The 227719-nt window shown below is 66.1% G+C and carries 198 protein-coding genes and 1 other RNA gene (1 of these 199 running past the window's edge); 109 read left to right on the forward strand and 90 right to left on the reverse strand.

Annotated elements, in window-relative coordinates; all coding sequences use genetic code 11:
• Window positions 1-332: 332 nt before the first annotated feature.
• A complete protein-coding gene (locus tag OXS31_RS08495) occupies window positions 333-1025 on the forward strand; it encodes an HAD family hydrolase (protein WP_027598238.1) in 693 nt (230 codons plus the stop codon).
• A 43-nt stretch (window positions 1026-1068) separates the two neighbouring features.
• Here the strand turns inward: OXS31_RS08495 and OXS31_RS08500 are convergent, their stop codons facing one another.
• Both OXS31_RS08500 and OXS31_RS08505 read right to left on the reverse strand, forming a co-directional pair.
• Window positions 1069-2331, reverse strand: a complete 1263-nt coding sequence (locus OXS31_RS08500) for a saccharopine dehydrogenase NADP-binding domain-containing protein (protein WP_150340029.1) — start codon at window positions 2329-2331, stop codon at window positions 1069-1071.
• Between the two features lie 238 nt (window positions 2332-2569).
• Window positions 2570-4063, reverse strand: coding sequence for a lipid II flippase MurJ (locus tag OXS31_RS08505; protein WP_027603073.1), 1494 nt, complete (start codon window positions 4061-4063; stop codon window positions 2570-2572).
• 316 nt (window positions 4064-4379) lie between these two features.
• Here OXS31_RS08505 and OXS31_RS08510 point away from each other — a divergent pair, with 316 nt between their 5' ends.
• The 3 genes from OXS31_RS08510 to OXS31_RS08520 all read left to right on the forward strand — a co-directional run bounded on the left by OXS31_RS08510 (window position 4380) and on the right by OXS31_RS08520 (window position 8006).
• Complete coding sequence (locus OXS31_RS08510; protein ID WP_007161283.1) at window positions 4380-4634, forward strand: YebG family protein; 255 nt, start codon at window positions 4380-4382, stop codon at window positions 4632-4634.
• A 56-nt stretch (window positions 4635-4690) separates the two neighbouring features.
• The gene (locus OXS31_RS08515) at window positions 4691-5644 is read left to right on the forward strand and encodes a nucleoside hydrolase (RefSeq protein ID WP_267398688.1); all 954 of its coding nucleotides are present in this window, start codon (window positions 4691-4693) and stop codon (window positions 5642-5644) included.
• A gap of 151 nt (window positions 5645-5795) precedes the next feature.
• Window positions 5796-8006: a M48 family metallopeptidase gene (locus OXS31_RS08520; RefSeq protein WP_267398689.1), complete on the forward strand. Its 2211-nt coding sequence runs from the start codon at window positions 5796-5798 to the stop codon at window positions 8004-8006.
• A 58-nt stretch (window positions 8007-8064) separates the two neighbouring features.
• On the opposite strand, the gene fba is transcribed toward OXS31_RS08520, so the two are convergent.
• The 5 genes from fba to epd form a co-directional block, all read right to left on the reverse strand.
• On the reverse strand, window positions 8065-9129 hold the full coding sequence (gene fba, locus OXS31_RS08525; protein WP_007161286.1) for a class II fructose-bisphosphate aldolase: 1065 nt from the start codon (window positions 9127-9129) through the stop codon (window positions 8065-8067).
• 118 nt (window positions 9130-9247) lie between these two features.
• The gene (locus OXS31_RS08530) at window positions 9248-9577 is read right to left on the reverse strand and encodes an MliC family protein (RefSeq protein WP_027598234.1); all 330 of its coding nucleotides are present in this window, start codon (window positions 9575-9577) and stop codon (window positions 9248-9250) included.
• Window positions 9574-9765: a hypothetical protein gene (locus tag OXS31_RS08535; protein WP_007161288.1), complete on the reverse strand. Its 192-nt coding sequence runs from the start codon at window positions 9763-9765 to the stop codon at window positions 9574-9576. Before OXS31_RS08535 ends, OXS31_RS08530 begins: the two co-directional genes overlap by 4 nt.
• 5 nt (window positions 9766-9770) lie before the next feature.
• Window positions 9771-10934: a phosphoglycerate kinase gene (locus OXS31_RS08540; protein WP_027598233.1), complete on the reverse strand. Its 1164-nt coding sequence runs from the start codon at window positions 10932-10934 to the stop codon at window positions 9771-9773.
• 27 nt (window positions 10935-10961) lie between these two features.
• Window positions 10962-12005, reverse strand: a complete 1044-nt coding sequence (gene epd / locus OXS31_RS08545) for an erythrose-4-phosphate dehydrogenase (RefSeq protein WP_145249179.1) — start codon at window positions 12003-12005, stop codon at window positions 10962-10964.
• A gap of 464 nt (window positions 12006-12469) precedes the next feature.
• Here epd and nrdH point away from each other — a divergent pair, with 464 nt between their 5' ends.
• The 7 genes from nrdH to tssI all read left to right on the forward strand — a co-directional run bounded on the left by nrdH (window position 12470) and on the right by tssI (window position 20746).
• Window positions 12470-12694: a glutaredoxin-like protein NrdH gene (nrdH, locus tag OXS31_RS08550; RefSeq protein WP_007161291.1), complete on the forward strand. Its 225-nt coding sequence runs from the start codon at window positions 12470-12472 to the stop codon at window positions 12692-12694.
• Window positions 12695-12704: 10 nt separating this feature from the next.
• Entirely contained in the window at window positions 12705-13109 is a 405-nt protein-coding gene (gene nrdI / locus OXS31_RS08555) for a class Ib ribonucleoside-diphosphate reductase assembly flavoprotein NrdI (RefSeq protein WP_027598230.1), read from the forward strand.
• Complete coding sequence (gene nrdE / locus OXS31_RS08560; protein ID WP_081737524.1) at window positions 13091-15232, forward strand: class 1b ribonucleoside-diphosphate reductase subunit alpha; 2142 nt, start codon at window positions 13091-13093, stop codon at window positions 15230-15232. Before nrdI ends, nrdE begins: the two co-directional genes overlap by 19 nt.
• A gap of 10 nt (window positions 15233-15242) precedes the next feature.
• Window positions 15243-16223 carry a class 1b ribonucleoside-diphosphate reductase subunit beta gene (gene nrdF, locus OXS31_RS08565; RefSeq protein WP_284670313.1) on the forward strand — a complete coding sequence of 327 codons (981 nt, stop codon included), beginning with the start codon at window positions 15243-15245 and terminating at the stop codon, window positions 16221-16223.
• Between the two features lie 498 nt (window positions 16224-16721).
• A complete protein-coding gene (locus OXS31_RS08570) occupies window positions 16722-18260 on the forward strand; it encodes a DNA-3-methyladenine glycosylase 2 (RefSeq protein WP_267398691.1) in 1539 nt (512 codons plus the stop codon).
• A complete protein-coding gene (locus tag OXS31_RS08575; RefSeq protein ID WP_145249174.1) occupies window positions 18257-18793 on the forward strand; it encodes a methylated-DNA--[protein]-cysteine S-methyltransferase in 537 nt (178 codons plus the stop codon). The genes OXS31_RS08570 and OXS31_RS08575 overlap by 4 nt, the downstream gene beginning before the upstream one ends.
• 87 nt (window positions 18794-18880) lie before the next feature.
• Window positions 18881-20746, forward strand: a complete 1866-nt coding sequence (tssI, locus tag OXS31_RS08580) for a type VI secretion system tip protein TssI/VgrG (RefSeq protein WP_267398692.1) — start codon at window positions 18881-18883, stop codon at window positions 20744-20746.
• A 69-nt stretch (window positions 20747-20815) separates the two neighbouring features.
• On the opposite strand, the gene tkt is transcribed toward tssI, so the two are convergent.
• From tkt to OXS31_RS08605, 5 genes are all read right to left on the reverse strand, one after another.
• Window positions 20816-22813 carry a transketolase gene (gene tkt, locus OXS31_RS08585; protein ID WP_027603065.1) on the reverse strand — a complete coding sequence of 666 codons (1998 nt, stop codon included), beginning with the start codon at window positions 22811-22813 and terminating at the stop codon, window positions 20816-20818.
• Between the two features lie 83 nt (window positions 22814-22896).
• The gene (locus OXS31_RS08590; protein ID WP_044341091.1) at window positions 22897-23496 is read right to left on the reverse strand and encodes a PqiC family protein; all 600 of its coding nucleotides are present in this window, start codon (window positions 23494-23496) and stop codon (window positions 22897-22899) included.
• Window positions 23493-25139 (reverse strand): MlaD family protein, encoded by a 1647-nt coding sequence (locus OXS31_RS08595; RefSeq protein WP_027598222.1) that lies wholly within the window; start codon window positions 25137-25139, stop codon window positions 23493-23495. Before OXS31_RS08595 ends, OXS31_RS08590 begins: the two co-directional genes overlap by 4 nt.
• Window positions 25123-25722, reverse strand: a complete 600-nt coding sequence (locus OXS31_RS08600) for a paraquat-inducible protein A (protein WP_223855480.1) — start codon at window positions 25720-25722, stop codon at window positions 25123-25125. The genes OXS31_RS08595 and OXS31_RS08600 overlap by 17 nt, the downstream gene beginning before the upstream one ends.
• A gap of 38 nt (window positions 25723-25760) precedes the next feature.
• Entirely contained in the window at window positions 25761-26402 is a 642-nt protein-coding gene (locus OXS31_RS08605; protein WP_074583526.1) for a paraquat-inducible protein A, read from the reverse strand.
• Window positions 26403-26615: 213 nt separating this feature from the next.
• Between OXS31_RS08605 and OXS31_RS08610 the strand changes: the two genes are divergently transcribed.
• The 5 genes from OXS31_RS08610 to OXS31_RS08630 all read left to right on the forward strand — a co-directional run bounded on the left by OXS31_RS08610 (window position 26616) and on the right by OXS31_RS08630 (window position 33236).
• Window positions 26616-27614, forward strand: coding sequence for a metalloregulator ArsR/SmtB family transcription factor (locus tag OXS31_RS08610; protein ID WP_027603062.1), 999 nt, complete (start codon window positions 26616-26618; stop codon window positions 27612-27614).
• Between the two features lie 116 nt (window positions 27615-27730).
• Window positions 27731-28921: a methionine adenosyltransferase gene (metK, locus tag OXS31_RS08615; RefSeq protein WP_027598218.1), complete on the forward strand. Its 1191-nt coding sequence runs from the start codon at window positions 27731-27733 to the stop codon at window positions 28919-28921.
• Window positions 28922-29091: 170 nt separating this feature from the next.
• Entirely contained in the window at window positions 29092-29721 is a 630-nt protein-coding gene (locus OXS31_RS08620) for a phosphatase PAP2 family protein (RefSeq protein WP_027598217.1), read from the forward strand.
• 154 nt (window positions 29722-29875) lie between these two features.
• On the forward strand, window positions 29876-30925 hold the full coding sequence (locus OXS31_RS08625; protein ID WP_027598216.1) for a spermidine/putrescine ABC transporter substrate-binding protein: 1050 nt from the start codon (window positions 29876-29878) through the stop codon (window positions 30923-30925).
• Window positions 30912-33236, forward strand: coding sequence for a GGDEF domain-containing phosphodiesterase (locus OXS31_RS08630; protein ID WP_267398693.1), 2325 nt, complete (start codon window positions 30912-30914; stop codon window positions 33234-33236). The genes OXS31_RS08625 and OXS31_RS08630 overlap by 14 nt, the downstream gene beginning before the upstream one ends.
• Before the next feature lie 51 nt (window positions 33237-33287).
• Here the strand turns inward: OXS31_RS08630 and OXS31_RS08635 are convergent, their stop codons facing one another.
• The 4 genes from OXS31_RS08635 to thiI all read right to left on the reverse strand — a co-directional run bounded on the left by OXS31_RS08635 (window position 33288) and on the right by thiI (window position 40001).
• The gene (locus OXS31_RS08635) at window positions 33288-35225 is read right to left on the reverse strand and encodes an autotransporter domain-containing SGNH/GDSL hydrolase family protein (protein WP_267398694.1); all 1938 of its coding nucleotides are present in this window, start codon (window positions 35223-35225) and stop codon (window positions 33288-33290) included.
• A gap of 810 nt (window positions 35226-36035) precedes the next feature.
• A complete protein-coding gene (locus OXS31_RS08640) occupies window positions 36036-36425 on the reverse strand; it encodes a lysozyme inhibitor LprI family protein (RefSeq protein WP_027598213.1) in 390 nt (129 codons plus the stop codon).
• A 146-nt stretch (window positions 36426-36571) separates the two neighbouring features.
• Window positions 36572-38389: a translational GTPase TypA gene (typA, locus tag OXS31_RS08645; RefSeq protein WP_027598212.1), complete on the reverse strand. Its 1818-nt coding sequence runs from the start codon at window positions 38387-38389 to the stop codon at window positions 36572-36574.
• A gap of 157 nt (window positions 38390-38546) precedes the next feature.
• Window positions 38547-40001, reverse strand: a complete 1455-nt coding sequence (gene thiI, locus OXS31_RS08650) for a tRNA uracil 4-sulfurtransferase ThiI (protein WP_027598211.1) — start codon at window positions 39999-40001, stop codon at window positions 38547-38549.
• A gap of 385 nt (window positions 40002-40386) precedes the next feature.
• On the opposite strand from thiI, the gene glnA reads away from it, so the two are divergent.
• The 5 genes from glnA to ntrC all read left to right on the forward strand — a co-directional run bounded on the left by glnA (window position 40387) and on the right by ntrC (window position 45791).
• The gene (gene glnA, locus OXS31_RS08655) at window positions 40387-41793 is read left to right on the forward strand and encodes a glutamate--ammonia ligase (protein ID WP_017639449.1); all 1407 of its coding nucleotides are present in this window, start codon (window positions 40387-40389) and stop codon (window positions 41791-41793) included.
• Between the two features lie 159 nt (window positions 41794-41952).
• On the forward strand, window positions 41953-42474 hold the full coding sequence (locus OXS31_RS08660) for a DUF4124 domain-containing protein (RefSeq protein WP_027600334.1): 522 nt from the start codon (window positions 41953-41955) through the stop codon (window positions 42472-42474).
• Complete coding sequence (locus tag OXS31_RS08665; RefSeq protein WP_267398695.1) at window positions 42474-43112, forward strand: DUF4124 domain-containing protein; 639 nt, start codon at window positions 42474-42476, stop codon at window positions 43110-43112. Before OXS31_RS08660 ends, OXS31_RS08665 begins: the two co-directional genes overlap by 1 nt.
• Window positions 43113-43283: 171 nt before the next feature.
• Window positions 43284-44348 (forward strand): nitrogen regulation protein NR(II), encoded by a 1065-nt coding sequence (glnL, locus tag OXS31_RS08670; protein ID WP_007161315.1) that lies wholly within the window; start codon window positions 43284-43286, stop codon window positions 44346-44348.
• 12 nt (window positions 44349-44360) lie between these two features.
• Window positions 44361-45791 (forward strand): nitrogen regulation protein NR(I), encoded by a 1431-nt coding sequence (ntrC, locus tag OXS31_RS08675; protein WP_007161316.1) that lies wholly within the window; start codon window positions 44361-44363, stop codon window positions 45789-45791.
• A 1166-nt stretch (window positions 45792-46957) separates the two neighbouring features.
• Here ntrC and OXS31_RS08680 read toward each other — a convergent pair.
• Window positions 46958-47515, reverse strand: coding sequence for a hypothetical protein (locus tag OXS31_RS08680; protein ID WP_074583521.1), 558 nt, complete (start codon window positions 47513-47515; stop codon window positions 46958-46960).
• A gap of 72 nt (window positions 47516-47587) precedes the next feature.
• Between OXS31_RS08680 and OXS31_RS08685 the strand changes: the two genes are divergently transcribed.
• Complete coding sequence (locus OXS31_RS08685) at window positions 47588-48055, forward strand: tRNA (cytidine(34)-2'-O)-methyltransferase (RefSeq protein WP_007161318.1); 468 nt, start codon at window positions 47588-47590, stop codon at window positions 48053-48055.
• Between the two features lie 76 nt (window positions 48056-48131).
• Complete coding sequence (locus OXS31_RS08690; RefSeq protein ID WP_267398699.1) at window positions 48132-50480, forward strand: FdhF/YdeP family oxidoreductase; 2349 nt, start codon at window positions 48132-48134, stop codon at window positions 50478-50480.
• A 280-nt stretch (window positions 50481-50760) separates the two neighbouring features.
• On the opposite strand, the gene putA is transcribed toward OXS31_RS08690, so the two are convergent.
• Both putA and OXS31_RS08700 read right to left on the reverse strand, forming a co-directional pair.
• Entirely contained in the window at window positions 50761-54729 is a 3969-nt protein-coding gene (gene putA / locus OXS31_RS08695; RefSeq protein ID WP_267398700.1) for a trifunctional transcriptional regulator/proline dehydrogenase/L-glutamate gamma-semialdehyde dehydrogenase, read from the reverse strand.
• 267 nt (window positions 54730-54996) lie between these two features.
• Window positions 54997-55989: an LLM class oxidoreductase gene (locus OXS31_RS08700; protein ID WP_042135328.1), complete on the reverse strand. Its 993-nt coding sequence runs from the start codon at window positions 55987-55989 to the stop codon at window positions 54997-54999.
• Window positions 55990-56483: 494 nt separating this feature from the next.
• On the opposite strand from OXS31_RS08700, the gene OXS31_RS08705 reads away from it, so the two are divergent.
• A complete protein-coding gene (locus OXS31_RS08705) occupies window positions 56484-58346 on the forward strand; it encodes a methyl-accepting chemotaxis protein (protein WP_144955037.1) in 1863 nt (620 codons plus the stop codon).
• A gap of 131 nt (window positions 58347-58477) precedes the next feature.
• On the opposite strand, the gene OXS31_RS08710 is transcribed toward OXS31_RS08705, so the two are convergent.
• The gene (locus tag OXS31_RS08710) at window positions 58478-59032 is read right to left on the reverse strand and encodes a nucleotidyltransferase family protein (protein ID WP_267398702.1); all 555 of its coding nucleotides are present in this window, start codon (window positions 59030-59032) and stop codon (window positions 58478-58480) included.
• Window positions 59033-59291: 259 nt separating this feature from the next.
• On the opposite strand from OXS31_RS08710, the gene OXS31_RS08715 reads away from it, so the two are divergent.
• Genes OXS31_RS08715 through OXS31_RS08725 form a run of 3 tightly spaced genes read left to right on the forward strand, consistent with a single transcriptional unit; the run spans window position 59292 to window position 62500 of the window.
• The gene (locus OXS31_RS08715; RefSeq protein ID WP_042135324.1) at window positions 59292-60914 is read left to right on the forward strand and encodes a methyl-accepting chemotaxis protein; all 1623 of its coding nucleotides are present in this window, start codon (window positions 59292-59294) and stop codon (window positions 60912-60914) included.
• Window positions 60915-60965: 51 nt separating this feature from the next.
• Entirely contained in the window at window positions 60966-62087 is a 1122-nt protein-coding gene (locus OXS31_RS08720; protein WP_267398704.1) for a hypothetical protein, read from the forward strand.
• 11 nt (window positions 62088-62098) lie between these two features.
• On the forward strand, window positions 62099-62500 hold the full coding sequence (locus OXS31_RS08725) for a phosphate ABC transporter substrate-binding protein (RefSeq protein WP_074583517.1): 402 nt from the start codon (window positions 62099-62101) through the stop codon (window positions 62498-62500).
• Window positions 62501-62561: 61 nt separating this feature from the next.
• Here OXS31_RS08725 and OXS31_RS08730 read toward each other — a convergent pair whose 3' ends face one another.
• The 4 genes from OXS31_RS08730 to yrfG form a co-directional block, all read right to left on the reverse strand.
• The gene (locus OXS31_RS08730; RefSeq protein ID WP_074583516.1) at window positions 62562-64886 is read right to left on the reverse strand and encodes an FdhF/YdeP family oxidoreductase; all 2325 of its coding nucleotides are present in this window, start codon (window positions 64884-64886) and stop codon (window positions 62562-62564) included.
• A gap of 16 nt (window positions 64887-64902) precedes the next feature.
• Complete coding sequence (fdhD, locus tag OXS31_RS08735; RefSeq protein WP_150340067.1) at window positions 64903-65718, reverse strand: formate dehydrogenase accessory sulfurtransferase FdhD; 816 nt, start codon at window positions 65716-65718, stop codon at window positions 64903-64905.
• Between the two features lie 94 nt (window positions 65719-65812).
• Entirely contained in the window at window positions 65813-66706 is an 894-nt protein-coding gene (locus OXS31_RS08740) for a LysR family transcriptional regulator (protein WP_150340069.1), read from the reverse strand.
• 77 nt (window positions 66707-66783) lie between these two features.
• Complete coding sequence (gene yrfG, locus OXS31_RS08745; RefSeq protein WP_007161327.1) at window positions 66784-67443, reverse strand: GMP/IMP nucleotidase; 660 nt, start codon at window positions 67441-67443, stop codon at window positions 66784-66786.
• A gap of 63 nt (window positions 67444-67506) precedes the next feature.
• Here yrfG and nudE point away from each other — a divergent pair, with 63 nt between their 5' ends.
• Window positions 67507-68073 (forward strand): ADP compounds hydrolase NudE, encoded by a 567-nt coding sequence (gene nudE, locus OXS31_RS08750; RefSeq protein WP_027598200.1) that lies wholly within the window; start codon window positions 67507-67509, stop codon window positions 68071-68073.
• Window positions 68070-68912 carry a 3'(2'),5'-bisphosphate nucleotidase CysQ gene (gene cysQ, locus OXS31_RS08755; RefSeq protein ID WP_145249151.1) on the forward strand — a complete coding sequence of 281 codons (843 nt, stop codon included), beginning with the start codon at window positions 68070-68072 and terminating at the stop codon, window positions 68910-68912. Before nudE ends, cysQ begins: the two co-directional genes overlap by 4 nt.
• A 5-nt stretch (window positions 68913-68917) precedes the next feature.
• Here cysQ and OXS31_RS08760 read toward each other — a convergent pair whose 3' ends face one another.
• From OXS31_RS08760 to OXS31_RS08775, 4 genes are read right to left on the reverse strand one after another with little or no spacing between them, the layout of a single operon-like run.
• Complete coding sequence (locus OXS31_RS08760; RefSeq protein ID WP_027598198.1) at window positions 68918-70147, reverse strand: 2-octaprenyl-3-methyl-6-methoxy-1,4-benzoquinol hydroxylase; 1230 nt, start codon at window positions 70145-70147, stop codon at window positions 68918-68920.
• Window positions 70148-70166: 19 nt separating this feature from the next.
• Window positions 70167-71348, reverse strand: a complete 1182-nt coding sequence (gene ubiH / locus OXS31_RS08765; protein WP_144945812.1) for a 2-octaprenyl-6-methoxyphenyl hydroxylase — start codon at window positions 71346-71348, stop codon at window positions 70167-70169.
• Window positions 71335-72684: a Xaa-Pro aminopeptidase gene (gene pepP, locus OXS31_RS08770; protein ID WP_027598196.1), complete on the reverse strand. Its 1350-nt coding sequence runs from the start codon at window positions 72682-72684 to the stop codon at window positions 71335-71337. Before pepP ends, ubiH begins: the two co-directional genes overlap by 14 nt.
• A 6-nt stretch (window positions 72685-72690) precedes the next feature.
• Window positions 72691-73245, reverse strand: a complete 555-nt coding sequence (locus tag OXS31_RS08775) for a UPF0149 family protein (RefSeq protein ID WP_027598195.1) — start codon at window positions 73243-73245, stop codon at window positions 72691-72693.
• 98 nt (window positions 73246-73343) lie between these two features.
• On the opposite strand from OXS31_RS08775, the gene OXS31_RS08780 reads away from it, so the two are divergent.
• The 4 genes from OXS31_RS08780 (at window position 73344) to OXS31_RS08795 (ending at window position 74760) form a co-directional block, all read left to right on the forward strand.
• Window positions 73344-73574, forward strand: a complete 231-nt coding sequence (locus OXS31_RS08780; protein WP_007161334.1) for a TIGR02449 family protein — start codon at window positions 73344-73346, stop codon at window positions 73572-73574.
• Window positions 73571-73879 (forward strand): cell division protein ZapA, encoded by a 309-nt coding sequence (locus tag OXS31_RS08785; RefSeq protein WP_007161335.1) that lies wholly within the window; start codon window positions 73571-73573, stop codon window positions 73877-73879. Before OXS31_RS08780 ends, OXS31_RS08785 begins: the two co-directional genes overlap by 4 nt.
• Before the next feature lie 58 nt (window positions 73880-73937).
• Window positions 73938-74115: non-coding RNA, 6S RNA (gene ssrS, locus OXS31_RS08790), on the forward strand.
• Between the two features lie 9 nt (window positions 74116-74124).
• Window positions 74125-74760, forward strand: coding sequence for a 5-formyltetrahydrofolate cyclo-ligase (locus OXS31_RS08795; protein ID WP_044341107.1), 636 nt, complete (start codon window positions 74125-74127; stop codon window positions 74758-74760).
• Here the strand turns inward: OXS31_RS08795 and OXS31_RS08800 are convergent.
• Window positions 74727-74891, reverse strand: coding sequence for a hypothetical protein (locus OXS31_RS08800; RefSeq protein ID WP_169742417.1), 165 nt, complete (start codon window positions 74889-74891; stop codon window positions 74727-74729). The genes OXS31_RS08795 and OXS31_RS08800 overlap by 34 nt on opposite strands.
• A 182-nt stretch (window positions 74892-75073) precedes the next feature.
• Between OXS31_RS08800 and OXS31_RS08805 the strand changes: the two genes are divergently transcribed.
• Window positions 75074-75529 carry an EVE domain-containing protein gene (locus OXS31_RS08805; protein ID WP_044341108.1) on the forward strand — a complete coding sequence of 152 codons (456 nt, stop codon included), beginning with the start codon at window positions 75074-75076 and terminating at the stop codon, window positions 75527-75529.
• Between the two features lie 9 nt (window positions 75530-75538).
• Here OXS31_RS08805 and OXS31_RS08810 read toward each other — a convergent pair whose 3' ends face one another.
• Window positions 75539-75952: a flagellar basal body-associated protein FliL gene (locus OXS31_RS08810; protein WP_027598192.1), complete on the reverse strand. Its 414-nt coding sequence runs from the start codon at window positions 75950-75952 to the stop codon at window positions 75539-75541.
• Between the two features lie 44 nt (window positions 75953-75996).
• Window positions 75997-77022: a DUF5924 family protein gene (locus OXS31_RS08815; protein ID WP_027598191.1), complete on the reverse strand. Its 1026-nt coding sequence runs from the start codon at window positions 77020-77022 to the stop codon at window positions 75997-75999.
• Between the two features lie 190 nt (window positions 77023-77212).
• Between OXS31_RS08815 and glpT the strand changes: the two genes are divergently transcribed.
• Complete coding sequence (gene glpT, locus OXS31_RS08820) at window positions 77213-78553, forward strand: glycerol-3-phosphate transporter (RefSeq protein WP_042135302.1); 1341 nt, start codon at window positions 77213-77215, stop codon at window positions 78551-78553.
• An 86-nt stretch (window positions 78554-78639) separates the two neighbouring features.
• On the opposite strand, the gene OXS31_RS08825 is transcribed toward glpT, so the two are convergent.
• From OXS31_RS08825 to OXS31_RS08845, 5 genes are all read right to left on the reverse strand, one after another.
• Window positions 78640-79608, reverse strand: a complete 969-nt coding sequence (locus tag OXS31_RS08825) for a CDP-6-deoxy-delta-3,4-glucoseen reductase (RefSeq protein ID WP_267398708.1) — start codon at window positions 79606-79608, stop codon at window positions 78640-78642.
• Between the two features lie 11 nt (window positions 79609-79619).
• Window positions 79620-81086, reverse strand: coding sequence for a 4-hydroxy-3-polyprenylbenzoate decarboxylase (gene ubiD, locus OXS31_RS08830; RefSeq protein ID WP_074583511.1), 1467 nt, complete (start codon window positions 81084-81086; stop codon window positions 79620-79622).
• 118 nt (window positions 81087-81204) lie between these two features.
• Window positions 81205-82467 (reverse strand): transcription termination factor Rho, encoded by a 1263-nt coding sequence (rho, locus tag OXS31_RS08835; protein ID WP_007161344.1) that lies wholly within the window; start codon window positions 82465-82467, stop codon window positions 81205-81207.
• Window positions 82468-82694: 227 nt separating this feature from the next.
• Window positions 82695-83021 (reverse strand): thioredoxin TrxA, encoded by a 327-nt coding sequence (trxA, locus tag OXS31_RS08840; RefSeq protein WP_017639417.1) that lies wholly within the window; start codon window positions 83019-83021, stop codon window positions 82695-82697.
• Between the two features lie 107 nt (window positions 83022-83128).
• Window positions 83129-83824 carry a FadR/GntR family transcriptional regulator gene (locus OXS31_RS08845; RefSeq protein WP_042135298.1) on the reverse strand — a complete coding sequence of 232 codons (696 nt, stop codon included), beginning with the start codon at window positions 83822-83824 and terminating at the stop codon, window positions 83129-83131.
• Between the two features lie 267 nt (window positions 83825-84091).
• On the opposite strand from OXS31_RS08845, the gene OXS31_RS08850 reads away from it, so the two are divergent.
• The 5 genes from OXS31_RS08850 (at window position 84092) to ppx (ending at window position 88530) form a co-directional block, all read left to right on the forward strand.
• Window positions 84092-84874 carry a transporter substrate-binding domain-containing protein gene (locus OXS31_RS08850; protein WP_144945801.1) on the forward strand — a complete coding sequence of 261 codons (783 nt, stop codon included), beginning with the start codon at window positions 84092-84094 and terminating at the stop codon, window positions 84872-84874.
• Between the two features lie 13 nt (window positions 84875-84887).
• Window positions 84888-85553 carry an amino acid ABC transporter permease gene (locus OXS31_RS08855; protein WP_027598186.1) on the forward strand — a complete coding sequence of 222 codons (666 nt, stop codon included), beginning with the start codon at window positions 84888-84890 and terminating at the stop codon, window positions 85551-85553.
• Window positions 85550-86200: an amino acid ABC transporter permease gene (locus OXS31_RS08860; protein WP_169854531.1), complete on the forward strand. Its 651-nt coding sequence runs from the start codon at window positions 85550-85552 to the stop codon at window positions 86198-86200. Before OXS31_RS08855 ends, OXS31_RS08860 begins: the two co-directional genes overlap by 4 nt.
• The gene (locus OXS31_RS08865) at window positions 86187-86918 is read left to right on the forward strand and encodes an amino acid ABC transporter ATP-binding protein (protein WP_027598184.1); all 732 of its coding nucleotides are present in this window, start codon (window positions 86187-86189) and stop codon (window positions 86916-86918) included. Before OXS31_RS08860 ends, OXS31_RS08865 begins: the two co-directional genes overlap by 14 nt.
• A gap of 112 nt (window positions 86919-87030) precedes the next feature.
• On the forward strand, window positions 87031-88530 hold the full coding sequence (gene ppx, locus OXS31_RS08870) for an exopolyphosphatase (RefSeq protein WP_027598183.1): 1500 nt from the start codon (window positions 87031-87033) through the stop codon (window positions 88528-88530).
• A gap of 836 nt (window positions 88531-89366) precedes the next feature.
• Here the strand turns inward: ppx and ppk1 are convergent.
• On the reverse strand, window positions 89367-91589 hold the full coding sequence (ppk1, locus tag OXS31_RS08875; RefSeq protein ID WP_027600336.1) for a polyphosphate kinase 1: 2223 nt from the start codon (window positions 91587-91589) through the stop codon (window positions 89367-89369).
• A 9-nt stretch (window positions 91590-91598) separates the two neighbouring features.
• A complete protein-coding gene (gene hemB, locus OXS31_RS08880; protein ID WP_007161353.1) occupies window positions 91599-92621 on the reverse strand; it encodes a porphobilinogen synthase in 1023 nt (340 codons plus the stop codon).
• Window positions 92622-92884: 263 nt separating this feature from the next.
• Between hemB and OXS31_RS08885 the strand changes: the two genes are divergently transcribed.
• Both OXS31_RS08885 and OXS31_RS08890 read left to right on the forward strand, forming a co-directional pair.
• Entirely contained in the window at window positions 92885-93439 is a 555-nt protein-coding gene (locus OXS31_RS08885) for a DedA family protein (RefSeq protein ID WP_027598182.1), read from the forward strand.
• Window positions 93440-93557: 118 nt separating this feature from the next.
• Entirely contained in the window at window positions 93558-95678 is a 2121-nt protein-coding gene (locus OXS31_RS08890) for an EAL domain-containing protein (RefSeq protein ID WP_267398709.1), read from the forward strand.
• A gap of 9 nt (window positions 95679-95687) precedes the next feature.
• Here OXS31_RS08890 and OXS31_RS08895 read toward each other — a convergent pair whose 3' ends face one another.
• Window positions 95688-96149, reverse strand: coding sequence for a YaiI/YqxD family protein (locus OXS31_RS08895; protein WP_017639406.1), 462 nt, complete (start codon window positions 96147-96149; stop codon window positions 95688-95690).
• Between the two features lie 100 nt (window positions 96150-96249).
• Here OXS31_RS08895 and OXS31_RS08900 point away from each other — a divergent pair, with 100 nt between their 5' ends.
• Window positions 96250-97014, forward strand: coding sequence for an SDR family NAD(P)-dependent oxidoreductase (locus OXS31_RS08900; protein WP_150340077.1), 765 nt, complete (start codon window positions 96250-96252; stop codon window positions 97012-97014).
• 8 nt (window positions 97015-97022) lie between these two features.
• Here OXS31_RS08900 and OXS31_RS08905 read toward each other — a convergent pair whose 3' ends face one another.
• The 3 genes from OXS31_RS08905 to OXS31_RS08915 are packed head-to-tail and all read right to left on the reverse strand — an operon-like array spanning window position 97023 to window position 100154.
• On the reverse strand, window positions 97023-97658 hold the full coding sequence (locus OXS31_RS08905; RefSeq protein WP_267398711.1) for a LysE family transporter: 636 nt from the start codon (window positions 97656-97658) through the stop codon (window positions 97023-97025).
• A 4-nt stretch (window positions 97659-97662) separates the two neighbouring features.
• Complete coding sequence (locus tag OXS31_RS08910; RefSeq protein WP_027598178.1) at window positions 97663-98241, reverse strand: mechanosensitive ion channel family protein; 579 nt, start codon at window positions 98239-98241, stop codon at window positions 97663-97665.
• Window positions 98241-100154 carry an ATP-binding cassette domain-containing protein gene (locus OXS31_RS08915; protein WP_267398712.1) on the reverse strand — a complete coding sequence of 638 codons (1914 nt, stop codon included), beginning with the start codon at window positions 100152-100154 and terminating at the stop codon, window positions 98241-98243. Before OXS31_RS08915 ends, OXS31_RS08910 begins: the two co-directional genes overlap by 1 nt.
• A gap of 47 nt (window positions 100155-100201) precedes the next feature.
• Here OXS31_RS08915 and OXS31_RS08920 point away from each other — a divergent pair, with 47 nt between their 5' ends.
• Window positions 100202-100666 (forward strand): TIGR02444 family protein, encoded by a 465-nt coding sequence (locus OXS31_RS08920; protein ID WP_027598176.1) that lies wholly within the window; start codon window positions 100202-100204, stop codon window positions 100664-100666.
• On the opposite strand, the gene OXS31_RS08925 is transcribed toward OXS31_RS08920, so the two are convergent.
• The 8 genes from OXS31_RS08925 to OXS31_RS08960 all read right to left on the reverse strand — a co-directional run bounded on the left by OXS31_RS08925 (window position 100663) and on the right by OXS31_RS08960 (window position 107826).
• Window positions 100663-101139 carry an Rsd/AlgQ family anti-sigma factor gene (locus OXS31_RS08925; protein WP_007161363.1) on the reverse strand — a complete coding sequence of 159 codons (477 nt, stop codon included), beginning with the start codon at window positions 101137-101139 and terminating at the stop codon, window positions 100663-100665. The genes OXS31_RS08920 and OXS31_RS08925 overlap by 4 nt on opposite strands.
• A gap of 109 nt (window positions 101140-101248) precedes the next feature.
• Entirely contained in the window at window positions 101249-101734 is a 486-nt protein-coding gene (locus tag OXS31_RS08930; RefSeq protein WP_027598175.1) for a disulfide bond formation protein B, read from the reverse strand.
• An 88-nt stretch (window positions 101735-101822) separates the two neighbouring features.
• The gene (locus tag OXS31_RS08935) at window positions 101823-103031 is read right to left on the reverse strand and encodes a heme biosynthesis HemY N-terminal domain-containing protein (protein ID WP_027598174.1); all 1209 of its coding nucleotides are present in this window, start codon (window positions 103029-103031) and stop codon (window positions 101823-101825) included.
• Entirely contained in the window at window positions 103028-104194 is a 1167-nt protein-coding gene (locus OXS31_RS08940; protein WP_267398714.1) for a uroporphyrinogen-III C-methyltransferase, read from the reverse strand. The genes OXS31_RS08935 and OXS31_RS08940 overlap by 4 nt, the downstream gene beginning before the upstream one ends.
• Before the next feature lie 17 nt (window positions 104195-104211).
• Window positions 104212-104970, reverse strand: a complete 759-nt coding sequence (locus OXS31_RS08945) for a uroporphyrinogen-III synthase (protein ID WP_267398715.1) — start codon at window positions 104968-104970, stop codon at window positions 104212-104214.
• A complete protein-coding gene (gene hemC / locus OXS31_RS08950; protein WP_143008487.1) occupies window positions 104967-105911 on the reverse strand; it encodes a hydroxymethylbilane synthase in 945 nt (314 codons plus the stop codon). Before hemC ends, OXS31_RS08945 begins: the two co-directional genes overlap by 4 nt.
• A gap of 87 nt (window positions 105912-105998) precedes the next feature.
• On the reverse strand, window positions 105999-106745 hold the full coding sequence (locus tag OXS31_RS08955; protein ID WP_007161369.1) for a LytTR family DNA-binding domain-containing protein: 747 nt from the start codon (window positions 106743-106745) through the stop codon (window positions 105999-106001).
• Between the two features lie 4 nt (window positions 106746-106749).
• Window positions 106750-107826, reverse strand: a complete 1077-nt coding sequence (locus OXS31_RS08960; RefSeq protein WP_007161370.1) for a sensor histidine kinase — start codon at window positions 107824-107826, stop codon at window positions 106750-106752.
• 128 nt (window positions 107827-107954) lie between these two features.
• Between OXS31_RS08960 and argH the strand changes: the two genes are divergently transcribed.
• A complete protein-coding gene (gene argH, locus OXS31_RS08965; RefSeq protein ID WP_108581533.1) occupies window positions 107955-109349 on the forward strand; it encodes an argininosuccinate lyase in 1395 nt (464 codons plus the stop codon).
• Between the two features lie 330 nt (window positions 109350-109679).
• Window positions 109680-110408, forward strand: coding sequence for an endo alpha-1,4 polygalactosaminidase (locus OXS31_RS08970; RefSeq protein WP_027598169.1), 729 nt, complete (start codon window positions 109680-109682; stop codon window positions 110406-110408).
• Window positions 110409-110554: 146 nt separating this feature from the next.
• Here the strand turns inward: OXS31_RS08970 and OXS31_RS08975 are convergent, their stop codons facing one another.
• Both OXS31_RS08975 and OXS31_RS08980 read right to left on the reverse strand, forming a co-directional pair.
• On the reverse strand, window positions 110555-111430 hold the full coding sequence (locus OXS31_RS08975) for an NAD(P)-dependent oxidoreductase (protein ID WP_074583503.1): 876 nt from the start codon (window positions 111428-111430) through the stop codon (window positions 110555-110557).
• Window positions 111431-111466: 36 nt separating this feature from the next.
• Window positions 111467-112453, reverse strand: coding sequence for a magnesium transporter CorA family protein (locus tag OXS31_RS08980; protein WP_007161374.1), 987 nt, complete (start codon window positions 112451-112453; stop codon window positions 111467-111469).
• A 55-nt stretch (window positions 112454-112508) separates the two neighbouring features.
• On the opposite strand from OXS31_RS08980, the gene OXS31_RS08985 reads away from it, so the two are divergent.
• Complete coding sequence (locus OXS31_RS08985) at window positions 112509-112787, forward strand: hypothetical protein (protein ID WP_027600343.1); 279 nt, start codon at window positions 112509-112511, stop codon at window positions 112785-112787.
• Here the strand turns inward: OXS31_RS08985 and rnk are convergent.
• Both rnk and cyaY read right to left on the reverse strand, forming a co-directional pair.
• Window positions 112784-113167 carry a nucleoside diphosphate kinase regulator gene (gene rnk, locus OXS31_RS08990; protein WP_007161376.1) on the reverse strand — a complete coding sequence of 128 codons (384 nt, stop codon included), beginning with the start codon at window positions 113165-113167 and terminating at the stop codon, window positions 112784-112786. The two genes, OXS31_RS08985 and rnk, sit on opposite strands and share 4 nt — an antisense overlap.
• A 192-nt stretch (window positions 113168-113359) precedes the next feature.
• The gene (cyaY, locus tag OXS31_RS08995; protein WP_044341122.1) at window positions 113360-113689 is read right to left on the reverse strand and encodes an iron donor protein CyaY; all 330 of its coding nucleotides are present in this window, start codon (window positions 113687-113689) and stop codon (window positions 113360-113362) included.
• A 169-nt stretch (window positions 113690-113858) separates the two neighbouring features.
• Between cyaY and OXS31_RS09000 the strand changes: the two genes are divergently transcribed.
• The 17 genes from OXS31_RS09000 (at window position 113859) to OXS31_RS09080 (ending at window position 132282) form a co-directional block, all read left to right on the forward strand.
• Window positions 113859-113984: a lipoprotein gene (locus tag OXS31_RS09000; RefSeq protein ID WP_007161378.1), complete on the forward strand. Its 126-nt coding sequence runs from the start codon at window positions 113859-113861 to the stop codon at window positions 113982-113984.
• A gap of 9 nt (window positions 113985-113993) precedes the next feature.
• The gene (lysA, locus tag OXS31_RS09005) at window positions 113994-115241 is read left to right on the forward strand and encodes a diaminopimelate decarboxylase (RefSeq protein WP_074583502.1); all 1248 of its coding nucleotides are present in this window, start codon (window positions 113994-113996) and stop codon (window positions 115239-115241) included.
• Between the two features lie 10 nt (window positions 115242-115251).
• On the forward strand, window positions 115252-116082 hold the full coding sequence (gene dapF / locus OXS31_RS09010) for a diaminopimelate epimerase (protein WP_007161380.1): 831 nt from the start codon (window positions 115252-115254) through the stop codon (window positions 116080-116082).
• On the forward strand, window positions 116079-116765 hold the full coding sequence (locus OXS31_RS09015) for a DUF484 family protein (RefSeq protein ID WP_007161381.1): 687 nt from the start codon (window positions 116079-116081) through the stop codon (window positions 116763-116765). Before dapF ends, OXS31_RS09015 begins: the two co-directional genes overlap by 4 nt.
• Window positions 116766-116780: 15 nt before the next feature.
• Window positions 116781-117674: a tyrosine recombinase XerC gene (gene xerC / locus OXS31_RS09020; protein ID WP_007161382.1), complete on the forward strand. Its 894-nt coding sequence runs from the start codon at window positions 116781-116783 to the stop codon at window positions 117672-117674.
• The gene (locus OXS31_RS09025; protein ID WP_027598162.1) at window positions 117671-118363 is read left to right on the forward strand and encodes an HAD family hydrolase; all 693 of its coding nucleotides are present in this window, start codon (window positions 117671-117673) and stop codon (window positions 118361-118363) included. The genes xerC and OXS31_RS09025 overlap by 4 nt, the downstream gene beginning before the upstream one ends.
• Before the next feature lie 989 nt (window positions 118364-119352).
• Window positions 119353-120732, forward strand: a complete 1380-nt coding sequence (locus tag OXS31_RS09030) for a hypothetical protein (RefSeq protein WP_027598161.1) — start codon at window positions 119353-119355, stop codon at window positions 120730-120732.
• Between the two features lie 44 nt (window positions 120733-120776).
• Complete coding sequence (locus OXS31_RS09035) at window positions 120777-121949, forward strand: DegT/DnrJ/EryC1/StrS family aminotransferase (protein ID WP_007161385.1); 1173 nt, start codon at window positions 120777-120779, stop codon at window positions 121947-121949.
• A 19-nt stretch (window positions 121950-121968) separates the two neighbouring features.
• Window positions 121969-123504, forward strand: coding sequence for an oligosaccharide flippase family protein (locus OXS31_RS09040; protein ID WP_007161386.1), 1536 nt, complete (start codon window positions 121969-121971; stop codon window positions 123502-123504).
• A 1-nt stretch (window position 123505) separates the two neighbouring features.
• Window positions 123506-124441 (forward strand): glycosyltransferase, encoded by a 936-nt coding sequence (locus OXS31_RS09045; RefSeq protein WP_007161387.1) that lies wholly within the window; start codon window positions 123506-123508, stop codon window positions 124439-124441.
• Between the two features lie 57 nt (window positions 124442-124498).
• Entirely contained in the window at window positions 124499-126712 is a 2214-nt protein-coding gene (locus tag OXS31_RS09050) for a polysaccharide biosynthesis tyrosine autokinase (RefSeq protein ID WP_027600348.1), read from the forward strand.
• A gap of 47 nt (window positions 126713-126759) precedes the next feature.
• Entirely contained in the window at window positions 126760-127290 is a 531-nt protein-coding gene (gene rfaH, locus OXS31_RS09055) for a transcription/translation regulatory transformer protein RfaH (RefSeq protein ID WP_027598159.1), read from the forward strand.
• Between the two features lie 32 nt (window positions 127291-127322).
• Window positions 127323-128321, forward strand: a complete 999-nt coding sequence (locus OXS31_RS09060; protein WP_144955000.1) for a glycosyltransferase — start codon at window positions 127323-127325, stop codon at window positions 128319-128321.
• Window positions 128318-129565 (forward strand): glycosyltransferase family 4 protein, encoded by a 1248-nt coding sequence (locus tag OXS31_RS09065; protein WP_074583500.1) that lies wholly within the window; start codon window positions 128318-128320, stop codon window positions 129563-129565. Before OXS31_RS09060 ends, OXS31_RS09065 begins: the two co-directional genes overlap by 4 nt.
• A 31-nt stretch (window positions 129566-129596) precedes the next feature.
• Window positions 129597-130685 (forward strand): glycosyltransferase family 1 protein, encoded by a 1089-nt coding sequence (locus OXS31_RS09070; protein ID WP_108581538.1) that lies wholly within the window; start codon window positions 129597-129599, stop codon window positions 130683-130685.
• Between the two features lie 37 nt (window positions 130686-130722).
• Window positions 130723-131037: a hypothetical protein gene (locus tag OXS31_RS09075; RefSeq protein WP_037007628.1), complete on the forward strand. Its 315-nt coding sequence runs from the start codon at window positions 130723-130725 to the stop codon at window positions 131035-131037.
• 45 nt (window positions 131038-131082) lie between these two features.
• A complete protein-coding gene (locus OXS31_RS09080) occupies window positions 131083-132282 on the forward strand; it encodes a glycosyltransferase family 4 protein (RefSeq protein WP_027598154.1) in 1200 nt (399 codons plus the stop codon).
• A gap of 3 nt (window positions 132283-132285) precedes the next feature.
• On the opposite strand, the gene OXS31_RS09085 is transcribed toward OXS31_RS09080, so the two are convergent.
• On the reverse strand, window positions 132286-133149 hold the full coding sequence (locus OXS31_RS09085) for an oxaloacetate decarboxylase (RefSeq protein WP_027598153.1): 864 nt from the start codon (window positions 133147-133149) through the stop codon (window positions 132286-132288).
• Window positions 133150-133447: 298 nt separating this feature from the next.
• Here OXS31_RS09085 and OXS31_RS09090 point away from each other — a divergent pair, with 298 nt between their 5' ends.
• The 20 genes from OXS31_RS09090 to OXS31_RS09185 all read left to right on the forward strand — a co-directional run bounded on the left by OXS31_RS09090 (window position 133448) and on the right by OXS31_RS09185 (window position 161424).
• Complete coding sequence (locus OXS31_RS09090) at window positions 133448-134656, forward strand: methyltransferase (protein ID WP_144954993.1); 1209 nt, start codon at window positions 133448-133450, stop codon at window positions 134654-134656.
• Window positions 134657-134794: 138 nt separating this feature from the next.
• Complete coding sequence (locus OXS31_RS09095; RefSeq protein ID WP_027598151.1) at window positions 134795-135007, forward strand: hypothetical protein; 213 nt, start codon at window positions 134795-134797, stop codon at window positions 135005-135007.
• A 470-nt stretch (window positions 135008-135477) separates the two neighbouring features.
• Window positions 135478-136887: an undecaprenyl-phosphate glucose phosphotransferase gene (locus OXS31_RS09100; protein ID WP_007161398.1), complete on the forward strand. Its 1410-nt coding sequence runs from the start codon at window positions 135478-135480 to the stop codon at window positions 136885-136887.
• 157 nt (window positions 136888-137044) lie between these two features.
• Window positions 137045-137485 (forward strand): low molecular weight protein-tyrosine-phosphatase, encoded by a 441-nt coding sequence (locus OXS31_RS09105; RefSeq protein WP_027598150.1) that lies wholly within the window; start codon window positions 137045-137047, stop codon window positions 137483-137485.
• 15 nt (window positions 137486-137500) lie between these two features.
• Window positions 137501-139717 (forward strand): polysaccharide biosynthesis tyrosine autokinase, encoded by a 2217-nt coding sequence (locus OXS31_RS09110; protein WP_027598149.1) that lies wholly within the window; start codon window positions 137501-137503, stop codon window positions 139715-139717.
• A gap of 200 nt (window positions 139718-139917) precedes the next feature.
• On the forward strand, window positions 139918-140793 hold the full coding sequence (locus tag OXS31_RS09115; RefSeq protein WP_027598148.1) for a glycosyltransferase family 2 protein: 876 nt from the start codon (window positions 139918-139920) through the stop codon (window positions 140791-140793).
• On the forward strand, window positions 140786-141526 hold the full coding sequence (locus tag OXS31_RS09120; RefSeq protein ID WP_027598147.1) for a WecB/TagA/CpsF family glycosyltransferase: 741 nt from the start codon (window positions 140786-140788) through the stop codon (window positions 141524-141526). Before OXS31_RS09115 ends, OXS31_RS09120 begins: the two co-directional genes overlap by 8 nt.
• Before the next feature lie 84 nt (window positions 141527-141610).
• Window positions 141611-142888 carry a hypothetical protein gene (locus tag OXS31_RS09125; RefSeq protein ID WP_027598146.1) on the forward strand — a complete coding sequence of 426 codons (1278 nt, stop codon included), beginning with the start codon at window positions 141611-141613 and terminating at the stop codon, window positions 142886-142888.
• 55 nt (window positions 142889-142943) lie between these two features.
• Window positions 142944-144215 (forward strand): flippase, encoded by a 1272-nt coding sequence (locus OXS31_RS09130; RefSeq protein WP_074583494.1) that lies wholly within the window; start codon window positions 142944-142946, stop codon window positions 144213-144215.
• 57 nt (window positions 144216-144272) lie between these two features.
• The gene (locus OXS31_RS09135) at window positions 144273-145307 is read left to right on the forward strand and encodes a glycoside hydrolase family 5 protein (RefSeq protein ID WP_027598145.1); all 1035 of its coding nucleotides are present in this window, start codon (window positions 144273-144275) and stop codon (window positions 145305-145307) included.
• Window positions 145308-145590: 283 nt separating this feature from the next.
• Window positions 145591-146703: a polysaccharide biosynthesis/export family protein gene (locus OXS31_RS09140; protein WP_027598144.1), complete on the forward strand. Its 1113-nt coding sequence runs from the start codon at window positions 145591-145593 to the stop codon at window positions 146701-146703.
• A gap of 361 nt (window positions 146704-147064) precedes the next feature.
• Complete coding sequence (locus OXS31_RS09145) at window positions 147065-149788, forward strand: bifunctional glycoside hydrolase 114/ polysaccharide deacetylase family protein (RefSeq protein ID WP_267398759.1); 2724 nt, start codon at window positions 147065-147067, stop codon at window positions 149786-149788.
• A complete protein-coding gene (locus OXS31_RS09150; RefSeq protein WP_267398722.1) occupies window positions 149769-153365 on the forward strand; it encodes a tetratricopeptide repeat protein in 3597 nt (1198 codons plus the stop codon). Before OXS31_RS09145 ends, OXS31_RS09150 begins: the two co-directional genes overlap by 20 nt.
• 22 nt (window positions 153366-153387) lie before the next feature.
• The gene (locus OXS31_RS09155; protein WP_017639355.1) at window positions 153388-153903 is read left to right on the forward strand and encodes a hypothetical protein; all 516 of its coding nucleotides are present in this window, start codon (window positions 153388-153390) and stop codon (window positions 153901-153903) included.
• A complete protein-coding gene (locus tag OXS31_RS09160) occupies window positions 153903-155276 on the forward strand; it encodes a PelD GGDEF domain-containing protein (protein ID WP_007161410.1) in 1374 nt (457 codons plus the stop codon). The genes OXS31_RS09155 and OXS31_RS09160 overlap by 1 nt, the downstream gene beginning before the upstream one ends.
• Window positions 155254-156243, forward strand: a complete 990-nt coding sequence (locus OXS31_RS09165; RefSeq protein ID WP_027598139.1) for a hypothetical protein — start codon at window positions 155254-155256, stop codon at window positions 156241-156243. Before OXS31_RS09160 ends, OXS31_RS09165 begins: the two co-directional genes overlap by 23 nt.
• On the forward strand, window positions 156240-157763 hold the full coding sequence (pelF, locus tag OXS31_RS09170) for a GT4 family glycosyltransferase PelF (RefSeq protein ID WP_007161412.1): 1524 nt from the start codon (window positions 156240-156242) through the stop codon (window positions 157761-157763). The genes OXS31_RS09165 and pelF overlap by 4 nt, the downstream gene beginning before the upstream one ends.
• A 1-nt stretch (window position 157764) precedes the next feature.
• Entirely contained in the window at window positions 157765-159135 is a 1371-nt protein-coding gene (pelG, locus tag OXS31_RS09175; RefSeq protein WP_007161413.1) for an exopolysaccharide Pel transporter PelG, read from the forward strand.
• Between the two features lie 80 nt (window positions 159136-159215).
• The gene (locus OXS31_RS09180; RefSeq protein WP_267398724.1) at window positions 159216-159827 is read left to right on the forward strand and encodes a hypothetical protein; all 612 of its coding nucleotides are present in this window, start codon (window positions 159216-159218) and stop codon (window positions 159825-159827) included.
• A 103-nt stretch (window positions 159828-159930) separates the two neighbouring features.
• Window positions 159931-161424: an aldehyde dehydrogenase gene (locus OXS31_RS09185; protein WP_027598136.1), complete on the forward strand. Its 1494-nt coding sequence runs from the start codon at window positions 159931-159933 to the stop codon at window positions 161422-161424.
• Window positions 161425-161472: 48 nt separating this feature from the next.
• Here OXS31_RS09185 and OXS31_RS09190 read toward each other — a convergent pair whose 3' ends face one another.
• From OXS31_RS09190 to OXS31_RS09205, 4 genes are all read right to left on the reverse strand, one after another.
• The gene (locus tag OXS31_RS09190) at window positions 161473-162078 is read right to left on the reverse strand and encodes a hypothetical protein (protein ID WP_042135254.1); all 606 of its coding nucleotides are present in this window, start codon (window positions 162076-162078) and stop codon (window positions 161473-161475) included.
• Between the two features lie 12 nt (window positions 162079-162090).
• Window positions 162091-162585 carry a hypothetical protein gene (locus OXS31_RS09195; RefSeq protein WP_139346894.1) on the reverse strand — a complete coding sequence of 165 codons (495 nt, stop codon included), beginning with the start codon at window positions 162583-162585 and terminating at the stop codon, window positions 162091-162093.
• 590 nt (window positions 162586-163175) lie between these two features.
• Entirely contained in the window at window positions 163176-163796 is a 621-nt protein-coding gene (gmk, locus tag OXS31_RS09200) for a guanylate kinase (RefSeq protein ID WP_007161416.1), read from the reverse strand.
• A 10-nt stretch (window positions 163797-163806) separates the two neighbouring features.
• Complete coding sequence (locus OXS31_RS09205; RefSeq protein ID WP_077171326.1) at window positions 163807-164667, reverse strand: YicC/YloC family endoribonuclease; 861 nt, start codon at window positions 164665-164667, stop codon at window positions 163807-163809.
• Between the two features lie 172 nt (window positions 164668-164839).
• On the opposite strand from OXS31_RS09205, the gene rph reads away from it, so the two are divergent.
• The 4 genes from rph (at window position 164840) to OXS31_RS09225 (ending at window position 169494) form a co-directional block, all read left to right on the forward strand.
• Window positions 164840-165562 (forward strand): ribonuclease PH, encoded by a 723-nt coding sequence (rph, locus tag OXS31_RS09210; protein ID WP_017639344.1) that lies wholly within the window; start codon window positions 164840-164842, stop codon window positions 165560-165562.
• 12 nt (window positions 165563-165574) lie between these two features.
• Window positions 165575-165937, forward strand: a complete 363-nt coding sequence (locus tag OXS31_RS09215) for a DUF4870 domain-containing protein (protein WP_007161419.1) — start codon at window positions 165575-165577, stop codon at window positions 165935-165937.
• Between the two features lie 305 nt (window positions 165938-166242).
• A complete protein-coding gene (locus OXS31_RS09220) occupies window positions 166243-167541 on the forward strand; it encodes a hypothetical protein (RefSeq protein WP_267398725.1) in 1299 nt (432 codons plus the stop codon).
• Between the two features lie 48 nt (window positions 167542-167589).
• A complete protein-coding gene (locus tag OXS31_RS09225) occupies window positions 167590-169494 on the forward strand; it encodes an acyltransferase family protein (RefSeq protein WP_267398726.1) in 1905 nt (634 codons plus the stop codon).
• A gap of 84 nt (window positions 169495-169578) precedes the next feature.
• On the opposite strand, the gene garD is transcribed toward OXS31_RS09225, so the two are convergent.
• The 10 genes from garD to OXS31_RS09275 form a co-directional block, all read right to left on the reverse strand.
• A complete protein-coding gene (gene garD / locus OXS31_RS09230; RefSeq protein ID WP_027598130.1) occupies window positions 169579-171135 on the reverse strand; it encodes a galactarate dehydratase in 1557 nt (518 codons plus the stop codon).
• 21 nt (window positions 171136-171156) lie between these two features.
• Window positions 171157-172515: an MFS transporter gene (locus tag OXS31_RS09235; RefSeq protein WP_267398727.1), complete on the reverse strand. Its 1359-nt coding sequence runs from the start codon at window positions 172513-172515 to the stop codon at window positions 171157-171159.
• Between the two features lie 166 nt (window positions 172516-172681).
• Window positions 172682-173719: a LacI family DNA-binding transcriptional regulator gene (locus OXS31_RS09240; protein WP_144954985.1), complete on the reverse strand. Its 1038-nt coding sequence runs from the start codon at window positions 173717-173719 to the stop codon at window positions 172682-172684.
• 263 nt (window positions 173720-173982) lie between these two features.
• Window positions 173983-175023, reverse strand: a complete 1041-nt coding sequence (locus OXS31_RS09245; protein ID WP_007161425.1) for a low specificity L-threonine aldolase — start codon at window positions 175021-175023, stop codon at window positions 173983-173985.
• Window positions 175020-176831 (reverse strand): aminopeptidase P family protein, encoded by a 1812-nt coding sequence (locus tag OXS31_RS09250; RefSeq protein WP_027600364.1) that lies wholly within the window; start codon window positions 176829-176831, stop codon window positions 175020-175022. The genes OXS31_RS09245 and OXS31_RS09250 overlap by 4 nt, the downstream gene beginning before the upstream one ends.
• Window positions 176832-176951: 120 nt before the next feature.
• Window positions 176952-177122: a hypothetical protein gene (locus OXS31_RS09255; RefSeq protein ID WP_267398729.1), complete on the reverse strand. Its 171-nt coding sequence runs from the start codon at window positions 177120-177122 to the stop codon at window positions 176952-176954.
• 118 nt (window positions 177123-177240) lie between these two features.
• A complete protein-coding gene (locus OXS31_RS09260) occupies window positions 177241-178182 on the reverse strand; it encodes a LysR family transcriptional regulator (RefSeq protein ID WP_027598127.1) in 942 nt (313 codons plus the stop codon).
• A gap of 231 nt (window positions 178183-178413) precedes the next feature.
• Window positions 178414-181464 (reverse strand): efflux RND transporter permease subunit, encoded by a 3051-nt coding sequence (locus tag OXS31_RS09265; protein ID WP_027600365.1) that lies wholly within the window; start codon window positions 181462-181464, stop codon window positions 178414-178416.
• Entirely contained in the window at window positions 181461-182531 is a 1071-nt protein-coding gene (locus OXS31_RS09270) for an efflux RND transporter periplasmic adaptor subunit (RefSeq protein WP_144945755.1), read from the reverse strand. Before OXS31_RS09270 ends, OXS31_RS09265 begins: the two co-directional genes overlap by 4 nt.
• On the reverse strand, window positions 182528-183631 hold the full coding sequence (locus tag OXS31_RS09275) for an efflux RND transporter periplasmic adaptor subunit (protein ID WP_267398730.1): 1104 nt from the start codon (window positions 183629-183631) through the stop codon (window positions 182528-182530). Before OXS31_RS09275 ends, OXS31_RS09270 begins: the two co-directional genes overlap by 4 nt.
• 307 nt (window positions 183632-183938) lie before the next feature.
• Here OXS31_RS09275 and OXS31_RS09280 point away from each other — a divergent pair, with 307 nt between their 5' ends.
• Window positions 183939-184166 (forward strand): hypothetical protein, encoded by a 228-nt coding sequence (locus OXS31_RS09280; RefSeq protein WP_027598123.1) that lies wholly within the window; start codon window positions 183939-183941, stop codon window positions 184164-184166.
• Between the two features lie 124 nt (window positions 184167-184290).
• Here OXS31_RS09280 and OXS31_RS09285 read toward each other — a convergent pair whose 3' ends face one another.
• Together OXS31_RS09285 and gabP are read right to left on the reverse strand one after the other, a co-directional pair.
• Window positions 184291-184500 (reverse strand): DUF1127 domain-containing protein, encoded by a 210-nt coding sequence (locus OXS31_RS09285; RefSeq protein ID WP_007161433.1) that lies wholly within the window; start codon window positions 184498-184500, stop codon window positions 184291-184293.
• A gap of 354 nt (window positions 184501-184854) precedes the next feature.
• Window positions 184855-186243, reverse strand: a complete 1389-nt coding sequence (gene gabP / locus OXS31_RS09290; RefSeq protein WP_007161434.1) for a GABA permease — start codon at window positions 186241-186243, stop codon at window positions 184855-184857.
• 568 nt (window positions 186244-186811) lie between these two features.
• On the opposite strand from gabP, the gene OXS31_RS09295 reads away from it, so the two are divergent.
• From OXS31_RS09295 to gpmA, 5 genes are all read left to right on the forward strand, one after another.
• Window positions 186812-187543 (forward strand): gluconate 2-dehydrogenase subunit 3 family protein, encoded by a 732-nt coding sequence (locus tag OXS31_RS09295; protein WP_042135227.1) that lies wholly within the window; start codon window positions 186812-186814, stop codon window positions 187541-187543.
• Complete coding sequence (locus tag OXS31_RS09300) at window positions 187543-189330, forward strand: GMC family oxidoreductase (RefSeq protein ID WP_074583479.1); 1788 nt, start codon at window positions 187543-187545, stop codon at window positions 189328-189330. The genes OXS31_RS09295 and OXS31_RS09300 overlap by 1 nt, the downstream gene beginning before the upstream one ends.
• Window positions 189331-189341: 11 nt before the next feature.
• On the forward strand, window positions 189342-190706 hold the full coding sequence (locus tag OXS31_RS09305) for a cytochrome c (RefSeq protein WP_186380417.1): 1365 nt from the start codon (window positions 189342-189344) through the stop codon (window positions 190704-190706).
• A gap of 413 nt (window positions 190707-191119) precedes the next feature.
• Window positions 191120-191347 carry a hypothetical protein gene (locus OXS31_RS09310; protein WP_027598119.1) on the forward strand — a complete coding sequence of 76 codons (228 nt, stop codon included), beginning with the start codon at window positions 191120-191122 and terminating at the stop codon, window positions 191345-191347.
• 128 nt (window positions 191348-191475) lie between these two features.
• On the forward strand, window positions 191476-192222 hold the full coding sequence (gene gpmA / locus OXS31_RS09315) for a 2,3-diphosphoglycerate-dependent phosphoglycerate mutase (RefSeq protein ID WP_027598118.1): 747 nt from the start codon (window positions 191476-191478) through the stop codon (window positions 192220-192222).
• A gap of 212 nt (window positions 192223-192434) precedes the next feature.
• Here gpmA and OXS31_RS09320 read toward each other — a convergent pair whose 3' ends face one another.
• The 4 genes from OXS31_RS09320 to OXS31_RS09335 form a co-directional block, all read right to left on the reverse strand.
• Complete coding sequence (locus tag OXS31_RS09320; RefSeq protein ID WP_267398733.1) at window positions 192435-193415, reverse strand: YihY/virulence factor BrkB family protein; 981 nt, start codon at window positions 193413-193415, stop codon at window positions 192435-192437.
• Between the two features lie 126 nt (window positions 193416-193541).
• Entirely contained in the window at window positions 193542-194384 is an 843-nt protein-coding gene (locus OXS31_RS09325) for a galactosyltransferase-related protein (protein WP_267398734.1), read from the reverse strand.
• On the reverse strand, window positions 194381-195418 hold the full coding sequence (locus OXS31_RS09330; RefSeq protein WP_267398735.1) for a hypothetical protein: 1038 nt from the start codon (window positions 195416-195418) through the stop codon (window positions 194381-194383). The genes OXS31_RS09325 and OXS31_RS09330 overlap by 4 nt, the downstream gene beginning before the upstream one ends.
• A 22-nt stretch (window positions 195419-195440) precedes the next feature.
• Complete coding sequence (locus OXS31_RS09335) at window positions 195441-196517, reverse strand: glycosyltransferase (protein ID WP_027600372.1); 1077 nt, start codon at window positions 196515-196517, stop codon at window positions 195441-195443.
• Window positions 196518-196704: 187 nt separating this feature from the next.
• Here OXS31_RS09335 and OXS31_RS09340 point away from each other — a divergent pair, with 187 nt between their 5' ends.
• Entirely contained in the window at window positions 196705-197436 is a 732-nt protein-coding gene (locus OXS31_RS09340; RefSeq protein WP_027600373.1) for a glutathione S-transferase, read from the forward strand.
• Between the two features lie 50 nt (window positions 197437-197486).
• On the opposite strand, the gene OXS31_RS09345 is transcribed toward OXS31_RS09340, so the two are convergent.
• A complete protein-coding gene (locus OXS31_RS09345; protein WP_027598113.1) occupies window positions 197487-197678 on the reverse strand; it encodes a CsbD family protein in 192 nt (63 codons plus the stop codon).
• A 246-nt stretch (window positions 197679-197924) separates the two neighbouring features.
• Here OXS31_RS09345 and gloA point away from each other — a divergent pair, with 246 nt between their 5' ends.
• The 3 genes from gloA (at window position 197925) to OXS31_RS09360 (ending at window position 200548) form a co-directional block, all read left to right on the forward strand.
• Complete coding sequence (gloA, locus tag OXS31_RS09350) at window positions 197925-198449, forward strand: lactoylglutathione lyase (protein WP_027598112.1); 525 nt, start codon at window positions 197925-197927, stop codon at window positions 198447-198449.
• A 188-nt stretch (window positions 198450-198637) separates the two neighbouring features.
• Complete coding sequence (locus OXS31_RS09355; protein ID WP_074583473.1) at window positions 198638-200266, forward strand: methyl-accepting chemotaxis protein; 1629 nt, start codon at window positions 198638-198640, stop codon at window positions 200264-200266.
• A 159-nt stretch (window positions 200267-200425) separates the two neighbouring features.
• Complete coding sequence (locus tag OXS31_RS09360) at window positions 200426-200548, forward strand: hypothetical protein (protein WP_255211814.1); 123 nt, start codon at window positions 200426-200428, stop codon at window positions 200546-200548.
• 42 nt (window positions 200549-200590) lie between these two features.
• Here the strand turns inward: OXS31_RS09360 and OXS31_RS09365 are convergent, their stop codons facing one another.
• Complete coding sequence (locus OXS31_RS09365) at window positions 200591-202216, reverse strand: methyl-accepting chemotaxis protein (protein WP_027598110.1); 1626 nt, start codon at window positions 202214-202216, stop codon at window positions 200591-200593.
• 218 nt (window positions 202217-202434) lie between these two features.
• Between OXS31_RS09365 and OXS31_RS09370 the strand changes: the two genes are divergently transcribed.
• The 4 genes from OXS31_RS09370 (at window position 202435) to OXS31_RS09385 (ending at window position 206039) form a co-directional block, all read left to right on the forward strand.
• The gene (locus tag OXS31_RS09370) at window positions 202435-202614 is read left to right on the forward strand and encodes a hypothetical protein (protein WP_027598109.1); all 180 of its coding nucleotides are present in this window, start codon (window positions 202435-202437) and stop codon (window positions 202612-202614) included.
• 262 nt (window positions 202615-202876) lie between these two features.
• Window positions 202877-203584: a carbonic anhydrase gene (locus OXS31_RS09375; protein WP_007161453.1), complete on the forward strand. Its 708-nt coding sequence runs from the start codon at window positions 202877-202879 to the stop codon at window positions 203582-203584.
• Between the two features lie 211 nt (window positions 203585-203795).
• Entirely contained in the window at window positions 203796-205355 is a 1560-nt protein-coding gene (locus OXS31_RS09380) for a SulP family inorganic anion transporter (protein WP_042135214.1), read from the forward strand.
• A 408-nt stretch (window positions 205356-205763) separates the two neighbouring features.
• The gene (locus OXS31_RS09385; RefSeq protein ID WP_017639309.1) at window positions 205764-206039 is read left to right on the forward strand and encodes an HU family DNA-binding protein; all 276 of its coding nucleotides are present in this window, start codon (window positions 205764-205766) and stop codon (window positions 206037-206039) included.
• A gap of 92 nt (window positions 206040-206131) precedes the next feature.
• Here the strand turns inward: OXS31_RS09385 and OXS31_RS09390 are convergent, their stop codons facing one another.
• Window positions 206132-206299 carry a rubredoxin gene (locus tag OXS31_RS09390; RefSeq protein WP_007161456.1) on the reverse strand — a complete coding sequence of 56 codons (168 nt, stop codon included), beginning with the start codon at window positions 206297-206299 and terminating at the stop codon, window positions 206132-206134.
• 175 nt (window positions 206300-206474) lie between these two features.
• Here OXS31_RS09390 and OXS31_RS09395 point away from each other — a divergent pair, with 175 nt between their 5' ends.
• From OXS31_RS09395 to OXS31_RS09405, 3 genes are all read left to right on the forward strand, one after another.
• The gene (locus OXS31_RS09395) at window positions 206475-207620 is read left to right on the forward strand and encodes an MFS transporter (protein ID WP_145249252.1); all 1146 of its coding nucleotides are present in this window, start codon (window positions 206475-206477) and stop codon (window positions 207618-207620) included.
• Window positions 207621-207718: 98 nt separating this feature from the next.
• A complete protein-coding gene (locus OXS31_RS09400) occupies window positions 207719-209044 on the forward strand; it encodes a HipA domain-containing protein (RefSeq protein WP_145249093.1) in 1326 nt (441 codons plus the stop codon).
• Window positions 209041-209316 (forward strand): helix-turn-helix domain-containing protein, encoded by a 276-nt coding sequence (locus OXS31_RS09405; protein WP_042135209.1) that lies wholly within the window; start codon window positions 209041-209043, stop codon window positions 209314-209316. The genes OXS31_RS09400 and OXS31_RS09405 overlap by 4 nt, the downstream gene beginning before the upstream one ends.
• A gap of 52 nt (window positions 209317-209368) precedes the next feature.
• On the opposite strand, the gene OXS31_RS09410 is transcribed toward OXS31_RS09405, so the two are convergent.
• The 4 genes from OXS31_RS09410 to OXS31_RS09425 all read right to left on the reverse strand — a co-directional run bounded on the left by OXS31_RS09410 (window position 209369) and on the right by OXS31_RS09425 (window position 212862).
• The gene (locus tag OXS31_RS09410) at window positions 209369-210145 is read right to left on the reverse strand and encodes a MetQ/NlpA family ABC transporter substrate-binding protein (protein ID WP_044341151.1); all 777 of its coding nucleotides are present in this window, start codon (window positions 210143-210145) and stop codon (window positions 209369-209371) included.
• Window positions 210146-210356: 211 nt separating this feature from the next.
• Entirely contained in the window at window positions 210357-211145 is a 789-nt protein-coding gene (locus OXS31_RS09415; protein WP_037006553.1) for a MetQ/NlpA family ABC transporter substrate-binding protein, read from the reverse strand.
• Between the two features lie 44 nt (window positions 211146-211189).
• Window positions 211190-211855, reverse strand: coding sequence for a methionine ABC transporter permease (locus tag OXS31_RS09420; RefSeq protein ID WP_007161460.1), 666 nt, complete (start codon window positions 211853-211855; stop codon window positions 211190-211192).
• Window positions 211855-212862: a methionine ABC transporter ATP-binding protein gene (locus OXS31_RS09425; protein WP_027598102.1), complete on the reverse strand. Its 1008-nt coding sequence runs from the start codon at window positions 212860-212862 to the stop codon at window positions 211855-211857. The genes OXS31_RS09420 and OXS31_RS09425 overlap by 1 nt, the downstream gene beginning before the upstream one ends.
• Before the next feature lie 286 nt (window positions 212863-213148).
• On the opposite strand from OXS31_RS09425, the gene katE reads away from it, so the two are divergent.
• Window positions 213149-215278 (forward strand): catalase HPII, encoded by a 2130-nt coding sequence (katE, locus tag OXS31_RS09430; protein WP_144954950.1) that lies wholly within the window; start codon window positions 213149-213151, stop codon window positions 215276-215278.
• Between the two features lie 129 nt (window positions 215279-215407).
• On the opposite strand, the gene OXS31_RS09435 is transcribed toward katE, so the two are convergent.
• From OXS31_RS09435 to rpoZ, 3 genes are read right to left on the reverse strand one after another with little or no spacing between them, the layout of a single operon-like run.
• Window positions 215408-215788 carry a RidA family protein gene (locus tag OXS31_RS09435; protein ID WP_144954947.1) on the reverse strand — a complete coding sequence of 127 codons (381 nt, stop codon included), beginning with the start codon at window positions 215786-215788 and terminating at the stop codon, window positions 215408-215410.
• Between the two features lie 59 nt (window positions 215789-215847).
• The gene (gene spoT / locus OXS31_RS09440) at window positions 215848-218007 is read right to left on the reverse strand and encodes a bifunctional GTP diphosphokinase/guanosine-3',5'-bis pyrophosphate 3'-pyrophosphohydrolase (RefSeq protein WP_007161464.1); all 2160 of its coding nucleotides are present in this window, start codon (window positions 218005-218007) and stop codon (window positions 215848-215850) included.
• 3 nt (window positions 218008-218010) lie between these two features.
• Complete coding sequence (gene rpoZ / locus OXS31_RS09445) at window positions 218011-218283, reverse strand: DNA-directed RNA polymerase subunit omega (protein ID WP_007161465.1); 273 nt, start codon at window positions 218281-218283, stop codon at window positions 218011-218013.
• Between the two features lie 304 nt (window positions 218284-218587).
• Between rpoZ and OXS31_RS09450 the strand changes: the two genes are divergently transcribed.
• Window positions 218588-219580, forward strand: a complete 993-nt coding sequence (locus OXS31_RS09450; protein ID WP_027598099.1) for an Abi family protein — start codon at window positions 218588-218590, stop codon at window positions 219578-219580.
• Between the two features lie 193 nt (window positions 219581-219773).
• Here the strand turns inward: OXS31_RS09450 and OXS31_RS09455 are convergent, their stop codons facing one another.
• The 5 genes from OXS31_RS09455 to glcD are packed head-to-tail and all read right to left on the reverse strand — an operon-like array spanning window position 219774 to window position 226188.
• Complete coding sequence (locus tag OXS31_RS09455) at window positions 219774-221948, reverse strand: malate synthase G (protein ID WP_144954943.1); 2175 nt, start codon at window positions 221946-221948, stop codon at window positions 219774-219776.
• A gap of 30 nt (window positions 221949-221978) precedes the next feature.
• Window positions 221979-222383 (reverse strand): heme-binding protein, encoded by a 405-nt coding sequence (locus OXS31_RS09460; RefSeq protein ID WP_027598097.1) that lies wholly within the window; start codon window positions 222381-222383, stop codon window positions 221979-221981.
• Between the two features lie 14 nt (window positions 222384-222397).
• The gene (gene glcF, locus OXS31_RS09465) at window positions 222398-223630 is read right to left on the reverse strand and encodes a glycolate oxidase subunit GlcF (RefSeq protein WP_267398740.1); all 1233 of its coding nucleotides are present in this window, start codon (window positions 223628-223630) and stop codon (window positions 222398-222400) included.
• A 12-nt stretch (window positions 223631-223642) separates the two neighbouring features.
• Complete coding sequence (gene glcE, locus OXS31_RS09470) at window positions 223643-224689, reverse strand: glycolate oxidase subunit GlcE (RefSeq protein ID WP_144954936.1); 1047 nt, start codon at window positions 224687-224689, stop codon at window positions 223643-223645.
• The gene (gene glcD, locus OXS31_RS09475) at window positions 224689-226188 is read right to left on the reverse strand and encodes a glycolate oxidase subunit GlcD (RefSeq protein ID WP_144954933.1); all 1500 of its coding nucleotides are present in this window, start codon (window positions 226186-226188) and stop codon (window positions 224689-224691) included. Before glcD ends, glcE begins: the two co-directional genes overlap by 1 nt.
• Window positions 226189-226396: 208 nt before the next feature.
• Here glcD and glcC point away from each other — a divergent pair, with 208 nt between their 5' ends.
• The gene (gene glcC / locus OXS31_RS09480; protein WP_007161471.1) at window positions 226397-227164 is read left to right on the forward strand and encodes a transcriptional regulator GlcC; all 768 of its coding nucleotides are present in this window, start codon (window positions 226397-226399) and stop codon (window positions 227162-227164) included.
• Between the two features lie 146 nt (window positions 227165-227310).
• A protein-coding gene (locus OXS31_RS09485) for a hemolysin family protein (RefSeq protein ID WP_042135189.1) crosses the window boundary here: on the forward strand, window positions 227311-227719 show its 5' portion. 956 nt of this gene lie beyond the right edge of the window; only the first 409 of its 1365 coding nucleotides appear in the window; it begins with the start codon at window positions 227311-227313; its stop codon lies beyond the right edge, outside the window.

The following is a 227719-nucleotide window of genomic DNA, read 5'->3' on the forward strand; positions in this document are numbered from 1 at the left end:
CCCGGTACTGAGTTGCAAGGAGTAACAAGAATCGAGCAGCAAGGGGTGGACGGAAAGCCTACCGCCTCAGGTCACGATCGACGGCGACCCAAGCAAACACAGTTCTCGAACTCTACGCCATATTTTTCTGGAAAGCGATTACCCTCCGGAGACCGAAATCGTTTTTGACAAGAGGTAATTTGTCGCGCCATGCAAGGTACTGTGGAGCCGGTTTTCGACCACTCGGACAGCGGCGCAAACCCTCGCCAGTCCTGCTTCCGCGCTTCTTTCCCGCCGTTTCGAATGGCCCGGGCCCACGGCCCGACCATGAAATCCCCCTGCAAGGAATACCGATGAACGTCACCCCTGTGGAACTGCTGATCAGCGATTGCGATGGCGTGCTGGTCGACAGCGAAATCCTCGCCGAACGCGTCGTCCTCGACGGCCTGGCCGCCCATGCACCGCGCGCCGAACTCGAAGCCCTGCTGCACGGGACCTTTGGCCTGACCACCCGGGACATCTTCGCCCTGGTCGAGCAGCGCTTCGGTATCACCCTGCCGCCCGCGCTGTTCAGCGACCTGCGCACCCAGGCGGAAACGCTGATCTCCACCAGCGTGGAAGCCATTCCCGGGGTGAAGCGTGCCCTGGAGAGCATCGACCTGCCACTGGCGGTCGCCTCCAACAGCCTCAGGCACAGCGTCGAATCCTCGGTCCGCCGGGCCGATCTGGTCGAGCGGGTGGCGGGCCATATCTTCAGTGCCGATATGGTGGCCCAGCCCAAGCCGGCACCCGATGTCTACCTCCTGGCCGCCAGGACGATGGGCGTCGCGCCGGAGCGCTGCCTGGTGATCGAGGACAGCGCCACCGGCGTGCGCGCGGCGCTGGCGGCCGGCATGCGCGTCATCGGCTTTACCGGCGCCAGCCACATTCCGCCCAGCCATGGCGAGACCCTGAGCGCGCTGGGCGTGACCGCGCTGATCGCGCACATGGACGAACTCCCCGCGACCGTCGCCCGCCTCCGCGCCGCCGCCAGCGGCGGGCAATAGAAAAGGGGCCCTCAGGGCCCCTTCGCGTTCCGCCTCGGCGAAATCAGGACAGGACCGCACCCACCGCCTTGGGCAGCGCGACCGGTGCCAGGTCGCCGCTGGCGTTCCAGGCCGACTCGCTCAGCTGGGTTTCCAGCAGCTGGCGATGGATCGCCTCGCGATGCTGTTGCAGGACGATGTCCAGGGCGCGGCTGGGGGTCAGTTCGACGTCGTCGAAGGTGACGATCTGACCCGGCTCCAGGGCGCGCTTGAGCACGCTGTGCTTGAGCAGGCCGATCGGCAGGTGATCCGGGCACTCGGCGATCTTGACCGCTTCGCCGCGCACGCTGTAGCCACCGATGCCGCGCTCGATGACGTCGCCGGCCGCCATGGGCTTCTTCATGATGGCGGCCACGCTCAGGGTCGGCGTGGTGGAGTTGTTGAGCAGGATCTTGCCGCCGGCGATGACGCGTCTCAGGGTCTTGCCGACCTCCAGGGAGCACAGGTGGAAGGGGCGTACCAGCACGTAGTACGGGCCCTTGCCCAGCTTGAAGTACTCGATGGCACCGGCCTGGTCTTCGTCATGGCGACCGACCACGAAGACGCCACCGGCGGAGTAGCCGCTGGGGATCACGTAGTCGACGATGGGCTGGCCCAGTTGCTCGGCCATCTGCGCGAGGATGTTGGCGCTGTCCTGCAGGTTGGTCGAATTCAGGCCTTCCAGCCCCTGGCGGGTGATGGTGGCGCCATAGTTGTTACCGACCACCACCTGCTCGATCTGCACCTTGGTGCCGTCGGTGAAGGAGGTGGTCTGGTCGACGCTGGTGCCCTGGCGCGCGGACCAGTAGGCCATGTCTTCCGGCGTCGGGTTGTGGTTCAGATAGCCCTTCATGTTGCCGTAGACCAGCGGCTTGAAGCCCATCTGCACGGCCTCTTCGTGCAGCGCCGCCAGCGAACCCGGCTGATCGCCCTCGGCCTCGGTCAGGAAACCCTTGCCGGCCAGGTAGGAACCGGTCGTCACCTGCAGTTCGGCATTGATGGTGACCACCTTGATGCCGGCTTCGAAGGCGCGCTCGATGATCTCGGTGCCGTGGTAGGGGTCGCCGCTGCACTCCACCAGCAGGTCGCAATGATCGATGAGATCCGCCACCGACTGGGTGAGCGCCTCGGTCAGCGGATAGTCGGTGACCGTGGCGATGGGCCGGCGGGTCAGGACGCGGGTCACGGTCATGTCGTCATAGTGACGGCTGATGAGCCGGGCCAGGCAGCGCGAGATCATGCCGGTACCGACGATGCCGATACGGGTGACAGGGGATTGGGAGGACATAGGATCGATTCCTTTCAAAGAGAATGTCGGTAGCGAGCAAAGCCACCATGCGAAGTGCCGACCCCAACTACATGTCCGATCTCTTGCAAATGGAAAAAAGCTTCCATCAGAAATTCTTTGACTGGGATCAATCTTTCCGTGCGACTCGAAGCCAAATCAAAAATTCATGACTTCGTAACAGATAGCGACCAATGGCTGCAGATCGCCACCTTTTTCCTTGCCGTCCAGCGACGGCCGTTCAACTCGTCGGTTCAGCGCGCCCCGTGCCCGAGTCACCGCGCGCCCAATAGCCGCGGCGGAACAGGTCACGTTCGCCCAGGACCAGCAACAGCACCAGGAAGCCCAGCATGGCCACGCTGACGCTGACGATCAGCTCCAGCAGGCCGACCGGCTTGGGCAACAGGAAACTCAGCAGGGCCACTGCGCTGCCCGCGCTGAACCAGCGCAGCAGCAGCGACAGGTGCAGGCCGGCCAGGGAGTGGCGATAGAGCGCCAGCGCCATGAATACCGCCTGCAGGAAGGCTCCGGTGGTAAAGGAGTAGGCCAGTCCCTGGGCACCGAATGGCCGATAGACAACAGCGTCCAGGGCCACGGTGATGAAGGAGCTGGCCAGGGTGGCGTAGAGGAAGGTGCGGGCGCGTTGCTGCGACAGCAGCGCACGCCCCCACAGCAGGGCCAGCCCCATCCAGGGCAGGCCCAGGGCATAGGCCACCACCAGGGTGGCGGTCGCCGCGCTCTGCTCGGCGCCAAAGGCCCCGCGCTCCAGCAGCACCTTGACCACCGGCTCCGAGTAGCTGAACAGCACCACGGCGGCCGGCACCAGGAACAGCAGGGTCCCGAGCAGCGCCTTGCGCATCAGCGCGCTGTACTTGTCGGCATTGCCCTCGTTCCAGCTGCGGGTCAGCTCGGGAAAGATCATCGCCAGGATGGACAGCGCATAGAGCGTCAGCGGAATGGTCACGATGCGGTAGGAGAAGGACAGCATGGTGATGTTGCCCTCCGCCAGCAGCGAGGCGAAGAAACGCTCCGCCAGCATGCAACCCTGCTGGGCGCCGGCGGCGAGCAGCACGGGAGCGAAGGTCACGGCGAAGGGACTGCCTTCGGGCTTCTCGAAGGCCACCGAGCGCTCGCCGAGATAGCCCAGGCGGCGGTGCTGGATGACGATCAGCAGCACCTGGGGCAGCAGCATGCCGGTGAACAGCGCGATACCGCTCGGCTGCAGGATGACGATGGCCAGGATGGCGCCCAGATTGAGCATCAGGGTGCGGGTCATCGGCAGAATGAAGATGCGATCGAGGTTGAGCAGCGCGCCCTGGCAATAGAGGACGGCCTGCACGCAGATCAGCAGGGTACCGACGGCGAAGACCAGCTTGCCGGTCTCGACCTGCTCGTCGCTCCAGCCCGGCGCCAGGGCATGCATCAGCCAGGGACTGGCGAGGACGCCGATCACCGACAACAGCAGGCCGAACAGGCCGATGCGCCAGTACAGCCAGCGACCGACCTGCTCGTACTGGGCGTTGCAGCGGTCGCGGATGCGTTGCAGATAGGGAATCATGGCATCGCGCAGGGCGAGGCCGAAGAAGCTCTCGAAGAACACCGGCAGGATGAGCGCGACAAAGATCAGGTCGGCTTCCCAGCTCACGCCGAATTGGCGGGCGATCAGCAGGTCGCGCAGGAACCCCAGCAGAAAGCTGGCGACCGTGATGGCCAGGATGATGAGGGTCGAACTCACGCCCGCACCTCGATCGACCCAGACGGGCCAAGCGCGGCAATAAGCGGACGGATAAAGATGGCAGGCATTGGCGGTCTCGTTCCGTGAGCCGGAGGTGATCCGGATAGAGGCGGGCAGTGATGCCCGTTTGGTCCAGACTCAGAGACCAGCTTCCGCGCTTAAGTTTCCCGAGGCAAATCTGGAGACACGCAGAAATGTCGAACGATTGGCAAATTGCCATGAGTGACCGAAGGCTGACCGCCGAGCGGTAGTCCTTGCAATCCCGCGGCAAGCCAACTACTGTATATATAACCAGATACAGAATACGAGGTGACGCATGGCCGTCGAAGTGTTGTATCGCAGCAGCCGAGATCCGGAGCGCCTGTTCATGGATAAAGCCGAAGCCGATCGTCACGACAAGATGTTGGAGCTGGCCGAGTCGCTCGCCAGCGTATTGGACAAGGCCGTACCCGGTCTTGCCGAGAAGCAGTGCGAAGACCTAGGGCTGTTCATGGCCCGCAATCGCGAGGTCTTCGCCCGGGCGTTTCGCAACCAGCCGGATGCCCTGGGCGAGTTGGACCTGCCCAGCTAGCAAGGGGCGCTGCCCCTCGGGTAGCCTGGGAAGAGATCTGAGCCGGAGAAAGCCTCTTGTCCCTTCCCATCATCTTCGATACCGATCCTGGCGTGGACGACGCCCAGGCCATCGCCCTGCTGTTTGCCGATCCCGCCTTCGAGGTGATCGGGCTTACCACCACCTTCGGCAATGTGCCGGTCACCACGGCGACCCGCAACGCCCTGCTGCTCACTGAACTGGCCGGCCGGGACACGCCCGTCGCGGCCGGGGTGGCCGAGCCCCTGGTCAAGCCGGCCGGCAACCACGCGCTGCACGTGCATGGCCAGGATGGCCTGGGCAACCAGCAGTTGCCCGCGCCGAGCCAGACACCCCACGCCCTGGATGCGGCGCGCTTCATTGTCGAGCAGACCCGCCTGCGACCTGGCGAGATCACCCTGGTGGCGGTCGGGCCGCTGGGCAACCTGGCCCTCGCCCTGGCGCTGGATCCCACGGTCGCCGAGCGCGTCCGCGAGGTGGTGGTGATGGGCGGCGCCATCGTCGAGCCGGGCAACGTCACGCCGGTGGCCGAAGCCAACATCTTTTCCGATCCCCATGCCGCGGCACGGGTCTTCGCCGCTCCCTGGCCGCTGACCCTGGTCGGCCTCGATGCCACCCACCGCGCCGTGCTCGATCCGCCCCGCCTGCAGCGCATCGCGGCGCGCCAGGGCGCCCTCGGCGAGGTGCTCGCCCGCAGCTATGACTTCTATGCGGACTTCTACCGCAGCGTGAAGGACATCGACGGCTGCCATCCCCACGACAGCTGCGCCCTCGCCTATCTGCGCCGCCCCGAGCTGTTCCACACCGCTCGCGGTCACCTCAGCGTCGGCACCGAAGGCCTGGCGGAAGGCCAGACCTTTTTCGCCCCCGAGGGGCGCGCCTACCTGGACGGGCGCTGGTCCGGCAATCCGCTGGTCACGGTCTGCCTGGGCATGGATGGCGCCGCCATGGTGGCCTGGATGGAAGAGGTCCTGACCGCAGCGGAGCGGTAATCGGTCACGAATCCGCCAGAAGGGCGTGCCAGAGCGGCCCGGGGCCGCGCAACTGAGAGCCATGCACGCAACGCGATTGCAGCAGTGAGGTAGAAAGCCGCTCTGGATTTCTACCTACCGCCCCGGCGGACGACTGCGCAAAGGATTGCCCATGGCTCGCTACGATCTCCTGCTCAGCGGCAGCTGCCGCGACGATGTTTCCCCCGACACCCTGAGGATCAGCCTGCTCTATCAGCTCAAGCTGGCACCGGAGCAGGTGGAGCGCCTGCTGCCCCCGGCCAGGGGTGTCCTCAAGCGGGATCTGGCCAGCGCGCAAGCCCACGAATGGGTCGAGCGGCTGCGGGATACGGGACTGGATGTCCATCTGGTCGAACGCCAGGAATCCACCCCCGTCGCCCAGGACCTCGATCTGCAGGCGCGTCTGGCCGCGTTGCAGGCAGCGGGCCTGCCGCGCCCGGCCTTCTCCCTGGGTGAGCGCCTGCAACTGCTGGCGGCCGTGCTCCTCGGCCTGACGCTCAGCGTGCTCTATCTGCTGCCGGGCCTGGCCGGATTGCTGCTGGCGATCTGTGCCCTGGCGGCCTTCATCACTCTGCTGCACCAGGATATCGTCGTCGCCTGTGGCCTGGCCCTGCCGCTGGCCGGCCTGGGCGCCTGGCTGGCCCTGGGCTTTCTGGCGCCGCGCCCGGGCCGAGGCACAGAAGCCGCCGCCGAACGGCCGCTGACGCCAGCCCAGGAGCCGGCGCTGCACTCGCTGATCGCAGCGCTCTGCCAGGCCATGGGGGTCTGCCCGCCTCGGCGCCTGCTGCTGACAGCGGAGGTCGACAACCGCTTCGCGGTCAGGACCCGGACGCTGCGCCTGGGTCTGCCGCTGATGACGGCCCTCACCCGCGATCAGTACCTGGCCAGCCTCGCCCATGTGCTGGGGCACCAGGTGAGCGGTCTGGATCGTCTGGGGGGCGCCCTGCTCAATGCCTGCCTCGCGCAACTGGAACGCCTCGGCCAGGCGGCGTCCCGAGGGCTCCTCGCCCGCGTCGCCCGTGGCTGGGCCCGCCTGCTCTTTGCCAGCGGCCAGCGCCTCACCCACACCGCCAGCCAGCGCCGGGAAGCCCGCGCCGATCATTACCAGGTCCTGCTGGGCGGCAGCGCGGCCTTTCGCACAACGGCGCGCCAGACGCGCCTGGCCCAGCAGGCCTGGCGTGAAGCCAGACGGCGCAGCCTGACGGCACCCGCGGCCCAGGGCCTGGTCGGCAATCTGCTGGAGTTGCACGCGGCCCTGCTGGCTCGCCAGACGCTCTCCCCCACGCCGACCTCCGCCAGCAGCCGCTACTGGGGTCGTCATCCGGCGGATCGGCAGCGGATCGCCTGGGCCGAGCGGCATCCGCTCCCCGGACTGCTGGACGACCGGCGCCCTGCCAGTGCCCTGCTGGAGCAGCCCGATGCGCATGGCCGCGCCCTGACCCTGCTGGTCCATCGCCTGGCCGGCCGCCAGCCCGAGGCGGAGCCAGCGGCCACGGTGGCCACGCTGGTTCCGGAACCGGTCCAGGACAGTGACACGGACCTGCAGCGCTGGAGTGGCCATGCCTGGCCCGATTGCCCCTGGCTACCCCTGCACCTGCCGCTGGAGCGGACCACCCGCGCCCTTGAGGCAGACACTGTCCGCGAACGCATCCTGCTGCTGGCCGCCGGCACTGCGGACGCCTGGCAGGAAGCGGAAAAGCAAAGCCAGCGGCGCTGCCTGCTGGCCTTCTACGAAGAGCTGCACAGTCATGGACTGGCCCACGTCGTTCACGGCGAAGGGGCGTTCAACCAGGAGCACTTGCAGGAGTATCGGGCCATCGATACCTGGCAGACCGCCGCGCGCCAGCAGTTGCTGGCCGTGGCGCCGCTCTATCGGCAGCGCATCGAACGGGCCCTGGCCCAGCGTCTGCCCGGCCAGGAGCAGGCTGCCGAGCTCTATCGGCTGCTGCTCACCCTGGCCGAGCGCTATCCGGACGTGGAGCGCCTGCGCGAGGCGCGCCTGCTGGTGAAGGAATACCGCACCCTGCAGCGGCGACCGCAGGGCCCCAGTCAGATCAATGCCCTGTGCGAATTCGCCAAGCAGGATTATCGACGCCGGGTCGCGGACTGGCTGGCCTGCGACCTGCCCCTGCCTCCCGCCATCGCCACGGTCAGCCTGGGCGACTACCTGCAGCGTCACTGCCCCCGGCTCGATCTCGCCGAGGATTCCCTCTCCGCGGTCTATCGCCACAGCGCGGAGCTGCTGCCTGCGCTCAACACCCTGCACCAGCGTCTCTGGCTGCTCCTCGCCCGCGCCTGCCTGGCCGCCGAAGCCGATCAGGTGTCGCTGCAACAAAGCGCCTGAGCCTGACTGCGGGCCATAAAAAAAGGCCCCATACGGGGCCTTTTCCTGCAGCGCGGGATCAGTTGACCTTGGGATCCAGCTCGCCGCGGGCATAGCGCTCGAACATGGCGTCCAGGGAGATCGGCTTGATCTTGGAGGCCTGGCCGGCGGTGCCGAAGGCTTCGTAACGGGCGATGCAGACGTCGCGCATGGCGGTGACGGTCTTGGCCAGGTACTTGCGCGGGTCGAACTCGCTACGGTTCTTGGCCATGAACTCGCGGATGGCACCGGTGGAGGCCAGACGCAGGTCGGTGTCGATGTTGACCTTGCGGACCCCGTACTTGATGCCTTCGACGATCTCCTCGACCGGCACGCCGTAGGTTTCCTTGATGTCGCCACCGTACTCGTTGATGATCTTCAGCCACTCCTGGGGCACCGAGCTGGAGCCGTGCATGACCAGATGAGTGTCCGGGATACGCGCATGGATTTCCTTGATGCGCTGGATCGACAGGGTGTCCCCGGTCGGCGGCTTGGTGAACTTGTAGGCGCCGTGGCTGGTGCCGATGGCGATGGCCAGGGCGTCGACCTTGGTGGCCTTGACGAACTGGGCGGCTTCTTCCGGATCGGTCAGCAGCTGGCTGTGATCCAGGGTGCCTTCGGCGCCCACGCCGTCTTCTTCACCGGCCATGCCGGTTTCCAGGCTGCCCAGGCAGCCCAGCTCGCCTTCCACGGACACGCCGCAGGCATGGGCGAAGGCCACGGTCTGCTGGGTGACGCGCACGTTGTAGTCGTAGTCGGACGGCGTCTTGCCGTCGGCCATCAGCGAGCCGTCCATCATCACCGAGGAGAAGCCCAGCTGGATGGAGCGCTGGCAGACGTCGGGGCTGGTGCCGTGGTCCTGGTGCATGACCACCGGGATGTGCGGGAATTCTTCCACCGCGGCCAGGATCAGGTGACGCAGGAAGGGAGCGCCGGCGTACTTGCGGGCACCGGCGGAGGCCTGAACGATGACCGGCGAATCGGTCTTGTCGGCGGCTTCCATGATGGCGCGCATCTGCTCGAGGTTGTTGACGTTGAAGGCCGGGACGCCGTAGCCGAATTCGGCGGCGTGATCCAGCAGCTGACGCATGCTGACGAGTGCCATTGGTGATTATCTCCCTACAAAGGCGGTGGTGGCGCCAGCCTGCATGAGCGGCTGGCAGGGTTCAAGCGGCCGACCCCTGGCCGCCCTGGATTAATCGGTTCAGCTGACATTCGCCGCTTCAAGGCGTCCGGCAGCCGCGGCCGATGAGGTCGTTGTTGGCGATCCAGTAGACGAGTCCCTGGTCGCCGCGGATATGCAAAGCCACCAGCCCGTCGGTATAGGACTGGCCATCGGTGGCCGGTTCGCGGTTGAGATGGCGGATCAGCCCATCGCCTTCCAGCTTGAGGTCGACGATGGACTGGCTGCGATCCACATAGCGCCAGTCGAAGGCCGCCTTGGAATCACAGACCCAGTGGGTCCAGCCGCCCGTCTGCTGCGCGCCGCGACCGGCACAGCCGGTCAGCACGGCGAGACCCAGCAGACCGAGGGCGAGCGTGCGCCCCTTCACTGGGCGCAACCGCTGGCAGGACGGCTGGCGTTGCCATTGAGCGTATCGACCCGCTCGCCATTCTGCGCCGTGGGCGTGGCGGCTGCCGCCGGTGGCGGCGCGAACACCGCGCAGGCCTTGTCGGCATTGCCACCGGCGCAACCGGCCAGCATCAGGACAGCGGAACAGACGAGCAGCGGCGTACGCATGGCGATTACTCCTGGGCGCGTTGCTGGAGGACTTCGACGGCCGGCAGGACCTTGCCCTCGACGAATTCGAGGAAGGCGCCGCCACCGGTGGAGATATAGGAGACCTTCTCGCCGATGCCGTACTTGTCGATGGCGGCCAGGGTGTCGCCACCCCCGGCGATGGAGAAGGCGTCGCTGTCGGCGATGGCCTGGGCCAGGGTGCGGGTGCCTTCGCCGAACTGGTCGAATTCGAAGACGCCCACCGGACCGTTCCAGAGGATGGTCTTGGCCGACTTGAGCAGGTCGGCGAATTGCTGGGCGCTGACCGGGCCGATGTCGAGGATCATGTCGTCGTCGGCCACGTCGTTGATCGACTTGGTAGTGGCCTGGGCGGTCTCGGCGAATTCCTTGGCGACCACCACGTCCACCGGCAGCGGCACGCTGACCTTGGCGGCGATGGCCTTGGCGGTGTCCACCAGATCGGCTTCGTACAGCGACTTGCCAACCTTGTAGCCGGCCGCGGCGAGGAAGGTGTTGGCGATGCCGCCGCCGACGATCAGCTGGTCGCAGATCTGCGCCAGGGAGTTGAGCACGTCCAGCTTGGTGGAGACCTTGGAGCCGGCGACGATGGCGGCCATCGGGCGGGCGGGATTGCCCAGCGCCTTGCCCAGGGCATCCAGCTCGGCGGCCAGCAGCGGACCGGCCGCCGCGACCTTGGCGAACTTGGCCACGCCATGGGTCGAACCCTCGGCGCGGTGGGCGGTGCCGAAGGCGTCCATGACGAAGATGTCGCACAGGGCGGCGTATTTCTTCGCCAGCTCATCGGCGTTCTTTTTCTCGCCCGCGTTGAAGCGCACGTTCTCCAGCAGCACCAGCTGACCCGGCTCGACCTGGACGCCGTCCAGGTAGTCCTTCACCAGGGGCACCTCGCGGCCCAGGGCCTTGCTCAGGTAGGCCGCGACCGGGGCCAGGCTGTTTTCCTCGCTGAACTCGCCCTCGGTGGGACGACCCAGGTGCGAGCAGACGATCACCGCAGCACCCTTTTCCAGGGCCAGCTTGAGGGTCGGCAGGGCGGCGACCAGGCGGGCATCGCTCTTGATCTGGCCTTCCTTCACCGGAACGTTGAGGTCTTCGCGAATCAGGACTCGCTTACCCTTCAGATCGAGGTCGCTCATTTTCAACACGGACATACAGGCAATCCCTTAGTTGTGCTTGTTTCAGGTGGGCTTGGCGATGCGCAGCCAATGGCCGGCGACGTCGAGCATGCGGTTGGCGAAGCCCCATTCGTTGTCGAACCACACCAGCAGATTGACCAGCCGGGGGCCGGAAACGCGGGTCTGGCTGCCATCGACGATGGCGGAATGGGGATCGTGGTTGAAATCGCAGGAGGCGTGGGGCAACTCGGTGTAGTCGATCAGCCCGGCCAGGGGACCGCTCTGGGCGGCGTCACGCAACAGGGTGTTGAGCGCCGGCGCCGTGGTGTCGCGGCCGACGATGCAGGTGATGTCCAGGCAGGAGACGTTGACCGTGGGTACGCGCACGGCGCGGGCCTGGATGCGCCCGCTCAGTTCCGGCAGCAGGCGTTCGATGCCGCGCGCCAGGCCGGTCGCCACCGGGATGATCGACTGGAACGCCGATCGCGTCCGCCGCAGATCTTCGGCATGGTAGGCGTCGATCACGGGCTGGTCGTTCATGGCCGAGTGGATCGTGGTGATGGAGACGTACTCCAGACCCAGGGTCTCGTGCAAAAGTTTCAGCACCGGGACGCTGCAATTGGTGGTGCAGGACGCATTCGAGACCAGCGTCTCGTCACCGCGCAGGGCCTGCTGGTTGACGCCATAGACCACGGTGGCGTCGACGTCGGTCTCGCTGACCATGGGCTGGGAGAACAGCACCCGCGGCGCACCGGCGGCGAGAAAGCGCCCGGCCTCGGCACGGGTGCTGAAGGCGCCGGAGCATTCCAGCACCAGATCGACGTCCAGTGCGCGCCAGTCCACCCGCTCGGGCTCCGCCTCGCGACGGATCTCCAGGGCCTGGTCGCCGATGCGCAGGCGTTCGCCGTCCAGCGCCACCCGCCCGGGAAAGCGGCCATGGGTGGAGTCGAAGCGGGTCAGGTATTCGAGACTGGGCCGGTCGGCCAGGTCGTTGAGGGCGACGATGGCGAGCTCGGTCGCCGCACCGCGCTCGTGCAAGGCACGCAACACGCAACGACCGATGCGACCGTAGCCGTTGAGAGCGAGGCGATAGCGAGCGGAACTCATGCGTGAACGGACTCGGGCGCAAGCGAAAGGCCGATTATGCGGCGGTTCGACGACGAATGGGAGTCGCGAGCGTAGTCCGGTCGACTTTCGCACTACAAAAAGGCGCTCTCCTTGGCAGACAGGAAAGAAATCCACCCTCTGGCCAGGCGCCCCTGCCGCAGCCACGGCGTCTGGCGGTCTGCAGGGAGAGGTCCGCAGGTAGCCCCAGGGGCGGAGGGACTACCTGGTTCAGCGGCCATGGCCTGACTGAAATCGTCATCCAGGCGTGATAGAGCAGAGCCATGACCCAGATCAAAATCCCCACTTGTTGTGGTGTAGAAATTCAAAAACACCATATGTAGTATCTGGACCGAACTTGAGACCCAAGTCGAACTCAAAGGAAAGGACCCGCGCCGCCCCGGCAGAGCCCGGCTGGCGACAGGCTTTTTCCTTTGAGTTCGCCCCACTACGGACAGGAGTCAGCCATGACCATCACCATCTACAGCAAGCCCGCCTGCGTGCAGTGCAACGCCACCTATCGCGCCCTGGATCGCCAGGGCATCGCCTACCAGGTGGTGGACATCGAGCAGGACGCCAAGGCGCGCCAGACCGTGGAATCCCTGGGCTATCGCCAGGTACCGGTAGTGGTGGCCGGTGACGACCACTGGGCCGGCTTCCGCCCGGACAAGCTCGGCCAACTGGTGGCCTGAGGCCAGAGCCATGGGCGAGCTGCTGTATTTCTCCAGCACCTCGGAGAACACCCACAGATTCGTCGAGAAACTCGGACTGCCGGCGCGGCGTATCCCCCAGGATCCCGCCGCCGAACCGCTCAAGGCCCGCGAGCCCTACATCCTGGTCTTGCCCACCTATGGCGGCGGCGGCAGCAAGGGCGCGGTGCCCAAGCCGGTCATCCACTTTCTCAACGATCCGCACAATCGTGCCCTGATCCGCGGCGTCATCGCCGCCGGCAACACCAACTTCGGCGAGGGCTACTGCCTGGGCGGACGCATCGTCGCCCAGAAATGCGCGGTACCCCTGCTCTATCAATTCGAATTGCTCGGCACGACGGAAGACGTCGACCGGGTGAGAACGGGAGTGAACGACTTTTGGCAACGTCAGGCCTGACCCCGACCGGCAGCGAGGCGGACTACCACGCGCTCAACGCCATGCTCAATCTCTACGGTCCCAACGGCGAGTTGCAGCTGGACAAGGATCGCCAGGCGGCGCGCCAGTACTTTCTGCAGCACGTCAACCAGAACACCGTGTTCTTCCATAACCTGGACGAGAAACTCGGCTATCTGGTGGACAAGGGCTACTACGAGGCGGCGGTGCTGGAGCAATACGCGCCGGTCTTCGTCAAGGCGCTGTTCGAGCGTGCCTACGCCTACAAATTCCGCTTCCAGAGCTTCCTGGGCGCCTTCAAGTACTACACCAGCTATACCCTCAAGACCTTCGATGGCCAGCGCTACCTGGAGCGCTACGAGGATCGGGTGTGCATGGTCGCCCTGAGTCTGGCCCGTGGTGACGAGGGCCTGGCCGAGTCGCTGGTGGACGAGATGATCAGCGGGCGCTTCCAGCCGGCCACCCCGACCTTCCTCAACGCCGGCAAGCGCCAGCGCGGCGAGTTGGTGTCCTGCTTCCTGCTCCGCATCGAAGACAATATGGAGTCCATCGGCCGCGCGGTGAATTCGGCGCTGCAGCTGTCCAAGCGTGGCGGTGGCGTGGCCTTCCTGCTGAGCAACGTGCGCGAGGTCGGGGCGCCGATCAAGCGCATCGAGAACCAGTCTTCCGGCATCATCCCGATCATGAAACTGCTGGAAGACGCCTTCTCCTACGCCAACCAGCTGGGTTCGCGCCAGGGCGCCGGGGCCGTCTATCTCAATGCCCACCACCCGGACATCCTGAGATTCCTCGACACCAAGCGCGAGAACGCCGACGAGAAGATCCGCATCAAGACCCTGTCCCTTGGCGTGGTCATCCCGGACATCACCTTCGAGCTGGCCAAGCGCAACGCCGACATGTACCTGTTCTCGCCCTACGACGTGGAACGGGTCTATGGCGTGCCCTTCGCCGACATCAGCGTGAGTGACAAGTACGCGGAGATGGTGGCCGATGCGCGCATCCGCAAGCGCAAGATCAACGCCCGGGAATTCTTCCAGACCCTGGCGGAGATCCAGTTCGAATCCGGCTATCCGTACCTGATGTTCGAAGACACGGTGAATCGCGCCAATCCCATCGCCGGGCGCATCAACATGAGCAACCTCTGCTCGGAGATCCTCCAGGTCAACACCCCCAGCCGCTTCGACGAAGACCTGGGCTACGAGCATGTCGGCCAGGACATTTCCTGCAACCTGGGCTCGCTGAACATCGCCCGCACCATGGATTCGCCGGATCTGGGCCGCACCGTGGAAACCGCCATCCGCGGCCTCACGGCGGTCTCGGAAATGAGCGACATTCGCTGCGTACCCTCGGTGGCCGCCGGCAACGCCGCCTCCCACGCCATCGGCCTGGGGCAGATGAATCTGCACGGTTACCTGGCCCGCGAGCACATCCACTACGGCTCGGCCGAAGGCCTGGATTTCACCAATCTGTACTTCTACACCGTCACCTACCATGCGGTGCGCGCCTCCAATCGCCTGGCCATCGAGCGCGGCCAGAGCTTCCAGGGCTTCGCCGATTCCAAGTACGCCAGCGGCGAGTATTTCGATCAGTACACCGAGGGCGACTTCACCCCGCGCACCCCGCGGGTGGCCGAGTTGTTCGAGGTGGCCGGCATCCGCCTGCCGACCCGCGCGGACTGGCAGGAACTCAAGGCCTCGGTGATGGCGCACGGGCTGTTCAACCGCAACCTCCAGGCCATCCCGCCGACCGGCTCGATCTCCTACATCAACCACTCCACCTCGAGCATCCACCCCATCGTCGCCAAGGTGGAGATCCGCAAGGAAGGCAAGCTGGGCCGCGTCTACTACCCGGCGCCCTACCTGGCCGACGACAACCAGGAGTTCTACCAGGACGCCTACGAGATCGGCCCGGAAAAGATCATCGACACCTATGCCGAGGCCACCCGCCATGTCGACCAGGGACTGTCGCTGACGCTGTTCTTCCGCGACACCGCCACCACCCGCGACATCAACCGGGCGCAGATCTACGCCTGGAAGAAGGGCATCAAGACGCTCTATTACATCCGCCTGCGCCAGGCCGCCCTGGAAGGCACCGAGGTGCAGGGCTGCGTGTCCTGCAGCCTGTGAGGAAAAGGTCATGAATGCAGCTATGAACGCCCCGCGCCTGAATCGCATCAACGCCATCAACTGGAACCGCATCCAGGACGAGAAGGACCTGGAAGTGTGGAATCGCCTGACCGGCAACTTCTGGCTGCCGGAAAAGATCCCGCTGTCCAACGACATCCCCTCCTGGGCGACCCTGACGCCCAAGGAACAGCAGCTGACCATCCGCGTCTTCACCGGCCTGACCCTGCTGGACACCATCCAGAACGCCGTGGGCGCGCCGACCCTGCTGGCCGATGCCGTCACCCCCCACGAGGAAGCGGTGATCGCCAACATCGGCTTCATGGAAGCCGTGCATGCGCGCTCCTACAGCTCGATCTTCTCCACCCTCTGCTCGACGCCGGACGTGGACGAGGCCTATCGCTGGAGCGAGGAGAATCCCTATCTGCAGACCAAGGCCGACCTGATCCTCGCGCGCTACCACGCCGAGGACCCGTTGCTGCGCAAGGTGGCCAGCGTCTTCCTGGAGTCCTTCCTGTTCTATTCGGGCTTCTACCTGCCGATGTACTGGTCCAGCCGCGCCAAGCTGACCAACACCGCCGACCTGATCCGCCTGATCATTCGCGACGAGGCGGTGCACGGTTACTACATCGGCTACAAATTCCAGCAGGCCCTGGCCAAGGAAAGCCCGGAGCGTCGCCAGCAGGTCAAGGACTTCGCCTACGAGCTGCTGCAGGATCTCTACGACAACGAGGTGGCCTACACCGAGGACCTCTACGACAGCGTCGGCTGGAGCGAGGACGTGAAGAAATTTCTTCACTACAACGCCAACAAGGCGCTGATGAATCTGGGCTTCGAAGCCCTGTTCCCCAGCAGCATGACCGACGTCAGCCCGGCGATCCTCGCCGCCCTGTCGCCCAGCGCCGACGAGAACCACGACTTCTTCTCCGGCTCGGGTTCGTCCTATGTCATCGGCAAGGCGGTCAGCACCGAGGACGAGGATTGGGATTTCTGAGCCAGCCTCCTGCTTCGTCAAGCACCCTCTTCCTCCGAAAGAGGGTTGGGATGAGGCCGCCCCGGGCGACGAAGCCCTCAGTGGAAAAGGCTGCGCCGTTTTCCACGCTACGGTGCTGAGCCGGCCGCCTGCTCCGACAAGCCCCCTCTCCCCCTGGGAGAGGGTTGGGGTGAGGGTGCCCCTCGCGACGAAGCTCTTGTGGAAAAGACTGCGCCGTTTTCCTCGCTACGACGCTGAACCGGCCTGCTCCGGCAAGCCCCCTCTCCCCCTGGGAGAGGGTTGGGGTGAGGGTGCCGCTCGCGACGAAGCCCAAGTGGAAAAGGCTGCGCCGTTTTCCACGCCACGACGCTAGTAATACGGCTTGTCGCGGCCATGGGCCGCTCCTACAGGGCAGTGCTACTTTTGTAGGAGCGGCCCATGGCCGCGATAACTCTCTACCTCAGCGGTCCCGTCCGAAAACGGCCAGTCACCCCTCCCCGGCGGTGCTAACCTGCCGCCATGAACGCCTTTCCCGATATTCCCGCCTTCGAACGCGCCCGCCTGGCGCGGGATCCGCGCTTCGACGGCCTGTTCTACACCGCGGTGCTCACCACCGGCATCTACTGCCGGCCAGTGTGCCCGGCGCAACCGCCGCGTCCGGAAAACGTCAGCTACTACCCCAGCGCCGCAGCCGCCGAGGCCGCGGGCTATCGCCCCTGCCTGAGATGCCGCCCGGAGCTCTCCCCCGCCGGCGGCCACTGGCAACGCGGCGACGCCACCCTGGCACGGGCCCTGCGACTGATGGACGAAGGCCTGGACGACGGCGGCCTGCCCGCCCTCGCCGCCCGCCTCGACCTCAGCGAACGCCAGTTGCGCCGGCTGTTCGTCGAGCGCCTTGGCGCCGCGCCCCTGGCGGTGCTCACCACCCGCCGACTGCTGTTCGCCAAGCAATTGCTCAGCGAGACCCGGCTGCCCATCACCGAGGTGGCCCTGGCCGCCGGCTTCGGCAGTCTCAGACGCTTCAACACCGCCTTTCGCGATGCCTACGACCTGGCCCCCAGTCAGGTGCGCAAGGGTCAGGCCGCGTCTTCGCCGGTGCTGGTCCTGCGCCTGGCCTATCGTCCGCCCTACGACTTCGCCGCCCAGCTGGATTTTCTCCGCGGCCACGCCCTGCCCGGTGTCGAGGTGCTGGACGACACCAGCTACGCCCGGGTGATCGGCACCCCCGAACAGCCCGGCTGGCTGCGCGTCTCGGCCTGGGACGCCGACACGCCGGCGCTGCGCCTGGAATTGCACGGTGCCGCCCCTGGAGAGCTGCAAGCGGCGGTGGCGCGTATTCGCCGCATGTTCGATCTGGACGCCGATCCCGAAGCCATCGCCCAGGGTCTGGCGGTCGATCCGACCCTGGCCGAACTGGTGGCGCGCCGCCCGGGCCTGCGCCTGCCCAGTGGCTGGGACGGCTTCGAGATCGCCGTGCGCGCCGTCATCGGCCAGCAGGTCAGCGTGGTGGCGGCCACCACCATGACCGCCCGGGTGGTGCAGCGCTTCGGTCGTCCCTGGGGCGAGCCTGGTCACGAGGCCAGTCGGCCGCCAGCCGGTCTGCATCACTTCTTTCCCACGGTGGATGCCCTGGCCGATGCCGCCCTGGAAGACCTCACCGGCCTCGGCCTGATCCGCGCCCGCGCCGGCACCCTCGGCACCGTGGCCCGGGCCTTGCGCGCCGGCGAGGTGGACTTCGACACCGGGCGCACCCTGGACGATTTCGCCCGGCGCTGGATCGCGCTCAAGGGCATAGGGCCCTGGACCGCCCAGTACATCGCCCTGCGTGCCCTGGCCCATCCCGATGCCTGCCCGGTGGAAGACCTGGTGCTGCAGAAGCGGCTGGCGCCGCCCGGCGAGCGCCTGACCGCCAAGGCCCTGTACGCCCGCGCCGAAGCCTGGCGGCCCTGGCGTGCCTACGGGGTGATGCAGGTCTGGCGGGAAGCCACCTGGAAGGCGCCCGCCGACGCCCCCGCCGAACCCGTTCCCACCCGTCTCGCCAAGGAGTCGCCCCGATGATCGCCTACTGCCTGCTGGACAGCCCCATAGGTACGCTCACCCTGGCCGCCGACGACAGTGGCCTGCGCGTGGTGGAGTTTCCCGAGAATCGCTACCTGGCCAAGCGTGACGCCAGCTGGAGCGCTGCCGATCACCCGATCCTCGACCTGGCTTGCGTGCAGCTGGGCGAATACTTCGCCGGGCAGCGCCAGACCTTCGAGCTGCCCCTGGCACCGCGCGGCACCCCCTTCCAGCTGGCGGTCTGGCAGGCCCTGGCGGAGATCCCCCATGGCCGGACCTGGAGCTATGGTCAACTCGCCAGCCATCTCGGCCGACCCCAGGCGATGCGCGCGGTGGGCGCCGCCAACGGGCGCAATCCGCTGCCCATCGTGCTGCCCTGCCACCGGGTGATAGGGGCGTCCGGCGCCCTGACCGGCTTTGGCGGCGGCCTGCCGACCAAGCAATTCCTGCTGGAACTGGAAGGCGCACTGCCGCCGCCGCGGGATCTCTTCGCCGCCTCCCAGCCTGGCACTGCGCCAGAATCTGCCTGTTAAAAGGCTCTAGAATGCACCTTTCGGCGCTTGAGCCGGTGCAACCCTGTAGCGCACACTGGAGCTTTCGATTCGCAAGGACGCGATGCGATGTTCAGCTCAGCCAATACCCCGACCTTCACCCTGACGCTGGACGGCGTCGCCCAGGATTTCCAGGTGCTCGCCTTCGACGGCCGCGAGGCCATCGGCCAGCCCTATCGCTTCCAGCTCGAGCTGGTCAGCGAGCGCCCGGACTGGCCGCTGGAAGCGCTGTTGCAGCGGCCCGCCTTTCTCGCCCTGGGTCCGGGTGACCAGGGCATCCACGGCCAGCTCGCCGCCGTGGCCCAGGGCGATACGGGCCGGCGCCTGACCCGCTATCGCGCCGAACTGGTGCCGCGCCTGGCTGCCCTGGCCCACCGCGTCAATTCCCGCATCTTCCAGGGACGCAGCGTGCCCGAGATCCTGGCGCAGCTGCTCGAGGAGCACGGCATCCTCGACGGCGACTATCGCTTCGCCCTGGGGCCAACGCGCTATCCGCCGCGCGACTACTGCGTGCAGTACGGCGAAAGCGATCTGGCCTTTCTCACCCGCCTCTGCGAAGAAGAGGGCCTGCACTTCCACCACCAGCATCGCCGCGACGGTCATGTGCTGGTGTTTGGCGATGACGCCACCGGCTTTGCGCGGCTGGGCGCCACCCGTTATCGACCCGGCAGTGGTCTGGTGACGGACGAACCCGTGATCAGTCGCCTGGCGGTCGGCCTGCAGATCCGCAGCAGCGCCGCGACCCTACGCGATCACGACCCATTGCAACCTCGGCTGCGCCTGCACAGCAATGCGGAAACCGCGGCCCAGCCCGCGCTGGAAGACTATGGCTTTCCCGGCCGCTTCACCGATCGCGCTACCGGCCAGCGCCTGAGCAGCCGGCGCCTGGAGCGCCTGCGAGGGGACGCCGTTCAGGCCGAGGGTGCGAGCGACCAGCCCAGCCTGGTGAGCGGGCATTTCCTGCCGTTGGAACAGCACCCGCGCGCCGACTGGAATCAGCTCTGGTTGCTGACCGAGATCCAGCACCAGGGTCGCCAGCCCCAGGTCCTGGAGCAAGACGCCACCGACGCCATCCCGGCCGACGGCTGGCGCCAGGGCTATCGCAACAGCTTTGTCGCCCGGCCCTGGACGCAGCCCTTCCGCTTGCCCCTGCGCCATCCCAAGCCCAGGCTGCTGGGCGCCCAGAGCGCCGTGGTCACCGGACCGGCCGGCGATGACATCCATTGCGATGCCCTGGGCCGGATCAAGGTGCAATTCCACTGGGATCGACAGGGCCGGGCCGATGAGCGCACCAGCTGCTGGCTGCGGGTCGCCAGCGGCTGGGCGGGTGACGGCCACGGCGCCCTGGCGGTGCCGCGGATCGGCATGGAGGTGCTGGTGGGCTTTCTCGAGGGGGATCCCGACCAACCCCTGGTGATCGGCTGCCTGTACCACGCCGAGCATCGCCCACCGCTGGAGCTGCCCCGGGACAAGACCCGCACCACCTTCAAGAGCCTGAGCAGCCCCGGCGGCGGTGGATACAACGAACTGCGCAGCGAGGATCAAGAGGGTCAGGAAGAGATCCATGTCCATGCCCAGCGCGACTGGGACGAACGCATCGGCCATGATCAACGCAGCGAGATCGGCCACGAGCGTCATGAGCGCATCCGCGGCAACAGCTACAGCGAATTCCACGCCGAGGAACACCGCATCACCCGGGGCGAGCGCCGCAGCGAGGTGCGCGCCGACGACCACCTGGACATCGGCGAGAGTCAGCACCTGCGGCTAGACGGCAGTCTGCTGGTCGAGGCCGGCAGCGAGATCCGGCTCCAGTCCGGCCAGAAGATTGTCCTGGAAGCCGGCGCCCGCCTGACCCTCAAGGCCGGCGGCAGCTTCATGCAGCTGGAGGCTGGCGGGGTCACCCTGGCAGGGCCGAGCATCCGGGTGAATCCCTGAGCAGGCGCTGAATCCCGGGCATAAAAAAGCCACGCCTCAGCGTGGCTTTTTCTATTAGCGCGGCAGGACTCAGTCTTCCAGCAACTCGCCAGCCACCGCCAGGACGTTGTCCAGGGTGAAGCCGAAGTGCTCGAACAGCGCGGCCGCCGGGGCGGATTCGCCGTAGGTGTGCATGCCGATGATGCGCCCGTCGAGACCGACGTACTTGTACCAGAAGTCGGCGATGCCGGCTTCGATGGCGATGCGGGCACCGACTTCCACCGGCAGGACCTGCTGGCGGTACTCGGGGCTCTGGCGGTCGAAGACGCTGGTGCTGGGCATGGAGACCACGCGCACCTGGCGACCTTCGGCGCTCAGGCGCTCGTAGGCCTGCACCGCCAGGCCGACTTCGGAGCCGGTGGCGATGAGGATCAGCTCGGGTTCGCCGACGCAGTCCTTGAGCACGTAGCCGCCGCGGGCGGCGTTGCCCAGGGTGGCTTCGTCACGCACGCTGTGGGCCAGGTTCTGACGCGAGAAGATCAGCGCGCTGGGACCGTCGCGACGCTCCAGGGCCGCGGTCCAGGCGATGGCGGATTCCACCGCATCGGCCGGACGCCAGGTGTCCAGGTTGGGGGTGTAGCGCAGGGAGGCCAGTTGCTCCACCGGCTGGTGGGTCGGACCGTCTTCGCCGAGACCGATGGAGTCGTGGGTGAAGACATAGAGCACCCGCTGCTTCATCAGCGCCGACATGCGCACCGCGTTGCGGGCGTATTCCATGAACATCAGGAAGGTGGCGCCGTAGGGCACCAGACCGCCGTGCAGGGCGACGCCGTTCATGATGGCGCTCATGCCGAATTCACGTACGCCGTAGTGGACATAGTTGCCGCTGGCGTCTTCGGCGGTGACGCCCTTGGCGCCCTTCCACAGGGTCAGGTTGGAGCCGGCCAGGTCGGCGGAACCGCCGAGCAGCTCGGGCAGCAGCGGACCAAAGAACTGCAGGGCGTTCTGGCTGGCCTTGCGGCTGGCGATGGTCTCGCCCTTGGTGGCGACGTCCTGGATGAAGGCGGCGGCGCGCTCGGCGAAATCGGCGGGCAGGTCACCGGCCATGCGGCGCTTGAATTCGGCGGCCAGCTGCGGATGGGCCTGGGCGTAGGCGGCGAAGCGCTCGTTCCACTCGGCCTCGGCGGCGGCGCCGCGTTCCTTGGCGCTCCACTCGGCATAGATGTCGGCGGGGATCTCGAAGGGCGCATGGGACCAGCCGAGCAGTTCGCGGGCGGCCTGGATCTCGTCGTTGCCCAGCGGAGCGCCGTGGCACTCTTCCTTGCCCTGCTTGTGCGGCGCGCCATAGCCGATCACGGTCTTGCAGCAGATCAGGGTGGGCTTGTCGCTCTTGCGCGCGGTGTCCAGGGCGGTCCTGATCTCGTCGGCGTCGTGGCCGTCGACGTTGCGGATCACCTGCCAGCCGTAGCTCTCGAAGCGCTTGGGGGTGTCGTCGGTGAACCAGCCTTCGACCTCGCCATCGATGGAGATGCCGTTGTCGTCATAGAAGGCGATCAGCTTGGACAGGCCCAGGGTGCCGGCCAGGGAGCAGACCTCATGGGAGATGCCTTCCATCATGCAGCCATCGCCCAGGAAGGCGTAGGTGTGGTGGTCGACGATCTGGTGGCCATCGCGGTTGAACTGGGCGGCCATGACCTTTTCCGCCAGGGCGAAGCCCACGGCGTTGGCGATGCCCTGGCCCAGGGGACCGGTGGTGGTCTCGATGCCCGGGGCGTAGCCGTATTCGGGGTGGCCCGGGGTCTTGCTGTGCAGCTGACGGAAATTCTTCAGGTCGTCGATGGACAGGTCGTAGCCGGACAGGTGCAGCAGCGAATAGATGAGCATGGAGCCGTGGCCGTTGGACAGCACGAAGCGGTCACGGTCGGCCCACTGGGGATTGCCAGGGTTGTGCTTGAGCTGATCGTGCCAGAGCACCTCGGCGATGTCGGCCATGCCCATGGGGGCGCCGGGGTGGCCGCTGTTGGCTTTTTGCACGGCATCCATGCTGAGGGCGCGGATGGCGTTGGCTCGATCACGACGGCTGGGCATTGCGGTGTCTCCTGGCAGAGGCAGAGCGAAAGGGCCATCATTCTGGCCCAGCCAGGGCACTTCCAGCAATCGGCGCGGTCGCCTCAGCCCGCCGGGCAGACTGTCGCGCCGTCGGCCACGAAGGCGCGCGCCACCGGTTCGATGCGCCTGGCCAGGGTCGCCAGGGCCTGGCGGTGCGCCGCGACGACCTCGGCATAGGAGGCGCCGGCGGGCTGGCTGATCCGGCTGCCGCAGGTGAGCACCCGCTCCCCGCCCGGCTCGGCCAGGCGCAGGGTCCAGAGCGCGTCCTGCTGGACGCCGCGCCCGGGCTGCGAATCGAAGCGCTGCAGATCCACCTTGATGCGCAGCACCGGGGCGCCGCTGCCGCGCGGGGCATCGCCCAGGTCCAGGGTGCCGAGGTCCCGCGACAGGTCGGCGGACAGGGCGCTGCGCACCTCGTCGGCCAGGGGCGCGATCCAGCGTTCGTTTTCCAGCAGGGCGATGCCGTCGCCCTGGCGCACCACCAACTGCGGCTGATCCACCTGGGGCGGCACCGAGACGCCCTGCAGGGCGAAGCGGAAGTCCGCCGCGCGTGCCTGGCTCGCGGGCTCCGCGGCGCTGGTCAGGGTGTGGTAGTTGAGCGGCGCCTTGGACGAACAGGCGGCCAGCAGCAGGGGCAGAGCCAGGCAGGTCAGGCGCTTCATTGCAGTTTTCCTTTGGCGGGATCGCGGGAGCCCGGTTCGAACTTGGGCGGCGGATCGGTCACCAGACCGCGGATCAGGGATTCCGGATGGCGGCCGAGGTAGTCGCCGAACACGCGCAGGGAACGCGCCATGCGCTGCATCTCTTCCAGGGTCTGGGTCAGATTCTGCTGCACCGGGGAATCCGCGCCGAGGCTCTGGCTGGCGCTGCCGGTGAGTTGCTGCACGCCCATCAGGGTGGTGGTCAGCTGCGGCAGGACCCCGGCGTTGAGCTGCTTGAGGGTGCCGCTGAGCTGCGCCAGGCTGGTGTCGAGATTCTTGCCGATGGAATCGAAGGGGATCTTGTCGATCTTGTTGACGATGCCGGCCATCTGCTCCTGCAGGCGATCGAAGCTGCCGGTGACAGTGGGAATCGACAGCGGCTTGGCCTGGGGATCGAAGGCCACCTTGGGTGCATTGGGCACGAAGTCGACGGAAATGTAGAGCTGGCCGGTCAGCAGGTTGCCGGTACGGGCCTGGGCGCGCAGACCGCGGGCCACCCAGCCGGCGAACAGCTTGCCGTCGCGGTCCTTGGTCTCGATGCGCTTGCCGACGTCGCCCAGCCGCTGGGGATAGATGACCGCGCCGACGATCAGCGAGAAGCGATCCTGGGCGTCCTCGTAGTCGGGGGTCAGGGAGACCACCCGGCCAACGTTCATGCCGAGGAATTCCACCGGCGCACCGGTGGCGAGGCCACGCAGCGACTGCTGGAATCTCATCCGCACATAGAAGGGCTCGCCATCCGGCGGCGCCAGGGCGCTGGCCTGGTCGTCGAACAGGGTGAAACGCTGGTCTTCGTCGGCCTCCTGCGGATCCTTGGGCCATTCGGGGGTGACGAAGGCGATGCCGCCCGCCACCACCGTGGCCAGCGACTGGGTATTGAGCTTGAGGCCGGAGGCGCTGAGCGAGACATCGACCCCGCTGGCGTTCCAGAAGCGGCTGTTGGCGGTGACGAAGCGGTCGTAGGGCGAATCAACGAAGATCTGCGCGCTGACGCCCTTGCCGTCCTGGTTGAGGTGGAAGGACACCACCCGGCCGACCTGGATGCGCCGGTAATAGACCGGCGAGCCGACGTCCAGCGAGCCGATGTCGTCGGCGGTGACGATGAATCTCTTGCCCGAGGCGCCGTGAATCAGCGCCGGCGGCTGCTCCAGGCCGCGGAAGTCGCGATGGGACTCGGTGGAATCGCCGATGTCGGCGCCGATGAAGGCGCCCGACACCAGGGTGTCGACCCCCGAGACGCCATTGACGCCGAAGCGCGGCCGCACCACCCAGAAGCGCGCGTCCTTGGTGGCGAAGCCCTCGGCGGACTTTTCCAGCTCGATGGTGGTGATCACCCGGTTGCGATCCGGTGCCAGCTGGATGTCGCTGACGGTGCCGATCACCACGTTCTTGTACTTGACCTGGGTCTTGCCGGCTTCCAGGCCCTCGGCGGTGAGAAAGGTCACCGTGATGGTCGGCCCGCGCGAGGCCCAGCTGTGGATCACCATGGACAGCCCGATCAGGGCCGCCACGATGGGCACCAGCCAGATCAGCGATACGCTCCAGCGACTGCGGCGTACCTCGGGGGTAGGCGCCAGGGCGTCGGGTTCATGCCTGTCCGTCATCGTTCACCTCTGCATCCCAGATCAAGCGGGGATCGAAACTCATCGCGGCGAGCATCGTCAGCACCACCACGAAACCAAAGAACACGATACCCAGGCGCGGCGCCGCCGAACTCAGGGCACCGAAGTGCACCAGCGCCGAGACCAGGGCCACCACGATCACGTCGAGCATCGACCAGTAGCCGATCAGCTCGACGAAGCGATAGAGCCGGGCGCGCTGGGCGGTGGCCCAGTCGCTGCGGCGCTGGCAACTCACCAGCAGGGTGCCGAGCACCAGAAACTTGATGGAGGGCACCGCCACGCTGGCGATGAAGATCACCAGGGCGACGCCCCAGGAGCCGTTCTCCCAGAATTCGATCACCCCCTCGAGGATGGTGCTTTCCGTGCCGCGGCCCAGGGTACCGGTGAACATCACCGGCAGGGTATTGGCGGGGATATAGAGGATCAGCGCGGCGAGCAGATAGGCCCAGGTCTTGGCATAGACGTTGGGCTTGCGCCGGTGCAGCGCCGAGCCGCAGCGCGGGCAGCCGGCCTTGTGCCGGCGCGGCGCGGTGCAGACCTTGCCGCAGACGTGGCACAGGCACAGGCCGAGTTCGTCGGCGCGCGGCGGCAACTGCGGCGCGCTCAAGACTCGCGCTCCCCGACGGCGTCCCACAGCGGGTGCAGGTCGCGCTTGGCGATGATCAAGAGGACCACCATCAGCCCGACCATGCCGAACAGCCCCAGCCCCACCACCACGTGCAGCAGGCCGGCCAGCTTGATCACCGCCACCAGGGCGCCAAGCACGAAGACCTCGATCATGCTCCAGGGCCGCAGGTAGTGCAGGGTGACCATGGCCGTGGCGAAGCCGGGGGCTCGGCGGCCGAGCTGGGCGAAGCCGAGCACCCAGAGCAGCAGCAGGATCTGCAGCAGCGGCACCACGAACAGGGTCATGGCCACCACCAGCGCCATGGGGCCGGCGAAGCCATGACTCATGGCGACCACCGACTCCAGCAGGGTCGCCTCGCTGTGCAGGCCGCGAAAGCTGAGTTGCAGGATGGGTCCGACATTGGCGATCACGAACAGCACCGCCGCGGCGATCGCCAGCGCCAGCAGACCCTGGATGTCCAGGCGGCTAGCACGATAGAGCAAGGCGCCACAGCGCAGACAGTGCGCCCGCTCGCCAGCGGCGAGCGGCTCCAGGCGATGCACCGAATCGCAGTGCTCGCAGATCACCAGGCGCGTGCCGGCGGCAGGCGCGGAAGGGGACGGTGGCTGGACGGACATGGGTTACCCGGTGACGCTCCTGGAAGAGGGCTGCAGGTTGGACGCGCGAGTCTCGCGGTCGTTACCGCAACGTTGCGAAGACCGCTGAGCAAAAGGCCCCGGCATCTTACCTTCCTCGACGAAGGTATGCGCGGCCCACCGCCATGGACAAGTATCAAAACTTTTTGATGCTTTTCTTGCGAGGCCCGGGACGGGTCTCTAGACTAGCGCCCCATGAATCCGCTCCGCGTGCCGGCGCTCGGCCAAGAACCAGGAGATACCCTCGCCGCCCTGTGCAAGGCCGGCGGCGATCCCCTGCGCCTGAACGTCCTGCGCGCCCTGCACAGCGCCTCCTTCGGCGTGCTGGAACTGGCGCAGATCTTCGCCACCGGCCAGTCCGGCATCAGCCACCACCTCAAGGTGCTGGCCCAGGCGCAACTGGTGGCCACCCGCCGCGAGGGCAACGCCATCTTCTATCGCCGCGCCCTGCCCCGCCCCGGCAGCCTGGGGGGCGCCCTGCACGCCGCCCTGCTCGAAGAGGTGGACGCCCTGGCCCTGCCCAGTGCGGTGCAGACGCGGATCGGCGAGGTGCATGCCCAGCGCGCGGCGGTGAGTCGCGACTTCTTCGCCCGGGTGGCGGAAAAATTCCAGGCCCAGCAGGACCTGATCGCCAGCCTGCCGCAGTATCGCGACGGCCTGCTCAGCCTGCTGGACGCCCTGGCCCTGGATCCGCGTGGCTGCGCCCTGGAAGTGGGCCCGGGCGACGGCGCCTTCCTGCCGGACCTGGCGCGGCGTTTCGCCCGGGTGGTTGCGGTGGACAACAGCCCGGCCATGCTCGAACTGGCGCGCCAGCGCTGCCAGCGTGACGGCCTTGCCCATGTCGAACTGCAACTGGCCGACGCCCTCGCCGAGCCGCTGCCAGCGGCCGACTGCGTGGTCCTCAACATGGTCCTGCACCACCTCGCCGCGCCGGCGGAGGCGCTGCAGCAGCTGGCGCGGCGCGTGGCACCGGGCGGCAGTCTGGTGATCACCGACCTCTGCCCCCACGACCAGACCTGGGCGCGCGCGGCCTGTGGCGATCTCTGGCTCGGCTTCGACCAGGACGAACTGGCGCGCTGGGCCCAGGCCGCCGGCCTGCAGGCGGGCGAAAGCCTCTACCTCGGCCTGCGCAACGGCTTTCAGATCCAGGTGCGCCAGTTCGCGCGCCCGGATCAGGGAAACACCCCGTCATGAGGCCAACCGGCCAGTGGCGGGCGGACCCGACGCTCAAGGGCGTCATGTCCAGCAAGGAAACTGCTGTCTCGACCGGCCTGCGGGCCCCTACCCCTTGGTAATTTAGGAACCATTCGATGAGCGAATATTCCCTGTTCACCTCCGAGTCCGTGTCCGAAGGCCATCCGGACAAGATCGCCGACCAGATCTCCGATGCCGTGCTCGACGCCATCATCACCCAGGACAAGCACGCCCGCGTGGCCTGCGAGACCCTGGTCAAGACCGGTGTGGCCATCGTCGCCGGCGAGGTGACCACCTCCGCCTGGGTCGACCTGGAGCAACTGGTGCGCGACGTCATCGTCGACATCGGCTACGACAGCTCGGACGTGGGCTTCGACGGCGCCACCTGCGGCATCGTCAACATCATCGGCAAGCAGTCGGTGGACATCGCCCAGGGCGTCGATCGCAGCAAGCCGGAAGACCAGGGCGCCGGTGACCAGGGCCTGATGTTCGGCTACGCCTGCAACGAGACCGATGTGCTGATGCCCGCGCCCATCACCTTCTCCCACCGCCTGGTGGAACGTCAGGCCGAAGCACGCAAGTCGGGCCTGCTGCCCTGGCTGCGTCCGGACGCCAAGTCCCAGGTGACCTGCCGCTACGACGGCGGCAAGGTGGTCGGCATCGACGCCATCGTGCTGTCCACCCAGCACAATCCCGAGGTCAAGTACGCCGACCTGCGCGAAGCCGTGATGGAGCTGATCGTCAAGCACGTCATCCCCGCCGAGCTGCTGCACAAGGACACCCAGTTCCACATCAACCCGACCGGCCAGTTCATCATTGGCGGCCCGGTGGGTGACTGTGGTCTGACCGGCCGCAAGATCATCGTCGACAGCTACGGCGGCATGGCCCGTCACGGCGGTGGCGCCTTCTCCGGCAAGGACCCGTCCAAGGTCGACCGCAGCGCCGCCTACGCCGGTCGCTACGTGGCCAAGAACATCGTCGCCGCCGGCCTGGCCGATCGTTGCGAGATCCAGGTGTCCTACGCCATCGGCGTGGCCCAGCCCACCTCCATCTCGATCAACACCTTCGGCACCGCCAAGATCAGCGACGAGAAGATCGTGCAGCTGGTGCGCGAGCATTTCGACCTGCGCCCCTACGCCATCACCACCATGCTCGACCTGCTGCACCCGATGTACCGGGCCACCGCGGCCTACGGTCACTTCGGTCGCCATCCCCAGGAAATCACCGTGGGCGATGACACCTTCACCACCTTCACCTGGGAACGCACCGATCGCGCCGCCGCCCTGCGCGCCGCTGCCGGTCTGTAAGACGCCTCCCGGCAGACAGCCCCGCCACCTCCGGTGCCGGGGCTTTTTTCTGGGTCTGCAACCGGGGTCCCAGCGCTTTCTTGCGCCAGTCCACAGGCTGGCACGGGCGATGCAACCTCTGGGCGTGCGGTGGTCAGAATGCCTCGTCTTCTCCAGGAGTGTGCTTATCCATGTGGCTGTTCATCACCAACTTCGGCGATTCCTCGGTGATGCTTCCCTGCGCAGTGCTGATTGCGCTCTGGCTGCTGGCCGGTCTGTCGGCGCGGGCGGCACTGCTCTGGCTGCTGCTGTTTGGTGCGGCCAGTCTCAGCGTGGCCCTGTCGAAAATCGCCTTCTTTGGCTGGGGCCTGGGCATTCCGCGCCTGGACTTCACCGGCTTCAGCGGCCATTCCATGCTGGTAGGCAGCGTGCTTCCGGTCCTCGGCTGGCTGCTGGCCAGCCGGGCGCGGCCGTCGCTGCGGCTGACCGCGGCCGCCCTGGGCGCACTGTGCGCCCTGCTCATCGCCGTCTCGCGGGTGGTGCTGGGCTATCACTCGATCTCGGAAGTGGTGACCGGCCTGCCCATCGGCTACGCCGCCAGCGGCAGCCTGCTGTGGCTGCTGCGGGGCCAGGAGGTCAACCTCAAGCCGCGTCAGGCCGCGCTGGGCGCCAGCCTGCTGCTGTTGCCCCTGCTGTTGCTGCATGGCACCAATGCGCCCACGCAACGGGTGCTGGAGCGTCTGGCGGTGAAATTCGCCGACGAGCAGAATCCCTGGACCCGCGCCCATCAGCGCGCCGGGGTGGCGCCGCTGCAGAACTGAAGGTCAGAACTCAGCGCGTGCAATAGACGGCGCCCGCGGCTGGCGAATACGCGGATGACTCCTAGACTGGCAAGAGCCCCGACGTTCGCGGGGTGAACGTCAGGGCCTTGCGGCCCCTCCTAGTTAAGTCAGTCCTTGCCGCCGAGTCGTCCGCATGCGCTACTGCCTCCCCCTTGTCTGCAGCCTGGTGCTCACCGGGCTGCCCGCGTCACCCGTGGCGGCTGCCGAGCCCTTGCGGCTCTATACCTGGGAAGGCTATTTCAGCGACACCCTATTGCAGCGCTGGGCCAAGGCTCATTCGCCCGTGCAGGAAATCCATTTCGACAGTAGCGACGTGCGCGATGCCACCCTGGCACGCGGCGATGCCGATCTCGACCTGGTGGTGATCAACGAGGTCAGCGCCACCCGCCTCGGCCAGGACGGCCTGCTGATGCGCATCGATCCCCAGCGCCTGCCCCATCTGAGCGAGCTCGATCCGCGCTGGCGCCAGAGTTGCGGCGACTATGCCGTGCCCTACGTCTGGGGCACCCTGGGCCTGCTCTACCGCAGCGATCGCCTGGCCCAGGCGCCCTCGTCCTGGCAGCCGCTGCTGCAGCCGGAGCCGGCCCTGCACGGCCATATCGCCATGCTCGAAGACCATGACGACCTGCTGGTGGCCCCGCTCATCACCCTGGGCGCCGCCATCAACAGCGACGATCCCGAGTTGCTCAGACGCAGCTTCGCGCTGCTCAAGGCCCAGGCCCCGGCGGTGCTGACCTATCAATACGTGGTCAGCGCCCTGCACAATCCGGCCTACAGCGATCGCATCGAGCTGGCGCTGGGCTATAGCGGCGACCAGCACCTGCTCAATGCCGCGACGCCCGGGCAGCCCTGGCGCTTCGTCACGCCGCGCGAGGGCAGCCTGCTGTGGGTGGACTGCGTGGCCCTGCTCAGCAGCTCACGGCACCAGGCCGCCGCCTGGCGCTTCATCGATTTCCTCAACGAACCGCGCAATGCCGTGCTGGCGACCGAGGACCTGCACCTGGCAACCCCCAATGCCGGCGCCCTGCGGCTGCTGTCGGCAGACCTGCGTCAGGATCCCAGCCTGTTTCCCCCCGATGAGGTGCTCGCCCGCAGCCAGGTCTTTCGCGAAGGTCCGCCCGACACCTTCCAGACCCGGCAACGCATCGGCAGTGCTCTGGTAGGTCGCCATGACGCTCAATAGACGCGCCCTGCTGCTGATCCTGCCGGTCGCCCTGCTCTGCAGCCTGACCCTGGTGGGCCTGGGCTACACGGTCCAGCGCGAAGCGGTGATCGGCCTCGAACGCTCGCGGGTCAACCATGACCTGGCGGCGCTGGAAACCACCTATCGCGAGTACGACCACTTCAGCCGCAACCTGCTCTATGCCCTGTCCAACAGCGCCGCCCTGGGCAACTTCCTGCGACAGACCGAGGTGCCCTATCGCAACGAAGCCCTGGGTACCCAGCTGCAACTGGCGGTGCGCCAGCTGGCCGGCGACGATGCGCCCAGCCATATCTCCCTGGCCATCGCCCGCCCCGACCTCAGCCTGGCCTACTACTACGAACGCAGTGGCGATCCCTTCGCCCAACTGAGCGCTGCCCAGCGACAACTGCTCGAACGCCTGGCCCAGGAGCCGAGCGGTCCGCTGGAGCGGCGCGACTATCTGCTCGACGAACAGGGGCGATCACTGCTGGTGGCGACCACTTCACTGCTGCCGAGCACCGCCGGACCGCCCCTGCCGGGTCAGCGCGGGCTGGCGATGACGCTGCAACTGGCGGTCAGCCCGGACCGGATGGAGGCCATGCGCCGTACCCTCGAGCAAAGCTATGGCGCGCCCCTGGAATTCAGCCGGACGCTGCCCGCCCGCACCAGCGATTTCACCGCCGTCGAGCGCCTGTCGCCCGATCTCTATGTACGCCTGACCCCGGATCCGGGGCACCTGGACCGGGAATTGCGCCGTCTGGCGATCGCCTACTTCAGCGGCGGCCTGCTGGTGACCCTGGCCTGCATCCTGGTCCTGATCCTGCTGATCCGCCGCTATATCACCCGGCCCATCGCGCGGCTGGACAGTCAGCTCACCGAGGTGCTGGAAGGCCAGCGCCAGGCCCTCGAAACCGGCGACGAACCCGGCGAGATCGGCCATCTGGGCGCCAACATGAAGCGCCTGCACGACAACAACCTGGCCATCCTGGCGCAGTTGCGCACGGCCCTGCGCACCGACGTCCTCACCCAGATCGGCAATCGTCGCTACTTCCAGCTCATGGGTGAATCCTGGCTGGCGGGCAAGCCGGACGGCCGCCATATCGCCCTGCTCTATTTCGGCCTCGATCACTTCAAGTCGGTGAACGACAGATTCGGCCACGAAGTGGGCGATGAGCTGCTGCAGGCCGTGGCCCGGCAGACCCAGCAGCAGCTGGAAGCCTATCAGGCGGGCAACGAGCTGGTGTTCACGCGCCTGGCGGGCGATGAATTCGCCATCCTGCTGCGCGGCCCGGCGGCGGCGACCGACGCCCTCGCCCTGGGCCAGCAGCTGCAGCAGAACCATGACAACGGCACCCTGGTTGGCGAGCGGCGCTATGCGGTGACCCTGAGTATCGGCCTGGCGACCCCCGAGGCCCCGCTGGACCTGGCCGACCTGCTGGCCCAGGCCGACCTGGCCCTGGAGCGGGCCAAGAACGAAGGCGGCAACCGCCTGGTGCACTTCACCCCGGAACTGGCCGCGCGCCAGCGCCGCCAGGATCTGCTGGACGAGCACCTGCGGCGCATGAACCCGGACGAGGAATTCCATCTCGTCTACATGCCGGCGGTCGACAGCAACGGCCAGGTGCGTTCCGCCGAAACCCTGCTGCGCTGGAATTCGCCACGCCTCGGCCCGGTATCACCGGCGGAATTCATCCCCATCGCTGAACGCCAGGGGCATTTTCGCTGGATCGATCGCTGGGTCGTGGACCAGGCCTGCCGCGAATACCCGGCGCTGCAGGAGGTGCTGGGCAGCGACCTGGTGCTGTCCATCAACCTGTCGTCGGCGCAACTGGACCAGGCCGACATCGTGCCCTATCTGCGCGAGCGGGTCCGCCACCACCGTGTCGATCCGGCCCGCCTGGAACTGGAATTCACCGAGACCTTCGCCGCCGAGCTGAACGAGCGGACCCTGGGGCTACTGCATGAATTGCGCGCCGAGGGCTTTCGCGTGGCCATCGACGACTTCGGCGTCGGCTACACCTCGATCCAGCAGGTCACCGACTATCCCGCCGACACCATCAAGTTCGACCGGCTCATCGTCGAGCGCCTCAGCCAGCCCGGCAACCAGGCCAGCCTGGATGCGCTCATCGCCTTCTGCCATGCCCGCGACGCCCAGGTGATCGCCGAGGGCGTGGACACCGAACTCAAGCAGCTCTGCCTGCAACAGGCCGGTTGCGATCTTCTGCAGGGCTTTCTGGTCTGCCCGCCGCGCCGTCTGGACGAATTGCGCGACTGGCAGCGCCAGCGCCTGGGCGATCCCAGCCGGGTCTAGCCGCAATGCCCGCTGACACCCTGTCAGCGAGCCTTGCCCGCAGCGCGGCGGTTAGAAGTCCAGTGACAGGCCCAGGCCCACGCCCTGCTGATGGCTATCGCCCGCGCCGGCATAGCTGTAGCCACCGCGCAGGGTCAGTTCCGGGGTCAGCCGCTGGACCACGCCCAGACTCAGCCGGGTGCGGCCGCTGTCGGGCTGGTAGCCGTCCAGGGTGTAGTCCAGACCCGGCACGCTGTTCAGGCGCATGGTCACGTCGCGGGTGCCATCGGCGAATTCCCGCTCGCGGCCCAGGTCGGCGAACAGCGCCGTGGCCGGGGCGAGTTGCCAGCGCCCCTGCAGACCCAGCCCCAGCCGCCGCGAGGTGCTCGACTGGTCGTCGAACTCCAGCGCCGTGGCGTCGTTGCCGCGCTCGCGATAGCCATCCACCTGGACGCGGGCATAGTCGGCGCTGAGATAGGGACTCAGGTGCCAGGGACTGCCGGCCGCCGCCAGGTCGTAGCCCAGCCGCGCCGAGAGGGCGCGCAGATCGCCGTCGGTGTCGCCCTGCTCGCTGCGGGTGGTCGGGCCGAGGGCGAAACGGCGGCTCAGGTCGTCATAGTCCAGCCGGCCACCGGTGGCGGTGAGATCGCCCCAGAGGCGCTCGCCCTGGTACTGGGCGAAGGCGCTGAGAAGATAGCTGTTGAGGCGATAGCTGGAATCGGCCGCGCCGGGCTCCAGGCGCTGGCGCGCGACACCGGCGGCCACGCCGAGGCGCCATTCCTCGCTGAGCCGATAGCTGCCACCCAGGTCCAGGCTGTAGCCGTTGCCATCGCCGCCGGCGGTGCTGCGCTGGTCGTCGACGTCCAGGCGCCGCGCGCTGGTATCCACATAGCCCTGCCAGCGCCCCACCGGCTGCCAGGCATGCCAGTCGCCCAGCCAGCGCTGGTGCAGGCCGTCCTGGTGCGCCCTGAGCGTGGACTGGGCCATCTCCGGCAGCAGCGTGATCTCCCAGGGCGCCGCCAGCAGCGAATAGGCGTAGTCGGCGATCAGCCGCTGGCCGGTGATGGTCGGGTGGACGCGATCGTTGAACAGCAGCTGGCTGGGATCGGCCGCCGCCGCGCCCAGGCCATAGGTGGGGTTGCGGGTGCAGCTGTCGCCGCTGAAGCAGGTGCCGGTCAGATTCTGCCCGCTGGCCAGGCCATAGCGGCCCGGCTCGGCCACCACCTCGGCCAGCAGCTGGGGCACGTTGAGACCGATGATCTCGGCGTCGATGCCGGCCAGGCGTGCCACCAGCGCCTGGTTGTAGACGCGACTCAGGGCCGAGCTGGCCGCCTGTTGCGGCGAACCGGCCAGGGCCGGGGTCTGACCGATGTCGGGCAGCAGCCAGACCACCATATAGCGGGCGCCGGCCTGCTGCAGCGCAGCCACGCCGTCACCCAGGCGATTGGCCGCGGCCGCTGCGGTGGCCGGCGAGGTGACCAGTCCCTGGAGGAAGTCGTTACCCCCGCCGCTGATATAGAACAGGGTGTTGGGATCCAGGCTCAGTCCCTGGCTGGCGAGGCCGGGCAGGTAGCCGTCACGGCTGCGCAGGGTCAGGCCACCCACCGCCACCACCGAACCGTTGCGAGCGGTGATGGAATCGCGGATCTGCGCCGTGGTGTAGCCACCCGTGGCCCAGTTGTCGCCATCGCTCAGGCCGATCCGCTGATTGATCAGCGAGGTCGAGGCGTCCAGGGTACGGACATCGAAGCCCAGTTGCTGGCCGAGCAGGATCGAGGACACCGGTCCGGTCACCGCGCCGCTGGCCGGGCTGTAGCCGGGACCGACGCGGTTGGTGAATCTGAGGCTGGCGCCCGTGACCCCGGTATCGGGAAATTGCCCGGCATCGAGCAGGCTGTCGCCGAACACGGTGAAGCCACTGTAGGGATTGGGAGCCGCCTGGGCGGTTGCCGCGAGCGCCGTGGCCAGGGCGATGGCCAGCGGCAGGCGTTGCCTGAGGAAAGATGTCATGCCTGCATCCTTGATTGTTGTTATCGGGGCACGCGTCAGGGCGTGTGGCCCCACGCTAGACGGTTTTTGTGACGTTGTATCTGGGTGTAAACAAAAACCTGGAAGACATTTGTTCGGCTTGAACGGCAGGTCAGAGGGCTGTCGGCAATTCGACCGGAGCGGCCTGCCATGACTGTCGAGTCTGCTGGTCAATCCGTGGGCGCTCATCGGAACGATGAGGCTGATCGCCCGCTCGGATAGCCCCCTCTCCCCCGGGGGAGAGGTTGGGGTGAGGGCCCCCTGACAGTGAGCCCAGTGGAAAAGGCTGCGCCGTTTTCCACGCTACGGTTTTCTCCGGGACGATGACGGCGAGCGCCTACTCGGATAGCCCCCTCTGCCCCGGGGGAGAGGGTTGGGGTGAGGGCCCTGGCAGCAAGCCCAGTGGAAAAGGCTGCGCCGTTTCCACGCTACGGTTTTATCCGGGGCGATGACGCCGAGCGCCCGCTCGGATAGCCCCCTCTCCCCCTGGGAGAGGGTTGGGGTGAGGGCCCTGGCAGCGAGCCCAGTGGAAAAGGCTGCGCCGTTTTCCAGGCTACGGTTTCATCCGGGGCGATGACGCCGAGCGCCCGCTCGGATAGCCCCCTCTGCCCCGGGGAGAGGGTTGGGGTGAGGGCCCCCTGGCAGCGAGCCCAGTGGAAAAGGCTGCGCCGTTTTCCAGGCTACGATTTTCTCCGGAGCGATGACGCCAAGCGCCCGTTCCGGATAGACCCCTCTCCCCCCGGGAGAGGGTTGGGGTGAGGGAACGGCGCGCCCCCTATCCCGCCAGCTACCTCACTGCCCCAGCTTGCCCGCCTCGCAACCGGTGCTGGCGCATTCGCGCAGGCGCTCCTTGAGCACCTCCAGACGGCTGTCGGTCAGGCTGACGGCGCAATCCAGATTGACGAAGTAGCCATCGGCTTCCTCGCGGGCGCACTGGCTGTCGCGCTGCTTGATCCAGGCCAACTGGCTCTGTTTGAGCACGGCCTGCTGATCGGCCGGCAGCTGCTTACGCAACTCGCCATAGGTCTGGTTCAGCGACTTGTCGCTCTGGGCGAACAGGTTGCTGGCGCAGTAGACGGTATCGAAGGCATTGCGCGGCGTGCCGCAACCGGCGGCCTGGGCCGTGGCGAAAACGCTGAGACCGCTCAGGGTCAGGGCGGCGGCGAGGGTAGTCTTGAGCATGGCAGCATCCTGCAGAAGGGGCCGTCCCGAATGGCGCGGCCGTGGGATAAACGCTAGCAGAGCCGCCAGTCGTGCGCGTAGCAGGCTCTGAAAAACCGGCAACAAAAAAGCGCCCGAAGGCGCTTTCCTGCATCACCCGGACGGGATCAGACCTTGGAACGCTCGAAGCGCTTGCGGTCGTTTTCGTTCAGGAACTTCTTGCGCAGACGGATGGACTTGGGCGTCACTTCCACCAGCTCGTCGTCGGCGATGAATTCCAGCGCCTGTTCGAGGGTGAACTTGATCGGCGGCACCAGGGCGATGACTTCGTCCTTGCCCGAGGCGCGCATGTTGTCCAGCTTCTTGCCCTTGGTGGGGTTGAGCACCAGGTCGTTGTCACGGCTGTTGATGCCGCACAGCTGGCCTTCGTAGATCTCGTCGCCCGGAGCCAGGAACAGCTTGCCGCGGCTCTGCAGGGTTTCCAGCGAGTAGGTCAGGGCGGTACCGGTGGCCATGGACACCAGCACGCCGTTCTGACGGTTGCTCACTTCGCCGGCCTTGATCGGGCCGTAGTGGCTGAAGGTCGAGGTCAGGATGCCGCTGCCCGAGGTCAGGGTCAGGAAGTTGTTGCGGAAGCCGATCAGGCCACGCGCCGGGATGGTGTATTCCAGGCGGATACGGCCCTTGCCGTCGGGGATCATGTTGGTCAGATCGCCCTTGCGCAGACCCATCTGCTCCATCACCGAGCCCTGGTGCTGCTCTTCGATGTCGATGGTGACGTTCTCGTAGGGCTCCTGCTTCTCGCCGTCCTTCTCGATGATCACCACTTCCGGACGGCCCACGGCCATCTCGAAGCCTTCGCGGCGCATGTTCTCGATCAGTACCGACAGGTGCAGCTCGCCACGCCCGGAGACCTTGAACTTCTCGGCGGACTCGCCCGGCTCGACGCGCAGGGCCACGTTGTGCAGCAGTTCCTTGTCCAGACGGTCCTTGATGTTGCGGCTGGTGACGAACTTGCCTTCACGACCGGCGAACGGCGAGTCGTTGACCTGGAAGGTCATGCTCACGGTGGGCTGGTCGACGGTCAGCGGCGGGCGGGCTTCGACGTTCTGCGGATCGCACAGGGTGTCGGAGATGAACAGCTCGTCCATGCCCGAGACGCAGACGATGTCGCCGGCTTCGGCTTCGGCCACTTCCACGCGCTGCAGGCCGGAGTGGCCCATGATCTTGAGGATACGACCGTTGCGCTTGCTGCCGTCGTCGCTGATGGCCACGACCGGGGTGTTGGCCTTGATGCGGCCACGGGCGATACGGCCGATGCCGATCACGCCGAGGAAGCTGTTGTAGTCCAGCTGGGAGATCTGCATCTGGAAGGGACCGTCCAGATCGACCTGGGGAGCCGGTACGTGGTCGACGATGGCCTGGAACAGGGCATCCATGTTGTCGTCCATCTTCTCGTGGTCCAGGCCGGCGATGCCGTTCAGGGCGCTGGCGTAGACGATCGGGAAGTCCAGCTGCTCATCGGTGGCGCCGAGGTTGTCGAACAGGTCGAAGATCTGGTCGATGACCCAGTCCGGACGCGCGCCGGGACGGTCGATCTTGTTGACCACCACGATCGGACGCAGGCCGGCCTTGAAGGCCTTCTGGGTCACGAAGCGGGTCTGCGGCATGGGGCCGTCCTGGGCGTCGACCACCAGCAGCACGGAGTCGACCATGGACATCACGCGCTCCACCTCGCCACCGAAGTCGGCGTGGCCGGGGGTGTCGACGATGTTGATGTTGTAGTCCTTCCACTTCAGCGCGGTGTTCTTGGCCAGGATGGTGATGCCGCGTTCCTTTTCCTGGTCGTTGCTGTCCATCACCCGCTCGTTTTCCGCTTCTTTGCGGTCCAGGGTGCCGGACAGGCGCAGCAGCTTGTCGACGAGGGTGGTCTTGCCATGGTCGACGTGCGCGATGATGGCGATGTTGCGTAGATTCTCGATCACAGTGGTGTTCTCGGTATAGAAATGAAGGAGCTTCAGCCAGCAGGCTGACAGCCGGAGATTGCAAAGGCGCGAAACGCGGCCGACCGGTACGTGGCCGGAGGGCTAGAAGAGGTCGGGAGGGCGGTGGCGGATACTGCCACCCAGCAGGCCCGGCTGCTTAGGCCGGACGATAAACGCGCACATTGGCGTGCCCTTCGGTGAGCAGGTGATGGGCGTGCAGCCGGCTCATCACCCCGCGGTCGCAATAGAGTAGGTACTGGCGATTCTCGTCCAGTTCCTTGAAACGGCTGTTCAGCGCGAAGAACGGCATGGCCTGCACCTCGATGCCGGGCAGCTCCAGCGGCTGGTCTTCCTGGGCATCGGGATGGCGGATGTCCACCACGATCTGACCTGGCAAGGGCTGTGCCAGCTCTTCGACCTGCACGTCCTTGCCCAGCTCTTCGATCACCTTGTCGACGGTGATGAAGCGCGCACGTTCCAGGGCGGCGTCGAGCACCGCCAGGTCGAACTTGCCTTCCTCGTGCTCCACCCGCAGGGCCTTGGCCTTGGTGGTGGGATTCACCGAGATGATGCCGCAGTATTCGGGCATGTGCTTGGCGAAGTCGGCGGTGCCGATGCGCTGGGCGGTATCGATGATGTCCTGCTTGTGGCTGGCCAGCAGCGGGCGCAGCACCAGGGTATCGGTGGCCTTGTCGATCACCGCCAGGTTGGTCAGGGTCTGGCTGGAGACCTGGGAGACGGCTTCGCCGGTCACCAGCGCCTCGATCTGCAGCTGTTCGGCGATGCGACTGGCCGCGCGCAGCATCATGCGCTTGAGGATGACCCCCATGTGGCTGTCGTCGCACTGGGTGAGGATCTGCCCCACCACTTCCTCGAAGGGCACGCTGATGAACAGCACGCGCTGGGAACGCCCGTACTTCTCCCAGAGATAGTGGGCCACTTCCATCACGCCCAGCTCGTGGGCGCGTCCGCCGAGATTGAAGAAGCAGAAATGGCTGACCATGCCGCGTCTCATCATCTGGTAGGCGGCCACGGTGGAGTCGAATCCCCCGGACATCAGCACCAGCACCTGCTCCAGCGCGCCAAGCGGATAGCCGCCCAGCCCTTCGTGGTGCTCGTCGATGATGAACAGCTGCTGGTCGCGGATCTCCAGGCGGACGTTCACCTCGGGATTCTTCAGGGCGATGCCGGCGCCGCCGCAGCGTTCACGCAGACCGCCACCGACATGGCGCTCCACGTCCATCGAGGAGAAGTCGTGGCGACCGGCGCGCTTGCAGCGCACCGAGAACACCTTGCCGCGCACGCGCTCGCCGAAGTGGCGTACGCACAACTCGAGAATCGAGTCGAAATCGCCCAGCGGATACTCGTGCACCTCGAGGAACTGGCCGATGCCCGGAGTGCAGGCCAAGCGCTGCTTCATTTCCGCCAGCAGCCGCGGCTCGTCGAGCGCGGTCTCCAGGGTGATGTTGTCCCACACCCCTTCCACGCGGACATCCGGATCCAGATCGCGCAGCACGACACGAATGTTCTTCACCAGCTGGCGAATGAAATTCTTGCGCACCGGGCGACTCTTGATGGTGATTTCCGGAAAGACCTTGATGATGAGCTTCATGAGCGGGAAACGGGGGGCGGGCAACGCGAAAGAAAAGGGCGAATATGATACCTGAAAACCACCCGGCACTCGAATTCGCCCGACAAAATCACCCAAGGCGCCATTAAGGTGCATACGCCGAATTAAGCGCACCAAATTGGTGCCTGAATACGGCCTCCATTGACCTGAAAACGGCACAACAGGCGCCAGGACGGCCCTCCAGCCCATTTAGGGGCACTGGCATACAACTTGCTCTCTTGTGAGGCAGCCGCCCCTGGGCCAGCATAGGGCGCTTTTCGTGGAACGCCGGTCGCTGACCAGGCAGTACGGGAGCGCCCCTCAAGGGCACAGCTGATACCGGGAGTACCGCCAACCGCTCCCGGCCGAAATTCCTCTGGAGGAAACCATGTCGAAGGCTGTTCAACTGATCAAAGAAAACGACGTGAAGTGGGTAGACCTGCGCTTCACCGACACCAAAGGCAAGCAGCAACACGTCACCATGCCGGCGCGTGACGCGCTGGACGAAGACTTCTTCGCCCACGGCAAGATGTTCGACGGCTCCTCCATCGCCGGCTGGAAAGGCATCGAAGCCTCCGACATGATCCTGCTGCCCGACGACAGCACCGCCGTTCTGGATCCCTTCACCGAAGAGCCGACCCTGATCCTGGTCTGCGACATCATCGAACCCTCCACCATGCAGCCCTACGAGCGCGACCCCCGCGGTATCGCCCGTGCTGCCGAGGAATACCTGAAGTCCACCGGCATCGGCGACACCGTGTTCGTCGGCCCGGAGCCCGAGTTCTTCATCTTCGACGAAGTGAAGTTCAAGTCGGACATCTCCGGCTCCATGTTCAAGATCTTCTCCGAGCAGGCTTCCTGGAACACCGATGCCGACTTCGAGTCCGGCAACAAGGGCCACCGTCCGGGCGTCAAGGGCGGCTACTTCCCGGTACCGCCGGTCGATCACGACCACGAAATCCGTACCGCCATGTGCAACGCCCTGGAAGAGATGGGCCTGGTCGTGGAAGTCCACCACCACGAAGTGGCGACCGCTGGCCAGAACGAGATCGGTGTGCAGTTCAACACCCTGGTCAAGAAGGCCGACGAGACCCAGACCCTGAAGTACGTCGTGCACAACGTGGCCGACGCCTACGGCAAGACCGCCACCTTCATGCCCAAGCCCCTGTACGGCGACAACGGCTCCGGCATGCACGTGCACATGTCCATCTCCAAGGATGGCAAGAACACCTTCGCTGGCGAAGGCTATGCCGGTCTGTCCGATACCGCCCTGTACTTCATCGGCGGCATCATCAAGCATGGCAAGGCGCTGAACGGCTTCACCAACCCGTCCACCAACAGCTACAAGCGTCTGGTGCCCGGCTTCGAAGCCCCGGTCATGCTGGCCTACTCGGCCCGTAACCGCTCCGCCTCCATCCGTATCCCCTATGTGTCGAGCCCGAAAGCCCGCCGCATCGAGGCTCGCTTCCCGGATCCGGCTGCCAACCCCTACCTGTGCTTCGCCGCCCTGCTGATGGCCGGCCTGGACGGTATCCAGAACAAGATCCACCCCGGCGATGCCGCCGACAAGAACCTGTACGATCTGCCGCCGGAAGAAGGCAAGAAGATCCCGCAGGTCTGCGGCAGCCTGAAGGAAGCCCTGGAAGCCCTGGACGCCGGTCGCGCGTTCCTGACCAAGGGCGGCGTCTTCACCGACGAGTTCATCGATGCCTACATCGAGCTGAAGTCCGAGGAAGAGATCAAGGTGCGTACCTTCGTGCACCCGCTGGAATACGACCTGTACTACAGCGTCTGATCCCGCTGCGGTTAGGCAAGAGGCCTCCTTCGGGAGGCCTTTTCTTTTGCCCTGGGAAAACCGCCGCGACCGACGCCCGGGCACAGCGGCCAGGTTGCCTACCTGTGCACCGGGCGCGCCTGCTACCCTTGATCTCCACTGCCCGGCCGAGATTCCGCCATGCCTCGCCTGCTTGCCTGCTGTCTGCTCTGCCTCGCCTGCTCCGCCCAGGCCGCGATCTACAAGTCGGTGGATGCCGAAGGCAACACGGTGTTCAGCGACCAGCCCTCGGCCAATGCCAAGCCGGTGCAGGTGGCACCCACCAATACCGTGGACAATCCACGACCGGCGCCGCCCATCCCCAGTGCGCCTGCGGCGGCGGCGACGCCCGCCGGCCCGGCCTTCAGCCGCCTGGAGGTCAATGTGCCCGACGATGAGGCCATCCGCGCCAACAACGGCACCTTCTCGGTGGGCGTATCCCTGGAACCGGCCCTGGGTGCGGGGCAGTCGCTGCAATTGCTGGTGGACGGCGCCCCCTATGGCAGCCCCGGCCAGAGCACCCGCTTCGGCGTGGCCAATCTGGATCGCGGCGAGCACCGTTTCGCGGCCCAGGTGCTGTCCGGCAACGGCGAGGTGGTCCAGACCAGTGCCGAGAAGACCGTGACCGTGCAGCGCATCAGCGTCAACAGCCCGGCCCGTTGATGCGCGCGCTCCTGACCCTGCTGCTGCTCTGCCTGCTGCTCCCCGCCCAGGCGGCGGTCTACAGCTATGTCGACAAGGAAGGCAATCGGGTCTACACCGACCAGCCGCCCAAGGGCGTCAAGGCCACCCAGGTGCCGATCACGGTGCCCAACAACCTCAATCAGCAGGGCCAGCCGACCCGCAAGCTGAGTCCGACTCCCGCCGCGCCGGTGGCCAGGACGCCCAAGGCGGCGCCCTTCCGCTACCAGATGCTGCGCATCCTGGTGCCTGAGCCCGATGCCACGGTGATCGACCAGGAAGGGCAGCTCATCGTCAGCCTGGTCAGCGAGCCGGAATTGCAGCCGGGTCACAGCTACCGCCTGCTGCTGGACGACCGGGAAGCCGGCGCCGGACGCAGTCCGGTGTTTCCCCTGAGCGGCCTGGACCGCGGCACCCACAGCCTGGTGGCGGAGATCCTCGCCGCCGATGGCAACGTACTGGAGCGGACGCCGGCGCAGCCCTTCCATCTGCGGCGCCCCTCCCTGGAGCAGAAGCGCCGCGCCCATCCCTGCAGCGACAAGGACTGGGGCAAGCGGCCGGAATGTCCGCTGGACATGAAACCGCCCGAAGCCAAGAAATCCTGGCTACCCTTCCTATAGCGCACCTCTTTGGTGCGCTTTTTGGCTGTGCACCATCTTGATACAAATCCTGTGCAGCTGCGTCCGGCGTGCGGCGGCTGTTAGTGCACGTTTCAGCCATCTGCCCTAACTCGGGGCGTCTTGGTTTGCTTCTTGCATTTTCCTATCGTCCCTATAGCGCTGTGGCCCCTCATGCCTACCGACGTCATCCACCGACTCCTGCTCGACAACCTCACCACTGCAGTCATCCTGCTGGATGCGGAGTTGCGTCTGGAGTACATGAATCCGGCGGCCGAGATGCTGCTGGCCATCAGCGGCCAGCGCAGCCATGGCCAGTTCATCAGCGAGCTGTTCACCGAATCGCCCGAGGCCCTGCAGGCGCTGCGCCAGGCGGTGGACCATGCCCACCCCTTCACCAAGCGCGAGGCGCTGCTGATCTCCACCTCGGGCAACAGCCTCACGGTGGACTATGCGGTGACCCCGATCCTGGATCGCCACAACACCCTGCTGCTGCTGGAAGTCCATCCCCGCGACCGGCTGCTGCGCATCACCAAGGAAGAGGCCCAGCTCTCCAAGCAGGAGACCACCAAGCTGCTGGTGCGCGGCCTGGCCCACGAGATCAAGAATCCCCTCGGCGGCATCCGTGGCGCGGCCCAGCTGCTGGCCCGCGAGCTGCCGGAAGAGGCGCTCAAGGACTACACCAACGTCATCATCGAGGAAGCCGATCGACTGCGGAATCTGGTCGATCGCATGCTCGGCTCCAACAAGCTGCCGAAGCTGGCCATCACCAACGTGCACGAGGTGCTCGAACGCGTCTGCAGCCTGGTGGAAGCGGAAAGCCAGGGGCTGATCAACCTGGTGCGCGACTACGACCCGAGCATTCCCGACCTGATGATCGACCGCGAGCAGATGATCCAGGCGGTGCTCAACATCGTGCGCAACGCCATGCAGGCCATCTCCCAGCAGAACGAATTGCGCCTGGGCCGGGTCACCCTGAGAACCCGAACCCTGCGCCAGTTCACCATCGGCCACCACCGCCATCGCCTGGTGTGCAAGGTGGAGATCACCGACAACGGTCCGGGCATCCCCCAGGACCTGCAGGAAACCATCTTCTATCCCATGGTCAGCGGTCGCCCCGACGGCACCGGCCTCGGGCTCGCCATCACCCAGAACATCATCACCCAGCACCAGGGGCTGATCGAGTGTGAAAGCCATCCTGGCCACACCGCCTTCAGCATCTTCCTGCCGCTGGAATAACGAGGAGTACGCATGAGCCGTCAGGAGACCGTCTGGATCGTCGACGACGACCGTTCCATCCGCTGGGTCCTGGAAAAAGCCCTGCAACAGGAGGGCATGACCACCGTCGCCTTCGACAGCGCCGACAGCGTCATGACCCGCCTCGGCCGCCAGCAGCCGGACGTGGTGATCTCGGACATCCGCATGCCGGGGACCAGTGGCCTGGACCTGCTGTCACGCATCCGCGAGATGCACCCGCGCCTGCCGGTCATCATCATGACCGCCCACTCCGACCTGGACAGCGCCGTGGCCTCCTACCAGGGCGGCGCCTTCGAATACCTGCCCAAGCCCTTCGACGTCGACGAGGCCGTGGCCCTGGTCAAGCGCGCCGGGCAGCATGCCCAGGAGCAGCAGGGCTTCGCCGAACCGGCGCACCTGACCCGCACCCCCGAGATCATCGGCGAGGCGCCGGCGATGCAGGAGGTGTTCCGCGCCATCGGCCGCCTCTCGCACTCCAACATCACCGTGCTGATCAACGGCGAATCCGGTACCGGCAAGGAACTGGTCGCCCACGCCCTGCACCGCCACAGTCCGCGCGCCGCGGCGCCCTTCATCGCGCTGAACATGGCCGCCATCCCCAAGGACCTGATGGAGTCCGAGCTGTTCGGCCACGAGAAAGGCGCCTTCACCGGCGCCGCCGCCCAGCGCCGCGGCCGCTTCGAGCAGGCCGACGGTGGCACCCTGTTCCTCGACGAGATCGGCGACATGCCGGCCGATACCCAGACCCGCCTGCTGCGGGTATTGGCCGATGGCGAGTTCTATCGCGTCGGCGGCCACACCCCGGTCAAGGTGGACGTGCGCATCATCGCCGCCACCCACCAGAACCTGGAAGGCCTGGTGCGCGAGGGCAAATTCCGCGAGGACCTCTTCCATCGCCTCAACGTCATCCGTATCCACATCCCGCGCCTGGCCGACCGCCGCGAGGACATCCCCGCCCTCGCCCGCCACTTCCTGGCGCGCGCGGCCCAGGAACTGGCCGTGGAGCCCAAGACCCTGCGCGGCGAGACCGAGGAATACATGAAGGGCCTGCCCTGGCAGGGCAACGTGCGCCAGCTGGAGAACACCTGCCGCTGGATCACGGTGATGGCCTCCAGCCGCGAGGTGCTGATCGACGACCTGCCGCCGGAGCTGCTCAACCAGCCCCAGGACGCCGCCCCCGCCGCGAACTGGGAACAGGCCCTGCGCCAGTGGGCCGACCAGGCCCTCACCCGCGGCCAGTCCAGCTTGCTGGACAACGCCGTGCCGGCCTTCGAACGCATCATGATCGAGACCGCCCTCAAGCACACCGCCGGCCGCCGCCGCGACGCCGCCGTGCTGCTGGGCTGGGGCCGCAACACCCTGACCCGCAAGATCAAGGAGCTGGGCATGAAGGTGGACGGGCCGGATGAAGAGGGGGAGGACTAGCTGTTGTAGGTTGGGCTGAGCGATAGCGAAGCCCAACGTTTCCAGTTTGGACTTATAGCTGCCTAAGCTGATTATCGCGGTTTGCTGATAGGTTTTGTTTCCCCCACCCGGGCGAGTCACTTTTTTCAAACGCGAAAAAAGTAACCAAAAACGCTGTCCCCACGTTTCGGTCCTCCGCTGCGCTCCGGGTGATTCGCTTCGCTCACCCTTCGGGCCAGCCTACGGCTGTTACTCCGCTTCGCTACGTTTCCCTCGCTCCGGCGCCGTGGCAGGGGCACGGCACGAAGGGGCTTCCTGCCCCTCGCGCCTTGCTCGGCGTCCTGCCTCGCAACCCCCGCCACGACACCGGAACTCGGCCTCACTGACGGGGACGGGGCGCTAGCCTGAGACTTCGGTGTTCATAGGATTTGTAGCGTGGAAAACCGCGCAGCGTTTTCCACTGATGAGCTTGATCGAGAAAGTGGACAAGGCTTCGCCGTTGTCCACGCTACGGGCTCTTCAACCAACACTTTCAGGCTAGCGAATCGCTCCGTTCAGGAGGGCGAACGCCAGTGTCGTGGAGTGGGTCGAGCCGCATGGATGCGGCGAGAGGTCCAGTGGGCTATGGACGGCCCATCTGGACCGACCCCGGAACGGCGCTGGCGTGAGCGCACCCGCAGCGCAGCGGAGGGCCGGATGACCGGGGCAAGCGTTTTTGGTTACTTTTGTCCGGGGCGCGCAGCCGCGACTGAAAAAAGTGACTCGCCCGGGTGGGCGAAATAAGAAAAATCAGCAGAATTCGATGAGCGACTATGGCACCAAGAAAGCCGAGTCTGCTGCACCGAAACGTTGGGCTTCGCTAGCGCTCAACCCAACCTGCAAAATCCCCAACACCACCTAACTCAAAACTTGGCACACCTTCTGCAATGTTCTAGGTAACTACCCTTTTGGGGACCTCGGTACAGGCAGGCTGGGGAATCCCCTCTTTTCTTCCCGAGGCCATCACCCAGTGTGATGGCCTCTTTTTTTCGTCTGCGAAAAGTGGAAAGCCACAGGCTAGAGCGCTTTTTCTCCTCGGCAAGGACGCAGGGGTCGGCAAAGGAGGACTAAGCTTCAAAACAATCCGGCTCCGCACCCCGTTCCGCTCTGGTGCAAACCAGCGGCCTTTTGCCTGATAACGGGGCATTTCAGGGTGTCAGCGGGACCTCGACGTGGAGCACCCAATCCTCGCCGGCTTCGACGATGCGGTCGCTGGCCTGCAAGGCACCACCCACACCGACCAGCAACACCTTCAGGTCCTGGCCATCCTGGCGCACGGTCCAGGAAAAGCTGCCGCCCGGCCGCGCCACCCGCCCCTGGCGTTCGCCGCCGTCCCAGCGAGCGCGGGGCAGGCGCAGGCTAAGGGCGCCGTCGGGGCGATAGCGTTCGTAGAACAGCGAGCGGTCGGCGGTGATCAGTAATTCGAAGCGCCCCGCGTCCTGATGAGCCTCCACCCCCAGGATGACCGGGCGGCGGGCCTCGGCCGACCAGGGATCGGGATGGGTGCGCTGGTACACCAGTTGGCCGAGGATCATGCCGAACAGCCCGGCGCCGAGGGCCGCCGAGGCCAGCCAGAGGGTCAGGCGCTGGCGCTGGCCGCGCCATTCGGCCTTGAGCAGCTCGGGATCTTCCACCCGCGCCAGTTCGTCCCGGCGAGCGCGCTGTTCGCGCAGCAGCCAGTCGACCAGGCGGCGCCAGAGGTTCATCGCCCTACCCCGCTCGCGACGGCGCGACGGCGGCGCAGTACCATAGGCGCTTTGCCAGGCGCCCTGCCCTTCATGTTCGACATCATCCTCTACCAACCGGAAATTCCGCCCAATACCGGCAACGTCATTCGCCTGTGCGCCATTACCGGCTGCCGCCTGCATCTGATCGAGCCGCTGGGCTTTGCGCTGGACGACAAGAAACTGCGTCGCGCCGGCTTGGACTACCACGAGTGGTCCAGCGTGCGGACCCATGCCAGCCTCGCGGCCTGTATAGCAGATTTGCAGCCGCCCCGACTGCTGGCCTTCACCACCAAGGCCAGCCATCCCTTCACCGAGATCGCCTATGCGCCGGGCGATGCCCTGCTGTTCGGTCCGGAAAGTCGCGGGCTGCCGGCCGAGGTGCTGGAGTCGCTGCCGCCCGAACAGCGGCTGCGCCTGCCGATGCTGCCCAATCGCCGCAGCCTCAATCTGTCCAATACCGTGGCCGTGGCGGTCTACGAAGGTTGGCGCCAGCTGGGCTTCGCCGCACCGCCTGGCTGACCACCAGAACCTTCCCGCCAGACGCGTCGTCCCATGACCTACAGGCACATCGCCAGACAGTCACGTGAGGCGCACCATGAGCAAGATCGGCAAACCCAAGGTTGAACGCTATGACGCGCCCTCCGGTGGCTGGGGCTCGGCGCGTTCGGTGACCGAGATCGTCCTGCGTGAACGGGTGCCGCTCAAGTCCGGTGCGCTGCTGGCCCGGCAGAACAAGCATGGTGGCTTCGCCTGCGTGAGTTGCGCCTGGGCCAAGCCGGGCAAGCCCCATCCGCTGGAATTCTGCGAGAACGGCGCCAAGGCCACTGCCTGGGAGGTCACCAGCAAGAGATGCGGACCGGAATTCTTCGCCCAGCATTCGCTCAGCGAACTGCGTGGCTGGCGCGACTATGACCTGGAAGAGGTAGGCCGCCTGACCCATCCGCTGCGCTACGACGCCGCCATCGACCGCTATCGTCCGGTGAGCTGGGCCGAGGCCTTCGCCGACATCGGCGCCGAACTCAAGGCGCTGGCGCCGGACTCGGTAATATTCTACGCCTCGGGTCGTGCGGCGCTGGAGACCTCCTACCTCTATCAGCTCTATGCCCGCCTGTACGGCACCAACAACCTGCCGGACAGTTCCAACATGTGCCACGAGAGCACCTCGGTCGCCCTGCCCAAGAGCATTGGCGTGACCGTGGGCACCGTGACCCTGAACGACTTCGATCAGGCCGACTGCCTGCTGTTCTTTGGCCAGAATCCGGGCAGCAACAGTCCGCGGATGCTGCATGACCTGCAAGAGGCGCGCAAACGCGGCGCGCCCATCATCACCTTCAATCCCCTGCGCGAGCGCGGCCTGGAAACCTTCGTCAATCCGCAGTCGCCGGTGGAAATGCTGACCGACCAGCCCACCCAGATCAGCACCCAGTATCACCAGCTCAAGCCCGGTGGTGACACCGCAGCCCTCGCCGGCCTGTGCAAGGCCTTGCTGGCGGCCGATGATCTCGCGCGCGAACAGGGCCAACCGGCCGTGCTCGACCATGCCTTCATCGCCGAGCATTGCCACGGCTTCGCCGACTTCTGCGAGTGGTTGCAGCGCCAGGAGTGGCCGCAGCTGGAGCGCCAGTCGGGGCTGACCCGCAGCGCTCTGGAAGCCGCCGCTGCCGTCTATGGTCGCTGTCAGAAGGTCATCGGCATCTATGGCATGGGGCTGACCCAGCATCGCCATGGCGTGGAAACCATCCAGATGCTGACCAACCTGCTGCTCATGCGCGGCAACATCGGCAAGCCCGGCGCCGGCATCTGCCCGGTGCGCGGGCATTCCAACGTCCAGGGCCAGCGCACCGTGGGCATCACCGAGAAGCCGGAGCTGGCGCCGCTCGAACAGCTGGGCGAGCGCTTCGGCTTCGCCCCGCCACAGGACAAGGGTCGCAATACCGTGGAAGCCTGCGAAGGCATCCTCGACGGCTCGGTGAAGGCCTTCATCAGCCTGGGCGGCAACTTCCTGCGCGCCATTCCGGAGACCAGCCTGATGGAGCCGGCCTGGCGCACCCTGCGCCTGTCGGTGCAGATCGCCACCAAGCTCAATCGCAATCATCTGGTGCCGGCGGACAAGACCTATCTGCTGCCCTGCCTGGGGCGTACCGAAATCGATCGCCAGAATGGGGTGGAACAGGCCCACAGCACCGAGGACAGTACCGGCTGCATCCACGGCTGGCGTGGCGTGGCCGAACCGCCCGAAGGCGACCTGTTGTCCGAGCCGGCCATCGTCGCCGGCCTGGCCAAAGCTACCCTGCCCGACAACCCGCAGGTCACCTGGGATGCCTGGGTCGCCGACTATGCGCTGATCCGCGACGAGATCGCGCGCTCCTTCCCGGAGATCTTCCACGACTTCAATGCGCGGATGTGGGAGGTGGGCGGTTTCCATCGCCCACTGCCGGCGGCCAAGCGTGAATGGAAGACCGACACCGGCAAGGCCAATCTCATCGTGCCGCGCAGCCTGGAAGAGGATCCGGACATGCCCGCCCGCGGGCGTGACGTCCTGACCCTGATGACGCTGCGCAGCAATGACCAGTTCAACACCACCATCTATGGCTATCACGATCGCTTTCGCGGCGTGAAGGGCACCCGTGCGGTGCTGCTGATGAATCGCAACGACATCGAACGCCTGGGCCTGGCGGAAGGCGACAAGGTGCAGGTGTCGACGGTGGCCGACGATGGCGTGCGCCGTGAGGTGGGTCCGCTGCGGGTCACGCCCTACAACATTCCGGAAGGGGCCTGTGGCGGCTACTACCCCGAATGCAACGCCCTGATCCCGCTCTGGCACCACGCCGAAGGCAGCAAGGTGCCAGCTGCCAAGGCCATCCCGGTACGCCTGAACAAGCTGATCGCCGCCAACGATGGCAGCTTTCCGGTGGAGCCGGAGGGGTATGGGGCGCTGTATTAGGTCCTGCTATCGGAGCCAGACAGCGAGCCTGCCTGCTGGGCTTCGCTGCGCTCAACCCAACCTACGGACGTGCATTCGTAGGTTGGGTCAAGACGGCTCCACCGTCGAAGCCCAACAGCCCTGGGCCTATCCCTCGCACCTCGCCCTCACCCCAACCCTCTCCCGAAGGGAGAAGGGGCAACGCGACGCGCGTCCGTAGGTTGGGTTGAGACGGCTCCACCGTCGAAGCCCAACAGCCAATCAGCCAATCAGCCAATCAGCCAATCAGCCAATCAGCCAATCAGCCAATCGTCATCAGACTCGCATTACCACCCGCCGCTGCGGTATTCACGCTCAGGGCGCGCTCGATGAGCAGGCGCTCCAGCGGAATGGCGGTCTCGCCGCGGGCCAGGCCCTGGACGCCGACGATGGGACCATTGCGCTTGGCCACCTGCTGGCAGACCTGGCGCAGCTGATCGGAATCGCCGTGGTGGAGGACCGCCTCGAAGGCGACCTCGTCCTTGCGCCAGTCGGCCGCCACCTGAACCCGCGCGCGCACGGCGTGCGGCAGGCGCGTCAGCGTCGTCTTGTGGGCGTCCTCGATCAGGGCCGTGCTGCCCACCGCCATGACCGCCGCCAGTTGCAGCAGCAGATCGCTTTCGTCGGCCGCCAGGCACAGTACCCGGCTGCGCGGCAGCAGGCTGTAGCTGTTGCGCTCGCCGGTCGGACCCGGTAGCAGGCGGGTCAAGCCGCTCAGGGATTCCTCGGCGAATCTCAGGCAGGCCTGCTCCAGCTCGCCCAGGCCCTGTTGCTTGGCCCAGTCGTGCAGGGCGCCCAGCGGATTGCCGGCCTGCTGCCGCAGGGCATCGCGCACCTGCCATTCGGTCTCGCCGGTGCTGCCCTTGGCCAGGGCCACCGCGGGGTCGCCATCGGGACGGGTGCTGAGCAGGCGATATAGATACAGCGGGCCACCGGCCTTGGGGCCGGTGCCCGAGAGGCCTTCGCCACCGAAGGGCTGCACCCCGACCACCGCGCCGACCATGTTGCGGTTGACGTAGAGGTTGCCGGCATGGGCGCGCTCCACCACCTTGGCGATGGTCTCGTCGATGCGGGTGTGCACGCCGAAGGTCAGGCCATAGCCGGTGGCGTTGATCTGGTCGATGACCTTGTCCAGGTCCTTGCGGCCATAGCGCACCACGTGCAGCACCGGGCCGAAGACCTCGCGCCCCAGTTCGGCCAGGCTCTCCAGCTCGATCAGGGTGGGCATGACGAAGGTGCCGCGGTGGATGGCATCGCCTTCCACGCGCCCGCCCTGGTGTACCCGGCGACCCTTACCGCGCAGGGTCTGGATGTGCTTGTCGATGGTGGCCTTGGCCTCGCCGTCGATCACCGGGCCAATGTCGATGGCCAGATTCTCCGGATTGCCCAGGCGGCATTCGGCCATGGCGCCCTTGAGCATTTCCAGCACGCGATCGGCCACGTCGTCCTGCACGCAGAGCACGCGCAGGGCCGAGCAGCGCTGACCGGCGCTGTCGAAGGCGGAGGCCACCACGTCGGCGACCACCTGCTCGGCCAGGGCCGAGGAGTCGACGATCATGGCGTTCTGGCCACCGGTCTCGGCGATCAGCGGGATCGGCCGGCCCTGGGCGTCCAGGCGTCCGGCGATGTTGCGCGCCAGGATCTGCGCCACCTCGGTGGAGCCGGTGAACATCACGCCCTTGACCCGCACGTCGTTGACCAGGGCGGCGCCGATGGTCGAGCCCTCGCCCGGCAGCAGTTGCAGCACGCCTTCGGGGATGCCGGCCTCCAGCAGGATACGCACGGCCTGGGCGGCGATCAGCGGGGTCTGCTCGGCCGGCTTGGCCAGCACGGTGTTGCCGGCGGCCAGGGCCGCGGCGATCTGGCCGCTGAAGATGGCCAGGGGGAAGTTCCAGGGGCTGATGCAGACCACCGGACCCAGCGGGCGGTGGCTGTCGTTGGCGAAGTCACGGCGCACCAGGGCGGCGTAGTAGCGCAGGAAGTCCACCGCCTCGCGCACCTCGGCGATGGCGTTGGCGTAGGTCTTGCCGGCCTCGCGCACCAGCAGGCCCATCAGCGGCTGGATCTGCGCCTCCATCAATTCGGCGGCGCGATCCAGGGCGGCGGCGCGCTGCTCGGGCGGCGTGGATTGCCAGATGGGTGCGGCGGCCAGGGCTTCTTCCAGGGCGATGTCGACATCGGCACGGGTGGCGTTGCTGACCTGACCGACGCGATCGCGGCGATCGGCCGGATTGAGCACCGGTTGCGCAATCGACGGCTCGCTGGCACGACCCAGCAGCGGGCGGGCTTCCCAGGCGGTGTTGCCACTGGCCAGCAGGGCCGCGGACAGCGAACCCAGGCGGTGTTCGCTGGACAGGTCCAGACCGCTGGAATTGCAGCGCTCGGCGCCGTACAGGGCGCTGGGATGGGGAATGCGCGGATGCGGCAGGCCGATGGCGCCTTCGTTGGTGGACTGCTGCTCGATCTGCACCACCGGATCGGCCACCAGCTCGTCGAGGGAGATGGAATGGTCGGCGATGCGGTTGACGAAGGAGGTGTTGGCGCCGTTTTCCAGGAGGCGGCGGACCAGGTAGGCCAGTAGCGTCTCGTGGGTGCCCACCGGGGCATAGATGCGGCACGGCCGCGCCAGCTTGCCGTCCTTGACGCTGCCCACCACCTGCTCGTACAGCGGCTCGCCCATGCCGTGCAGGCACTGGAATTCGTACTGGCCGGGGTAGTAGTTCTGCCCGCCGAGCTGGTAGATGGCCGCCAGGGTGTGGGCGTTGTGGGTGGCGAATTGCGGATAGATGGATTCCGGCGCCGCCAGGAGCTTGCGGGCGCAGGCCAGGTAGGCCACGTCGGTGTAGACCTTGCGGGTATAGACCGGATAACCCTCCAGGCCTTCCACCTGGGCGCGCTTGATCTCGCTGTCCCAGTAGGCGCCCTTGACCAGGCGGATCATCAGACGCCGACGGCTGCGCTTGGCCAGGTCGATCAGGTAGTCGATCACCAGCGGGCAGCGCTTCTGGTAGGCCTGGATGACGAAGCCGATGCCGTTCCAGCCGGCCAGTTGCGGTTCGAAGGACAGGCGCTCCAGGAGATCCAGGGAGATCTCCAGGCGATCGGCTTCCTCGGCGTCGATGTTCAGGCCGATGTCGTAGCGCTTGGCCAGCAGGGTCAGTTCCAGCAGGCGCGGATAGAGCTCGCTCATCACCCGGTCGTACTGGGCGCGGCTGTAGCGCGGATGCAGTGCCGAGAGCTTGATGGAGATACCCGGGCCCTCGTAGATGCCACGGCCGTGGGAGGCCTTGCCGATGGAGTGGATGGCCTGCTCGTAGGAGGCCAGGTAGCGGCGGGCATCGGCCTCGGTCAGGGCGGCTTCGCCGAGCATGTCGTAGCTGTAGCGGAAGCCTTTCGCCTCGAACTTGCTGGCGTTGGCCAGGGCTTCGGCGATGGTCTCGCCGGTGACGAACTGCTCGCCCATCAGGCGCATGGCCATGTCCACGCCCTTGCGGATCACCGGCTCGCCGCTCTTGCCGATGAGGCGATTGAGCGAACTGGTGAGGCCGGCCTCGTTGTGGGTCGAGACCAGGCGGCCGGTCAGCAGCAGGCCCCAGGTGGCGGCGTTGACGAACAGCGAGGGGCTGTTGCCCAGGTGCGGCTGCCAGTTGCCGGTGCTGATCTTGTCGCGGATCAGCGCATCGCGGGTGCCCTTGTCGGGGATGCGCAGCAGGGCTTCGGCCAGGCACATCAGGGCCACGCCCTCCTGGGACGACAGCGAGAATTCACGGAGCAGACTCTGCACCATTCCGGAGCGCCCGGTTGCACCCTTGGCATTACGCAGCTTCTCGGCGATGCGGTGAGCCAGTTCATGGGTGGCCTTGGCCTGGGCCGCCGGCAGGCGCGCCTGCTCCAGCAGCAGCGGCAGCAGCTCTTCTTCCGGCCGGCGATAGGCCGCGGTGATGGCCGAGCGCAGCACCGACTGCGGCAGGATGCTCTCGGCGAATTCCAGGAACGGCTGGTAGACCGGATCGGCCAACGCCTCGACGGCTTCGTTGTCACCCTCGGCCAGGCGCTGGGCGATGCCCTGCAGATCGGCCAGGGTCGCGCCGCTTTCCAGGGTTTCCAGGTAGGTGAAGATGGCCTGCTTGATCAGCCAGTGGGGCGTCCGGTCGATACGGCGCGCCGCTTCCTTGAGGCGATCGCGGGTGGCTTCGTCGAGCTTTACGCCCAGGGTGGTGGTAGTGGCCATGCGCAGGTCCTCAAGCAAGAAGGCGTCGAAATTCGGCGCAGCTTAGCGCCGCTCGAAAGAAAAGTGCAACCAAGTGCAACCCGCAAGGTTCTACCGTCGATCCGGTTGCACCAAAAGCTGGGTAACAGAACGGAAGGTTATGCAGAGATCAGGCCAAGGGGTGCGACCCGGTTGAACCCCTACTACAGGGGAATCGCCTGCCCAGGTGACGACGACCGGGAATCGTTAGCCAGACAAGTGTTACCTGGCGCCACACCGCGACGATCGCTACGGCTGCAGGGAAGGAAACTGCGGGAGCACGAATTCGCCCAGTTCCTGGACCACTTCGCTGGCCGGACGCCGTGAGGGGCGCAGGTTGAGGGCCAGGTGATTGACGCCGGCTTCCTGCAACTGACCAAGGTAGTCCACCAACGCCCGCCGCCCGCAGGACAAGCCGGCATGGATGGGCCGAGGCGGCTGGGCCGGATCGCTGGCCAGCTCGAAGAACAGCCCCTGGGCGAAGGGCTTGAACAGCTCGCGCCCGCCGATCTCGTCCAGCGCCTCGCGCCAGACCCGCGTCAGCGCCGGAACATGTTCGGCCGGTACGAAGTAATAGAACCAGCCATCGGCCTTGGCGGCGATCCAGTCCACTGTTTGCCGACTGCGCCCGGTGACCAGCGCCGGAATGCGCCCATGCACGGGTTTGGGCACCAGATCGGCCAGCCCCTGCAGATCGCCGAAGCGGCGAAAGGCCCCCAGCGGGAAATTAGTCTCGCCGGCCAGGCGAAACATCTCGAAGGCATCGCGAAAGCGCTCGCCCCGCCGCTCGAATTCACTCTCCAGGCCGAAGGCCGGGTATTCCACCGGACGGTCGCCGGAGGCCACGCCCAGCACCAGCCGGCCATCGCTCAACTGGTCGACCGAAGCCGCCATCTTGGCCAGGTGCAGCGGATGGCGCAGGGTGATGACGGCGCTGCCGGTGGCCAGGGTCAGGTGCTGGGTGATGCCCGCCAGATAGCCGAGATAGGTGAAGGGCTCGAACACCTGGCCGGCATCGTTGAAGCCGGGATCGTAGAAGGGCACGTCGCGCGCCCAGAGCGCCGCGAAGCCCAGCTGGTCGGCCAGCCGCGCCAGGCGGGCGTGGTCGCGCAGGGTCGGCATGGGATCGTCGGGATAGCCCTCCAGTGGCAGCAGAAAGCCTAGGGTCAGGCGCCCGGGTGCGAACAGCCGCGAAAAGCCCGGATGCTGAAGAAAGGCGCGGCGACGCTCCGTGGTGGACATGGGGATTCCTTGCCGGAGAGGGAAAGCGAATGACCTTCTATGGAGTCTAGCGGCATTCCAGGGTTCGCCGGACAGTCGATGAGAGCGGCGAAGGTGTTCATCGCCGTCTGCGCGAGCGGGAGCCGCTGGCCGCCAGCGAAGAACCGTCCCGCCAAATCCCCTTCTCTCCGGATACAGGCCAGGGCCTCTGCTCCTGCCTTTTGGTCATATCTCTAAAGCCAGACTAATAAAAAGCAATCCCTCAACTAACACGGATTGTCCAAGGCCAAATTTCGACTAAAAATTCTATATATATCAATAGCGATAACAGCGAATGCCTGGAAACGAAATCACTCTTGATATTGATATATAAGAATTAGACTTACCATTATTTAAAGGTTGTAAACACCTAACTTTTTTACATTACCCTCGGCTAGAATCCGACGCCCTCCGCCCCTCTCAAACTCCGGAACTTTCCGCCGAACATTGGAAATAGCCCCATGAAGATGAGCAACATGAGTGTTCGTACGAAGCTGTTTTCCGGCTTTACCATCCTGATCATTCTGTCCCTGGCTATCGCCTATGCCGGCTGGGACGGCATCCAGGCCCTGGGCCGACGCGGCAACCTGATCGAACAGTTCACCCAAATCGGTCTACTCGCCCGCGACATGCGCAATGCCCGCAAGGATTTCGCCCTCATGCCGGAAGCCGACCAGGCCGCTCGCTGGAAAGGCGGCATCGATGCCCTCGAACAGCAACTAGAGAATGTCCGTCCACTGTTCAAACGTCCGGAAAGCACAGCACTACTGGCCCGTACCGAACAGACCCTCAGGGAATACCGCGATATCTATCAGCAGGCGCTCAAGGTGACCCAGGATCGCACCACCGCGATCCAGGACATTCGCGATACGGGCGACATGATGGACCAGCGATTGCAGGAGGCATCCAGCGCCCTGGATCGTGAGCGCGATCAAGCCAGCGCCCAGCTGCCCTCCCTGCTGGCGGCGCTGCAGCAACTGCGGATCCACTTGCACCTCTATGTGCTCAAGTCCGCCGGGCCACAACAGGAAGCCTTGCTGGCGTCCCTGACCAAGACCGGTGACGTGCTCAAGACCTTGCCTCCGACCCCGGAATTGCAGCAGCTGCCAGGACTTCTCGACGAGTACCAGCGTCAGGTCCAGCAGCTGTTCAGCGTCCAGAAGGCGTACCAGGACGTCAATCAGGGGCTCTACCAGCATATCCAGATGTTGCTCAAGACCTCCGACGAGATGAAGCAGCTACAGAGCCAGTTCCGCCTCGACGATATCCGCGAAGCCAAGCTGATGCTCTTTGGCGGGCTGCTGCTGGCGGTACTGCTCAGCCTGGTCGCGGCCTGGGTCATCACCCGCTCCATCGTGACGCCGCTGCGCCAGACCCTGGTGACCGTGGAACAGCTCGCTGCCGGCGACCTGACCGTGCAGATCGAGGCAGCGCGCAAGGACGAGATCGGCCAGTTGCAGGCGGCCATGCAGCGCATGATCGTCAATCTGAGCGACCTGATCCGCGAGCAGAAGGACGGCGTCATCCAGGTCGCCAGTGCCGCCGAAGAACTCTCCGCCGTCACCGAGCAGACGCGCGCTGGCGCCTCGGCGCAGAAGATGGAGACCGAGCAGATCGCCACCGCCATGCAGCAGATGAGCGCCACCATCAACGAGGTGGCGCGCAATGCCGAACAGGCGTCGACCACCGCCCGCGAGGCCACGCTCAAGACCCGGGAGGGTGACGAGATGGTCAACCAGGTCGCCACTCAGATTCAGAGCCTGGCCCAGGAAGTGGACAGCACCCAGGCCACCATGGAGTTGCTCAGGCAGGATGCCGACCGCATCGGCGGCGTGCTGGACGTGATCAAGGCGGTCGCCGAGCAGACCAATCTGCTGGCGCTCAACGCCGCCATCGAGGCCGCTCGCGCCGGTGAAGCCGGACGTGGCTTCGCCGTGGTCGCCGACGAGGTGCGCGGCCTGGCGCAGCGTACGCGCACCTCCACCGACGAGATCGCCAGCCTCATCACCCGACTGCACGGCAGCACCGACAAGATGAGCGCCGCCCTCGACCGCAATATCGAGCTGACCGGCGAAAGCGTCGACCTGACCCGCCAGGCAGGCGTGGTGCTGGGCAGCGTCAGCAGTGCGGTGAGCGAGATCGAGGCCATGAACGAGCAGATCGCCACCGCGGTCGAGCAACAGAGTGCGGCCAGTGAAAACATCAGCCGCAGCGTGGTCAAGGTCCACGAAGTGGCCGACCAGACCGCCGCCGCCACCGAGAAAACCGCCGGCTCCAGCACCGAACTGGCCAACCTGAGCCTGCAGCTGCAAGAGCTGACGTCGCGCTTCAGGGTCTGAGACCCGGGCCAGGCGATGCTCGGGAATCGCCTGGCCGCACCCCGGCCGCAAGGCTTCGAACTCGATCGGGCCGCGTTGCCGGAAGGCCACGGGCGACGCGCCTGACCCACACCCGCGGGAGCCCCCCCTCCTCAAGCGGTTTGAATACGCAACCGCGGCCAACGCTCCAGCCAGCCCTTGGTCGCGAGCCGCTGGCGAAAGGCTTCAGGTCGTGGACGCCAGGGATTGGGCGTGAGATGAAGGGCGAAAAGCCCTTCCTGGGCGAAGGGGCTGACCACTTCGAGCTCGCCGTCGGCGGTCAGGCGCGCGGCCAGGGCCGTTTCCACCTCGGGCCAGTGGGCCATGGCATCCCGACAGTCGCGATAAGGGCGATCACCTTTACGCAAATGCATCCGCGCCTGATTCTTCACTGACCAGGGCCAGCCCGGCGCTTGCGCCGCCAACAGCGCTTCGATTTCCCTGTCCCGCCCGGGCCGGCAGTCAGTCGCGTCGAAATAGATGACATCCAGATCCGCCAGCGGCGTCGACTCGGCGTGGCCATGCAGTCGATCCCACACCAGGTTGCGTACGAAGCCCGCGGCCAGCCAGGCGTCGGGCAGGTGCAGGTCGGCGAGGACGCGCAGCAGGCGCAGACGCTCGGCGTCAGTCTTCAACCAGGACGCTATCTGGGAGAACTCCGGGGTCATGGCACGGCTACAGAGTCGGAAAATCCCGAAGATGACCGTCTACACCCGCTTTCGCAACGTCCATCGCCAATAATCGCAATAACCTTTGGCCCTCTTAAGTTTTACAAACAGATGTCGAAAATGTGACGGCTTCGCTTGATCACGTTTGCGAGGCCAACAGGACGTGGTGACCGGTCAGGACATGACCACTGGCAGCCCTCGCTGAAAAGAGGGCGCCGCACCTCGCTGCTCGCTACTGCCCAAGCTTTCCGAGGTGTAGATGTTCCGTAACCTGTCGCTGACGCTCAAGCTGTCGCTGCTGCCCGCTGCCGCTCTGCTGGGCCTGCTGCTCTACGTGGCCTACACCTCGGCCCAGCTGGCTGGCAACGATCAACGCCTCGACCAGCTGGAAAATCACAGCTATCCGCTGCTGGAAAAGGCTGACGCCGTACTCTTCCAGTTTTCCCGTTTGCCCGGCCTGTTCAACAGCGCGGTGACCGCCAGTGAGCTGGAAACCCTGGGCGAGGCGCGCAAGGTAGTCGATGACATCGACCACCGCCTGCAGGAAATGGCCGACCTCACCCGTCAGACCTCGGCGCGCAACGACGAGATATCCGGCTGGCGCCAGGGCATCCATCGCTATGCGGACAATGCCCTGGGCGCCTCCGAGCAGCTGATCAAGGGCAGCGGCTCCTTCGACTCCCTGCGACCCAACCTGGACCGCATGGCCACGGATCTCGCCGCCGCCCAGCAGCTGGGCACCACCCTGCGCAGCCATGCCTATACCGACTTCCAGCAGACCCTGGCCCAGGCTCGCGACCAGAACGCCGACACCACCCGGGTGGGTATCTGGCTGAGCCTACTACTGGTGGTGATCCTGGCCGGCGCCGCGGTGCTAACCATCCGCAGCGTACTCGGCAGCGTGCGCGAGGTGATCGCCTCGCTGCGCGCCATCGCCGAGGGCGACGGTGACCTCACCCGCCGCCTGCAGGTCGGCTCGCGGGACGAGATCGGCCAGATGACCGCGCTGTTCAACGTCTTTCTCGATCAGCTGCAGGGCACCATCAAGGCCATCGTCGATGCCGCCCATCCGCTGGGCCAGGTGTCCGGCGAGCTCTATAGACTCACCCAGACGGTGGAGAACAACGCCCGTTCCCAGCAGGGTCACACCGAGTCCATCGGCCGTGACATCCAGACCATGAACACCAACCTGCACGAGGTAGCCGACCGCTCGCGCGAGGCCGCCGACCAGGCCTCCGCCGCGGCCGAGCAGTCCGCCGCTGCCCGTACCAGCATCGGCCAGCTGTCGCGCAACATGGGCGAACTGGACGACAGCGTGCGCCAGTCGGCCGAGTCCATGCAGCAGCTGGAACAGGAAACCCGCCAGGTCGGGCTGGTGCTGGACGTGATCAAATCCATCGCCGAGCAGACCAATCTGCTGGCGCTCAACGCCGCCATCGAGGCCGCGCGCGCCGGTGAACAGGGCCGCGGCTTTGCCGTGGTGGCCGACGAGGTGCGCAATCTGGCGCAGAAGACCGCGCGCTCCACCGCCGAGATCCAGCAGATCATCGAACGCCTGCAGGGCAACGCCCAGCGCGTGCTGCAGGCCATGCAGGGCAGCCATACCCAGGCGCAGGTCAGCGCCAGCAGCTCCCAGGCCGCCACTGCCATGCTCGAAGGCATCGCCCAGGCCGTGGCGCGCATCAATGACTACAACGCTCAGATCGCCCTGCTCACCGGCGAGCAGCTGAGCCTTTCCGATTCGATCAGCAGCGACACCCGCCGCCTGCAGAGCGATACCCAGTCCAGCGCGGACAGCACCACCGCCACCGCCCGCATGGGCGAGCAGCTGGTGGTGGTCGACACCGATCTCCGGCAGGCGACCTCGCGCTTCCGCATCTAGCTATCCCTCTACCGCCTTTCCCTATACCGAGAAACCTCTAGGAGCACTTCCATGGCTTTTGCACGTCTGCTCGCCTTCGGCGCGGCCCTCACCTGCGCGGGATCCGCGCTCGCCCTCGATCAGGGTGACTATCGCTTCAACGGCTTCGGCACCGCCGGCATCACCCACCTGGGCGGCGAAGACGACGGCCGCAGCTTCGGCATCAATGGCCAGACCAACGACCACTGGCGCGGCGATCAGCTGAGCAAGCTGGGCGGCCAGTTCCAGTACGGCCTGACAGACAAGCTGGACGCCACCGTGCAGGTCACCGCCAAGGCCGAGCAGGACCAGTGGAAGGCCAACCTGGAATGGGCCTACCTGGCCTTCCACGCCACCGACAACCTGACCTTCCGCGCCGGCCGCCTGCGTACGCCGGTGTTCATGTATTCCGAGACCCTGGACGTGGGTATCACCTACCCCTGGCTGCGCCTGCCCGACGAGGTCTACAGCCAGGTGCAGGTCTCCAACTACGAAGGCGCCGATGCCCTCTGGAGTCTGCCGGTCGCCTTCGGCAGCCTGAACCTCCAGGTGAGCGGGGGCCAGGCGGTCAATCGCAACTACTTCGTCAACGACGACCTCTACGACATCGACTACAAGCGCATCGCCGCCGCCAACGTCAGCCTGGCGACCAACGAGTACGGCACCGTGCGCCTGGCCTACACCGAGTCCAGCATCGACCTGCACTATCCGTTGCTGACCCTGGACGACCAGAAGGGCAAGTTCACCTCGCTCGGCTACCAGTACGACAACGGCACCTGGCTGACCAGCAACGAATGGACCCGCCGCGTCATCGAGGGTGACAACCAGGGCAGCAGCAACGCCTTCTACCTGATGGCCGGTCGCCGCTTCGGTGACTTCCTGGCCCATGTGACCTACGCCCAGCTGGACGAGGAACGCGCCGGTCGCCAGAGCTCCTGGACCTACGGCCTGAACTACAACATCACCCCCAGCCTGGTGCTCAAGAGCGAATACAAGCGCGTCGACACCACCGGCGGCTACAACGGCACCTTCGTCAAGACCGACAACGAGAGCATCGCCAATGCCGTCTACGACCGCAGTGGCGGCCGCTTCGGCGCGCCGGCCCGCAACTTCGACGGGGACATCATCAGCATCGGCCTCGACTTCATCTTCTAAGGAATCCGCCCATGAGTTCTCTCCGCCTGCTCACCGGCGCCGCCCTACTGTTCAGCGTCAGCCTGGTCCACGCCGAAGTCGCCGTGATCGTCAATCCGGCCGCTGCCAAGACACCCGGCCAGGAGGAAGTGGCCAACATCTTCCTCGGCAAGGACAAGTCCCTGAAGGGCGTCGACCAGAAGGACTGGTCGGCCACCAAGGAAGCCTTCTATGCCAAGGTCGCCAACAAGAACGAAGCCCAGCTGAAGTCCTACTGGTCGGGCCTGGTGTTCACCGGCAAGGGCCAGCCGCTGCCCAGCGTGGCCGGCGATGCCGCCGTGGTCGCCCAGGTGGCCGGCGAAGCCGATGCCATCGGCTACGTGGACAAGGCCGCGGTCACCGACAAGGTAAAGGTGCTCTTCACCCTGCAGTGATCAGCGCAGCGCCATGAAAAAAGCCGTCTTAACGACGGCTTTTTTCGTTTCCGGGAGAGCGTCAGGCCACCGAGGCGATGCGGTTGCCGGCGCTGGCCTTCTCGACCTTGATGGCGACGAACTTGGAGGTGGGCGTGAAGCTGCCCTCGCCGTAGCTTTCCAGGGGCACCAGCGGATTGGTCTCCGGGTAGTAGCCGGCTGCCTGGCCGACCGGGATGTCGAACGGCAGCGCAGTGAAGCCGCGGACCCGGCGTTCGAGGCCGTCGTCCCACAGGGCGACCAGATCCACCTTCTCGCCGGCGGCCACGCCCAGGCGATCCAGATCGGCCTGGTTGACGAAGACCACGTCGCGCTGGCCCTTCACGCCGCGATAGCGGTCGTCGAGGCTGTAGATGGTGGTGTTGTACTGGTCGTGGGATCTCATGGTCTGCAGGATCAGGTCGGGCTTGATGCCCTGGCGCCGGACCGCATCCGGCAAGAGGTCATGCAACAGCGCATTGGCCGCGAAGTTGGCCTTGCCGGTGGGGGTGTTCCACTCCCGGCGTCCGGCCTTGTTGCCCAGGTAGAAACCGCCGGGTGCGGCGAGACGCGCGTTGAAGTCCTGAAAGCCGGGAATGACGTCGGCGATCAGATCGCGGATGCGGTCGTAATCCTCGATCAGCCAGTCCCAGTCCACCGGATGGTTGCCCAGGGTGGCCTTGGCCAGGCCGGCGACGATGGCCGGCTCGGACTTCATCTGCGTCGACAGCGGCCGCAGGATACCGGCCGAGGCGTGCACCATGCTGAAGCTGTCTTCCACGGTGATCGCCTGCTTGCCACCCCTCTGCACGTCCATCTCGGTGCGGCCCAGGCAGGGCAGGATCAGCGCCTGGCGACCGGTCACCAGGTGGCTGCGGTTGAGCTTGGTGGCGATATGCACGGTCAGGTCGCACTTGCGCAGCGCCCTGTGGGTGCGCGGGGTGTCCGGGGTCGCCTGGGCGAAGTTGCCGCCGAGGCCGATGAACACCTTGGCCTTGCCCTGCTCCATGGCGGCGATGGCTTCCACGGTGTTGTGACCACGATTGCGTGGCGGCTCGAAGGCGAAGCGCTTGGCCAGGGCGTCGCTGAGCCAGGCCGGGGCCTTCTCGTCGATGCCCATGGTGCGGTCGCCCTGGACGTTGCTGTGGCCGCGCACCGGGCAGAGGCCGGCGCCGGGCCGGCCGATGTGGCCGCAGAGCAACTGCAGGTTGGCGATCTCTTGCACCGTGGCCACCGAGTGGCGGTGCTGGGTGATGCCCATGGCCCAGCAGATGATGACCTTCTCGGCGCGGGCATACATGCGCGCGGCCTGCTCGATCTCATGCAGCGACAAGCCCGACTGGCGCTCGATCAGCTCCCAGGAGGTGGCGTCGACCTGGGCCAGGTAGTCGTCCATGCCCAGGGTGTGGGCGGCGATGAAATCGTGGTCGAAGACGCGCTTGGCGCCCTTGGCAGCGGCTTCGCGCTCCCACTGCAGGAGGTACTTGGCGATGCCGCGCAGCGCCGCCATGTCGCCGCCCAGGGCCGGACGGAAGTAGGCGGTGTTGGTCGGCCGCGAGTCGTTGGTGAGCATCTCCAGCGGACTTTGCGGGTGCTGGAAGCGCTCCAGGCCCCGCTCCTTGAGCGGGTTGAAGCAGACCACCTGGGCACCGCGCTTCACCGCGTTGCGCAGGGTCTCGATCATGCGCGGGTGGTTGGTGCCGGGGTTCTGGCCGATGACGAAGATGGCATCCGCCTCGTCCAGGTCGTGATAGGTCACGGTGCCCTTGCCGACGCCGATGCTGCGGCCCAGGCCCACGCCGCTGGCCTCGTGGCACATGTTCGAGCAATCGGGGAAGTTGTTGGTGCCATAGGCGCGCACGAACAGCTGATAGAGGAAGGCCGCCTCGTTGCTGGCGCGCCCCGAGGTGTAGAACTCGGCTTCGTCGGGACTGGCCAGGGCCTTGAGCTCCTTGGCGATCAGCGCGAAGGCGGCGTCCCAGGCGATGGGCACATAGCGATCGGTGGCCGCGTCATAGCGCAGCGGCTCGGTCAGCCGGCCCTGGTATTCGAGCCAGTAGTCGCTCTGCTCCAGCAGCGAGGTCACGCTGTGGCGAGCGAAGAAGGCGGCATCGACGCGGCGTTTGGTGGCTTCCCAGTTGACCGCCTTGGCGCCGTTCTCGCAGAACTTCACCAGGCCGTTTTCCGGGGCCTCGCCCCAGGCGCAGCCGGGGCAGTCGAAGCCATGGTCCTGGTTGGTCTTGAGCAGGGTCCGCAGATTCTTGAAGGCGTTGCCGCTGTCGAGCCAGAAGTGCACCACGCTCTTCAGGGCGCCCCAGCCGGCGGCGGGGCCTTGATAGGGTTTGAAGGACTGCTGAGGTTTGTTCATGGCGATTCCCGTGGGATCAAGGGGCCACCGGCGCCGGGGCATAGACCCGCGGCGGCGACCGGTGTGGCAGATGGATCAGATTGAGACGATGACGGCGCGCCCACTCCACGGCCAGCCCGGTAGGCGCCGACAGAGTGATGAGGGTGGCGAGTCCGGCCCGCACCGCCTTGTGGATGAGTTCGAGGCTGCAACGGCTGGTGACCACCACGCAGCCCTCGCGCACCGGCTGGCGCTGGCGCAACAGGGCGCCGATCAGCTTGTCCAGGGCGTTGTGGCGACCGATGTCCTCGCGGCACAGGGTCAGTTCGCCCTGGCCGTCGATGAACAGCGCGGCGTGCACCGCGCCGCTGCGCTGGCCCAGGTCCTGGGCGGCATCGATGCGCTGGCGCAGGTCGTGCAGGTGGATGGCCGGCGGCAAGGGCACCTTGCGTAGCCGGTCCAGCTGCGGCAGCGCCTGCTCCAGAGCCTCGACCCCGCAGAGGCCGCAACCGCTGGTGCCGGCCAACTGGCGGCGCTGTTGCTTGAGCGCCCAGAAGGTACGGCTGCTGATCTCGACGTCGACATTGAGGGCTTCGCCGACCCGACGCACCTGGATGCCATAGATGTCGTCGATGGACTCGACAATGCCGGCGCTGAGGCTGAAACCGACCACGTAGTCTTCCACGTCGGCCGGCGTCGCCATCATCACCGCATGGCTGATGCCGTTGTAGGCAATGGCCAGCGCCACTTCCTCGGCCAGTGGCTGCTCGCCGCGCACGGCGGGCTGCTCCAGCTCGGCGAAGGCATAGCCGGCGGGCAGCGGGGCAATGGGATCTGGCGAGTCCTGGGACATGGGCGAAAACGACCTGCGGCGGTTTGACACAGATCAAAGATTAACCAGCAGACTCCAGGGCGTCTAATCGCTATGACCGATGCCTTGATAAGCCCTATCTATCACTCTCGGCATAGAGGGCCTTGATCGCCTGAAAGCAGGCATCGGCGACCGCCAGTCGGGGTTCGGTCCGACGAATGAGCAGTCCCAGGGGGGTCAGGGTGCGGGCGGTGTCGATGGGAATCAGCCGGGCATGGGGGGTGAGCCGATCGAAACCGCCGGCCAGGGGCACCACGGCGCAGCAGAGACCGGCATTGACCGCCTGCAAGAGCAGATAGACGGCGTCGGTCTCCAGCACCGGCTGTGGCGTCAGCCCCAGGCTGCGAAAGCCATGATCCACCGACTGGCGAAAATGCATGGCGCCGGTGAGCAGGCCGAGCGGCAAGCCGGCCACCGCCTGCCAATCCAGCGCGGCCTGGTCGAAGCTGAAATGCCGCTCGTCATAGAGCAGGCCCATGCGCGTCTCGGTCAGGGTCAGGCTGTCGAAGCGCGCCGGATCGAGGTGTTCCAGGTAGGAGATGCCCAGCTCCAGCCGATTGCTGGCCACGGCTTCGAGGATGCGCTCGGTGCTGAGCACCTGCAGCTGGAAATGCAGCTTGGGGTGCAGCAGGCGCAGGTGCTGCAGCAGCGGCATGGGATCGAAGCTGGCCAGCGGCACCAGGCCGACCCTCAGGGTGCCCACCAGTTGCCCCTGGAAGGCCTGGGCCTCGGCATAGAGACCGTCATGGGCGGCCATCAGGGTGCGCGCCCAGGCGAGGATGCGCTGCCCCGCCTCGGTGAATCCCTCGAAGCGCTGCCCGCGACGCACCAGCTCCACCCCCAGCTCGTCTTCCAGGCCACGCAGGCGCATGGACAGGGTCGGCTGGGTGACGTGGCAGCGCGCCGCCGCCTGGCCGAAGTGACGCGTCTCGTCCAGGGCGATGAGAAAGCGCAGTTGCTTGATATCCACTTATTACCTCCGGGCGCTCTGCCCCCTCTCCCCCTGGGAGAGGGCCGGGGTGAGGGTCGCCAGGACTGCGGCAGTCCTCACTGCGGCAGCAGCTCGCGATAATCCCGCACCGCCTCGAATTCCTCGCTGTCCTTGGGACCGCGCCGGCTGTCCGGCTCGTGGATCGCCAGCAGGTGGGCGACGCCGTAGTCGCGGGCGCTGCGCAGGATCGGCAGGTTGTCGTCGATGAACAGGGTGCGCGCCGGATCGAAGGCGAAGTCGGCCTGCAGGGCGTGCCAGAACTGCTGCTCCTCCTTGGGAAAGCCGTAGTCGTGGGAGCTGATCAGCCGATCGAAATAGGGCGCCAGCTCGATACGCTCCAGCTTCAGCGACAGGGAATCGCGGTGGGCGTTGGTGATCAGCGCCACCCGCTTGCCGGCGCGTTGCAGGGCGGCTAGAAAGGTGTCGGCGTCCGGCCGCAGGGCGATCAGGTGGGCGATCTCCTCCTTGAGTTCGCGCATGGAAAAGCCCAGCTCGGCGCTCCAGAAGTCCAGGCAGTACCAGGTCAGCTTGCCCTGGTGACTGAGAAACAGCGGCTCCAGCTCGGCCTTGGCCAGCGCCAGGGACTGGCCGTGGCGCTCGGCATAGCGCTGCGGCAGGTACTCCAGCCAGAAATGGTTGTCGAAATGCAGATCGAGCAGGGTGCCGTCCATGTCCAGCAACACGGTATCGATACGGCTCCAGTCGAGAGGGGTCATGGTGACTCCGGATCATGTAACAGGCGGGTTATCATACCCGTCCGCCCAGCCCAGGAGCCGTCCATGCGCCAGAAACCCACTGTTCTCGCCCGACAGATCGTGGCCAAGAGCCGCCTGTTCACCGTCGAGGAGATGCAGTTGCGCTTCGCCAACGGCGAGGAACGCACCTATGAGCGCCTGGCCAACAAGGGCACCGGTCATGGCGCGGTGATGGTGGTGGCCCTGCAGGACGCCACCCACGCCCTGCTCATCGAGGAATACTGCGGCGGCGTGGAAGACTACGAACTGTCGCTGCCCAAGGGCCTGGTGGAGCCGGGCGAAGAGATCCTCGACGCCGCCAATCGCGAACTCAAGGAAGAAGCCGGCTTTGGCGCGCGCCAGCTGGAATACCTCACCGCCCTGTCGCTGAGCCCCGGCTACATGAGTCAGCGCATCCACGTGGTGCTGGCCCGCGACCTCTATCCCGAGCGCCTGCCGGGCGACGAACCCGAGCCCCTCGAAGTCAGCAGCGTCGACCTGCGCGAGCTGTCGCAGCTGGTGCAGAATCCGCGCTTTTCCGAAGGCCGCGCCCTGGCCGCCCTCTACCTGGTGCGCGACCTGCTCACCCAACGCGGAGAACTGCCGGCATGATGGCGCCCGTTTCCATTACCGCTCCGCTGGTGCTCAACGTCGTCGACCTGGTGCGCCAGGCCGGCGCGGCCATCCTGCCCCATTGGCGCCAGGGCGTGGCGGTGCGGCAGAAGAGCGACGACTCGCCGGTGACCGCCGCCGACCTCGCCGCCCACCGGGTGCTGGCCGAAGGCCTGGCGCGCCTGACCCCGGACGTGCCGGTGCTGTCGGAAGAAGCCTGTGACATCCCCTTCGCGGCGCGCAGCGCCTGGGACGTCTGGTGGGTGGTCGACCCCCTGGACGGCACCAAGGAATTCATCGACGGCAGCGAGGAATTCACCGTCAACGTGGCCCTGGTCGAGCGCGGCCAGGTGATCTTTGGCGTGGTCGGCATCCCTACCCGGGACGTCTGCTTTAGCGGCGGCCGCGAACTGGGCGCCTTCCGTATCCAGGGCGAGGACGGCGTCGAGATCGGCGTGCGCACCCAACCGGAAGAAGCCTTCACCGTGGTCGCCAGTCGCCGTCACGGCAGTCCGGCCCAGCAGCGGCTGCTGGAAGAACTGGGCACCACCCTGGGCGAACCCAAGCTGGTCAGCGTCGGCAGCTCGCTCAAGTTCTGCCTCCTGGCCGAAGGCCTGGCCGACTTCTATCCCCGGCTCGCCCCCACCTCCCAGTGGGACACCGCCGCCGCCCAGGGCGTGCTGGAAGGCGCTGGCGGCGAGGTCCTGACCCTGGACGGCCAGCCCCTCACCTACGAGATGCGCGAGTCCTTTCTCAATCCGCACTTTCTCGCCCTGCCCCGCGAGGCCACCTGGCGGCAGCAGGTGCTGGAGCTGGCCGGAGACCTGGGCGACGCCTGAGGCTGCTAGGCCACTACCTTGGCCAATTCCGGCACATCGCCGGACAGGCCCAGGGCGCGGCGCACGAACAGGGCCTTGGCTTCGAAATGGCGATCGACCTGCTTGAGCGCGGCGTTGCGCAGCCAGCGCAGCGGCAGGCGGTCGTCCTGGAACAGCCGCTGGAAGCCTTCCATCGCCGCCATCATCGCCAGGTTGTGCGGCATGCGGCGGCGCTCGTAGCGCTCCAGCACCCGCTGCTCGGCGATGGATTCACCGCGCGCCTGGGCATGGCGCAGTTCCTCGGCCAGCACCGCGGCGTCGAGAAAGCCCAGGTTGACGCCCTGCCCGGCCAGCGGGTGGATGACGTGGGCGGCATCGCCGATCAGGGCCAGACCGGGTTCCACATAGCGCTTGGCATGGCGCTGGCGCAGCGGGATGCACAGCCGTGTGTCGCTGCACTCCACCTTGCCCAGGCGCTGCTCGAAGGCCTCGCCCAGGGCCTGGCAGAAGGCCGCGTCGTCCAGGGCCATCAGCCGCTCGCCCTGCTTGGGCGTGCAGGACCAGACGATGGAGCACCAGCGGGTGTCGCCACCGCGGTCCAGCGGCAGGAAGGCCAGCGGGCCGTCGTCGGTGAATCTTTGCCAGGCGGTGCGCTGGTGCGATTCGGCGCAGCGCACACTGGTGACGATGGCATGGTGCAGATAGTCCCATTCGCGGGTTTCCAGCCCGGCCAGACGGCGCACGGCGGAGGTGGCGCCATCGGCAGCCACTACCAGGGGCGCGCGGATCTGGCGATCGCCGGCCAGTTGCACCAGCCACTGATCGCCGGAGCGGCGCAGCAATTCCAGGCGCGCCTCGGGCAGGAGCAGGACGTTGGCCTCGGCCAGGCGTTCGAGCAGGGCATCCTGCACCACGCGATTCTCGACGATGTGGCCGAGCACCTCGGCGTGCACGCTGGCGGCATCGAAATGCACGGCGCCGGTGCCGGAGCCGTCCCAGACGTGCATCGCCTGGTAGGGACTGACGCGCCGCGCGAGGATGCCGTCCCAGGCGCCGAGGCGCTGCAGGATGCGCTGGCTGGCCAGCGACAGGGCGCTGACCCGGGGTTCGAAGGGCAGGTCGCTCTCGACCGCGCCGGGGGTGAGCGGGCCGCGGTCGAGCAGCACCACCGACAGGCCGCTGTCGGCCAGGGCCAGGGCCAGGGCGCTGCCGACCATGCCGGCACCGACGATCACCAGATCCGCATGGGTCAGCATGCTCGTTTCTCCTCGCAGGTCAGGGACGGGTACCCAGGCCCATGGCCTGGCGGGCGAAGGCACTCTTGGCCGGCGGGCACAGCTCCAGGCCGACCAGGCCCAGGTTGCGCCCGGCACTGAGCCAGGGCCGGCTGTTGGAAAACAGCCGGGTGATGCGATCGGAAAAGCCGATGGTCAGCTGCTGGTCCAGGCGCTGGCGCTGCAGGTAGTCCTGCAGGGTGGCGAAGTCGCCGGGCGCCGCGGCGCTCTCCAGCAGGCACTCGGCCAGACTGTCGACGTCGCGCAGGGACAGGTTGAAACCCTGGCCGGCGATGGGGTGCAGGCTGTGGGCGGCATTGCCCAGGACCACCAGATGCGGGCGGACCTGTTCGTTGGCTTCCAGCAGGGTCAGCGGATAGGCATGGCGGGCGCCGACCTGGGTGAAGCTGCCGAGGCGATAGCCCACCGCCTGCTGCAATTCGGCGAGAAAGACGGCAGCGGGCGCCTGTTGCAGTCGCAGGGCCTCGCCGTCCGGCTGGGTCCAGACCAGCGCGCTGCGCTGGCCCGGCAGGGGCAGCAGCGCCAGGGGGCCGTGGGGCGTGAAGCGCTCGAAGGCGCGGCCGCCATGGCCGAGATTGGTCGAGACGTTGGCGATCAGCGCGGTCTGCTCATAGACCGTCCGCCGCACCTCGATGCCAAGGGACTCGCGCAGCGCCGAGCGGCCGCCGTCGGCCAGTACCGCCAGGCCGCATTCGAGGATGTCGCCATCCTCCAGCTCCAGGCGATAGCCGTCGGCAACGGCGGTGAGCGTGCGTACCTCGGCCGGGCAGCGCCATTCCACCACCTCGCGATCCAGCGCCTGCCAGAGCACCTGGCCGATCCAGGCGTTCTCCACCACATAGCCCAGCGCTGGCAGGTTCTCGTCGCGGGCGAGCAGCTGGGTCACGCCGAAGCGGCCCTGGTCGGAGACCTGGATCTCGCGGATCGCCTCGGCATGCTCGGCCAGGGCGTCCCAGACACCGAGGCGCTGGTAGATCAGCCGCGAGCCGTAGGAGAGCGCCGAGGAGCGGGCATCGTAGCTGGGCTGATAGGTGTCGCCGGGAGCGAAGGGCTCCACCAGCAGGATGCGCCAGCCGCGCGCCTTGGCGCCGGCCTGCAGGGCCAGGGCCAGACTGGCGCCCACCAGGCCGCCACCGATGATGGCGATATCAGGACGTTGCATGAGCGTTCTCCCGGCGGTCGCGCGCGGCCGCCATCAAGCCTTCGATCTCCGCGGCCGCCTTGGGCAGGCCGGCGGTCAGCACCTCGCAACCACTGCGCGTCACCAGCACCTCGTCTTCGATGCGGATGCCCAGGCCGCGCCATTTGCGCGGCACCTCGGCCTCCACCGGGATGTAGAGTCCGGGCTCCACGGTCAGCACCATGCCGGGCTCCAGCATCCGCCACTGATCGCCGATGCGGTATTCGCCGACGTCGTGGACGTCCAGCCCCAGCCAGTGTCCGGCGCGGTGCATGTAGAACTCACGACAGGCGCCGGCCTCGATCAGCGCATCCAGTTCGCCCTGCAGCAGCCCCAGGGCTAGCAGCCCCTCGGTGATCACCCTGACCGTGGCTTCGTGGGGTTCGTTCCAGTGCCGTCCGGGCGCGACGCAGGCGATGGCGGCCTGGTTGGCGGCCAGCACGATGTCGTACAGCTGCCGCTGCTCCGGCGAGAAGCGGCCATTCACCGGAAAGGTGCGGGTCACGTCACTGGCATAGCACTCCAGCTCGCAGCCGGCATCGATCAGCACCAGGTCGCCGTCGCGCAGAGGGGCATCGTTGGCCTGGTAGTGCATGACGCAGGCATTGGCCCCGGCGGCGACGATGGAGCCATAGGCCGCCAGCCGAGCCCCGCCCTGGCGGAAGCAGTAGTCCAGTTCCGCCTCCAGGTGGTACTCGCGCAGCCCCGGCCGACAGGCCTGGATGGCGCGCAGGTGGGCGGCGCAGGTCAGCTCGGCGGCGGCCTTGAGCAGGCGCACCTCGGCGGCCGACTTGTACAGCCGGCTGTCGTGCAACAGGGTATCCAGCGCCAGCAGCTCCCGCGGCGGCGAGGCGCCCTGGTCGGCCTTGGCGCGGATCAGTTCGATCCAGTTGAGCAGCTGCCGCTCGAATTCCGGATGGGCGCCCATGGCGTAGTAGACCCGCTCGCGCCCTTCCAGCAGCCCGGGCAGGATGTCGTCCAGATCGCCGATGGGAAAGGCATCGTCGGCGCCATAGTCGGCCAGTGCCCCTTCCTGACCGGCGCGCCGGCCTTCCCAGCGCTCCAGCTCCGCGTCCCGCTCGCGGCAGAACAGTAGGTATTCACCGTGGGCCCGGCCGGGAATCAGCACGGCCAGGGCTTCGGGTTCGGGAAAGCCGGTGAGGTACTGGAAGTCGCTGTCCTGGCGATAGGGCTGTTCGATGTCGCGATTGCGCAGGCACACCGGAGCGGCGGGCAGCAGGGCGATGCCGCCGTGGCCGATCTCTGCCATCAGGGCGCGGCGGCGACGGGCGAATTCGGCCTTGTGGATCCGCGGCATGGCCGCTCAGTGCACCACGGGTGCGGGTTCGGGAATGGGACCGCGGCCGTATTCGCCATAGAGCAGCAGCGGGGCGACGCGCAGGTACTCGGTGACTTCCATGAAGTCGTTCTCGCCCTCTTCGCCTTCCTCGGCCGGCTCCTGGATCTGGGCGATGGCCGCCAGGTCCTCGAGCACCTCGCGCGCCTCGCCGGAGACCTCGCCGGTGCGGCCGGACAGGCCGAAGCCGGCGAGGAAGCCCTGACACCACTGGCCCAGGGCCGCGGTGCGCTCGGCGAGCGGCACCTCGTCCGGCGGCAGCATCAGCACCAGGGCCACCTGCTGACCGGCGAATTCCTGCTGCACCATGCCCAGCAGACCCGAGAGCGCCGCCTGCAGACGCTCGCCCGGCGCGCCACCGAGCAGCTCGCTGGCCGCGGCCAGCCAGTCGTTCTCGTCGAAGCCCGCGCCCCCGCAGACCCGCCCGAGCAGGTGACCGTGGAGTTCGGCGGGCGAGACCGGCAGAGCGGCCTCGGCGAGCAGGGTGGCGAAGGCGGCGTAGGCGGATGCTGAGCTGGACATGGCGTCGAGGTGAGGCGCTGGCTAGAATGAAGCCTTATCCTACGCGCTGACCCCGCCGGCGGCCAATCTCGTTGCACCCTTCTGGAGCTGTAGCCCTCATGCGCGAGTCTCGCGACACGCCCCTCGACGCCGATCTGGAAGCCCTCGGTGACCGTGTGGAGCGCCTGCTCCTGCGTCTCGAGGAATTGCAGCGGCAGAATCGACAACTGCGCCAGGGCGAGCGCAACTGGCGCCAGGAGCGCGCCGAGTTGATCGAAAAGAACGAATTGGCCAGATCGAAGGTCGAAGCGATGATTTTACGCCTGAAAGCCTTGGAGCAGGACTCATGAGCATCGAGACCGTGACCGTCCAGATACTGGAAAAGGAATATCGCATCAGCTGCCCGGCTGACGAGCGCGCCAACCTGGAGAGCACCGCTCGCTACCTGGACGGCAAGATGCGCGAGATCCGCGGCAGCGGCAAGGTCATCGGCGCCGACCGCGTGGCCGTGATGGCCGCCCTCAACATCACCCACGAACTGCTGCACCGCCAGGACGATGTCAGCCTGGAAGTCAGCAGCACCCGCGAGCGGGTTCGCGATCTGCTGGATCGCGTCGACCGGGCGCTGATCACCGAACACGACACCACCGCCTGATCGCCGACCGGGGACAGGTGGGGGTTTGCATCCCGGCTCAGGGGCGTATACTGGAGGTCACTCTCTGGTGTGTGCGCCAGTCGGTCATGTCCCCGAGCCGATAAGCAACACCCCGGGGGTTGCTCGTCAGACTGGTGTGCATGTCCGCTACGGCGGAAAGCCTAAAGGTCTACGACTTCTCCCACCTTGAACCAAGGGTTCAAGGGCTACACCGGCAGCGGCATTCCGGAGAGCTCATTTCCTTCATGACCACCCCGTCTTCTCCCGATCTCAGCAGGCCCGCGCTGCGCAAGCTCCTCCGCCAGCGACGTCGCGCCCTCACCCCTGTTCAGCAACGCCAGGCCGCCCGCCAGCTCTATCGGCAGCTCGCGCAGCATCCGCTGTTTCGTCGTGCCCGGCATATCGCCTTCTACCTGCCCAGCGATGGCGAGATCGATCCGCGTCCGTTGCTCGAAGAAGCCCAGCGTCGCGGCAAGGCCACCTACCTACCGGTGCTTTCGCGCTGGCCGCGGACGGCGATGATCTTTCAGCGCGTGGGTCGTGGCGAATCCTGGGTGCGCAATAGATTCGGCATCGCCGAGCCGCGCCCGGATCGGCGCCTGGGGCGCCCGACCTGGGCGCTGGACCTGATTCTGATGCCACTGGTGGGTTTCGATCCCCAGGGCGGACGCCTGGGCATGGGCAAGGGCTTCTATGACCGCAACCTGGCCTATCTGGCACGCCGGCGGCAATGGCACAGCCCGCAACTGATCGGCTGTGCCCATGAATGTCAGAAGGTGGAGCGGCTGGCACTGGCGGCCTGGGACGTGCCCATGGCGGCCGTGGTGAGCGATGACGGCTGGTACGCTCAGCGTACGGGCGAGACTTCCCGCGCCGGCTGAGTGTCGCTGGCATAGCGGGCGTATTGCTGGCTCTGGCGCTGCTCCCAGAAGCTCTGGGTGTACCCGGTGGTGACGACACCCAGGGTAAAGATCAGGACCAGCACCCACAACAGATCAGGTTTGCGTTTCATCGAGCTGGGCCACCCCCTTGCTGGCACCTTTGGGCAGGACAGGACGTCGCCCTGTTATGCTCAGCGCGTACGATCAGACTACATCCGGAATGCGCGGCATTCTGCGACAAGCGGTCGCCCCTTGCAATCGACCAGACCCTTTCCTGGAAGCTCCCGAGCCTCCATTCGTCAGGAGACGAACCGTGGCCTGCTGGCTGTTGAAATCCGAACCCGATGAATTCTCGCTGGCCGACCTGGAACGCCTGGGCCAGGCGCGCTGGGACGGGGTACGCAACTACCAGGCGCGCAACTTCCTGCGCGCCATGGCGCCCGACGAGCTGTTCTTCTTTCACCATTCGAGTTGCGCCGAACCCGGCATTGCCGGCATCGGCCGCATCGTCGGCGAAGCCTTCGCGGATCCCACCGCCCTGGATCCCGAAAGTCCCTATCATGCGCCCAAGGCCAGTGTCTCAGACAACCCCTGGACGGCGCGCCAGGTCGCCTTCGTCGAGGCCTTTCCGCGGGTGCTGACCCTGCCGCGCCTGCGCCAGCTGTCAGCACTCGCCGACTTCGCCCTGCTGCGCAAGGGCAACCGCCTCTCGGTGATGCCGGTCAGCGCAGCGGAATGGGCGGCGATCGTCGCCGCGGCCCGCGGCTGAGCGCTGGCTTCAGGGCTGGATGATCAGGTTGTTGAACAGCAGGTCTTCCACCAGGGGCTTGCCCTCCTCCTGGGTCAGGACGCTCTGCACCTGCTTGAGGGCCTCCTGGCGCAGCTTCTCGCGGGCTTCGACACCCGCCAGGGTCTCGTCGGTCTGCTGGGCGAAGAGCATCACCAGCTGATTGCGCAGCAGCGGCTCGTGGAACTCGACCTTATCCTTGGCTTCCTTGCCGGTCATCATCAGGGCGATGTCGGCCTTGTAGTACTTGAGCTTGGGACCGCTGCCATAGTTGCCGACCAGCGCCGGGGTCAGGTTGTAGAACTCGGTCTTGGGCGCCTCGCCTTCCTTCCCTTCCTTCTTCTCTTCGCCCCAGACATTCATGGCCAGGCAGAAAGACAACACAATGGCAACGACAGCTTTCACGTTGGATCCTCGCGGGTGGATGGCTGCAGCATAGCCAGCACGGCTCAAGGGGTCACCTCGAACCTGAGGGTTCCGATCACCTGGCCGACGTCCGTCACCACTTGCACCTGCCAACGGCCGGTCACGTCACCGGGGAAGTTCTGCTTGTGGGTCCAGGCGCGATAACCGGCCTCGCGACCGCCGCTGATATCCAGCGGAATCCGATCCACCTCCTGACCGGCATGGCGCCAGACGTGGTAGATGCGCTCGTTCAGACCGCGCGGCGCATTGATGGCGGTGAAGGCATAAAGCCCCTGGGCGCGCAGTTGGGCAATGCTCAGGCTTTTCACCGCATCGCCGGGCTGGCGCTTGAGGCTGTCGAAGTTGGTGCTCATGCCCATGTCGGTCAGCCACAGGGTGGCCGGCGGCACCCAGGCGCGCCCCAGCCAGCCGAAGGCGCCGATGGCCAGGCACAGCCCCAGCAGCCCCAGCCAGCGCCAGCCGAGGCGTACCCGGAAGGCCACCGCCAGACTGGGAAAGGACAGCAGCACGGCGACCCCCAAGGCCAGTTCGTAGCTCTGGGTGGTGGTCAGGTGCAGGATGATCGGCAGCGCCGTGAGCAGCACCGCGAACAGGGTCAGGGTGTGGTAGCTGAGGAACACCCAGCGCCGCGGCGCCAGGGCCTTGTAGTAGAGCGGATCGATGATGGACACCAGCGCGGCCGCGCCGAGCAGCCCGGTGAACAGCGCCTGGCCGCTGTTCCAGGCCGTGGTGATGGCAAAGAACGGCAGGCAGAAGAACAGGCTTTCCTGGTGGATCAGCTGGGTGGCGTAGCGCAGCAGCGGCGGCGGCAATTCCCAGCCGAAACGGCGGCTGACCCAGCCCCGCAGCACGTTTTCCAACATCAGCCAGACCCAGCTCGCCAGCATGACCACGGCCATCACCGGGGCGAAGCCCTTCTGCCGGTCCACCAGCAGGAAGCTGCAGATCCCCGAGATGAAGCCGGCCAGGGCGATCAGCCGCGGATAGCGTTCGAACAGGGCGGTGGCCAGGTTCAGGGCGCGGGAGGAGAGGACTTTCCAGGCAGGCATGACGACTCGCGAAAACAACGGCAAAGACGCGCCACCCTAGGCGCGCAACCCCCGCAGATCAAGAGGGAATCCGGGCTGCCGCTGCCACAGGGCGGAAAAGCCTGGACCCGCTGTAATATCATTGTAATATTCGAAAACGAACCTGGAATGTTCGCTTTCGATTAATACCTATAACAATACCGAGGCTCCCATGCTTGGAATCTTCGCCCCCGCGGCCCACCGCGCGCCGCTGCCCGCCGATCGCATCGACCCCGTCTACCGCCGTCTCCGCTGGCAGATCTTTGCCGGGATCTTTATCGGCTATGCCGGCTACTACCTGCTCCGCAAGAACTTCTCGCTGGCCATGCCCTACCTGGTGGAGCAAGGCTACAGCCGGGGCGAACTGGGCGTGGCGCTGTCCGCGGTGGCCATCGCCTACGGCCTGTCCAAATTCCTCATGGGGCTGGTCTCGGACCGCTCCAATCCGCGCTACTTCCTGCCCTTCGGGCTGGTGATGTCGGCGCTGGTGATGCTGCTGTTCGGATTCGCGCCCTGGGCCACCTCCAGCGTCAGCATCATGTTCGTCCTGCTGTTCCTCAACGGCTGGTTCCAGGGCATGGGCTGGCCGCCCAGCGGTCGCACCATGGTGCACTGGTGGTCGCAGAAGGAGCGTGGCGGGGTGGTTTCGGTGTGGAACGTCGCCCACAACGTCGGCGGCGGCCTGATCGGTCCGCTGTTCCTGCTCGGCCTGGCCTGGTTCAACGACTGGCACGCCGCCTTCTATGTCCCGGCCGTGGTGGCCCTGGCGGTCGCGGCCTTCGCCTTCATCGCCATGAGAGACACCCCGCAATCCTGCGGCCTGCCGTCGGTGGAACACTGGAAACAGGACTTCCCCGAGGGCTACAGCGAAGGTCACGAACGTGAATTCTCCACCAAGGAGATCTTCGTCGAGTACGTGCTGAAGAACCGCCTGCTCTGGTACATCGCCTTTGCCAACGTCTTCGTCTATCTGCTGCGCTATGGCGTGCTGGACTGGGCACCCACCTACCTCAAGGAAGCCAAGCACTTCTCGGTGGACAAGACCTCCTGGGCCTACTTCTTCTACGAGTGGGCCGGCATCCCCGGCACCCTGCTCTGCGGCTGGCTCTCGGACAAGCTGTTTCGCGGCAACCGCGGCGCCACCGGCGTGGTGTTCATGCTTGGCGTGATGATCGCCACCCTGGTCTACTGGCTCAACCCGGAAGGCAATCCCGGCGTCGACCTGGCGGCCCTGGTCTGCATCGGTTTCCTGATCTACGGTCCGGTGATGCTGATCGGTCTGCAGGCGCTGGAACTGGTGCCCAAGAAGGCCGCCGGCACCGCTGCGGGCTTTACCGGACTGTTCGGCTACCTGGGTGGCTCGGTGGCGGCCAATGCCCTGGTCGGCTACACCGTGGACCACTTCGGCTGGGATGGCGGCTTCATGCTGCTGATCGGCTCCTGCGTCCTGGCCATCGTCTTCCTGGCGATGACTCTGAGACACACCGGCATGGTGGCCAAGTCGCAGCGGTAGCGCTGAACGCCACTGACAAATCGCGGCCATGGGCCGCTCCTACAGTTAGGGTGAACTGTAAGAGCGGCCCATGGCCGCGAGCCGCATCAACCCCGCGGCGCGTAGGCGAAGACGTCGGCGCGCATCTGGTGCGCATCCATGCCGGCGTCCACCAGGGCGTCCAGGGTGGCATAGACCATCGCCGGTGAGCCGCTGGCATAGACGTGCAGGCCGCTCAGGTCGGTGAAATCCGCCCGCACCACCTCGTGCAGCAGACCACAGCGCCCTTCCCAGCCACAGGCATCGCTCACCACGCGGTTGAGGACGAGATTGGGCAGCTCCGCCCATTGCTCCCAGGCCTCGATGGCATAGAAGTCGTCCGGCGTGCGCACGCCCCAGTAGAGGTGCACCGGATGGGCGAAGCCGCGGGTGCGGGCGTCTTCGATCAGGCTGTGCATCTGCGCCATGCCGGTCCCGGCGGCGATCAGCACCAGGGGACCATCGGGCAGCTCGGCCAGATGGGCATCCCCATAGGGCAGCTCGACCTGGGCCATGCCCTTGCCTTCCAGTTGCGCCAGCAGCGCCTGGCTGCTGGCCTCGCGCGCCAGCACGTGCAATTCCAGCTCACGCCCCTGGTGGGGCGCCGAGGCCAGGGAAAAGGCCGACTGCTTGCCGTCGTCACGACCGATCAGCAGGTACTGGCCGGCGTGATAGCGCGGCGGTCGCCCGGCCGGCGCGCGCAGCCGTACCCGGCGAACATCGCCCCCCACGTCATCCAGCGCCACCACCTGGCAGGCCAGCGTGCGCACCGGCAATTCGCCGGGCGCCAGGACGCCGTCCCACTGCAGCAGACAATCGCTCAGGGGCACCGCCACGCAGACATAGACCTCGCCGTGATCGACCGTCTGGCCGTGCTGGCTGACCTGCCCCTCCACCAGCAGCGCGGCGCAGAGCTGGCAGTTGCCATTGCGGCAGCTGTGCGGTCCGCTGTAGCCGAGGCGCTGCGCGGCGGCCAGGATGGCTTCGCCAGGCTGGGTTTCCAGTACCGCACCCGAGGGCTGCAGGGTGACCTTCATCGTCGTCTCCGTTAATCGATCCCGAGACTGGACCACATCTCGTCCACCCGTTTGACCACCGCTTCGTCCTTGACGATCGCCCGCCCCCACTCGCGGGTGGTTTCGCCCGGCCACTTGTGGGTGGCATCCAGGCCCATCTTCGAGCCCAGGCCGGAGATCGGCGAGGCGAAGTCCAGGTAGTCGATGGGGGTGTTGTCGATCATCACGGTGTCGCGCTTGGGATCCATGCGCGTGGTCACGGCCCAGATGACGTCGTTCCAGTCACGGGCATTGATGTCGTCGTCGGTGACGATCACGAACTTGGTGTACATGAACTGCCGCAGGAACGACCAGACGCCCAGCATCACCCGCTTGGCGTGGCCGGGGTACTGCTTCTTGATGGTCACCACCGCCATGCGGTACGAGCAGCCTTCTGGCGGCAGATAGAAGTCGACGATTTCCGGAAACTGCTTTTGCAGGATGGGCACGAAGACTTCGTTGAGCGCCACGCCCAGGATGGCCGGCTCGTCCGGCGGACGCCCGGTGTAGGTGCTGTGATAGATGGGATCGCGACGCCGGGTGATGCGCTCCACGGTAAAGACCGGGAAGGTATCGACCTCGTTGTAGTAGCCGGTGTGATCGCCATAGGGCCCTTCCGGCGCGGTCTCGCCCGGATGGATGACGCCTTCCAGCACGATCTCGGCGCTGGCCGGCACCTGCAGGTCGTTGCCCACGCACTTGACCAGTTCGCTGCGACTGCCGCGCAAGAGGCCGGCGAAGGCGTATTCGGACAGGGTATCGGGCACCGGAGTGACCGCGCCGAGGATGGTGGCCGGATCGGCGCCCAGGGCCACGGCCACCGGATAGGGCTGACCGGGATGCTTCTGGCACCACTCGCGAAAGTCCAGGGCACCGCCCCGATGGCTCAGCCAGCGCATGATCAGCTTGTTGCGGCCGATGACCTGCTGGCGATAGATGCCGAGGTTCTGACGCTCCTTGTTGGGGCCGCGGGTGACCGTCAGGCCCCAGGTGATCAGCGGCGCCACGTCGCCCGGCCAGCAGTGCTGGATCGGCAATTTGCCCAGATCGACCGCCTCGCCCTCCTCGATCACCTCCTGGCAGGGGGCGTCCTTGAGGACCTTGGGCGCCATGCTGATGACCTTCTTGTAGATCGGCAGCTTCGACCAGGCGTCCTTGAGGCCCTTGGGCGGCTCGGGCTCCTTGAGGAAGGCCAGCAGCTTGCCGATCTCGCGCAGGGCGCCGACGTCCTCGGCGCCCATGCCCAGGGCTACGCGCTGGGGCGTGCCGAACAGGTTGCCCAGCACGGGCATGGAGAAGCCCACGGGATTCTCGAACAGCAGCGCCGGGCCTTGCTTGCGCAGGGTCCGGTCGCAGATTTCGGTCATCTCGAGGATCGGCGAGACCGGGGCGGTCACGCGCTTCAGTTCACCACGCTGCTCCAGGCTGCGGATGAAGTCACGCAGATCTCGGTATTGCATGCGGCCTCTTGGCGCTGGGGAAAGTCTGGCAGTCTACCGCCTGAGTCGCGCATCGAGAAAGCACTGGCCCAGAAACGCCAAAGGCCGGGATTTCCCGGCCTTTGTATGCGACTGCGCCTTACTTGCTGCGCTTCATCGAATCGAAGAACTCGTTGTTGGTCTTGGTCTGACGCAACTTGTCGAGGAGGAATTCGATGCCGGCGATCTCGTCCATCGGATGCAGGATCTTGCGCAGGATCCACATGCGCGACAGCTCTTCCTCGTCGGTGAGCAGTTCTTCGCGGCGGGTGCCGGACTTGTTGATGTTGATGGCCGGGAAGACCCGCTTCTCGGCGATGCGCCGCTCCAGGGGCAGCTCCATGTTGCCGGTGCCCTTGAATTCCTCGTAGATCACCTCGTCCATCTTCGAGCCGGTTTCCACCAGCGCGGTGGCGATGATGGTCAGGCTGCCGCCTTCCTCGATGTTGCGCGCGGCACCGAAGAAGCGCTTGGGCTTCTCCAGGGCGTGGGCATCGACACCACCGGTGAGCACCTTGCCGGAACTGGGGATCACGGTGTTGTAGGCACGCGCCAGACGGGTGATGGAGTCCAGCAGGATGACGACGTCCTTCTTGTGCTCGACCAGGCGCTTGGCCTTCTCGATCACCATGTCGGCGACCTGCACGTGGCGGGTCGGCGGCTCGTCGAAGGTGGAGGCCACCACTTCGCCGCGCACGGTGCGCTGCATCTCGGTCACTTCCTCGGGACGCTCGTCGATGAGCAGCACGATGAGGTAGCACTCGGGATTGTTGCGGGTGATGTTGGCCGCGATGTTCTGCAGCATGATGGTCTTGCCGGCCTTGGGCGGCGCGACGATCAGACCGCGCTGACCCTTGCCGATGGGGGCGCAGAGGTCGATGACCCGACCGGTGAGGTCTTCGGTGGAGCCGTTGCCGGCTTCCATGGTCAGGCGCTTGTTGGGGAACAGGGGCGTGAGGTTCTCGAACAGCACCTTGTTCTTGGCGTTTTCCGGACGGTCGAAGTTGATGGTGTCGACCTTGAGCAGCGCGAAGTAGCGCTCGCCCTCTTTCGGCGGACGAATCTTGCCGATGATGGTGTCGCCGGTGCGCAGGTTGAAGCGGCGGATCTGGCTGGGAGAGACATAGATGTCGTCGGGACCGGCCAGGTAGGAGGAGTCGGCGCTACGCAGGAAGCCGAAGCCGTCCTGCAGGATCTCCAGCACGCCATCCCCGGAAATCTCGTCGCCACCCTTGGCGTGCTTCTTGAGCAGCGCAAAGATGATGTCCTGCTTGCGGGACCGGGCCATGTTTTCCAAGCCCGCGGCATCCGCCATTTCCAACAGTTCCGTGATGGGCTTTTGCTTGAGTTCGGTCAGATTCATAGACGTATGTTGACGTGAGAAGAGGCGAAGGAGGGATTCGAGCTGAGCGGCCGGATGCGAGATTAGCTTCGCGGGATGCGTTCTGAAGAGGAGAACTGACGGCTACAGCAGATGAGAAGACGGCCCGCTGATGGGGTCGTGGGCTGGAATCTAGCACCTGCACCTGTGCTCGTCCAGCCGTCCAGGCATAAAAAAGCCCCGCATGGCGGGGCTTTCGACTGGCTGACTCAGACGTTGGCGTCAAGGAAGGCGGCCAGTTGCGACTTGGACAGGGCGCCGACCTTGGTGGCCTCGACCGCGCCGTTCTTGAACAGCATCAGGGTCGGGATGCCACGCACGCCGTACTTCGGCGGGGTATCCTGGTTTTCGTCGATGTTCAGCTTGCAGACCTTGAGCTTGCCTTGGTAGTCCTTGGCGATCTCGTCCAGAACCGGGGCAATCATCTTGCAGGGACCGCACCATTCGGCCCAGTAGTCGACCAGCACGGGGCTGTCGGACTTCAGCACGTCCTGCTCGAAGCTGGCGTCGCTGACGTTGGTGATGTATTCGCTCATTGACTCTCTCCGAATTCGGGTGCGACTTGATGTACGGCCATGATAGCCCTGCTGCCGTCACTTCGAAAGCATTCGAACATTGATGGTGGCTATGACCGGCATTGATGTTAGACCGCAGGTACCGGGAAAGGGGTTCCACTGCGCAGCGCCGCATTGCGGATATGTTCGCGCATGGCCTTTTGCGCGGCCGCGGGCGAGCGGCGGCTCAGCGCCCTGAGGATCCGCCGGTGTTCCTGCCAGGTTTCCAGGGCCCGCTCGGGGCGCACGAAGGGTAGCTTCTGGCTTTCGTGGAAACGCTCGGGGCTGCTGGTGATCACCGCCAGCATGGCCGGATTGTCCGCGGCCAGCAGCAGTTGGCGATGGAAATCGAAGTCCAGCACGGCCGCCTCTTCCAGCTCGTTGGCCCGCAGCGCCCGATGCAGGGCGGCCAGATTGACCTCCAGGCGATCCAGGTCGGCGGCGCCCAGGGTGACGGCGGCGAGGCCAGCCGCGAAGCCCTCCAGGGCGAATCTCAGCTGGAAGACATGGGCGGCGGCGACCTCGCCGGCGAAGGGCCAGTGTCCGTCCGGCGCGCCCGTCGCTTCCTGCACATAGACCCCGCGCCCGGGCTGGACGCTGACCAGGCCCAGGGCACTGAGGGTGGACAGCGCCTCGCGCAGGGAGGCGCGACTCACCCCCAGCCGCTCGGCCAGCTCGCGCTGCGCGGGCAGGGCCGCGCCGGGGGCATAGCCTTCGGTCTCGATCAGCCGGCGAATGGCGTCGACGGCATATTGGGGTACGGCACGGGTGGCAGCGAGGGGCATGGCGTGGTCAGGCCAGTCAGTCCGGAAGCTTGCCTTTTATGCCCAATTTACAGCGACTTCAAGTGCAGCCCCAAGGCAGAGCACGCCGCCATAGCCGCGCACCAAAGCGGCTCACGGCAAGCGGAAGTTCAGGGCACTGAGCGGGACAACTGTTCAGACCAGTAAGACCAATCCTCAGGCCAGACGGCCCTTGCACCCGTCTGGCAGGGGACTGGCACATGAAATGCACTGGGCAGAGCCATCCCTTCCTGCTTTCGGAGTCTCGTCATGCTCAAGCGCTGGACCGCCCTCTCCCTGCTCGCCCTGGGCCTGACCGCCCTGCACACCCCCGCCCAAGCCGATCAGCTGGCCGACATCCAGCAGCGCGGCGTGCTCAAGGTCGCCGTGCCGCAGGACTTCCCGCCCTTCGGCTCGATCGGCCCGGATCTCAAGCCGCGCGGCCTGGACATCGACACCGCGCAACTGATGGCGGACAAGCTGAACGTGAAGCTGGAAGTCACCCCGGTCAACAGCACCAACCGCATTCCCTTCCTGACCACCGGCAAGGTCGACCTGGTCATCTCCAGCCTGGGCAAGAATCCCGACCGCGAAAAGGTCATCGACTTCAGCAAGCCCTATGCGCCCTTCTACCTCGGCGTCTTCGGTCCCAAGGATGCCGCCATCAGCACGCCCGAGCAGCTGGCCGGCAAGGTGATCTCGGTCACCCGCGGCTCCATCGAAGACCTGGCGCTCACCGACGTGGCGCCCAAGGACAGCGTGATCAAGCGCTTCGAAGACAACAACTCCACCATCGCCGCCTACCTGGCCGGGCAGTCCGAACTGATCGCCAGCGGCAGCGTGGTGATGAAGGTGATAGGTGCGCGCAATCCGGCCAAGGAGCCAGTGCTCAAGGTCAAGCTCAAGGATTCGCCGGTGTACGTGGGCATCAACAAGAACGAGCCGGCGCTCAAGGCCAAGGTCGACGCCATTCTCGACGCGGCCCGCGCCGACGGCACCCTGAGCAAGAACTCCGAAAAATGGCTGGGCGATCCCCTGCCGGCCACTCTCTGAGGATCGACGCGCCATGGCGTATCAGTTCGACTTCCAGCCCGTGCTCGCGCAGAGCGACCTGCTGCTCAAGGGAGCGCTCTACACCCTTGAGCTGACGGTGATCGGTGGCTTCTTCGGCATCCTCATCGGCATCGTCGGCGCCACCTGCCGCGCCTGGCGCCTGAAACCCTTCGCGCAGGCCTTCGGGGTCTATGTCGAACTGATCCGCAACACGCCCTTCCTGATCCAGCTGTTCTTCATCTTCTTCGGCCTGCCCTCCATCGGGGTGCGGATCGAAGCCGGCCAGGCGGCGGTGCTGGCCATGGTCATCAACCTCGGCGCCTACTCCACCGAGATCATCCGCGCCGGCATCCAGGCGATCCCGCGCGGCCAGCTGGAAGCGGCGGCGGCCCTGGCCATGACCCGCTTCGAAACCCTGCGCTACGTGATCCTGCGCCCGGCGCTGGCCAAGGTCTGGCCGGCGCTGTCGAGCCAGGTGGTGATCGTGATGCTGGGCTCGGCGGTCTGCTCGCAGATCTCCACCGAAGAGCTGACCTTTGCCGCCAACTTCATCCAGTCGCGCAATTTCCGCGCCTTCGAAACCTATCTGCTGACCACCCTCATCTATCTGCTCATGGCCATCGGCGTGCGCCAGGCGCTGCACTGGCTGGGCGTCTTTTTCATCGTCAGGAGGCGCTGATGGACTTCACTCTCGCCGACATCCTGCGCAGCCTGGCCAGCGGTCTCGGCCTGACGCTGCTGCTGTCGCTGGCGGCCTTCCTCTTCGGCGGCCTGGCCAGCGTGCTGGTGCTGCTGGCGCGCAACTCGACGCTCCGGCCGCTCCGCCTGCTGGCGCGTGGCTACATCGAGCTGTTCCAGGGCACCCCGCTGCTGATGCAGCTGTTCCTGACCTTCTTCGGCCTGTCGCTGCTGGGCCTGGAAGTCCCCGCCTGGCTGGCCGCCGGCCTGGCCCTGACGCTGTTCACCAGCGCCTATCTCGCCGAGATCTGGCGGGGCTGCGTCGACGCCATTCCCCATGGCCAGTGGGAAGCCTCGGAAAGCCTGGCGCTGACCCGCTTCGAGCAGTTGCGCCACGTGATCCTGCCCCAGGCCCTGCGCATCGCCGTGGCGCCCACCGTGGGCTTCTCGGTGCAGGTGGTCAAGGGCACCGCGGTGACCTCCATCATCGGCTTCACCGAACTGACCAAGATCGGCGGCATGCTCGCCAATGCGACCTTCCAGCCCTTCACCGTCTACGGCCTCGCGGCCCTGGGCTATTTCATCCTCTGTTATCCGCTGTCGCTGGCCGCCCGCTGGCTGGAAAGGAGACTGCATGCCGCTGCTTAGAGTGACCGCCCTGCACAAACACTATGGCAACCACCATGTGCTCAAGGGTATCGACCTGACCGTCGAGGAAGGCCAGGTGGTGGCCATCATCGGCAAGAGTGGCTCGGGCAAGAGCACCCTGCTGCGCACCCTGAATGGCCTGGAATCCATCAACGACGGCGTCATCGAGGTGGATGGCGAATACCTGGACGCCGCCCGGGTCAATCTGAGGTCGCTGCGGCAGAAGGTCGGCATGGTTTTCCAGCAATTCAACCTCTTCCCGCACCTGACCGTGGGCGAGAACGTGATGCTGGCGCCCCAGGTGGTCAAGAAGACCAGCAAGGACGAAGCCCGCGCCCTGGCGCGGCAGATGCTCGAACGGGTCGGCCTGGCGGAGAAATTCGACAGCTATCCGGATCGCCTCTCCGGCGGCCAGCAGCAGCGGGTGGCGATCGCCCGCGCCCTGGCCATGTCGCCCAAGGTGTTGCTCTGCGACGAGATCACCTCGGCGCTGGACCCGGAACTGGTCAACGAGGTGCTGATGGTGGTCAAGCAACTGGCCCGCGAGGGGATGACGCTGATCATGGTCACCCACGAGATGAGATTCGCCCGCGAGGTCGGCGACAAGCTGGTGTTCATGCACCAGGGCAAGGTGCACGAAAGCGGTCATCCCCAGGAGCTGTTCGCCCATCCGCAGACGCCGGAACTGGCCCAGTTCATCGGTCAGGTGGCCTCCTGAGGCGGAAAAACCCTATTTTTTCTGCCACTTTGCGCAACCGTAACCGCTGTGCGCTTGAAGCCGCCACCGGCTAGCTGGCACGATGGCGCGGTTTATCGCCGAGAGCCTCCAGATGCAGCCTTCGCCAGCCGAACCCCACGAACTGATCGCCGCGATCGACCTGGGCTCGAACAGCTTTCACATCGTCCGGGCGCGCCATTCCCACGGGGAAATCCGCATCCTTGAGCGGTTGGGCGAAAAGATCCAGCTGGCCGCCGGTCTGGACGAGTCGCGCCTGCTCAGCGAAGAGGCCATCCAGCGGGGCCTGGACTGCCTGCGCCGCTTCGCCCAGCTGATCGCCGGCATGCCGCGCGGCGCCGTGCGGGTGGTGGGCACCAACGCCCTGCGCGAGGCGCGCAACCGCGCCGAATTCATCCAGCGCGCCGAAGCCGTGCTCGGCCATGCGGTCGAGGTCATCTCCGGTCGCGAAGAGGCCCGTCTCATCTACCTGGGCGTGTCCCACTCCATGCCCGATGTGCCCGGACGCCGCCTGGTGACCGACATCGGCGGCGGCAGTACCGAATTCATCATCGGCCAGCGCTTCGAGACCCTGCAGCGCGAGAGTCTGCAGATGGGCTGCGTCAGCTTCACCAAGAGATTCTTCGCCGACGGCAAGATCACCGCCGCCCAGTACGCCCGCGCCTATACCGCCGCCCGCCTGGAACTGATGAACATCGACCAGGGCCTGCGCGAGATGGGCTGGCACCAGGCCCTCGGCGCCTCCGGCACCATCCGCGCGGTGGCCCTGGCGATCCAGGCCGCCGGCCGCGGCAATGGCGAGATCACCCCGGACGGCATCGAATGGCTCAAGCGCAAGCTGCTCAAGCAGGGTGACATCAACCTGCTCAACATCGACGGCGTGAAGCCGGATCGACGCGCCATCCTGCCAGGCGGCCTGGCCATCCTCGAAGCCCTGTTCAAGGCACTGGAACTGCAGGAGATGCATCTCTCCGAAGGCGCCCTGCGCGAAGGGGTGCTCTACGACATGATCGGCCGGCACAGCCACGAAGACGTCCGCGAGCGCACCCTCAACGCCCTGGCCGAGCGCTACCACGTCGACCAGCGCCATGCCGAGCGGGTGGAAAAGCGCGCCCTGAAGTCCCTGGCACAGGTCGCCGAGGCCTGGGCCCTGACCGACGAGAACCATGCCGAACTGCTGCGCTGGGCCGCGCGTCTGCACGGCGTCGGCCTGGACATCGCCCACTACCAGTACCACAAGCACGGCGCCTACCTGATCGAGCACTCGGACCTGCCCGGCTTCTCCCGCCGTGACCAGCAGGCCCTGGCCCTGCTGGTACGCGGCCATCGCCGCAACATTCCGCTGGACCGCCTGCAGGAGCTGGGCCCGGAAGGCGAGCCGCTGCTGCGCCTGACCTTGCTGCTGCGCTTCGCCATCCTTTTCCACCACATCCGCCACAAGAGCATTCCGGACGTGCAGCTCAGCGCTGGCGAGCGCAGCCTGGACGTGCAATTCCCCGATGGCTGGCTGGCGGAAAACCCCCTGACCCAGGCGGATTTCGAGCTGGAGGCCCAGTGGCTGGAGCGGGTGGGGTATCGGTTGAGCGTACGCTGAGGGGATTTTTCGTAGGTTGGGTGGAGCGGGAGCGAAGCCCCACGCTTTGGGTTTTAGCCTTTCACGGCACTAGCTGATTATCGTGGTCTGCTGATGGCTCTTGTTTCGCCCACCCGGGCGACTCACTTTTGCCAATCGCGGCTGCGCGCCCCGGACAAAAGTAAGCAAAAACGCTTGCCCCACGTTTCGGCCCTCCGCTGCGCTCCGGCGCCGCTCCAAGTGCACGACACGAAGTGGACTCTTGCCCCTTGCGCCTTGCTCGCCGTCCTGCCTCGCATCCCCCTCCGCGACACCTGGACTCTGCCTCACTGACGGGAACAGGGCGCAAGCCTGATGCCTGATGCACATCCTTGTAGCGTGGAAAACCGCGCAGCGTTTTCCACTGGTATGCACCGCGGGCTTTGTGGACAAGGCTACGCCGTTGGCCACGCTACGGTTTTTCAATCAAAACTTTCAGGCTAGCGATTCGCCCCGTTCAGGAGGGCGAACGCCAGTGCCGTGGAGTGGGTCGAGCCGCATGGATGCGGCGAGAGGTTCAGTGGGCCATGGATGGCCCATCTGGACCGACCCCGGAACGGTGCTGGTGTGAGCGGACCCGGAGCGAAGCGTAGGGCCGGATGGTCGGGGCAAGCGTTTTTGGTTACTTTTTGCGCGACTGCAAAAAGTGACTCGCCCGGGCGGGCGAAACAAGAAACATCAGCAAAGCTCAATGCACAGCCAGGGCACCCACAAAACCTAAGGTGCAGAGCTGCACACGCAACAGCTGGGCTTCGCTCCCGCTCAACCCACCTTACGAAACCGGTCAGGGCCCATGGCGGCATGGGCCCGACACGCCATCAGCGGGTATTCACCACCGGACTGGCCAACCGCTCCAGCAGCGTCGCCTGCACGCTGCGGGCATTCTGGTTGCCGGTGGGCGATTGGCGGATGTAGCTGCCGTCTTCCTGCAGCACCCAGGCCTGGGTGTTGTCGGTGAGGTAGCCTTCCAGCTCCTTCTTGACCCGGCTGATGAGCTTCTTGCCCTCCACCGGGAAGCAGGTCTCGACGCGCATGTCGAGGTTGCGCTCCATCCAGTCGGCGCTGGAGAGATAGAGCTTCTCGTCACCACCGTTGAGGAAGTAGTAGATGCGGCTGTGCTCCAGGAAGCGACCGATGATGGAGCGCACCTGGATGTTGTGGGACACGCCTGGTACGCCTGGCCGCAGGCAGCACATGCCGCGCACCACCAGGTCGATCTTCACCCCGGCCTGGCTGGCCTTGTAGAGGGCGCGGATGACCTTGGGATCGGTGAGGCCGTTGACCTTGGCCATGATCTGCGCCGGCCGCCCTTCGCTGGCCGCCACCGCTTCGCGGTTGATCATCTCCAGCAGGTTCTTCTTCAGGGTGAAGGGCGCGTGCAGCAGCTTCTTCATGCGCAGGGTCTTGCCCATGCCGATCAGCTGGTTGAACAGCTTGTGCACGTCCTCGGTCAGGGCCACGTCGGCGGTCAGCAGGCTGTAGTCGGTGTACAGCTTGGCGTTGCCGGCGTGGTAGTTGCCGGTGCCCAGGTGGGCGTAGCGGCGCAGCTCGCCATTCTCGCGGCGCAGGATCAGCATCATCTTGGCGTGGGTCTTGAAGCCCACCACGCCATAGATGACCACGGCGCCAGCCTGCTGCAGGCGGCTGGCCAGCTGCAGGTTGGATTCCTCGTCGAAGCGCGCGCGCAATTCGATGACCGCGGTCACCTCCTTGCCGCTGCGCGCCGCATCCACCAGGGCGTCGACGATCTCCGAGTTCGCGCCGCTGCGGTAGAGCGTCTGCTTGATCGCCAGGACGTTGGGGTCCTTGGCGGCCTGGCGCATCAGGTCGATCACCGGGGTAAAGGACTCGAAGGGGTGCAGCAGCAGCACATCGAGCTTGCCCAGCACGTTGAAGAGGTTGTCCTTCTTCTGCAGGAGCTTGGGAATGGTCGGGGTGAAGGGGGCGTTCTGCAGCTCCGGGTGACTGTCCAGCCCGGTGATGGAGAACAGCCGGGTCAGGTTGACCGGACCATTGACCTTGTACAGCTCGCTGTCGCCCAGGCCGAATTGCTTGAGCAGGTAGTCGGTGAGGTGTTTCGGGCAGATGTCCACCACCTCGAGCCGCACCGCATCGCCGTAGCGCCGTGAGAACAGCTCGCCGCGCAGGGCGCGGGCCAGGTCTTCGACATCCTCGGTGTCCACCGAGAGATCGGCGTTGCGGGTCAGGCGGAACTGGAAGCAGCCCTTGACCTTCATGCCGGGGAACAGGTCATCGGCATGGGCGTGGATCATCGAGGACAGGAAGACATAGTTGTCCCCGGGTCCAGCGACCTCCTCCGGCACCCGGATGATCCGCGGCAGCAGGCGCGGCGCCGGGATGATGGCCAGACCCGAGTCGCGGCCGAAGGCGTCCATGCCCTCCAGCTCGACGATGAAGTTGAGGCTCTTGTTCACCAGCAGCGGAAAGGGGTGGGTCGGATCCAGGCCGATAGGGGTGATGATGGGCGCGATCTCGTCGCGGAAGAACTTGCGCACCCAGGCCTTGATCTTGACGTCCCAGTAACGCCGGCGGATGAAGCGGATCTGCTGCTCGGCCAGGGCCGGCAGGAGCACGTCGTTGAGGATGGCGTACTGCCGCTCCACCTGGCCGTGGACGATGTCGCTGATGCGCGCCAGCGCCTGGTGCGGCAGCAGGCCGTCGGCTCCGGCCTGCTCGCGGGCGAAGGTGATCTGCTTCTTCAGACCCGCCACGCGGATCTCGAAGAATTCGTCCAGGTTGCTGGAAAAGATCAGCAGGTACTTGAGCCGCTCGAGCAGCGGATAGGATTCGTCGAGGGCCTGTTCCAGCACCCGGATGTTGAACTGCAGCTGCGACAGCTCGCGATGGATGTAGAGGCTGCTGTCATCCACATTGGCGGCAGGCACGCTGGGCGCGGCCGGCGCCTCGGCGGCAGGTGCCGGTCCTTCGGCGTCCAGCGCCAGCGTCTCTTCCGCGGTCTCCAGGGACTCGGCGCTGACGGGCTGTTGCAGATCGGTTTCGACGAAACCCTGGCTACTCATTGAAGCTCCTTAGGAACGCGAAGGCCCCTGACGAAGTTGTTGGGCGGCGCGTTTGGCGAAATAGGTGAGGATGCCGTTGGCCCCGGCGCGCTTGAAGGCCAAGAGCGATTCGAGGATGACGGCGTCGGACAGCCAGCCGTTCTGGATCGCGGCCATGTGCATGGCGTACTCGCCACTCACCTGGTACACGAAGGTCGGCACGCGGAATTCCTCGCGGACCCGGCGGACGATGTCCAGGTAGGGCATGCCCGGCTTGACCATCACCGAGTCGGCGCCCTCGGCCAGGTCGCCGGCGATCTCGTGCAGCGCCTCGTCGCTGTTGCCCGGATCCATCTGGTAGGTGGCCTTGTTGCCCTTGCCCAGATTGGCGGCCGAGCCGACGGCGTCGCGGAACGGCCCATAGTAGGCGCTGGCGTACTTGGCCGAGTAGGCCATGATCTGCACGTTGTGATAACCGGCGTCTTCCAGGGCCGCGCGGATGGCGCCGATGCGACCGTCCATCATGTCCGAGGGGGCGATCACCTGGGCCCCGGCAGCGGCATGGGACAGCGCCTGCTTGACCAGCACCTCGACCGAGACGTCGTTGAGCACGTAGCCGCGCTCGTCGAGGATGCCGTCCTGGCCGTGGGTGGTGAAGGGATCCAGGGCCACGTCGGTGATCACCCCCAGCTCGGGGAAGTGCTCGCGCAGGGCACGGGTGGCGCGCTGGGCGATCCCGTCCGGGTTGTAGGCCTCGGCGCCGTCCAGCGACTTGCGCTCGGTGGGGGTGACCGGGAACAGGGCGACCGCGGGAATCCCCAGCGCCACCAGCTCGGCGGCCTCTTCCAGCAGCAGGTCGATGGATAGCCGCTCGACGCCGGGCATCGAGGGGATCGCCTCGCGGCGGCCTTCGCCATCGAGCACGAATACCGGCAGGATCAGGTCATCCACCGTCAGCACATGCTCGCGCATCAGGCGACGGGAAAACTCGTCGCGGCGCTGACGGCGCATGCGAGTGGCAGGGTAGCTACGGTTGATGGGGGTAAAACTCACGATCGACTCCCAGACCCGGATCACGGGTCAGTGTGATGGGTTATAGGCCACAATCATGACCGATTGGTAACAGCAGATGACAATATGGAGTGCCTATAGGTCCTATCCAAGGCAGACGCCGGCTGGACCCGGCGTGACACAGGGTCGCAGTGAAATCCCTGCCTGACCGTCTGGCGCCCGGCGGACGGAAGTCCGTCACACTTTCTTTCCAGACGCCAACCGGGGTAGGCTGCGCCATCTTTATTCATCTCGTGTAGCGCCGAATGCTCCAACAATTCCTCCATGATTTCGGCTATTTCGCCCTTTTTCTCGGCACCTTTTTCGAGGGCGAAACCATTCTGGTATTGGCCGGCTTCCTGGCCTTCCGCGACTACATGAACATCCAGACCGTCATCCTGGTCGCCTTCTGCGGCAGCTACGCCGGCGATCAGCTCTGGTACTTCCTCGGCCGGCGCCACGGGCGCAAGCTGCTGGCGCGCAAACCCAAGTGGGAAGCCGCCGGCGAAAAGGCGCTGGCGCACATCCGACGCCATCCGGACCTCTGGGTGCTGAGCTTTCGCTTCGTCTACGGCCTGCGCACGGTAATGCCGGTGGCGATCGGCCTGTCGGGCTATCCGCCGGCGCGCTATCTGATCCTCAACGGCATCGGTGCCATCGTCTGGGCCACGGTGCTCGGTTACGCCGCCTATCATTTCGGCGCCGTCCTCGAAGGGGTGCTGGGCAATCTTAAGCGGTATGAACTGATGGTGCTGGGCGGCCTGGTGGTGATCGGTCTGCTGCTCTGGCTGTGGCGTCGCAGCCGGACGCCCAAGGCCTGATGGCCAGGCAGCCCCTCACCCGGTACGTCCATCGAACGGATTAAAGGCCCGGCTGCCGCTGCCGATGCCCTGAGCAGCAACCCCTCCCAAAACCTCGTGTGCACGCTGGCGATTGAGCATGCTGAACTTCTCCACCCTGCTGCCTCCCGGCCATCAGATCCTGGCTGCCAACGAGTACGAAAGCCTGCTCGTGGTGCTGGCGTACCTGATCGCCAGCGCCGCCGGCTACACCGCCCTGGCCATGGCCGACTGGGTGACCAACAGTCGCTCCCGCCGCGGCAGCGAGCTGGCCAAGCTGATCGGTGCCGTCGCCCTGGGCGGGGGCATCTGGTCGATGCACTTCCTCGCCATGCTGTCGTTCAAGATCGGCATCCATGTGCACTATGCGCCCCTGCAGACCCTGGCCTCGCTGCTGATCGCCATCGCCGTGTCCTATACGGTCATGCACCTGATCGGGCGCGAGTCCCTGACCGCACCGCAATACGGGCTCGCCGCCCTCGCCGCCGGCCTGGGCATCGCGACCATGCACTACACCGGCATGCTGGCCATGCAGTCGGTGGCCGTGCAGCTCTATGATCCTCTGCTGGTGGTGGTTTCGGTGGTGGTCGCCAGCCTCGCCTCCCTGGGCGCGCTGCTGCTGGCCTTCCGCCTGCGCGGCAGGACCGGCCTCAGGACCTTCTGGCTGCGCCTGCTGGGCAGTCTGGTCCTGGGTTTCGCCATCGTCTCCATGCACTTCACCGGCATGGCCGCCCTCACCCTTGCCGTGCCCATCGGTTTCGAACCCGGCGGCCTGGCGGAAGCCAATCAGCACCTGGAACTGGGCATGGGCATCGCCCTCGGCACCCTGTTCATCATCATGGTCGGCCTGCTCGCCGCCTGGGCCGGCGAACGCTTCAATGCCCAGCGCCTGCGGCTGGAGCGGGTCTCGACCACCCTCGACCAGATCACCCTGCACGATCCCCTCACCCACCTGCTCAATGGCGGCAGCTTCATCCAGACCGTCGATCGGGCCATCGGCCAGGCGCGCACCGGTGAGCAGTTCGCCCTGCTGATGCTGGACATCGATCACTTCAAGCGCATCAACGACAGCCTCGGCCATGCCCTTGGCGATGAACTGCTGATCCAGATGGCGCAGCGGATCCGCGCGGTGCTCGATGACGACCTGCCGCTGGCCCGCTATGCCGGCGACGAATTCAGCCTGCTGCTGCCGCTCGGCCAGCGCGGCGACAGCCAGCCCCTGGCCATGCGCCTGCTGGAGCAGTTGCGACCGCCCTTCGAGCTGGCCGGGCAGCGCATCGCCATGACCTTCAGCCTGGGCATCGCCCACTATCCCCAGGACGGCGCCAACGCCGGCCAGCTGCTGCGCAGCGCCGGCCTCGCGGTCGGCCATTGCAAGCGCAGCGGGCGCAATCGCAGCCAGAGATTCACCACCGAACTCCAGCGCGACGCCGACGACCTGCTGAGCCTGGAGATGGACCTGCGCCAGGCCCTGGCCCAGGGCGGCCTGCACGTGGCCTACCAACCCATCGTCGACCCCGCCGGTGCGCCGGTGGCCCTGGAAGCCCTGGTCCGCTGGCAGCATCCGGTCCTGGGTCCGCTGAGTCCCGAGCGCTTCGTCCGCGTCGCCGAGGAAACCGGGTTGATCGCCGACCTGGATGGCTGGGTCATGCGCCAGGCCTGCGCGGACCTCGCCCAGCTGCACCGCGAAGGTCACGCGGCTCTGCGCGTCTCGGTGAATTGCTCGGCGCTCAATCTGAGCGATCGTCTCCTGCCCCAGTCCATCGCCCGGGTACTGCAGGCCGAAGATCTGCCGGCCTCGGCGCTGATTCTCGAGGTGACCGAGAACGCCCTGATGCACAGCCTCAACGTGGCCGTCGAGGTGCTCGGCGAGATCCGGACCCTGGGCGTGCGGGTATCCATCGACGATTTCGGCAGTGGCTACTCGTCGCTGGCCTACCTGAGCCGGCTGCCGGTGGATTCGCTCAAGGTCGATCGCGCCTTCGTCCGCACCATCCCCAAGCAGAGCAACGACATGGCCATCGCCGCGGCGATCATCGCCATGGCGCACAAACTGGGCCTCAATGTGGTCGCCGAGGGGGTGGAAACCAGCGAGCAACGCCAGTTCCTGCAGGCCAACGGCTGCAACTTCATGCAGGGCTATCTGTTCGGCCGGCCCATGCCGTTGCCGCAGCTGCGTACTTGGCTGCAGCAACCCGCCCTCGCCGCCGTGCCCGCCTAGCAGGCCGCCCTAGCCGGCGGCGCTGCGCTGGAGGCGGGTGATCAGCCGGTCCAGGGCGTTGGCGAAGGCCTGGCGATCACGCTCGCCGTAGCCGGCCTGGCCCCCGCCCATCTGTCCCTGGTCGCGCAGATCGGTCATCAGATTGCGCATGGCCAGCCGCTGCCCCATGTTGCGCTCGTCGAATTCCTGACCACGCGGATCCAGCGCGGCCACGCCCTTCTTCACCAGCCGATCGGCCAGGGGAATGTCGCTGCAGATCACCAGGTCACCCGGCTGAGCCTGCTCGACCAGGTGGTCGTCGGCGGCGTCGGGGCCACTGGGGACCACCACCAGGCGGACACAGGCGAAGGGCGGCTTGATCTGCGGCTGCCCCGCCACCAGCACCACCTCCAGCTTGCGCTTGAGAGCGAACTTGCAGACCAGCTCCTTGGCGGCGCGTGGACAGGCATCGGCATCGATCCACAGGATCACGGGAATTTCTCCGGCAAAAGCCCAGGATACCGCGCTACGCCGGCGCACCCCAGCGCAGCGGCGCGGTCGGACAGGGATAGCGACCTGACTGGAGTCCCCCATGACTTTCTGGCAACGCCTGGCGCAGCCCGCCCAGGCCCTGGTGTATGGCGCCACCGGCGGCCTCGGCCTGGCCCTGTGCGAACAGCTGCTGGCGCGCGATGACGTCGCGCGGGTCTGGGCCTGCGCGCGCCACGCCGAGACGCATGACGGCCTGGCCGCGCTGGAGCGGCAGCATGGCCCGCGCCTGCGCCGCCTCGACGTTGATCCGCTGACCACAGTCGATCTGGCAGCCCGGCTGGCGGACGAGACGCCCCGTCTGGATCTGCTGCTGTGCGCCTCGGGGCTGCTGCAGGGCGAACGGGCGCGCGCCGAGAAGAGTCTGGCGCAGGTGGATCAGGCCGGGCTGCTGGAAAGCTATCTGGCCAATGCCGTGCTGCCGCTGCTGCTGATCCGCCAGCTGACGCCACTGCTCAAGGGCCAGCATCCCTGTCAGATCGCGGCGCTGTCGGCACGCGTGGGCTCCATCGGCGACAACCAGCTGGGTGGCTGGTATGGCTATCGGATGGCCAAGGCGGCGCTGAATCAGGGGCTGCGCTGCGCCAGCATCGAGCTGACCCGGCTCAATCCCCAGAGCTGCGTGCTGGCCCTGCATCCCGGCACCACGGACACGGCGTTGTCCCGGCCCTTCCAGGCGCGGGTGCCGGCGGACAAGCTGTTCACGCCCGCCTACGCGGCAGAGCGCCTGCTGGCGGTGCTGGCCGCCCGTACGCCGGCCGAGACCGGCAGTTTCTGGGATTGGCAGGGGCAGTCGGTGGTCTGGTAGCCCCGGCTTCAGACCGCGGCGCGGCGCACCGTGGACAGCAACGCGGCCGCCGCGAGGAACAGGCTGGCGAATACCCGGTTGGTGATGCGCTGCTGGCGCGGGGTGCGCAGCAGGGTCAGCACCCGGGCAGCCAGCCCGGTGTAGCCCGCCATCACGATCAGGTCGACATTGACCATGGTCGCCCCGATGATCAGGTACTGCGCGGTCAGGGGCGCATGGGGATCGACGAATTGCGGCAGCACCGCGAGCATGAAGATCAGCGCCTTGGGATTGCTGACGTTGACCAGGAAACCGCGCATGACCAGGGCGCCGATCCGCGGTGGCAGACGCTCGCCGACCACCTGTTCACCCAGATCCATGGGCGCCGCGCGCCACTGGCGGAGCGCCAGGTAGGCGAGATAGGCCACACCGAACCACTTTATCAGGGTGAAGGCCAGCTGCGAGGTCGCCAGCAGGGCGCCGACGCCCACGGCAACGATGGCGATCTGCAGCGCCAGTCCCAGCTGCAGACCGATGGCCGTCCAGTAGCCGCGGCGGAAGCCCAGGGTCACGCCGGCGCTCATGGAGGCGATCGCCCCGGCTCCGGGCGAGAGACTGATCATCCAGCAGGCAATGAAGAAACCGGTCCAGACCTGCAGACTCATGGGTTCACCTGTCGAGATGGAAATCGAAGGAGCCGTCGGCATCGCGCCAGCGACGGACCGACTTCTGGAAGAACTGGGTGTTGGGAATCTGCACCAGGGCGCCTTCCTGGTTGTCGTCCAGTTCCTGCAGGGTCACGAAGAGCATGTTGATCGCCACCACCCGGCCCTTGATGCCGGGTTTGTCCGAGGCGTCCAGCACCTCGATGCGATCGCCCAGGCGGAAGGGGCCGACGGTAAAGATCAGCACCGCGCAGAACAGGTTGGAGAGCACGCTCCAGATGGCGAAGAAGGCCACCGCGGCCACGGCGACGAAACCAGAAATGGCCGTCCAGAGCACCGCTGCGGACACCCCGAAGCGCTCCAGGGCCATGAGGATGGCACTGCCCATGATCAGCCAGCGCAGGGTGCCGCGCAGGCCGAGGACGATCTGCGGCGGCAGCGGATAGCGTTCGCCCAGGCCGGTGACGGCGCGGGCCACGATGCGCTGCAGCACATAGCCGATCAGCAGTACCAGGGCGACCTGGCCGGCCACCAGCAGGTAGTCGCCCCACCCCGGCAGCCAGGTGTGCAGCCACTCGGTCATCAGCCCCCCTCGAGTTCGGCTTGCAGGCTTTCCAGCCGTTCCAGGGCCTCCAGCCACTGCTCTTCCAGCTCGGCTTCGCGGGTCTTGGCCGCGGCCTGGTCGGCCAGCGCCTGGCGCAGTTCTTCCTTGCGCGCGGCGTCATAGAGACCGCTGTCACCCAGACGGGCTTCCAGGGCGGCGAGCCTTTCCTGCAGCTTGCCCAGCTCGGCTTCCAGCTTGTCGGCGGCCTTCTTCAGCGGTGCCAGCTGCTGGCGCAGGGCGGCAGCGGCCTGGCGCTGGGCCTTGCGATCGGTCTTGTCGACCGCGGCGCCCTCGCCGGCGGCGAGGCCCGGCTCCTGGCGGGCGCGGAAGTCCACCAGCCAGCGGCTGTAGTCGTCCAGATCGCCGTCGAAGGCCTGCACCTTGCCATCGGCCACCAGCAGGAATTCGTCGGTGGTGCTCTTGAGCAGATGACGATCGTGGGAGACCACCAGCACCGCCCCGGCGAATTCCTGCAGGGCCAGGGTCAGGGCCAGGCGCATGTCCAGGTCCAGGTGGTTGGTGGGTTCGTCCAGCAGCAGCAGATTGGGCTTCTGCCAGGCGATCAGCGCCAGGGCCAGGCGCGCCTTCTCGCCACCGGAGAAATTCAGCACCGCCTCGTCGCAGCGCGGACCGCGGAAATCGAAGCCGCCGAGGAAGTCGCGCAGGCTCTGTTCGCGCTCGCCGGGGGCGATGCGTTGCAGGTGCAGCAGGGGACTGGCCTTGGCGTCCAGCGAATCGAGCTGGTGCTGGGCGAAGTAGCCGATGGCCAGGTTCTCGCCGCGCTGCAGCCGGCCGCCGAGGGGTTCGAGTTCGGCGGCCAGGGTCTTGATCAGGGTCGACTTGCCGGCGCCGTTGGGGCCGAGCAGGCCGATGCGGGCGCCTGGTGTCAGCTGCAGCTTGACCGGGTGCAGGATGGTGGTCTCGCCGTAGCCGAGTCGGCCTTCGGCCAGGTCGAGCAACGGACTGGACAGCTTGTCCGCCTCGCGGAAGACGAATTCGAAGGGCGAATCGACATGGGCCGGCGCCAGCTCTTCCAAGCGTTCCAGGGCCTTGATCCGGCTCTGTGCCTGACGGGCCTTGGTGGCCTGGGCCTTGAAGCGGGCGATGTACTTCTCCATGTGGGCGCGCTGGGCCTGCTGCTTGTCGTAGGCCTGCTGCTGCTGCGCCAGGCGCTCGGCGCGAGTACGCTCGAAGCTGGAGTAGCCGCCGCGATAGAGCACGAGTTTCTGCTGGTCCAGGTGCACCACATGATCGACCACGGCATCGAGGAAGTCGCGGTCGTGGGAGATCAGGATCAGGGTGCCGGGATAGCCCTTGAGCCAGTCTTCCAGCCAGAGAATGGCGTCCAGATCCAGGTGGTTGGTGGGTTCGTCGAGCAGCAGCAGGTCCGAGGGGCACATCAGCGCCTGGGCCAGGTTGAGACGCATCCGCCAGCCACCGGAGAAGTCGCCGACCTGGCGCTCCATCTGCGCGGCGGTAAAGCCCAGACCGGCCAGCAGCTTGCGGGCGCGGGCATCGGCGGTATAGCCGTCGGCGGCCTCGAAGTCGGCATGCAGCCGGCCAAGGGCGTTGCCGTCCTGGGCCGCTTCGGCCGCCGCCAGTTCGCGCTGGATGCGGCGCAGGTCGATGTCGCCGTCCAGCACATAGTCCACCGCCAGCCGCTCCAGGGTATCCACCTCCTGGCGCATGTGGGCGATGCGCCAGGCCGCCGGGATGTGGCAATCGCCGGCATCGGCCCCGAGCTGCCCGCGCAGCAGGGCGAAGAGACTGGATTTACCGGCGCCATTGGCACCGATCAGACCGGCTTTCTGGCCGGGATGCAGGGTCAGTTCAGCGCTTTCGAGCAGACGCTGGGGACCACGCTGTAGAGTAAGGTTCTGTAGTCGGATCATGGCGGCGGAGTGTAGCAGCTCCACCACCCACGAACGGGGAGGCGGACATGCAAGAGGACCTGTGGGAATTCGCGTTGGCAGTATACGCCCGGCCCGGCGTGGAAGGCGCCTGTTTGCGTCTGCAAGAGGCCGGCGCCGACGTCTGTCTGGTGCTGACGGCGCTCTGGCTGGATCGCCGCAACTGCGCCCTGGATGCCGAGGGCCTGGCCCGGCTGCAGCGCGCCTCGCAGCACTGGCAGGATACGGTGGTACGCCCCCTGCGCCAGTTGCGCCAGGCCTGGAAGGCCGCGTCCAGCGCGGACGAGAGCCTGGCGGCCCTGCGGGAGCAGCTCAAGGGACTGGAATTGGCCGCGGAACGTGAACAGCTCGCGCGTCTGGCACGACTCGCGGGCCATTGGCCGTGTCGCGGGGCACAGGGCCCGGGGGATTGGCTGCACGCGCTGGCACCGCGCGAGGCAGCCGCAGCGGACCTCGACCTGCTGGCCGAGGCCGCGCGGGGGAACCGGGGCTAGACCGACGCCAGCCGCGGTTGCTGGTGCGAGGTGTGCAGCACCTCGATCAGGCAGTCTTCGAGTTCGAAGCGCTCGCGCAGGGTTTCGCCCAGCAGCTTGAGTTCGATGGTCAGCAGACCCGGGTCCCGATAGGCCCCGCGCTCGAATCTGTCGTTGAAGTTCAGAGCGGCGTCGGTCAGGGCCTGCAGGCGCGGATAGACGCTGTCGGCGAACTCGATGGCGCGCTCGTCCTGGAATTCCCGGGCTTCGGCCACCAGTTGCTCGTAGATCTCGAAATGCGCGGTGGACATGTAGTCGACCAGCATGTCGCAGAGCCGCTCCAGTTCGCTGACCTCGCGCACCGGTCCCAGCAGGGGCTCCATGTCCAGGGTTTCGTAAGCGGTCACCAGCTCGCGGCGGGCAATCAGCCAGCGGTCGATCAGCTGGTGGACCCCACCCCAGCGTTCCTGGGCATTGCGGCAGGTTTCTAGCATGACGGCAGCTCTCTATACGGGCGAGACGGTCCGGGCGCAGGCGCCCGGCTGTTATCAGGAACTATACCGACATCGCCTCGCCAGGCGAGTGCCGTTGCTCGGAGAAAGCTCAGCGACGGCGGAAGATCTTGACCAGGCTCAGGGCCATGAGCAGCACGAAGGCCAGCAGGCTCCATTCCGGGATGCTCAGACCGAACAGCGTCCAGTTGACCTCGGCGCAGTCGGCGGTGCCGTGCAGGACCAGGCGGATGATTTCCTGGAAGGGCAGCGCCTGCATCATGTAGTCGAGGCTCGGCAGGCAGGCCGCCAGCTCTTCCGCCGGGACCGTCTGCAGATAGACCTGGCGGCCCGCGGTGGCGGCGCCGGCGGCGGCCAGCAGCAGCAGGACCACGCCATAGATGCGTCGTCCGCGCTTGCCCGGCGCCTGGATGCCGGCGATCAGCGCCACCACCCCGACCAGAATGAAGAAGATCCGTTGCATGACGCACAGCGGGCAGGGCTCGAGGCCGACCACGTGTTCGAGATAGAGACCGACGCCCATGAGCACCGCACAGGTGGCGGCCATGAACAGAAAGATGAAGCGGGGACTAGTCACGGACGCGCCGTCTCCAACAGGGAATTGGGACGTTACGGTAGAGAAAGCCCGGGCACCTTTCAAGGACCCGGGCAGACGAGCCGCGCCGTCAGACCCGCGGCGTCGGCAGCGAAGTGGTGTCGGACTCGCGCCACTGGCTCTGCAGGAGCTGCTGGCTGCGGTCCACATCGCCCAGCTGGATGGCCACCCTGGCCAGTTCGCCGGCGGTGACTGCGGACGGCCGCTGCGCCAGACTGCGCTCCAGATATTCGCGCGCCTTGCCCCACAGCTGGTTGTTCATGCACAACCGGCCCAGGGCCAGCAGCAGCACCGCATCCTGGGGGCGATCCTTGAGCCAGCCTTCGGCGTGGTGCAGCGGACGACTGGCATCGCGCGGACGCAGCTGGCCATAGAGCTCGACCAGGCGCTCGTCCCACTGGCGATTCAGGGTGATGTGCAGCACCTCTTCGGCCAGGTCGTCGCGGCCGATGGCGCGCAGCTGACGGGCATAGGCCAGCACCACCGAGGCATCGCCCTTGAGCGCCGTGGGCACCTGCTGCCACTGGGCATCCACCGCCGATTCCGCGCCCTGGGCGGGCACCTCGTCGAGGGTCGCGATCCAGACCTTGCGCTCCAGGTCGTCCTGCTCCTGGGGGCGCAGCACCTGCTGCTTGCGCAGTTGCGGCAGCAGGGCGATCAGTGCCGGCCAGTCGCGCAGGGTCACCTGCAGGCGCTGCAGTTGCAGCAGCACCTCGCCATTCTTCGGATACTTGGCCTGCAACGGCGCCAGGCTGTCACGGGCTTCCAGATACTGGCCGCGGTCGATCTGCAACCGGGCCTGCTGCAGACCGATGGCCAGGTCGGCCTGGGGCTCGCGCTCGCGGGCCTGGCGCAGCAGGCGGTCGCGTTCTTCGAGGTCGCCCAGTTCGTTGGCGGCGCGGGCGGCGCCCAGCAGGACGAACAGCGGCTGGTCGGCGTGCTCGGCGGCGCCTTTCAGGTGCTTGAGGGCACCGCTCCAGTTGCCTTCGGCCAGTTCCAGCTGACCCTTGTGACGCGCCTGCTCCAGGCGGCGCTGGCGATTGTGCCGCGACCAGGGGTTGAGCACCTTGCCGGTCAGGCCGAGGGCCCCCAGCACCAGCTTGAGGATGTAGAGCGCCAGCCAGACCGCCACCAGCAGGGCCAGGAAGGCCCAGAGACTCGATTCGTAGCGGAAGTTGCTGTAGGACAGCAGCACGTAGCCCGGCTCCTTGGCCAGCACCACGGCAACGCCCAGGCCGACGAGCAGGGCGAACAGGAACAGCAGGTACAGGCGCTTCATGGGCGATTCTCCTGAGCCGCGCCGGCGGCGGCATTGTTCGGCTGGATTTGCTGACGCTGAGCGATGTAGGCCTGCAGCGCGGTCAGGGCCGGCGTCAGGTCAGGGGCCTCGAAGGTGACCGGCCGCTCGGCCAGCTCCTGCAGGCGCAGCTTAACCGCACGGCTGTCGGGATTCTGGTTGTTGAAGTGGGCGGCGAGGACGTCTTCGGCCTGCTCGATGGAGAGCCGGTAGACCTCCTGGTTGCCGTTGAGCACGGTCCACTGCGCCTGTTCCAGGGCCAGGCTCATGGCCAGGCGGACCTGGGCCAGGGATTCCTCGGCCAGCAGCGGACGAATCGGCTGGTCGGCGGAAAAGTCGATGCGGAAGTAGCTGGAGATGCGCTGGCGGAAATCCTGCCACCACTGCTGCAGGGCATTGCTCGGCGGGACCGCGGCCTTTTCGACGCCGGGCTGGTCGGCCACGGTGGTGGAAAAGCGTGGCGGCAGGGGTTCCAGGCTCTGCACCTGATTGCGCAGCGATGCCAGCTGGACGAATTGCCCGGTGCGATCCAGGTCGGGCAGCTGGCGCAGGGTCTGCTGGGCATTGGCCAGTTGCTGGCGGGCGGCGAAGGCGGCCGGATCGTTCTGGGCCTTGAGGATGTCATCGACACCCTGCAGCAGATTCTGGGCGCTGGGCACGTCCTGCAGCGCGGTCATGCGCAGGGTGGCCATGCGCAGCAGGTGCTCGGCCTCGGTCAGGCGCCAAGCCTGGCGACTCTGGCCGACCACCTCCTTGAACTGTTCGGCGAGGTGCTGCTGGTCGCCCTGCAGCTCACCAAGCTGACGGCGGCGCTCTTCCAGCTCGTTGGCCGAGGGCAGGCGGCCCAGATCGGCACTCAACGCCTGGTTGCGCATTTCCAGCTGGCGCAGCTGGCTGCGCAGATCCTCGGCCTGGGCGGCCTGACTCTGCTCGGCCTGACGCACCTGCTGCAGTTGCCAGACGCTCCAGCCGCCGACACCCAGGCCACCGGCGGCCACCAGCAGGGCCAGCAGCGCCAGACCGGACGCCTTGCCCGAGCCCTTGCGGCGCACACTTGCCGGTGGGGGTGCCGGCGGCGGCGAGGCGGGAGTCACGACAGGATCGGGAGAGACGTCGTCGGCGCGGGGGGCTTGAGTTTCGCTCACGGGAATTCCTTGTAGGGTCAATCCGGATGGTGATGGGCAAGCGCGGCGATCAGGGCGCCGGCGCTGGCGCCCTGGCACTCGATGATGAGCTCGCAGCCGCTGGCACGAGCCAGTTCGGCCACACGGGCGCTGGGTACCAGCAGGGGATAACGGCGCACCGCGGGCCAATCCGCACCCGCACAGGCCTGCAGATGCGCGAAACCCTGCCCACTGCTGACCATGATGGCATTCAGGCGTTCCGCTGCCAGGGTCTCTAGGACCTGCCCTGCGGGGTAGTCCGGGCACTGGCGGCGATAGAGTTCGAGCACCTCGACGCGGGCGCCGCGGGCGGTGAGGGTGTCGACCAGCAGGTCACGGCCGCCCTCTCCGCGCAGCAGCAGCACCTCGGGCACCGGGCGCTCTAGGGCTTCCTGCAAGGCCGGCAGGGCCAGCAGGCCTTCGCTGTCCTCACGCTGGGGATGGTGCACCTGCAGTCCATAGTCTTCGAGCACGGCGGCGGTGGCCGCGCCCACGGCGAACCAGGCCTGCAGCGGCGGTTGGGGCCAGTACTGGTCGAGGGCGGCGAGGCCCAGGCGGGCCGCCGGCTTGCTCACCACCAGCACGGCGGCATAGCGATCAAGATCGAGCCAGAGCGAGCGCTGTTCGGGGGTTTCCGCCAGGGGCTGCAATTCCAGCAGCGGCAGGCTGGCCGTGGCGATGCCCACCGTGTCTAGGGCGGCGGCCAGGGGTGGATTCTCCTCCGCCGGCCGGGTCAGCAGCAGTCGCCAGGCGCTCATGATGCGCCGGAGGCCCCATAGACGGCATCGAGAATGCCCTGGGCGCCCTGGGCCAGCAGGTCTTCGGCCACGGTCACGCCCAGTCCGGCCGGGTCGTTCAGCGGGCCGCGGGCCTCGGCACGCAGCAGCAGCCCGCCATCGGGCTGGCCAACAAGGCCGCGCAACCAGAGCAGTTCGCCTTCCTGCACCGCATAACAGGCGATGGGCACCTGGCAGCCGCCATTGAGACGGCGATTCAGAGCGCGCTCGGCGGCGACGCGGCGTTCGGTGTCGAAATGGTGCAGGGGTTCGAGCAGCGCATGGACCTCGGCATCGTCGGTCCGGCATTCGATGCCCACGGCGCCCTGGCCGCCCGCCGGCAGGCTGTCTTCGACGGTCAGGTATTCGCGGATGCGCTCGGCGAAGCCCAGGCGGATCAGCCCGGCCGCGGCCAGGATGATGGCGTCATAGTCATCGGCATCAAGCTTGGCCAGGCGGGTATTGACGTTGCCGCGCAGAAAGCGGATCTCGAGATCCGGGCGCAGGGCCAGCAACTGGGCCTGACGCCTCAGGCTGGAGGTACCCACCACACTGCCCTGGGGCAATTCGGCAAGACCGGAATGGCGATTGGAGACGAAGGCATCGCGCGGGTCTTCCCGCTCGCAGATGGCATACAGCCCGAGACCTGCGGGGAATTCCATGGGCACGTCCTTCATGGAGTGCACGGCGATGTCGGCGCTGCCGTCGAGCAGGGCGTTTTCCAGTTCCTTGACGAACAGCCCCTTGCCGCCGATCTTGGCCAGGGGCGCGTCGAGCAGCTTGTCGCCGCGACTGGTCATGGGCAGCAGACTCACCCGCAAACCCGGGTGGGCCGCTTCGAGGCGGGCTTTCACATAGTCGGCTTGCCAGAGTGCCAGGGCACTCTGGCGCGTGGCGATACGGATTTCGCGGAGCATGGACATTACCGGCACGTCAGATTGCCGGCCATGATAGCAGGTCGACCGGCGCCCCTCCCCCGCTGCGCGCCGGTCGCCAACCCGCGAGCGACGTCAGATGCTGTGCATCAGGCGGCGCACACCGGCCACATGACGGCGACTGACGGTCAGGGCGTCGCCGTTCATGCCCTTGAGGAACAGCTGGAAGTGGCCCAGGGGCGTGCGCTGCAGGCGCTCGATGCGCTCGCGGGAGACCAGCGCATTGCGGTGGATGCGCACGAAGCGCTCACCGAATTCGTCTTCCAGCGCCTTGAGCGGTTCATCCAGCAGCACCTCGCCACCGGAGTGTCTCAGGGTCACGTACTTGTGGTCGGCGATGAAATAGACCACGTCGTCCAGGGGGATCAGCTCGATGCCCTTGCGGGTCCGGGCGCTGATATGGCTGCGCGGACCCGGGCCACCACTGGCCGGCGGTTTGGTCAGGGCGGCCAGCTGCATCCGGTTGGGTCGCTGGGCCTTGCTCAGGGCAGCGGCCAGGTCCTCCTGCCGCACCGGCTTGACCAGATAGCCCACGGCGCTGACCTGGAAGGCGTCGAGCGCGTATTCGTCGTGGGCGGTCACGAAGATCACCGCGGGCGGCGATTCGCGCTCGCAGAGACGCGCGGCCACTTGCAGACCGTCCAGACCCGGCATGCGGATGTCGAGCAGGACGATATCGGGCTTGAGGTTTTCAACCAAAGCGAGGGCTTCCTCACCGTTGGTGGCTGTTGGCTCCAGGGCGGTATAACCGTCCAGTTGCCCCACCAGACGGGCCAGACGCTCGCGCGCCAAGGGTTCGTCATCGACGATCAGGACATTCATAAGCTCAGGCTTCCCGCATGAGTCGCTCGCATGGATAGCGAAGAGACGTTGTATGCCGCTGGTCGCGGCGTTCGATTTTGAGACTCGCAGCTGGTCCGAAAAGTGCCGTCAATCGCGCCTCGATATTGCTTAAAGCTTGACGGGTGCCCTTGGGTGGGCGTGGCTGCTGCTCCACCTCGGGGTCATAGGGGTTGCTGATGACCAGCTCGAACACCCCCTCCCGGTAGGTGGCGAAGATGGTGACCAGGCCCCCTTCGATGCGCGGCGCCACACCATAGATCAGGGCGTTTTCCAGCAGCGGCTGCAGCGTCAGCTGGGGAATCGGCAGGTCCGCCGGCACCCCGTCCACGTCCCACTGCAACTGCAGGCGATCGCCCAGGCGCAGGCGCTCGATCTCCAGATAGCGCCGCGACAGCTCCAGCTCCTCGACCCAGCGCACCTTGGTGCCGGGCTGGGCGAGGCTGGCGCGGAACAGCGCCGACAGGTCCAGCACCGCGCGCTCGGCCTTGTCGGCGTCCAGGGCGACCAGGCTGGCGATGCTGTTCAGGCTGTTGAACAGGAAATGCGGGCGGATGCGCGCCTGCAGCGACTCGATGCGCGCCTGCAATTCGGCCTGCTGCTGGCGGCGCCACTGGCTCTGCAGCCAGAAGTAGCGCAGCAGCAGCATGGACATGATCAGGGCGATCAGCGCGTGCCTCATGTACAGCCGCACCTCGCCGACCCGCTGTAGCGGTCCGGCCAGCTGCAGCCAGTCGGCCACCAGGGTGCAGAGCAGGGTCAGGGCCACCACGATGGCGCAGCAGAAACCACCCGCCACCACCGGTCTATGGCGTGCCAGCCAGGGCCGCAGGCGACAGAGCAGCGCCGCCGACAGTAGCACGATCCACTGCACGAACAGCGATACCAGCGCCAGGCGGATCCAGTTGAACTGCAGGGTGAAGGGTTCTGCCAGCACCAGGACCAGCACCAGCAGCTCGGCCAGCACCACCAGCACGAGCAGGGCCTCCGGTTCGCAGAGCGCCGGGACGAAGAAGTCGTCGACCTTTACCGGTCGGGGGGTTTTGCGGCGTTCGAGTATCATGGAGGCAGTGTGGGTCAGATACCACTCGTCGGCAAGTCGGCTCCGTTGAATCGGGCCGGCACCCGCTCAGGACTGCTATCATCGACCCCCTCCTTTCCTTACCGACAAGCCCAGCAGCAGGCCGATCCATGAGCAGCGAAAAAACCAACCAGTCCTGGGGCGGACGCTTCAGCGAACCCGTCGACGCCTTCGTCGCCCGCTTCACCGCCTCGGTGGACTTCGACAAGCGTCTCTACCGCCACGACATCCTCGGCAGCCAGGCCCATGCCCGCATGCTGACCCAGGCCGGAGTGCTCAGCGAAGCCGAGCGCGATGCCATCGTCGCCGGACTGGACGAGATCCGCAGCGAGATCGAGGCCGGCACCTTCGAGTGGCGCGTCGACCTGGAAGACGTGCACATGAACATCGAGGCGCGCCTGACCGAGCGCCTGGGCGTGGTCGGCAAGAAGCTGCACACCGGTCGCAGCCGCAATGACCAGGTGGCCACCGACATCCGCCTCTGGCTGCGCGACGAGATCGATGCCATCCTCGTCGAGCTCGACCGCCTGCAGGCCGGCCTGCTGCAACTGGCCGAGACCGAAGCCGACACCATCATGCCCGGCTTCACCCACCTGCAGACCGCGCAACCCGTGACCTTCGGCCACCACCTGCTGGCCTGGTTCGAGATGCTTTCCCGCGACCACGAGCGCCTGGTCGACTGCCGCAAGCGCGTCAATCGCATGCCCCTGGGCAGCGCGGCGCTGGCCGGCACCACCTACCCCATCCAGCGCCAGGTCACCTGCGAGCTGCTGGGCTTCGAGGCCATCGGCGGCAACTCCCTGGACGGCGTCTCGGATCGCGACTTCGCCATCGAATTCTGCGCCGCGGCCTCCCTGGCGATGATGCACCTGTCGCGCTTCTCCGAAGAGCTGGTGCTCTGGACCAGCGCCCAGTTCCAGTTCATCGACCTGCCCGATCGCTTCTGCACCGGCTCCTCGATCATGCCGCAGAAGAAGAATCCCGACGTGCCCGAGCTGGTGCGTGGCAAGACCGGCCGGGTGTTCGGCGCCCTCACCGGCCTGCTGACCCTGATGAAGGGCCAGCCGCTGGCCTACAACAAGGACAACCAGGAAGACAAGGAACCGCTGTTCGACGCCGCCGATACCCTGCGCGACTCCCTGCGCGCCTTCGCCGACATGGTCCCGGCCATCAAGCCCAAGCGCGAGATCATGCGCGAGGCGGCCCGCCGCGGCTTCTCCACCGCCACCGACCTCGCCGACTACCTGGTGCGCAAGGGCCTGCCCTTCCGCGACTGCCACGAGATCGTCGGCCATGCGGTCAAGTACGGCGTGGACAGCGGCAAGGACCTGGCCGAGATGAGCCTGGACGAACTGCGGCGCTTCAGCGATCAGATCGAGCAGGACGTCTTCGCCGTCCTGACCCTGGAAGGCTCGGTCAACGCCCGCGACCATATCGGCGGCACCGCCCCGGCCCAGGTCCGCGCCGCCGTGCAGCGCGGCCGCGCGCTGCTGGCCCAGCGCTAACGCCCGCCGCTGCGCTTCTCGCCTACCCCTCCGCGGACGGGCGAGAACGCCGCCGGCCGAAGACCCCACCCCTGCCGCTCATCGGCCGCGCCAAAGGGCACAAGGGTTCCCTCCACCGCCCCGCAGGCGCCTGGTCCGACGGCAAGGGCTCTAGGCCAGGGGTCTCCGCGCAGGAGGCCTGAAAGCCGGTCGGACGAGCGCCGACCAGCCGTTGATAGGTACGACGACTGGTGCTCAGGAAGGAGACCCGGCAGCCGATACTTGAGGCTTGACCAGCCGTTCGAGTCAAGTCTCATGCGCCTTTCAGCCTGTTCCCTCCTGCTTTGCGGAATGTTCGCCGCGGCTTCCAGCCAGGCCGCCCTGCCGCCGCCGCTGCCACAGACGCTCACCTGGCATGTCCAGCTGAACGGCGTGCTGCAAAAGCCCAATCGCACCCTCTACGACATCGATCTCTATGACACCAGCAAGGCGGTGATCGCCAATCTGAAGGGCAATGGGAAGACGGTGATCTGCTATTTCAGCGCCGGCACCTGGGAAGACTGGCGGCCCGACGCCGCCCTCTATCCCAAGGCCGCCCTGGGCAAGGCGCTGGACGCCTGGCCGGGCGAGCGCTGGCTGGACATCCGTCGCGCCGACGTCCGCGTGCTGCTGGCCAAGCGGCTGGACCTGGCCGTGCAGAAGGGCTGCCAGGGAGTGGACCCGGACAACGTCGATGGCTTCAGCAACCCCAACGGCCTCAAGCTGACCCGGGCCCAGCAGCTGGATTTCCTCAACTGGCTGGCCGACGAGGCGCACAAGCGCAGTCTGCTGGTGGGCCTGAAGAACGCCGTGGACCTGGTGCCGAGCCTCTACACCAAGTTCGACTTCGCCCTCAACGAGAGCTGCTACGACTACGCCGAGTGCAACGCCTACAGCTACTTCCGCACCCAGAAGAAGCCGGTGATGATCATCGACTACGGCCTCTACAGCACCAAGCGCTGCAGCCAGGCCAAGACCTCGGGCTACAACCTGCAATTCTACCCGCTGTCGCTGGCGGCGCTGGGCACCGCCTGCAAGTAGCCGCGAGAGCCTATTCAAAGGCTCGCGAGCTAGAGCCAAACAAGGCGAAAAGGCCTGAGGAAGCGGAGTTTACGAGTGGTAAATGAGCATTCCGAAGGCCTTTTCAACGTAGTTTGGCCGACGCGCAGCAGACTTTGAGCGGGCTCTCAGTCGAGGCCGGCCTTCTTGTGCGACCGCTGCCCCAGCGCGATCCAGTCCAGATCGCCTTCGCCCTGGGCGACGGCCTCCAGCAGGTTGTCCCTCAGGACGCTGGCGAAGGGTAGCGGCACCGCCTTCTCCTGGCCGGCCGCCAGGGCCAGGCCGACGTCCTTGAGCCCCAGGCTGAGCTTGAAGGCTGCCGGCGAGAACTTTCGCTCGGTCAGCAGGCGCCCGTAATTCTGGTACACCGGCGCGGCGAACAGGGTGCTGGTGAGGATCTCCAGCAGCGCCGCCGGCTCCACGCCATAGCTGCGCGCCAGGGCGGTGCTCTCGCCCATGGTCTCGATGGCGCTGGCGATCATGAAGTTGCCGGCGATCTTGACCACATTGGCCTGCCGCGGCTCCGCGCCCACCGGCCAGGTCTTGCGCCCCAGCACATCGAGCAGTGGCTGGACCCGCGCGATCGCTTCAGGATCCCCTGCCACCACGATGTTGAGCTGGCCACTGGCGGCCACGTCGGTACGCCCGAACACCGGCGCCGCCACGTAGCCCACGCCGGCCTCGGTATGGCGCGCGGCCAGTTCGTCGACCAGGGCCACCGACAGGGTGGCCATGCTGACGTGGACCAGCCCGGCCTGCGCCCGCTGCAGGGCGCCGCTGTCGAGGATCACTTCGCGGGTGGCCGCGTCATTGGCCAGGATGCTGAAGACCACCTCGGTCTCGAAGGCCTCCGCGGGCGACGCCGCCGCGCGGGCGCCCTGGGCGACCAGGCCCTGCACCGGCTCCGGGGAGCGATTCCAGACCACCACCTCATGACCGGCCTTGAGCAGATTGGCGGCCATGCCCTGGCCCATGCCGCCCAGGCCGATGAATCCGATACGCATAGCTTTGCCTCCTCGAGGTGCGATGGATGCCGCCGGCTACAACCAGCGGCGAAATTTGAACCAGGCATAGGGAATCAGCGCCGAGACCACCATGGCGCCCAGCGCCAGCGGATAGCCGAAATGCCAGTCCAGCTCCGGCATGACCTTGAAGTTCATGCCGTAGATGGTGCCCACCAGGGTCGGCGGCAGGAACAGCACCGAGGCGATGGTGAACACCTTGACGATATTGTTCTGCTCCACGCTGATCAGGCCCAGGGTGGCGTCGAGCAGGAAGCCGATCTCGCCGTTCATCTTGGCCTGGTAGTCGCTCAGCGAGCGGACGTCGCGTTCCAGCGTCTTGAACCAGGTCTTGGCCGTGCCGGAGATCCAGGTCGCCCCGGCCCGGCGCAGGTAGGAGACGATGCGATTGATGCCCAGCAGGCTCTCGCTGAGCTGCGCCAGCAGCTGGTTGCTGCGGCCCAGTTGCTTGACGATGGATTGCAGGTCGGTCTTGGGCTGCTGCTTTTCCTGTTGCGGATCCAGGGGTTCGCGAAACACCGCCTTGGCCAGGCGATTGAGGTGCGCCTGCACCGATTCAAGGATGTCGGCCACGCGGTCCACCAGGCTGTCCAGCAGCGAGGCGAAGATGACGTCACTGCGACAGTGCTGCCGTGCCTGCTGCTGGGCCTTGCCCAGAAAGGCCTTGAAGGCGGCCAGCTCGGCGTAGCGCACCGTCACCAGCCAGTCGGGGGTCAGCACGAAATTGACCACCGAGGCCTGCGGCTGATGCTCACTGAAGCCGCTGACCACCGTAGTGGTCAGGTGCAGGGCCTGGTCGGTCTGATAGAGTCGCGAGGATTCCTCGATCTCGGCGATTTCTTCCCGGGTGGGGATGTCCATCGCCAGCGCCTGTTCGAGATAGCGTTCCTCTGCCTCGCTGGGGTCGAGCAGATCGACCCAGAGCAGATCCGCGGGCAGCGGGTCTCCCGGCGACAGGGGCTGGGCGACCAGCTCGTCGGCGGACAGGCGATAGCAGGTGATCATCGAGAAGACTCCAGGCCGGCATCAGGGGTCGCACTGTAACAAAAGGTATCCAGACATGATTGACCACGCCGATGACGAAGAATCCTTTGTCTCCTCGCATCTAATCGAAGCGGTGGAGAATCAGCTCGCCGCCGGCGAGCCGAGCTATGTGCAGGCCGTACTCAACAAGTTGACCCTGGTCGGCTATGACCGCGAGGAAGCGGTGCTGTTGATGGCTCAGGCGCTGTCCTGCGAGATCGCTGCCATGCTCGACGCCGATAGGCCCTTCGACGGCGCCCACTACGAGCGCCTGTTGCGAGCCCTGCCGGACCTGCCCGAGATCGCGGACGACTAGGCCTCGGCCGGCTCCAGCGCCAGCAGCTCCACCTGCTGCTCCTTGCCACCCGGCACCGGCCAGCTCAGGTGCTCGCCGGGCGTGGCTCCGAGCAGCGCGCTGCCGGCCGGCGCCAGCACCGAAACCCGTCCCTCGCCACCGGCGTCCTCCGGATAGACCAGCACCACCTGGTACTCCTTGCCGGTATCGGTCTCGCGGCAGCGTACGCGCGAATTCATGGTGACCACCGCGCCGATCTCCTCGGGCGCCACCACCCGGGCCTGGGCCAGTTCCTCGTCCAGGGCCTCGGCCACGGGGCCGAATTCGGGCAGGGCATCGAGCAGGCGTTCGAGACGGGGCAGGTCGACGGCGGAAACGGTAATGGGCGATGCATGGCGCATGGCGGACTCCTGGAGGACGAGACGGTGCGATCCCCGCCGCGGGAGGCGGCCGGACCACCGGGGATGACGGGCGGCAGGCGCCCAGCGGGAAGCCGCCTGAGGCGGCAAAAGAAAACGGCGCTCGAAAGGCGCCGTCAGGTCACGCTAGCACAGGGGTCTCGGCAGCGGTCAAGCCGCACCGACCGCAGGTCGTTACAGCCCCGGCAGGGTCACGCTCTCGCCGGTCTGCTCCAGGGTCACCCGCACCAGCAGCGCGCCGAGGGTTTCGGACGAGGTGTCGCAGATCCAGTTCTGGCCATCCCAGTCGAAGTGATAGCCACCCGAGCGCGCGGCCACCCAGAGCTGCACCAGCGGGGGCTGGCGGCTGAGAATGACCTGGCTGCCGTTGTCGAACTTGATCGTCAGCACGCCACCGGCATTTTCCAGATCGAGGTCCAGACCGCTGTCGTCATAGGCGTCCTCGACCTGACGCTGGGTCTGGTCGACGAGGTGATGGAATTGCGCTTCGCTGAGCCGGCTCATGACGATCCTCGAAAGAAGGGAAAGAATCGCCGCACGGTAGCGGGCCGCCCAGATGACGTCCAGTCGCGACGGCGGCCGGCAGCTGCGCTTCAGCCATCCGGGCGTGTCAAAGAGTCGTTCAACCCCGTTATACTCCGGGCAATATTCGCCTGAATAAAGGTTTAGCGTCATGAAGCGCCTGTCTCTTCTCTTCATCGCCTGCGCCTGCCTGCTGGCCGGCTGCGGTCAGAAAGGCCCGCTGTACCTGCCCGACGACCAGAAAGCCGCCAAAGAACACCGCCACGACGTGTTCTAAGGAGCCACCATGGAAGTCTTCGCTGTCCGTGCAGGTGAACTGCATGCGGAAGGGGTAGCCCTGAGCGCCGTGGCGCAGGAATTCGGCACCCCCGCCTACGTCTACTCGCGAGCGCACATCGAGGGCCAGTACCGCGCCTATACCGATGCGCTGGCCGGTCTGCCGCACCTGGTCTGCTTTGCCGTCAAGGCCAACTCCAACCTCGGCGTGCTCAACGTCCTGGCCCGCCTCGGCGCCGGCTTCGACATCGTTTCCCGTGGTGAACTGGAGCGCGTCCTGGCCGCCGGTGGCGATCCGCACCGGGTGGTGTTCTCCGGAGTCGGCAAGACCCGTGACGACATGCGCCGCGCCCTGGAAGTGGGCGTGCACTGCTTCAACGTCGAATCCACCGACGAGCTGGAACGGCTGCAACAGGTGGCCGCGGAGCTGGGTGTGGTCGCGCCGATCTCGCTGCGGGTCAATCCCGACGTCGACGCCGGTACCCATCCCTACATCTCCACCGGCCTCAAGGAAAACAAGTTCGGCATCGACATCGCCGACGCCGAGGCGGTCTACGCCCGCGCCGCCGAACTGCCCAACCTGGACATCCTCGGGGTGGACTGCCACATCGGCTCCCAACTCACCACCCTGCCGCCCTTCCTCGACGCCCTCGACCGCCTGCTGGCGCTGATCGACCGCCTCGCCGAGCGCGGTATCGTCCTGCGCCATCTGGACCTCGGTGGCGGCCTGGGCGTGCGCTATCGCGACGAGCAGCCGCCGCTGGCCGGCGACTACATCCAGGCCATCCGCGAGCGCATCGCCGGGCGCAACCTGACCCTGGTGTTCGAACCCGGCCGCTTCATCGTGGCCAACGCCGGCGTCCTGCTGACCCGCGTGGAATACCTCAAGCACACCGCCCACAAGGACTTCGCCATCGTCGATGCGGCGATGAACGACCTGATCCGTCCGGCGCTGTACCAGGCCTGGATGGCGGTGGAGCCGGTGACCGCGCGCCAGGGCGATGCCCGCCGCTACGACCTGGTCGGCCCCATCTGCGAGACCGGCGACTTCCTCGCCAAGGACCGCGAGCTGGTCCTGGCCGAAGGCGATCTGCTGGTCATCCGCTCCGCCGGGGCCTATGGCTTCACCATGAGTTCCAACTACAACACCCGTGGCCGTGCCGCCGAGGTGATGGTGGATGGCGACCAGGCGCACCTGGTCCGTCGGCGCGAGACGCTGGAAGAACTCTTCGCGGGCGAGAGCCGGCTGCCGGCCTGAGGGGAGTTCCATGCAACTGCGCTTCACCAAGATGCACGGTCTGGGCAACGACTTCATGGTCCTCGACCTGATCAGCCAGCACGCGCACATCCAGCCCAAGCACGTCCGTCTGTGGGGTGACCGCAAGACCGGCATCGGCTTCGATCAGCTGCTGATCGTCGAGACCCCCAGCACCCCGGACGTGGACTTTCGCTATCGCATCTTCAACGCCGATGGCTCCGAGGTCGAACAGTGCGGCAACGGTGCCCGCTGCTTCGCCCGCTTCGTCTTCGACAAGCGCCTGACGGTCAAGAAGCAGATCCGCGTCGAGACCAAGGGCGGCATCATCGAGCTGCTGCTCAAGGGCGACGGCCAGGTCCGCGTGGACATGGGCGCACCGCGCCTGCAGGCGGCCGAGATCCCCTTCATCGCCGAGACGGAGACCCTGAGTCATGCCGTCCAGGTCGAGGGCGAGACGGTCGAGCTGGCGGTGGTCTCCATGGGCAATCCCCATGGCGTGCTGCGCGTCGCCGACGTCGACCAGGCGCCGGTGCTGACCCTCGGGCCCAAGCTGGAATGCCATCCGCGCTTTCCGCAAAAGGCCAATATCGGCTTCCTGCAGGTCATCGACGCCCAGCGCGCCCGCCTGCGGGTCTGGGAACGCGGTGTCGGCGAAACCCGCGCCTGCGGCACCGGTGCCTGCGCCGCCGCGGTAGCCGGTATCCGCCAGGGCTGGCTGAAATCGCCGGTGAGCATCGAATTGCCGGGCGGCCTGCTCAACATCGAGTGGGACGGCGTCGGTCAATCGGTGCTCATGACCGGTCCGGCCACCCGTGTCTACGAAGGCCAGGTAAGAGTATGAGCGACACCCCCGAACTGACCGCGGACCAGGTCGCCGACTGGCTGCTGGACCATCCGCACTTCTTCGCCGATCGCGAAGAGCTGCTGGCGGAGATGCGCGTGCCCCATCAGCGGGGTACCGCCATCTCCCTGGTCGAGCGGCAACTCGGTCTCTTGCGCGATCGCAACGGCGAGATGCGCCATCGCCTGACCCACCTGATGGACGTGGCGCGGGACAACGACCGGCTGTTCGACAAGACCCGTCGGCTGATCATCGGCCTGCTCGACGCCAACAGCCTCGAAGAGGTGATAGGCACCGTCGAAGACAGCCTGCGTCATGAATTCAAGGTGCCCTACGTCGGCCTCATCCTGTTCCACGAGCATCCCCTGCCGGTCGGCCGCAGCGTCACCCCCGCCGAGGCGCAAAAGGTGATCGGTGGCCTGTTGGGCGGTGAGAAGACCACCAGCGGCGTCCTGCGCGCCCACGAACTGGCCTTCCTGTTCGGTGACTCGGCCAAGGAAGAGGTCGGCTCCGCCGCCGTCGCCGCCCTCTCCCACCAGGGCCTGCATGGCGTCCTGGCGATCGGCAGTCCCGATCCCCAGCACTATCGCAGCAGCCTGGGCACGCTGTTCCTCAGCCATGTGGCGGAAGTCCTGGCGCGGGTCCTGCCGCGCTTTCCCGTCCCCTTGCGTACGGTGCGCTGAGCCCGGGAGCGGAGCATGCAGGTCCAGCTCGATGCCTATCTCGATCATCTGCGCCTGGAACGCCAGGTTTCGCCCCACACCCTCGACGGCTACCGGCGCGACCTGCGCAAGCTGCTGAGCTTCGCCGAAGCCGAAGGCCTGGGCGACTGGGGCGGCCTGGACAGTCGGCGCCTGCGCGCCCTGATCGCCCAGCTGCACCGGGCCGGCGCTTCCAGTCGCAGCCTGGCGCGGCTGCTGTCGGCCTGCCGCGGCTTCTATCTCTATCTGATCCGCGAAGGCCACTGCAGCCAGGACCCGGCCCACGGCCTCTCGCCGCCCAAGGCGCAGAAGGCCCTGCCCAAGGTGCTCGATGTCGACCGCTCCATGCAGCTGCTCGACGGCGCCGTGGAGGACGACTTCCTCGCCCTGCGCGACCAGGCCCTGCTGGAGCTGTTCTACAGCTCCGGGCTGCGGCTGTCCGAGCTGGTGGGGCTGGACCTGGCGGATGTGGACCTGGCCCAGGGCCTGGTCCAGGTGCGCGGCAAGGGCAACAAGGAGCGGGTGCTGCCCATCGGCAGCAAGGCCCGCGACGCCCTGGAGACCTGGCTCAAGGTCCGGCTCCAGGCCGCACCGCGTGACGACGCCCTGTTCATCGGCCAGCGCGGTCTGCGCCTGACGCCCCGCGCGGTACAGCTGCGGGTGCGCGAGGCCGGCGTGCGCGAGCTGGGCCAGCATCTGCATCCGCACATGCTCAGGCACAGCTTCGCCAGCCACATGCTCAGTGCCTCCGGCGATCTACGCGCGGTCCAGGAGCTGCTCGGCCACGCCGACATCGCCACCACCCAGATCTACACCCACCTGGACTTCGGCCAGCTCGCCGAGGTCTATGACAAGGCGCACCCCCGCGCCAAGCGCAAGGCCAGCCGATGACGATTCGCCTCGTGACCTTCGACCTCGACGACACCCTCTGGGAAATCGCCCCGGTCATCCACTCCGCCGAAGCCCTGCTGCGTGACTGGTTCGCCGCCTCCGCGCCGCGGCTGGGCAGCGTGCCGGTCGAGCACCTCTGGGCGATTCGCGATCGCCTGCTGCAAGAGGACGCCGGTCTCAGGCACCGCGTCAGCGAGCTGCGCCGCCGGGTCATCCATCAGGCGCTGCTCGATGCCGGCTATGGCGAACCCGAGGCGGCGCAGCTGGCCGAAGCCGGCTTCGCGGTCTATCTGGCCGCCCGCCAGCAGGTCACCCTGTTCGACGACGTCCATCCCACCCTGGAGCAGCTAGCCGATCGCTACACCCTGGGGGTGCTGACCAATGGCAATGCGGACGTCCAGACCATCGGCCTGGCCGACTATTTCCGCTTTGCCCTGAATGCCGAGCAGCTGGGCATCGGCAAACCCGATCCCACGCCCTTTCGCGAAGCGCTGCGCCTCACCGGCATTCCCGCCGAAGCCACCGTGCACGTGGGCGATAACCCCGTGGATGACGTCCAGGGCGCCCAGCGCGCCGGCATTCGCGCCGTCTGGTTCAATCCCCTGCAGCATCCCTGGCAGGGGCCTGGCCAACCGGATGCGGAGGTCCGCAGCTTGAGCGAGCTTCCCGCCGTCCTGGCAGGCTGGTAAGCCAGCGGAAAACATTAGCAATACTAAATAGCGAAAAGCTGATTTATTTCCGCTCGCCAGCCGTCTACTAGACCCCTGGGTTCTGTTAACCAATCGCCAAAATATTCGTCACATTTATTGCCTTGCCTGGCAGAGGCTTTGCGACTCCCTTCACCAAAAGCTTCGGCCTCGGCCGTTTTTTTGCCAAGCACACCTCATTTGGCCGCCGATTCACCCGGATCAACGGCATTAATAGTCGTCTCGCTGGCCGGATTTGCCGTTCGGACCTCGCGTTGACAGTCCAAACCCTTTTGACAATCATTGCCCCAGGTTCGAAGTAGCGCTGGGATTGCGCGCTGAACCTGCTGCCGTACAGGTCAGGGAAGACAGCATTACCTCCCCTCCTCTGCGTCTCGCCGATGGCTTTTCAAGTTCCTGTTTTCTGCGTTGTCAGGTCTTGATATCGGTAAATAACCCTCTGTTCATCCCGTCCAGGTGCAAACCCGTGCGGTAGCCATGTCCCGACCGGACCGGTTACCACCCAAGACACGGCAAACCTGTGCGGTAGCCATGCCCAGGCACTGGACAGCAGGGGACGATCACCGTGCCAGCGAGCACCTGCAGGACTACATGGATGTCACCTGAACTGGACTTAACTCTTTTCGCTCATGCCACTTCAGTCTTGCCTGCAACAGGCGGGCGAGTGGCTGCCCAGCCAAACGAACTTCAGCACCCTTAAGGCGGCACGCAGTGTGGCCGGAATCAGCGGGTAAAGATCGAAAAGTCTTCGGCAGATGGCCGTGAGCAAGTTGCTGTACACCCGGCGCCGATACTTTCGAATTAATTACCGGCAATGGCTGGCACCGGTACTGACCGACGTTCATCAGCCGGTCACTCAATCAATAAAGATTAAAACGATCTCTTGAATTTCTTGCTGACTGCCGGGCACTGCGAAAGCCAGTTTCTACCACGTTAATTGCGCCCTGATTGCGCACAGAGAGGATGCCCCGATGGCAAGGAATGATCTATCGGAATCGACATTAGGATGTCTAATTGGCGGCGCCGGTCCGGCGGGCCTGGGATTCCTGTTCAATGCCATCAAGCGTGGCGCCCTCGAGCAACTGGCCCAGGCCGGCACCATCATCGTCGATGCCGGGACCGAACTCGGCGCCGGCAAGCTGGGTGACTATCAGATCATCGCCAACTCGGTCAGCGACGTCTTTCTGGACTGCCTGCGCGATCCCCTGCTGGCGCCCATCCTGGCCCCGCTGCAGGCCTCGCCGACCTTTCGCCACCTCAAGCTGAATTCCCAGGAAGCGCCGGCGCTGCCCATCGTCGGCCAGCTCTTCCAGCAGGCCGCCGGCCTGGTCCTGCCCTGGCTCGAACGCCAGTACGGCATCCCCACCTGGCGCCAGACCCGCATCACCGAAGTCACCTGCGAAGGCTCGAGCTATGTCGTCTGGCTGGAACAGGCCGGTGCCATCCGCCGCGTGCGCACCTCCAGCCTAGTCCTCAACCTGGGTGGCCAGCAGACCCGCCACAGCTTCGAGGAAAGCATCCAGGCCATGGGCCTGCAACTGCCCCAGAGCGCCTCGATCGACAGCTCCGACAATCTGCTGCGCCTGCAACCCGAGGCCCTGCGCCAGCGCTATCGGGCGCGCCTCAAGGATGGCGGTCCGATCTGCGTGGTCGGCGGCTCCCACAGTGCCTTCTCCGCCCTGGACAACCTGGCCAGCGCCCTGCACCACGATGGTCTGCGCGAGCTGACCCTGGTCCATCGCTCGCCGATCCGGCTGTTCTACGAGACCGCCGCCGAAGCCCTGGCCGCCGGCTACGACTTCGACCCGATCCAGGACATCTGCCCCATTTCCAAGCGGGTCAACCGTTCCGGCGGACTGCGCTACCGCGCCCACGAGATCGGTCGCCAGGTCCTTGCCGGTCAGGGCATCGGCGGCACCCCGGTCAAGGTCAGGACGCTGCAGCTGGATGGCAGCGCCGACCAGCTCGCCAGCGCCCAGACGCTGTTCGACAGCGCCGCCCTGCTGGTCCAGGGCATGGGTTACCAACCCATAGTGCCCGAGCTGCGCTGCCAGGACGGCCGGCCGCTGACCCTGCGCACCCTGCGCGGCGGCCTGGACTCCGACGCCGCCGGCAGTCCGCTGGACCAGCACGGCCAGCGCCTAAAGGGCCTGCACCTGTTCGGCCTGGGCTCGGGATTGGCGGTGGATCCCCGCCTGGGAAGCGAAGCGTCCTTTTCCGGACGCATCTACGGGGTCTGGCAGTTCCACAACGATGCCAGTCGCGAGGCCCTGGAGTCGGTTCTGGAGCGCCTGGACAAGCCCGGCGCCTCCTTCCGGCAACCGGCCAGCCCGGTCGCCGAGCACGCTTGACCGAACCGACACGTATCAAGGACTCGATAAGCAGGTACCGGATCATGATCAATGTGACCAAGCCCTACCTTGGCGATAAGGAACGCTTCAAGGCGTATATCGACAAGATCTACGCCAACAACTGGATCACCAACCAGGGCCCTTTGCACGCGCAACTCGAAGAGCGCCTGCGCGACTATCTGGGCGTCAGAAACATCATCCTGGTCAACAACGGTACCCTGGCCCTGCAGGTCGCCTATCGCGCCCTGGGCCTGACCGGCAGTGCCATCACCACGCCGTTCAGCTTTGTCGCCACCACCAGCACCCTGCACTGGGAAGGGATCCGGCCGGTGTTCGCCGACATCCACCCGGAAACCTGGAACCTGGATCCGGCCAACGTCGAGGCCGCCATCGAGCCTGATACCTCGGCCATCGTCGCCACCCACGTGTTCGGCAATCCCTGCGACGTCCGCGGCCTGCAGCAGGTCGCCCAGCGCCACGGCCTGAAGGTCGTCTACGACGGCGCCCATGCCTTCGGCACCCTGTTCGAAGGCCGCTCGGTACTGCAGTGGGGCGACATCACCACCGTCAGCTTCCACGCCACCAAGCTGTTCCACACCATCGAAGGCGGCGCGATCATCACCGAGGACGACGAACTCGCCGAGCGCGTTCGCCGCATGATCAACTTCGGCATCGTCGATGCCGAGCGCATCGAGGGCGTCGGCATCAACGCCAAGCTCAACGAGGTCTCCGCGGCCATGGGGCTGTGCATCCTCGACGAGCTGGAAGACATCCTGGCCCGCCGCGCCGTCATCGGTCAGCACTATGAAAGACGCCTGCAGGGCGCCTTCGACCTGCAGCGCCCCACCTACGGGACCCAGCTGAACTACAGCTACTTCCCGGTGGCCCTGCGCGACGAGCCGAGTCTGCTGGACACCAAGAAGGCGCTGAACGCCGTCGGCATCAATCCGCGCCGCTACTTCTATCCGTCGCTGGAAACCCTGGATTACCTGCAGCCCCAGGCGATCAAGCCGGTCTCGCGCAAGCTGAGTCACCGCATCCTCTGCGTGCCGCTCTATCCGGACCTGCCGCAGGCGACCCAGGACCTGCTGATCGACACCCTGCTCCTGGCGCAGCAGAAAAAGACCAGCATGGAATCCCTGCGGGCACTCATCACCCCGGCGCAGCTGCTGCCGAGCTGGGATTTTCCCGGCGACTCCTCTCCTGTTCTAACCTGACCCTGGCCCGCTATCTCCCATGACCAGTCCCGCGAAAGTGTCGGTGTTGCGCAACACCCTGATCAACTATGCCGGCCAAGCCTATGCGCTGCTGATCGGCATCTTGATCCAGCCGATGTATCTCGGTCATCTGGGTGCCGAAACCTATGGTCTGATCGGCTTCTTCGCCGTGCTGCAGACCTGGCTGCAACTCCTCGACGTCGGCATTTCCGCCTCGCTGGTCCGCGACGTCGCCCACGGCCGCGGTCAAACCGGCGCGGGGCGTACCCGCGGCCAGCTGCTGCGTTCGCTGGAATTCATCTTCATCCCCCTGGCGACCCTGGCCTTCGTCGCCATCGAGCTGAATGCGGAGTGGATGGCGGGGCACTGGCTCAACGTCCAGGGCCTGCCAACGGAAACCGTGGCCCACTGCATCGGCCTGATGGGGCTGATGATCGCCTTCCGCCTGCTGTCGACCCTGTACAAGAGCGGCGTCCAGGGGGTCGAGCTGCACGGCTGGCTGAACATGGTCAACGTGCTGATCGCCACGGTGCGCTACTTCGGCGGCCTGGTCCTGGTGATGTGGATTTCCCAGGAGCCGCTGGACTTCTTCGTGTTCCAGGCCTTCGTCGCCGTGTTCGAGATGCTGGTCTATGCGCTCAAGGCCTATCGCCTGCTGCCCAACCCCACCTGGTGGAGCGGCTTCGACTGGCAGCGGGTCAAGCCCATCGTGCCCTTCGCCCTGAGCATGTCCTTTACCTCGATCCTGTGGATCGCCCTGACCCAGCTCGACAAGCTGGTGCTGTCCAAGGCGCTGCCCCTGGCCGAGTACGGCTACTTCAGCCTGGTGGCGTTGATCTCCACCGGCATCGTGACCCTGACCAATCCGCTGGTGCAGGCGCTGTTGCCACGCATGACGGTGCTGGTGTCCCAGGACAAGCCGCTCGAACTGGAACGGCTCTATCGCAACGCGGCGCGCTTCGCCTTCGCCATCCTGCTGCCGCTGGCGGCCATGGTGGCCTTCCATGGCGAGGCGCTGGTCTTCGCCTGGACCGGCGATAAGGTCTCCGCCCACTGGAGCGAGCCGATCCTGTTCTGGTACGCCCTGGGCTCGGCGCTGCTCGCCCTCAGCCAGTTCCAGTTCTACCTGCAGTACGCCTACGGCAAGTTGCGCCTGCACGTCTGGTACAGCCTGGTATCGGCGGCCATCTCGGTGCCCATCGTGATCCTGGTAGTCCTGCACTACGGCGCCTATGGCGCGGCGCTGGCCTGGTTCTTCATGCGCCTGATCCCCTTCGTGATCTGGCCGATGATCGTCCACGGCCGCTTCGCGCCGAATCTGCAGCGCTACTGGAACCAGGATCTGCTGGTGGCCGTGGTGGTGACCGCCATCGGCGTGGGCCTGAGCAAGCTGCTGTACCAAGAGATTCAACCGCAGGAGCGGTTCTCCATCCTGGCCACCCTCGCCCTGGGCGGTGGCCTGACCCTGGTGCTGATGGCGCTGAGCTACGTGCTCTGTTCTCCGAAACAGACCCGCTCGCGCCTGTTTTCCCAACTCTACAAAGCAGGTATCTGACATGGACGCTCGGACCGAAGCAGAGATCATGAAGCACTGGCCGACGAATTGCAGTCGGCCGGTCGCCAGCATCGTCTGCCTGACCTTCAACCATCGTGATTACATCGGCCAGGCCATCGACGGCTTCCTGCGCCAGCAGACCGATTTCCCCTTCGAGATCATCGTCAACGACGACGCCTCGACCGATGGCACCCGGGAAATCCTCCAGGACTACGAGCGCCGCTACCCCCGGCTGATCCGCCTGATCCTGCAAAAGGAAAACCAGTACAGCCAGGGCAAGCCCTATGGCATGCCGGTGTTCCAGCACGCCCGCGGCGACTACATCGCCTATTGCGAAGGCGACGACTACTGGAACGATCCGCGCAAGCTGCAGCTGCAGGTGGACTTCCTGGAGAACAACCGGGACTACGCCCTGACCTTCCACGCCTCCTATGCCTTCAACAGCACGGGGATCGTCAATCCGCAGCGGTTCAATGGCCAGGATCACTACGATCGCAGCGAAACCGACCTGAAGAAGGCTCTGCCGCTGTCGACCCTGACCGCCTGCTTCCGCAACGTCCTGCGCGAACTGCCGCCGGAGCTGGAAACCGCCGCGCTCATGGACATCGTCTGGTGGTCGCTGCTGGGTGCCCACGGCAAGGGCAAGTTCATGGACGAGATCCGCCCCGCCGCCTACCGCGTGCACGAGGGCGGGATCTTTTCCATGCGCGCCAGCCAGAAGCGCCTGCAGATGGATCTCCACACCCAGTACTGCCTGGCCAACTACTACTACCGGCTGGGCGAGCGCGACCTGCACGTGTTCTTCCTGCGCCAGGTCCTGAGTCTTTCGCTGTCCTCGATTCCGCCGACGCAGAAGGTCAAGGCGCTCCTGCGGGCGGTAAGCAACATCACCCTCAACATCGGCCGACGCTTCGCCCCCAAGCGCGTCACCTACTGAACTTACGCAGAGCAGTTTTCCGGCTGCGCTGTATCCAGCTAAAAGGAAGGGACCCCAATGACCGTCATGCAGCGCTCTTCGTTCGAACAACACGAAGAACAACATCTGGACCTCAAGACGATGGCCCTCACGCTTCTTGATCACAAGAAGCTGATCGCGGGCATCACCGCGGGTTTTCTGGCCGTGGGCATCACCTATGCCGTGCTGTCGACTCCGCAATACGTCGCCGGGGCGATGATCCAGATCGAACCCAAGAAGAATGCGCTCACGGCGGTCGCCGAGACCGTGGTGCGACCCAACTCCGCCTCGCCGGCGGTAGCCGAGATCGAGCTGCTGAAGTCACGCGCGGTGCTGACCAAGACCGTGGAGAACCTGCGCCTGGACATCGAGGCCAAGCCGCGTTTCTTCCCGCTGATCGGCCACTACCTGTGGCGCCACTACGAAGCCGAAAAGCCGGGTCAGCTGGCGGACAGCTGGCCGCAACTGCGCGGCTTCGCCTGGGGCGGCGAACAGATCGACGTCTTCCAGTTCGACGTGCCGGACGACATGTACGGTGAAACCCTCACCGTGGTGGCCGGCAGCAATGGTCGCTACCGCCTGCTGGACAAGGACAAGCAGCCCCTGCTCGACGGCCAGGTCGGCCAGATGGCCAGCGGTAACGGCTACCGCATGCAGATCAAGACCCTGACCGCGCGTCCCGGTACCGAATTCAAGGTGACCCGCAACCGCGTCATCACCACCGCGCAGCTCTATCAGAACCGCATCAAGACCAGCGAAGCGGGCAAGGAATCGGGGATCATCTACCTGTCCCTGGCCGACGAGAATCCTGACCTCGCCAAGAGCGTCCTGTCCGAGATCAGCCGCCTGTACGTGCTGCAGAACGTCGAGCGCAGCTCGGCCGAAGCCGCCCAGCGCCTGGACTTCCTCCGTGGCCAGCTGCCGGCGGTGCGCAAGGACCTGGAAAGCGCCGAAGCGGCCTTGAACAACTACCAGACCAACAGCCGCTCCGTGGACATCAGCCTGGAAACCAAGGCGGTCCTGGACAAGATCGTCACCCTCGACACCTCCATTTCCCAGCTCAAGCTCAAGCAGGCCGAATACGATCGCCTCTATACCCGCGATCACCCCAGCTACAAGACCCTGCTGAACCAGCTCGCCCAGCTGGAAGTGGAAAAACGCAGCCTGCAGCGCAAGGTGGAGGCCCTGCCGAGCACCCAGCAGGAGCTGCTGCGCCTGAACCGCGACATGAAGGTCACCAACCAGACCTATCAGCTGCTGCTCAACCAGGCCCAGGAACAGGACATCATCCGTGCCGGCACCATCGGCAACGTACGCCTGGTCGACAACGCCGACGTCAACCTCGACGAGCCGGCCACCAACCGCAAGATCGCGCTGATCCTGTCGCTGCTGCTGGGTCTGGTGACCTCGGTGGTGGTGGTCTTCGTCCGCCAGGCCTTCCAGAAGGGCATCGAAAATCCGGACACCGTCGAGCAGATCGGCCTGCCGGTCTATTCCACCCTGCCCTTCACCAAGGACCAGGAGCGCCTGAACCGTCGCCTGAAGAAGAAGACCCGTACCGGCGAACCCAATCTGCTGAGCGTGGTGCAGCCGGCCAACCTGGCGGTGGAATCCCTGCGCAGCCTGAGATCCAGCCTGCACTTCGCCATGCTGGAAGCCAAGAACCGGGTGATCATGATTTCCAGCCCGACCCCGGGCGTCGGCAAGTCCTTCGTCTCCAGCAACCTCGCCGCGGTGGTCGCCCAGTCGGGTCAGCGCGTGCTGCTGATCGACGCCGACATGCGCAAGGGCTATCTGCACCGCGTGTTCGGCCTGCAGCCGCAAGCCGGCCTGTCCGAGCTGCTGACCGGTCGCAGCAAGCTGCGTGAAGCCATCGTGCCGAGCGGTATCGCCCAGCTGGACATCATCAGCTGTGGTCAGGCCGCGCCGAATCCCTCGGAGCTGCTGATGCACGCCAACTTCTCCCGTCTGCTGGACGAAGTGGGCGGCCTCTACGACCTGGTGATCATCGATACCCCGCCGATCCTGGCGGTGACCGATGCCGCCCTGGTGGGTCGCCTCGCCGGCACCACCCTGCTGGTCACCCGTTTCGGCCAGAGCACCCTCAAGGCGGTGGAGAACTCCCGTCGCCGCTTCGCCCAGAACGGCATCACCATCAAGGGCGCCATCCTCAACGGCGTGCAGCGCAAGGCCTCGACGTCCATGGAAGACGATGGCGTCTACGGCTACTACGAATACGGCCCCCGTACCTGATACGCCGCTCCGTCGCGACCGATAGCCCCAAGAGAAGGAACTCGCCCATGACGCTCGCCCATCCCGCCGGTCACTGGTACCTGGTGCAGACCAAGCCCAATCAGGAGGCCCGCGCCGAAGAAAACCTGAGCAGACAGGGCTATGTCTGCTTCCGGCCCCAGCGCGAGCGCAAGGCGTCCGGCAGAAGTCGCGCGGCCGGCAGCGAATCGCTGTTCCCGGGGTACCTGTTCATCCAGCTCAATGACGTGAACGACAACTGGTACCCCATCCGCTCGACGCGCGGCGTCAATCGCATCGTCAGCTTCGGCACCCAGCCGACGGCGGTGAGCGAAGCCATCATCGACGATATCCGCCAGCGGCTCGCCGCCCTGGCGGAGCCTGCACCCGCCCACCAGCCTGGCGCGGCCGTGCGGATGCAATACAGCCAGGAGCTGGAAATGGACGCCGTGTTCCTGAGTGCCGATGGCAACGAGCGAGCCATCATCCTGCTGCGCATCCTGCAGCGCGAACAGCGGGTCAGCGTCGCTCTCGATCAATTGTCGGCAGCGGCCCCTGTCAGCCAACGGCTGCGCGCCTGACCCAGTACCAAGGCCCTTTGGAGAGTCTCTTCATGCAATGCAAAACCACGGTCGTTACCGTCACCTACGGCAATCGCCTCTGCTACCTGGAGCAGCTCGTCACCCGCGCCCTGGCCGAGCGCACCATTCACCAGGTCATCGTGGTGAGCAATGCGGCGACGGTGTCGCTGGATAGCCTCGAAGCCCGCTGGCCCGGTCAGGTCAAGGTGATCGCCCTGAGCGAGAACACCGGTTCCGCCAACGGTTACGCCGTGGCCCTGGAAGCGGCCCTGGCCACCGACACCACCCATATCTGGATGATGGACGACGATAACGCCCCCCTGGGCGATGCCCTCGACGTTCTGCACCGGCGCCTCGGCGAACTCGGCGCCGTCCATGGCCACGACAAGGTCGCCGTGCTCGGCTACCGGCCGACCCAGCAGGCCGACATCGCCCAGTGCATCCCGACCAAGATGATCACCCAGCCACGTTCGAGCTACTTCGGCTTCCACGTGGCCCGCATCCCCTACAAGATCTGGCGCCGCCTGCCCTGGGGCCGTCCGCGCGGTGGCCAGCCGGAAGCCCTGGTCGAACTGCCCTTCGCCCCCTATGGCGGCATGCTCGCCCACCGCAGCCTCTATGAGCGCATCGGTCTGCCCCTGCGCGAGCTGGTGCTCTATTCCGACGACACCGAGTACACCTACCGCATCACCCAGGCCGGCGGAAAGCTGTTCATGGTCACCGAGGCGGAACTCGAAGAACTGGAGCATTCCTGGAACATCAAGGAAGGCACCAGCAACGTCTACCAGAACTATCTGCAGGCCGGCTCGGACTTCCGCGCCTACTACGCCGCGCGCAACCAGGCCTGGTTCGACAAGAACGTCTGGGCCAGCTCCCGGCCGATGTACAGCCTCAACCGCTATGTCTTCCACACCCTGCTCAAGCTGTTCGCCCGTGACGACAAGAGCCGTCAGCGCCTGGCGCTGATCCGGCAGGCGGTCCAGGACGGCGAAACCGGCGCGCTGGGGATAAACCGCAGCTATCCGCTATGAAACTGCTCTTTCTCAACAGCTTCTATCCGCCCCATGTGGGCGGTGGTGCGGAGCTCATCCTGCAACGCAGCGTGGAAGGCTTCCAGCAGCGCGGTCACGACGTGGCCGTGCTGGTGACCGGTCCCGAGCAGGGTGTGCGGCAGGAGACGGTAAACGACGTTCGCGTCTATCGCGCCGGGCTGAAAAATTTCTACTGGCCCCTGACCCAGCAGCGCCCCGGTCCGCTGGCGCGCTTCGGCTGGCACTTTCGCGACCAGTACAACAGCGCGATGCGGGCGCCCCTGCGCCAGGTGCTGCAACAGGAAAAGCCGGATCTGGTGGTATGCCACAACCTGTCCGGCTGGTCGGTCGCGGCCTGGGACGAGATCCGCGCCAGCGGCGTGCCCATCGTGCAGGTGCTGCACGACATGTACCTGCTGTGCCCGAAGAACACCCTGTTCAAGAAGGGCCAGAGCTGCCAGAAACTCTGTGGCAGCTGCGCGGCCCTGCGCCGGCCCCATGCCGAGCAGTCCGCCAAGGTGGATGCCGTCGTCGGCGTCAGCCGGTACCTGCTGGATACCATCGTGAACAAGGGCTACTTCAGCGGCGTTCCGCGCCAGGTCATCCACAACGCCAGCCTGATCGCCGGCAGCAATGCCGAGACCGCGACCCCCAGTCCGGACGGCGTCGTCCGCTTCGGCTACATGGGCACCCTGTCGGAAAACAAGGGTGTGGGCTGGCTGATCGAGCAATTCCAGCGGCTGTCGCTCAACGCGACCCTGACCATCGCCGGCAAGGGCCAGCTGGACTACGAAGCCCAGCTCAAGGCCATGGCCGATCCGCAAAAGGTCAGCTTCGTCGGTTATCAGAAGCCCGAAGCCTTCTACCGGAACATCGACGTCTTCGTCGCGCCGTCGCTGTGGGCCGAGCCCTTCGGCATGGTCGCCGTCGAGGCCTGTGCCTTCCAGAAGCCGGTCATCGCCGCCCGCATGGGCGGTCTGCCGGAGATCGTCCGTGATGGCGTCAACGGGCTGCTCTGCAACCCCGACGACCGCGACTCCCTGGGCCGCGCCCTGCAGTGCCTGCATGACGATACCGAGCTGCGCCAGCGGCTGAGTCTGCTGAGCCGCACCGCGGTGGCCGATCTGCTGAGCATGGACACCATGCTCGACCAGTACCAGGCGCTCTTCGAGGACGTCCTGGGCAAGGCGCAACACGGCTCCACCAAGCCGCTTCTCGTACCTCACACACAGCTTTCCAACTGATCCACCCCAGGTCACGGCAACGGGCAGAATCATGATCATCGTCAATTCCCGCTTCATCACCCAGGATCTTCGCGGCGTTCAGCGCTTCGCGGAATGCATCTCGCTGGAGCTGGCGAAGCTGAGATCCGACCTGCGCTTCGTCGCACCGCCCGGCGCCGTCAGGCCCGAGGTGGCCAAACGGCTGGGCATCGAAGTCATCGGCACCCGCCAGGGGCAGCGCTGGGAGCAATGGGATCTGCCGAACTGGCTGAAGAGCCAGGGCAGCCCCCTGCTGCTGTCGCTGTGCAGCACGGCGCCGCTGCTCTACACCAACCAGATCGCCACCCATCACGACATCAACTACGTGCGCTTTCCCGAGAGCTATTCGTGGAAATTCCGCACCTCGTACCGCTGCCTGATCCCCATGCTGCTCAAGCGCTCGAACGCCCTGATCACCGTGAGTGAATTCTCCCGGGACGAGATCTCGCGCTTCTATCGCTATCCGAGCGACTCGATCACGGTGGTGCCCAACGCCGTCGCCGATGCCTTCACCCTGGAGCCGCGGATCGATCGCGCCGACACCCCCTATCTGCTGGCGGTGTCCTCGCCCAGCTACCACAAGAATTTCTCGCGGATGCTGGAGGCCTTCGCCGCCCTGCCGCGGGATCTGAAGGTCGAGTTGCGCATCGTCGGCGACAGCCACGCCGTGTTCGGTCAGAACGACCTGGCGACCCTGGCCGCCCGGGATTCGCGGGTCAAGCTGCTCGGCCGCATCGACGATGCCGAACTGGCGCGCCAGTATCGCCAGGCCACCGCCTTCGTCTTTCCGTCGCTCTACGAGGGGTTCGGCATCCCGCCCCTCGAAGCCCAGGCCTGCGGCTGCCCGGTGATCTCGGCCAACACCGCCTCCATGCCGGAAGTGCTGCAGGACAGCGTCCTCTACTTCGATCCCTACGAGACGGCCAGCATCACCCAGGCGATGCGCACCATCCTCCAGGACGCACCGCTCAGGGAGGCGCTCCGCGCCAAGGGCCTGGCCAACATCCAGCGCTTCAACTGGCAGACCTCGGCGAGAAAGGTCTCCGACCTGCTGGACAGCGCCCTGGCGACCACCACGAAGGCCACGGCCAGAGCCGCCTGAAACGACCCCACAACAACAATTCAGCGATCAAGAACTCATGGAAGAGACAAGCAACGCCATGGCAGGCCAGAGCCGTTCCTCTGTACCCCTGACGCTCGACGACTCGAGTGTGTCCGGGCGCGTCCTTCAGGTCGCTGATTGCCACCGGCTGCCCAGCAGCTCGGACGCCACCGCGGCAGAGACCGTGGAGCGCCCGGAAAACGCCGAATGTTTCGAAACGCCTGCAACAGACGCCGTCTTTGCACCAAGCCCAACCATCAAGTTGCATGAACTCGACAGCGCTTCGGACGAGATCGAGATTACCCGGCTGCCCTGGGGATATGCAGTGACCAGAAAGACCCGCACTCCATGATTCAGCACCAGCACTTGATTTCATTTCACGCTTAAGGAAGACGACATGAAAATCGCCATCGTTCACGATTGGTTGGTAACCTTTGCTGGCGCCGAACGCGTGCTCGCCGAACTGCTCGACATCTGGCCGGAGGCCGACCTGTTCAGCGTGATCGACTTCCTCTCGGACGAGGATCGGGCGCAACTGCAAGGTAAGCAGGCGACCACCACCTTCATCCAGCGCCTGCCCCAGGCCAAGAAGCGCTATCAGACCTATCTGCCGCTGATGCCGCACGCCATCGAGCAACTCGACCTGTCCGGCTACGACCTGATTATTTCCAGCAGCCATGCGGTGGCCAAGGGCGTCCTGACCGGTCCGGACCAGCTGCACATCAGCTATGTCCACTCGCCCATCCGCTACGCCTGGGACCTGCAGCACCAGTACCTCAAGGAAGCCGGTCTCGACCGCGGCCTCAAGGGCAAGCTGGCGCGCGTCATCCTGCACTACGTGCGCATCTGGGATCAGCGCACCGCCGCCGGCGTGGACGCCTTCGTCGCCAACTCCCACTTCATCGCCCGGCGCATCAGCAAGGCCTATCGCCGCGAAGCCAAGGTCATCTATCCGCCGGTCGACATCAGTCGCTTCACCCCCAGCGGCGGCAAGGAGGACTTCTATCTCACGGCGTCGCGCATGGTGCCCTACAAGCGCATGCCCATGATCGTCGAGGCCTTCAGCTCGATGCCCGACAAGAAGCTGGTGGTGATCGGCGCCGGCCCCGAATTCGAGAAGGCCAAGGAAGTCGCCGGCCCCAACGTCACCCTGCTCGGTTACCAGGACTTCGACTGCCTGCTCGACCACATGCGCAGAGCGCGGGCCTTCGTCTTTGCCGCCGAGGAAGATTTCGGCATCACCCCCATCGAAGCCCAGGCCTGCGGTACCCCCGTCATCGCCTATGGCCGGGGTGGCGTCCTGGAAACCGTGCGCGGCCTCGATGCGCAACACCCCACCGGCGTCTTCTATCCGGAACAGACCGCTGCCTCGCTATGCGCCGCCGTGCGCCAGTTCGAGGCCCTGGAAACGCCGATCAGCCAGCAGGCGTGCCGGCAGAATGCCGAGCGCTTCGCCACCAAGCGCTTCCGTCAGGAAATGCGCGCCTTTGTCGAGGCCCGGGTCGCTGCGCTGCATCTGCCCGCCGATCTGGATCTGGAGATCGTGACACCCTTTCCCAGCAAGGCTCTGCAACCGAGTTCGCTGAGCACCGCCTGATGGTTACTCCTTTACGTCCATGAATTCCCGCGCCCAGACTCGATACTCCTGCAGGGTCGAGTACTTGGTGGAGAGTTCGGACGCGGACAGGTCGGACGCGGTGATGTCGCGCTGCTCTCTGAGGCAGTCGTAGGTCGCCTTGATCGCCGCGAAGTAGGCTGCATGCCCGTTCACCACCACCCGGACCCCGGCCTTGGCCAGGCGGGCGTTGTCGCGCAACTGGGGATTGCCGTAGGTCACCAGCATTACCGGCACGCTCAGGTGCTGGGTGATCTCTTCCAGATGAGCGAAATCGCGAATGCCGACCATGCAGATACCGTCCGCACCCGCGGCCTCGTAGGCCTTGGTGCGGGAGATGACTTCCTCGGTGCTCAATTCGGTGGCGTTGGTGCGGGCGAAGATGCTCAGGGCCTCGTCGATACGGGCTTCCAGCGCACCCTTGATCTTGCCGATGCCTTCTTCGACGCTCACCAGATCCGTGGACTTGCGACCATAGCCGGCCGGCAGCACGGTGTCCTCGATGGTCAGGGCAGCCACCCCGGCGCGTTCGAGTTCGGTGATGGTGCGCATCACGTTCAGCGCATTGCCGTAGCCGTGATCGGCGTCGGCGATGATGGGCAGCCGGGCGACCCGCCCGATGCGCGTGGCCTGCTCGACGAACTCGCTGAGGGTGATCAGGGCGAAGTCCGGCGCGGCCAACACCTGCAGGGAAGCCACCGACCCGCCGAGGATGCCCATTTCGAAACCCAGGTCGTTGGCGATACGCGCCGACATGGGATCGAAGACGGACGCCGTGTGATAGCAGCTGTCCGATTTGAGCAGGGCTCTGAACGCTAGACGCAGCTTGTGCGGGGAGGTTGGCTTCATAGGATTTTCCTTCTGGGAGATACCGAACAGACAATGTTAGCGCGACAAGTACTGGTCACACGACCGGATGTCCGGCTTTGAGATAAATCGATTCATCCAACTGACCCACGGTCGTCGCCTGGCCTCGCTCTTCGAGAGCCGCAGGCCCCGCGTCGAACGTCAAATGAATGCGGATCGGCAGCGCAGCCAGCCACCTGGCCAGGCGCGGGAAATTTCGATACCCAAGCATGCCCGGGCGAAGTGACAATAGTGGCCAGGCCTTGCCTTCCTGCCAATCCCGTCACTGCATAATGCCATCATGCTCGCCGCTGCTTTCCTCGAACGCTTCACCGCCCTGGATCTCTTTCTGACCCGCCATCAGCACCTGTGGCGACCCAGACCCTTCGTCGAACGGGAGCTGGCCTGGGAATCGAGCCATGCGGAGCTGGCTCGCTGGCTGCGGGCCCGCAGTCTGGAGGAAGCCGAGGCCGCCCATAATACCCCTCAGCTGCTGGCTGCACCTGAGCCCTTCCGCTCCCTGGCAGAGACCTCACTGGCGCTCAGTCAGGTCCACGAATACCAAGACGCTCCTGGCCGCACCTTGTCCGGCAGGCAAGACGTCGACGTGCCGGGGCGCAAGTGGCTGCAGATAGAAGCCTTCAGCCGCACGCTGGACTTCAGGCAACCGGTGCAGCGCTGGGTCGACTGGTGCGCGGGCAAGGGCCACCTGGCCAGGCACCTGACCCATCAGGGTGCGCCAGCCATCTGCCTGGAGGTCGATGCGACCCTTGTCGAGGAGGGCGAAAGGCTCAGCCACCGGGGCCAAGCCCCGGTGCACCATTATCAGGCCGATGTGTTCCAACCGCTGGCAGGCGACCTGCTCGGCGGCCGCGATACTCCCGTCGCCCTGCACGCCTGCGGCGATCTGCACACCCGACTGCTCAGAGTTACAGCCGAGCGCGGCTGTCAGCAACTGGCCCTGGCGCCCTGCTGCTATGACCGCATCTCTGCCGAGGTGTATGACCCGTTGTCCACCGCGGCGCAGGCCTCGGCGCTGCGCCTGGACCGCGAAGCCCTGCGCCTGGCGCTCTGCGAAACCGTCACCGGCGGGCAGCGGGTGCGGCGGGACAGGGACCTGTCCATGGCGCGACGCCTGGGATTCGATCTCCTGCAACGCGAACTCAGTGGGCGCGACGTCTATCTCAATACGCCGCCGCTACCCAGCCACTGGCTGCGCCAGCCCTTCTCGGCGTTCGGTGCGGAGCTGGCGCGGCGCAAGGCGCTGAAGCTTCCCGCGGCGATCGACTGGCCGCTGTGGGAACGTCGAGGCTTCCAGCGGCTGGCAGAAGTTCGTAATCTCGAACTGCTGCGCGGCCTGTTCCGCCGCCCGCTGGAACTCTGGCTGGTGCTGGACCAGGCGCTGTTCCTACAGGAACAAGGTTACAGTGTGACGTTGGGGACCTTCTGTCCGGCCAGCCTGACACCCCGGAATCTGCTGCTGAGCGCGGAAAAACCCTGCCCGGCATAGGCCTACAGCCGCTCTATCCTGCACGTTTGTCGGAATCTGAGCTGAGGAGTGTAAAAAATACCTTTTGGTGATGGACTTCTCACAAAGTCTGCACAATAGTTAGGTTGCAATCTCGCAAAAAAAGCAGGAATAACAAAAATGCGCTACTACCTGCCCGTTTGGACCGGCGTTGCCGGTTGCCTCGTCTTCGCCCAAGCCCAGCTGCCCTGGCTTGCGGTGGCCTCGCTCCTCGTCAGCTGGTCGTTCCTGTTGTTCTCCCACGACAACTCGAGAAATTCAGCCTGGCACTCCAAGATTTCCAACCTTCCCGTCAATTCCCCCCTGAGTTTTCAGTCCCATCATCGCCATTGAGGCGTGTTTCAGGCCAGGGACTGGCCTACACCCGACCTGACCGGTCTGGCTGTCTCATTGTTTGGTGAAGCAGCTCACAATTCCCACATCCCGCGTTAAAGTCCGACGGAACGTTTTCCTGCCTTCCGCTGCCCGGGCAAGCCACTCATCGCACTCTGATGCGAGAGAAGTGTGCCAGCCGTCCGCCCGCGCTGTGACGCACTCCCCCCTTCTTCACTTCCCCTCCTCCGCCGTAGCCCGACTGGCGTGCTATTTGCCCTGATCTGGGCCAACTCGACAGCGCCTTCCCGCCTTTTTACCGTGTGAACCTCTTTATCAGTGCCGAGTCCTAACGTCGCTACAGCCATCATGGCATTTAGCGATCGGTGGTCAGTCATCGGTCCTAGAGCGCCATAGTGAACATTTCATACGCTGGTAGCTGCCTCGCCCAGTTGAAAGTTCGTGCACGGTATACGCACAAGGATGGAACCATGAATTTGAAAGAACGCGGCATTTTGCATACGAATTCCTCGGCAATCTCGCTCGCACACCGCCTGCTCGACCTCGCCGTGATCACGCTGAGCGCCTATGTGGCAGGCACCTGGGCGTCGGAAACCGGCATGCGTCCCGAGCATTGGGTCGTCATCTTCCTGTCCTTGCTGATCTTCCATTTCCTCACCGAGCTGAACCACGTCTATGGTTCCTGGCGGGGTGAGCGCATCACCGACGAACTGCTCAAGATCGCCACCTACTGGGTGCTGACCTTCGCGACCGTGTTCATGGTCGACTACTTCTTCTTCGATCAGTCCTATCTCTCGCCTGGCGTGATGCAGGGCTGGCTGGGTCTGACGCTGGGCACGCTGTGCGGCTATCGCGTGCTGCTGCGCTCGATCATGCATTCCCTGCGCAAGGCCGGCATCAACACCCGCAATGTCGCCATCGCCGGCAATGGCATGGTCGCCCAGCGCCTGGCGCACACCATCAGCACCGCCCCCTGGATGGGCCTGCGCATCGCCGGTTTCTACAGCGACAACCAGGACACCGGTGAAGAAGGTGTACCCAGCCCGGCGCTGAATGGCGGTCTGGATCGCCTCATGCAGGACGTTCGCTCCGGCCAGGTCGACAAGGTATACATCACCCTGGGCATGGCCGATCAGAGCAAGATCAACTGGCTGGTCCAGGAGCTGAGCGATACCACCGCGTCGGTCTACATCATCCCGGACATCTTCATGTTCCACCTGCTGCATGCCCGTAGCGAGAGCCTGGACGGCCTGCCCAGCATCAGCATCTTTGATACCCCGATGGATGGCGCCAGCCATATCGTCAAGCGTATCGAGGACATCGTGCTGTCTTCGATCATCCTGGCCATGATCTCCCTGCCCATGCTGGCCATCGCCATCGGCATCAAGATCACCTCGCCCGGTCCGATCTTCTTCAAGCAGAAGCGCTACGGCATGGACGGCAAGCCGATCGAAGTGTGGAAATTCCGCAGCATGAAGGTCATGGAAAATGGCGCCAAGGTCACCCAGGCGACCAAGAATGACTCCCGCATCACCCCGTTTGGTGCATTTTTACGACGTACGTCTCTCGATGAATTGCCTCAATTCATTAATGTACTCCGCGGCGAAATGTCCATCGTGGGTCCCCGTCCCCATGCCGTCGCTCATAACGAGCAATACCGCAAGCTGGTGCAGGGCTACATGCTCCGCCACAAGATGAAGCCCGGCATTACCGGTTGGGCTCAGGTCAATGGCTGGCGCGGCGAGACCGACACTCTGGACAAGATGCAGAAGCGCGTCGAGTTCGATCTGGACTATATCCACCACTGGTCCTTCTGGTGGGACGTCAAGATCATCTTCCTCACGCTGTTCAAAGGCTTCATCAATAAGAACGCATACTGAGTCTGGCCGGGGCCGTTGGCCCCACTACTCAGCACGACGATCTGGAGCCTGGACTCCCGACTCTAATTACATCGGCAGCGAGCAACTCCTGTACGGGCTTTGCTGGGCTATCTGCCGTCGATACCTGTTGTCCGGACAACAGGAAGGTTTTTGAAGAATGATCAAGTCGATATTGGTTGTATGCGAAGGGAACATCTGTCGCAGCCCGGTCGCAGAAGCACTACTGGCCAAGGCGCTGGAAGGCCGTGACGTCCAGGTCGGTTCGGCCGGCATCAGGGCGCTGGTGGGCCACGGCATGGAAAAGACCGCTCAGGAGGTATTGCTACGGGAGAACGGCATCGATTTCACCACCCACAAAGCTCGCCAGGCGGATGCAGAGATGCTGCGCAAGGCGGATTTGATTTTGACCATGGAAGAGTTCCACTCACGCTCCGTCGAAAGTATTGCTCCTGAAGTCAGGGGTAAGGTTTTTCTGATCGGGAAATGGTTGAGCAATCAAGAAGTACCAGACCCTTATCGCCTTTCTAAAGAGATGTTTCAAAATGTCCAAATACTTTTGACGCGCTGTGTAGACAGTTGGCTTCCATACATCAAATAGGGAAGAAGGAATTTCATGACCACGATGCCTCGCTTTACTCCCGAAGTTAAAAATGAGTCGGATATCAACTTCTCCGCACTCTTCGGAATGTTGATCGATTACAAATGGCAACTGCTGTCGGTAATCGGCATTTTCGCTGCGCTCGGTATTGGCTACGCCATCCTGGCCACGCCGATGTATTCGTCCAACGCCATGATCCAGATCGAAATGGAGAAGAAGGGCGTTACCCGACTGACCGACCAGACCAGCGGCATGCCGCCGCCCATGCCTGAGGCGGTGACCGAGATCGAGCTGCTCAAGTCGCGCTCGGTGATCGGCAAGGCGATCGAGAACCTCAAGCTGGATATCGAGGTCAAGCCGCGCTATTTCCCGCTGATCGGCAACTTCGTCGCGCGCCGTTTCGAGCCGCAGAATGAAACCGACGTCGCCTCTCCCCTGCTCGGCCTGAACAGCTTCGCCTGGGGCGGCGAGAAACTGGTCATCGACCAGCTGGAAGTGCCGGACAGCAACCTCGACAAGCCGATGAAGTTGAAGGTCGAGGACAACCAGAACTTCACCGTCTTCAACGCCGACGACGAAGTGGTACTGCACGGTGGCCTCGGCCAGCCGGTGAGCAATGCCGGTTACCAGATCAAGGTGACTACGCTGCAGGCTCGCCCCGGCACCGAATTCACCATCATGAAGAAGCGTTTCTCCAAGACCATCCAGGAATACCAGGGCCGCATCGTCGCCGGTGAACGCGGCAAGATGTCGGGCATCATCGGTGTCGGTCTGCAAGACGCGGATCCGCTGAAGGCCCAGGCCATCGTCCAGGAAGTCGCGGACATCTACGTTCAGCAGAACATCGATCGCAACGCCGCCGAGTCCACCCAGAGCCTGGAATTCCTACGCGCCCAGATCCCGGTCGTGAAATCCGATCTGGAAAAGGCTCAGTCCGCGCTGAACTACTACCAGACCAACAAGAAGTCGGTCGATATCGACAGCGAGACCAAGGGTGTCCTGGAACAGACCGTTGCCCTGGATAACCAGATCTCCGAGCTGAACCTCAAGCGCACCGAGATGGACCGCAAGTTCACTCGCCAGCACCCGGCCTACCAGGCGCTGATGAGCCAGCTGGGCCAACTCCAGGCCGAGCGCGCCAAGCTGCAGAAGCGCGTCGAAGTGCTGCCGGAAACCCAGCAGGAACTGCTGCGCCTGAACCGCGACATCGAAGTGACCGGTCAGACCTATGCGCTGATGCTGAACAAGGCCCAGGAGCTGGAAGTCATTCGCGCCGGTACCGTGGGTAGCGTCCGCATCATCGACAACGCCAACGCCAATGTCGACGATCCGTCCGCCCCCAACAAGCCGCTGATCATCGCCGTCGCCATCATCCTGGGCGGCATCGTCGGCCTGGCCATCGTCTACACCCGTCACACCCTGCGTCGCGGTGTCGAGACCCCGGAAGCCATCGAGCAGATCGGCCTGCCGGTCTACGCCTCGATCCCCTACAGCAAGAACCAGGCGGACACCACCAAGGTACTGGGCACCAAGCAGCCGGGCGAGTCCTCGCTGACCGCCCTCACCCATCCGACCGATCTGAGCACCGAGGCGCTGCGCAGCCTGCGTACCAGCCTGCACTTCGCCATGATCGAGGCCAAGAACAACATCCTGATGATCTCCGGTCCCAGCCCGGGCGTCGGCAAGTCCTTCGTGTCCTCGAACCTGGCCGCGGTGATCGCCGAGTCCGGTCAGCGCGTCCTGCTGATCGACGGCGACATGCGCAAGGGCTATCTGCACAAGCTGATGAACACCAAGCAGCAGGACGGTCTGTCCGATCTGCTGAGTGGCCGCATCGCCCTGAACGACGCCATCAAGAAGACCGAAGTCGGCAGCCTGGATTTCGTCTCCTGCGGCCAGTTCCCGCCGAATCCGTCGGAACTGCTGATGAGCCTGAGATTCACCACCGTGCTGAAGAAATTCAGCGAGCTGTACGACATCGTGATCATCGACACCCCGCCGATCCTGGCGGTGACCGAGGCCGGCATCATCGGCAGCCACGCCGGTACCAGCCTGATCGTCGCACGTTTCGGCGTGAACAGTGTCAAGGAGCTTGAGGCGACCAAGCGCCGCTTCGACCTCAACGGCATTCCGCTCAAGGGCGTGATCTTCAACGCCGTGGAGCGCAAGGCCAGTAACTACGGCTCTTACGGCAACTATCACTACTCTTACGAGCAGAACGCCAAGAGCTGATGCACGACCCGGCTGGACGGCCCGAGCGCCGTCCAGCCAATCCCTTCAGGGATCGCGGCAGTATTCGTACAGGCGCATCGAACAAGAAACTACCTCACACAGCGATTTCGAAGGGTTCGCTCCTGAACCCGGCCACGCTTGGCAGCCTTGGATCTCGACGCTGTACCGGATTGATGATTCTGAAGAATAGGAACACGCCAATGAACGTAGTCATGGTGCTCAACTACAAGGCCCCCAACGAAACCATCAGTTGTGTGGAGAGCATCCTCAAGCACTGCCCGTCCATCGATCACGCGGTGGTGGTGGACAATGATTCCCAGGACGGCTCCATCGACGTCCTGCAACGCTGGCAGGCCGACAACGGCCTGAGCCAGGTCACCGTGCTCGCCAGTCCGCGCAACGACGGCTATGCCGGTGGCAACAACTACGGCATGCGCTGGGCGCTGGACAACCTGGCGGTCAAGCATTTCTGGGTCGTCAACAACGACGCCTACGTCAAGGACGATGCCTTCGCCCCGCTGCTGGCCGAGCTGCAGCGCGCGCCCAAGACCATCGTCGGCTCGGTGATCCTGAGCTCCCAGACCGGTCGCCTGGAATGCTATGGCGGCGGCATCCTCTACCCGCTGCTGGGCAAGTCCAAGCTGCTGGGCAAGGACATCGCGGTCAGCGACATCGCCAAGCTTGATCGTGAACCCGACTACATCATGGGTTGCAGCATGGCCTTCTGCGCCAGCCTGCTGACCGAGATTGGGTTCATGGACGAAGCCTACTTCATGTACTCCGAAGAGGTGGACTGGCAGTACCAGGCCAAGCGCAAGGGCGTCGCCCTCAAGGTGCTGCGGGAGAGCCAGCTCTATCATTACGGCTCGATGAGCTCGGGCGGACGCAGTGCCTTCTATCACTACTTCCGCAATCGCGCCGCGACCCGCTTCAATCGCAAATTCCATGGCACGCCCTACGCACTGGTCTCCGCCGTGCTGCTGTCCGGCATCACCGTGCTTAAGGAATTCAAGAATCCGAAACTGGCCTGGTCCGGCGTGAAGGGCGCCTTCAAGGGAGCGACGATGCATGTCTAACCTACGCACCCAAGCCTTTGGTATCGACTTCTTCACCGGTACCAAGGACGAGCTGATGAGCTCGATCAGCCAGGACATCCATCGGCCCTACAGCTACATCGTCACGCCAAACATCGACCATGTCGTGCAGCTGCAGAGCAACCCCGACATGCGCGAGTCCTACCAGCGCGCCGGCAAGCGCATCTGCGACAGCCGGATCCTGATGCCTATCCTCAAGTCGCTGGGGGTGGCCGTACCCGAGGTCATCACCGGCAGCGATCTGACGCTGAGCATCCTGCGCAAGGCCAACGACGAGCGCCTGTCGGTGGTGTTGATTGGTTCGAGCGAGAATGACGTAGGCAAGCTGCGGCGGATGTATCCGCACATGCAGCTGGCGCACTACAACCCGCCGATGGGCTTCATCAACGATCCGCTGGAAACGCAGAAATGCGTCGACTTCGTGATGCAGAATCCGTCGGAGTTCATCCTCTATGCCGTCGGGGCGCCGCGTCAGGAAAAGCTCGCGCGGCAGATCGACAGCAGCAAGCGCACCGGCGTCGGCCTGTGCATCGGCGCGTCCATCCTGTTTGCCGTCGGCACCGTCAAGCGGGCGCCGCGCTGGATGCAGAAGGCCAAGCTGGAGTGGCTGCACCGGATGTGTTCGGAGCCCAAGCGGCTGGCCAAGCGTTACGTGCACGATGCGGTGAGCATCCTGCCCATCTATCTCAAGGAACGCAGCAGTCGACGCACCTGAGGGGCTGCCCCGCAGCGTTCTCAGCCGCAAGGAAGATGACCACCGGACAAGCAGTCCGGTGGTCCCGTCTGGATGGGTAGGTCTATGAGCATTCTCCGTAAAAGTACCGTTTCCTTCGTTCTCCTGGTTCCGTTGCTGATCCTGCACCTGGACGTGTTCGGCGAAAGCCCGCACAACCCGGTCGGCATCCTCTATCTGAACGAGTTGTACCTGGCCATCTGCATGGCCTTCACCTTCTTCTACCTGCTGACCAGCATTGGTACCCAGCAGCGCGAATTCAAGATCCTGATGACCTACGCCGTCTATTCGTCGGTGGTCTTCATCGGTCTGCCAGCGATCTTTTCCTTCCTGTTCTACGGCCAGCCGCTGGTCTACGGCCTGATCGAGGAGCGGCGGATCCTGTTCAGCTTCGGCTTCGCCACCCTGATGTTCCTGGGGCGCAACATGAGCGCCTCGCAATTCGAGAAGGCCCTGCTGATCACCGCGCTGCTGGCCGCCGTCATGGCCTGGATGTTCAAGTTCGGCGTGCTGCCGGACCTGCGGGACAAGCAGTCCTCCTTCGACCGCCCGGACCGTTCCTCCATCGGTGCGCCGGCGCTGTGCCTGGCCTACTTCTACTGCATCCAGACCTGGAACAAGGGCATCTCGCCGATCGATGGCTCGGCGCGCAGCAAGACCGTGCACATCGTGCTGGCCATGGTGTTCCTGCTGACCCTGGTGTTCGGCACCCAGACCCGGCAGCTGATCGTGCTGGCGCTGGTGTTCACCGTGTTCTGCCTGAAGAGCAAGTCGATCGTCTGGATCTGCGTCTCCGCGCTGCTGCTATCGCCCTTCTTCATCTTCCCGGACCTGATGAAGGTGCTGGGGTTGAACCTGGACTTCTATGCCCAGTCGGTGCAGGACGGCCCCACCGACGGGGTGCGCGAGCAGACCATCGGCTACATCTTCTCCCACCTCAGTCAGAACCACTGGTTGCCGAGCGGCTCGCTGTCGCTGATGTGGAACAACGGCTTCATCCCCTACTTCGGTGAGTACTTCTTCCTTTCCGACGTCGGCGTGTTCGGCACCCTGTTCCGCTTCGGCTTCCTGGCCTTCATCATCATCCCGGTGTCGCTGTTCCTCTACTATCGCTGGGCGAAGATGCTGCACCCCGATACCGGTTTCGTGGTGACCGCCACCCTGGCGCAGCTGGTGATCTGGCCGCTGGCCGGTTTCTTCGAGTACCTCCAGGCCACCATCTGCTACCTGCTGGTGATCCAGGCGCTGCGTGCGCTGCACCATTACAGCTCCGCATCCGTCCAGGAGACCTACGTCAGCAGTCCCTACCCGCGTCCGAGCAGCCAGCTGGCTCGCCCGGTCTGATCCCGCGTGCCGCCCGACGTCGGTCGGGCGGCCTCAAGGAGTTTTCACCCCCACGATGTCGATGATCAAAAACAGCACCTGGAACATCCTGGGTGTCGTCATTCCCAGTGCCATCGCGCTGCCCACCATGGGCGTGCTGTCGCGCCTGCTCGGGGTCGAGCAGTTCGGCCTGTTCACCCTGGCCTTCGCCATCGTCGGCTATGCCACCCTGTTCGATGCCGGCCTGTCGCGGGCGGTCATCCGCGCCGTGGCCATGCACCATGGCGACAAGGGACTCAACCGGCTGGTCATGGGCACGGCCACCGGCGCCGTCATCGGCCTGAGTCTGCTGGCGACGCTGCTGCTGTGGTTCGGCGCGGGCAAGGTGGTGAGTCTGCTGCACGTCTCGCCCGAACATTTCGACAATGCCGTGGCCGGCTTTCGCTGGCTGAGCCTGTGCGTGCCGCCCTTCCTGCTGGCGACGGTCTGGTTCGCCTACCTGGAAGGCAACGAGCGCTTCGGTGAATTCAACATCCTGCGGACCTTCTCCAACAGCCTGCTGGCGATCGCGCCGCTGATCGCGGTGCTGATCGAACCGAGCTTTTCCGCCACGGTGATCGGTCTGGTGCTGGCGCGGGTGGTGTCCATGGCGCTGGCCTACTGGCCGCTGCACAAGGACTTCCCGGAAGGCATCCGCACCTTCAAGGTCGAGGTGTTCAAGGAACTGCTGAAATTCGGCAGCTGGATGACGGTGAGCAACATCATCAGTCCGCTGATGGTCTACTTCGACCGCTTCGTGCTGTCGCACATGGTCGGCGCCAGCCGCGTGTCCTTCTATACCGCTCCGGCCGAAGCGGTCTCGCGGATGCTGATCATCCCCAATGCCGTGGCCCGGGTGGTGTTCCCGCTGCTGAGCAAGAGCGGCGACGACGCCGCGCGCCAAGCCAACAAGGCCTTTTGGGGCCTGCTGCTGATCAGCCTGGCGATGGTGCTGCCGATCCTCGTCCTGGCGCCCTGGATCATGACCGTGTGGATGGGTCCGGAGTACGGCGGCGATGCCGCGCAGATCCTGCGCATCCTGGCGGTGGGTTTCATCTTCAACGCCCTGGCGCAGATTCCCTTCGCCAAGATCCAGGCCCGCGGCCATTCGCGGACCACGGCGATGATCCATCTCGCCGAGCTGCTGCCCTACCTGGGTCTGCTGGTGGTGTGCATCCAACACTTCTCCATCATGGGCGCCGCCATCGCCTGGACCATCCGGGTGACCGTGGACTACCTGGCGCTGGAATACTTCGCCCGGCGCACGCCGCCGCTGCAACCCACGCCGGTCTACCAGCAGAGCTCCTGAGGGAGCCCTGTCCAGACGAACTTACGCAACACACGAGAGGTGCTGTCCGTGTCACGAGTGAAACGTCGTATCGGTGGTGGCCTGCTGGCCACCGTATTACTTTCCGCGGCGCTTTATGGCCAGGCTCAGCCACAGCCGGCGACAGCCAAGGTGGATCTCATCGGCATCAACCTGTCGGCCGCCGGCTTCGCCGGCCAGGTGCTGCCCGGCGTGGAAGGCACCAACTACTTCTATCCCACCGAGGATTACTTCCGCCGCTACGCGGCCAAGGGCATCCGCTTCATCCGCTTCCCCTTCCTCTGGGAGCGGGTGCAGCCCCAGCTGGGCGGTGAACTGGATCAGGCCCAGGTCGCCCTGCTGCAGCGCACCCTGGACTTCGCCGACAAGTACGGCATCCGGGTGATCCTCGACCTGCACAACTACGCACGCTATCGCGGCCAGCTGATCGGCTCGCCCCAGGTGTCCTATGCCAGCTACGCCGATGTCTGGAAGCGCCTGGCGCTGACCTTCCAGAAGCATCCGGCGCTGTACGGCTACGATGTCATGAACGAACCCCATGACACCCAGGGCCTCTGGCCGCGGGCGGCGCAGACGGCCGTGGACAGCATCCGCACGGTGGACATGAAGACGCCGATCTTCATCGCCGGCGACAGCTGGTCCAGTGCCCAGCGCTGGCCGCAGGTGAATGGCGATCTGCTGATCAAGGATCCGGCGGACAACCTGATCTACGAGGCGCACATCTACTTCGACGAAGACTCCAGTGGCAACTACGCCTCGGGCATGAAGGGCGTCCATCCCATGATCGGCGTGGAAAGAACCCGCCCCTTCATCGAGTGGCTGAAAAAGCACAATTTGCGCGGCTTCATTGGCGAATATGGGATACCTGCACACCCGCAATGGCTGGAAGCCATGGACAATCTGCTCAGCTATCTGGGCGAGCAGTGCGTACCCAGCGCCTATTGGGCGGCGGGTCCGGGGTGGGGCGACTATCCTCTGGCCATCGAACCGAAGAATGGCGCGGAGAAGCCGCAGACGGCCCTGCTAGAAAAACACCTGAACAAACATGACTGCGAAGTCATAGGACCTCGTTAGCGGAGATATGACAGATTTCGAACGGCGTCACCTTTTTCCGCTCCGATGGCGCTGAACTCGATGGCCAAGGGCCAGTCCTAGACCAGCAGACTCAGGTGCTCGTACAACTAAAAGCTGAGACCCGAGTTCTCTCGCCGCTGGATAGGCTGGCCGCATGGAATCCAGTCCCCTGTCGAGGACCGTTATGTCTCGCGAAGGAACACCATGAATAACCGGCTCGTTGCTTCTACCTTCCGATTTATTCCTCTTGCTCACACTCAATCAGCAATCAAGGACGAATGACATGAAAACCAAATTTACCGCTCTGGCCTTGCTGTCTGGCATCGTCCTGCAGGGTTGTGCCTACTCCCCGGGTCAGTACCTGGATCAGGACGACCTGAAAAGCGATCCGAGCATCCAGGGCACCAAGGTCCAGCTGATCCCGATCACCAGCTCGCTGCTGATGAGCCAGGATTCCGCGGCCCTGTCCAAGGCTCCCGACCTCAAGCCCCTGCTGGACTACAAGCCGCAGGCTTACCGCGTCGGTGCGAGCGACCTGCTCTACATCACCGTCTGGGATCACCCCGAACTGACCGCTCCGTCCGGCGCCCAGCAGCAGCTGGAAGCCAACGGTCGCCTGGTGCGTCCGGATGGCACCCTGTTCTACCCCTACGTCGGCACCGTGCGCGCCGCCGGCAAGACCCTGGAAGAGATCCGTACCGATATCTCCCGTCGTCTGGCCACCTTCATCGACAATCCCCAGGTCGACGTCAGCGTGCTGAAGTTCGGCAGCCAGAAGGTCACCATCTCCGGCGCCGTAAACAAGGGCGATGCCATTCCCCTGACCACCAAGCCCATCACCCTGGTGGAAGCCCTGGGTCAGGCCGGCGTGGCCAACAGCGGTGGCGCCGATCTGACCGGCGTGACCCTGGTGCGTGACGGCAAGGAATACCGCCTGGACACCGACAGCCTGAACCGCAAGGATTCCAAGCTGTACGGCATCTACCTGAAGGACGGCGACAGCCTGCACCTGCCCTACAACGATGCCCGCAAGGTCTATGTGGTCGGTGAAGTCCGCGCTCCGGCAGCGGTCAGCTACAAGATCACCAACCTGAACCTGATGGAAGCCCTGAGCCAGGCCGGCGGCATCCAGCAGGAAACCGCCAACGCCGATGCCGTCTACGTCATCCGTGGCCCGGAAGACCTGAAGGCCCCGGGTGCCACCGCCCAGGTCTTCCACCTGGCGGCCAAGAATCCCACCGCCTATGTGCTGGCGCAGAACTTCCATCTGCAGCCGCAGGACGTGGTCTTCGTCGGCCCGGCCGGTATCACCCGCTGGAACCGCTTCGTCAGCCAGCTGCTGGGCTCGACCAACATCCTCTCCACCAGCGCCAACCTGAACAGCAGCTTCAAGTAACAGCGCTCGCTTGCCGTCATGCCGGTTACCGCCGCGCATGACGGCAATTCCCCTGATGTTCCGCGACACCCGTCCTGCCTTCCCGCGCTACACCTCCTTGCCCACACGTCTGAAACCCGCTGCCTAGAAAGGCTTTCCAGCAGACGATTAATTATTTCGATACCTATTAACCCGGTAATTGCTGCCGCTCGGCTTGGCGCAGGCAGTTTTTCGTCACGCTTTTGCGTAATGTAGCTAACCTGATACCGAAGTTGGGCACGTTTAAGGACTGGGTGTGGCGTCAGGCAAGGCAATTAGAGCAGGGTCCCGCTTGGGTTGGTGGAGCAGGCTGACGGTATGGCTGCTGGGCTCCCTGTCCCTCATGGGGACGGCCCTGGCCGCGCCCGCCAGCGTGGCCTTCTGGTATGCGGAAAAGCCGCCGGTGGCCGAACTCGCCCAGTTCGACTGGGTGGTGCTCGAACCCGGCCATGCCAGTACCGCCGATGTCCGCGCGCTGCACGACGGCGGTGCCCAGCCCTTCGCCTACCTGTCCATCGGCGAATTCGCCGGCGATGCGGCGGCGCTGGAGAAGGCCGGTCTCAGCGCGGGTGCCAGCCCGGTGGCCAACAAGGCCTGGGGCAGCCAGGTGATGAACCTGGCAGCGCCGGTATGGCGAACCCACCTGCTCGAACGCGCCGCCCAGCTGGCCAAAGCCGGTTACACGGGGCTTTTCCTCGACACCCTCGACAGTTTCCAACTGGTGGCCGAAGACCAGCGGGAAACCCAGCGCCTGGCGCTGAAGAGCCTGCTGGCCGAGCTGCACCGCCGCCAGCCAGCGCTCAAGCTGTTCTTCAACCGTGGCTTCGAGGTGCAACCGGAATTGCCCGGGGTGGCTGCCGCCATGGCGGTGGAATCCCTCTACGCCGGCTGGGATGCCGGCAAGAAGACCTATCGTCCCGTCAGCGAGCAAGACCGCGAGTGGCTGAAGCCGCGGATCGAGGCGGCGCGCAGTGCCGGCATCCCGGTCATCGCCATCGAATACCTGCCGCCGGAGCAGCGTGACGAAGCCCGGCGCCTGGCCAGGCGGCTGCGCGACGAAGGCTATGTGCCCTATATCACCACCCCCGACCTCAACACCCTGGGCATCAGCTCGGTAAACCTGCAGCCGCGCCGGCTGGCGCTGCTCTACGACGGCCGCGAAGGCGCCCTGCGCCAGTCGGCGGTGCACCGTTTCCTGGGCAGTGCCCTGGAGTATCAGGGCTATCGCCTGGACTATTTCGATGCCTCCAAGCCGCTGCCCGCGGCCTGGCCCAGTGCTCTCTACGCCGGGGTGGTGGTGTGGATGACCAGCGGTCCGCCCCCTCATTCCCGGGAATTCAGCGACTGGATCGGCCTGCGCCTGGACGAAAAGACCCCTCTGCTGATCCTCGGCGGGCTGCCGCTGGACAACGAGGCCCTGCTCAAGCGCCTGGGTCTGGGCGTCAGTCGCAAGCCGCTGCCCGACGGCCTGACCCTCAAGGTGCTGGACCCTGCCCTGGCCGGCAACTTCGAAGCACCGGTCAAGTTGCGCACGCGTGACCTGCCCGCCGTGCAGACGCTGCCCGGTGGGCCGACCCCGGTGGTCAGCCTGAGCGGTCCGGGCGGTACCTTCGTGCCCATGGGCGTGGCCTCCTGGGGCGGCTTCGCCTTCGGCCCCTATGTCATGGAAGACGGTCCCGAAGCCAGTCGCTGGATCATCGATCCCTTCGACTTCACCGCGAAGACCCTGCAACTGCCACCCCTGCCGGTACCCGATCCGACCACGGAGAACGGTCGACGCATCGCCACCGTGCACATCGACGGCGACGCCTTCGCGTCCAAGGCGGAGATTCCGGGGGCGCCCTTTTCCGGCCAGGTGGTGCTGGAGCAGTTCATCCAGCCGCATCCCTTTCTGACCTCGGCGTCGATCATCGAAGGCGAGGTCGGCCCCAAGGGCCGCTATCCGGAGCTGACCGCGCAGCTGGAGCCCATCGCCCGTCGCCTGTTCGCCGATCCCAAGGTGGAGGTGGCCACCCACACCTTCAGCCATCCGTTCTTCTGGCAACCGGCGGTGGCCGAGCAGAGCGAGAACTTCGAAGCCCAGTACGGTTACATGATGCAGATTCCCGGCTACGACAAGGTGGATTTCACCCGGGAGATCGTGGGTTCGACCCGCTATATCAACGAGCGCCTGACCACCCCGCAAAAGCCGGTGAAGATGGTGTTCTGGTCCGGGGACGCCCAGCCGGATGCCGCCACCCTCAAGCTCGCCTACGACAATGGCCTGCTCAACGTGAACGGCGGTAACTCGCACATCACCCGGTCGCAGCCTTCGGTGAGCGGACTCTATCCCTTCATCCGCCCCACCCCGGGCGGCCTGCAGTTCTATGCGCCCATCATCAACGAGAACGTCTACACCAATCTCTGGCGCGGTCCCTACTACGGCTTTCGCGATCTGCTCTATACCTTCGAGCGGACCGAGCACCCCCGGCGTCTGCGCGGCCTGCATCTCTATTACCACTTCTACTCGGGCACCAAGCAGGCGTCACTCAAGGTCATGGAAGAGATCTACCAGGGCATGGCCGCCGAACATCCCATTTCGCTGTGGATGAGCGACTACCTGAGTCGCCTGCGCGGCTTCTATACCGCCAGTCTCGCCCGGGAAGACGACGGCAGCTGGTCGATCAAGGCCCTCGACGGTCTGCGTACCCTGCGCCTGGATCCGCGCCTGGGTTGGCCGGATCTGCAGCGCTCCAGGGGCATCGCTGGGGTCCGCGACCTGCCGCAGGGGCGTTATGTCCACCTGGCCGGCGCTCAGGCGCGGCTGGTCCTGCGCGACAGCCGCGACCCCACCCCCGCCCTCGAAGAGGCCAATATTCCGCTGCAGCAGTGGGACTACCTGTCGCCGACGCGCATCCGCTTCGCCTTCGCCGGGCAATTTCCGCTGGAGCTGACCCTGCGCGCATCCTCGGCCTGCGAGGTGCGGGTCGGTCGCGAGCGCTACAAGAGCCAGCCGGCTGCGGCCGGACTCCAGACGTTCAAACTTCCGCTAACACGAGTGAGTGACGGTGAGATCGTCTGCGGCTAAGAAAACCCGGCTCCTGAGTGGTTGGACGCTGCTGGGGGTCGCGCTCCTCACCGCACTGGTGCTGGTGCTGACCTTTCATGGCAAGCAGGTCTTCCTGCCCGGCGAGGAGCCGGCCGATCAGGTATCCATCAGCTACGCCCAGGTGCTGCTCAAGGCGACCCCGGACGACACCGGGCTGCGCATGAAGCTGATCGACCAGCTGATCGCCCTCGGGCGCATCGACGAGGCGCGGCGGCAATTGCAGCTGCTGCCGAAACCGCTGGCGTCGACGCCCTTCTATGCCCTGGAGCTGGACATCCTGCAGGCTGAAGCCCAGCCGCAAGGCCTGGCCGACGCCGAGCGCGAGCGCCTGGCCCAACAGCTGAGCGCCCTGGACGTGGCGACCCTGAGCACGCCCCAGCTGCAACGGGTCGCCGAGCGCGCCCTGCAACTGGGCGATCCGGCCACGGCGGCGCAGCGTTATGTCGAACTGGCGCGCCGCGATCCGCCCCGGCGCCAGCAATGGCTGGAGCAGGCGGCGCGCTGGAGCCTGGCCGGCGGTCGTCAGCAGGAGGCCGCGCGCCTCTATCTGCGCCTGGCCGATCTCGCCGATTCGGCCGAGCAACGCCAGGGCTACCGGCACCAGGCCTTCGATGCCTGGCTTGCCGCCGGCCAGGGCGCCGAGGCCGCCGCCCTGCTGGAGCAGGAACTGCCGCGGCTGCAGGCCGATGCCAGCGGTCTGGCCTGGCTGCAGGCCGGGGTGGCCGCCGCCCAGGGCAGCGGGCGCCTGGACCTGGCCCAGCGCCTGATCGATCGCTGGCGCGAGTGGCAGCCGGACGACCCGGCCGCCCTGGAGGCCGCGTACCGGCTGGCCCTGGGCCGAGGCGACACCGAACGTGCCTGGGAAGAGGGTCATCAGCTGCTGGCGCTGCGTCCGGACGATGAAAAACTGCTCGCGGAACTGGCCCAGCTGGGCGAGTGGACCGGGCATATGGACGAAGCCCTCGACCTCTGGTTGCGCCTGCTGGCGCGCCAGGACGATCCGGAACGGCGCGATCATGCCTGGAAGCTGGCCGCCCGGGCGTTTCGCTTCGATGCCGTGGTCGAGTTGCTGGCCGAGGCTTCGCGGCAACGGCAACTGGACAAGACCGAACTGGATGCGCTGATCTTCGCCTACGAATCCCTGGGCGATCCCGCCGCCGAGGAGCGCTGGCTGCGCGACTACCTCCGGCGTCAGCCGAAGCAGCGCCTGGCCTGGGAGCGGCTGCAGCAGCTGCTGGCCCGTACCGAGCAGGGCGACGCCGAAGCCGCAGGCTGGGCCGCGTTCGGCAAGAGATTCCCGCTGACCAACGCGGAGTATCTGACTTGGGCCGGCACCCTGTGGGAGCTGTTCAAGCCCGAAGAAGCCTGGAAGGTGCTCGAGGGCATGCCGGCCAAGCAGCGGCAGGGCGTCGACTACTGGCGGCTGCGGGCGGAGCTGGCCTGGGAGCTGGAGCGCGACGGCGAAGCCCAGCTGGCCTTCGAACGCCTGGCCACGATCGACAAGGGCCTGACCGCCAACGACGAGGATCGACTGCTGGCGATCTATCTGCGCACGGCGCCGCGCAAGGCCCTGGCCTTGCTGGAAAAGAGCTGGGAAAAGAGCAAGAACCAGAAGCGCCTGACCGACGCCCTGCAATGGGCCGAGCAACTCAAGGACACCGCGGCGCTGGAGCGGCTGCTGGCCAGTGCCGCGCGCGAGCCGGCTTCGGCCGACAATCCCGCGGTCTGGCTGGCGCGCTCGGGGCTGGACTTCCAGCGCGGGCGCATCGCCCAGGCCGAAGAGGGCTATCGCCAGGCCTTGCAGCGCTTTCCGGATGACGACCGCTTCCGCGAACGGCTGCTGTGGCTGCTCATTGATCAGAATCGCCAGACCGAACTCGCCACCCTGCTGCGCGACTGGAAGGGTCGGGCCCGAGACAGCGACGTGCTCTGGTTGCCCTTCGGCAGCGGTCTGGTGCTGCTGGGCCAGGCGGAAGAGGCGCTCGGCTGGTATCGCCGCTACCTGGACGCCCATCCCCAGGACTGGCTGGTGCAGGCCGCCTACGCCGACGCCCTGGACGCCGCCGGTCACCAGGACGCGGCGCTGCGGCTGCGCAAGGCCGTCACGCCGCACCTGGCCAACGACGAGGTGCCGGCCACCCCCGAGCGCTATGCCACCTACCTGCGCCTGCTCTCCAGCCTGCGCGGTCCCCAGGCGGCGCTGGCCCAGGCGCGTGCCTGGCAGGATGGCTCGCCGAGCATGCTGCAACTCTGGTTCGATCAGTGGCTCGACGCCCTCAGCCAGAACAACGACGACGGCCTCAAGGGCGAATGGCTGGCCTGGGCCAAGAGCCGTGGTCTGAAGGTGCGCCAGTACGAGCAGTTGCAGGAAGTCCTGCGCCGGCAGAATCGCGGCGAGCTGGAAAAGCTGCTGGCAGCGGGCGACCTGGATCCGGCGCAGCGTGTCGAGGTGCTGCAGCGCCTCGGCCATGCCGGCGACGCCCAGGCCGCGGCCCTGACGGCCGCCGGCGACGAGCCGCCGGAGGTCATCCAGCGACAGTTGCTGCGCCAGGCCACCGAGCAGGCCGAGCGCACCCCCAACGGCGTCCAGGCCGGCTGGGAACGCCGCGACTATGGCGGTCTGATCGAACAGGGCACCGAGGTGCGCGCCGCCCGGCGACTCAGCGATGACATCTATGCCGATGTCCAGCTCAAGCAGAATCGCGTGAAGAGCAGCGGCCTCAAGTCCGATGCCCTGGGCAACGAACACCAGATGCTGCTCAAGGTGCTGAAGAACCTGGCCGATGGCGGTCTGGAAACCACCGTCGACGCCAGCCAGCGTTCGGACAGCAATCGCCTGGGCCTGGGCGTCGCCCGCACCTGGCGTATCGATGGCAACACCGAGATCGAAGCGGCCCTGGACTGGCACCGGCAACCCGACGAGAGCGGCTATCTGCGCGCCCTCGGCCGGCGGGATAGCGTCAGTCTGGCCGGTCGTCACAACCTCACGCCACGCGACCAGCTGAGCTGGCGGGCGGCGCACAATCGCTATTCCAGTCGGGACGGCGATGCCCTGGGCAGCGGCTTCGCCTTCAACCTGGAGCTGAGCCACATGATCTTCTTCGAAGGTCCCACCTGGCAGGTGCGCAGTGGCATCACCTATCAGCAGAACAGTGCGCGCAGCACCCTGCCCGCCAGCGTCACCCGCTACCTGCAACCGCTGGCCGGCAGTGGCGAGAACGGCGAGGTCACCGTGGCCGACCTGGAAGCCCTGGGCGGCACCCAGCTGTTGCAGGATCGCTATGGCCAGCTCTATGTCGGCAGCAGCTGGCGACGCGGCATTCCCGGTTCGCTCAACCGCACCCATCCCCAATACAGCTGGCTGGTGGACACCCTGGTCGGCTGGCAGTGGACCGAGCGCGAATTCAACTACGGTTTGAATGTCGGCCTGGGCATGGCAGTGCTCGGCGACGACGAACTGGCGTTCACCGCCGGCTACCAGTCCGCGCCCCAGGGCAGCGGCGGTCAGGCCGGCAGCACCCTGGGCATTCAATACAGCAATCGAATCGGTCGCTAGGCCGCTTCAAGGGAGAGACCTCATGAACATCACGCGTCTGCTCGTCGCCAGTGTCGCCACCGTGCTCCTGGCCGGCTGCTCGAGCTTTACCCGACCCAGTGGCGAAGCCCTGCCCAAGGATGCCCGCTGGGGCCTGGTGCCCCTGGCCAACTATGCCCAGGCGCCCATGGCCGGCGATCGCGCGGCGCAGATTCTGGTCAGCGTGCTCGGCGAGCGCGGCATCCGTCCGCAGGTCTATGACGACAGCCAGGGCGGCAATCCCACCGACGACGAGAAGGCTCGCCAGCGCGCGGCCCTGGACTGGGCGCGGCAACAGAATCTGCAATACGTGCTCACCGGCAGCGTCGACGAGTGGCAATACAAGAACGGCTTGGACGGCGAACCGGCGGTGGGCGTGACCCTGCAGGTGGTCGAGCCGGCCAGCGGCCGGGTGGTCTGGAGCAACAGCGGCGCCCGCTCCGGCTGGTCGCGCGAGAGCCTGGCCGCCACCGCGCAAAAGGTCCTGCGCGGCACCGCGCAAGAGCTGCAGCTGCGCTGATGGCCCTGCAATCCGTCCACAAGGACTACACCCTGGCGCCCCGCGCCAGTGGCCGCCTGTCCTGGCTGGAAACCCTGCTGGTCACGGCGGCCGCCCTGGGGCTGGGCTTCTGGCTGGTGCCGGAAGATCCCCTGATGGTCGGCCTGGCCTTTCCCTGGGTGGTGTTCGCGCCCATCCTCATGGGCGTGCGCTATGGCTTCATGCGCGGCCTGGTGAGTGCCAGCCTCTTGGTTGTGGCCCTGCTCTATCTGCACCGCCAGGGCTATCCGGCCTACGAGGAGATCCCGCCGTCCTTTATCGTCGGCGTGTTGCTCTGCGCCATGCTGGTGGGCGAATTCCGCGACCTCTGGGATCGGCGCCTGGAACGGCTGGACCTGGCCAACGACTATCGCCAGCTACGGCTGGATGAATTCACCCGCGCCCACCACCTGCTGCGCATCTCCCACGATCGCCTGGAGCAGCGCGTCGCCGGCAACGATCTCAGCCTGCGCAGCTCCCTGCTGGACCTGCGTCGCCAGCTGCGCGAGGTGCCGCGCGAGCAGGATGCCCTGCAGGCCCTGGCCGAACCCATCGTCGGCCTGCTGACCCAGTACGGTTCGCTGCGGGTAGCGGGGCTGTACCGGGTCGACGGCAACGGCCGGGTGGATCGTCGCGCCCTCGCCAGCCAGGGCGAGATGCCCGGCATCGATCCCGACGACCTGCTGGTGCGCCTGACCCTGGAGCGCGGCGAGACCCTGAGCATCCGCCAGGCGCTGCTGGAACGCGGCGAGACCCAGCATTCGGCGCTACAGGCCTGCGTGCCTCTGCTGGACACCGAGGAGCGGCTGCTGGCGGTACTGGCCATCGAGCAGATGCCGTTCTTTTCCTTCAACGAACGCACCCTCAACCTGCTGACCATCCTCGCCGGCCACATCGCCGACCTGCTGGGCAGCGATCCCCAGGCGCTGGCCCTGGCCGACGATGACGCCCAGCAATTCTCCCAGCACCTCAAGCGCTCGCTGCGCGACGCCCAGCAGCACGCCCTGCCCGCCTGCCTGTTCTGCTTCGAGATGACCGAGGCCGACGGTGGCGAACGCGCCCTGGCGCTGCTGGAAGGCAGTCGCCGCGGCCTCGACCTGCAACTGCGCCTGACCAATCAGGCCGGTCACCCCTGCCTGCTGGTCCTGCTGCCGCTGACCTCCTCCGACGGCCTGGAAGGCTATCGCCGCCGGCTGCGCCAGCTGCTGGCCGAGCGCCATGGCCAGGACAGCACCCTGGAAAGCCTGGGCGTGCGCAGCCATGAGCACGAGCTGCTGCCCAAGACCCGCGCCCAGGAGCTGCGCGTCTTCCTGTTCAACGAGTGTGGCCTACATGAACAGCAAGTGGCTGTTTAGCGGCGCCTTCGCCTTCGAGGCCAGCAGCTGGGCGCTGCTGTTCGCCAACCTGCCGGTGGCGGCGGCGGCCCTGGCCTTCGCCGCCGCTCATGCCGCCGGCAGCGCCCTGCTGGCAGGGGGCGCCTGGCTGCTGCTGCCCCGGCGCTACCAGCGCCCGCTGCCCTGGAGTCCGCTGTTTCTCTTTGCCCTGGCCTTCTTCATTCCGCTGCTGGGCGCGGCCGGGGTGATCGCCGCGGTGTTTCCGGCACTCTATCTGCCGCGCAAACACCGCGAGATCGCCTGGGAGGCGCGCAGCGTGCCCAATCTGCCGTTCCGCCCGCTGGAACGGCGCGAGGAGATGCTGTTCAGCGACGGCGGCCTGCAGGACGTCCTGCGCCACGCGCCCAGCACCGACAAGCGCCTGACCGCACTCTTCGCCACCCGCCGCATGCCCGGACGCGACGCCATCCCCATCCTCAAGCTGGCCCTGCGCGATCCGGCCGACGACGTGCGGCTGCTCGCCTATTCGATGCTCGACCAGCAGGAAAGCCAGATCAACCAGCGCATCGAGACCCAGCTCGGCGAACTGGCCAGCACCCCCGCCGAGCGCCAGCCGGCGCTGCACGGCACCCTGGCCCGCGGCTACTGGGAACTGGCCTACCTGGGCCTGGCCCAGGGCAGCGTCCTGCGTCACGTGCTCGGCCAGGCCCGCGAACACATCGAACTGGCCCTGGCCGGGGAAGAAAACGAAGAATTGCGCATCCTCGCCGGCCGCATCGCCCTGGAGCAGGGCGAGCCCGAGCGCGCCCTGGAATTCTTCCAGGCCGCGGAAGCGGCGGGCGTGCCCCTGGCGCAACTGGCGCCCTTTCGCGCCGAGATCGCCTTTCTGCGCCGCGATTACGCGGTCATCCCGGCGTTGCTCGACAGCCTGCCGGCGGATCTGAAGAAGCGGCCGCCGTTCGCCGCCCTGGTGAAGTACTGGTTATGAAAGACGCCCCCGCCGCCACCGTCACCCCCGATGTCTGCCTCTTGCTGGAGGGCACCTGGCCCTATGTGCGCGGCGGGGTGTCGAGCTGGGTCAACCAGTTGATCCTCGGCCTGCCGGAGCTGACCTTCTCGGTGTTCTTCATCGGCGGTCAGCGCGAGAACTACGAGAAGCGCCATTACGCCATCCCGCCCAACGTGGTGCACATCGAGGAACATTTCCTCGCCGGGTCCTGGGTGCCCAAGGCGGCGCCCATCAGTCCAAGACGCCAGGCGCCGGTGCAGCTGCTGCGCGACCTGCACGCCTTCCTGCACCACCCCGACGAACCCAGCGCCGCCCAGGGCGATGCCCTGGTGGACGCCTTCGCCCAGGGCAGCGTGACCCTGGACGACTTCATGTACAGCCGCGCCAGCTGGGAGGCCATCACCGAGGGCTACGAGCGCTATTGCACCGATCCCTCCTTCGTCGACTACCTCTGGACCCTGCGCGCCATGCAGGCGCCCTTGCTGATGCTGGCCGAGGCCGCGCGCCGCCTGCCGCGTCCGCGGATGATCCACTCCATCTCCACCGGTTACGCCGGCATGCTCGGCGCCATCCTGCAGCGGCGCTGGGGCTGCAACTTCCTGCTCAGCGAGCACGGCATCTACACCAAGGAACGCAAGATCGACCTGGCCCAGGCCAAGTGGATCGCCGAAGGCCCCGACGAAGCCCTGCGCACCGGGCTGGACGTGGACGTCAGCTACATCCGCCGGCTGTGGATCCGCTTCTTCGAGCGCATCGGCCTGCTCACCTACAAGGCCGCCGATCCGATCATCTCGCTCTATGACGGCAACCGCCGCCGGCAAATCCAGGACGGCGCCGATCCCGCGCGCTGCCGGGTGATCCCCAACGGCATCAGCCTCACCCAGTGGCAGGACGCCCTGGAGCGCCGCCCGGAAGGGGTGCCGCCGGTGGTCGGGCTGCTCGGCCGGGTGGTGCCGATCAAGGACGTCAAGACCTTCATCCGCGCCATGCGCGGGGTGATCAGCGCCATGCCCGAGGCCGAGGCCTGGGTGGTCGGCCCGGAAGACGAAGACGAGGAATACGCCGCCGAATGCCACAGCCTGGTCACCAGCCTGGGCCTGGAGGGCAAGGTGAAATTCCTCGGCTTCCAGAAGATCGGCGACATCCTGCCCAAGCTCGGCCTCATGGTGCTGACCTCCATCAGCGAGGCCCAACCGCTGGTGATCCTCGAAGGCTGGGCCGCCGGGGTGCCGGTGGTGAGCAGCGACGTGGGCTCCTGCCGCGAGCTGATCGAGGGTTCCATCCCCGAGGACCGCGCCCTGGGCACCGGCGGCAGCGTGGTCGCCATCGCCGATCCCCAGGCCACCGCCCGCGCCATCCTCGCCCTGCTGCGCAATCCCGGCCGCTGGCAGGCCGCGCAGCGCACCGGCCTCGCCCGGGTCAATCGCTACTACACCGAGCCGCTGATGCTGGAACGCTATCGCGAGCTCTACCAGGACGCCATCGGGAGGGTCGTCTGACATGGCCGGCATCGGCTTCGAACTGCGCAAGATCCTCGCGCGCGACTCCTACACCGCCACCCTGCGCGCCTATGTCTATGCCGGCCTGATCAGCTCGGGGCCCTGGGTGCTGTCGATCATCAGCGTCATGCTGATCGGCGTGCTGGCCACCGGCATCGTCACCCCCAGCGTGCTGATCCGCCAGTTCCTGGTCACGGTGACCTACCTCATGGCCAGCTCGCTGATCCTCACCGGCGGCCTGCAGCTGTATTTCACCCGCTTCGTCTCGGACCGGCTGTTCGAGGAGAAACAGACCAGCATCCTGCCCAATCTGGTGGGCATCCTGCTCCTGGTCACGCTGGTCGCCGGCGGCCTGGGTTTCCTGCTGCTGGCCACCCTGTTCGACCAGCCCTTCGCCTACCGGCTGCTGGTGCTGGCCAACTTCGTCACCCTCTGCGATCTCTGGCTGGTGATCATCTTCCTGTCGGGGATGAAGGCCTACAACCGCATCCTGGTGGTGATGACGCTGGGCTACGCCATCATGATCGCCGCCGCCTTCGTGCTGCGCTTCCTCGGCATGGACGGCCTGCTGATGGCGTTGCTGCTGGGCCACGCCGCCCTGCTGTTCATGTTTCTCTACGACATCATCCGCGAATACCCGGCCGAGCGTCTGGTGGCTTTTGACTTCCTCGACCGCAAGCAGATCTTCATCAGCCTGCTGGTCACCGGGCTGTTCTACAACCTGGGCATCTGGGTCGACAAATTCGTCTTCTGGTTCAATCCGCTGACCTCCGATGCCGTCATCGGTCCCCTGCGCGCCTCCATCCTCTACGACCTGCCGATCTTTCTCGCCTACCTGGCCATCATCCCCGGCATGGCGGTGTTCCTGGTGCGCATCGAGACCGACTTCGCCGAGTGGTACGAGCGGGTGTTCAACGCCGTGCGCGGCGGCGAGACCCTGCAGCACATCAGCCAGCTCAAGGAGCAGATGATCCTGGCCATCCGCCAGGGCCTGCTGGAGATCTGCAAGGTCCAGGGCCTGACCCTGGTGCTGGTGTTCCTGCTGGCGCCCCAGCTGCTGGCCTGGCTCGGCATGTCGCACTACTACCTGCCGCTGTTCTATATCGACGTGGTGGGGGTGAGCATCCAGGTGGTGTTCATGGCGCTGCTCAACGTCTTCTTCTACCTGGACCGGCGCGACACCGTGCTGATGCTCTGCACCCTGTTTCTCGGCCTCAACCTGGCGCTGACCCTGCTGAGCATCGAGCTGGGTCCGAGCTTCTTCGGCTACGGCTTCACCGTCTCCCTGGCCTGTTGCGTGCTGCTGGGCCTGCACCGCCTGGACCGGGTGCTGGACGACCTGGAATACGACACCTTCATGCTTCGGCACTGAAGGCCGCCGGCACCGGACGAACGGTGTGACCCGCTCCCTCTGGAGGCGTCCAACACAGCTCATCCCTGCAGGACCCTGCCATGAATACCGCCGCCTTGCGCCTCGTGATCCAGACCACCCAGGGGCGCGCTCGGGACAGTGGCGAGGCCAGCCGTACCTTTGCCGACCAGGCGGCGCGTACCGCCAGCGCCGACGCCACCCGCGGGCCGGCCCTGGAGCGCTTCGCCAGCGCCTATGTCGACAAGGTGCCCGATGCCCTCGAAGCCCTGCTGCTGCAGGCGCGAGCGGTGGCCTTCGAGGCGCCCCTGACCGGGGTGCTGGAACGCGCCCTGGCCGGCTTCGCCCCGGCGGCGCTGGCCCAGGCACCCTCGGCCAGCCTGGCCCTGCTGGCCGCGGCCTATCGCCTCCATCGCCTGCTTGAAGGCCTGCAGGAGCGCCTGGCCGCCTGGTGGGGCGCCACCCGCGCGCCGGCGGCGCCCAGCCTGGGCAATCTCATCGCCCATCAGGTACTGGGCCAGCTCACCGTCGCCGCCCTGGAAGACGCCGTGGAGGGCTGGCTGGATGACCTGGACGCCAGCGTCGAGGCGCCGCTCACCCAGCAGTGCTTCCAGCCGCGGCAACGGCGTGGCGCCCTGACCACGGCTCGCCCGGCCCTGGCCCTGAGTCGTCAACGCCAGCGCAGCGTTCGATAAAACGCACGTTTCGGCGCCTTTGGCGGCCGAGTGTCAAATATATTGATAACCCTTCCGGGCCGGTTTAGGGTGGCTGCTCACCGCCATTAGCGAGGAGTCACCCATGAGCTTGCCCAGCCGCGCCGAGTGGGAGCAGCGCTTCCAAGGTCTCACCCTGGAAGGTCGCGCCTTCATCGACGGCGCCTATGTCGACGCCACCGCCGGCGCCACCTTCGACTGCCTAAGTCCGGTGGACGGACGTTTCCTCGCCAAGGTCGCCAGCTGTGACGCCGCCGATGCCGACCTGGCCGTGGCCGCCGCCCGCGCCGCCTTCCAGAAGGGTACCTGGGCGCACCTGGCGCCGGCCCAGCGCAAGCGTGTGCTGATCCGCTTCGCCGACCTGCTGCTGGCCAACGCCGAAGAGCTGGCGCTGCTGGAAACCCTGGACATGGGCAAGCCCATCGCCGACTCCCTCACCATCGACGTGCCGGCCTCGGCCAACGCCATCCGCTGGAGCGCCGAGGCCATTGACAAGCTCTACGACGAGGTCGCCCCCACGCCCCATGACCAGCTCGGCCTGGTCACCCGCGAGCCGGTCGGCGTGGTCGCCGCCGTGGTGCCCTGGAATTTCCCGTTGATGATGGCCTGCTGGAAACTCGGTCCGGCGCTCGCCACCGGCAACTCGGTGGTGCTCAAGCCCTCGGAGAAGTCGCCGCTGACCGCCATCCGCGTCGCCCAGCTGGCCCAGCAGGCGGGTATCCCGGCCGGGGTGTTCAACGTGCTGCCGGGTTACGGCCATACCGTCGGCAAGGCCCTGGGCCTGCATGCGGACGTCGACACCATCGTCTTCACCGGTTCCACCCGGGTCGCCAAGCAGCTGCTTGCCTATTCCGGCGAATCCAACATGAAGCGCGTCTGGCTGGAAGCCGGCGGCAAGAGCCCCAACATCGTCTTCGCCGATGCCCCCGACCTCAAGGACGCCGCCGCGGCCGCCGCCAGCGGTATCGCCTTCAACCAGGGCGAGGTCTGCACCGCCGGTTCGCGCCTGCTGGTGGAGCGCTCCATCAAGGAAGAATTCCTGCCGCTGGTGGTCGAGGCCCTCAAGGGCTGGAAGCCCGGCCATGCGCTGGACCCCGAGACCAACGTCGGCGCCTTGGTGGACACCACCCAGCTGGACACCGTGCTGCGCTACATCGAAGCCGGCCATGCCGAAGGCGCCACCCTGGTGGCCGGTGGCAAGCGCACCCTGGAAGAGACCGGCGGCGTCTATGTCGAGCCGACCATCTTCGACGGCGTGAGCAACGCCATGAAGATCGCCCGCGAAGAGATCTTTGGCCCGGTGCTCTCGGTGATCACCTTCGACACCGCCGAAGAAGCCGTGCAGATCGCCAACGACACCCAATACGGCCTGGCCGCCGCGGTCTGGACCCGCGACATCTCCAAGGCCCACAAGACCGCCCGCGCCCTGCGCGCCGGCAGCGTCTGGGTCAACCAGTACGACGGCGGCGACATGACCGCGCCCTTCGGCGGCTTCAAGCAGTCCGGCAACGGTCGCGACAAGTCCCTGCACGCCTTCGACAAGTACACCGAGCTCAAGGCGACCTGGATCAAGCTCTGATCCCTGACCAGCCGGGTCATGGCGACCCGGCTGGTCGCGGGCGCAGGCCTAGCGATAGACGTGGTAGGTGGCGTATCTGCTCACCTCCACGCTACCGCTCCAGCTGCTGATCACCCGCTTGGAATCCCAGTCGTACCAGTGCATCCCGGGTGGGTTGCCGATGCCGCGCGAACAACTGCCGGTGCGGACCCAGGCGCCGCGGAACTTGCCGCTTTTCCAGCGTCGCTCCACCACCTGAATGGGTTGCGCCTTGTAGCCCGGCTCTATCCTCACGCCCCAGGTGAAGGCGGTACTCATCGTGCGATCCTGCTTGTAGCTGCCATCGACGCCGAGGATGCTCAGGTATTTGCCGATGAAGGGCAGCTTCTCCGGATTGATCTTGACCCCTACCGACCAGCCGTAGCTGGAGGTCTTGGTCTCGCCCCAGGTGTAGGTGCAGTCGATGGTTCCTCTGGTCGAGCAGCGGAAGATCGGCCCGCGCCAGATCCAGTCCTCCCAGGTCTTACCTGCCTGCTGGGTGGCGAAGGCCCGGGAACCGTCACCCAGGATGGCGGGCTCGGTGTGGTCGGTGAAGCACTCGCCGGCCTGCACCAGACCGGTCGACAGCAGGAAGCCGAGCGCACCAACCAAGGTGGATTTCGCAAAGGTATTCATAACTTTGGTCCCTCAAAGTCCGAAGACGTTTTCGATGGTGTTGCTCGCCTGATCCTGCTTGTTGCTCTGGGCCTTGCTCGCGGACAGGGCATCGGCGCGCGTGGGCCGATCGACGGGGGTTATCAGCAGGCCAGTGTCCTTCTCCGGCTTCTTCACCATCAGGGCATCTGCCTCGACGGTCATGCCCAGCGCCAGGGCCGCGTTCTCACTGGCGAGGTGCTGACCGGGTTGATTGTCGAAGATCACGCGTTTGCCTTGATCAAGGGCGTCGTTGATCTCCTTCTTGACGTTGCCGTCGACCTGCACATTGGGCCCGACCACCAGATAGTCGTATTCACCACCCGTGACGATCTTGGTGTCTTCCGCCTTCAATCTATTGAGGACGAATCCGGTATTGCCCAGCACCTTGAGCCGCAAGTAAGGACCCGTACTCAAAGACTCTGCTGCCTGGGCGGTAGTACCCAACAGCGTTGCCAACATCAGCGTGGCCACAGGTTTTAATTTCATATCGAACGCTCCTGTTACGACAGTCATGTCAAAAATGAAAGTCCCACTGAAATACCGAAAGCTCCCGCGAAATGCTCAACTACGCGGCCCTGGCAGTTCTTGCGGACAGCAGGAAACCCTTTACCGAAGTCAGCTCCGATAATTGTTTCCCTGACAGTGCTCAGGTAATCAGACAACCGCTAACAGCAACGACCTTGATAGCTAAATGCCCGCCTTTAGCGCACGGGCAACTTCGCTAGTCGTCCGGAAAAAGCCTAGCCAAAGTTTCTTTAAACAAATAGTAACGAATGGCGACCAGGCGAAAGCCGGTAGAAAGTCGCTGTTTTAATGCTTTTAAATAAGCATATAAAAAGCGGCCTTACATTCGAGCAGAGCCCAATAACCGTCAGCCGATGATCAATCTTGTTTTTGTAAAACCAGATAAATAGCGCGACTGCCAAAACATCGACAGGCGCCAGCCGCCCAAGCCAAGGCCCAGAAAAAATGTAACGAGATATTTCATGGCTTTGGAAGGGCGCCGGACGTCCTGCCGGCGGCCACGCGGGGAGCGGACAGCCCGCGCGCTGAAGGCGCGGGCCGCGAGGCAGGTATCAGCCCAGCAGATCCACCAGCAGATCGTCGTGCCGGCGCTGCTGACGATCCAGGCGCAGCTGGCGGGTGCGGAAGATTGACTTGAGGTCTTCCAGGGCGCTGGCGAAGTCGTCGTTGATGATCAGGTAGTCGTATTCGACATAGTGACTCATCTCGCTGACCGCCTCGCGCATGCGTCTTTCGATGATCTCGGCGCTGTCCTGGCCGCGATTGTCCAGGCGCTGGCGCAGGGCGGCCTGGCTCGGCGGCAGGATGAAGATCGACTGGGCGTGGGGCAGCTTGCGACGGACCTGCTGGGCGCCCTGCCAGTCGATTTCCAGGATCAGGTCGTGGCCTTCGGCGAGGGTGCGCTCCAGGGCGGCCTGGGAGGTGCCGTAGTAGTTGCCGAACACCTCGGCGTGCTCGAGGAAGTCGCCGTGTTCGAGCAGGTTGGTAAAGGTCGCGCAATCGACGAAGTGGTAGTTCACCCCGTCGGCTTCACCCGGGCGCATGGCGCGGGTGGTGTGGGAGACCGACACGCGGATGTCGGGCAGGGCATCCAGCAGGGCCTTGACCAGGCTGGTCTTGCCGGCGCCGGAAGGCGCGGAAACGATGTAGAGGGTGCCGGGAAGGGCTGTCATGAAGGTCCGCCTATTCGATGTTCTGCACTTGCTCACGCATCTGTTCGATGAGCACCTTGAGATTGATGGCCGCCTGGGAGGCCCGGGCGTCGATGGCTTTGGAACCCAGGGTATTGGCCTCGCGATTGAGTTCCTGCATGAGGAAATCCAGCCGCCGGCCGGCCGCGCCGCTGCCCGCCAGGACCCGCCGCACCTCGGCCACATGGGTCTCCAGACGATCCAGTTCCTCGGCCACGTCGCTCTTCTGCGCCAGCAGCACCAGTTCCTGCTCCAGCCGCGCCGGTTCGAACTCGACGCCCGCCTCGGCGCAGCGCTCGAGGATACGGCGCCGTTGCAGGGCCAGCAGCTCGGGCAGCAGCGCGCGCAGGGTCGCCACCTCCGCCAGCACCTGGTCCAGGCGTTCCTCGATCAGGCGCGCCAGTTCGCGGCCCTCGCGCTGCCGGCCGTCGAGCAATTCATCCAGCGCCGCCTCGAACAGCGCCAGGGTCTGGGCCTTGAGTTCGGCGCCATCCACCTCGGTGCCCGCCAGCACCCCGGGCCAGGCCAGCACGGCCAGGGGATCGAGCTTGGCCGGGCGCGCGATCAGCGCGGCGACGTCTTCGGCGGCGGCCACCAGCTGCGCGGCGCGGCGGGCATCGACGCGCAGGGCCACGCTCTCGTCGCGCTCCTCGCGCAGCACGCACTCCAGCTTGCCCCGCGACAGGCGCCGGCGCAGCGCCTCGCGCACGCCGGACTCCAGATCGCGAAAGGTCTCCGGCAGCCGCAGGTGGGGCTCCAGATAGCGGTGATTGACCGAGCGCAACTCCCAGCTCAGGGTGCCCTGGGGCCCCGGCCGCTCGACCCGGGCGAACGCCGTCATGCTGTGCACCATGGCAGGATCCTCGTCTGACGATGCGTGGATCTGGGGCGATCCCGAGCGACCACGCATGTAAAACGCACGATTCTAGCGCACCTGATCGGAGCGACCCAATGCATCCGTGTCGCATGAGCCGGACGCTCCCTATACTATGGACCTGATATCTACGCCTTACAGGAAGCCCGCAATGAAGCGTCCCAGTGGCCGCGCCGCCGATCAGCTGCGCCCCATCCGCATCACCCGTCAGTACACCAAGCACGCCGAGGGTTCGGTCCTGGTGGAATTCGGCGATACCAAGGTGATCTGCACCGCCAGCGTCGAGGCCGGGGTGCCGCGCTTTCTCAAGGGCAAGGGCCAGGGCTGGCTCACCGCCGAGTACGGCATGCTGCCGCGCGCGACCGGCGAGCGGAACCAGCGGGAAGCCGCCAAGGGCAAGCAGGGCGGTCGGACCCTGGAGATCCAGCGGCTGATCGGTCGTTCGCTGCGCGCCGCCGTCGACCTGTCCAAGCTGGGCGAGAACACCATCTATATCGACTGCGACGTGATCCAGGCCGACGGCGGTACCCGCACCGCCTCGGTGACCGGTGCCTGCGTGGCCCTGGTCGATGCCCTGGGCGCGCTCAAGCGCCGCGGCAACCTCAAGGGCAATCCGCTCAAGCAGATGGTGGCCGCCATCTCCGTGGGCATCTACCAGGGCACCCCGGTGCTCGACCTGGACTACCTGGAAGACTCCGCCGCCGAGACCGATCTCAACGTGATCATGACCGACGCCGGTGGCTTCATCGAGGTGCAGGGCACCGCCGAAGGCGCGCCCTTCCAGCCGGCCGAACTCAACGCCATGCTCGAACTGGCCCAGGGTGGCCTGCGCGACCTGTTCGAGCTCCAGCAAGCCGCCCTGCGCGGCGAGTAAGGAAGCCCGCTCATGCACGATCTCGTCCCCGCCCCCAGCGCCGAAGCCCGGCGCTGGGCCATGCTCTGCCACTACGCCGCCTTCCTGGGCTTCGTGGTGCCCTTCATCGGTAACGTCATAGGTCCGCTGGTGGTCTGGCAGTTCAAGCGCGAGGACGACCCCTTCATCGACCGCCAGGGCAAGGAGGCGCTGAACTTCCAGCTCACCGTCACCCTGCTGCACATGATCTGCTGGCTGCTGGTGTGGGTGCTGATCGGCTTTCCGCTGATGCTGCTGGTGGCCTGCGTGGCCTTCGTGCTGACGGTGATCGCCGGCATCAAGGCCAACCAGGGCCGCGATTACCGCTATCCCCTGACCTGGCGGATGGTGAAATAGCGGGCTTTTTGTGGCCTGCTTCTGATATCCGCGTTGAGGATTTCCGGTCGGCCCGGCGCCGTTTGACAGGCGCCGGAAGCCCTCCGCTATCATCCCCGCGTCGTACCTTTTTCCACCTGTCGCCCGTGGCCGTTCCTGACCGCCATGGGCGGTAGCGTGCCTGCCTTTCGCTTGCAGACCTCATCCAGCCCAGGGACTACGCCAAGGTGGCGAGCCCTCGCGCTGGTTATCGCTTTAGCGCCTTTCACGTCAGCGCAGCGGCGCCCACGGCCCGCTGCCTCGGCATCAACCCAGGGATGATGATCATGTCGGCCGTAGTCGCCCCCCCGCAATCGGCGTTCCAGCAGGCTTTGTCCTGGCGCTATTCGACCCTCGCGGTCTGGACCGCCATCTCGCTGCTGTTCGTCGAGACCTTTTCCGGCGCCCTGCGCTACTACCTCGACATGGCCGGTGCCTCGGCACTGATCTACCTGCCCAAGATTGCCTGCCTGGCGCTCTTCGCCCTGCAACTGGCCACCGCCAAGCTACCGCGCATCCTCTGGGTGGCCCTGCTCAGCATCCCGGCCTATGCGGCCCTGGCGTTGCTGCATGGCGCCAGCATCAACAACGTCTTCTTCTCGCTGTTCGTCTACAGCCCACTGCTATTCGGCCTGCTCTGCGGCCGCGAGCTGCTGGAGCAGCGACGCCTGCTTGGCCGGGTGGTGCTGGGTCTGCTGATCGCCTCGCTCATCGGCATCCTGCTGGACAAGTACACCTCCGTCCCCTGGAAGGGCTACAGCTACACCCTGGGTGGCAACGACATCGCCGGCAACACCAACTGGATGGCCGGCGAGGCCGACCGCATCGCCGGTTTCGCCCGCGTGTCCAACGTCCTGGCCGCCCTGATCGCCGTCTACTGCCTCTATCTCTCCTATTTCGCGCGCTCCTACACGCTTTGGCTGCTGATGGCCCTGACCGGCCTGTTCGGCATCCTGCTGACCACCAGCAAGGCCCCGGCTGCGGCCTTCGCCTTCACCCTGATGCTGATGCTGGGTCGGCGCTTCCCGTGGTCCACCTACCTGCTGTTGCTGCTCGGCGTGGTGGGCGGCCTGCTGCTGCCGATCCTGAGCCTGATCCGCGACTTCGATCCCCATGTGGTCACCAGCGACAGCGGCCTGGCCTCCTTCTACGACCGCCTGGTCAACACCTGGCCCAACGTGGTCGAGGTCATGAGCGAAGCCGGCTGGACCCTGACCGGCGCCGGCTTCGGCATGTTCGGCAGCACCATGGCCGCCTTCCCGGTGCCGGGCCTGGACCTGATGGTCAACTGCGACAGCAGCGTGGTCTATCTGTGGTGCGTGTTCGGCGTGGTCGGCATCGCTCTATACTGCCTGCAGCTGCCGCTGTTCATCCGTCTGTACCTCAATCGCGACCGTGAAAGCCACACTCTGCTGGCCATCGCCTTCTGTCTCTGCCTGATCGGCTGGACCACCGACCTCTTCGAGATCGGCGTGGCCAACCTGTTCATCGGCATCACCCTGGGCTATCTGCTGCTCAAGCCCAAGACCGACCCCGGCCTGCACCTGGTCCGCCCGGCACCGGAAACCCTGGCCCCCCACGCCTAGCCCGACGCCTCCTTCTCTCGCCTTCCCCTTGCTGCCCGGATGCCGCTCATGGACTTCAGGAAAGATATCAATGGGCTGCGCGCGATCGCCGTGATCGCCGTCGTCCTCTTCCACTTCAATGCCGACTGGCTACCGGGCGGTTTCGCCGGGGTCGACGTCTTCTTCGTCATCTCCGGCTTCCTGATCACCGGGATCATCTTTCGCGCCCTCGAACAGCAGCGCTTCCGCCTGTCCGCCTTCTACCTATCCCGCGTCCGCCGCATCGTGCCGGCGCTGGCGGTACTCTGCGCCGTGCTGTTGATTGCCGGCTGGTTCTTCCTGCTGCCCAACGCCTATGGCGAACTGGGCAAGCACGTGGCGAGCAGCCTGGGTTTCGTTTCCAACCTGGTCTACTGGAAAGAGGCCGGCTACTTCACCGCCGCGGCCCATGAGAAATGGCTGCTGCACACCTGGTCGCTGTCGGTGGAATGGCAGTTCTACCTGGTCTATCCGCTGATCCTGGTGCTGCTGTCCAAGCTGGTGTCGCTCAAGACCCTGCGGGTGCTGATCCTGCTCGCCACCGCGGCCGGCTTCGCCTTCGCCGTCACCGCCTCCCTGCTCTGGCCGGAAGCGGCTTTCTATCTGCTGCCGACCCGTGCCTGGGAGCTGATGGTGGGCGGCGTCGCCTATCTCTTCCCGCTGCAACTCGCCGCCCGCTCGCGCCGGCTGCTGGAAGGCGCCGGGCTGATCGCCTTGGCAGTGGGTTTCCTGACGCTCGCCGAAGGCGATGTCTGGCCGGGCTATCTGGCGCTGATCCCGGTGCTTGGCACCGCCGCCATCATCCTGGCCGGCCGCCAGGATTCGCTGGTCACCGGCAACGGTTTCTCCCAGTGGACCGGTACCCTCTCCTACTCGCTCTACCTCTGGCACTGGCCGGTGGTGGTGTTCATGAGCTATGCCGGCCTGCTCGACAAGACGCCGCACCTGCTGCTGGGCATCGCCGCCTCCTTCGCCCTGGGTTGGGCTTCCTACACCCTGGTGGAGAGCCGTGCCTCGCGCCGCAAGGGCCAGAGCGGTGCAGCGCTGGCCACCGGCACCGGCCTGCTCGCCACCCTGTTCCTCAGTGCGGGCGCGGTGAACGCCACCGACGGTGCCATCACGCCGCTGCGCAGCATCAGCCAGTCGGACCGCGCGCAATTCGTGCAGGAATACCTGGATCGCCAGAAGAATCTCCACGACCTCTACTGGCTCAAGTGCGACGCCTATTCGGCCTTTACCCAACGCCACCAGGACGCCATCGACCCCAGCTGCACCCACGGCCAGGGCAAGGGTGGTCTCTTCGTCTGGGGCGATTCCCATGCCCAGGCCCTGTCCTTCGGCTTGCGCAGCCTGCTGCCGGCCGGCCTGCCCTACTACCAGGTGGCCTCGGCGAGCTGCAAGCCGCGCCTCACCGACGACATGGGTCGGCAAACCGAGACGCGAGTGACCTGCAACTACTCCAATCGCACCGCCCTGGAAGCCATTCAGCGCCTGCGTCCGGAGGTGGTGGTCATGGCGCAGAAGGCCGACCACGAAAAGACCGACTGGAACGCCATCACCGAGCGTCTGCACAGCTATGGCGTCAAGCGCATCGTGCTGCTCGGCCCCGTTCCCCAGTGGAGTCCGTCGCTGCCCAGCGTCATCGCCATCCGCCACTGGGGCAGCACCGATGACCACATCGCCGACTCCGCCCTGGATCGCCACGTCCTCGCCACCGACCAGGCCATGCGCCAGGCCAGGCTCCCGGCAGGACTGGAGTACATCTCCTTGGTGCAACGACTCTGCGTCGAGGATGCCTGCCGGGTACGGGCTGCGGATGGCCGCACCCTGCTGCAGATCGACGATGGTCACCTGAGCGACAAGGGCTCGCTGTTCATCGTCGGCCATTACCTGCTGCCCAGTCTGCAACTGACGGCGGCCACTGCCCAGCGCTAGGGCGCCGACCGCACGCCAGCTTCCTGGCTCCATGAAAAAAGGCCGACCCCATCGGGGTCGGCCTTTTTTATTGCCGTGGCAGGATCAGGTTACCGGCGCCGGATTGAACAGCGCCAGGTCGTTGTGCAGGCGATGGCGCTCGGCCCAGGTCTGGCGGCGGCCGCTGGCCACGTCCAGGTAGCACTGGAAGATCTCCCAGCCCATCTCCTCCAGCGACAGCCGCCCGCTCACCACCCGACCGGCATCGATGTCGATCAGGTCCGGCCAGCGCTCGGCCAGCTGGGTGCGGGTCGAGACCTTGATCACCGGCACCATGGACAGTCCGTAGGGGGTGCCGCGACCGGTGGTGAAGATGTGCAGGTTCATGCCCGCGGCCAGTTGCAGGGTGCCGCAGATGAAGTCGCTGGCCGGGGTGGCGGCGAAGTACAGGCCCTTGCCACGGATCTTCTCGCCGGGCGCGATGACCCCGGCGATGGGGCTGGTACCCGACTTGGCGATCGACCCCATGGCCTTTTCGACGATGTTGTTCAGCCCGCCCTTCTTGTTGCCAGGGGTGGTATTGGCGCTGCGATCGGCCATGCCCCGCTCCAGGTAGCGGTCGTACCAGTCCATCTCGCGGATCAGGGCGTCGGCCACCTCCGGGGTGGCGGCGCGCGGGGTCAGCAGGTGGATGCCGTCGCGCACCTCGGTGTTCTCGGAAAACATCACGGTGGCGCCGGCCCGCACCAGCAGGTCGGCGGCCACGCCCAGGGCCGGATTGGCGGTGATGCCGGAGAAGGCGTCGCTGCCGCCGCACTGCATGCCCACCACCAGTTCGGACGCTGGTACCGTTTCACGGCGGCGCTGATCGAGCACCTCCAGACGCGCTTCGATCAGCCCCATGATCTGCTCGACCATGCCGGCGAAGCCGTTGGCCGAGTCCTGCAGGCGGAACAGCCAGTCTTCTTCGTTCTGCCCGGCGGTGAGGTCATCGCCCGGCATCAACTGGCTGGCCTGCAGCTTCTCGCAACCCAGGCCGATGACCAGCGCCTGGCCGCCGAAGTTGGGGTTGCGGCTGATGTTGTGCAGGGTACGGATGGGAATCACCGCATCCGGGGCGTTAATGGCCACCCCGCAGCCGTAGCTGTGGGACAGCGGCACCACGTCGTCGACATTGGGGTAGCGCGGCAGGATCTCCTTGCGTACCCGCTCCACGCAATGGTCCAGCACCCCCACCACGCACTGCACGGTGGTGGTCACCGCCAGGATGTTGCGGGTGCCGACGCTGCCGTCCGGATTGCGAAAGCCCTCGAAGGTGTAGCCTTCCAGAGGTTCGCCGACCTGACCGGGCGCGGTGGCCTTGGGCAGGTTGTCCAGCGCGGGCGGCTCCGGCATGCGCAGCAGGGCTTCGGTGATCCAGCTGCCGGCGGGAACGTCCTGCAGGGCGTAGCCGATGACCTCGCCATAGCGCACCACCGCGGCGCCCGCCGCGAGAGCCACCAGGGAGACCTTGTGGCTCTGGGGAATGGCCTCGACCGTGGTCAGGCCATCGGCGAAGGCGGTGCCGGCGGCCACGCCGGGTTCGTTGACCACCACCCCGACGTTGTCCTGGGGGTGGAGCTTGATGTAGCGCGGCGAATCACGGTGATCGATCAGGTTCATGTTCTTATCCTCTGCCGGGGCTCAGGCCCGGGCCGGGTCAGGCTGGGTCGCGCCCAGGATCTCGCCATCGGCGGTACGCAGCTCGACGCGCTGGATGCGACCGACGATGAACAGGTAGCTGAACACCGCCACCAGGGCATTGGCCCCGACATAGACCAGCGCCCACTTGAAGGAGCCGGTGGCAGCGATGAGATAGCCGATGACGATGGGGGTGGTGATGGAGGCCAGGTTGCCGAAGGTGTTGAACAGGCCGCCGGAGAGCCCGGCGATCTGCTTGGGCGAGGTGTCCGCCACCACCGCCCAGCCGAGGGCGCCGATGCCCTTGCCAAAGAAGGCCAGGGTCATGAAGCCCACCACCATCCAGTCGGCGTCGACGTAATTGCAGAAGATCATGCTGGTGGAGAGCAGCAGGCCGCAGACGATGGGCAGCTTGCGGGCGAAGGTCAGGGAATGGCCGCGCCGCAGCAGGTAGTCGGAGATCACCCCGCCGAGCACCCCGCCGATGAAGCCGCAGATGGCCGGCAGCGAGGCGATGAAACCGGCCTTGAGAATGGTCATGCCGCGCTCCTGCACCAGGTACACCGGGAACCAGGTCAGGAAGAAATAGGTGATGGCGTTGATGCAGTACTGGCCGAGGTAGACACCGAGCATCATGCGATTGGTCAGCAGCTGAGTGATGTAGTGCCACTTGGGGCCGCCGCCCTGCTGGCGGGCGCCGTTGTCCATGTCCACCAGACCGCCGTTGTCACGGATGTGCGCCAGCTCCGCGGCGTTGATGCGCGGATGCTCCTTGGGGTTGTGGATGTACTTCAGCCAGATCCCGGAGAAGAGGATGCCCAGGGCGCCCATGATGACGAAGACGTGCTCCCAGCCGAAGTGGAAGACGATGCCGCCCATGATCGGCGCGAACAGCGCGGTGGCGAAATACTGCGCCGAGTTGAAGATGGCCGAGGCGGTGCCGCGTTCGGCGGTGGGGAACCAGGCGGCGACGATGCGCGCGTTGCCCGGGAAGGACGGTGCCTCGGCCAGGCCGACCAGGAATCTCAGCATGAACAGGGTGATCACCGCCCAGGCCACCGGCAGGCCGCCGACCAGCCCCTGCAGCAGGGTGAACAGCGACCAGAAGAAGATGCTGCCGGCATAGACCTTCTTCGAACCGAAGCGATCCAGCAGCCAGCCGCCGGGAATCTGCCCGGCCACGTAGGCCCAGCCGAAGGCGGAGAAGATATAGCCGAGGGTGACGGCGCTGATGCCGAGGTCCTTCTGCAGGCTGGAGCCGGCGATGGCGATGGTGGCGCGGTCGGCGTAGTTGATGGTGGTCACCACGAACAGCATCAACAGGATCAGGTAGCGCACTCGGGTGGGTCTTGCGGCATCCATGGGGATCCCTCTTGCATGATTGTTTTTATTGAAGGTGCGAGTCACCGGATGATTGCGCAATCATATCCTGATGCGACAACCTGACTCAGCCCTGGCGTTTGCCCAAGACTAAGGCATGATTGCGCAACCATACAAGTATGACGTCTAACAACTTGAGCGCCGATGGTCAGGTCGTGGCGCGGTCGATGATATGGAAACCGGTGTCGATGCGCACCGCCTCACGGACACCATCGCCCAAGTCGAACCGCCGCAGCAACGCCTCTGCCGCCAGGGTGCCCATGCGATCGCCCTCGACACTGACCGAGGACAGCGCCGGGTGCATCTGGGCGGCGCTGGAAAGATTGCCGAAGCCCAGTACCGCCAGGTCCTCGGGCAGGCGCAGTCCACGACTGGCGGCTTCCGCCATGACGCCCTGGGCGACGGTGTCCGAGCTGCACACCACCACATCGAAGGCCTCGTCACGGGTCAGCAGCTGGCGCAGGCCTGCCCGTCCGGACTCCACCAGCGCCGGCGCCGGCAGGATCTCCAGCGGCGGTTCCGCCACGCCCAGCTCGGCCAGCCGCGCGACCAGGCTGCGACAGCGCCGCAGGGCGCGGGGGTCGTCCACCGAGACCACGGCGAAGCGCCGATAGCCACGGGCGTGCAGATGCTCGGCCTGGGCGCGCCCCACGGCTTCGTGGGAAAAGCCCACCTGCATGTCCAGGGGGTCTTCACCGAGGTCCCAGGACTCCACCACGGGAATGCCAGCCTGGGCCAGGCGCTGCCGACTGGCGGCGGTGTGCAGGGTACCGGTCAGCACGATGCCATCGGGCTTGCGCCCCAGCACCGCGGCCAGCAGCTGCTCTTCCTGTTCGGCGCTGTAGCCGGTCAGGCCCAGCAGGGTCTGGTAGCCGGCCTGGGACAGCCGTGCCATCAGCGCCTGGACGGTCTCGGCGAAGATGGAGTGAACGATCGTCGGCACGAACAGCGCTACCAGGCGACTGCGATTGGAGGCCAGGCCGCCGGCCAGCAGATTGGGCACGTAGCCGGTGGCCTGCACCGCCGCCAGCACCTTCTCCCGCGCCGCCTCGCTGACGATCTCCGGTCGATTCAGCGCCCGCGAGACGGTGATCGGCGACACCCCGGCGACCCGGGCCACGTCGATGAGCGTGGGGGCAGCGGAATTGACCGCGGTAGAGAGGGCTTTGCTGGACTTCTTGGCCATGAATCGCTGGAGACGAGGAAGAGATCGGCCATGGTAACGGTTGGTGCGGGCGGCGTCCCCGGAGAACACCGGAGCGTAAAAAACCGCGCAGCGTTTTCCACCTGGGAATGGGCAGCGATGGATGAGAGAGCATCGAATCCCGTAGGAGCGGCCCATGGCCGCGATAAAGCCAGCGCCAGGTCTGATCGCGGCCATGGCGGTCCGCCGATGCGGCCGCTCCTACAGTTTAAGCAGCCATCGCACCGCCACGGCCGCGATACGCCCTACCCGCCCATCGCCGTCCGAATGTCCGCCGCCAGCTCCAGTACCCGCGCCTCTTCGGTATCCCAGGAGCACATGAAACGCGCCCCGCCGCTGCCGATGAAGGTGTAGAAGCGCCAGCCGCGGGCGCGCAGGAATTCCAGCGCCGGTTCGGAGAGCTGCAGGAACACCGAGTTGGCTTCCACCGGGAACATGAAGTCCACACCGGGCACCCCGCGCACCCGCTCGGCGAGCAGCTGGGCCATGGCGTTGGCGTGGCGGGCGTGGCGCAGCCAGGTGTCGTTTTCCAGCACGCCAAGCCAGGGCGCGGAGAGGAATCTCATCTTGGACGCCAGCTGGCCGGCCTGCTTGCAGCGGTATTCGAAGTCCTCGGCCAGCTCGCGGTTGAAGAAGAGGATCGCCTCCCCCACCGCCATGCCGCTCTTGGTGCCACCAAAGCAGAGCACGTCGACGCCGGCCTTCCAGGTCACCTCGGCCGGGGTGCAGCCCAGGCCGGCCACGGCATTGGAAAAGCGCGAGCCGTCCATGTGCAGGTGCAGGCCGAGGTCGCGGCAGGTGGCGCTGATGGCCTGCAATTCGTTGAGGCCATAGAGGGTACCCACCTCGGTGGCCTGGGTGACGGTCACTGCCCGCGGCTTGGGAAAGTGGATGTCGGCGCGCTTGGTGGCGATCTGCTGGATGGCGCCCGGGGTCAGCTTGCCCTGGTGGGCCGGTGCCAGCAGCAGCTTGGAGCCGTTGGAAAAGAATTCCGGCGCGCCGCATTCGTCGGTCTCGACGTGGGCGGTGTCGGAGCAGATCACGCTGTGGTAGCTCTGGCACAGCGCCGCCAGGGCCAGGGAGTTGGCCGCGGTGCCGTTGAAGGCGAAGAACACCTCGCAGTCGGTCTCGAACAGCTGGCGAAAGCGATCGGCGGCGCGCGCCGTCCAGGTGTCGTTGCCGTAGGCGGTCTCGTGGCCGACGTTGGCCGCGGCCATGGCGGCCCAGGCTTCCGGGCAGATACCGGAATAGTTGTCACTGGCGAATTGCTGGGCGTTGCTGCTCATCGGGCAGTCCTCGCGACGGGTTCGGTGCGGGCCAGCAGCCAGTCGCGCGCGGCGCCCTCGACCAGCGGCAGCACGCGGCGGCGGACCTCGGCGTGATAGCCATCCAGCCAGTCCAGCTCGTCGCTGCGCAGCAGCGCCAGATCCAGGCAGCGGGTGTCCAGCGGACAGAGGGTCAGGGTCTCGAAGGCCAGGAAATCGCCGAATTCGGTGGTTTCCGCGCGGGTGCACAGGAGCAGGTTCTCCAGCCGCACGCCCCACTGGCCGGGGCGATAGATACCCGGTTCGTTGGAGGTGATCATGCCCTCGCGCAGGACATGGTGCGGGGTGACCGTGGCATAGAAGGAAATCGACTGCGGCCCCTCGTGCACATTGAGGAAGTAGCCCACGCCATGGCCGGTGCCGTGGCCGTAGTCGATGCCGGCGGCCCAGATCGGCTCGCGCGCCAGGGCGTCGAGCATGGGCGCGGCGACTCCGGCCGGAAAGCGTGCCCGCGACAGCGCCAGCATGCCCTTGAGCACCAGGGTGAAATCGCGCTTCTGGGCGGCGCTGGGGGTGCCGATGGGCACCACCCGGGTGATGTCGGTGGTGCCGCCCAGGTACTGGCCGCCACTGTCGATCAGCAGCAGGCCATCGCCCTGGAGTTCGGCATGGGCTTCTTCGGTCGCCCGGTAGTGCGGCAGGGCGCCACCGGCGTTGAAGCCGGCGATGGTGGCGAAGCTCAGAGAGACGAAGTTGGGGCGCGCCGCGCGGGCCTCGCTCAGCCAGTCGTCCACGGTCAGCTCGGTGAGGCGCTCGCCACGGGCCAGGGCCGCCTCGAAACGGGCGAAGAAGACGCACAGCGCCGCGCCGTCCTCTTCCATGGCCATGCGCACCTGGGCCACCTCCTCGGCGGTCTTGCAGGCCTTGAGCAGGGTCGAGGGATTGATCTGCTCGTGCCGCTCGACCCCCTGGGGCGCGGCCTCGGCCAGCCCGAGGGTGACCCGCGCCGGGTCCACCAGCAGGCGACTGCCGACCGGCAGCCGGGCCAGCTCGGCGGCCGCCTGGTGGTAGTCGGCCAGGGTCACGCCGTCCGCCACCAGGGCCGTGCGGATCTCGGCCGGCACCTTGGCCGGGTCGATGAACAGCTGGCAGCTGTCGCTACCCAGCAGCACATGGGCGAGGAACACCGGGTTGTAGGGCACGTCGGCGCCGCGCAGGTTGAGCAGCCAGGCGATGTCGTCCAGCGAGGAGATGAAATGCCAGTCGGCCTTGGCGTCCTTCAGCTTCTCGCGCACCTGGGCGAGCTTGGCGCTGCGCGGCTGGGGGGCCTGGGGGGCGGCATGGGCATAGACCGGCGCCGCCGGCAGCGCGGGGCGCTCGCGCCAGATCGCCGCCAGCGGGTCGAGATCGGTCCGCAGCCGGATACCCTTGGGCTCCAGCGCGCGGCGCAAGGCCGCCGCTGCGCCGAGCGACAGCACCTGGCCGTCCACCAGTACCGTGCCGCCCGCGGGCACCTGGTCGGCCAGCCACTGCAGGTGGGCCTGGGGCTGGCTGGCGACCTGCTTCATCAGGTCGATGCCGCTGCCCGCCAGCTCCTGGGTGGCCTGCTCCCAGTAGCGGCTGTCGGTCCAGACGCCGGCGGCCTCGCGGGTCACCAGCAACAACCCGGCGGAGCCGGTGAAACCGGACAGCCAGGCACGGCCCTGCCAGTGTTCCGGCAGGTATTCGGATAGATGGGGATCGGCGCTGGGGATCAGGCAGGCATCGGCGCCCTGCTCGGCCAGGAAGGCGCGCAGGTCGGCAAGTCGTTGAGCGGAAGTGGCGGTCATGAGCACCTCGACAAGGTCAGGGGCTCAGTGTGCCGCAGATATAAAAAAGCCGCACCCAAAGGGTGCGGCGGAGAAAGACCAAAGGAGCAAGGAGGGGTGGTCTTTCGAAAGCGGAGCGGCTCAGCGACGCGCGTCGGCGGCGGGAGCGGCCTGATCGCCGTAGTGCTGCATGGCGGCATGATTCTGATCGACCAGCTTGTATCTCAGGCTGGGATTGTCGTCGGCAGCGGCGAACTGGGTGGCGGTCAGGGTGGCAAGGGTCAGCAACAGGGCGGACAGAGAACGTTTCATGGCGAACTCCTCAAAGGTCGTGTTCATCGGGGTACAGGACCATTCTAGGAAAAGAACGCCGCCTAATAAATAGCATGCTAATTAAATGACTGTTGCAAGGATTGCAACAAGCCCTGGCCTAGTCCTTGGCCCAGTAGCGCTGGTCCTCAAGCACCCGATTCTCCAGCTGCAGCCGTTCGGGCAATTCTTCCTTGAGGAAGTCGATCCAGGTCTTGATCTTGGCGTCGAGAAAGCGCCGCGAGGGATAGAGCGCATGGATGTTGCGTTCGCGCAGGCGGAAGTTGGGCAGCAGGCGCACCAGGCTGCCATCGCGCAGGTAGTTGACCGCGATGTAGCTGGGCAGCAGGCAGATGCCCATGCCCTGGCGGGCCACGCTGGCCAGAGCCTCGGCGACATTGACCTGGAAGACGTAGCGCGGCGCCACCTGCTGCTCGCCGTCTTCACCGGCGAAGACCCAGCGTTCGGAGAAATTCGGATCCAGCAGGCGCAGGCAGTCGTGCGCGGCAAGATCGGCCGGCACCTTGGGCGCCGGGCGCTGCGCCAGATAGCTGGGCGCCGCGCAGACCACGCTGTAGACGCCACCGAGACGCTGGGCGACGAAATCCGAGTCGGCCAGTTCGGTGTCCAGGGTAATGGCGATGTCGTGCCCATCCTCCAGCAGCGCCGGGTGGTTCTGCGAGAGATTCATGACGATCTCGACATGGGGATAGCGCGCGCAGAAGCGCGACACCAGCGGCGCCAGCAACTGGGTGCCTAGACCGGTCATGGAATGCAGGCGCAGATGGCCATGGGGCTTGAGATGGGCGCCGCTGGCCTCGGCTTCGGCCTCGCCGACGTCCTGCAGGATGCGCCGGCAGCGTTCGAGATAGCGCTCGCCCGCCTCGGTCAGCGCCAGCCGCCGGGTGGTGCGGTGCAGCAGGCGGGTCTGCAGATGGCTTTCCAGTTCCGCCAGCAGGCGCGACACCTGGGCGGTGGACAGGTCGAGGGTGTGGGCAGCAGCCGTGAGACTGCCCAGATCCACCACCCGGACGAAGATGCGCATGCCTTGGAAAATATCCATTATTGCCTTTTTCGCAATGGAGTTTCGTCAAGTCGTCACTTTATTGAAAAGTCGGACGCCCGATAGTGGTGCAGTGAGCTGCTGTGGATTCGACTTGCTGACCGCGCGAATCCTTCCCTCCGGCAGTGGCTCCTTGGATAGCTCCTTGCGGCCTTCCGGCAGACGTCTCCCCTGGAGACCTCAGCCGGAGGGCCGTTTTTTTTGCCTGGCGTTCCGACCAGGCCCCGGCCATCAGTCCCGCCGCTCCGGCTCGCGAATGCGATAGCTGGCGATGTACAGCGCCGGCAGGAACAGCAGCGTCAGCAGCGTCGCGGCGACGATGCCGCCGATCATGGCGTAGGCCATGGGGCCCCAGAACACCTCGCGGGCGATGGGAATCATGCCCAGGCTGGCCGCGGCGGCGGTCAGCAGGATCGGCCGGCGGCGGTGTTGGGTGGCTTCCACCACGGCGTCCCAGGGCGAGCGACCGGCCTGCTCGAAGGCATCGATCTGGGTCACCAGGATCACCGAGTTGCGGATGATGATGCCGATCAGCGCCAGCACCCCGAGGATGGCGACGAAGCCCAGCGGCTGGCCGAAGGGGATCAGCCCCAGCACCACCCCGATCAGGCCCAGGGGCGCCACGCTCGCCACCAGGAACAGCTTGCGGATGCTGTGCAGCTGGATCATCAGGAAGGTGGCCATGAGAAACAGCATCAGCGGCACCACCTCGGCGATCGGGCCCTGGGCCTTGCTGCTCTCCTCCACCGTGCCGCCCACCGCCACCTGGTAGCGCGGCGGCAGCTTGGCGATGAAGGCATCAACGTCCGGCTGCAGCTGCTTGACCAGATCCGGCGCCTGGATCTCGCTGAGGATCGAGGCCTTGAGGGTGATGGTGGGCAGCCGATCGCGGCGCCACACCAGCGGCTGCTCCAGGGCGTAGTCGATACGGGCGAAGGCCTTGAGCGGCACCGCGACGCCCTGGGGCGTCATGATCTGCAGATTCTCCAGGGTCTCCACCGAGCGCCGTTCGGCCTCGCTGGCGCGGGCCACCACGTTGACCAGGTAGATGTCGTCGCGCACCTGGGTCACCGGGGTACCGGTCACCACGCCATTGAGGATCTGCGCCACGTCCTGGGAGGAGAAGCCCAGCTGCCGCGCCTTGTCCTGGTTGACCTCGACCTTGAGCATCCGCGCCGGCTCGTTCCAGTCGTAGAGGAAGTCACCCAGTTGCGGACTCTTGCCCAGCACGCTGGCCAGCGCCAGCGCCTGGCGGCGTACCTCGGCGACGTCCGGACCGCTGATGCGGTACTGGATCGGCCGGCCCACCGGCGGCCCCATCTCGAGCGGCTGGACGTAGCCGGACAGCCCGACGAAGTCCTGGCGCAGCCGCTGCTTGAGCTTGGGCAGGAGGCGATTGCGCGCCTCCAGGTCCTTGGCCACCAGGATTACCTGGCCATAGAAGGGATTCTCCAGCTGCTGGTCCAGCGGCAGGTAGAAGCGCACCGCGCCCTGGCCGACATAGGAACTCCAGTGGGCCACGTCAGGATCGTCGGCCAGGGTCTTCTCGAATCTGTCCATCTGCGCCCGGGTGGCGTCGAGGGAGGCGTTCTGCGGCAGGTTGAAGTCGATCAGCAGTTCGGGTCGATCCGAGGACGGGAAGAACTGGTTCTGCACGAACTTCATCGAGAACAGCGCCGCGGCGAACAGCAGCACCGTGAGGAGGATGGTCAGCCAGCGGTGGCGCATGGCGCCCAGCAGGAGGCCGTCGGACCAACGCGCCAGGCGGCCGGGCTGGTCATGATCCTTGGGCTTCACCTTCTTCGGCAGGATGTGCACGCCGATCACCGGCGAAAAGAACACCGCGACGATCCAGGACAGCAGCAGGGCCACGGCGATCACCGCGAACAGGGTGAAGGTGTATTGGCCGGCGCTGCTGGAGTTGAGGCCGATGGGCACGAAGCCGGCCACCGTCACCAGGGTGCCGGTGAGCATGGGAAAGGCGGTCGACTCGTAGGCATAGGTCGCCGAGCGGTGCAGCGACTCGCCCTCCTCGCGCTTGGTCACCATCATCTCCACGGTGATCATGGCGTCGTCCACCAGCAGGCCGAGGGCGATGATCAGGGCGCCCAGGGAGATCCGCTGCATGGTGATGCCGCTGTATTCCATGAAGACGAACACCAGCGCCAGGGTCAGGGGAATCGACAGCGCCACCACCAGGCCGGCGCGCACACCGAGGCTGATGAAGCTCACCACCAGCACGATGATGACCGCCTCGAACAGCGCCCGGGTAAAGCCGCCGACGGCCTTTTCCACCACCTGCGCCTGGTTGGAGACCACATGCACGCCGATGCCCACCGGCAGGGCGCCGGTCAGCTCCTGCATCTTCTCGGTGAGGGCGGCGCCAAAGGTCTGGATGTTGCCGCCGCTGCTCATGGCGATGGCCAGGCCGATCGCCGGCTGGCCGTTGTAGCGGAACAGCGAACTGGGCGGATCGGCGTAGCCGCTGCGGATGTCGGCCAGGTCGGTGAGGCGGTAGAAGCGATCGTCGATGCGCAGATTGACCGCGGCCAGATCGGCGGTGGAGCGGAATTCGCCACTGGTGCGCACGCTGATGCGCTCGGCGCCGGATTCGATGGTGCCCGAGGGGGTCACCGCATTCTGCTGTTGCAGGCTCTGCATCACCTGGCGCTGGTCCAGCCCCAGAGCAGCCAGCTTGCGGGTGGAGAAGTCCAGGTAGATGACCTCGTTCTCCGCGCCGATCAGCTGCACCTTGCCGATGCCCGGCACGCTGCGGATCTCGCGGCGCACCTGCTCCACCTGGTCGCGCAGCTGGCGCATGCTGAAGCCGTCGCCGGTGAAGGCATAGATGCTGCCGAAGACGTCGCCGAATTCGTCGTTGAAGGCCGGGCCCTGGATGCCCTGGGGGAATTCGCCCTGGATGTCCGAGACCTTCTTGCGCACCTGGTACCAGATGTCGGGAATCGCCTTGGCCGGCGTGGTGTCGCGCAGGTAGACGAATACCGTGGACTGCCCCGGCCGGGTAAAGCTCTTGGTGTAGTCGAGGGAATCCAGCTCTTCGAGCTTCTTTTCCACCCGCTCGGTGACCTGGCGCAGGGTCTCCTCGGTGGTCGCCCCCGGCCAGCGGGTCTGGATGACCATGGTCTTGATGGCAAAGGACGGATCTTCCTCGCGTCCCAGCTTCATGTAGGAGAAGACGCCCATCAGCAGGGCGACGAACATCAGGTACCAGACGAAGGATTGGTGGCGCAGCGCCCAGTCCGACAGGTTGAAGCCTTTCATGGCCGAGCGCCCTCCTGATCCTTCACCCGCTGTCCCTCCTCGAGACTGTTGACCCCGGCTATCACCACCCGCTCACCCGCCTTCAGGCCGTTGCCGACCCACGCCAGGCCCTCGGCCTCGCGCAGCACCTCGACCGGCCGCTGGCGCACCTGCGCCTGCTCGCCCTGGCCTTCCACCACCCAGACCGAGGTCCGGCCGTCCTGACGCCGCAGCGCCTGGGTCGGCAGCGGCAGGCCCGCCGCCGGTGGCGACTCCAGCTCGCCCTGCACCAGGCTGCCGATGCGCAGCGCGGCCGGTGGCTCGTCCAGGGTCAGGCGCACCCGCCGGGTGCGCGTGGTGGCATCGGCCTGGGGCTCGATCTCGCGCACCCGACCGGCGACCGCCACCTCGGGATCCAGGGCCATGCGCACGGTCAGGACGCGTCCCGGGGTCAGCTGGCCGATGGCCTGGGCCGGCAGGTCCAGCACCGCCTCGCGGACGTCCGGACGGGCGACCCGCACCACCGGCTGACCGGCGGACACCACCTGGCCGACCTCGGCCTGCCAGGCGGTGATCACCCCGTCGAAATCGCTGTAGAGCTCGGCATAGTCGCGCTGATCGCGGGCCTGGCGCTCGGCGCTCTGGGCCTGTTCGCGGGCGGCTTCCAGGGTGTGCAGGCGGGTCAGCGCCTGATCCAGCTGGGAGCGTGAACCGACGCCCTGGTCGAACAGCTGCTGCTGGCGCCGGGCATCGTTGCGCGCATCGCGCCACTGGGCTTCGGCATCGGCGGTCTGGCCCTGCCGACTGCGCAGGGCATTGTCCTGATCGGTGGGGTCCAGCGCCGCCAGCAACTGGCCACGGCGCACCGGCTGACCCACGTCCAGCAGCCGCCGGGTCATGCGACCGCCGACGCGAAAGCCCAACACGCTCTCGTAGCGCGCCTGGATGCTGCCGGCAAAGACTTCGCGCCCGGGCGGCGGGGCACTCAAGGTCAGGGTCGCCACCGGCCGGATCGGCGGCGGCGGCGCCTCGTCATCCGAGCAGCCCGCCAGGACCAGCAGCAGACACAGCGGCAGCAGCGGCTTCATGGGCGCACCTCGTTGAAGGCCGAGCGCTCGGCGACTTCGACCCTCTGCCCGGGACTCAGCGCCTGGCCGCCGGCGACCACGATGCGGTCGCCAGCCGCGAGGCCCTCGTTGACGATGATGCTGTCGCGGGTGAAGCGCTCGATGCGCAGCGGCTGCAGGCTGACCCGCCCGTCTTCGCCGAGGCGCCAGGCGGCGGGCTGCTCGGTGGTGCCGTTCAGCGCCGTCCAGGGCAAGGCGAAGCCCTGCTCCGTCGCGCCCTCGAGCTGGGCATTGACCACCGCCCCCAGGGTCATGGCCGCCGGGGGTCTATCGAGTTGTACCTTGACGCGCACCGTGCCACTGCTCGCCACGGTCGGGGCGATCTCGCGCAGGGTACCCCGGGTCGTGACGGCCGGTTGCGCCTGCAGGGCGACGGGCAGGGTCTGGCCGACCTTGAGTTCGCGGGCCAGGGATTCATAGAGATCGAAGACGGCGTCGAGGTCGCCACTCACCGCCAGGTCGAAGATCGCCGTGCCGGCCTGCACCACCTGCCCCGCTTCGGCGTGGCGGGCGGTCAGCACCCCGGCGGCGCTGGCGCGCAATTCAGTATAGCCCAGTTGCTTGCGCGCATCGTCGCGCTGGGCGACGGCGGTCTGTAGGGCGCTGCGGGCGCCGTCGAGGGTGGCCTGGGCCTGGTCGTACTGGCTGCGACTGGTATAGCCCTTGGGCAGCAGCGCGGCCTGGCGCTCGAAATCGACCCGCGCCAGCCGGGTGCGGGCTTCCTGGGCCTCCACCTGGGCCTGGGCGGCGGCCAGGTTATTGCGCAGATCCTGGGGATCCAGCCGGGCCAGGACCTGACCCTCGCGCACGCGATCGCCGACATCCGCCAGCCGCTCGCTGATCTTGCCACTCACGCGAAAACCGAGCGGCGCCTGCACCCGCGCCTGGATATCCCCGGTAAAGGGAATGCGCTGACTGTCCCTTATCGGACTCAGCTGCACCACCACCACCCGCGCCAGTTCCTCGGTGGGCGGTTGCTCCTGGGAGCAGCCCGGTAACAGCGTTACCAGGGTCAGAGCAGCCGTTACCTGGCAGAGGCGAGCAAGGCGGAGAGCCCTCATGATTGTCCTTATCGGTGGAAGAGGCGCGATCTGCGAACTGACCACAGGCGGCGCAGGGGGTTCGTCTGACGAATTGTCAGGCGCCTGGCGATGCTTGGGAAGCGCTACGACGAGGGCGCTGGGCAAATGCCCGGCAGCGGAGCGGCCATTCGCCCACAAATGTTCACAAATGCCCTGGAACCCGGCATTCCAGGCCGCAGTCAACTGAGACGTGCGCTGTGGACCTGCCCGTCCGCAGCTGATGCCCGCCACCGTTCCGGCGCGGGCCCCATCAGATTCACAGGTTTATTTCGACGAGGCCGAACTCATGAAAAAGCTGCTGATCACCTCTACCGCTGCTGTGATGCTGTCGATGGCCACGGGTGTCTTCGCGGCCGAAACCTCCAAGAGCGCCACGGCCGTCAATGGATCCGCCACCACCGAGGTGCCGGGCAAGACTACCGTGAAGGGCGGTGCCGATGGCGCTGCCGAAGTGCCCTTCAAGAGCGACAAGCCCAACAAGGTCGACGCTCGCAACCAGAACAACATGCAGTAATCACCGTCCCTGGCGGTAACAGAAAGCCCCGGCATGCCGGGGCTTTCTGCTGTCTGCCGTTCAGCCTGCAGACAAGACAAACCCCGCCGAAGCGGGGTCTGTGGAAGCTGTGCAGCAGCCGGGCTTAGCGCCAGAACGGCTTGTGCATTTCCTGGTAGCGCTGGGCCTCGGTGATACCGGCGTCGGCCAGCATACGGGCGTCCAGGCGGGCCAGTTCGTTGCGGCTGGCGATGCGACGCTGCCAAGTGGACAGGGTGGAGATAACGCGCAGGGCAGCGGGCACACGGTTGCTGGGCTTGGCGTTGTACAGCGAGGAACTGAAGGTGCGTTCCATGGTGGCTTTCCTTCCCGCTTGTGACGGGTACTGGTCATCGAATGGCGCCATTGTCTCGCCAGGCGAGTGCTACCACCAGTAACAGTCCAGAGAAAGGTTCGCGGATCACTCGGCACACAATTGCAACTGTACTGCTGCAATTTGGGTCATTCTGTAACGTCTTGCACCATTGCAGTGCAAAATTTGGTTACCAGAGGGAACATCGCGGGAATTTGAGCTGTACAGTTGCCCGGAAGGCCAGGAAACAGGAGTGCTGTTCTACCTGTTACCGCGGCCGCTGTCCAGCCTGGAAGGAACTCCGTGCTCCAGAAAGGAGCGCTTCCGACGCCCGGTGGCGCCGGAAGCCTCTGGTCATCAGCGCGCGGCAGCGGCCAGGCTCGGGGTGGCGGGCTGACGCCGGCCTACCCAGGTGCCGATGGCCACGACCAGCAGCGCCAGCAGACCGGTCGCCAGGATCTCGAAGCGATGGGCTTCGCTGAACAGCATCACGGTCAGGGCGCCGACGATGAAGACGATCACCGCCCAGGTCAGCCAGGGGAACAGCCACATGCGGAACTCCAGGGTTTCGCCGCGGGCAATCAGCTTGCGTCTCAGGCGCAGCTGGGTCACGGCGATCACCAGATAGACCAGCAGAGCCACGGCGCCGGAGGTGGACAGCAGGAAGCTGAACACCGCCTCGGGCATGGTGTAGTTGGCGATGGTGGTGAGGAAGCCCACGGCGGTACTGGCCAGCACGGCCGCGCGCGGCACGCCGCTGCTGGAGGCACGACCCATCTTGGCCGGGGCATCGCCACGGCGGGCCAGCGAATAGAGCATGCGCGAAGCGGTGTAGAGCGCCGAGTTCAGGCAGCTGGCCACGGCGACCAGCACCACGCAGTCGACGATCAGCTTGGCATTGGGGATCGACAGCACCTCGAGGGCGCGCTGGTAGGAACCCACGATCGGCAGCTGGGCATCGTTCCAGGGCACCATGGACACCACCAGGAAGATGGAGACCAGGTAGAACAGCGCGATCCGCCAGATCACCGAGTTGGTGGCCTTGCTGATCTGCCGCGACGGGTCCTTGGACTCGGCGGCGGCGATGGTGACGATCTCGGTTCCCATGAAGCTGAACATGGTGGTCAGCAGGGCGCCCAGCACCGCGCCGAAGCCATTGGGCATGAAGCCGCCGGTATGGGCCATCAGATTGCTCAGGCCGCTGACCTCGCGACCCGGCAGGGCGCCGACCAGGGCGGCCGCGCCCAGGGCGATGAAGGCGACGATGGCGATGACCTTGAGCAGGGCGAACCAGAATTCGAACTCGCCGTATTTGGCGACGCTGAACAGGTTGGTCACGGTCAGGATGCCGGTAATGATCAGGGCGAATTGCCAGGTGGCGATCGCCGGGAACCAGGCGTTAAGGATGGCGGCGGCGGCCACGGCCTCCAGCGGGATCACCAGGACCCAGAACCACCAGTACAGCCAGCCAATGGTGAAGCCGGCCCAGCGGCCGATGCCCTGCTGGGCATAGGACGAGAAGGAACCGGTATCGGGCGAGGCGACGGCCATTTCACCCAGCATGCGCATGACCAGCACCACCAGGGTACCGGCCAGGGCGTAGGCCAGCAGCACGGCCGGGCCGGCCGCGGCGATGGCATGACCGGAGCCGACGAACAGACCGGCACCGATCACCCCGGCGATGGACAACATGGTCACATGGCGCGGTTTGAGCGCCGGAGAGAGGTTGCATTCTACGTTGGACATAAGGTGTTACCTGACAACGGAAAGCCTCCCAAGTGCAACTTGCGCGCCACCCAAGCTGAAATCGGCACAAAATGAACGCAAAGGGTGCAACGCCTCGCGGAAAGCGGCGAAAAAGCGGCGTTCTGTCGAGCTATCGCGCTAACCATCTGATGTGAAAAGCGATTTCTTTCAGGTATGCGCGCCCCATCGGCTTGCTTCGTTAGGTATCACCTTGTGCAACTTGCACTCTTATGGTGCTTACACAGGTGGAACCTTAGGTAACCCCAGGCCTGGAGCTGGCCGCCACGCCCTTCGCTACCTGACCGCAGGACCAGGACACGACGGAAGCGACCGCCTTGCCTGGCATCCGCTGTTGGCTCGCCTGGGTGGCAGGGATCGCCCAAAGCCGCGGCTTAGGCGCTTTTCTATGCCGATGCAGCAGCAGTGGGAACTTGCCGAGCCGCCAGGGCTCTGCACACCTGCGACAAAATGTAACCGCGACCGGCAGATGTTGGTAATATTCCAACATATTAGCTAGCTAACCATAAGCCCTGCGGTTCCACGTCGGGCACCTGATGAGACCCTGACCATGTCCGCAGACGATTCCGTCCCGGCCCGCCGCGACTTCCTACGCAAGTCCCTGAGCCTGATTCCCGTGGTCGCCCTGGCGAGCGGTGCCCCCTCGGGCCTGGCCCTCGCCGCGCCCACCCCTGAAAGCAAGCCGGGCAGCAGTCCGCGCGCCGACCACTATCAACCGGTGTTCTTTACCGCCGAGGAATGGGCCTTCGTGCAGGCCGCGGTGGCCCGGCTGATTCCGGCGGACGACCTGGGCCCGGGCGCGCTGGAAGCCGGTGCGCCGGAATTCATCGACCGGCAGATGCAGACCCCCTACGCCCGTGGCGGCCTCTGGTACATGCAGGGCCCCTTCGCCGCCGATGCCGCGCCGGAGATGGGCTACCAGAGTCGCCTGGTACCCCAGGACCTCTATCGCCTGGGCATCGCCGCGGTGGATCGCTGGGCCCGCCAGCAGCACGGCAAGGTCTTCGCCGAGCTGGCACCCGCCGCGCAGGACGCGGCCCTCAAGGCGCTGGAAAGCGGTGAGGCCAGCCTGGACGGCGTACCGGCCAAGCTGTTCTTCGCCCAGCTGCTGCAAAACACCCGGGAAGGCTTCTATTGCGACCCGCTGCATGGCGGCAACAAGGAACTGGTCGGCTGGAAGCTGGTGAATTTCCCCGGTGCCCGCGCCGACTTCATGGACTGGGTGGAGCGCGACGAGCGCTATCCGCTGCCCCCGGTCTCCATTCGCGGGGAGCGCGGTTGATGGCCAAGGTATTGCCCAGCAAGCAGGTAGTGATCGTCGGCTTCGGCTGGACGGGGGCCATCATGGCCAAGGAACTGACCGAGGCCGGCCTGGACGTGGTGGCCCTGGAACGTGGCAGCTACCGCGACACCTATCCCGACGGCTCCTACCCGCAGGTGATCGACGAACTCACCTACAGCATCCGCAAGAAGCTGTTCGTCGATGTCTCCAAGGAAACCGTCACCATCCGCCACAGCGTCAACGACGTCGCCCTGCCCAACCGCCAGCTCGGCGTCTTCCTGCCTGGCGATGGCGTGGGCGGCGCCGGCCTGCACTGGTCGGGGGTGCACTTCCGCGTCGACCCGGTGGAGTTGCGCCTGCGCAGTCATTATGAAGAGCGCTACGGCAAGAAATTCATTCCCGACGGCATGACCATCCAGGATTTCGGCGTCAGCTACGCCGAGCTGGAGCCCTACTTCGATTTCGCGGAAAAGGTCTTTGGCACCTCGGGTACCGCCTGGAGCATCAAGGGCCAGGTGGTGGGCGACGGCAAGGGTGGCAATCCCTATGCGCCGGATCGCTCCAGCGATTTCCCGCTGCCGGCGCAAAAGAACACCGTCTCGGCGCAGCTGTTCGAGAAGGCCGCGCGGGAGGTGGGCTATCACCCCTACAACCTGCCCTCGGCCAACACCTCGGGGCCCTACACCAACCCCTACGGTTGCCAGATGGGCCCCTGCAACTTCTGCGGCTATTGCAGCGGCTACGTCTGCTACATGTATTCCAAGGCCTCGCCGAATCTCAACATCCTGCCGGCGCTCAAGCAGGAGCCGCGCTTCGAGTTGCGCAGCCAGGCCCATGTGCTCAAGGTGAACTTGGACAGCACCGGCAAGAAGGCCACCGGGGTGACCTACCTGGACGCCCAGGGCCAGGAGCTGGAGCAGCCGGCCGACATCGTCATCCTCGCCGCCTTCCAGTTCAACAACGTGCGCCTCATGCTGCTGTCGGGCATCGGCCAGCCCTATGACCCCAAGACCGGCGAAGGCGTGGTCGGGCGCAATTTCGCCTACCAGAACATGGCCACCATCAAGGCCTTCTTCCGCCAGGACCAGCACCACACCAACCCCTTCATCGGCGCAGGCGGCAATGGCGTGGCGGTGGACGACTTCAACGCCGACAACTTCGACCACGGCCCCCACGGCTTCGTCGGCGGCTCGCCCATGTGGGTCAACCAGGCCGGCACCCGGCCCATCGCCGGCGCGGCCAATCCGCCCGGCACGCCCCAGTGGGGTAGTGCCTGGAAAAAGGCCCAGGCCGGCTACTACAACCACCAGCTGTCGATGGACGCCCACGGGGCGCACCAGTCCTATCGCGACAACTACCTGGATCTGGATCCCACCTACCGCGACGCCTATGGGCAGCCGCTGCTGCGCATGACCTTCGACTGGAAGGACAACGATATCCGCATGACCCGCTTCATGGCCGCCAAGATGAAGAAGATCGCCGAGGCCATGAATCCCGAGCACATCAGCGTGTCGGTCAAGGATTTCGGCGGTCACTTCAACACCGCCAGCTACCAGACCACCCACCTGAACGGTGGCGCCATCATGGGCACCGACCCCAAGACCAGCGCGGTCAATCGCTACCTGCAGAGCTGGGACGTGCACAACGTCTTCGTACCGGGCGCCTCGGCCTTTCCCCAGGGCCTGGGCTACAACCCCACCGGCCTGGTGGCGGCCCTGACCTACTGGTCGGCGCGGGCCATCCGCGAGCAGTACCTGAAAAATCCCGGCCCGCTGGTGCAGGCATGAGAGGCGCGCCCATGATCCTTCGCACCCTCGCGACCCTGCTGCTGGGCAGCGGCCTGGCGCTGGCGGCCCAGGCCGCCGAAGACACCGACCTGGCGCTGGTCAAGCAAGGCGAATACCTGGCCCGCGCCGGCGACTGCGTGGCCTGCCACACGGCGCCGGGTGGCCAGCCCTTCGCCGGCGGCCTGCCCATGCAGACGCCCATCGGCACCCTCTATTCCACCAACATCACCCCGGATCGGCAGACCGGCATCGGCGACTACAGCTATGCCGACTTCGACGCCGCCATCCGCCAGGGTATCGCCAAGGAGGGCCATACCCTCTATCCGGCCATGCCCTACCCCTCCTATGCCCGGGTCAGCGAGGGCGACATGCGCGCCCTCTATGCCTACTTCATGCACGGCGTGACGCCAGTCGAGCAGGCCAATCGCGACAGCGACATCCCCTGGCCGCTGTCCATGCGCTGGCCGCTGGCGATCTGGCGCCAGCTGTTCGCGCCCGAGGTGGTGCAATTCCAGCCCGCGCCGGACCAGGACCCGGTAGTGGCCCGCGGCGCCTACTTGGTGGAAGGCCTCGGCCACTGCGGCGCCTGCCACACCCCGCGTGCCTTCACCATGCAGGAGAAGGCGCTCTCCCCCGCCGACGGCAAGGATTTCCTGGCCGGCAGCGCGCCCCTGGAAGGCTGGATCGCCAAGAATCTGCGCGGTGATCACCGCGACGGCCTGGGCAGCTGGAGCGAGGAACAGCTGGTGCAATTCCTCAAGACCGGGCGCTCCGCCGACAGCGCGGTGTTCGGCGGCATGACCGAGGTGGTGCAGCACAGCCTGCAGTACCTGAGCGACGCCGATCTGCAAGCCATCGCCCGCTACCTCAAGACCCTGCCGGCCAAGGATCCGCACGACGCGCCCTTCCAGGCCGACGGACGGGCCGCCGCAGCGCTCTGGCGCGGCGACGACAGCGCCCGTGGCGCCCAGGTCTATGTGGACAACTGCGCCGCCTGTCACCGCACCGACGGCCAGGGCTACGACCGGGTGTTCCCGGCGCTGGCCGGCAATCCGGTGCTGCGCACCGCCGACGCCAGTTCGCTGATCAACATCGTGCTCAAGGGCGGCACCCTGCCCGGCCTGCACACGGCGCCGTCGACCATCGTCATGCCGCCCTTCGGCTGGCGGCTGAACGATGCCCAGGTGGCCGACGTGGTCAGCTTCATCCGCGCCAGCTGGGGCAACGCCGCCGCCCCGGTCAGCGCCGCCGACGTCGCCAAGTGGCGCACCGATGACAACCGCACCACGTCCGGTGATGACCTGGGCCAGGCGTTCGGTCACCAGCAACCCGCTCCGTCGCCCGCTGGCGGCGACACCCCGGCAGGGGCGCACTGAGTCCCTGCCAGACTGACGCTCGGTCAGTCTGGCAGCAGCTCGTCGAGTGCCAACGACCATCAAGCCCATCGCCGACCGACGGGCTTGCGCGGTTGGCATCGATCCTGCTAGCTTGATCGGGTTAGTACCAAGCTGACCCCAATCGCTGGACGCCTTTCCGCTCGTTGTAGCAGCGCGAAATCAGCGTCACCCGGATCGACTGATCCCTCGATTGCTCAGGATCTGCCGCCGCGGCCTCTGAATCTCGTGCCCGGCCGGTTGCCTGCCTTCCCAAGTACTTACCTGCATGCCTGGGCGTTTCGCCCACACGCTGCCTTCCTCCAGCCAGAGATTCAGCCGTCGGCCGTCATGGGTACGAGGTTGCTGGAGTTATTTCACCGCGCCGACTGAGCGTGGATCCCAAGGATAGTTATATGAACATTCAAAACCAGGCCATCGCGGCCATGCAACATCTCCAGGCGGCCTTTGCGCCGTTCCACTGCATCACCACCCCGGCTTCGCGCAAGGGCGGCTTCAGCTTCACCGTGGTCGACGAGCGCGGCGTGGCCTGTCGCAGCGAGCGCCTCTACCCCGAGCAGTACAGCGCTGCCGACGGACTGGAGCGCGTCATCGCCCGTACCCGCCGCGCCCTGGCCGCCTGAGACGCGCTACGAGTGCCGGACGCATCACGGATTCCGTGATGCCCATGCCGGCCGCCTCCATCTGCGGTATGTTTGGCACAGCTTCGCGTAGGCGTGAGCCAAACAATGAATCCCAAGATGGAGGTCGCATGTCGCAAGTCGTATTCATCCGCCATGGCCAGTCGGCGTGGAACCTGGAAAACCGCTTCAGTGGCTGGGCGGATGTGGATCTGACCGAACAGGGGATCCGCGAGGCCCACGAGGGCGGTCAGGCACTCAAGGACGCCGGCTTCCTCTTCGACGTGGCCCACGTCTCGGTGCTCAAGCGCGCCGTGCGCACCCTCTGGCACGTGCAGGAAGGCATGGACCAGATGTGGTTGCCAGTGGTGAGCGACTGGCGCCTCAACGAGCGTCACTATGGTGGCCTGACCGGACTGAACAAATCCGAGACCGCCGCCAAGTACGGCGAGGAACAGGTGCTGGTCTGGCGCCGCAGTTACGACGTGCCGCCGCCCGAGCAGAGCGTCGAGGAGCAGCAGGCGCTGGCCGCCGATCCGCGCTATGCCGGTCTGTCGCTGGATCAGGTACCGCGCACCGAATGCCTCAAGGATTGCGTCGAACGCGTCCTGCCCTACTGGAACGAAGTCCTGGCGCCGGCCATTCGCAGCGGCCAGCGCGTGCTGGTGGTCGCCCATGGCAACTCCATGCGCGCCCTGATCAAGTACCTGGACAACATCTCCGACAGCGACATCGTCAGCCTCAACATCCCCAACGGCGTGCCGCTGGTGTACGAGTTCGACGAAGACCTGAAGCCTACCAAGCACTACTACCTGGCCGACCCGGACGAGGTCGCCGCCAAGATGGCCGCGGTGGCCAATCAGGGCAAGGCGAAGTAAGAGGCCTTTGGTATGGCTGCTTCCACGAAGGCGTGGAAGTAGCCGTCTGATCGCGGCCATGGGCCGCTCCTACAGGTTCCCAGGTTGACCGTAGGAGCGGCCGCATCGGCGGACCGTCATGGCCGCGATCACCCATGTGCCTGGCGTTTTCCACAACCAAGGGTCACCGTCGAACGGTGGATAAGGCTGGCGCCGTTATCCACCCTACGGCCTCAGGTGCGACGCTCCGGGCGCTTCACCACCCGCGCCTCGCCCAGCACGCCCTCTTCTTCCGCCTGGGCCGCCTGGATTTCCTCGTCACCTTCCACCCCGCCATCGCCCGGGGTCTTCTCGCCCTTTTCCTTGCCGTCGTCGCTGTGGTGCTCGATCACCGCATTGATCTCCGCGCCGAACAGCAGCACCGCGGACGACAGATAGAAGTACAGCAACAGCACGATGATGGCGCCGATGCTGCCGTAGGTAGCGTTGTAGTTGGCGAAGTTCTGCACGTAGTAGCCAAAGCCCAGGGACGCCAGGATCCAGACCACCACCGCCAGCACCGAGCCGGGGGTGATGAAGCGGAAGTCCTGCTTCACGTCCGGGGTGACGTAGTAGAGCGCCGCCACGGCGATCATCAGCAGGGCCACCGCCAGCGGCCAGCGGATCAGTGCCCAGAGGGTCACCATGTAGTCTTCCAGCCCCACGTAGGCAGCCAGCCAGTTCATCACCTGAGGCCCCAGCACCATGAGCGCGGCGGCGCTGAGCAGGATTCCGGCGAGGCCGATGGTATGCAGCAGCGACAGCGGAATGCGCTTCCAGGCCGGACGGCTTTCCACCACGTCATAGGCGCTGTTCATGGCGGTCATCAGCGAGCGGAAGCCACCGGAGGCGGACCAGAGCGCGACGATGATACTGAAGGACAGCAGCCCGCCCTTCTGCGTCTGCAACTGGTCGATGATGGGATTGACGGTGTCCAGCGCCGTGACCGGCAGCAGGTAGGCGGCCTGTTCGCGCAGGAAGGTAAAGAAGTCCGGCAAGTGCAGGAAGCCGATCAGGGCGATCAGGAACAGTAGGAAGGGAAACAGCGAGAACAGCATCTGATAGGCCAGCGCTGCGGCATAGGTGGGCATGTCGTCGGCCACGAATTCCTGGACGGCACGCTTGATGAGGGTGAACGGCGAAACGCCGCGCAGGCTGAAGGCAAACAAGGACATAACGGCTCCTGACGAACGTTCCTCACGAAGGATTCCTGGGGCCGGCCTGCACGGCCTGCGCCCGGCGGCTTTGCAGGTCCGCCCTACCTTCAGAGTGGCAGCGGCCGGGTTGGTTGCGCCCTGACGTCAGAAGCCGGACCCCGAGGCATCCCGGCAGGCAGCGACTTCGGCGGCGGTAGGCGTGCGGATTTCCTCTATCCCGCGGCTTTCGTCGAAATCGATGTAGCCGGCGGCGGCGAATTCGCGCAGCCAGCCATCCATGGGCCAGAGTCCCCAGCGCGCCTGGAAGCGCCGGGCGTTCTCCAGGATGCTGGCGAAATGGTTGAGCGGTGGGTGATAGGTCGGATGGTACTGGTGGAAGGCCCGCGCCTCGGCCTGGTAGACCGGCACCCCCGCCGCGCGGGCGCGAAAGGCGAAGTCGGTGTCCTCGCCACCATAGCCGCGATAACCCTCATCGAAGCCGCCAATGCGGCCGAAGGTGGCGCGGGTACAGGCGAAGTTGAGCGACCAGAACAGCGGGTGGGGAATCGCCTCGCCAGGCGGACGATCCCGGTGCAGGGGATGGACGACGCCGCTGGCGCGCAGCTCTTCCGGCGTCCAGTCACCTTCCGCGACGCCTGCCGGCAAATAGTGGACGAAGCCCTGGTGCAGGGCTTCGGGGTGGGCCGTTAGCGCCTCCCGGTAGGCGTCGAGCAATTCCGGCGCGGGGATGCAGTCCACGTCGAGAAACACCAGCTCCTCGCCTGGCGCGGCGGCCACGGCGGCATTGCGCGCAGCGGCCAGGGGCAGGATGCCGTCGCCCTCGACTCCGTGCACCTGGATCGGAAAGCGTGGGCTGTGCCAGGCGCGCGGTGCCTCGTTCATCTGCACCACCACCAGGGCCGCAGGGGGGGTCGGCGCCCGCTCCAAGCCACGGATGAGATTGGCCAGTTGCCGCTCGCGGCCATGGACCAGGGTCAGGACGATCATGCCAGCACCTCGTGGGCGACCTGTCGAATACAGGCAGCGGCGCGCCGGGCGCCCTCGCCATCGCTTACCGCCGCCCAGCGCTCGGGATCGAGTTCGCGCGCCCTGGCCAGCAGCCCCGGCCAGTCCTCGTCGGCGGGCCAGCTTTCGCAGGTGATCGCCAGGTCCTGGGCGGCCAGCAGGCGCCCGGTGGACAGTTGCTCGTCGAAGGGCCGGGCATCCGGCAGGCAGAGGAAGCGGCAGCGCAGGTCGGCCAGTTCCGCCACCAGGCTGTCACCCGCCGAGCCGACCACCAGCTCGGCGCGGGTCAGCCAGGGTGCGGGATCGGCCACGCTGCCCAGAAAAGTCAGATTGGCCGGTGCCTCGATGGCGTCCTCCAGCACCGGCCCCAGCACCGTCCAGTGCCAGGCGGGACAGGCGCGGGCGGCCGCCACCAGGCGCGCGCGGCTGAAGGCGGTGCCGCCATGGCCGGCGATGACGGTGATCGTGCCGGGCTCGCGCCCGCGGTCGGCCCCTTGCCCGGCATAGCGCGACAGGCTGCCGGCATAGCAGGTCTTGGCCCGCCAGACGGCCGGGGTACCCGGCTCTTCCAGGCAGTCCGGATAGGGTGCCAGCAGGCGACTGGCACTGGCGTAGGCCAGTTCGTGGGCGGCATCGAAGCGACTGCCACGCTGGCGCAGATAGATCGTCGGCACGCCGCACAACCGGGCCAGCAGCGCCACCTCCACCGAGACGTCGACCACCAGCAGGCAGGGCCAGGCGCGGCGAAACCAGTCCACCAGCAGGCCCATGCGTTCGCGCAGCCCTGCCACCCCCAGCGGGGCATAGTGCAGGCAGGCGAAGGCTTCGCCTTCGACGCCCGCGGCCACGTCGGGCGGCAGCGGGCAGAGCTGGACGTTGGGCAGCGCCACCCGTTCGGGCAGGCGACTGCCGAACAGGGTCAGGGGACCGTCGAAGGCCGCGGCGATGGCCAGGGCGCGGGTCACGTGGCCGGCGCCGTGATGGTGGGCGTAGTAGCCGACGTTCAGCTCAGTCACGGGCGGTCTAGCCACGGGCAGTCTAGCCACGGGCGACTCGGCCGGCGGCGACATCGGCGAGCAGGCGCTCGTAGCGGTCGATCATCAGCTGGTGGCTCCACTGGGCCTCGGCCCGCGCCCGGCAGGCCTCGCGGGACAGCGACAGGGCTTCGCGCAGGGCCGCCGCCAGCGCCGGCACGTCGCCTGGCGGGGCGAGGGCGCCGGTCTCGGCGGTGAGCAGTTCCGGCAGGGCGCCGCGGGCAAAGGCGGCGACCGGCGTGCCACAGGCCAGGGCCTCGGCGACGATCAGGCCGAAGGGTTCGTCCCAGCAGGGCGTGACCAGGCAGGCACGGGCCTGGGCGACCTCGGCCGCCAGGGCGGTACGGTCCAGGTGACCGAGGTAGACGGCTCCGTCCCCCAGGCGGGGTTCGATCTCCTGGCGGAAATAGCGCTCGTCGGTGGCCTGGCCGGCCAGGCGCAGGGCCACACCGGCCTCGCGTGCGGCATCCAGCGCCAGGTGCGGCCCCTTGTCCGGCACCAGGCGGCCGAACCAGAGGGCATGGTCGCCGATCGGCGTCTCGCGCGGGCGCCAGGCGTCGAGGTCGATGCCATTGGGAATCACGTGGCAGGCCGGCGCGAGGTGCGCCCAGTTGTCGGCATTGGCCTGGGACACCGTGCAGTAATGGCCGCCACCGCGCTTGTGCAATTCGCCGAGGGCGTTGATCAATTCGAAGAACGGCGGGGTGTGCAGCACCGTGAGCATGGGGGTGCGGATCAGCCCGGACATGGTCACCGGCACATAGTGCAGGGCGTTGTTGAAGATGACGTCGAAGCCGTAGCCATCGATGCGCTGCATGCAGTCCAGATAGCCGTGGTGCTCGTCGAGGTATTCGGAGCTGAGCACGTTGCGCTTGCGCCGGCAGCCGTCCGCGCCGTAGTTGCCGTCGTCGAGGATGGGCACCACCTCCAGCTCCGGCGCCGAGGCCGAACTGGCGAACAGCGTCACCGCATGGCCACGCTCGCGCAGCTGCAGGGTGATGTCGTAGGTGAAGGCTTCGAGACCGCCGGCGAACGGCTGGCGTACCGGGTGTTTCACGTGGGTAAGAATGCCTATGCGCATGGAACCGTCCGCCTGCTGTTGCCTGTCATCCCACCGTCCTTATCGCGAGCCGCTGGTTGATAGGAGTCTCAGCGACGGGAATTGGTTGTGCGCTTCGTCGTGAAAGCCGCACGGCGGGCAAACCGCGGAACCCTGCCGGGGGTCAGCCTTCCTGGACCCGTATTCCCAGCAGACGACGGAGGTTTCCATGCGTTATGAACTGCACTACTGGCCCAGCATCCAGGGCCGCGGCGAATTCGTCCGCCTGGCGCTCGAAGAAGCCGGCGCACCCTATCTGGATGTCGGCAACGCCCCGGAAGGCGAAGGCCTGGGTGTACCCGCCCTGGAAGACTATCTGCAAGGCAGGAAGACCCGCCGCCCGCCCTTCGCCCCGCCCTTTCTCAAGGCCGGTGACGAGGTCGTCTCCCATGTCGCCAACATCCTCCAGTTCCTGGGGCCGCGGCTGGACCTGGTACCGGCCGACGAGGAAGCCCGCTTCTGGGTGCACGGCCTGCAGCTGACCATCACCGACCTCACCGCCGAGGCCCATGACGTCCATCATCCGGTGGCCATCTCCCTGACCTACGAAGAGCAGCAGGATGAAGCCCGGCGCCGCGCCAAGGCCTTTGCCGGCGAACGGATCCGTACCTACCTGAGCTATTTCGAGCGGGTGCTGGGCTACAACCCGGCGGGTGACCATTGGCTGGTGGGCGACCAGCGCTCCTATGTCGACCTGTCGCTGTTCCAGGTGGTGGCCGGCCTGACCTATGCCTTCCCCAACGCCATGCGCCGTCTGGCACCGGAAATCCCGCGGGTGCTGGCCCTGGCCGAGCGAGTGGCCGCGCGACCCAACATCGCCGCCTACCTGGCCTCGCCCCGCCGCCTGCCCTTCAGCGAGAACGGCATCTTCCGTCACTATCCGGAGCTGGATCCGGCCTGACGGGCAAAAGAAAAGGCCGCCCGGGGGCGGCCTTTTCGTCACGGCTGGACTCAGGCGCGGTCGATGGTGTTCTTGACCGCTTCCTTGCCCTTGCCGACGTTCTTCTGCAGCTTGCCTTCGGCTTCCTGGGCACGACCCTCGCCTTTCATGCGCGAGTTGTCGGTGGCTTCGCCGATACCTTGCTTGACCTTGCCGGCCACTTCTTTGGCGGTACCCTTGATCTTGTCGCTGGTGCTGCTCATATCAGTCTCCTTGGGATCGCACAGGCAGTGCGCTTGTAAAATCCGACTGCGGCTCTAGCCGGGTGGTTTCGACCATTCGTCGCACAGCGCAGCGGCAATCCGCGCCAGGAAGCTTTGGGCAGCGGCGCTGGAAGCCTTTAGACTTCCCGCCCTTTTTCGTGAGCGACCGCCCAGGCGCCACCCCTCGCGGGAACGTTGCGCAGGGGCCGTCTCTCCAATTGCCACACCCTACACAGGAGAATCCTGATGTCGCTGAGCCAATTCGACAACCTACCGGGCGTGACCGCCCAGCCCGACGCCGCCACCCGCGAGTTCGTCTTCAACCACACCATGCTGCGGGTCAAGAACCTCGAGACCTCGCTGGACTTCTATACCCGCGTGCTGGGTTTTACCGTGGTCGATCACAAGGATTTCCCGGACGCCAAGTTCAGCCTGACCTTTCTCGCCCTGGTCGACCGCAACCAGGTGCCGGAAGAGCCGGAGGCCCGCCAGCGCTGGCGCAAGTCGACCCCGGGCATCCTCGAGCTGACCCATAACCACGGTACCGAGAACGACGCCGAATTCAGCTACCACAACGGCAACAGCGATCCGCGCGGCTTCGGCCACACCTGCGTAGCGGTCCCGGACATCCGCGCCGCCTGCGAGCGGTTCGAGCAACTGGGCGTCGCCTTCCAGAAGCGCCTGACCGACGGCAGCATGAAGGAAATCGCCTTCATCAAGGATCCCGACGGCTACTGGGTCGAAGTCATCCAGTTCACCCCCCTGTCCTGATCCCCGCGGGCCCGGCGTCCGCCGGGCCCCGTCCTGCTGAAGACATCCGACGACTTTTCAGCGCTTAACTGATACCGACCGGCTCCAGGCCATCGACGCCTGCCCGGGCCTTTGGCGTACTGCTGGCGAAAAGCCTTACCAAAGTCGTATTGCGCACCCCAGCCAGCGACGTCGCCAGAGAGCCCACCATGAAAAAAACAACAAGAATCCGTACCGGGATGTACAGCGTCCTCAGCCTGTTCGTCGCCTGCCTGCTGCTCGCCTGCCTGTACGGCTGGATCAGCGCCCGGACCAGTGCCCAACAGATCCGCGACCTGGATAGCCTGACGATGGAGCAGCTGGACCGGGTCAACAACGCCGCCACCTGGATCAGTCGCGCCAGCGCCAACTCCCATACCGCCATGCTCGACCGCGTCAACGGCGATGCGGCCAAGGCCGAGAAAGGCGTGAAGCTGGCCCTAGAGCGGCTGGACATCGCCCGCAAGCTGATCACCGACATGCAGGCCAACGTCAGCGATCCCAAACTGGTCGGCCAGATCGAAGCCATGCTCAAGGCCTTCGACGCCTACAAGGCCATCGTCGAAGGGCAGATCGCCGCCTGCCGCGCCGGCGACCTGCCTGGCTACATCCGGATCAGCGACGGTGCCAAAGGGGCCAGTACGGCCTTCGCCGACACCCGCCAGGCCTTTACCGACGAGATCACCAGCCGTATCGACGCCACGCTCGCCGCCTCCGACAGCCGCGTGTCCCAGGCCCAGGTCGGCAGTCTGCTGCTGGTCGGCCTGACCCTGCTGCTGGCCGTCCTCTCCGGCTGGTTCATCGCCCGCCGCGTGCTGGCCCCGCTCAACGAAGCCGGCGAGCACTTCGCCGCCATGAGCGAAGGCGATCTGACCCGCCGCATCGAGGTGCGCAGCCATGACGAGATCGGCCAGCTGTTCGCCGGTCTCGCCACCCTGCAGAGTCGCCAGCGCGACACCCTGGCCCAGCTCAATCGCACCGCCGAACGACTCGACGGCGCCGCCCAGGAACTGGGTCAGGTCACCGCCCAGAGCAATCGCACCCTCAATCAGCAGCAACAGGAACTGGAACAGGCCGTGACCGCGGTGACCGAGATGACCGCCGCCGTGGAAGAGGTGGCGCGCAATGCCGCGTCCACCTCGGATACCGCTCGCGAATCCGATCGCCTGGCCGCCGGCAGTCGCGGCCAGGTGGCCCAGGTGCTCAGCGAATTGCAGAGCATGCAGAGCACGGTCAAGGAAAGCGAAACCGTCATCGCCAGCCTGGCGCAGCAGGCCAACCAGATCGGCAAGGTGCTGGACGTGATCCGCGCCGTCTCCGAGCAGACCAACCTGCTGGCGCTCAACGCGGCCATCGAAGCCGCCCGCGCCGGCGATGCCGGTCGTGGCTTCGCCGTGGTGGCCGACGAGGTGCGCAGCCTGGCGCAGCGTACCCGCCAGTCGACCCTGGAGATCGAGCAGATGATCGGCAACATCCAGACCGGCACCGGTCAGGCGGTGACCGCCATCCAGCGCAGCAATACCCTGGCCGGCACCACCCTGGAAACCACCGAGCGCACCGGCCAGAGCCTGGAGCACATCTTCGTCGCCATCGGCGACATCAACGAGCGCAACCTGGTCATCGCCAGCGCCGCCGAGGAACAGGCCCAGGTGGCGCGCGAGGTGGATCGCAACCTGATCAACATCCGCGAGCTGGCGGGCGTGTCCAAGCGCGGCGCCGACCAGATCGAGACCTCCAGTCGCCAACTCGCCGCGCTGACCCACGAGATCCACGGCCTGGCCGCGCGCTTCCGCGTCTGACCCGGCGCGCTCCTCCCCCCGGATACAGGCGCCCCGGGGGGAGGGGCGGCTTTACCCATCTTTACGTTTTCTTGGCATGACGTTGCTGCCGGGACAGGCGAAAATTGGCTCCGGGCGCCAGGCGTGGCGCCGGTTTTCGCTACGGAGCTGCCTGACGTCATGACGACCTGCCCTACCCCGCGCGGCCCGCGCCTGCGCTGCCTGCTGCTGTCCTTTCTCGCCTCGCCCCTGGGCCTGCTGGTACTGCTGACCGGCGTGCTGCAACTGCTCGGCCCCGGCTAGGGCCGCAGCGTCCGACCGCCAAAGCGGACGGACGCGCCAGGATCACAGGCGGAAGCGCGCTACCAGGCCATTGAGGTCCACGGCCAGGCGCGACAGCTCGGCACTGGCGGCACTGGACTGCTCGGCGCCCGCGGCGGTCTGGACCGACAACTCGCGGATGTTGACCAGGTTGCGATCCACTTCGCGGGCTACTTGAGCCTGCTCTTCCGCCGCGCTGGCGATGACCAAATTGCGTTCGTTGATGCCGCCGATGGCGCCATGGATGCGCTCCAGGGCATGACCGGCGCCGCGGGCCACCTCCAGGGTGGACTGGGCACGCTCGGTGCTGCTGCGCATGGCCGCCACCGCCTGATCGGTGCCCTGCTGGATGGTACCGATGGAGGTCTCGATTTCGCGGGTCGATTCCTGGGTGCGATGGGCCAGGGCGCGCACCTCGTCGGCCACCACGGCGAAGCCGCGACCGGCCTCACCGGCGCGCGCCGCCTCGATGGCGGCATTGAGCGCCAGCAGATTGGTCTGCTCGGCCACGCTGCGGATCACGTCCAGCACCTTGCCGATGTCGTTGACCTGGACCGCCAGATCGCCCACCAGGGTGGCACCGTGCTGGACGTCCTCGCTCATGGTGGCGATGGCGCCCACGGTTTCCTGCACCAGATCGCGGCCATCACGGGCCACGCCGGCGGATTCCTGGGACGCCTGGGAGGTGTTGACGGCGTTGCGCGCCACCTCGTCCACCGCCGACGACATCTGGTTCACCGCGGTGGCGGCCTGTTCGATCTCGGCGTTCTGGCGTTGCAGGCCGCGACTGGATTCATCGGTCACGGCATTGAGTTCTTCCGCCGCCGAGGCGAGCTGGGTGGCCGAACCCAGGATGCCTTGCAGGGTATGGCGCAGCTGGCCCTGCATGGTCTTCATGGCCTGCAGCAGGCGCGCGGCCTCGTCGCGGCCTTCGCTGTGGATTTCCTGACTGAGGTCACCGGTGGCGATCACCTCGGCGGCCTGCACGGCGCGGGCGATGGGCTGGGTGATGCTGCGGATCAGCAGCCAGGCGAAGACCACGGTCAGCAGAGCGGTGGCCGCCAGCAGCAGCACCAGCCACTGGATGGCGTGGCTGTAGTCGGCAGCGGACTGCTCGTTGGCCGCAGCGGTCTGCTGGTCGACCAGGTCGGTGAGTTGCTTGAGCACGCCGTTGACCGCATCGGAGTTGGCCAGCAGGTCTTCGTTGAGCAGGCGGCGCAGGGGCTCCAGCTGATCGGCGGCGGAAAACGCCAGCATGCGCTGCTGCAGACCGTCGTACTGGGTGATCAGCTGGCCGTAGCGGCTGTAGGCGGTGCGTTCTTCATCGGACTGGATCAGCGCCTCGTAGCGCTGCTGGGCGGCGCGCATCTGGCCGTTGCGCTGCTGGAACAGCGCCTGGGTCTTGGCGATGATCTCCGGCTCGCGATTGAGCAGCAGGCGATAGGAGAGCACCCGCAGACGCAGGGTCAGGGCGGTCAGCTCGTCGAGCGCGGCCACCCGCGGCATGGCACGGTCTTCGATGGCCAGGCCCGAGGCGCGGATGTCGTTCATCTTGACCAGGGCGGTGCCGCCGAGCAGCAGCAGGAGCAGACCGATAAAGGCGAAGCCGAGCGTGGCACGCCGCGCGATGGAGAGATTGCGAAAGGACATGGGGAGTTTCCGTTGAGCCTGGAAAGCCCCCGCTATCGACCGCCAGTTGCAAATCCTGAGGTCCGTTGTCGGACCGGATTTTTAGGCGGCTATCGAGCAAAGCCAGCAAACCCTTGTCCTATAGGGCATTGGACCTATTGAAAGCCTGGCGAAAGCTCTAGGCTGCGGCACTGTGCCGCAGATCACAGGCCGGACGCAAAGTGGGCGAAAGACGCTCGATGTCTGCCAGCGGCATTGCGTTCACATTTTTGCACATCTCTCGCAAGCCACTGATCGCCAAGGAAAACTCTTCGGCTATCGCGATTCACGTTTTCTTCACGGAGAAAAGCGCGATTCGGCGCCTATATTCCGGCTTCGTGCCGATAAAAGGGCTAAAAGCGCTGATCGTGCAGCGATAATGGCGGGATGATCTCAGTATAAGTTTGAAATATCTTCTGCGTTGTCTGTCACGAGCTATTGTTTCAGCGTGGATTAAGGTTGTGGTCACCAGACTGAGTGACCGGGTGCCAGGACGCTGCCCGACGACGCGATGGACCGCCAGACAATGAAGCCACCGGAGCTCGAGAGAGTCGGGGCGTATCGAGGCGATGCCAGGGGGCGTCTAGCCACTAACCAGCGCTTGCCGCTGCCATTGCGTACTTGAGAAGAGGTCAGAAACAGATGAGCGACAACACGGATACCTTCGGCGCACCCGACGAGGCCCTCCTGCAACTGGTCGATGGTTTCAAGCGTTTCCGCCAGGATGTCTTTCCCGAACAGGAAGCGCTGTTCAAGAAGCTCGCCAGTGCGCAGTCGCCCAAAGCCATGTTCATCACCTGCGCCGACTCGCGCATCGTCCCGGAACTCATCACCCAGAGTTCGCCGGGCGATCTGTTCGTGACCCGTAACGTCGGCAACGTGGTGCCCCCCTACGGCCAGATGAACGGTGGCGTCTCCACCGCCATCGAATACGCGGTCGTGGCGCTGGGCGTGAAGCACATCATCATCTGCGGCCACTCCGACTGCGGCGCCATGAAGGCGGTGCTCAATCCCGATCCGCTGGAAAAGATGCCGACGGTAAAGGTCTGGCTGCGCCACGCCGAGGTCGCCCGTACCGTGGTCGAGGACCATGGTCATTGCGACTGCGGCCACGGCGGCACCCTGGGCTTTTTGACCGAGGAAAACGTGGTGGCCCAGCTGGTCCACCTGCGCACCCACCCCTCGGTGGCCTCGCGCCTGGCCAGCGGTCAGCTGCAGATCCATGGTTGGGTCTATTCCATCGAGACCAGCGAGATCAAGGCGTACGACGCCCAGCAGGAGCGCTTCCTGCCCCTGGATGGCGAGAACATGCCGGTCGCCACCCCGCGTCCGCGTCTGCAGCAGGCCTGATCCACGGTGGCCATCCGGTTCGCCGGATGGCCATTGCAAGACGGGTCAGCCGATCCGTCGCCATAACAGCGCACCGCGCCGGGCGATCCCCACTTGGGGCTCCATCGGGACCGTCCACCCTTTCCGCTAGCCGCCTGAATCCCGAACCGTGTCATACGACGTGATATGACGCGCGGGCACCCCTTTACCTAGTCGCTGGAGGACCAGGACCATGCTTGGCAATCAACAGACCCCGGGGCGCAGCCTGTCGCGCGATGCCCTGGCCTCACTCGTGGTGTTTCTGGTCGCCCTGCCGCTGTGCATGGGGATCGCCATCGCCTCCGGCATGCCGCCGGCCAAGGGCATCATCACCGGCATCATCGGTGGCCTGGTGGTCGGCTTTCTCGCCGGCTCGCCGCTGCAGGTCAGCGGTCCGGCCGCCGGCCTGGTGGTGCTGGTGTTCGACCTGATCAACCGCCACGGCATCGAGGCCCTGGGCCCGGTGCTGCTGCTGGCCGGCCTGCTGCAGCTCATCGCCGGCTTCACCCGCCTGGGCGCCTGGTTCCGCGTCACCTCGCCCGCCGTCGTCTACGGCATGCTCGCCGGCATCGGCATCCTCATCGTGCTCTCGCAGCTGCACGTGATGCTGGATGCCAAGCCGGCGGCCTCGGGCCTGTCCAACCTGCTGGCCTTCCCCGGCGCCGCCCTCACCGCGGCAAGCCAGTGGAACGGCAGTGGCAGCGGCGCCCAGGCGGCGCTGATCGGTCTGCTGACCATCGCCAGCATGTGGCTGTGGGAGAAATTCCGCCCGCAGACCCTGCGCTTCCTGCCCGGCGCCCTGATCGGCGTGACCCTGGCGACCCTGGCCAGTCTCTGGCTGGCGCTGGACATCCGCCGCGTGGAAGTGCCCAACAACCTGGCCGACGCCATCGACTGGGTGACCTTTGCCGACCTGGGCATGCTGGCCAATGCCGAACTGGTGGTGGCCGCCCTCGCCCTGGCCTTCATCGCCAGCGCCGAGACCCTGCTCTCGGCCGCCGCGGTGGACCGCATGCACACCGGGCCGCGCTCGCACTTCGACCGCGAGCTGGGCGCCCAGGGTGTCGGCAACCTGCTCTGCGGTGCCGTTGGCGCCCTGCCCATGACCGGGGTCATCGTGCGCAGCTCGGCCAATGTCCAGGCCGGCGCCACCAGTCGCGCCTCCACCATCTTCCACGGCCTCTGGCTGCTGGCTTTCGTCGCCGCCCTGCCCTTCGTGCTCAAGCTGGTGCCGGTGGCGAGCCTGGCCGGCGTGCTGGTGTTCACCGGCGTCAAGCTGGCCGATCCCAAGTCGCTGACCGGGCTCAAGCGCTATGGCCGGACGCCCATGATCATCTATGCCCTGACCGCCCTGATGATCGTCGCCACCGATCTGCTGACCGGGGTGCTGGTGGGCTTCGGCCTGTCCATCGCCTTCCTGGCGGTCAAGGCGGCGCAACTCAAGGTCAGCCTGACCTATCGCGAAGACCAGCCGGACCAGGCCGACCTGCGCCTGGTGGGCGCCGCGACCTTCCTGCGCGTGCCCCAGCTGACCAAGGTGCTGGAACAGGTCAAGCCCGGCACCACCCTGCACGTGCCCCTGGAGCGCGTCTCCTATATCGATCACGCCTGCATGGAGCTGCTGGAGGACTGGGGGCGCACCCAGGCCAGCAATGGCATGCGCCTGGTGATCGAGCCCAAGGCCCTGGAGCGCCGCCTGGAAGGCCAGGCGCCGGCGGGTCAACCGGTCATGCCGGCCCAGGCACCGGCCTGATCCGGAGGGTGGAGCGGCCAGCGGCCGCTTCACCCCCTTCCCTCACCTCAGCGGCGCTGCCGGATCAGAAGTCCGCAGCGCCGTCGCTGATCGCGATACCGGCTTGCCAGAGCCCCTCATCGTCGCTCCGCCTCCTTTCTCCCCGGCCATAAAGTGGACAGAATGTCCACATAGATGGCCAAAATTGGTCGATAAATGTCCAAGTCGGCATCAGTCATCCTACCAACGGCTAATAGTCTGCTAATTAACTTTCGCTCTTCTCGGCTTTGCCTTATAACGCTATCTGGTTCGACTTTTGTCGCACCAACGATCTTTGTGTCGGGCCACCCTCTATCTCGGGGGTAATCGCTTTGCCAGGAAAGCCATGCGACGCCCACACGGCTAAAAATGACTCCAAGAGAGGTAGGTATGCGCAAGCCTGAATTGGCGACTGTGATCGCTGAAAAAGTCGGACTTCCAAAGGAACAAGCCAACGTCGTGCTCAACACGCTGCTGGACGAGATCGCGAATGCGCTGCACCGCAAGGACAGCGTTACCCTGGTCGGCTTCGGTACCTTCCTGCCGCGTCACCGCGGTGCCCGCATGGGGAAGAATCCCCAGACCGGCGAGCCGGTCAAGATTCGTGCGAGCAACACGGTGGCGTTCAAGCCGGGCAAGGCGCTGAAGGACAGCATCGAAGGCTGAGCATGAGGCGGCACGGATCGCCGCTGCAGCCAAAAGGCATCGCCCAGGCGATGCCTTTTTTGTGTCCGCGCAGAAGACGCGGAGCGGGGTGATCAGCCGATGGCGATCATCTCGAAGTCGCCCTTGCCCACGCCGCAGTCCGGGCACAGCCAATCCTCGGGCACATCCTCCCAGCGCGTTCCCGGCGCGATGCCGTCGTCCGGCCAGCCCAGGGCTTCGTCATAGATATAGCCGCACACGATGCATTGCCATTTCCGCATGTTCTGTTATCTCTCAACCGGCTTCAGGTAGCGCGCACGCTACGCGAAAGCCCGGCAAAGGCCAACCGTGCCGGAACCCCGGCGGACGCCCAGGGCTCCATAGGCTGCGCGTGGCAGCTACCCGTCTTCCACCCCGATCAGCTAGGCTGAGTCCATGAATTCCTCGCCATCGCCCATGCCCTGGGCCATCTATTTCGCCGTGCTGGGCAGTGTCATCAGCGTGGGCCTGGCCAGCGGCCTGTCGATGCCGCTGGTCTCGCTGCGCCTGGAAGGCTGGGGCTATGGCAGCTTCGCCATCGGCGTCATGGCCGCCTCGCCAGCCCTCGGCATCCTCACCGGCGCCAGTCTGGCCGGACGCCTGGCCGCGCGCATCGGCACGCCGCGGCTGATGCGACTGTGCCTGATCAGTGGCGCCGCCTCGCTGATCGTGCTCTCGCTGCTGCCCAGCTACCCCTTGTGGCTGCTCCTGCGCCTGGCCCTGGGCGCCATCCTCACCCTGGTCTTCGTGCTTGGCGAAAGCTGGATGAATCAGGTCATCACCGATCGTTGGCGCGGCCGCCTGGTGGCCCTCTATGGCAGCAGCTACGCCCTGAGCCAGCTGGCCGGTCCGCTGCTGCTGGGGGTGCTGGGCACCGAGGGCGACCAGGGCTTCTGGCTCGGCGCCCTGCTCATGCTCGGCGGCGCTGCCCTGCTGCTCGGCCGCCAGGGCGCGCCGGCCGCCGGCGGCCATACCGCGGCCTGGCGAGCGCTGCTGGACTTCTGCCGCGGTGCTCCAGCCATCGCCTGGGCGGTGGCGCTGTTCGCCTGCTTCGAGGCGATGATCCTCACCCTGCTGCCGGTCTATGCGCTCAACCAGGGCTTCGGCCAGCAACTGGCGCTGTACATGGTCAGCGCCGTGGTGGTGGGCGATGCCCTGCTGCAACTTCCCCTGGGCCTGCTCGCCGATCGCCTCTCGCGCCAGGGCCTGTTCCTTGGCTGCGCCCTGGGGCTGCTGGCGGTCAGTCTGGCCCTGCCGCTGCTGCTGCATACCGCGGGCGTCTGGCCACTGCTGGTGCTGTTCGGCGCCACCGCCGGCGGCCTCTTCACCCTGGCGCTGATCCTGGTGGGCGAGCGCTATCGCGACGCCGAACTAGTCAGCGCCAACGCCTGCATCGCCCAGCTCTGGGGCGTCGGCTGCCTGGTCGGCCCACTGGTCACCGGCGCCGCCAGCCAGTGGCTCACCGGCCACGCCCTGCCGCTGCTGATGGCGGCCGGCGCTGCGGTACTGCTGGTGATCGTCGGCCGTAGGGGCAGCGCGCCGACCGTGCAAACGGCAATTTAATACCCAATATCGCGCTATATAAGCTTTTTCAGGCACTATATTGCCGATAATACGTATAGTACCCATAATTATCGGCAGTATATTGCCGGAGGTCTGCCGTGAGTACGCTCGTGGTTCAAGCCTATCTGAGCGGGCATTGGCACGATGCCCTGCGCCTGGTTTTCGATGACCCTGGGCAAGGCCCCCAACAAGGCGCCTGCACCCTCAGCTATCTGGCCGCCTACCTGAGCGATCATCTCGACGATTTCGGCAAGCCGACGGCTGCAGCCGTGAGCGCCAACCTGCCTTTGAGTTGGGAGGTCGAGCGCCTGCCCCATTGGCCCGCGTTTCTCCAGGACATTCTCCCGGCTGGCGCCGCTCGCCGCTTTCTGCTGCCTCGCCTCGGACTGACCGCAGCGGAAGCTGCGCAGACCGACTTTCAATTGTTATCGCGCTGCACGCCAGCGCCCATCGGCCATCTGCGAATTCGTGAGTCGCTGGACGGGCTGGCGCAGACACCCTCCGTGGGCTTTACCCGTGAACAGGTCATCGCTCGCGATCAGGACTTTTTGGAGTATGCCTATGAGCAAGGTGCCGCCATCGGCGGTGCAACCGGGGCAGGTGGCGATGCACCCAAGCTACTGCTGGCCGAAGATGCTCAGGGCTTGCTCCATCCAGATGCCACCCTAGCCGATGACCTGGCCTGTCGACACTGGCTGGTGAAGTTTCCGCGCAACAAAGGCAACGCCACGGACCAGGACATCCTGCGTAGCGAGCACGGCTACTATCGGGCCTTGAATACCCTTGGGCTGGAGACCGTCGCTGAAAACGGACTCGCCCTGGAAGAAGGTCGCCGCCCCAGTCTCTGGCTGCCACGCTTCGACCGCTGCACCGGCCCGCAACACGTAGAGCGTCTGGCCGTTGAATCCCTCTATTCGCTGACTCACACCCTGGTGCCCGGCAGCTATCTGAATCATCTCGACGCCATCGGCGCCCTGATCAGGGTCTGGCGCGCAGCGGGTCAGGACCGCGAGATTCCGGCGCTGCTGGACGACTATCTGCGCCGTGATCTGCTCAATCAGCTGCTGGGCAACAGTGACAACCACGGCCGCAATACCGCCATTCTGCGAGATGAGCATCGCGTGCGCCTGGCGCCTCTCTACGACCTTGCCCCCATGGTCATGGATGAGCAGGGCATCACCCGAACCAGCAAATGGCCAGCGCCCGTCGAGCAGGCGGGAGCTGTCGATTGGTACGCGACCTGTCGGCTGCTGGCCGAGTGGGACGATCCCGAACGGCTGTGGGAAGCACTCAAGCAGAACGCCGAGCAGCTCCGCGCCCTGCCGGACCTGTTGCAGCCGATGCTGCCCCGGGCCACCTGGGAACATCCGCGGATTCCGTTACGGCGTCTGGATAGCTATTTGCGCGAGGCAGGGCTGCTATGAACCTCGATGATCCGGAACTGCGGCAACACAAGCTGGATGATATCCGTGAAGGATTACAGACTGGGCGCCTGAGTCTGGGCACCGGTGTCCGGCGTCTGCGTCGCGACATCACCGGCCTGACCCAGGCTGACTTCGCACGCATGGCCCGTATCTCGCTGCGTACCTTGCGACAATTGGAGCAGGATGAAGGCAATCCCACCCTGGCGACGCTGCAGGCGGTCTTTCGACCCTTCGGCCTGGGAATGGGCGTCGTCCCCCTGAAACGCCATTGAGCCCTACGAAAAACGCCGGCACTGGGCCGGCGTCTCTTGTCTCGGGCAGCGCTTAGAACGCCGGCACCACGGCGCCCTTGTACTTTTCTTCGATGAATTGCTTCACCGCCGGGGTGTTCAGCGCCTTGGCCAGCTTCTGCACGGCATCGCTGTCCTTGTTGTCCGGACGGGCGACCAGGATGTTGGCATAGGGCGATTCCTTGCCTTCCAGCAGCAGGGCGTCCTGGGTCGGGTTGAGCTTGGCTTCCAGGGCGTAGTTGGTGTTGATCAGCGCCAGGTCGACCTGATTCAGCACGCGCGGAAGGGTCGCGGCTTCCAGCTCCTTGAACTTGAGCTTCTTGGGATTCTCGGCGATGTCCTTGGGCGTGGCGAGGATGTTGGCGCTGTCCTTGAGCTTGATCAGCCCGGCCTTTTCCAGCAGCAGCAGGGCACGGCCGCCATTGGTGGCGTCGCTGGGGATGGCCACGACGGCGCCTTCGCGGACTTCGTCGAGCTTCTTGATCTTTTGCGAGTAGATGCCGAAGGGCTCGACATGCACCTGGGCGACGGTCACCAGGTCGGTACCGCGGCTCTTGTTGAATTCATCCAGGTAGGGCTGGTGCTGGAAGAAATTGGCGTCCAGACGCTTCTGGGCCACCTGCAGGTTGGGCTGCACGTAGTCGGTGAAGACCTTGATCTGCAGGTCCACCCCTTCCTTGGCCAGCTGGGGTTTGACGAATTCGAGGATCTCGGCGTGGGGCACCGGGGTGGCGGCGACGCTGAGGGTCTCGGCGGCGTGGGCGGTCAGGCTGGCAGCCAGCAGAGCGGCGGTGGCGAGCAATTTCTTCATGGCAGTTTCCTAGAACGGGGTGGAACCGTCGACGCCTCTGCGAGCGTCGACGGCGATGGAGCCGAGGCTTAGAAGCTGTTCACGGTCTCGCGAGCTAGAGACAAACAAGGCGAAAAGGCCTGAGGAAGCGGAGTTTACGAGTGGTAAATGAGCATTCCGAAGGCATTTTCAACGCCGTTTGATCGACGCGCAGCAGATCGTGAACAGATTCTTAGAACGCGGGAACGACGGCGCCCTGATACTTCTTCTCGATGAATTGCTTCACCTCGGGGGTGGTCAGGGCCTTGGCCAGCTTCTGGATGGCTGGGTCGTTGGCCTTGTCGGCACGGGTGTAGAGCAGGTTGGCGTAGGGCGACTCGCCGCTCTCGATGAAGATGGCGTCCTTGGTCGGCACCAGCTTGGCTTCCAGGGCGTAGTTGGCGTTGATCAGCGCCAGGTCGACCTGGTTCAGCACGCGCGGCAGGGTCGCGGCTTCCAGCTCCTTGAACTTCAGGTGCTTGGGATTCTCGACGATGTCACGCGGGGTGGCGGTGACGTTGCTCGGATCCTTGAGGGTGATCAGGCCCTGCTTGGCGATCAGCAGCAGCGCGCGACCGGAGTTGCTCGGGTCGTTGGGGATGGCCACGGTGGCGCCGTCCTTGAGTTCCTTGATGTCCTTGATCTTCTGCGAATAGGCACCGAAGGGCTCGACGTGCACCGCCACCACCGGCACCTGGTCGCTGCTCGGGTTGCTCTTCTTGTAGCTGGCGTAATAGGGCTTGGTCTGGAAGTAGTTGGCATCCACCTGCTTCTGATCGGTCTGACGATCAGGCTGGATGTAGTCGGTGAAGACCTTGATCTTGAGGTCCACACCTTCCTTGGCCAGCTGCGGCTTGATGAATTCCAGGATCTCCGCGTGGGGAACCGGATTAACCGCGACGGTCAGGGTCTCGGCGGCCTGGGCGGCGGTGGCGACACCCAGGCCGAAGGCCAGGGACAGCAGGGTACGTTTCAGCGACATCTGGATTTTCCTTGTGCAAAACCTTCGAGTGGATGAAGCCTGGATCAACGACGACTGAAATGGGCGACGAGGCGATCGCCGACCATCTGCAGTACCTGGACCAGCACCAGCAGCAAGAGCACCGTGACCACCATGACGTCGGTCTGGAAGCGCTGGTAGCCGAAACGGATGGCCAGATCGCCGAGGCCGCCGCCGCCGATCACCCCGGCCATGGCGGTGTAGGACACCAGGGCGATGGCGGTGACGGTGGTGGCCGCGATCAGCCCGGGCAGGGCCTCGGGCAACAGGGTGCGGGTGACGATCTGCCAGAGGCTGGCGCCCATGGCCTGGGTCGCCTCGATGATGCCGCGGTCGACCTCGCGCAGGGCGGTCTCCACCAGCCGGGCGAAGAAGGGGGCGGCGCCCACCACCAGCGGCGGGATGGCGCCCTCGACGCCCAGGGAAGTGCCGATCAGCCAGACCGTGATGGGGATCATCAGGATCAGGAGGATGATGAAGGGCACCGAGCGCAGCACGTTGACCACGAAGGAGAGGATGCCGTAGACCAGCGGCTGCTCCAGCAGCTGGCGGCGGCTGGTGAGAAACAGCAGCACGCCCAGCGGCAGCCCGAGGATCAGGGTAAAGAGCATGGACCAGCCAAGCATGGCCAGGGTGTCCTGGGTCGCCTGCCAGATCTCGGCCCAGTCGATGTTGGTGAAGAGTTCGTCCATCAGCGCAGGACCTCCACGGTGACGTCGGCGGCCTGGAAGCGAGCCAGGGCGGCGTCCAGGTCACCGCCCACCAGGGCGATGGTGAGCTGGCCATAGGGCTCGTCCCGGATGCGGTCGATGCGACCGCCGAGAATGCTGTAGTCGACACCGGTCTCCCGGGCGACATGGCCCAAGAGCGGTGCATAGGTGGCTTCGCCGCGGAAGGTCAGGCGCAGGATGCGGCCTTCGACATGGGCATAGGCGTCGGCCAGCTCGGCCTCGTCCTGGTGCTCGGCCTCGAACACGAAGCGGCGGGTGGTGGGGTGCTGCGGGTGCAGGAAGACATCGGCGACGGTGCCCTGCTCCACCACGGCGCCGCCATCGAGCACGGCGACGCGATCACAGACGCGGCGGATCACGTCCATCTCGTGGGTGATCAGCACGATGGTCAGGCCCAGCTCGCGATTGAGTTCGGCGAGCAGTTGCAGCACCTGGGCGGTGGTCTGGGGATCGAGGGCGCTGGTGGCCTCGTCGCAGAGCAGGATCTTCGGCTCGGTGGCCAGGGCGCGGGCGATGCCGACGCGCTGCTTCTGACCGCCGGAGAGTTGCGCCGGGTACTTGCGCGCCTGGTCGGACAGGCCGACCCGCGCCAGCAGCTCCTCGACGCGCTGGGCGATCTGCGCCCGCGAACGGCCGCCGGCCAGTTCCAGCGGCAGGGCCACGTTGGCCGCCACGGTCTTCGAGGAGAGCAGATTGAAGTGCTGGAAGATCATGCCGATGCGGCGGCGGAAATCGCGCAGCTCGCTGGAGCCCAGGGTGGTGACCTCGGCGCCGTCGACCAGCAGGCGACCGCCGCTGGGGGCTTCGAGGCGGTTGATCAGGCGCAGCAGGGTGCTCTTGCCGGCACCGGAATGGCCGATCAGGCCGAAGATCTCGCCGGCTTCGATCCTCAGGTCGACCGGCTGGAGCGCCGCGACCTCGCGACCGCGCGTGCGGTACGTCTTGTGGACAGCGTGGAATTCGATCAATGGAAAAACCTTGTGGGTATCGTCAGACAACTGGAGGGTGATCCAGCCGCGCAGTTTAACGCGCGCGCTTATATCTGCTTAGCACTTGTTGTCGGGTATTAAGCCAATAAAGGCATATGGCCAGTTCGTGCGCCGGGACTTCACCCGCGGGAACAGCCCGTCGCTTCGCATCAGCCAAGCGGAACACCAGCTCCAGCCCATGAGTCACTACAGGACTGCCTGAATTCGCCCCACATTCCGTAGGGGACGCAAAGAGCGCCTGACAGGCGCCTGATGAGGACTTTCCATGGCTACGCCCCCCAAGAGTGAACTCGCCGGTACCGACACCCTGGATCGCCAGAACACCTCGAAGAAAATCGAGCAACTGGAGCAATTCCGCTCCGATGCCACCGGCCAGGCACTGCGCACCAATCACGGCGTGAAGATCGCCGACAACCAGAATTCGCTGCGCGCCGGCACCCGCGGGCCTTCCCTGCTCGAAGACTTCATCATGCGGGAGAAGATCACCCACTTCGACCACGAGCGCATCCCGGAGCGCATCGTCCATGCCCGCGGCACCGGTGCCTATGGCTATTTCCAGCCCTACCAGGACTGGTCCGACCTGACCAAGGCCGCGCTCTTCCGCGACCCCAACCACCAGACCCCGGTGTTCGTGCGCTTCTCCACCGTGCAGGGCCCGCGCGGCTCCGGCGACAGCGTGCGCGACGTGCGCGGCTTCGCCATCAAGTTCTACACCGAGGAAGGCAACTGGGACATGGTCGGCAACAACATGCCGGTCTTCTTCATCCAGGACGCCATCAAGTTCCCCGACTTCGTCCATGCGGTGAAGCCCGAGCCGCACAACGAGATCCCCACCGGCGGCAGCGCCCACGACACCTTCTGGGACTTCGTCTCCCTGGTGCCCGAGTCGGCGCACATGGTGCTCTGGACCATGACCGACCGCGCCATCCCGGTGAATCTGCGCAGCATGCAGGGCTTCGGCATCCACACCTTCCGCATGATCAACACCGCCGGCAAGGGCGTCTTCGTCAAGATCCACCTGAAGCCCGCCGGCGGCGTGCGCTCCCTGGTGTGGGACGAAGCCCAGAAGCTGGCCGGCAAGGACACCGATGCCCACCGCCGCGATCTCTGGGAAGCCATCGAAGCCGGTGACTACCCCGAGTGGGAATTCGGCGTGCAGATCATTCCCGAGGAAGACGAGCACAAGTTCGACTGGGACATCCTCGACGCCACCAAGATCATCCCCGAGGAACTGGTGCCCATCACCCCGCTGGGCAAGCTGGTGCTCAATCGCAACCCGGACAACTACTTCGCCGAGACCGAGCAGGTGGCCTTCTGCCCCGGCCATGTCGTGCCCGGTATCGACTTCAGCAACGATCCCCTGCTGCAGGGTCGGCTGTTCTCCTACACCGACACCCAGATCAGCCGTCTCGGTGGGCCGAACTTCCACGAGCTGCCGGTCAACCGCCCGGTGGTGCCGAACCACAACGGCCAGCGCGATGCCAAGTACCGCATGACCATCGACAAGGGCCGGGCCTCCTACGAGCCCAACTCCATCGACGGCGGCTGGCCCAAGGAAACCCCGCCGGCGCCCCAGGACGGCGGCTTCGAGAGCTACTACGAGCGCATCGACGGCCACAAGGTGCGTGAGCGCAGCGAGACCTTTGGCGACCACTTCTCCCAGGCCACGCTCTTCTACAACAGCCTGTCGGAAGCCGAGCAGGCGCACGTCGCCGATGCCTACAGCTTCGAGCTGGGCAAGGTCGAGCGCATGTGGATTCGCGAGCGCCAGGTCAACGAGATCCTCGCCAACATCGATCTGGAGCTGGCGCAGAAGGTGGCCAAGAAGGTCGGCGTGACCCCGCCCACCGCCCCCACCGTGCAGCCGCGCAAGGTCTCCATCGACAAGTCGCCGGCGCTGAGCCAGCTCAACCTGCTGTCCGGCAACATCAAGGGCTTCAAGGTGGCGGTGCTGGTAGGTGACGGCGTCATCGCCAGCGAGGTGGACGCCATCAAGCAGGCGCTCAAGGCCGAAGGTGCCCATGTGAAGGTGCTCGGCCCCACCGCCGGCCCGGTCAAGGCCGCCGACGGCAGCGAAGTGGCCGTGGACGGTTCGGCCGAAGGCACGCCTTCGGTGGCGCTGGACGCGGTCTATGTGCCGGGCGGCGCCGAGAGCGTCAAGGCCATGCTCGACGACGGCGTGATCAAGCACTACCTGCTGGAAGCCTACAAGCACCTCAAGGCCATCGCCCTCACCGGCGAAGCCGAGCAGTTGCTCAAGGCGGTCTACCTGGACACCGACGAGGCGCTGCTGACGGGCAGTGACTTCAAGGCGGTGCAGCAGGACTTCTTCGCTGCCATCGCCAAGCACCGTTGCTGGGCGCGGATGCCGAAGATCAAGTCCATCCCGGCCTAAGCAGGCGGGCATGAAAAAGCCGACCGTCGCGAGACGGTCGGCTTTTTTTGGGGGGTCATCGCGGCCATGGGCCGCTCCTACAGGTGCATCAACTACTGTAGGAGCGGCCCATGGCCGCGATCAAAGGCTTTAACTCAGCACCAAGACCCCGTCCATTTCCACCTGGGAGCCCTTCGGCAGCGCGGCGACGCCGATGGCGGCGCGTGCCGGATAGGGCTGCTGGAAATAGCGCCCCATGATCTCGTTGACGGTGGCGAAGTGGGCGAGGTCGATGAGGAAGATGTTCAGCTTGACGATGTCGGCCAGCGAACCACCGGCGGCTTCGGCGACGGACTTGAGGTTCTCGAAGACCTGGACCACCTGGGCCTCGAAGCCGTCCACCAGCTCCATGCTGGTCGGGTTGAGCGGGATCTGCCCGGAGAGATAGACGGTGTCACCGACCCTGATCGCCTGGGAATAGGTACCAATGGCGGCCGGCGCCTTGTCGGTGTGGATCACTTGCTTGCTCATGGGTCGCTCCTGTGCGGGAAAGGCCCGATTCTGCAAGCCGGTGGTGACACCCTGCAACCTCAGCTGCGAACCCGAGTGATACCGGCCACGCCCTTGAGCGTCCGCAGCTTCTTGATCACCCGCGCCAGGTGCACGCGATCACGCACGCTGACCACCAGCTGGACCACGCTGACCCGGCCGTCGCGCTCGTTCATGCCGATCTTCTCGACGTTGGCGTCCGCGGCGGTGACGTTGTTGGCCAGCATGGCGATCAGGCCGCGCTGGTGCTCCAGCTGGACGCGCAACTCGACGCTGAATTCGCCAGTGACGTCCTTGGCCCAGTTGAGCACGATGCACTTTTCGCTGTTATGCCGGAATTCGGCGATGTTCCGGCAATTTTCCAGGTGGATCACCATGCCCTTGCCGGCCGACAGGTGACCGACGATGGGATCGCCCGGAATCGGCGTGCAGCACTTGGCGTAGCTGATCACCAGGCCTTCGGTACCGCGGATCGCCAGCGGCCCCTGGGGCGCGGTGCTGGCCTGGGGTTCCAGCGGCTCTTCCTGCTCGCTGCCGGACACCAGGCGGCGCGCCACCACATAGGCCATGCGGTTGCCCAGGCCGATCTCTTCGAGCAGGTCTTCCAGCACCACGCCCTTGTATTCGCCGAGCACCGAGAGGATGCGCATCGGCGAGATCTTCGATAGCTGGGTGCCGAAGCCGGACAGCGCCTTGTTCAGCAGCCGCTCGCCGAGGCTGATGGACTCGGAGCGACGCTGCTGCTTGAGCGCGTGGCGGATGTTGGTGCGTGCCTTGCCGGTGACCACGAAGTTGAGCCAGGCCGGATTGGGCCGGGCGCCGGGGGCGGTGACGATCTCCACCGTCTCACCGCTGCCCAGCGGCTGCGACAGCGGCGCCAGGCGGCGGTTGATGCGGCAGGCGATGCAGCTGTTGCCGACGTCGGTGTGCACCGCGTAGGCGAAGTCCACGGCCGTGGAGCCCTTGGGCAGCTCCATGATGCGGCCCTTGGGGGTGAAGACGTAAACCTCGTCGGGAAAGAGGTCGATCTTCACGTTCTCAATGAATTCCAGGGAGTTGCCCGCGCGCTGCTGCAACTCGAGGATGCCCTTCACCCACTGGCGCGCGCGCAGGTGACTGGCGCGCGGCTCGTCGCCGCCGGCCTTGTACAGGCCATGGGCGGCGATGCCGTTGTTGGCCATCTCTTCCATCTCGCGGGTGCGGATCTGGATCTCGATGGGCACGCCGTGCATGCCGAACAGGGTGGTGTGCAGGGACTGGTAGCCGTTGGCCTTGGGGATGGCGATGTAGTCCTTAAAGCGCCCCGGGAACGGCTTGTAGAGATTGTGCACCGCGCCGAGCACGCGGTAGCAGGTGTCGACCTTGTCGACGATGATGCGAAAGCCGTAGACGTCCATGATCTCGTTGAACGACTTACGCTTGCCGCGCATCTTCTGGTAGATGCTGTGCAGGTGCTTTTCGCGCCCGACCACCTCGCCGTCCAGGCCGTCGCGGGCCAGGCAGTTGGCCAGGGATTCCTGGATCTTGCCGAGGATCTCGCGGCGATTGCCCCGCGCGGTCTTGACCGCCCGCTGGATGCGTTCGGCGCGCATCGGGTGCATGGCGCGAAAACCCAGGTCCTCGAATTCCACGTAGAAATCGTGCATGCCCAGCCGGTTGGCGATGGGCGCGTAGATTTCCAGGGTTTCCTTGGCGATGCGCCGGCTCTTGTCCGGCGGCATGGCGTCCAGGGTGCGCATGTTGTGCAGCCGGTCGGCCAGCTTGACCAGGATGACGCGGATGTCCTTGGACATCGCCATGGTCATCTTCTGGAAGTTCTCCGCCTGGGCCTCGGCCTTGGTCTCGAACTTCATCTGGGTCAGCTTGCTGACCCCGTCCACCAGCTCCGCCACCGTCTCGCCGAACTGGCCGGCCAGGGCTTCCTTGGCGATGCCGGTGTCCTCGATCACGTCGTGCAGCATGGCGGCCATCAGGCTCTGATGGTCCATGTGCATGTCGGCGAGAATGTTGGCGACGGCCAGCGGATGGGTGACATAGGGCTCGCCGCTGCGGCGGCGCTGCCCGTCGTGAGCCTGCTCGGCGTAGTAGTAGGCCCGCCGTACCAGATTGACCTGGTCGGGGGTCAGGTAGTCCGCCAGACGCTCGGCCAGCAGGTCGATGCCGGTCGGGTGGACGTCACCATACGCAGGCTCGGCGGCCATGGCTTAGAGGGCCTCGCCGTCCGCTTCTTCGTTGACTTCGAAGGCGGCGAACAGCGGCTCTTCTTCGACGATGTCGTCCAGACGGATGACTTCTTCGTCGACCAGACCTTCGGCGATCTCGCGCAGGGCGACGACGGTGGGCTTGTCGTTGTCCCACGGTACCTTGGGCTCCTTGCCGCCGGTGGCCAGCTGGCGCGAGCGCTTGGTGGCGAGCATGACCAGCTCGAATCGGTTGTCTACGTTGTCCAGGCAGTCTTCGACAGTAACGCGGGCCATGGTCTTCCTCGTGGCGATGATGATCCCGGGAACGGGGGACCCGATAGTATAAAAATTCGCCAGTGGCAAGGGAAGGGGCGGTGGTCGGAGGGTCAGCGGTCGTTGGTGGTGCTCCAATAGAGGATCCGCCACCCGAAGGCCTTTTGCCTGAGCTACTGGATCGCTAACGTACTACACGCTTTTCCTTCATTTACAGAAAACGCCTTTTTGAGTTCCTTCGAGAAGGCCCGATGGATCGTACGGCCCGGGCGATAGGCTATTAACCAAGCCGCTGAATAGCTTTCTGATCAAAAGGAATGGATCAATGTCGGGATACGCCAAGCCATGGATGAGCGTGGATGATCAGCTGGATCAATTGACTCGACGCGGCCTGGCCGTCACTGATAGAACGTTGGCGCTCAACTACCTGAGCCGAATCGGCTATTACCGCCTGAGCGGCTATTGGTATGCGTTTCGAGAGCGAAGCGGTGCCCTGTTATTGCTGGATAGAGGTAAGAAGCCGCGAAAGCTCAAGGTCACCACCGTGACACTGGACGAATTCAAAGTCGGTGCCACCTTTCAGAATGCCGTCGACCTCTATGTGTTCGACAAGAAGTTACGACTGCTGACGCTGGACGCCCTGGAGCGCATTGAAGTCGGCTTGAGAGTCGACATCGCCTACTGCCTCGGTGCCAGAGATGCCTTTGCCTACCTGCGCCCCGAACTATTGCACGGCGACTTCAGCAGCAAACTGGATCCCCGAACCGGACTCAGCCGCCACCACGACTGGATGGGACGTCAGGCAAAATTGATCGCCCGCTCCAAGGAAGACTTCATTCGGCATTGCAAGGATAAGTACGGGCTGCCTTTGCCAATCTGGATAGCGGCGGAAGTGTGGGATTTCGGCACGATGTCCACGCTGTACAGTGGCCTGCAAGAGACCGACCAGGACGCCATTGCAGCCAAGTATGGGCTATCGAACGGTCGTGTCTTTTCGTCCTGGTTACGTAGCCTCAACTATCTGCGCAATGTTTGCGCGCACCACAGCCGACTGTGGAATCGCAACATCGTCGATCAGCCAAAACTGCCCTACCTGGCCGAGGCACCTTGGGTACAGCCTTTCATAGGCAACGCCCATGCTCTGGCGCGGTGCTATCTACTGCTGCGCATGACACGCCATCTTCTGGACGTCGTGAATCCTCGATCAACCTGGTCACAGCGAATCAAGGCGCATCTACTGAGCTTCCCTGAGCTATCGCACCTGGGCCTGAACATCGCGGGCATGGGCGCCCAGCCTGGCTGGGAAGCCGACTGGTAAAAACGCAGGCAATAAAAAACCCCTCAGCAGCTTCATCACCTAAGTGAGTCAGCCGAGAGGGGCCGTGTTGGGATCCATACTAGGGAACGACCTGAAGTCCGTCAAGCCTGCGCATGCGGAGGCTCTGGACCAAGGCCAGTATCACTCAACGCTCGATCCGCAAGACACGTCCGAGCGTTGAGCATCAATCCTCTCAGACCCCCGCTTTCTTCTTCAGGCGCCAGGCGTGCAGCAGCGGCTCGGTGTAGCCGCTGGGCTGCTCGCGGCCCTTGAAGATGAGGTCGCGGGCGGCGCGATAGGCGTAGGACGTGTCGAAGTGACCGGCCATGGGCTCGTAGAGGGCATCGCCGGCGTTCTGGCCGTCGACCACCTTGGCCATGCGCTGCAGCGTCTCGTCCACCTGTTCGGCGCTGACCACGCCGTGGTGCAGCCAGTTGGCGATGTGCTGGCTGGAGATGCGCAGGGTGGCGCGGTCTTCCATCAGGCCGACGTCATGGATGTCGGGCACCTTGGAGCAGCCCACGCCCTGGTCGACCCAACGCACCACGTAGCCGAGGATGCCCTGGCAGTTGTTGTCCAGCTCCTGCTGGATGGCCTCGGCGGACCAGTCCGGCGACTCGGCCACCGGCACGCTGAGCAGACCGGCGAGCAATTCGCCGCGGGCGGCGTCGACATCGCTGCGCTCCAGCTCCTGCTGCACCTGCTGGACGTTGACCTGGTGGTAATGCAGGGCGTGCAGCACGGCGGCGGTGGGCGACGGTACCCAGGCGGTGTTGGCGCCGGCCTTGGGATGGCCGATCTTCTGCTCCAGCATGGCGGCCATCAGATCGGGCATGGCCCACATGCCCTTGCCGATCTGCGCCTTGCCGCGCAGCCCACAGGCCAGGCCGACCAGCACGTTGTTGCGCTCGTAGGCGGTGATCCACTTGGAGGTCTTCATGTCGCCCTTGCGCAGCATGGGGCCGGCCAGCATGGCGGTGTGCATCTCGTCGCCGGTGCGGTCGAGGAAGCCGGTATTGATGAAGGCCACCCGCGCCGCGGCGGCATGGATGCAGGCCTTGAGGTTGACGCTGGTGCGCCGCTCCTCGTCCATGATGCCCAGCTTGACGGTGTTGGCCGGCAGCCCCAGCAGGGCCTCGACACGGTCGAACAGCTGGACGGCGAAGGCCACCTCGGCCGGGCCGTGCATCTTGGGTTTGACGATGTACACCGAGCCGCTGCGGGAATTGCCCTGGCGCTTGAGGTCGTGCATGGCGATGGTCACGGTGACCACGGCATCGAGGATGCCCTCGGGGATCTCGCGGCCGTCTTCCAGCAGCACCGCCGGATTGGTCATCAGGTGACCGACGTTGCGGATGAACAGTAGCGAGCGACCGTGCAGGCTCAGCGGCTGGCCGTCGGCGCCCTGGTACTCGCGATCGGGGTTGAGGCGGCGGATGAAGGTCTCGCCACCCTTGCTGACCTCTTCGGCCAGGTCGCCCTTCATCAGGCCCAGCCAGTTGCGATAGGCCAGCACCTTGTCGGCGGCGTCCACCGCGGCGATGGAGTCTTCCAGGTCCATGATGGTGCTGACCGCAGCCTCCATCAGCAGGTCCTTGACCCCGGCGGCGTCGGTCTTGCCGATGGCGCTGTCGCGGTCGATCTGGATTTCCAGGTGCAGGCCGTTATGGCGCAGCAGCACCGCGGACGGTGCCGCGGCATCGCCCTGGTAACCGACGAAGGCGGCCGGATCGGCCAGTTCGCTGGTACCGCTCCTGAGGTCCACCACCAGGCGGCCATCCTGGATGCGGTAGGCGGTGGCGTCCCGGTGCGAGCCGCTGGCCAGGGGGGCCACGCCATCCAGCACCTGGCGGGCGAAGGCCACCACCTTGGCGCCACGGGCGGGGTTGTAGCCCTTGCCGCGCTCGGCGCCATCGGTTTCGGGCAGGGCGTCGGTGCCATAGAGGGCATCGTACAGCGACCCCCAGCGGGCGTTGGCGGCGTTCAGGGCGTAGCGGGCGTTGAGCACCGGCACCACCAGCTGCGGACCGGCCTGTTCGGCGATCTCGCGGTCGACCCCGGACGTCGAGGCCTGCACCTGGCCGGGGACCGGTTGCAGATAGCCGATGCCTTCCAGAAAGCGCTGGTAGGCGGGCAGATCGGTGACCGGACCGGGATGAGCGCTGTGCCAGTTGTCCAGCTCCACCTGCAGGCGATCCCGCTCGGCCAGCAGTTCGCGATTGCGCGGCGCCAGCTCGTGCACCAGCTGGTCCACACCCGACCAGAAGGCGGCGGTGTCGAGCCCGGTGCCGGGCAGCACTTCCTCGTCGATGAAGCGCTGCAGCTCGGTGGCCACCTGCAGGCGGCCCAGGGTAGTACGGTCGGTCATGATGGCTTTCCTTGATATGAAGCTGTGAATTCAGTTGAGAGCCGCGATGGCGGCTTTCGCGACCTGCGCATCTTCCGGCGCCTTGACACCCGAGACGCCGACGGCGCCCACCACCTGGCCGTCCACCAGGATGGGTACCCCGCCTTCGAGCATGCCCTGCATCAGCGGGGCGCTGAGAAAGGCGGTGCGGCCGTTGTTGATCATCTCTTCCAGCACCTTGGACTCCTTGCGCGCCAGGGCGGCGCTGCGCGCCTTTTCCGGGGCGATGTAGGCGCTGTTGGGCGCGGCGCCATCGAGGCGCAGCAGAGCCAGCGGATGGCCGCCGTCGTCGGCCACGGCGATGCACACGGCCCAGCCCTGGCGCTCGGCTTCGGCGCGACCGGCGGCCAGCAGGGTGTCGATCTCGGCAAGGGTGAGCACGGCTTTGGTCTTCATGGGGCCTCCAGGGTTCAGGGTTGGGTCGGAGCGGCCAGGGCCGCGTCGAGGATTTCGATCCAGTGGCGCACCGGGGTCCGCCCGGCGCCGTCGAGATGGCTCTGGCAGCCGATGTTGGCGGTGGCGATCATCTCGGGGTGACCGCTCTCCAGGGCATCGAGCTTGGCGTCGCGCAGCCGCCGCGACAAGTCCGGCTGGGTCAGCGAATAGGTGCCGGCCGAGCCACAGCAGAGGTGGCCGTCGGGCACCGGCGCCAGCGGGAAGCCAAGGCGCTGCAGGACGCCCTCCACGGCGCTACCCAGGCGCTGGGCGTGCTGCAGGGTGCAGGGGCAATGGAAGGCCAGCCGCGGGGTGTTGGCCAGGCGCAGCTCTTCCAGCGGCAGTTCGCGCAGCACCTCCACCAGGTCGCGGGTGCGCGCCGAGACTTCCCGCGACTTGGCGGCGTAGGCCGGATCGTCCTTGAGCAGGCTGGCGTATTCCTTGACGAAGGCGCCGCAGCCGCTGGCGGTCTGGATGATGGCTTCGGCGCCGCTCTGCAGGGCCGGCCACCAGGCGTCGATATTGCGCCGGGCGCGGTCGAGTCCGGCCTCCTGGGCGTTGAGATGGTAGTCCACCGCGCCGCAGCAGCCGGCGCGGGGCGCGGCCTCCAGGCTGATGCCGAGGCGATCCAGCACCCGCGCGGTGGCGGCATTGGTGTTGGGCGAAAGCCCAGGCTGCACGCAGCCTTCGAGGATCAGCATGCGCCGGGCATGGCGTGGCGCGGGTCGCACGCCCGGAGCGGCGATGCGCGCCGGCAGCTTGGCCTGGACGCCTGCCGGCAACAGCGGCTTCAGCGCCTGGCCGCTTTTCAGCAGCGCGCCGAACAGGCGTGGCTGCGGCAGCACCTGGCGCAGGCCGGCGCGCAGCAGGCGCTGGCCCAGCGGGCGCGGCACCCGGCGCTCCACCTCGGCGCGGCCGATGTCGAGCAATTCGTGATAGGAGACGCCCGAGGGACAGGTGGTCTCGCAATTGCGGCAGGTCAGGCAGCGGTCGAGGTGCTCGCGGGTCTTCTCGCTGACCTCGCCGCCTTCGAGCATGCCCTTGATCAGGTAGATGCGCCCGCGTGGACCGTCCAGCTCGTCGCCGAGCAGCTGGTAGGTCGGGCAGGTGGCATTGCAGAAGCCGCAGTGCACGCAGCTGCGCAGCACCCGCTCGGCATCGGCGGCGCGGGGCAGTTCGCGGGCGGCGGGACTCAGATTGGTTTGCATGACGTCTTTCCCCTACAGCCCGGCGTACAGCCGACCCGGATTGAAGATCCCCTGGGGGTCCAGGCGCGCCTTGAGGCGGCGGTGATAGTCCAGCAGCGCGGCGGGCAGCGGATGCTGAGCCTCGCGCTCGGCGTCCGGCGTGTAGCAGAGCGCATGGCCGCCGGCGCGCGCGGCGATCTCGCGCAGCACGGTGGCCGGGGCATCGCTCTTGAGCCAGTACTGGGCACCGCCCCAATCCAATAAGCGGCTGCCGGGCAGGTCCAGCAGCGGGGTGTTGACCGGCACCGACAGCCGCCACAGGGGCGCGGGCCCTTCGAAGAAGGCCAGCCGCTGTTCGTTGAGCTCGTCCCAGAAGCCTTCGCCCAGGGCTTCACCGCCCAGGCGATCGGCCGCCGAGCGTACCGAACCCTCGCCGCCTTCCAGGCGCAGGTGCAGCCGCTCGCCGTCATGGCAGGCCGCCGAGATCGGCAGGGCTTCGCGGCCCCAGACGGCCAGGCGTTGCAGGGCGCGTTCGGCATCCAGATCCAGACTCAGACTCTGGGTGCAGCGCGGCCTGGGCAGCACCTTGAAGGACACCTCGGTGATCACCCCCAGGCAACCCTGGCTACCGGCCAGCAGGCGGGAGACGTCGTAGCCGGCGACATTCTTCATCACCTCGCCGCCGAATCTCAGGTGTTCGCCGGTGCCGGTGATCAGCCGGGTACCCAGCACGAAATCCCTCAGGCTGCCGGCCCAGGGGCGGCGCGGACCGGAAAGACCGCAGGCCAGGGTACCGCCGACGGTGGCGCCCTCCCCCAGCCGCGGCGGTTCGCAGGGCAGCATCTGCCCCTGTTCGGCCAGGGCGGCGTTGAGTTCGGCCAGCGGCGTACCGGTGCGCACCGTGGCCACCAGTTCGGTGGGATCGTAGTGCACCAGACCGCGATGGCCGCTGACGTCCAGCGGCTCGCCCTCCACCGCACGGCCCAGCCGGGCCTTGGTGTCGCCGCCATGGATGCGCAGCGGCTGGCGACGGGCCAGGGCCTCGCGGACCTGGTCGAGGAGCAGGTTCAGACTGTCCATCAGAAACGCTCCAGTTCGGGGTGAGGCAACTGGCCGCGATGCACGTGCAGGCCGCCGAATTCGGCGCAGCGGTGCAGGGTCGGCACGTTCTTGCCGGGATTGAGCAGCCCGGGGGCGTCGAAGGCGGCCTTTACCGCATGGAAGAAGGTCAGCTCGCCCGACTGGAACTGGGTGCACATGGCGTTGATCTTTTCGCGACCGACGCCGTGCTCGCCGGTGATGGTGCCCCCCACCGCCACGCAGAGATCGAGGATGCGGCCGCCCAGGGCCTCGGCCTGTTCCAGCTCGCCGGACCGATTGGCATCGAAGAGGATCAGCGGGTGCAGGTTGCCGTCGCCGGCATGGAAGACGTTGCCCACCGCCAGTCCGTACTCCGCCGACAGCGCCTCGATGCCGCGCAGCACCTCGGGCAGGGCGCGGCGCGGGATGGTGCCGTCCATGCAGTAGTAGTCGGGCGACAGCCGCCCCACGGCGGGAAAGGCGTTCTTGCGTCCGGCCCAGAATTTCTGCCGCTCGGCCTCGTCGCGGGCCAGGCGGATCTCGGTGGCGCCGGCCGCAGCCAGCAGGGCGCTGACCCGCTCGATGTCGGCGGCCACGTCGGCTTCCACCCCGTCCAGCTCGCAGAGCAGGATGGCGGCGGCGTCCACCGGGTAGCCGGCGTGGATGAAGTCCTCGGCGGCTCTCAGGGTCAGGTTGTCCATCATCTCCAGGCCGCCGGGGATGATGCCGGCGGCGATGATGTCGGCCACCGCCGCCCCGGCGCGCTCGATGTCGGCGAAGCTGGCCATGACCACCCGGGCGCAGGGCGGTTTGGGCAGCAGCTTGACGGTCACCTCCACCACCACCCCGAGCAGCCCTTCGGAGCCGGTGAACAGCGCCAGCAGGTCGAAGCCGGGGCTGTCCAGGGCGGCGCCGCCCAGGGTCAGGCGCTCGCCTTCCAGGGTCACGATCTCCACCGCCAGCACGTTGTGCACGGTCAGACCGTATTTCAGGCAGTGCACGCCGCCGGCGTTCTCGGCCACGTTGCCGCCGATGGAGCAGGCGATCTGCGAGGAGGGATCGGGCGCGTAGTAGAGGTCATGGGGCGCCGCGGCCTGGGAGATGGCCAGGTTGCGCACCCCGGGCTGGACCCGCGCCCGGCGACCGTCGGGGTCCACCTCGAGGATGCGATTGAAGCGCGCCATCACCAGCAGCACGCCCTGCTCCAGCGGCAGCGCGCCGCCGGACAGGCCGGTGCCGGCGCCGCGGGCCACCAGGGGTACCTGCAGCTCATGGCAGAGGCGCAGGGTCGCCTGCACCTGCTCCACGGTTTCTGGCAGCACCACCAGCAGCGGCGTGGTGCGATAGGCCGCGAGACCATCGCACTCGTAGGGTTTGAGGTCTTCCCTGTCGTGCAGCAGGCAGTGCTCGGGCAGTTCGGCACGCAACCGCTGCAGCAGTTGCGCCTTGTCCGGGCGGGGCAAGGCGCCGTCGAGACGTTCGTCGTAGACCAGGCTCATCGGGTAACCGCCATTGTTGTTGTTCTGGCTGGAAAGGCTTCGTTGTACCCCGACTGCAAGCGGGGCGTCCATGGTCCAGCGCACTGGTCATACCAGTTTTTGTGCCCTCTTCGACCAAAGGATGAGCCGCTTTCAGCCCGCTTGACGGCAGATTCCGCCAGTGGCTCACTAGCGCCAAACCTCGTGGTCATACCAGCAGGAACTCGCCATGTCCGCGCCCGTCGCCCGTCTTCCCGTCGCCGAGAACGTCAGTCAGCAGATCGAACGCCTGGTGGTGGACGGGGTGCTCAAGGTCGGTCAGCCGCTGCCGTCCGAGCGGCGCCTGTGCGACAAGCTCGGTGTCTCGCGTACCGCCTTGCGCGAGGGCCTGGGCCTGCTGCGCGCCCGCGGCATCATCGAGACCCGCCACGGCCAGGGCAGCTTCGTCGCCCGGCTGGCGGCCCCGGCAGCGGAGAATCCGCTGCTGCACCTGTTCAGCAGCCAGCCGCGCACCCTCTACGACCTGCTGGAGGTCCGCGCCCTGCTGGAGGGCGAAGCCGCGCGCCTGGCGGCGCTGCGCGCCACCACCGCCGACCTGGTGCTGATCGGTCGCCGCTACGACGAACTCTGCGCCGCCTGCCAGGACCCGGCCACCCTGCCGGCGGAAACCCACGCGCGCCTCGATCATGCCTTCCACCTGGCGATCAGCGAGGCCTCGCACAACCCGGTGCTGGTGCACACCCTGCAATCGCTCAACGAGCTCTTGCTGGGTTCGGTGTTCGCCTGCATCGCCAATCTCTACCATCGCCCGCCGCAGCGCCGCGAGATCGACGCCCAGCATGCCCGCCTCTATGCCGCCGTGAGCCAGCGCCTGCCCGACGAGGCCCACGCCGCCGCCCGCGAGCACATCCACAGCGTCAGGGACAGCCTGCGCGAGATCGAGCAGGAAGAGCAGCGCCTGGTGCGGGCCACCATGCGTCTGGAAGGCTGGACCTAGGGAAAAACTTCTGCCGGCAAAGGTGGGCGCCAGAGCCGCTGTCCGTCAGCCCGGGGTGCGCCCCGTCCCTCCGGCAGGCGCAACATCTTGCAACTGCCCTGCCCCGCCCCCATGCTTAGCCGACCTTTTTCCAGCTCTCGGCCCTAATGGACCCTTCCACCAGTCTCGCCTCGACGTTGTTCGCCGATCTCGGCCTCGTGTTCTTCGCCTTCTTCCTCGTGCTGCTCAACGGCTTCTTCGTCGCCGCCGAGTTCGCCATGGTCAAGCTGCGCGCCACCCGCGTGGAGGCCATCGCCAAGAAGCACGGCTGGCGCGGGCGCATCCTCAAGAAGGTGCACAACCAGCTCGACGCCTACCTCTCCGCCTGCCAGCTCGGCATCACCCTGGCCTCCCTGGGCCTGGGCTGGGTCGGCGAGCCGGCCTTCGCCGAATTGCTCGAACCCCTGCTCGGCGCCGTCGGCGTCAGCAGCCCCGAGGTGATCCACGGCATCGCCTTCTTCTCGGCCTTCTTCATCATCTCCTACCTGCACATCGTGGTCGGCGAGCTGGCGCCCA

The organism is Pseudomonas sp. GM_Psu_1 (assembly GCF_026544185.1).
In the GTDB taxonomy this organism is placed as follows: Bacteria; Pseudomonadota; Gammaproteobacteria; order Pseudomonadales; family Pseudomonadaceae; genus Chryseomonas; species Chryseomonas oryzihabitans.

Bases quoted from the DNA above. Each gene is read 5' to 3' on its own strand.
- OXS31_RS09460 (WP_027598097.1), bottom strand. From the start codon at position 222,383: ATGAAGACCAAAGCCGTGCTCACCCTTGCCGAGATCGACACCCTGCTG.
- OXS31_RS09185 (WP_027598136.1), top strand. From the start codon at position 159,931: ATGAGCTTGCCCAGCCGCGCCGAGTGGGAGCAGCGCTTCCAAGGTCTC.
- OXS31_RS08785 (WP_007161335.1), top strand. From the start codon at position 73,571: ATGAGCATCGAGACCGTGACCGTCCAGATACTGGAAAAGGAATATCGC.
- OXS31_RS09260 (WP_027598127.1), bottom strand. From the start codon at position 178,182: ATGGATATTTTCCAAGGCATGCGCATCTTCGTCCGGGTGGTGGATCTG.
- OXS31_RS09090 (WP_144954993.1), top strand. From the start codon at position 133,448: ATGCTCGCCGCTGCTTTCCTCGAACGCTTCACCGCCCTGGATCTCTTT.
- epd (WP_145249179.1), bottom strand. From the start codon at position 12,005: ATGAGTTCCGCTCGCTATCGCCTCGCTCTCAACGGCTACGGTCGCATC.
- OXS31_RS08780 (WP_007161334.1), top strand. From the start codon at position 73,344: ATGCGCGAGTCTCGCGACACGCCCCTCGACGCCGATCTGGAAGCCCTC.
- OXS31_RS08720 (WP_267398704.1), top strand. From the start codon at position 60,966: ATGGCTTTTGCACGTCTGCTCGCCTTCGGCGCGGCCCTCACCTGCGCG.
- OXS31_RS09000 (WP_007161378.1), top strand. From the start codon at position 113,859: ATGAAGCGCCTGTCTCTTCTCTTCATCGCCTGCGCCTGCCTGCTGGCC.
- OXS31_RS09130 (WP_074583494.1), top strand. From the start codon at position 142,944: ATGTCGATGATCAAAAACAGCACCTGGAACATCCTGGGTGTCGTCATT.
- OXS31_RS09205 (WP_077171326.1), bottom strand. From the start codon at position 164,667: ATGGTGCACAGCATGACGGCGTTCGCCCGGGTCGAGCGGCCGGGGCCC.
- OXS31_RS08640 (WP_027598213.1), bottom strand. From the start codon at position 36,425: ATGCTCAAGACTACCCTCGCCGCCGCCCTGACCCTGAGCGGTCTCAGC.
- OXS31_RS08920 (WP_027598176.1), top strand. From the start codon at position 100,202: ATGCAAGAGGACCTGTGGGAATTCGCGTTGGCAGTATACGCCCGGCCC.
- ppk1 (WP_027600336.1), bottom strand. From the start codon at position 91,589: ATGAGTAGCCAGGGTTTCGTCGAAACCGATCTGCAACAGCCCGTCAGC.
- ntrC (WP_007161316.1), top strand. From the start codon at position 44,361: ATGAGCCGTCAGGAGACCGTCTGGATCGTCGACGACGACCGTTCCATC.
- OXS31_RS08625 (WP_027598216.1), top strand. From the start codon at position 29,876: ATGCGCTACTGCCTCCCCCTTGTCTGCAGCCTGGTGCTCACCGGGCTG.
- OXS31_RS09110 (WP_027598149.1), top strand. From the start codon at position 137,501: ATGACCACGATGCCTCGCTTTACTCCCGAAGTTAAAAATGAGTCGGAT.
- garD (WP_027598130.1), bottom strand. From the start codon at position 171,135: ATGAACCTGATCGATCACCGTGATTCGCCGCGCTACATCAAGCTCCAC.
- OXS31_RS09300 (WP_074583479.1), top strand. From the start codon at position 187,543: ATGGCCAAGGTATTGCCCAGCAAGCAGGTAGTGATCGTCGGCTTCGGC.
- OXS31_RS09370 (WP_027598109.1), top strand. From the start codon at position 202,435: ATGTCTGCCAGCGGCATTGCGTTCACATTTTTGCACATCTCTCGCAAG.
- OXS31_RS09410 (WP_044341151.1), bottom strand. From the start codon at position 210,145: ATGAAGAAATTGCTCGCCACCGCCGCTCTGCTGGCTGCCAGCCTGACC.
- OXS31_RS09380 (WP_042135214.1), top strand. From the start codon at position 203,796: ATGCTTGGCAATCAACAGACCCCGGGGCGCAGCCTGTCGCGCGATGCC.
- OXS31_RS09120 (WP_027598147.1), top strand. From the start codon at position 140,786: ATGTCTAACCTACGCACCCAAGCCTTTGGTATCGACTTCTTCACCGGT.
- glpT (WP_042135302.1), top strand. From the start codon at position 77,213: ATGCTTGGAATCTTCGCCCCCGCGGCCCACCGCGCGCCGCTGCCCGCC.
- metK (WP_027598218.1), top strand. From the start codon at position 27,731: ATGAGCGAATATTCCCTGTTCACCTCCGAGTCCGTGTCCGAAGGCCAT.
- OXS31_RS09140 (WP_027598144.1), top strand. From the start codon at position 145,591: ATGAAAACCAAATTTACCGCTCTGGCCTTGCTGTCTGGCATCGTCCTG.
- OXS31_RS08630 (WP_267398693.1), top strand. From the start codon at position 30,912: ATGACGCTCAATAGACGCGCCCTGCTGCTGATCCTGCCGGTCGCCCTG.
- nrdH (WP_007161291.1), top strand. From the start codon at position 12,470: ATGACCATCACCATCTACAGCAAGCCCGCCTGCGTGCAGTGCAACGCC.
- OXS31_RS08815 (WP_027598191.1), bottom strand. From the start codon at position 77,022: ATGCCTGCCTGGAAAGTCCTCTCCTCCCGCGCCCTGAACCTGGCCACC.
- OXS31_RS08845 (WP_042135298.1), bottom strand. From the start codon at position 83,824: ATGCCCCTCGCTGCCACCCGTGCCGTACCCCAATATGCCGTCGACGCC.
- OXS31_RS08795 (WP_044341107.1), top strand. From the start codon at position 74,125: ATGACCACCCCGTCTTCTCCCGATCTCAGCAGGCCCGCGCTGCGCAAG.
- OXS31_RS08970 (WP_027598169.1), top strand. From the start codon at position 109,680: ATGTTCGCCGCGGCTTCCAGCCAGGCCGCCCTGCCGCCGCCGCTGCCA.
- OXS31_RS09100 (WP_007161398.1), top strand. From the start codon at position 135,478: ATGAATTTGAAAGAACGCGGCATTTTGCATACGAATTCCTCGGCAATC.
- OXS31_RS09385 (WP_017639309.1), top strand. From the start codon at position 205,764: ATGCGCAAGCCTGAATTGGCGACTGTGATCGCTGAAAAAGTCGGACTT.
- fdhD (WP_150340067.1), bottom strand. From the start codon at position 65,718: ATGTCCCAGGACTCGCCAGATCCCATTGCCCCGCTGCCCGCCGGCTAT.
- OXS31_RS08825 (WP_267398708.1), bottom strand. From the start codon at position 79,608: ATGAAGGTCACCCTGCAGCCCTCGGGTGCGGTACTGGAAACCCAGCCT.
- OXS31_RS08605 (WP_074583526.1), bottom strand. From the start codon at position 26,402: ATGTCCGTCCAGCCACCGTCCCCTTCCGCGCCTGCCGCCGGCACGCGC.
- OXS31_RS08865 (WP_027598184.1), top strand. From the start codon at position 86,187: ATGCCGCTGCTTAGAGTGACCGCCCTGCACAAACACTATGGCAACCAC.
- OXS31_RS09245 (WP_007161425.1), bottom strand. From the start codon at position 175,023: ATGAGCAGCAACGCCCAGCAATTCGCCAGTGACAACTATTCCGGTATC.
- glcE (WP_144954936.1), bottom strand. From the start codon at position 224,689: ATGGACAGTCTGAACCTGCTCCTCGACCAGGTCCGCGAGGCCCTGGCC.
- OXS31_RS09060 (WP_144955000.1), top strand. From the start codon at position 127,323: ATGCAATGCAAAACCACGGTCGTTACCGTCACCTACGGCAATCGCCTC.
- OXS31_RS09345 (WP_027598113.1), bottom strand. From the start codon at position 197,678: ATGAGCAGCACCAGCGACAAGATCAAGGGTACCGCCAAAGAAGTGGCC.
- pelF (WP_007161412.1), top strand. From the start codon at position 156,240: ATGAAAGACGCCCCCGCCGCCACCGTCACCCCCGATGTCTGCCTCTTG.
- OXS31_RS09145 (WP_267398759.1), top strand. From the start codon at position 147,065: ATGGGGACGGCCCTGGCCGCGCCCGCCAGCGTGGCCTTCTGGTATGCG.
- OXS31_RS09275 (WP_267398730.1), bottom strand. From the start codon at position 183,631: ATGAGGGCTCTCCGCCTTGCTCGCCTCTGCCAGGTAACGGCTGCTCTG.
- OXS31_RS09155 (WP_017639355.1), top strand. From the start codon at position 153,388: ATGAACATCACGCGTCTGCTCGTCGCCAGTGTCGCCACCGTGCTCCTG.
- putA (WP_267398700.1), bottom strand. From the start codon at position 54,729: ATGGCCACTACCACCACCCTGGGCGTAAAGCTCGACGAAGCCACCCGC.
- OXS31_RS09035 (WP_007161385.1), top strand. From the start codon at position 120,777: ATGATCAATGTGACCAAGCCCTACCTTGGCGATAAGGAACGCTTCAAG.
- OXS31_RS08510 (WP_007161283.1), top strand. From the start codon at position 4,380: ATGGCCGTCGAAGTGTTGTATCGCAGCAGCCGAGATCCGGAGCGCCTG.
- OXS31_RS09325 (WP_267398734.1), bottom strand. From the start codon at position 194,384: ATGATCGTCCTGACCCTGGTCCATGGCCGCGAGCGGCAACTGGCCAAT.
- OXS31_RS08960 (WP_007161370.1), bottom strand. From the start codon at position 107,826: ATGATACTCGAACGCCGCAAAACCCCCCGACCGGTAAAGGTCGACGAC.
- OXS31_RS09195 (WP_139346894.1), bottom strand. From the start codon at position 162,585: ATGAAATTAAAACCTGTGGCCACGCTGATGTTGGCAACGCTGTTGGGT.
- OXS31_RS09280 (WP_027598123.1), top strand. From the start codon at position 183,939: ATGAAAAAGCTGCTGATCACCTCTACCGCTGCTGTGATGCTGTCGATG.
- OXS31_RS09390 (WP_007161456.1), bottom strand. From the start codon at position 206,299: ATGCGGAAATGGCAATGCATCGTGTGCGGCTATATCTATGACGAAGCC.
- OXS31_RS09190 (WP_042135254.1), bottom strand. From the start codon at position 162,078: ATGAATACCTTTGCGAAATCCACCTTGGTTGGTGCGCTCGGCTTCCTG.
- rfaH (WP_027598159.1), top strand. From the start codon at position 126,760: ATGACGCTCGCCCATCCCGCCGGTCACTGGTACCTGGTGCAGACCAAG.
- OXS31_RS09105 (WP_027598150.1), top strand. From the start codon at position 137,045: ATGATCAAGTCGATATTGGTTGTATGCGAAGGGAACATCTGTCGCAGC.
- trxA (WP_017639417.1), bottom strand. From the start codon at position 83,021: ATGAGCGAATACATCACCAACGTCAGCGACGCCAGCTTCGAGCAGGAC.
- rho (WP_007161344.1), bottom strand. From the start codon at position 82,467: ATGAATCTGACCGAACTCAAGCAAAAGCCCATCACGGAACTGTTGGAA.
- dapF (WP_007161380.1), top strand. From the start codon at position 115,252: ATGCAACTGCGCTTCACCAAGATGCACGGTCTGGGCAACGACTTCATG.
- OXS31_RS09240 (WP_144954985.1), bottom strand. From the start codon at position 173,719: ATGGCCAAGAAGTCCAGCAAAGCCCTCTCTACCGCGGTCAATTCCGCT.
- OXS31_RS09025 (WP_027598162.1), top strand. From the start codon at position 117,671: ATGACGATTCGCCTCGTGACCTTCGACCTCGACGACACCCTCTGGGAA.
- glnA (WP_017639449.1), top strand. From the start codon at position 40,387: ATGTCGAAGGCTGTTCAACTGATCAAAGAAAACGACGTGAAGTGGGTA.
- tkt (WP_027603065.1), bottom strand. From the start codon at position 22,813: ATGCCCAGCCGTCGTGATCGAGCCAACGCCATCCGCGCCCTCAGCATG.
- OXS31_RS08680 (WP_074583521.1), bottom strand. From the start codon at position 47,515: ATGAACCTCTGGCGCCGCCTGGTCGACTGGCTGCTGCGCGAACAGCGC.
- OXS31_RS09085 (WP_027598153.1), bottom strand. From the start codon at position 133,149: ATGAAGCCAACCTCCCCGCACAAGCTGCGTCTAGCGTTCAGAGCCCTG.
- OXS31_RS08775 (WP_027598195.1), bottom strand. From the start codon at position 73,245: ATGTCCAGCTCAGCATCCGCCTACGCCGCCTTCGCCACCCTGCTCGCC.
- OXS31_RS09320 (WP_267398733.1), bottom strand. From the start codon at position 193,415: ATGTCCTTGTTTGCCTTCAGCCTGCGCGGCGTTTCGCCGTTCACCCTC.
- OXS31_RS09180 (WP_267398724.1), top strand. From the start codon at position 159,216: ATGAATACCGCCGCCTTGCGCCTCGTGATCCAGACCACCCAGGGGCGC.
- OXS31_RS09305 (WP_186380417.1), top strand. From the start codon at position 189,342: ATGATCCTTCGCACCCTCGCGACCCTGCTGCTGGGCAGCGGCCTGGCG.
- OXS31_RS09375 (WP_007161453.1), top strand. From the start codon at position 202,877: ATGAGCGACAACACGGATACCTTCGGCGCACCCGACGAGGCCCTCCTG.
- OXS31_RS09355 (WP_074583473.1), top strand. From the start codon at position 198,638: ATGAAAAAAACAACAAGAATCCGTACCGGGATGTACAGCGTCCTCAGC.
- OXS31_RS09365 (WP_027598110.1), bottom strand. From the start codon at position 202,216: ATGTCCTTTCGCAATCTCTCCATCGCGCGGCGTGCCACGCTCGGCTTC.
- nrdI (WP_027598230.1), top strand. From the start codon at position 12,705: ATGGGCGAGCTGCTGTATTTCTCCAGCACCTCGGAGAACACCCACAGA.
- OXS31_RS09070 (WP_108581538.1), top strand. From the start codon at position 129,597: ATGATCATCGTCAATTCCCGCTTCATCACCCAGGATCTTCGCGGCGTT.
- OXS31_RS08590 (WP_044341091.1), bottom strand. From the start codon at position 23,496: ATGAAGCGCCTGACCTGCCTGGCTCTGCCCCTGCTGCTGGCCGCCTGT.
- OXS31_RS09030 (WP_027598161.1), top strand. From the start codon at position 119,353: ATGGCAAGGAATGATCTATCGGAATCGACATTAGGATGTCTAATTGGC.
- OXS31_RS09075 (WP_037007628.1), top strand. From the start codon at position 130,723: ATGGAAGAGACAAGCAACGCCATGGCAGGCCAGAGCCGTTCCTCTGTA.
- OXS31_RS08855 (WP_027598186.1), top strand. From the start codon at position 84,888: ATGGCGTATCAGTTCGACTTCCAGCCCGTGCTCGCGCAGAGCGACCTG.
- cyaY (WP_044341122.1), bottom strand. From the start codon at position 113,689: ATGAGCCGGCTCAGCGAAGCGCAATTCCATCACCTCGTCGACCAGACC.
- OXS31_RS09415 (WP_037006553.1), bottom strand. From the start codon at position 211,145: ATGTCGCTGAAACGTACCCTGCTGTCCCTGGCCTTCGGCCTGGGTGTC.
- gloA (WP_027598112.1), top strand. From the start codon at position 197,925: ATGTCGCTGAGCCAATTCGACAACCTACCGGGCGTGACCGCCCAGCCC.
- OXS31_RS08610 (WP_027603062.1), top strand. From the start codon at position 26,616: ATGAATCCGCTCCGCGTGCCGGCGCTCGGCCAAGAACCAGGAGATACC.
- OXS31_RS08935 (WP_027598174.1), bottom strand. From the start codon at position 103,031: ATGAAGCGCCTGTACCTGCTGTTCCTGTTCGCCCTGCTCGTCGGCCTG.
- OXS31_RS09450 (WP_027598099.1), top strand. From the start codon at position 218,588: ATGTCGGGATACGCCAAGCCATGGATGAGCGTGGATGATCAGCTGGAT.
- ubiH (WP_144945812.1), bottom strand. From the start codon at position 71,348: ATGCAACGTCCTGATATCGCCATCATCGGTGGCGGCCTGGTGGGCGCC.
- gmk (WP_007161416.1), bottom strand. From the start codon at position 163,796: ATGACAGCCCTTCCCGGCACCCTCTACATCGTTTCCGCGCCTTCCGGC.
- lysA (WP_074583502.1), top strand. From the start codon at position 113,994: ATGGAAGTCTTCGCTGTCCGTGCAGGTGAACTGCATGCGGAAGGGGTA.
- xerC (WP_007161382.1), top strand. From the start codon at position 116,781: ATGCAGGTCCAGCTCGATGCCTATCTCGATCATCTGCGCCTGGAACGC.
- gpmA (WP_027598118.1), top strand. From the start codon at position 191,476: ATGTCGCAAGTCGTATTCATCCGCCATGGCCAGTCGGCGTGGAACCTG.
- OXS31_RS08665 (WP_267398695.1), top strand. From the start codon at position 42,474: ATGCGCGCGCTCCTGACCCTGCTGCTGCTCTGCCTGCTGCTCCCCGCC.
- glcF (WP_267398740.1), bottom strand. From the start codon at position 223,630: ATGCAAACCAATCTGAGTCCCGCCGCCCGCGAACTGCCCCGCGCCGCC.
- pelG (WP_007161413.1), top strand. From the start codon at position 157,765: ATGGCCGGCATCGGCTTCGAACTGCGCAAGATCCTCGCGCGCGACTCC.
- yrfG (WP_007161327.1), bottom strand. From the start codon at position 67,443: ATGACCCCTCTCGACTGGAGCCGTATCGATACCGTGTTGCTGGACATG.
- OXS31_RS08700 (WP_042135328.1), bottom strand. From the start codon at position 55,989: ATGTCCACCACGGAGCGTCGCCGCGCCTTTCTTCAGCATCCGGGCTTT.
- ubiD (WP_074583511.1), bottom strand. From the start codon at position 81,086: ATGCAATACCGAGATCTGCGTGACTTCATCCGCAGCCTGGAGCAGCGT.
- OXS31_RS09255 (WP_267398729.1), bottom strand. From the start codon at position 177,122: ATGAAACGTTCTCTGTCCGCCCTGTTGCTGACCCTTGCCACCCTGACC.
- OXS31_RS08570 (WP_267398691.1), top strand. From the start codon at position 16,722: ATGAACGCCTTTCCCGATATTCCCGCCTTCGAACGCGCCCGCCTGGCG.
- OXS31_RS08980 (WP_007161374.1), bottom strand. From the start codon at position 112,453: ATGATCACCTGCTATCGCCTGTCCGCCGACGAGCTGGTCGCCCAGCCC.
- OXS31_RS08660 (WP_027600334.1), top strand. From the start codon at position 41,953: ATGCCTCGCCTGCTTGCCTGCTGTCTGCTCTGCCTCGCCTGCTCCGCC.
- glcC (WP_007161471.1), top strand. From the start codon at position 226,397: ATGTCCGCGCCCGTCGCCCGTCTTCCCGTCGCCGAGAACGTCAGTCAG.
- OXS31_RS08690 (WP_267398699.1), top strand. From the start codon at position 48,132: ATGAGCAAGATCGGCAAACCCAAGGTTGAACGCTATGACGCGCCCTCC.
- katE (WP_144954950.1), top strand. From the start codon at position 213,149: ATGGCTACGCCCCCCAAGAGTGAACTCGCCGGTACCGACACCCTGGAT.
- tssI (WP_267398692.1), top strand. From the start codon at position 18,881: ATGTTCAGCTCAGCCAATACCCCGACCTTCACCCTGACGCTGGACGGC.
- OXS31_RS09360 (WP_255211814.1), top strand. From the start codon at position 200,426: ATGACGACCTGCCCTACCCCGCGCGGCCCGCGCCTGCGCTGCCTGCTG.
- OXS31_RS09420 (WP_007161460.1), bottom strand. From the start codon at position 211,855: ATGGACGAACTCTTCACCAACATCGACTGGGCCGAGATCTGGCAGGCG.
- OXS31_RS09335 (WP_027600372.1), bottom strand. From the start codon at position 196,517: ATGCGCATAGGCATTCTTACCCACGTGAAACACCCGGTACGCCAGCCG.
- OXS31_RS09095 (WP_027598151.1), top strand. From the start codon at position 134,795: ATGCGCTACTACCTGCCCGTTTGGACCGGCGTTGCCGGTTGCCTCGTC.
- glnL (WP_007161315.1), top strand. From the start codon at position 43,284: ATGCCTACCGACGTCATCCACCGACTCCTGCTCGACAACCTCACCACT.
- OXS31_RS08575 (WP_145249174.1), top strand. From the start codon at position 18,257: ATGATCGCCTACTGCCTGCTGGACAGCCCCATAGGTACGCTCACCCTG.
- OXS31_RS08885 (WP_027598182.1), top strand. From the start codon at position 92,885: ATGCTCCAACAATTCCTCCATGATTTCGGCTATTTCGCCCTTTTTCTC.
- OXS31_RS09310 (WP_027598119.1), top strand. From the start codon at position 191,120: ATGAACATTCAAAACCAGGCCATCGCGGCCATGCAACATCTCCAGGCG.
- OXS31_RS09405 (WP_042135209.1), top strand. From the start codon at position 209,041: ATGAACCTCGATGATCCGGAACTGCGGCAACACAAGCTGGATGATATC.
- OXS31_RS08800 (WP_169742417.1), bottom strand. From the start codon at position 74,891: ATGAAACGCAAACCTGATCTGTTGTGGGTGCTGGTCCTGATCTTTACC.
- OXS31_RS08705 (WP_144955037.1), top strand. From the start codon at position 56,484: ATGAGTGTTCGTACGAAGCTGTTTTCCGGCTTTACCATCCTGATCATT.
- OXS31_RS09270 (WP_144945755.1), bottom strand. From the start codon at position 182,531: ATGAAGCCGCTGCTGCCGCTGTGTCTGCTGCTGGTCCTGGCGGGCTGC.
- argH (WP_108581533.1), top strand. From the start codon at position 107,955: ATGAGCAGCGAAAAAACCAACCAGTCCTGGGGCGGACGCTTCAGCGAA.
- OXS31_RS08710 (WP_267398702.1), bottom strand. From the start codon at position 59,032: ATGACCCCGGAGTTCTCCCAGATAGCGTCCTGGTTGAAGACTGACGCC.
- OXS31_RS09455 (WP_144954943.1), bottom strand. From the start codon at position 221,948: ATGACCGACCGTACTACCCTGGGCCGCCTGCAGGTGGCCACCGAGCTG.
- OXS31_RS09295 (WP_042135227.1), top strand. From the start codon at position 186,812: ATGTCCGCAGACGATTCCGTCCCGGCCCGCCGCGACTTCCTACGCAAG.
- OXS31_RS08540 (WP_027598233.1), bottom strand. From the start codon at position 10,934: ATGTCCGTGTTGAAAATGAGCGACCTCGATCTGAAGGGTAAGCGAGTC.
- spoT (WP_007161464.1), bottom strand. From the start codon at position 218,007: ATGGCCGCCGAGCCTGCGTATGGTGACGTCCACCCGACCGGCATCGAC.
- OXS31_RS09160 (WP_007161410.1), top strand. From the start codon at position 153,903: ATGGCCCTGCAATCCGTCCACAAGGACTACACCCTGGCGCCCCGCGCC.
- OXS31_RS08685 (WP_007161318.1), top strand. From the start codon at position 47,588: ATGTTCGACATCATCCTCTACCAACCGGAAATTCCGCCCAATACCGGC.
- cysQ (WP_145249151.1), top strand. From the start codon at position 68,070: ATGATGGCGCCCGTTTCCATTACCGCTCCGCTGGTGCTCAACGTCGTC.
- OXS31_RS08535 (WP_007161288.1), bottom strand. From the start codon at position 9,765: ATGCGTACGCCGCTGCTCGTCTGTTCCGCTGTCCTGATGCTGGCCGGT.
- OXS31_RS09065 (WP_074583500.1), top strand. From the start codon at position 128,318: ATGAAACTGCTCTTTCTCAACAGCTTCTATCCGCCCCATGTGGGCGGT.
- OXS31_RS09395 (WP_145249252.1), top strand. From the start codon at position 206,475: ATGCCCTGGGCCATCTATTTCGCCGTGCTGGGCAGTGTCATCAGCGTG.
- OXS31_RS09215 (WP_007161419.1), top strand. From the start codon at position 165,575: ATGCACGATCTCGTCCCCGCCCCCAGCGCCGAAGCCCGGCGCTGGGCC.
- OXS31_RS08495 (WP_027598238.1), top strand. From the start codon at position 333: ATGAACGTCACCCCTGTGGAACTGCTGATCAGCGATTGCGATGGCGTG.
- OXS31_RS08925 (WP_007161363.1), bottom strand. From the start codon at position 101,139: ATGCTAGAAACCTGCCGCAATGCCCAGGAACGCTGGGGTGGGGTCCAC.
- OXS31_RS09080 (WP_027598154.1), top strand. From the start codon at position 131,083: ATGAAAATCGCCATCGTTCACGATTGGTTGGTAACCTTTGCTGGCGCC.
- OXS31_RS08500 (WP_150340029.1), bottom strand. From the start codon at position 2,331: ATGTCCTCCCAATCCCCTGTCACCCGTATCGGCATCGTCGGTACCGGC.
- OXS31_RS09040 (WP_007161386.1), top strand. From the start codon at position 121,969: ATGACCAGTCCCGCGAAAGTGTCGGTGTTGCGCAACACCCTGATCAAC.
- OXS31_RS08900 (WP_150340077.1), top strand. From the start codon at position 96,250: ATGACTTTCTGGCAACGCCTGGCGCAGCCCGCCCAGGCCCTGGTGTAT.
- OXS31_RS08725 (WP_074583517.1), top strand. From the start codon at position 62,099: ATGAGTTCTCTCCGCCTGCTCACCGGCGCCGCCCTACTGTTCAGCGTC.
- OXS31_RS08955 (WP_007161369.1), bottom strand. From the start codon at position 106,745: ATGAATGTCCTGATCGTCGATGACGAACCCTTGGCGCGCGAGCGTCTG.
- rph (WP_017639344.1), top strand. From the start codon at position 164,840: ATGAAGCGTCCCAGTGGCCGCGCCGCCGATCAGCTGCGCCCCATCCGC.
- pepP (WP_027598196.1), bottom strand. From the start codon at position 72,684: ATGCCGCGGATCCACAAGGCCGAATTCGCCCGTCGCCGCCGCGCCCTG.
- OXS31_RS09220 (WP_267398725.1), top strand. From the start codon at position 166,243: ATGTCGGCCGTAGTCGCCCCCCCGCAATCGGCGTTCCAGCAGGCTTTG.
- rnk (WP_007161376.1), bottom strand. From the start codon at position 113,167: ATGCGCCATGCATCGCCCATTACCGTTTCCGCCGTCGACCTGCCCCGT.
- OXS31_RS08890 (WP_267398709.1), top strand. From the start codon at position 93,558: ATGCTGAACTTCTCCACCCTGCTGCCTCCCGGCCATCAGATCCTGGCT.
- OXS31_RS08595 (WP_027598222.1), bottom strand. From the start codon at position 25,139: ATGACGGACAGGCATGAACCCGACGCCCTGGCGCCTACCCCCGAGGTA.
- nudE (WP_027598200.1), top strand. From the start codon at position 67,507: ATGCGCCAGAAACCCACTGTTCTCGCCCGACAGATCGTGGCCAAGAGC.
- OXS31_RS09340 (WP_027600373.1), top strand. From the start codon at position 196,705: ATGCGTTATGAACTGCACTACTGGCCCAGCATCCAGGGCCGCGGCGAA.
- OXS31_RS08915 (WP_267398712.1), bottom strand. From the start codon at position 100,154: ATGATCCGACTACAGAACCTTACTCTACAGCGTGGTCCCCAGCGTCTG.
- nrdF (WP_284670313.1), top strand. From the start codon at position 15,243: ATGAATGCAGCTATGAACGCCCCGCGCCTGAATCGCATCAACGCCATC.
- OXS31_RS09435 (WP_144954947.1), bottom strand. From the start codon at position 215,788: ATGAGCAAGCAAGTGATCCACACCGACAAGGCGCCGGCCGCCATTGGT.
- OXS31_RS08975 (WP_074583503.1), bottom strand. From the start codon at position 111,430: ATGCGTATCGGATTCATCGGCCTGGGCGGCATGGGCCAGGGCATGGCC.
- OXS31_RS08635 (WP_267398694.1), bottom strand. From the start codon at position 35,225: ATGACATCTTTCCTCAGGCAACGCCTGCCGCTGGCCATCGCCCTGGCC.
- OXS31_RS09225 (WP_267398726.1), top strand. From the start codon at position 167,590: ATGGACTTCAGGAAAGATATCAATGGGCTGCGCGCGATCGCCGTGATC.
- OXS31_RS08985 (WP_027600343.1), top strand. From the start codon at position 112,509: ATGATTGACCACGCCGATGACGAAGAATCCTTTGTCTCCTCGCATCTA.
- OXS31_RS08945 (WP_267398715.1), bottom strand. From the start codon at position 104,970: ATGAGCGCCTGGCGACTGCTGCTGACCCGGCCGGCGGAGGAGAATCCA.
- OXS31_RS09235 (WP_267398727.1), bottom strand. From the start codon at position 172,515: ATGGATGCCGCAAGACCCACCCGAGTGCGCTACCTGATCCTGTTGATG.
- OXS31_RS09050 (WP_027600348.1), top strand. From the start codon at position 124,499: ATGACCGTCATGCAGCGCTCTTCGTTCGAACAACACGAAGAACAACAT.
- OXS31_RS09115 (WP_027598148.1), top strand. From the start codon at position 139,918: ATGAACGTAGTCATGGTGCTCAACTACAAGGCCCCCAACGAAACCATC.
- OXS31_RS08520 (WP_267398689.1), top strand. From the start codon at position 5,796: ATGGCTCGCTACGATCTCCTGCTCAGCGGCAGCTGCCGCGACGATGTT.
- OXS31_RS09125 (WP_027598146.1), top strand. From the start codon at position 141,611: ATGAGCATTCTCCGTAAAAGTACCGTTTCCTTCGTTCTCCTGGTTCCG.
- hemC (WP_143008487.1), bottom strand. From the start codon at position 105,911: ATGTCCATGCTCCGCGAAATCCGTATCGCCACGCGCCAGAGTGCCCTG.
- OXS31_RS08850 (WP_144945801.1), top strand. From the start codon at position 84,092: ATGCTCAAGCGCTGGACCGCCCTCTCCCTGCTCGCCCTGGGCCTGACC.
- OXS31_RS09165 (WP_027598139.1), top strand. From the start codon at position 155,254: ATGAACAGCAAGTGGCTGTTTAGCGGCGCCTTCGCCTTCGAGGCCAGC.
- OXS31_RS08905 (WP_267398711.1), bottom strand. From the start codon at position 97,658: ATGAGTCTGCAGGTCTGGACCGGTTTCTTCATTGCCTGCTGGATGATC.
- thiI (WP_027598211.1), bottom strand. From the start codon at position 40,001: ATGAAGCTCATCATCAAGGTCTTTCCGGAAATCACCATCAAGAGTCGC.
- fba (WP_007161286.1), bottom strand. From the start codon at position 9,129: ATGGCACTCGTCAGCATGCGTCAGCTGCTGGATCACGCCGCCGAATTC.
- OXS31_RS09265 (WP_027600365.1), bottom strand. From the start codon at position 181,464: ATGAAAGGCTTCAACCTGTCGGACTGGGCGCTGCGCCACCAATCCTTC.
- glcD (WP_144954933.1), bottom strand. From the start codon at position 226,188: ATGAGCCTGGTCTACGACGAACGTCTCGACGGCGCCTTGCCCCGCCCG.
- OXS31_RS08760 (WP_027598198.1), bottom strand. From the start codon at position 70,147: ATGCTGACCCATGCGGATCTGGTGATCGTCGGTGCCGGCATGGTCGGC.
- OXS31_RS08620 (WP_027598217.1), top strand. From the start codon at position 29,092: ATGTGGCTGTTCATCACCAACTTCGGCGATTCCTCGGTGATGCTTCCC.
- OXS31_RS09285 (WP_007161433.1), bottom strand. From the start codon at position 184,500: ATGGAACGCACCTTCAGTTCCTCGCTGTACAACGCCAAGCCCAGCAAC.
- OXS31_RS08715 (WP_042135324.1), top strand. From the start codon at position 59,292: ATGTTCCGTAACCTGTCGCTGACGCTCAAGCTGTCGCTGCTGCCCGCT.
- OXS31_RS09250 (WP_027600364.1), bottom strand. From the start codon at position 176,831: ATGACCGCCACTTCCGCTCAACGACTTGCCGACCTGCGCGCCTTCCTG.
- rpoZ (WP_007161465.1), bottom strand. From the start codon at position 218,283: ATGGCCCGCGTTACTGTCGAAGACTGCCTGGACAACGTAGACAACCGA.
- OXS31_RS08910 (WP_027598178.1), bottom strand. From the start codon at position 98,241: ATGACCGAGTGGCTGCACACCTGGCTGCCGGGGTGGGGCGACTACCTG.
- ppx (WP_027598183.1), top strand. From the start codon at position 87,031: ATGCAGCCTTCGCCAGCCGAACCCCACGAACTGATCGCCGCGATCGAC.
- OXS31_RS08730 (WP_074583516.1), bottom strand. From the start codon at position 64,886: ATGAACAAACCTCAGCAGTCCTTCAAACCCTATCAAGGCCCCGCCGCC.
- gabP (WP_007161434.1), bottom strand. From the start codon at position 186,243: ATGTCCAACGTAGAATGCAACCTCTCTCCGGCGCTCAAACCGCGCCAT.
- OXS31_RS09015 (WP_007161381.1), top strand. From the start codon at position 116,079: ATGAGCGACACCCCCGAACTGACCGCGGACCAGGTCGCCGACTGGCTG.
- OXS31_RS09045 (WP_007161387.1), top strand. From the start codon at position 123,506: ATGGACGCTCGGACCGAAGCAGAGATCATGAAGCACTGGCCGACGAAT.